This is a genomic window from Planktothrix sp. PLAVEN19ND (genome assembly GCF_057220675.1).
The window spans coordinates 1,000,055-1,230,740 of record NZ_CM170132.1 but is presented as its reverse complement, the minus strand read 5'-3'; the positions used below and the strand labels follow the sequence as shown (position 1 = coordinate 1,230,740).

Here is a 230,686-nt window from a genome sequence, read left to right as displayed (position 1 = left end):
CGATCCATTAAAGGTGTACCCGGCATCAGAGCGTCTTTAGTTCCCAGGTAAAGTGTAGCTCCTGATCCCACAGCCATTAAGATTTCCCAGATACAAGCATCAAAACTGAGGGAAGCAAACTGGAGAACGCGACTATCAGAATTCAAGCTAAAAGCCTGAATTTGAGCCTGAGCTAAGTTATACAAACCTTGATGTTCAACCATCACCCCTTTGGGTTTACCTGTGGAGCCGGAAGTGTAAATCACATTAGCTAAATTAGAAGCTGTTACGGCATTAGTGAGATTTTCCTGGGGATTTTGGCCAATTTCTTCCCAGAGTTCATCTAAAAATACAACCTGTGCCTGATGTTCTGGTAAACGATTAATAACTCGCTTTTGGGTCAGTAACAAAGAAACTAAGGCATCTTCGATCACAAATTGTAAGCGCTCGGTGGGATAATCTGGATCGAGAGGTACATAAGCTCCCCCCGCTTTGAGAATACCCAATAATCCCACAATCATTTCTAAAGAACGTTCTACACAAATCCCGACTAAGCTGTCAGTTTCTACTCCTAAAGATTTCAGGTGATGGGCTAATTGATTAGCGCGAATATTCAATTGCTGGTAAGTCAGTTGTTGATTTTCAAATACTACTGCTACGGCATCGGGTGTGAGTTCTGCTTGTTTTTCAAATAGCTGATGAATACACTGATCTTGGGGATATTCGGTTTGAGTATTATTCCAATCAACTAATAACTGTTGCTGTTCAATTTCTGTTAATAAAGGCAATTGGGAAATTTGCTCTTGAGGATTCGCCACAATACCTTCAAGTAAGGTAACAAAATGACCCGCCAGCCGCCCAATGGTGCTGCGATCAAACAAGTCCGTATTATATTCCCATACACCCCCTAATCCCTTAGCTGTATTCCCGATTGCCAAAGTCAAATCAAACTTGGCTGTGGCATTTTCTATGGGTACATCACTAACGGTTAACCCGATCATTTCTGCTTCAGACCAGGGCGCATTCTGAAGCACAAACGCCACTTGAAATAGCGGTGTATGACTAAGATCTCGTTCGGGTTGTAAGGCTTCTACTAACATTTCAAAGGGCAAATCCTGATGACTATAGGCATCCATCGCCACTTCTCGAACCCGAGTTAGTAATTCGCTAAAACTAGGATTGTCTGATAAATCAGTTCGCAGGACTAAAGTATTAGCAAAAAAGCCAATCAAGCCCTCAATTTCACTGCGATTACGGTTAGCAATGGGTGTCCCCACCAAAATATCTGATTGTCCTGTATAGCGATAAAGCAAGGTATCAAAGGCCGCCAACAGAGTCATAAACAATGTTACTCCTTGTTGCTGACTCAGTTTGATCAGGGACTGGGAGAGTTCCGAGGTCATAGCAAACTCTTGATACGCGCCAACAAAGGTTTGCACTGGTGGTCGGGGTCGGTCTGTGGGTAGGGATAACAAAGCTGGGGCATTTGCTAACTGTTGTTGCCAGTAACTTAACTGATTTTGCAGTACCTCCCCTTGCAACCACTGTCTTTGCCAAAGGGCGAAATCGGCGTACTGAATCGGTAGGGGAGCTAAGTTAGCTAACTGACCTTGACTGTAGGCGTTGTACAGGGTTGTCAGTTCGTGGATAAATACCCCCATTGACCAACCATCACTGACAATATGGTGCATGAACACTAATAAAAGATGTTCGGTCTCCGATACCACTACTAAGGTGGCTCTGATTAGGGTTTGATTGGCTAGGTCAAAGGGTTGAGTTGCTTGGCTAATTACGAATTGTTCAAGGGTTTCTTGGAGGTGTCGGCCATCGACTATTGCTAATTTCCAATTTGTTTGACTCTGAATAACTTGAGTTGCTTGACCATCAACAGCAATGAAATTAGTGAGTAATACCTGATGGCGATCGCAAATTGCTACCAAACTTTGTTCTAAAGCGGACTGATTTAGAGTTCCTACTAGACGCAAAGCCAGGGGGATATTATATAAAGCACTATGCGGCTGCAACTGATCTAAAAACCATAAACGCTGTTGAGCAAAGGATAGGGGTAATTCCGCATCTTTCGCCCTTGGTAAAATAGGTGTAATTGGTGATAAATTTTCTTGTTTTAATTGTTCAATCAAATGAGCTAGTTCTGCTACCGTCGCCGCCGCGAATAGACTTCTTAAAGGAAGTTCTACTTTAAACAGACTCCGAATCCGGGAAACCAGTTGGGTCGCTAATAGGGAATGGCCCCCAATTTCAAAGAAATTATCATAAATGCCCACAGCATCAACTTTGAGTACCTGTGTCCAAATTTGAGCCAGCATTTCCTCCATGGGATTACGAGGAGCCACATAGCGGTCACGACGGTTACTGTACAAATCCGGTGCCGGGAGAGCCGCCCGATCAACCTTACGGTTCGTGGTCAGGGGCAAGGACTCCATAAACACGAAAGCCTGGGGAACCATATACAGGGGCAAATTACTAGCGAGAAACTGACGGAGTTCACTAATCATCGGCATCCGTTCGGATACCACATAGGCGACTAAATATTTATCCCCTGGGGTATCCTCACGGATGATCACGCAGGAAATCTGGACATCAATATGTTGGTTTAGTACCGCCTCAATTTCTCCTAACTCAATGCGGAAGCCCCGAATTTTGACCTGATTGTCAATCCGTCCAAAACACTCAATCCGGCCATCGGCTAGATAACGAGCTAAATCCCCCGTCTTATATAAACGATCAAAGGGTGATTTATCAAAGGGATTATCAAGGAATTTTTCCTCGGTTAACTCTGGGCGATTCAAATAACCCCGCGCCAAACGAACTCCGCAAAGGTGCAATTCCCCTTTGACACCAATGGGGACGGGTTGAAGATTACGATCAAGGATATAAGCCTTAGTATTAGCAATCGGACGACCAATCAGCACCGAATTCATTTTTTCTGACTGCGGATCAAGCAAATCATGGACGATGGCTGTCACCGAAGCCTCCGTGGGGCCATAAACATTCAGACAACTCACCCGGTCGCCGACGAGTCGCTGCCATAGGCTAACGGTTTCTGGTAAAACCGCATCTCCCCCCACCGCCACTAAACGTAAACTGGTGGGCACGGTAGCGAAGCCTTGAGATACCGAGATCGCCCACTCATGCCAATAGGCGGGAGTAATATTTAAGAGAGTTAGGCTTTCTTCTTCGATAAAATTGGCAAAATCCGCCAAGGTCGGGAACATTTGAGCGGGTCTTAATACCACCGTTCCACCTTTTAACCAGGTGGGAAAAATTTCCTCTGCTGCTACATCAAAACCAAAGGACGCAAACTGTAAGACGCGATCGCTTTCCGTTAAATCAAATATTTCGCTAATGCCCCAACTATGGTTAACCAAGGCTTCATGGGTTAACATCACTCCTTTCGGTTTACCCGTTGAACCAGAAGTGTATAACACACAGAGTAAATTTTCTGGTATTACTTGACTGACGGGATTTTCCAGACTTTGAACTGTCAATATCTCGGCAGATTGATCTAATACAATTACCCCCACATCTTCTACGGGTAAAGAACTGAGCAAAATTTGCTGGGTTAGCAATAGGGAAATTTTGGCATCTTCGGCCATGTAGGTTAACCGTTGCTGGGGATAATCGGGATCTAAAGGGACATAAGCTCCCCCAGCTTTGAGAACGGCTAATAATCCTACAATCACTAACAGCGATCGCTCCAAATAAATGCCGACTAAAACCTCTGATTTCACCCCAAGAGATTGTAAGTAATGTGCTAATTGATTGGCTTGAATGTTTAACTGTTGATAGGTTAATTCCTGACCTTCAAATACCACTGCTATTGCATCTGGTGTCCGTTCTGCTTGTTCTTCAAATAAATGATGAACACATTGATGGAAAGGATAGTCTTTTTCTGTGGCATTCCAATCAACTAATATTTGTTTTTCTTCTTCTTCAGGAAGAAGATAGTTTAACTCATATAGCTCTTGGGGCTGGTTTACCATAGCAACCAGTGCATTGAGGTAATATTTACTAATTCTGTCGACTTGTTGAGGGCATAATTTTGAAGCATCGTAATCAAGGTTCAACTTTATTGCAGATGTGCTAGGATTTACCGAAAATTGAGCATTAAAAGTAAAGTTCGTTTCTTCAAAAGATTTTGCTCCTAATACCTGTAAATTATCAAGTTCTAACACCTGTTTGTAGACATGAAAATGAATAAAGTTAAAGGAGGCTTCAAACAAAGATTCACCGCCAAAATCTCTTTGAATTTCAGCTAGGGGATAGCGGCGGTGGGGCAAAAGTTCTTTTTCGGCTGTAAACACTTCTCGCACTAAATCTATCCAAGTACCCCCATTTAATTGCACTCGAAATGGTAAAGTATTGAGGAATAATCCCAAAATTTGATCCCCTTCCCTGTGTTCAGGTCGTCCATTAGTTACCAAGCCTGTTAGTACATCCGAATGATCACTAAGGCGATTTAATACCCGTAAATGAGCGGACAGCAAGACACTCTTGAGGGGTGCTTCTGCTCTTCGGGCGAGTTGTCTTAAACCTTCCCCAAGCTCAGGAGTTAGATCTATTTCTAGTACATTGACTTTTTGGGTTTCGGTGTTGCTTGATACAGAAGACCAGCGCGGTAACTGATTTATGGTGCTATCATACAGTTTTTTACTCCAGTAAGCTTGAGTTTCTGATGAGGCGAGTGCTTGTTGTTCGAGAGCGACGAAATCTCGGTAAGTCAGACCTAATGGTGGCGATACTTCCTCAACTTTTTCTTCCAACAGAGACAAATAATGTTTAAGCAACTCTCTCATCATTGAGGCCACACTCCAGCCATCAAGAATAGCGTGGTGACAGCTAAAAGTTAGATTAAATGTATCTTGAGTACGACGTTGAACAAAGAAGCGTATTAGGGGAGGATGAGTCCAATCAAAAGGTCGTTTCTTTTCGGCTTCAAACCAAGCATTTAAAGCTTCTTCTTGCTCAGAATGGTTTAAATGACACCAATCTTCTACTTCCAGAGGAATTTCAACCTGCTGATGCACCAGTTGCAAGGGAACGCTGAACTTGCTTAGATCAAAAGAAGTTCGCAGTATAGGGTGATGATTGGCCAAATCTCGAAGTGCTACCCGTAAAAGCTGAACATTAAGAGGCGTTTTAAGATGAAAGCTGCTAATTTCGCGGTAGATTGCACTATCTTGGCTATACTCACTGTGATAGAGCATTCCCATTTGTAGCATAGCAAGGGGATAAGCATCTTCTACACCATCAGGTAACTTTTGTTTATCTGCTTCAGAAATCAAACTGAAGGGTTGAGTTAATTCTAAATGCTCAGTCTCATTTTTGTGGGTTTTCAGTTCTTCAACTAACTCATAAATCGTCTGATATTGAAATAGCTTCTGCACAGAGAAATTCAAACCCTGTTCTTTTGCTTTGGATAATACTTGAATACTGCGAATAGAATCTCCACCTAAAGCAAAGAAGTTATCATGAATACCCACCTGTTCAATACCTAAAACTTTAGCCCAAATCCCAGCTAATATTTTTTCTTCCTTTGTGCTAGGAGGGACAAAAACATTTTCTAGTTCCGGTCTAGCGCTGTCAGGTGCAGGTAAAGCACGACGGTCTATTTTGCCGTTGGCTGTCAGGGGCAAGCATTCCATCTCAACAAAAGCACTTGGTATCATATATTCTGGTAGCTTTTGTTTGAGAAAGCGACGTAGTTCTGCAACAGAAAGGGACTGCCCTCCCTGTGGTACTACATAAGCAACTAAACGTTTATCCCCTGGAATATCTTCCCGAACTAGCACCACTGTCTCCCAAATTTGCGGATGAGAAGCCAATAAAGCCTCTATTTCCCCTAATTCGATGCGAAAACCCCGAATCTTAACCTGATTGTCTATTCTTCCTACATACTCTAACTCTCCATTGGGTAAATAACGGGCTAAATCTCCCGTTTTATATAATTTTAATCCCCCCGAAAAGGGACTAGAGATAAACCTTTCTGCTGTCAATTCGTCACGATTGAGATAACCTCTTGTTACTCCTGCGCCTCCTACATACATCTCCCCTGGTACACCGATGGGGACTGGCTGCAAATGTTGGTCAAGCAGGTACAATTGTAAGTCAGGAATGGGATGACCAATAACACTCGCTGTTCTCTGTAAATCAGCTATTTTTAAGGGACGATAAGTTACATGAACGGTAGTTTCTGTAATGCCGTACATATTTACTAGCTGGGGCTGTTGGTCGCCATGTTGTGCAAACCAAGGTTGCAAACTGTTAATTTCTAAAGCTTCTCCCCCAAAAATCACGAAACGTAGCTTTAAACCATTCTGTGTCCCCTGTTCCGCCTGAATTAACTGACGGAAAGCAGAAGGGGTTTGATTAAGAATTGTTACTTTTTCTTGACACAATAACTCATAAAATGCTTCAGGGGAACGAGTCACTAAGTAAGGGACTATTACCAGTCGTCCACCATACAGTAAAGCGCCCCAAATTTCCCACACGGAGAAGTCAAAGGCGTAAGAGTGGAATAGTGTCCAGACATCTTGAGAGTTGAAATGATACCAAGAGTCAGTCGCATCAAACAAGCGTACTACATTGAAGTGGTTAACTAAAACCCCTTTGGGTTTACCTGTTGAACCAGATGTATAGATTATATAGGCTAAATTAGAGGGGTCTGCGGGATGATCTAGGTTTTCTTCGCTGTTTGAAGCTATAATTGACCATTCCCTGTCTAATGCTATTACTTGCGCCTGATTTTGAGGAAGAGAGGCGACTAATTTTTCTTGAGTCAACAACACTTTTAACTGAGTGTCTTCTAAGATAAAGTTTAAACGCTCAATTGGATATTCTGGGTCAAGGGGAACATAAGCCCCCCCTGCTTTAAGGATTCCCAAGATACCTACTATCATATCTAGGGAACGTTCGACAAAAATCCCTACAAGTTCATCTGCTTTTATTCCCAAAGACTGTAGATAATGTGCCAATTGATTAGCACGATTATTTAATTCTTGATAGGTTAAAAATTCATGTTCTAATCTAACTGCGATCGCCTTTGGATTTAGTTTTACTTGTTGTTCAAATAGCTGATGCAGACATAATTCATTTTTGTAGTCAATTTGAGTCTGATTCCAGTCAAATAATAACTGATTACGCTCACTTTCTGTCAATAGGGGTAATTGTGCAACGGGCTGTTCTGGATTAGCAATAATTCCTGTTAATAAGTTGATAAAATTCCCTGATAATCGCTCAATTGTGCTATGATCAAATAAATCCGTATTGTATTCCCAGATTCCGATTAGTCCTGCACCTGGCGGATTTCCAGGGCTAGTTTCGGTGCATCCTAAACTTAAATCAAATTTAGCCGTTCTACTTTCTAGGGGATAGGGACTAACCGTTAATCCCCTTAATTCCAAAGCAGATAAAGGATTATTCTGGAGGCTAAACATAACCTGAAATAGAGGATTATGGCTCAGATTCCGTTCCGGCTGCAAGGCTTCTACTAACATTTCAAAGGGCAAATTTTGATAGGTATAGGCATCCATCGCCATTTCTCGAACTCGTTTCAATAACTCCTGAAAGCTAGGATTACCCGAAAGATCGGTACGCAATACCAAAGTATTAACAAAAAAGCCGATTAAGCCTTCTAATTCCCGTTGCTCCCGATTAGCAATAGGAGAACCCACCAGAATATCTTCTTGACCTGTATAGCGGTAAAGCAGAATATCAAAGGCGGTCAAGAGGGTCATAAATAAAGTCACCCCCTGTTTTTGACTCATTTGAGTGAGGGCTTGGGTCAGTTCCAGGGAAAGGGAAAATTCGTGGCGATCACCCTTTAAACCTTGGACTGCCGATCTGGGTCTATCCGTGGGCAGGGGTAACAGAGTCGGAGCATTAGCTAGTTGTTTTCGCCAATAACTCAATTGTTGATCGAGTACCTCCCCCTGTAACCAGTCTTTTTGCCAAAGGGCAAAGTCGGCATACTGAATCTCTAGCGGAGCCAGAGGTGAGGGTAAACCTTGGGAATAAGCATTATAAAGAGCCGTTAATTCCTGAATAAAAATACCCATTGACCAGCCGTCACTGACGACGTGGTGCATACAGATCAATAACAGATGTTCGTCGGGTGATAGTTTGACTAAACTAGCCCGGATTAAGGGATCTTTGGCTAGATCAAAAGGTTGTGCCGCCTGATTTGTGATCCACTCCTGACTCCTTTGTTTTTGCTGATTCTCTGTGGTCAGCTTTGTTGAAATACTGGGTAACTCTTGCCCATCTACCTGAGTTATTTTCCAAGGAATCTGACTATGAATAACCTGTCTAGGCTCGCCATCAATCACAATAAAATTAGTCCGTAGAACTTCGTGACGCTGAATAATTTCCCCTAAGCTTTGTTCTAGGGCTTGGTGATCAAGTTTTCCTTCTAGGTGTAGGGCTAAAGGAATATTGTACAGAGAACTATTCGGGTCTAATTGGTCTAAGAACCATAAACGTTGTTGAGGATATGATAGGGGGAGTTCGTCAAAGCTCATCGTTTTCTTCTGGGTAGGATCGGTGGAGTCTTTAAAATAGTTGGGTCTGAACCTTCTTGCTGCAACTGGGTGATCGATCCTGCCAAATCAGCTAAGGTCGTCGAGTTAAACAAAGTCCGTAGGGTGAGCTTCACCTTGAGAAGCTCACCGATACGCGAAACTACTTGGGTCGCTAGAAGGGAATGTCCTCCCAGTTCAAAGAAGTTGTCCTGGATACCGACCTGTTCTACTTTCAGAACTTCTTGCCAAATTTGTGCTAGGGTCTGCTCTATGGGAGTGCGGGGGGGGATAAAATTGTCTGTCCGTTCATTAGGTAGATGGGTTGTAGGTAAATTGCGGCGATCAACTTTGCCGCTGGGGGTCAGGGGTAACGCTTCCAAAAAAATGATCGCATTTGGGATCATGTAATCCGGTAGCCTTTCCTTGAGAAAACTGCGTAATTCACTGACGGAGGGCGATTCTCCTGATAGGGGTACGACGTAAGCAACCAAGCGTTGATCTTGATCTTCACGCACCGTTACCACACATTCCCAGACCATCGGATGTTGTGCCAGTAAAGCCTCGATTTCTCCCAACTCAATCCGAAATCCCCGAATCTTCACCTGATTGTCAATGCGTCCCAAGTATTTTAATTCACCATTGGGCAGATAACAAGCCAAATCTCCCGTTTTGTATAACCTAGATTCTGCCAGTTCGGAACTAAAAGGATCACGGATAAACCGTTCCGCCGTCAGTTCAGGACGATTCAGATAACCACGAGTTACCCCCGCCCCGCCAACGTACATTTCCCCAGGAATACCAACGGGTACAGGTTGCAAATACCGATCCAATAGATAAACCTGTAAGTCGGAAATCGGACGTCCAATCACACTGGCGGTGCTTTGCAAATCCGCTTGAGTCAGGGGACGATAGGTGACGTGGACGGTGGTTTCCGTAATCCCGTACATATTCACTAACTGCGGATGTCGATCGCCGTGTCGTTCAAACCAGGGCTGTAAACCCTTTATTTCTAAGGCTTCTCCCCCAAAAATCACCAAACGCAACCTTAAATCATCTTCCATTCCCTGCTCCCCTGCTCCCTCTGCTCCCCCTGCTCCCTCTGCCCCCCTGCTCCCCATTCCCTGTTCCAGTTGAATTAACTGACGGAAGGCGGAAGGGGTTTGATTAAGAATTGTTACTTGCTCTTGACATAACAACTGATAAAAGGATTCGGGCGATCGCGTCACCCAATAAGGCACAATTACCAATCGTCCACCATAAAGTAAGGCTCCCCATATTTCCCAAACTGAGAAATCGAAGGCGTAGGAGTGAAATAACGTCCAAACATCTTGGTTATTAAAGTGATAGCAAGATTCCGTTGCTTTGAACAAACGGACAACCTGAGCATGACTGACTAAAACTCCTTTGGGTTTACCCGTAGAACCGGAAGTATAGATCACATAAGCCAGATTACTCGCCTTAACTGCATTTTCCAAATTAGAGTCACTTTTTTGAGCAATTTTTCCCCAATCTTTATCCAAACAAATAATCTCTGGGATGGGTGTCTTGTCCGTCATCGAATGTTTAGGAATAGACTCTAGTAATTGCTCCTGAGTTAATAAAATCGCAAGTTGGGCATCTTCGACCATGAAGTTTAAACGGTCACTGGGATAGGCGGGATCAAGCGGTACATAAGCTCCTCCAGCTTTGAGGATGCCTAAAATAGCTACAATCATCAGAGGCGATCGCTCGACAGAAAGACCAACCAAGCTATCAGCTTTTACTCCTAAAGATTGCAAATAATGGGCTAGTTGGTTAGCACGGATATTTAATTCACGATAGGTTAATAGTTGATCTTCAAATACCACAGCGATCGCATCGGGTGTAAGTTTAACCTGTTCTTCAAATAACTGATGAATACAATGATCTTGGGAATAATCAACTTGAGTATTATTCCAATCAATTAATAATTGGCGTTGTTCAATTTCTGTTAATAAAGGTAGCTGGGAGATTCGTTGCTTAGGATTGGCGATAATACCTTCCAATAGAGTAACAAAATGTCCTGTCATGCGTTCAATTGTGGCAGCATCGAACAAGTCAGTATTGTATTCCCAAACTCCGACTAATCCCTGATTAGTGTTATCTAATGATAGGGTCAAATCAAATTTAGCCGTAGCATTTTCCCTCGGTAAATAACTCATTGTTAACCCCGTCATTTCTAGGGCGGATTCCGGGGCATTCTGAAGCGCAAACATTACCTGAAATAGCGGTGTATAGCTAAGATCCCGTTGGGGTTGCAATGCTTCTACTAGCATTTCAAAGGGTAAATCTTGATGGGAATAGGCTGCGATCGCCACTTCTCGAAGGCGAATTAATAACTGCTCAAAACTGGGATTACCCGAAAGATCAACCCGCAAAACTAAGGTATTAACAAAGAAGCCGATTAAGCCTTCAATTTCCCTGCGATTACGGTTAGCAATAGGACAGCCAACTACAATATCTTCCTGGTCAGTATAGCGGTACAACAGCGTATCAAAAGCAGCCAACAGGGTCATAAACAGTGTTACCCCCTGCTCACGACTTAGGTGGTTTAATTTTTGGCTTAACTCCGTCGAAAGGGCGAACTCTTGATGTAACCCACGGAAGCTCTGCATTGCCGGACGAGGGCGGTCTGTGGGCAGCGATAATAAAGCGGGGGCGTCTGTGAGTTGCTTTTGCCAATAATTAAGTTGAGTTTGCAGGACTTCTCCTTGTAGCCACTGTCTTTGCCAAATAGCGAAATCCGCGTACTGAATATCTAAGTCATTTAAAGGAGAAAGCAACCCTTGGCAATAGGCATTATACAGAGTGGCTAACTCCACCCCCAATACTCCCCCTGACCAACCATCGCTGATAATATGGTGCATGGAAATCAGCAACACCTTTTCTGTTTCCGACAACACGACTAAAGTTGTTCTTAGTAGGGAATCTTCTGCTAAATTAAAGGGTTGAATGGCTTGCTGTAGAGCAAAATCCTGAACAGCTTTTTCCCTTTCTGTTGTTGGTAAATAGCTCAAATCCACCAGTGATAATATCGGGCTTTTTTCTCCTAATTTTGATTCGGGTTGAATAACTTGAATTGGTTGTCCATCAACATTAATAAAGTTAGTCCGTAGTACCTCATGGCGACGAATTATTTCTCCTAAACTTTGTTCTAATGCCTCAAGGTTGAGAGTTCCTTCTAAACCTAGGGAAATAGGAACATTATATAAAGCGCTGTTCGGCTCAAATTGATCTAAAAACCAGAGTCTAGTTTGAGCAAAGGATAGGGGAAGTTCGGCATTTTGGGGTCGGGGTAAAATTGGGGGTTCAACCAGAGAAGACCCAGGGGAAGCAGTTAATTTTAATTCCTTTTCTTTCCCTGGTAGTTCAAGTGTTTGTTGCTGTTTTAACTGTTTAATTAATTGCCCTAATTCAGCTATAGTTGGAGCCGTAAAAAGATGACGCAGGGGTAATTCTAATTGAAAATTAGAACGAATGCGCGACACCAGTTGTGTTGCTAACAGCGAGTGACCTCCCAAGTCAAAGAAGTTATCGTGAATGCCAATTTTTTCTACTTTTAGTACCTGTATCCAAACTTCGGTTAGCATTTCCTCGATAGCATTACGCGCAGATACATATTCATCTGTTCTTTGACTCTGTAAATCGGGAATAGGTAGGGCGCGACGATCTACTTTGCCATTGGGAGTTAGGGGCAAAGATTCCAGAATCACAAAGGCATTGGGAATCATGTAATCTGGCAGTTTTGTCTTGAGAAATTGCCGTAATTCACTCACCAGAAGCGAAATATCTGCCTCTAACTTAGGCACAATATAAGCCACAAGTAATTGATTCCCAGGATGATCTTCGCGCACAATCACACAAGCAGTTTGCACCTCATCCCGTTGATTTAATACTGCTTCAATTTCTCCTAATTCAATTCGGAATCCCCGAATTTTTACCTGATTATCAATGCGTCCTAAATATTCAATATTGCCATCGGGTAAATAGCGGGCTAAATCCCCAGTTTTGTAGAGACGAGCATGGGGATCAGGACTAAATGGGTTAGGAATAAATTTTTCTTGAGTTAATTCAGGACGGTTAAGATAGCCTCGCGCTAATCCTGCACCACCAATATGCAATTCTCCTGCTAAACCAATCGGTACAGGTTGACCGAATTGATCGAGTATGTAAAGCTGGGTATTCGCGATGGGACGACCGATGGGGACAACTTGTCCATTCATCTCTCGCTTACAGTTCCAGAATGTTGCATCAATACAAGCTTCTGTCGGCCCGTAGAGATTGTGCAAATTTACATCTAGCTTACTTAACAAGTTTTCTTGCAGTGCCATTGGCAAGACTTCACCGCCACAGAATACACGTTTGAGGGAGTGACAAGTTTCGATTCCTCCCTGTTCTAAAAGCATTTGTAGTAAAGATGGGACAAATTGAACAGTAGTTACTTTTTCTTGGGTAATTAACCTTCCAAGGTAAGCAGCATCTTGATGACCTCCCGGTTTAGCTATTAGCAACTGTCCGCCTACTAATAAGGGTGCGTAAAATTCCCAAACTGATGCGTCAAAGCCAAAGGGGGTTTTTTGTAATACTTTGTCCTGTTCTTTCAGGGGGAATGTTGTTTGCATCCAGAACATATGATTGCAAAGGTTACGATGAGACAGCATTACCCCTTTCGGTTGACCAGTAGAGCCAGAGGTGTAAATGATATAAGCTAAGTTACTACTTTGAACATTAGTGATTGGATTGTCCTGACTCGACTGAGAAACAATATGCCAGTCAGTATCTAAGCAGAAAAATTGTGTTTTATATTTAAGTATTTTCTCAACCAGATGCTGTTGGGTTAATAGTACAGAAAGTTGAGCATCTTCTAACATAAAGCTCAAACGTTCTTGGGGATATTCAGGGTCAAGGGGTACATAAGCTCCTCCCGCTTTGAGAATCCCCAAAATTCCTATTACCATGGAAAGCGATCGCTCTACACAAATCCCCACCAATACATCTGCACCCACACCCAAGGAACACAAATAATGTGCCAATTGGTTACTACAATTATTCAATTCCCTATAAGTTAGTTGTTGATTTTCATAGATGACAGCGATCGCATCAGGTGTAAGTTTAACCTGTTCTTCAAATAACTGATGGATACAATGATCTTGGGGATAATCAACTTGAGTATTATTCCAATCTATTAATAACTGGCGTTGTTCAATTTCTGTTAATAAAGGTAACTGGGAGATTCGTTGCTTGGGATTAGCGACAATACCTTCCAATAGGGTAACAAAATGTCCTGTCATGCGCTCAATTGTGGCAGCATCGAACAAGTCAGTATTGTATTGCCAACAGAGTTGGAAAACTTCCTCAGCTTCCATTACCATTAAATCCAAGTCTAAGTCTGCACCTCTTTGAAATCCGAGGGGATAGTGACTCATATCCAATAAAGATTCAGACCTATTTTGTGACTGCCAAGTAAAACCTAATTGCCAAGTAAAACCCACTTGACACAAAGGAGAATAACCTGGATATTGAGGTTTCCGAAGTTTTTCTACTAACAGGGAAAAAGGATAATGTTGATGCCTCTGGGCTGCTTTTACCATAAGACCCACTTGAGTAATTAATTGTTCAAAGGTGGTATTTTCCTCTAGGGAAGTTCGCAGGATGACACGGTTAACAAAATATCCAATAGACCCTTGAAAATCTCTCCCATTTCGACCTCTCATGGGAGTTGCTACTAGGATATCTTTTTGATTGCTATAGCGGTAAATTAATACATAGAATGCTGTTAGTAGAAGATTATAAAGACTGATTCCATAAACTAGAGCTAGATGATTAATTTTATCAATCAATACTTGATCTAACTTCAGAATATGGGTAGTTCCTTGATAGGTTTTTACGGGTGGACGGGGTTTGTCTGTGGGCAAATTCAAAACTGGCAATTCCCCGGCTAATTTTTCCTGCCAGTATTGCCAAAGTTTTTCTCCCTTTGCACTAGACAGCATTTCTAACTGCCAGTTAACAAATTCTATATAGGATTTGTAAGAATCATTTTTTTTCAAAGCAGATTCGCTGAACGCAGTCTGCCCTTGACTAACTTTTTTGATCTCAAAAACATAGGCCGATTGAAATTCACAGAGAAGTAAATCAACCGTCCGTAGATCCCCGGCAATGTGGTGCATTGTTAAGAGGAGAATATGTTCTTTTGCTGTTCGAGTAAATAAACTAATTCTGATAACTGAATCGGTTTCTAAGTTAAAATGTCGGTCGGTTTCAGCAAATATTTTTTCTTTTAATTGATCTTCATTCCAACAGGAGGCATCGGTTATCTGAACATTAAATTGCTGTTGCTGATTAATTTGCTGCCTCGGTTTACCTTCATGAACAGTATAGACAGTTCTAAGAATAGAATGGCGTTGAACAATCTGATTCCAGACATCGATAAAAGTATTAATATCTAAATTTGAATTAATTTTTACTGTAATAAATATATTATAAGCAACGCTCTCTGGAGCCATTTGGTAGATAAACCACATAGCTTTTTGACCCATGGAAAGTGGGTAACTTTTTTCGGCAGTTTCGTTCATCTGGGCTTCCTTAGAATTGTTACGGACACACAGCAGCAGGACATCCCTCCAAAATTTTGATCGGAAACTTGCTATGATCACTTGTGCCGTGGCTTGATCTGTTAATTATCCCTACCACTTATATACCATTCTTAGAGAATACTAGCAATTGAATTATTATAATTTCTGATAATAGCTAATCCAACTATAATCAGAATGTATTTGACAAAAGAACAGTGATTGTTGAAACCTATTCTTTTTATCAATTTACTTTTCTGCACAATTAAGGATTATACTTTACTGGTCAGAGATTTACGTTTATTACTAGGATATGGCAACCGAAGTTGTTCAAGGTCAATCCATGATGAATGTCGCTTCAACTTTTACTCAATTTTGGGAAAGTGTAAAAGCGATTGCCGGGCCTTATTGGTATCCGACTAAACCTGGAGGAAGGGCATTTTCCGATGTAATTCGTGCTTGGGCAATGCTGATTCTTTTAATTATATTAATCATTGCTCTAGTAAGTTTAACAGCCTTTAATAGTTTCGTGAGTAACTATTTGGTCGATGTGATTATCGCTAAAGAAGATTTTAATAAATTTGTTGAAACCCTATCTATTTTCGCCGCGGGATTAATCTGTGTAACGATCCTGGTAGGATTTGTTAAATTTATTAGAAAAAGAATTGCGCTTGATTGGTACGAATGGCTAAACGCTTGGATTTTAGCAAAATATTTTAGCAATCGTGCCTATTATAAAATTAATTTTAAATCCGATCTTGAGAACCCGGATCAACGTCTATCCCAGGAAATTGAACCGATTACCAGTAATGCCATGAGTTTTCTAGCAACTTTACTAGAAAAGGCGCTGGAAATGGTAGTTTTTTTAATTGTTCTTTGGTCAATTTCCCAATCAGTTGCCCTAATTCTAGTAGTTTGGACAATCGTCGGAAATTTGATTGCTGTTTACTTAACCCAAGAACTAAATAAGATTAATCAAGAGGAACTTGAAACTAAAGCTAACTATAGTTATGCTCTAACTCATGTTCGCAATCATGCCGAATCCATCGCTTTTTTTCAGGGGGAAAACCAAGAATCAAATATCATTCAGCGTCGATTTAGTAATCTTGTAAACACTGTTAAACGTAAGATTGATGCCGAAAGAGGTACGGAAATTTTTAATCGGGGCTATCAATCTGCTATCCAAATATTTACTTTTGTAGTCCTTGGGCCTTTATATATTAATAACAACGAAGGTATTAGTTTTGGACAGGTAGGTCAAGCCTGTTTAGCCGCTAATTTGTTTGCCAGTGCCCTAGGAGAATTAATCGCTGAATTTGGTAAGTCTGGAAGATTTTCCAGTTACGTTGAACGTCTATCTGAATTTTCAAATGCTTTAGAAGAAATAACCAAAGAACCGGAAAATGTACATACTATTAAAACCCTAGAAGAAAACCATCTGGCTTTTGATCATGTGACTTTACAAACCCCCAATTATGAACAGGTAATCGTTGAAGATTTATCGCTAATTGTTCAACCGGGAGAAGGTTTATTGATTGTCGGGCCCAGTGGTCGCGGCAAAAGTTCCCTCCTGCGGGCGATAGCGGGTCTGTGGAATGCGGGAACAGGTCGTTTAATTCGGCCGCCTTTAGAAGAAGTTTTATTTTTGCCCCAACGCCCTTATATCATATTAGGAACTTTACGCGAACAGTTACTTTATCCTAATCAGAATTTGGCAAAAACTGATGCGGAATTACAAGAAATTTTGCAACAAGTTAACCTGCAAAACTTACTGAGTCGCGTCGATGGTTTTGATACAGAAGTGCCCTGGGAAAACGTTCTATCCCTGGGAGAACAACAACGTTTGGCTTTTGCCCGAATATTAGTTACTCGTCCTAGCTTTATCATTTTAGATGAAGCTACCAGCGCTTTAGACTTAAACAATGAAGGTAATTTATATCAACAGTTACAAGAAACAAAAACCACCTTTATTAGTGTGGGACATCGAGAAAGTCTTTTTGATTACCACCAATGGGTTTTGGAACTCTCGGCCGATTCTAGTTGGCAACTGTTAACCGTACAGGATTATCGACGGCAAAAAACTAAAGAAATTATCAATATTCCCATTGACAATACTCAAATCACCATAGACAATCTTTCTAGTAATCAATCCCCAACTCAACCCATACCTGAAATAGCGGTATTAACTGACGAATTTGAGGGATTTTCCCATAAAGAAATGGAGGTTTTGACCAACTACTCAATAGGCACTATCAGAAGTAGAGCCAGCCTTGGTAAGTCTATCACTGACAAAGATGGCTTTACCTATCGCTATAACAAAGATTCCCGGGTCTCGAAGTGGCTAAGGGTTTAGCGATCAATCAGAATATATAGCAAATCTAAATGGATTGCAAAAAAATCATGAGCAAGATTACTAATCTTAAAAAATATCGGGATTTCTGTGTAGGGGCAAGGCGCACCTCGCCTCTAATATTATTCTTTAGACAATAAAAATATTAAATTTTGCATAAATTCAGGATGGATGAAAAATGACAATAGCCCTCGTAGACGAACCAGATTTAATCAAACAAGTAGTTCAAGATATCCAGCAAAATGAAATTACTATTGCCGCTCAAAAACTGCGTCAACAGGCAAAAAAATTTTGTGAACTTCCCCCCGAATGGCTACTAAAAACAGCAGATGCTTTAGAAAATAACGACTGGAGTATTTTGGCTGAAGATTTTATCAATATGGATTTTATTGGTAAAAATGGTTATTTCTTAATTATTGCCCCTTATAAAATTAATAGACAATGCCAGAGTCAGGTAACTTTAAGTGCGATTTCTGGGAAAATATACGATAATTCTCAACCCTCTATTGAACAATTAGAAAATCTCAGTCGGGAAAAATTTGGCACTTTGGGTCAACCTGTTCCCAGAAACCTTTCCTTTAGCGAAATTGCCAGTTGTGGTCATCTTAGTGGAGAAAAAGGTGAAGCCTTTATTGTTCCCAATGGCTGGCCCTTTCCTAACAGTATTGACGGCCCGGCATTAAACAACACCAGTGAACAGCGACGACGTTTTTTAGGTTCTAGCTATGAATGTATCCAAACAATTTTTGAACCGGAAACTGCTAATTTATTATTGGCCCCCTTAGAAGATGAAATCAATAGTGAACGCTATCGCCACATGGACACTCAAGTACATGAAGCTGGCCATGCAAGCGGTTTAGGATTTGATTTCAAGGCAAACCAGAACCTTTTTCAAAATTATACCTATGCGGGTGTTGAAGAATGGCGATCGGATAGTCTCGGATTTGAGTTTGCCGCTTGTACTTTACCTGCTGAAGAAGCTGGGAAGTTGGTAGCGGTTAATTTCTGTATTCGCTTTGGTTTAGATGCTCACCGTTTAGGCGGCGTGGAAAAAGATACGGATGTTCATGCTAGTTTGATCAGCTTAGAGTATCTTTTTCAAAATGATGCTATTTATATTACTAAAAATGGTCAATTAGCTCTGCGTAATTTGAGTTATCCTGGTTTATTACAAGCGGTGGAACTCCATCGAGCGCAAGCATTATCTATTACCCGCAGGGAGTTAAACCTGAAAAGTCCTACAGGTATTTTCTCGCTGTACAAAATAGACATTCACCCATCAACTCTGTCAGTTTTTCAAGGATTAATTGTGGAACGTTGTCAGGGAATATGGAGACATTTGCAGTAGCATATTGATGACATAATTGTAGGGTAGAAAAAAGCCTTGCAGATCAATCAAAGATCAAAATCGGAGATTAAAAATGGATAAAAATGAATGGATTAGTAAATTTGATAGTTTAATTCTCAATCCTTCAACTCGGGAATTCTACGGTCAAAAAGAGTTTTTTAATGTGGGTTACTGGCAATCAGATACCCAAAATCAACAGGAATCTTGTTTTAATTTGATGGAAAAACTTTTAGAATTTATTCCTGAAAAGCAGGGAAATATTCTTGATGTTGGCTCCGGTTTGGGCGCAACAACCAGTTACCTCCTCAAGTATTATTCCTCAGCAGCAATTGTGGGAATTAATATTTCCCCTGCACAAATTGAAAGAAGTATTTTAAACGCTCCTGACTGCAAATTCCTGTTGATGGATGCGGTCAATATGGAATTTGAGGATAATTTTTTTGATACTATTATTTGTGTAGAAGCAGCTTTCTATTTTAATACCAGAGAAAAGTTTCTAAAAGAGGCTTGGCGGGTGTTGAAACCGGGGGGAAATTTAATTCTCTCAGATATGAGTTTTGCCACGACCGAATATTTAGGTGATTGGACTGTTCCCCAAGCTAATACGGTTAAAAATATTGCCGAATATCAAAATCTTTACCAACAGTTAGGATTTCAACAGTTACAATTCGTGGAGGCGACGGAGGAATGTTGGTTCAAACATTTTCGACATCTAAAATCTTGGCTGGGAGAAGAATTTCAAGCAGAAAAGATGGACGAAGCCACCTATAATGCTAATATTACTGCTATAGATCGTTTATTAAGTTCTTCGGCAATAACTTATTTATTGGTGGCAGCAGAGAAACCAGTCGGAGTCAGTCAGGTTGAATAATCCCTAACTTATCCGGTGTAAATAATTACCAGTTTTTTTAGGATATGCAAACTCAAGTTCCCCCGGACAAAACTATCACCAATCCTCTTTCATCTTTGACTCGATTTTTGCAAGATCTTAAAATTATTGCTCAACCTTACTGGTATCCCACAGAGTTAAATGGACGGGCATTTTCCGATGTGATTTGTTCCTGGGGGATGCTGTTTCTAATGGTTTTAAGCATAATTTTGCTAGTGAGTGTTGATGCTTTTGCCAGCTTCTGGAATCGCCATGTCCTAGATATTGTTATTGAACAAAGAGACCTTTCTAAGTATCTTGATACTCTCTGGCTATCTAGCTTTTTGATTGTGCTGATCACCTGTTTAGTCGCTTTGGCTCAATTTGTGAGAAAAAAAGTTGCTCTTGATTGGTATAAGTGGCTCAGTAGTAACACCTTAAAACAATATTTGAGCGATCGCGCCTATTATAAAATTAATTTTACATCGGGTTTAGAAAATCCTGACCAACGTTTATCCCAAGAAATTGAACCGATTACCACCATAACCTTGAGGTTTTTAACAACCTTATTAGAAAAGAGTCTGCAAATGATCACTTTTCTGGTTATTCTTTGGACAATTTCCCAAGAGATTACCATTTATCTAGTTATCTATACCATTGCTGGTAACTTTATTGCGGTGTATTTAACCCAACAGTTAAATAAGATTAATCAGGCGGAACTTAACTCTAAAGCTGAATATAATTATGCCCTAACCCATGTCCGATCTCATGCGGAATCCATTGCTTTTTTCCGAGGAGAGGAACAGGAAGAAAAAATCATCGAACGCAGATTTAATAATATTCTCAAGAATGCGGAAGAAAGAATCAATTGGGAGAGATTTCAGGATCTTTTTAATCGTGGTTATCAGTCTGCGATTAGTGTTTTTTCGATGTTTATTCTGACACCAATGTTCATTCAAGATAAAATTGATTTTGGAGAAATTAGTCAAGCCAGTTTGTGCTGTTTTCTCTTTTCTAATTCCTTGGGACAATTGGTAAGTGAGTGGGGAACGTCAGCAAAATTATCTAATTATATTGAGCGTTTAGCCTCCTTTTCTGATGGCTTAAAAAGAGTCACCCTAGAACCCAAAAACCTCGCTAGGATTACAACAGTAGAAGACAACCGTTTAGCCTTTGAGAATTTTACTCTACAAACCCCAGATTATGAGAAAGTAATTGTTGAAAATTTATCCCTATCAGTTCCATCGGGAAAAGGTTTATTAATTGTTGGCCCTAGTGGTCGTGGTAAAAGTTCTTTGCTGCGGGCGATCGCCGGTTTATGGAATGCGGGAACCGGGCGTTTAGTGCGTCCTGCTCTCGAAGAAATGCTATTTTTGCCCCAGCGTCCTTATATTATTTTGGGCACTCTGCGTGACCAACTCCTTTATCCCCATACCACTGATCAAATTACTGATCGAGAACTTGAAAAAATCCTAGAAAAAGTCAACCTGCAACATTTATTAACTCAAACTAATGTTTTTGATAAAGAAGTAAATTGGGAAAATATTTTATCATTGGGAGAACAACAGCGACTAGCCTTTGCCCGAATGTTAGTTACCCGTCCCAGTTTCACCATATTAGATGAAGCCACCAGTGCTTTAGATTTAATTAATGAAGAAAGTTTGTATCAACAATTAAAGCAAACCCAGACAACTTTTATCAGTGTAGGACATCGGGAAAGTCTATTTAATTATCATCAATGGGTACTAGAACTTGCAGAAAATTCTCGTTGGCAACTTTTGACCGTTGAGGACTACCAACAGCAAAAATTCGCGGCGATCAATTTTATTAAAAAATCTTAAACTTCCAGATAATAATTCCCTGTATGTTGTAATGTTCTATCGTAGGGTGTGGGTTTCCCAACCCTCTTTGCGCCTGGGTTTGGAGACCAAACCCCTACAGGTTTTTATCACCAATCATTTAGAATTACTATATAACATGGGTGATCTTGTTACCAAACGATTACGTTTAGTGCCTTTTAAATTGCCAATTGTACAAGCAGCAATTATTGGCGATACTGAATTAGGAAAAGTTCTGGACGTTACAGTTGTACCTAACTGGATTGATCAAGAATTTTATGATAACTTGCCAGAAATTGCCAATATACTGAACAAAAGTCCATTGCAAGGGGAATGGGGATGGGGAAATTTAGTGATTCAACAAGCAGAAAATACCCTAATTGGTCACGTTATGCTTAAAATTATTCCAGATATCCCCGATCCCACAGGCTCCCCCACAGGATCACTGGAAATTGGCTATCAAATCGCTCCCTCCTATCGACGACGGGGATACGGATCTGAAGCGACAAAAGCAGTGTTAGACTGGGCATTTTCTCAACCTTCTGTGGAAAAAGTGACGGCTGGCTGCGATGCTGATAATATTGGTTCCCAAAGATTGCTAGAAAAAATCGGAATGCAGCACACACAAACCCGAGCCAATGGTCAAGTATTAGTTTGGGAATTATCGCGTTCTTCTTAGTTTAAAATTTTCCCTTTTAAAGCTATTCTTTACGCAAAACTCAAAAGCTAAATTACGGAGAAAATAGTTCTATGTCTTTGTCTCGTGATGTTGTTTTATTAATTACTCATAGTGGAGATTTTTTTACTATTGATCGGGTCATGGAAGCCCTATTAAAAAAAGGCGTGCAACCCTTTCGTTTTGATACGGATCAATTTCCCCTCAATGTCCAATTAACTGCCAATTTTGGCAAATCAAAAAGCGATCATCAACTGGAATATAATGGTCATTCTATTAGCACAGAACAGGTACAAGCGGTTTGGCTACGACGGATCTGGGAGCCTGATTTTCAGGAATTAGACCCCCAATACCAACAGGCTTGTGCAAAGGAATCAAAGGCAACTTTAAACGGCTTTTGGGACAGTCTGAGGCAGGCTAATTGGGTTGATCATTTAGCACAAATTGAGGCGGCGAGTAATAAACTACTGCAATTAAGATTAGCCTCAGAAGTAGGTTTTACTATTCCGCAAACATTGATCACAAATAAAGCCGAAGCCGCACGGGAATTTTTTCAACAAGTTAACGGCAAAATGGTGAGTAAGCTATTAACGGCTCTTTCTCGTAGTATGGAAAGCACTTCTTTTTTCCTTTATACTAGCCTGGTTAAAGAGGAAGATTTACAATCTGCGGAGTCATTGCGTTATTGTCCAATGGTTTTCCAAGAACAAATTTCTAAGCAACAGGAATTGCGAGTCATTTATGTGAATGGTCAGGTATTTGTGGGGGCGTTAAATGCTTCTGTTTATGAAGATTCTACCGTAGATTGGCGCGCCCCTGGTATCGAGGTTGGTGCTTGGCAAAATCATCAACTTCCTGAAGAATTAATCCGTCGTCTTCAAACTTTTATGGGTCAATTGGGGCTCCTATTTGGAGCTTTTGATTTTATTCTCACGCCGTCGGGAGATTATGTTTTTTTAGAAGTTAATCCTGGTGGCGAATGGGGAATGCTGGAAAGGGATTTGGATTTGCCAATTTCCCAAGCGATCGCCGATACTCTGATTCCTTAAAATTTACTACTTAACCATTATTATTAAGGAGATTTATGACGGTTTTAATTTTCACTTTCAGCAACGATAATGAAAGTATTCCCCTGGTTGTTAAAGCTATTGAAGCTAAGGGTGAAAAAGCCTTTCGTTTTGATACCGATCGCTTTCCTACGGAAGTAAAACTCGATATTTATTCGGGTGATTTTGATGGGGGAATAGTTACCGATGGAGAACAGAAATTAGACTTAAGTGAAGTCTCCTCAGTTTGGTATCGGCGGATGAGATATGGCGCTAAACTTCCTGATAGTATGGATCAGCAATTTCGGGAAGCGTCTCTCAAAGAATGTCGTGTTACCGTCCGAGGATTAATTGCTAGTCTACCGGGCTTCCATTTTGATCCGATGATTAACGTTGATCGGGCTAATAATAAGCAACTGCAATTACAAATTGCCCGACAACTGGGTTTATCAACTCCCCGTACTTTGACCTCAAATAATCCCGAAGCTGTCAAACAATTTGCCCAGGACTGTAAAGAGCAAGGAATTGTTACTAAAATGCTCTCTCAATTTGCAATTTATGGTGAAAATAAAGAAGAAAATGTCGTGTTTACCAGTCCTGTGACTGATGATGATTTAGAGAATTTGGAAGGGCTAAGTTTTTGTCCGATGACTTTTCAAGAAAATGTACCTAAAGCCCTAGAATTAAGGACAATTATTGTGGGAAAACAGGTATTTACTGCCGCCATTGACTCTCAAAAATTAGACGGAGCTACCTATGATTGGCGGAAAGAAGGAAGGGCTTTAACTGAAAAATGGCAAGCCTATAATTTACCCGAAGATATCGAGAAAAAACTACTGCAACTAACGGCTTATTTCGGCTTAAACTATGGAGCTATTGATATTATTGTCACTCCCGATGGTCGGCACATTTTCCTAGAAATCAATCCCGTTGGCGAGTTTTTCTGGTTGGAATTATTTGCTCCCTATTTCCCTATTTCCCCGGCGATCGCTGAAATTCTGCTTACTCCTACAAACCAGAAACCATCTTAGTGATTCAGGATACTTTTTTAATAAAAGTTAATCATTTGTGCTGGATTTCCCTTGACATATTCTGTTAGTCGGTAGTATCTTGGTCGCAGGTCAATATTCCAAAAGGAAATTAACTCATGTCCAAAAATGTTAAAGTCTCTGCGCCCAAAGCAGTCCCCTTCTTTGCTCGTTTCTTAGCAGAGCAAGCCGTGGAAGCTAACAATTCTAATTCTGCTCCTGTCTCTACTTATAAGTATCCTTCCGATTGGGAAGAATATTAAATAGATAAGAGCAATCTTAATCCACAATTTAAGGGAGTAGCAGTTATTTAATAACTGAAAGCTACTCCCTATTTGATGGCTTAACTTTTTTAACATTGGATATTAAACTACTTATAAGCACCCAAACATAATTATTTACATATTTCTAATTCCCTGTTCCCTGTTCCCTCTCCCAACTAGGTAATTTATTTTGCACAAGCACTTACAATTGATTGAGACTTGCGATATCGGGTTGATTAGTGATATAATCCCAGCAATTAGCTTTCTGAAAAGTAAACTACTATGTCTAAAAATATCAAAGTATCGACCCCCCTAGCCGTCCCCTTCTTTGCTCGTTTCTTAGCAGAGCAAGACACAGAAAGCGGTGATTCTACTTCTACCGATATCCCCCCAGTCTGGACTTTGAAGTGGCCTTCCGATTGGGAAGATAGTTAAGTAGACCAGAGCCATCTTGATCAAACTTGATCGAAAATTAAGGGAGTGGCAGTTATTCAATAACTAAAAGCTACTCCCGATTTTTTTTTAATATTAATTTAAAGCAATTTTATATTTTGATACCAGGGAGAAAATAATGTTTGAGTCGTTATCAGGAAAAAAGGTAATTATTATTGGCATGAATTCGGGAGTTGACCTGGCGATCGCCAATAAGATATTAGAATTGGGGGCAAAAGTTGTACTTTCCCACCCATCTCCAGAAAAATTAAATCAGGCGATCGGATTAATTGCTGGAGAGATTGAAGCTAAAACCGTTAACATTTTGAATCAAGATTCAGTTAATACTTTTTTTGAGGAAGTGGGAAACTTTGATCATTTAGTCGTAACGGCGATCGGAGACAGAAATATGCCCCGATCGCTATTAGCAGAAATGACCACAGAAACGGCTGAAGGTGGCATGGACAAGTTCTGGGGAACGTTTTTTGCTGTCCGTGCCGGGTTGAAAACCATAGCTACTGATGGCTCCATTACCCTAACCTCCAGTGTCTCTATGTTTAAATCTTCAAAACTGGGAGGGATTTCTGTGATCGCCGCCGCCAATAGTGCCGTTGCCGCATTTGGGCGCTCACTGGCATTAGAAATCGCACCCATTCGGGTTAACGTGATTGCTCCTGGACTGATAGAGGATACCAGCATCTGGAGCAGTCAAAGCGAGTCTGAACGTTCAGACCTCAGCAAGTGGGCGATCGCAGCCTTACCCGTGGCTCACCTGGGGCAACCCGAGGCACTAGCGCAGGCGGTATTAAGTTTGATGACTAATCCCTATATGACCGGGGTGATTTTGCCTGTTGAGGGCGGAGTAACTCTGATCTAATCGACTCTAGCAGTAGTCATCAAAATTTTCATTCATCCAGGTTAAAATTTCCCCATTTACCCGCTCTGGACATTCATCATGGGCGCAATGTCCGGCATTTTCCAATTCCACTAATTTTAATTGAGAGTAATATTGTAAATATTGACGAGGGTTGGCAAATTTAACTGGAATTAAACGATCCTGTAAACCACAAACTAACAAAATAGGAACCGTTAACTGGGGAAATAGACTTTTAACCGTTGGGCCAAGACGGGGATTTCCCATCATTTTTAAAATCGAACAAAAAGCCCGCGCCGCCCCCCTTTCCAGGGCTGGAGTCACCAAAATATCAACTAATTCATCGGTAATCGCATCGGGATTATTATAGGCTAACTTTACCCAACGCCGGATAAAACTCGGACGACGAGCTAAGGCAAAAAATAACCTTAAAACCGGAGGAGAAGCCACAACATTTTGTACAGTTTCTACCACAGGAATTGCCCAAGGCGGTAACATTTCTAATTGTAATCCCGGGTCAGGAAGACTAATTAAAACTAATCCCTTTGCCAATTTAGGGTCTTGGGATGCCACCATTAAACTCACCAAAGACCCAATCGAATTTCCGACTAAAATTACAGGTTCTCGGATAAACGTTTTCCAAAAGTCATAGACTAAATCTACCCATAACTGAGTATTGTAGGGGGCGATCGCTTTTTCCGAACCGCCGAAACCCAATAAATCTAAAGCATAAACCGTATGGGTTTGACTCAACACAGCCAAATTGTATCGCCAGTGTCCAATCGAAGCCCCAAATCCATGTAAAAATAACATCGGGTAACTGGGACGAGAAGATAGGGACAAACCGGGCCGACTATAGGCGTAACGAATCCGCCAACCCCGCCAAATCCAATCCCGTTGACAACCTACTTGGTCTTGCCAGCTTGCGGAACTTAACAAATGTCCTCCGATCACAACATAACTTTATATCGATCATCTTAACCTTTATGGAATTTAGGTTAAATTTGGAACAGAATATCGATGGGAATGAGTACAATAGGAAACTGTAGAACCATATCACCATCATATTTAATCGCTTGCAAACTTCTTTAATGCCTGTGACCGATAAAAAAATCAATCGCAATTTGCCTCCAATTAACGAAAATATCCGGTTTCCTAAAATCCGGGTTATAGACGCAGATGGCTCTCAGTTGGGGATTCTCACCCCCCGGGAAGCCTCGCGGATGGCGGAGGAAAAAGAACTCGACTTAGTATTGGTTAGTGACAAAGCCGACCCCCCGGTGTGTCGGATTATGGACTACGGCAAATACAAGTACGAACAGGAAAAGAAAGTTCGAGAAGCCAAGAAAAAACAACACACCGTTGATGTTAAGGAAGTCAAGATGCGCTACATCATTGACGAACACGATTACAAAGTGCGCGTCAATCAAGCCAAACGCTTCCTGCAATCGGGGGATAAAGTCAAAGCCACCATTATGTTCCGTGGTCGGGAAATTCAACACAGTCACCTCGCCAAAAGCCTCCTGGAACGTATGGCCTCTGAGTTACAAGAATTGGCTGAGGTGCAACAGGAACCCAAACAAGAAGGACGCAGCATGATGATGTTGCTCTCACCCAAAAAGTAGAATTCAGGTGTTGAATGGCTGACTTCTCAGGGTTCGGTTGCCTTGGGGTGTAGGCTTCAACACCAAACCTCTAATGACAGCCGAAACTGGAAATCCTTCCATCCCCCTTGCTAACAAGGGGGACTTTAACTGTGAATGCTTAAAGCACTACCAATTAAGGTGTTTGACAATAATAAACCTTGTAACCTAGTTATAACTTACTGTTCCCTGTTCCCTAGCGCTATAACATCTGCGACCAAGTTTGTAACTTTTGTAACTCTGTAACATGGGTAAGGTTGTATTGTAGGGGAGTGATGGTGATCAGATTTTGACGTAAAGCATGAACATCTGTCATCCATTCATCCAAGTCTGAGGGTTCATTTAAGAGTTCTACATCTTCCATTAATTCTCCAGTTAACCAATAATAGGTTTTTCCCCGGGGGTCAATGCGTTTTTCCAAAATATCCAAATAACGACGAATTCCTTGGCGGGTAATCTTCACCCCCTGAATATCTTGAGATGGAACACCGGGAACATTAACATTCAGTAACATTGCTTCGGGTAGGGGATGTTTTTCTAAGGTGTGAATTAATTGTTGGGCAAATTCCACCGCCACTTGAAAGTCCCGGGAGGAATAACTGCCTAAACTAAATGCAATACTGGGAATTCCTTGGATTAACCCTTCCATGGCTGCCGAAACCGTACCGGAGTACAGAATATCCGTGGCCACATTCGGCCCATGATTAATTCCGGCTAAAACCAAATCCGGCGGGGTTTCCATCACCCCAAATAGCCCCACTTTTACGGAGTCGGCGGGGGTTCCCGAACAGGCCCAAGCCGTTACGGACGGGGCAAACACATCCTCTACCTGTTCAGCGCGGATGGGATGGTGTAAGGTTAAACCATGACCCGTTGCCGAGCGTTCTTGATCGGGACAAACCACGGTAACATCATGCCCGACTTGGGCTAAACCATTGGCTAAACTGCGAATTCCTTGGGCAAAAACCCCATCATCATTACTAATTAATAGTTTCATTGAGTTAAATTGATTCAGAGAGGGAAAATATACTTTCAGGACAATTTTGAGGGTGAATCAAGATTAGTTTTTTATTCAGTATCCTGATATCCACCCCGCCGATTTGCTTTTTCTATTTCTACATTTTCTGCACTCAATAATGGAACACCAGAGTCAATAATTTTTTCTCGGATTTGTTGCAATTTTATTCCTAAATATGATGAGGCTTTTGGCGTTTCTGTTTGTTCTGTGTCAACCGAATTTAATGGGCTTTGATCGGATAAACTTGGGTTATTTAAAAGGATTATTTTAGTCGTCAAAAAATCTACAAAATCAATCACCTCTTGTTGTTTTTCTTGAGGTAAAGAACGCCACTTTTCTAATAATTTTTGTTCCTGAATCATGGGATTTTGGAGTTGCAACTTTAAATATTATAGCAGTTTCTCCTAAAGATGTGTTAAATATAGCGAGTCTAAATCAGGGGTATAAATCCTTTGAGTCTCCTCGCCCTGACCGGAGAATCTCGCCCCGGGGTTGGAATTAATCTCGAAATTATTTGTAGTTACAATCCATTTAGACTTACTAACGAAACCGAAGATAGTAGCTATCCAATGTTGCCCAAACTTATATTTGAAAATGGTTTAATCAAACAACTAGATTTTTGGATATAGCCGAATAAACGAGTAAATTGGTGGAATGAATCGGGATGGTAAGTAACTTTATCTCCCGCTCAAAATTCTGCTTCTAGCCATTGTAAAAATTAGAGCATTATCAAGTTAAAATCCGACCTAAAGCCTTGGTTTTAATTCCCTTTGTTCAAGGGATTTTTTCAAAATTATTGTCGGTATCATTAGGCAAAAAATAAAAATCGAAGATAATTTTCTATTTTTTGAACCGCTTTTTTAACAAAAGACTACTGAGAAAAAGGGAACAAATTAAGCTACACTCAGCAAAAGCAGGAAAATTTAATCCTCTACCCCATTTAAACCGTCTATTAATCATGCTATGGCAACTCAACTTAGTGAATTAGAAACCCAACTCGAAGACCTGCGCATTGAGGGAACAGAGGCGATCGCAATTTCTCAAACCCTAGAAGAATTAGAACAATTGCGAATTAACTATTTAGGCAAAAAAGGCAAAGTTTCCATCGTTCTCGGGGGTATGGGAAAACTCGACGCCAGCGAGCGCCCTCGAATTGGATCTGTAGCCAACGACGTCAAAAAAGCCCTAGAAACAGGTTTAGAGGATAAACGCACCGCCCTCCAACGTGCCCAACTCGAAGCCCAACTGCAATCGGAAACCCTAGATGTCACCATGCCGGGAGTCTATCATTCCCAGGGCAGAATTCATCCCCTGAATGGCATTATTGATCGGGCTTTAGATATATTTGTTGGGTTGGGATATACCGTGGCTTCTGGCCCGGAAATGGAAACGGACTATTATAATTTTGAAGCCCTAAATACTCCCCCCGACCACCCCGCCCGGGATATGCAGGATACCTTCTATTTACCCGATGGTAATTTATTAAGAACCCATACTTCCTCGGTGCAAATTCGCTACATGGAAGAACACCAACCCCCCATCCGCATTGTCGCCCCGGGTCGGGTTTATCGTCGGGATACGGTGGATGCGACCCATGCGGCGGTGTTCCATCAAATTGAACTGTTAGCCATTGAAGAAGGCCTACAATTTACCGATTTAAAAGGAACTATTAAAGAGTTTTTGCGCCAAATGTTTGGGGATTTACCCGTGCGGTTTCGGGCGAGTTATTTCCCCTTTACTGAACCTTCAGCCGAAGTAGATTTACAATGGCAGGGAAAATGGTTAGAAGTGTTAGGATGTGGCATGGTTGATCCAAATGTGTTAAAAGCGGCTGGCTATGACCCGGAAAAATATACGGGATTTGCGGCGGGTTTTGGTGTTGAACGGTTTGCCATGGTTTTACATCAAATTGATGATATTCGGCGGGTTTATGCCAGCGATTTACGCTTTTTACGTCAGTTCTAATTGTTAAAATAGTGTGGGATTAAATGAGGAGTGAAATCAATGAATAATTTTGTATTGAGGAGTCGGTCTTTTCGGGTTTTAGCATTAGTTGTATTAGCGGTGATGGGGAGTCAATTACCCACTTTAGCAACGATACATACTAAACCCCCGACAACAAATTCTGAAACACAAATCGCTCAAAACCGTTCTAGTTTGTGTCGCGTTATTGGAGAACAACAGGGGTTAGCAGTTCATTCTCGCCCGACTCCGACTTCTCCGGTGGTCGGGGGTGTGGGGTTTAAAACGGAAGTAACTTTAGCCAATAATTCTGGCGGGACTCGTGGCCCGGATGGTCGCACTTGGGTAGAAATTTCTGCCCCAATTAAGGGTTATATTTCTAATGGTTTTCCTGATAGAAGTGGAAATTTACAGGACTGTTCGGGTCAAGTCGAACAACCCAAACCCCCAACAACAACACCCGTAGGTCTGTGTCGTCAAGTCGATTTCGCCGCCGCACCGAATGGGGTTGTGGTACGGGAAAAACCCTCGCGATTTTCTGACCGAGTTGGGAGTGTGGCTTCAGGAGCCAGAGTTAGACTGATGCAGAATTATAAGTTAATTCCTGATCCGAATGGGGAAAAACGCGATTGGGTGGGAATTAGTGAGCCTGTGGATGGATATATCTCGGCTAATACTTTAATTATGTGTCGATAATAGTAGAGACGTGCCATGGCGCGTCTCTCTATATTTAACTCTATTTAACCAGAAAGGCACAAAGAGGTTATAACGGGATTCAAGTTTTTTGAAGAAGTTGGAAAAAATGACCTAATAAATACAATGATCCACAGAGAATTGGTAAGGTATTTTCATCTTGAATGGCAGTATCTAAAGCTGAAATTAATGTGGGATAGGTTTGATAAAACTTTAAATCGGGACATAAACTTTTAGCTAGGGTTGCTAACTGTTGGGGGTCTGCATGGGGGTGATTAGGAATAGGAACTAAATATAATTGATCACCGGGTCTTAATAGGGCTTGAAAAATATTAGTATGATCTTTTGTTGATAACATTCCCATCACCCAACTAATAGATGAAACCTCTAAACTATCTACATATTGACGTAAGGCAATGGCGGCGGCAGGGTTATGGGCTCCATCAATTAATAGGCGATGCTGTTTCCAGGTCATCCATTGCAGGCGTCCTGGCCATTGGGCTTTTTCTATGCCTTGAATTAGGGAAGTTTCGGAAATTTGCCATCCTTGTTGACGTAGAATTTGAATAGTAGCGATCACGATCGCCGAATTAATTAATTGTATATTTCCTAATAGGGGTAAAGGGTATTCTAAACCTTGATAATTAGCCGTTTGTTGCCCACCATTTGCCTTGACCCAAACCGCAGGTTTAACCCACGTTACCGGAGCGTTTAATTCCGTCGCTCGTTGTTGAATAACTTGTTGAGCATCTGGGGGTAAAATACCCACGACAACTGGACAGTTAGGTTTAATAATTCCCGCTTTTTCAAAGGCAATTTCTGCTATTGTTGACCCCAGATATTCTTGATGGTCTAAACCAATGGAAGTAATCACACTAACCAAGGGATGATCACAAACATTAGTGGCGTCTAAACGTCCCCCTAACCCTACTTCCATGACTGCTATATCTACTTTTTGTTGAGCAAAATAGACCCAAGCTGCAACGGTGACAATTTCAAATAAAGTGGGGGGAACTTCATCGGGGAGAATGGCATTTTCTACCTGTTGTAAAACTTGTAAAAAATCCGCTTGTGCAATCGGTTGTTGATTAATTGATAAACGTTCTGTCCAATCGACTAAATGGGGAGAAATATAGCGTCCAACCCGATAACCCGCTTGTGATAAAATAGAAGATAGGTAAGCACAAACCGAACCTTTTCCATTCGTTCCGGCTACATGAATAATCGGAACATTTAGGTGCGGATTTCCTAAGCGTTCTAGTAGGTTTTTAATCCGTTCCAAACCGAGATGAATACTAAATTGTTGATATTTTTGTAAAAACTTTTCCATATTATTTAGATCTCATCAGCAATTATTAAATCAATTATTTCCTGCTGATTTTTGCGATAAATTCTAAAATCACTATCTAAGGTTAATATCGAACTCCCTGGAATTAATTCACTCATTCTGACTAAACAAGCATCGGCTAAAGACATCGGTATATTCTGATAACGCCGCATTAAATTTCCAATAGCTTCAATTTCTTCTGTTAAATGAAAGGGTATTTTAATCACTCCCGATTTTAATAAAGCAATGACAGCTTCCTCTCCTCCATAGGTTCTATGGAGCAAAAAACACGCTTCAGAAATAACCGCTTCACAAGTGAATAATGGCAATTGACTTTTTCCCCATTCAGTCACTGCCCAACTATGATATTGATCTTGGCGTTTTAGATAAGATACTAATGGCCCTGTATCTAACAAAATCTTATTTCTCATTTTTTACCAATTCCCCTGTAAATACTTTTTATTGGTCGAAAGGTCAGAAGGGCCACCATCTAAACAACCTGCAAACTCTTTAGCAGCTTCATAGGCTGAAATCCCTTGTTGTTCTGCTTCTGGAGGTTGAATTTCTGGTTTTTGGGCTTTAAAATGCAAAAATTCAATAAAATTAATCACTTCCTCCTGTTGTTGAAGCGATAAGGTTTTAATTATCTCGATAATGGCTTCTGCTTGAGTAATAGTTTGAGTCATGATCTTCTCCTGTAGTTGATAATAATATAAAATTCCTATATTGAATTTATTATAACATATCTCCACTAGAAAATCACTCAATCTAAATAAACTCGTTAATTGAATCGGGGAGAAAATCACTATCGAGGGTGGCTTCTGGTGTAAACGGACAAACCAGAGGAAATACTTCTAAAGTTAAACCCGTTTCTAAGGCTGCTTCTTGTCTGGCATCTTGATAACATTCCTCAAATACTTCTGTATAGTAAGGTTTTAAGCTGGGACTACTTTTGAATGCTTTTCTCAGTCTTCTACGATGTTCATAAATCGAAGATAACCAACTGTTAGAACGCTGTTCGGGTTGATATTTATATTTCAATAGATGCAGTAAAACAATAATTAAATTACTTTCTAGTGCTTGTTTTTCACTGCGTCCCATAGATTCGATTTCTTCAATTAAATTTCCCCAATCAACCTCTAATAATTGCCCGGTTTTTAACTGATTTACCGTATTTTCAATCCATAAGTAAAAATCTTTTTCATACAGGCTTAAATTTTCTGTTGATTCTAATTCAGGGTGCTTAGAGCTTACCATTGATACCTCCTTTGAGAGTTGAGAGGATTAGGGCCTATTCTATTGATTTATAACCAAAAAAGGCGCGTAAAACGCACCCTATCAACTTATAATTTTTACAGCACAGTACATAAGATTATACTCAAATCCAGAGAGTGAAGTCTTTTCTTACCTGTTGCCTGCTATAGCAATCCGTGTATGGGTTATAATATTTTATCCTAGGGGTTGGGAGACTTAACCCAAGCACCAAGAGGGTTGGAAGACCCAACCCCTACAGATTTTTATCACAACTCAAATAGGATTGCTATATCATATTTAACTTTTAGGTATGGGGGCGGTGGGACTTGAACCCACACGACCGGATAAGGGTCAACGGATTTTCATTCTCCCGTAGCTTTCGCTACTACCAATTGGCGTTGAGAATTGGACTCTCTCTTTACCCTCGGCTTTACGTTAGGGTAGCTCCCGTCGAGTCTCTGCACCTTCCTAGGTATTGATGTTAGATTGGGGAAACTCCCTCGTTTCTAATACCCCTAGGCTTGGCTCAGGATTGCCTTGTCTGAATTCACAGATTTAGGTTTCCCTGAATTTGACAGCTTACACTTGAGAGATTTCTCGCCTCAAGGCTCAATTTATCTTTAAGTCCGTAGCGTCTACCATTCCGCCACGCCCCCGTATTGGGTTATGTGTTGATTCGCTTTTGAATTTTCACATTTCTATATCTAAGCATTTTATTTTGATTTGTGCAAGGGTTTTGGGAAAGTTTTTTTTCAAAAATGGCTAAAACGTTCTCCTATTGGCATTTTTGACTTTTGGGAAAAGACGATAATTTCACCCCCCCTTAACAATCTGGGACTGGGGCGGTAAACTAAGATTGAGTTCACCCAAACTTGAAAATATTATGATTTTGCCAGGTTCCGCCGTGCGAGTCACGAACCCTATTGATACTTACTACGGTTTCCAAGGTCTAGTTCAACGAGTCAGTGACGGGAAAGTCGCTGTTCTGTTTGAAGGAGGCAACTGGGATAAACTGGTTACGTTCAGACGTTCTGAACTAGAAGCTATTGATACCACCGCCGGACGCAAAGGCAAAAAGTAAGGGTAATTACGAATTACGAATTACGAATTACGAATTACGACAAATGGGTAATAGGTAATAGAAACAGTTTACTCCCCCTGCCCCCCCTGCCTCCCCTGCCTCCCCTGCCTCCCCTGCCCCCCTACTTCCCCTGCCTCCCCTGCCCCCAGGGCTGTTTCAAAGTCGGGTGAAAAAGAGTAAAGAAAGAGCGATCGCCACCTGATAAAATGGAAAGCGATCGCCATTTTTTCTAAAAAAAGATGCTAACAAGTTTAATAGAAAATTTAAAAAAAGTCAAGGACTTCAGAAAAAGTCAGGGAAAAAGGTATGAGTTATGGGAAGTGCTATTAGTAGTAGTTTTAGGGGTGATAGGAGAATGTGGTCTAAAAGGAAAGTTGATAACTGCGGATGCGTTACATTGTAATGTCACCGGGAACATATTCAAAGTATAATTCAGGTAGAACGGTGGGGATACAGAGGAAAAAAGTCTGATAAAGAAACGGTTTATTATATAAGTAGTATCTGGGAAAAGGCAGAATTTTTTTCCCAAAAGATTAAAGGGCATTGGGGGATTGAAAATCAAGTTCATTGGGTAAAAGATGTGTTATTTAAAGAGGATAGTATGAAAATTCATCAAGTACGAGCGGCGACTAATTTGGCATTGCTCAACACCCTAGGATTGAATATTTTCAGAGGTTTAGGATTTTTATCAATAACAGAGGGAAGAAGGTGGTTAGGAAATCAGTGGGAGAAATTAGTGGCTATCTCTTCATCCCCAAGTTAAGAATAGAGCGATTAGTTTAGGAAAAATAGAGAAAAATCACAAACGTAAGTCTTACTCCGTAGGGAATAGGAATATTTATGCTATTTAGATAACTATTTCATATAATTAATATTATATAGCCCTTATAGGAAATATTAATTCTTCCGAAAATAGCTATCATGTTTGAGAATTATGGCTAAAAAGTAAGCTATAATTTTCAAACATGAAACAGCCCTGGGGAGCAGGGGGAGTAGGGGGAGCAGGGGAGGTAAACTCTTTCTAAACCCATTGCCCATTGCCTATTCCCCATTCCCCCTCTTTCTAAACCCATTACCCATTACCCATTTCTATAACTGGATTCAGTAATTCTAAGCGAAATTCTTGGCGATTTTCAGGCTTTAAATAACGCTGTTGAAGTTCTTGCCATTTTTGCCAAGATTTATACTGACTTTCTGCTAAAAGATTGATCAAAGTCGGGAGTTTAGAGTTGATTTTTGATGGTATTTTGTCTGCTATTTTTTTTATTAACACCATACCATCTTGTATATCTCCTAAATGTTCTTGAATGGCTTTGATATCTTCTAAATAAGCTAGATATTTAGAACTATAAAAATGAGTAAATAAACTCATTTGATAACGGATTTTCTTCGCTTGCTTTCTTAAATCATGCAAAGATTCTCCCTGTTGCTCTAAAATGATTTTTAAGGTTTCTGGAGTGATTACAGCAGAATTTACTAAATCTTGAGTGATTCCCACTTGCCAACCCGGATGCAAGAACAAATGACTAATTTGGGGAAGTAATAAATCCGGTAAAACTTCATCAATAGGGAGTTTTTCTAGCATTGTAAAATTAGGTTCTTTCACCCAATCCTGTAAATCTTCTTTCAAACTTTGATATATTTTATGTTCTAAAGTCCATTCCACAACTCTAAAGGCTTTGTGACGTTGTTTGACCCAATCCATTAATACTTTATCTACAATTTCTTGTTCCGATGGTGGTAATTGGGAATAATAACTATTTTGTAATAGTTCTAATAAAACATCCAAATCCCGCAATTTTCCCAAACGACGGGCAATTTTACCGATTTTTTCATCCTCGGCAGATTCTGGTAATTTTAATACTGGAGCAAACCCAACCACCGCAGACCTTAACCGTCGCATTCCCACCCGCATTTGATGTAATTCTTCAGGATCATGATCTTTTAAAACTTCAGACTCATGACTAATAACTTTTTCTAGGTGTTTCTGAATCGCTTGTACTGCCCAATATCCTAAAGTTTCGGTTTGAGGATTAGTTGTTGTTTCCATGATAAACACCCCAAAATTTTAATTAATACTTGTTTGATTATAACAATCTTAAATAGTTTTTTACAGAGGATTTAAGATTGTTATAATACGGCATTTAGTCATTAATTACACTGTTTTGTAATTCCGTGACTAGCCGCTTAATCTGGTTATAGGCTTGCCCAGAAGATAGTGTTCCTTGGGTTTCTAAGCTAAAAATTTGGCTAATATCCATCACAAAATCTTGCAATTGAACTTGATCAGATACAGGAAGAATCCGAGTTTCCCAATGATCAATCTGAGTCTGATCAAAAAAATCTGGGGCTGATCTCATAGTTATATCCAAACCCTGCGAATTCTAGGAATATTGTTTATTCTACTATTAAATTGTAATCTTAAACCAAAAATTAATTAAAGTCAAGGGATTAAATTATTAGATTTTTTTTACAAAAGTTATAATATTACCGTTCAAATCTTTATTCTAAAAAGTTAAACAAAAATTAACTCTGAGATCAACTAGATTTAACTAACTTTATATAGTCAAATCCTGAACAGCTTGATCATTTTGGGAAATAGGCGATAAACTGATAACTGGTACAAACGCGCCCGGGCGCAGCCATGCCTAAGGCATCTAGCCCACTGATATTTATGAACCTTGCTTCAAATGTCCGTCCAGAAACTCCCTCAGACTATCCTAGAATTACCCAAATTCATAAATTAGCATTTAACCGACCCAATGAAGCCGATTTAATTGATTTAATTCGTCAATCTAATCGCTATATTCCTGGGTTAACATTAGTGGCAGAAATTGACGAAATGATTGTCGGTCATATTGTCTATAGTGAGATTGATTTAGTCAATCAAGAAACCATTTCTGTCCTAGGATTAGCTCCTTTAGCTGTGCATCCAGAGTTCCAAAATCGAGGAATTGGTAGCCAATTAGTGCAAGTTAGTTTGACACTTGCTAAAATTAGACAATATCCTTTAATTATTGTTTTAGGTGATCCTAAATTTTATGCTAAATTTGGTTTTCAGCCTTCTGTAGACTATCAAATTCACTCTCCTTTTCCTGTTCCTGAAGAATATTTTATGGTTAAGGTTTTTAACGATAAAATTCAACACCAAGGAAATATTATCTATCCTCAAGCATTTAGTCAAGTTTAAACCAAAATTATGTAAAAATAGAAATAAATCAAATCCATATGTCACTCAATGAATTTATTATTTATGCTTGTCCCAGGGGAGAATTAGCGAAACAAATTGAAGCATTTTATCAAGAAAGCCTGGAATTGTGCGGATTAAATGCGGCTCATAATTATATGCCCCATTGTACCTTAACTGGCTTTTTTCAAGATCAAGAATCTCAAATTTCCCTCTATATTCAAGCCCTAGAAACCGCTTACAAGACCGCACAATTAACCGCGATTCCTTTAAAGATTAATGTGACCCAAATGACTTTTCAATCCACTTGGTATGGTTTGGAATTACAAGCCCAAGGCATTCCCTTGTTAATGATTCATTTTGGTCAATTGGTTAATTCACCAACTCGCTTAGAAGCTTTGCGATTAAAAACTTGGCTCCATTTGAGTTTAGCCTATGAATTTCAACCTCAACACGCTCGACAATTAAAAGATTTAGCTCAAAATCGAATTAATCCCTACGCCCAAGTGGATTGGGAATTAAGGTTTTATCAGAGACATCCCGATCATTCCTGGACTTGTCATCAATCTTGGCAATTAACATCCTAGACTCAATTGATTTTTCATCGAATTCCAGACCATTTTGACCCCTTGATTTATCCGTCAATTTGATTCATAATAACTACAATGCTTTATCCCTTGACCAATGCCCAACTTTAGAAAAATTACCCACGTTATTTACGATTTAGACGGTTTACTGTTAGATACGGAACCCCTTCATACTAAAGTTAATCAAATGGTTGCCAACTATTATGGCAAAACCATTGATCATGCCCTCGGTTGCAAAGTTAGGGGTAGAAAATCCCATGATTCTGTTAAACTCTTAACTCAACAGTTGGAATTGTCAGTCACGGTAGAAGAATTCTTAGAACGAAAAGATGCAATTATTTACCAATTGTATCCCCATGTTTTGCCGTTAGATGGAGCCGTTTTTCTAACTCAACATCTGGCTAATCATAATATTCCTCAAGCGATCGCTACCAGTTCAGGAAATCGCCCTTTTACCGCGAAAACCCAAAGTCATCAACAATGGTTTTCTCTGTTTCAATCTATTGTTAGAGGAGATGATCCTGAACTTAAAAATGGCAAACCCGCACCGGATATTTTCTTATTAGTGGCGCAACGTTTAGGAGCAAAACCTGAAGAATGTTTAGTATTTGAAGATGCTTTAGCGGGGGTTTCTGCGGCAAGGGCGGCGGGAATGTCCGTAATAGCAGTTCCCGCATCGGATATGGATAAATCCCTTTATCAAGAAGCCGATCAAATTCTTAATTCTCTCAGTGAATTTGAACCAGAATTATGGCAGTTACCAAGGTTTTAATTAATAAATCAAAGATTAGATATTAGGGGGAAATTAGCGATCATAATTTTCCTCTTTTCCCTAGTTTTTCTCGGACTAATTCAGTATTCTTAGATGATCTAAAAGAATCTTAACCTTTTTTTAACTTAATATATCAAAAAAAATTGATATAATTTAGATATCTCTTTTTTTCAAGCGGTTTAATTTTAATCAATTCACTCATTTATGGCAACAACAACCCCTGTCATTAAACGACTTTCTTTCCTGGATCGTTACCTGACACTCTGGATATTTCTTGCTATGCTAACGGGAGTGGCATTAGGTCACTTCATCCCTGGTATAGAACAATTAATCCATCGGTTTCAGGTGGGAACTACCAATATCCCGATTGCAATTGGCTTAATTTTGATGATGTATCCGCCCCTTGCCAAAGTGCGGTATGAAGAATTAAGCGATGTCTTTCGCAATGGAAAAATCCTGAGAATATCTCTATTGCTGAATTGGGTTATCGGCCCGATTTTGATGTTTTTGTTAGCAATTACTTTCCTCAGAAACTATCCCGAATACATGGTAGGACTAATCCTAATAGGGTTAGCCCGTTGTATTGCGATGGTTGTGGTCTGGAGTGATTTAGCACGGGGAAATACCGAATATACTGCTGGATTAGTTGCTTTTAATAGCATCTTCCAGGTAATTTTTTATAGTCCCTTTGCCTGGTTTTTTCTCAGCGTTTTACCGCCTTTGTTTGGGTTACAAAGCAGTGTGATTAATATTAGCATTGCGGAGATTGCAAAAAGTGTATTCATCTATCTGGGTATTCCTTTTCTCGCTGGTTATTTCACTCGTTTTTTCCTGGTGAAAGCTCAAGGAAAAACTTGGTATCACGAAGAATTTATCCCTAAAATTAGCCCGATTACACTGATTGCGCTGCTATTTACCATTGTCACCATGTTCAGTTTACAAGGGGAAAAAATTGTTCAAATTCCCCTTGATGTTCTGCGAATTGCCCTGCCTCTGATCATCTATTTTGCCATCATGTTTGTGGTTAGTTTCTATCTAGCATGGCGAATTAAAGCCGACTATTCTAGGGCTGTAAGTGTTGCATTTACGGCGACAGGAAACAACTTTGAACTGGCGATCGCCGTTGCTGTTGCGGTGTTTGGCATTAATTCCGGTGCGGCGTTTGCTGCGGTTGTTGGGCCGTTAGTAGAAGTGCCTGTATTAATTATGCTGGTTAATTTGGCGTTCTGGTTTGAACAGCGTTATTTTAAACCTGCTAGCTCGGAAAGTCTGTAATTTTTTCAAGAAATTCAAGCCTGTTACTGTTTTTATTTAAACTATAATTCATCGAAGATTGAACATGAAAAGAGTGATGTTTGTTTGCAAAAGAAATTCTTGCCGTTCTCAAATGGCAGAAGGATTTGCTAGAACTTTAGGAGCCGGAAAAATAGCCGTTACCAGTTCCGGTTTAGAAGCCAGTCGGGTGCATCCTACGGCAATTCAAGTGATGGATGAAATTGGGATTGATATTACTAATCAAACTTCTAACCCTTTAAGTGATTTCCAAGCAGAAGATTATGATGCGGTGATTTCTCTGTGTGGTTGTGGGGTAAACTTACCCGAAGCCTGGGTAGTTCAAGAGGTATTTGAAGATTGGCAATTAGACGATCCTGACGGACAACCTTTAGAAACTTTTCATCGAGTTAGAGATGAAATTAAAGACAGAGTTCAAACTTTAATTGATAGTTTGAGTTAACACTTTTTGCAATAATCAGTTGTAGGGGCGGGTTCATCGAGATACGCGGTAATTAACAAAGATCTAAAAGAACCCGTCCTTACCAGTTATCAGTTATCAGTCATCAGTCATCAGTTATTAGTTATTAGTCCGAAACCCATTACCCATTACCTATTACCCATTACCTAATATATGTTCGATCATCCACCCCGAATTCTATTTTTATATGGTTCTCTGCGGGCAAGGTCTTATAGTCGTTTCTTAGCAGAAGAAGCCGCCCTAATTATTCAGGATTTTGGTGCAGAAGTACGGTTTTTTGACCCCCGAGAATTACCGATTTATGGAAGCGTACCGGACACTCACCCCAAAGTTCAGGAGTTACGGGAATTGAGTTTATGGTCTGAGGGTCAGGTTTGGTCGAGTCCCGAACTTCATGGTCAAATTAGTGGGATCATGAAAAATCAAATTGATTGGATTCCTCTGACCATGGGGGCGATCCGACCGACCCAGGGCCGAACTTTGGCCGTGATGCAGGTCTGTGGCGGTTCCCAGTCTTTCAATGCGGTGAATACCCTGCGGATTCTGGGGCGCTGGATGCGGATGTTCACGATTCCCAATCAGTCTTCGGTGGCCAAAGCCTATCAGGAGTTCGATGAAGATGGGGTGATGAAGGATTCCCCCTATCGCGATCGCGTGGTTGATGTGATGGAGGAACTCTATAAATTTACATTGTTATTAAGAGGACAGGCTGATTATTTAAGCGATCGCTATAGTGAAAGAAAGGAAAAAGGAGTTCAGGAAACGATGATTGATATTGGTAAAACAATTAATGGGGTTTATGGTAATAAGTTCTAAATTGTAAAGAATTGAAACGTTTACTTGTGACTCGCCGTAAGAGAACTTAGTATGAATCCTGTGGTTTTCGTGAACCTAAGCGGGAGCTAAAACCTGGGGGGTTCACGAAAAACCCTAGAACCTTGACAAATCAATAGTTTATTTGACTTTCAATAACAATAATCCCGCTTGCGGGACTGAAACCCTTGAAAATGGAATATAAAGTTTTAGGTTTAGACGTTCTTTCAATAACAATAATCCCGCTTGCGGGACTGAAACAATAAAATACGGAGGCCCTAAAGAGCCTACTACATTAATCTTTCAATAATAATCATCCCGCTTGCGGGACTGAAACATATCCGAGTAGAATCAAAAACAATCTACTGGGAATTTTTAAATTGTCCATGCCGAAAGTTCATATTATTGGTTTAGGAAGATCGGGAAATGCCGCCGCCCGGTTATTAAAATTGCAAGGATGGGATGTGATTTTAAGCGATCGCAATTCCTCCTCAACCCTAGAAACCCAAAAACAACAACTAGAAACCGAAGGAATTCAAGTTGAATTAGGACATACTTTTCAACCCGATATCTCCCTGGATTTAATTGTGGTCAGTCCTGGAGTTCCTTGGGATAGTCCGGGGTTAAAAGCAGCCCGAAATTTAGGCATAGAAACCATCGGAGAACTAGAATTAGCTTGGCGAAATCTGCGACATTTGCCCTGGGTTTGTATTACTGGAACCAACGGAAAAACTACAACCACCGCCCTCACTACCGCAATTTTTCAAGCCGCAGGTTTAAACGCTCCCGCCTGTGGAAATATTGGGTATGCCGCCTGTGAATTAGCCTTACAAGAATATCAAGGAATAGAAAAACCCCTAGATTGGGTAATTGCAGAAGTTAGTAGTTATCAAATCGAATCCTCCTCAACTTTAAGCCCAAAAATTGCCATTTGGACGACTTTTACCCCGGATCATTTGAGTCGTCATTACACCTTAGAACGTTATTATGATATTAAAGCCAAATTACTCTATCAATCCCAAATCCAAATCATTAATGGGGATGATCCCTATTTAAGAGAAACCGCGAATAAACGCTGGCTTTCTGCCTCTTGGACAAGTGTTTTAGGGCGAGAAAAATTAGTTGCCAATCCCGAATTAGGATTTTATATTGATCATAATTGGGTAATGCAAAATGGAGAAAAAATAGTTCAAGCCGATGCCTTAAAAATGGTCGGAAGTCATAATCAACAAAATCTCCTGATGTCCGTTGCCGCCGCTCGATTAGCAGGCATAGAAACCCCAGCCATTAGTCAGGCAGTTTCTGATTTTCCCGGGGTTGCCCATCGTTTAGAACAGATAATGAATTGGCAAGGAATTGACTGGATTAATGATAGTAAAGCCACCAATTATGACGCGGCTGAAGTGGGATTATCGGCCGTTAATGCTCCTGTGATTTTAATAGCTGGAGGAGAAGCCAAACAAGGAGACGATACGGCTTGGATCAATCAAATTAAAGCAAAAGCCGTTTCAGTATTATTAATTGGAGATGCGGCCGAAGCCTTTGCCAAACGGTTAATAGAAGAAAATTACTCTGATTTTGAAATCGTGGAAACCCTGGAAAAAGCAATCATTAGATCCTCTAAAATTGCTCCAAAATTAGGCGCAAAAGTGGTACTATTATCTCCTGCCTGTGCCAGTTTTGATCAATATCAAAGTTTTGAACATCGGGGTGATCATTTCCGCCAGTTGTGTTTAGAATTACAATCAGGGCAGGTTTAGATTATCCGTTAGAGAGGATTCAAAATTAATACATAATCCGCCCATATTTATTGATAATCTTCTTCGTGTCTTTGTGCCTTTGTGGTTGTTTAAATATCCCTATTTTGCAAAACAATTTTGAACGATTCTAACTCCTTAGAAAAACCCAGTTTATCCAGTAAAATCACATTATCAACAGCAATTTCTCTTGTAGTTGCTAATATGATTGGAACCGGTGTATTTACCAGTTTAGGGTTTCAAGTCCTTGATATTCAGTCGGGTTTTGCCATTTTATTTTTGTGGTTGATTGGCGGTATTTTTGCCCTTTCTGGAGCCCTATGTTATGGAGAATTAGGGGCGGCCATGCCCCGCTCTGGGGGAGAATATCATTATCTGTCGGAAATTTATCATCCGGTGATTGGTTTCCTCTCAGGATGGGTGTCTGTAACCGTTGGTTTTGCGGCTCCTATTGCCGCCGCTGCCATGGCATTAGGGAAATATATTTCCAGTGTATTTCCTAGTTTAAATTATCCCACCATAATTGCTTTAATTGCAGTAATATTAGTTTCTCTAATTCATACCCAAACCCTGAAAATTAGTAGTGTGTTTCAACAGGGATTTACGGTTTTAAAAGTTGTTTTAATTATTGTTTTTATTCTGAGTGGGTTAACTTTAGGCACCCCTCAACCCATTGAATTTATACCACGTTTTAGCGATATTCCGGTAATTTTCAGTTCATCTTTTGCCGTTTCTTTAGTTTATGTGACCTATTCCTATTCCGGTTGGAATGCTGCGGTTTATTTAGCGAGCGAAATTAAGGAACCCGAGAAAAACTTGCCGAAATCCCTTTTAATGGGTACGTTAATTGTTACAATTTTATATCTACTTTTGAACTTTGTTTTTCTCTATACAACACCGATTGCACAATTAGCCGGACAATTAGAAATTGGTTATATTGTCGCCCAACAAATTTTTGGTAATCTGGGAGCAAAAATCATGGGACTATTAATTGGATTTGGCTTAATTTCTTCCATCAGTTCCATGGTATTAGCTGGGCCAAGAGTTACCCAAGTCATCGGGGAAGATATTCCCTTATTTAAAATTTTGGCTCAAAAAAATCAACATGGAATCCCCTATTATGCCCTATGTTTACAACTGGCAATTGTGATTATATTAATCATCACCGCCAGCTTTCAAGCCGTAATTACCTATTTAGCGTTTACCCTGACCCTATCTTCATTAATCACGGTTTTAGGGGTGTTTGTCCATCGTTTTCGCCATCCTGACGTACCCCGTCCCTATAAAACTTGGGGATATCCAATCACTCCGATCATTTTTTTAGGAATTAGCCTTTGGATGCTAATATTTATTTTTCAGGATAAACCCCTAGAATCCTTAGCCGGATTAGGAACAATTGCCCTTGGTTTACCCTTCTATTTTATCGGTATTCGGAATAAATTGGTGTAATTTATGAAATTCTCAGCCCTATTACTGATCCTTTTAAGTGTTGTTGGTTTGCAGTCCTGTGTTCAAACTGAACCTCAAGAAAAGACTGAAAAATCCCCAGGAATTGAAACCCCCAAAACCTCCCCAGAAACCCCTCCTTCTCCGCTTGATCCCTTAACCCTATATGATCAAAAACAAGCGGATTATTTAACAGATACCGCTAAATTAATTGCGGGAATGAAAGTTGATCCTAAAAGTCAGTTTTATTCCCTAACCCAATCTAAATTTTGGGTGAATTATCATGGTTTTATTGAGCCAGCTTGGTCAAAACTAGAAAAACAACAACTGGCAAAAGTTAGCGACTGGTCAAAACAGGAATTAGCTACGATTAATCAATCTAATCCTCGAATTTTTTATCCCTTTAGTGGGCCAGATTTCTTATATGCTAATTTATTTTTCCCGACCGCCCAAGAATATGTGCTGGTGGCTTTAGAACCCGTGGGAACTATTCCTAATTTTAATGAATTATCCGAAAGTCAGCGTCATCAAAAATTGGGAGATGTGAAAAACTCCCTTTATTCTTTACTTCAGTTTAGCTTTTTTCAGACCAAAGAAATGAAGTCTGATTTATCCAATCAGGGAGTTTTACCTTTAATTTTATTATTTATGGCGAGGACAAATAATAGAATTTTAGACTTACAATATATTGGATTAGACAAAGATGCTAAAATTCAAAAATTTGAAAAAGGCATGATTCCCGGGGTAAAAATTGATTTTGTTTCTCAAGGGGAAAAAGAACCTCGAACTTTATATTATTTTTCCGCCGATATTTCTGATGATGGCTTGAAAAAAACACCCCAATTTAGCAAATTTATCAAACAAATTGAGCAACCCGTTACCTATCTTAAAGCCGCATCCTATTTAATGCACAGACCCGCCTTTGCTGGAATTCGAGAGTTAATTCTGGCTCAAAGTCAAGCGATTTTACAGGATGATTCGGGGATTCCCCTGAACTTTTTTGCCGAAAAACAATGGAATTTCAACTTTTTTGGAACCTATACCGCCCCCATTTCTTTATTTAGTGTTCGCTATCAACCGGATTTAAGGAAAGTTTATCAAAGCAATGCTGCTGTGAAACCGCTTAATTTTGGGGTGGGTTATAAGTTTGGGGTGAATCAATCTAATATGATGTTAGCAACCAAAAAGCAAAAACCTTAATCCTAAAGAGAATGTTGATAGGGTTCGAGGCTATCAGGTTCTACATTACGTTCTTTAAAAAAGATAAACAAAAGTTTATTCAGCATCAGTGAAGTTCACCCCCGTTAGGCGTTTTGCCTAACGAGAGTTTCTTAAAGTCACTGTTTATTGTGGGGAATTATTCTCGAAAAAGTCCGCCGCCGTAATTAAAGAGCTATTAACGCCCAAAAGTTTAGCAACTTGTTGTTGAGTGCTAGTTACCGTCAGAATAGTATTGCCATTTTCAGACGTAATTTGTAACTGAGCAAAAGTCAATCCCCCCGTGAACACAATTCGGTCTAACCCATCTTGGAAATCCGTAATGGTTTCCGTATCAAACTGAGTCGCAATATAGAAATTATCATTGCCCTCGCCTCCGGTCAGGATATCCAGACCCTCAGCACCGACGAGGATGTCATTGCCCTCACCGCCGAGAAGTTGGTCTTCTCCGGTACCCCCATCGAGAAGATCATCTCCTAAATCACCCCAGAGCAGATCATTGCCTTCATTACCATCAACTAGATCGGTTTCTTTACCCCCATAGATTGTCTCATTGCCTGTACCCCCAGCAACGATGTCAAAGCCTTGGTTACCAAACAGGACATCATCTCCTTCATTTCCATTGACAAAATCCATGCCTTGGCCACCGAAGACAAGATCATTCCCTTCATTCCCTTCTAAGACATCCGTGTCTTCACCGCCTAAGAGTAGGTCATCTCCTGAATTCCCATGCAGAATATCACTACCTTGACTGCCGAACACCGTATCTTTACCGTCTCCGCTTTGAATCAGGTCATCTCCTAAATCACCAAAAATCAGATCATCGCCGTCACCGCTAACGACAGTATCATTACCCTGACCCCCATACGCTGTGTTATTTCCCGATTCGAGAGTAATAAAGTCATTTTCTTTAAAGCCCAAGGCTCGATCATCGCCACCCCCGGAGGAAATGACATCCTGATTGTCTGTGGCTTCCAAATTATCGGTATTACCCGTACCATTAAGCGGATTGGCGGTTGCTGGTGGCGTGAGGGCATCTGCGTTGATGTTGATTCCCAGGTATAACACGGTGGGGTCAAATATATACACCGCCGTGGGTTCTGGGGTGGGCTGGGGTGAAACGGTAACAGGCAAGGATTTGAGAGCATCCTCCAAAGCCTTAAAGTCCGGTATGGGAATTTGGGTCGGTGCGGGTGTGGGTGCGGGTGTGGGTGTGGGTGCGGGTGTGGGCTCCGGTGTAGGTGCGGGCGTGGGTCTTGGTGTGGGCGTGGGTATCGGTACAGGTATAGGTATAGGTGCGGATGTTGGTACGGGTGTGGGTACGGGTGTGGGTACGGATGTTGGTGCAGGTGTGGGTACGGGTGTGGGTACGGGTGTGGGTACGGGTGTGGGTATAATTTCTCGGTCATCATTTTGAATGGAGAGACTCAGGGGAGAACCCGTAACCGTGGCTGTGCCAGCAGCCGTAGCTTGACTCAGACTAAGTTCTAGGGTTTCGTTCGGTTCAACAACAGTATCACCCAGGATTTCGACCGCAATCGTCGCAGTGGTGGCATTGGGGGCAAAATTAATCTTACTGCCCGTAGCACTAACTCCACTACCACTGACCAAAACGTTATTGTAATCTGTACCAACGCTGGCGGTACCTCCTAAGCTGAAATCAACGCTACTGGCCTGTTGGGTCTCACCGTCTCGACTAATAGTAAAACTGACAACCTGGCTACCCGTATTCCCTTCTGTGATAGTGGTGGTACTCCCAATCAAATTATAGGTAATATCGTTATCCACTATTTGGGCATTCACCGAGCCAATGGGTCGGGTGGTGGGATAGTTGGGGGCTGTGCTATTGGTAATCCGGTGGGTAATAGCACTGCTGTGATTATGTTCGGCAACTCCATCATCTATCGCCCTGACTGTAATAGTTTGGGGAGTGATGCCCGTGGTGGGTGTGAAGTTAACGATTTGAGATGGGGCAAAGTTAACCCCATCTAAGCTGATTTCGGCTTGGATATCGGCGGTTAATGTTACTTCAACATTCCCCAGGGGTTGCGTATTTAATTGTATCTCATAAGTATCTGTTTTTCCCGCTTCTGTGAGATTGGTACTCCCGCCCGATTGGGTAATGGTGACTCCCGGGATGTCGTTGTCGGTGTTGGTGACATCGACATCGGCGGGTTTGAGGCTGTTGTAGTTGCTGTCGCTGCTGGTGAGAGCACTGAGAATTTCGTAGGAGACATCTCCGTCGGCGACTAAATCATCTACTCCTGTGGCGGTGACAGTTTGGTAGCTATTCCAGTTACCGGGGGTAAAGGTGATAGTGGTGGGGGCAACTGTCCCTTCGGCGATGTTACTACTGCTGAAACTGAGACTGACATCTGCTGTGGGTTGGGAGGTTAAACGGATGTCAAAGCTGGCTTGACCTCCGGCTTCGCTGGTATTACCACTGATGGGTTGAAGTTGAAATCCGGCTGTGTCGTTGTCGATGATGGTGAAACTGTCTGTAATGTCTGGGCCTAGGACAATTCCGGCACTGGGGTTACTCAGGGTGAGCGTTGCGGTTTCGTCGATTTCGTCGAGTTTGTCGTCGGTGATGGTGAAGGTGACTTGTCCACTGCTGCTACCGTTGGGGATGGTGATTTTGTTGGGGACGGGGGCGACGAAATCGGCAGAGTTGGCATCTCCGCTTAGGGTCAGGTCAAGGGTTTGGTCGCCCACAACGGCTGCTGCTGCGGTGACGGTGACGGTAATACTGGTTGTCCCGGCTTCGCTGCCTGTGGTTTGGGATAGGGAGAGGTTGACGGGGGGAATGGCTGGGGACGCATCAACGGTTTTGAAGTTCCAAGTTGTACTGCCACTGATACCAGTATAGGGATTTCCGGCTTTGTCTTGAATGGCTGTGGGGTCGATTTCTACATAATAGTCTGTACTGAGGGCTAAGTCGGCTGTGGGGTTGAGGATAAGTAGACTGGCGACTTTATCCTTTTTGTTTGTCCCGATGCTGACTTTGGGGGACTTGACATTCAGGGTTTCGACAATGGAGTTATCGGATAGTTTCTTGATGACGATATTACCACTGCCAATCTGAATGGCTTCACTGAATTTAATGATTAAGTTATCCCCTACGGCTACTCCCGTGGCATCATCGGTTGGGGTTAAACTCACCACTACTGGTGGGGTGGTATCGACGGGGAGGACATCGTTGTCGCTGTTGGTGACAGCGATATCCTTGGGTTTAATACCGTTAAATCGGGTATCGGTGCTAGTGGAGGCTGCGGCAATAATTTTATAGGGTTTATCGCCATCAACAATAGCATCATCGACTCCGGTGACAGTGACGGTTTGGGGGGTATTCCAGTTGGTGGAATTGAAGGTGACGGCTGCGGGTAAGACTGTGCCTTCAGCCAGGTTGTCACTGGTTAACCCAAAAGTAACGTCGGCGGTGGGTTGACCGTTGAGTTGGACGGTAAAATTGGCTTGACCTCCGGCTTCTGTGGTATTGCCACTGATGGGGGAGATGATAAACGCGGGGATGTCGTTGTCGGTATTGGTGAAGGGAATATCGTTAGGGTTAATCCCGTTAAATCGGATATCGGTACTGGTAGAGGCTCCGGTAACAATATTATAGGCTTTATCCCCATCCACAATCGGATCATCGACTGGCAGAACTGTAACGGTTTGGGGGATATCCCAGTTACTGGCATTAAAAGTAACGGCTGCGGGGGTTACAGTGCCTTCATTGGTGTTATCACTACTGAGGGGAAGGGTGACATCGCCTGTAGGTTGACCGTTGAGATAAATGACAAATCCTCCGGTACCTCCAGCTTCTGTAGTATTGCTGACGACGGGTATTACGATGAACCCAGGACTGTCGTTGTCGGTATTGGTGACGGCAATATCGCTAGGATTAATCCCGTTATAACTGGGATCTTGACTGCTGATGGCTGTGGTAACAATATTATAGGGTTTATCGCCATCAAAGAAAATATCATCAATTCCGGTGACGGTGACGGTTTGGGGTTGATTCCAGTTAGTTGAATTAAAGGTGAGGCTCTTAGCAGAAATAGACCCTTCTGCGGGATTATCACTACTTAAATTAAAGCTAACATCAGTCGTAGGTTGACTCTTGAGTTGAACGGTAAAGGTGGCTGTACCTGCTGCTTCTGTGGTATTCCCACTAATAGCAGAAATTGTGACCCCGGCAACGTCGTTATCAATATTAGCAATCCCAATATCGTTGGGGTTAATGCCGTTATAGTTGGTGTCGGTACTGGTGGTGGCTCCAGTGACAATATTATAGTTTTGATTTCCGTCGGCAATACTATCATCAACTCCAGTAACAGTAACGGTTTGGGGTTGATTCCAGTTAGTTGAATTAAAGGTAACAGAAGCGGGTAAAACCTTGCCTTCGGCGGTGTTATCGCTACTTAAAGGAAGGGTGACATCGGCGGTGGGTTGGGTTTTGAGTTGGATGGTAAAGGTACTCGTCCCCCCGACTTCTGTGGTATTGCCACTAATAGCCGAAATCGTGAACCCTGCCAAATCGTTATCGAGGTTGGTGACTCCGATATCATTGGAGTCTAAGCCGTTATAGTTTGTATCGGTGCTGGTGGCTTTGGCGGTGACAATTTTATAGGCTTTATTCCCATCAATAATATTATCATCGACTCCAGTGACAGTAACAGCTTGAGCGGTATTCCAGTTACTAGGGGTGAAGGTGACGCTGTTGGCTGATAATGTGCCTTCGGCGGTGTTATCGCTAGTTAACCCAATGGTGACGTCGGCGCTGGGTTGGCTGCTTAACCGGACAGTAAAGCTATCGGTGGCGGTGGCTTCGGTGGTGGTTAATCCGTTTTTGGGTTTAAGAACAATTCCGGGGGTGTCGTCATTGGTTAGGGTGACATTCAGGGGCGAACTAGCTGTCCCTGCGGGTGTGCCGTTGCTGAGGGTGAGGCTGAGGGTTTCATCGGGTTCAACTTGGGCATCCCCTAGGATTTCAACGGCGATGGTGGCGGTGGTGGCGTTGGCGGCAAAGCTAATGGTGCTGTTTGTAGCACTCACTCCCGTACCCGTCACGTTAACGTTATTGTAGTCTGTTCCGGTACTGGCGGTTCCCCCGAAACTGAAATCAATACTACTGGGTTGTTGGGTTTCGCCCCCGCGAGTGATGGTAAATGTGATAACTTGGTTGCCCGTATTCCCTTCTTTAATCGTGGTAGTGCTACCAACTACATTGTAGGTAATATCGTTATCGGTAATTTGGGCATTCACCGGGCCGATGGGCATGGTGGTGGGATAGTTGATGGGAGTGGCACTGGCAGTAATCGCGTGGGTAATACTGCTGGTATGGTTATGTTCGGCGACGGTATCATCTACGGCTTTGACGGTGATAATTTTAGCCGCCGTACCATTGGCAGGGGTGAAGGTGACGGTTTGGCTGTTGCCAAAGGTAGTACCATCGGTGCTGACTTGGGATTGGGCATCGGAGGTGACGGTAACGGTGACATCACCTAGAGGTGCGGTATCTAATTGTATTGTATAAGTATCATTTGCTCCCCCTTCGGTAACGGCTGTACTGCCTCCACTTTGGGTAATAGTAACTCTGGGGCTGTCGTTGTCGGTGTTGATCCCAATCAAATCGGAGGGTTTGATGCTGCTGTAGTTGGGGTCGGTGCTAGTAACGGCGCTGCTAACAATTTGGTAGGTTTTGTCTCCATCGACCACCGGAGGTGCATCGTCTACGCCCGTTACAGTGACGGTTTGATAAACGTTCCAGTTAGCGGGGGTAAAGGTGATGGGGGTGGCGGGGACGGTTGCCTCGGCGGTGTTACTGCTGGTGAAACTGAAGCTGACATCGGCGGTGGGTTGGGTTTTGAGGCGGATACCAAAGTTGGCAGTCCCCCCGGATTCGCTGGTATGGCCACTGATGGCTTGCAGTTCAAATCCAGCCGTATCGTTGTCGGTAATGGTGATATTGCCTGTGGTGGTTGGCCCTAAAACAATGCCCGCACTGGGGTTACTGATAGCGAGGTTGGCAGTTTCGTCAATTTCGTCGATGCTGTCGTCAGTAATCGTAAAGGTGACTTGTCCGGTGGTGCTGCCGTCGGTTATGGTGATTTTGTTGGGGATAGTGCCCGCAAAATCCGCAGATGTGGCATTTCCAGTTAATGCTAAATCAACGGTTTGGTTCCCAACAACGGGCAGGGCGGCGGTGGCGGTGACGGTAATACTGGTGGTGTTGGCTTCTGTCCCGGTGGTCGGGGTTATCGACAGGTTAACGGCATCGGAGACAGTTGTGAAATTCCATTGCGTACTCCCACTAATTCCAATAAAGGAATTTGCGGCTAAATCAGCAATAGTTATGGGAGCAATTTCTACATAATATTCTGTACCCGGAGCTAAATTAGCAGTGGGGTTAATAGTGAGTTGATTGCCATTAGTAGTCAGATTAGGTGAACTAACCGCTAGGGTTTCAACAATTGAACCATCGGATAATTTTTTAATCGTGACATTGCCCGTATTACTTTTCTGAATAGCTTCATTGAAGGTGACAATTAAATTATCTCCTAGGGCAACTCCTGTAGCATTATCCGTTGGTGATAAACTGGTCAGGAGTGGAGGAGTCCGATCTGGAGTTTTGAAATTCCAGGGAGTATTTCCACTCAGGCCGGCAAAGGCATTGCCACTCAAATCTTTAAAGGCTGTATTATCAATTTCAACGTAATATTCTGTTTCCGATACCAAATCGTTTGTGGGGTTGATAAATACCTGAAGACTAGATCCACCAGCCGTCAAAAAACTGATATTGGGTGATGTAACTGGTATCGTTTCAAAAATAGAATTATCCGAGAGTCTTTTGATAACAATATTACCAGTCCCTTTAGAAACGGGTTCATTGAATGTGATATCTAAGTTGCCAAACAATGCTATCTGGCCGATGCTATCATCGGCGGGACTTAGTTTCGTAATGGTGGGGGGAATATTATCAAGGGTTGTAAAACTCCAGTCTTTAGCAGTTGTTGCTTTAGAGGGTAATAATCCACCTGAACTTACAAGCGCGCCTGGAGAAATTTCAACGCTGTATCGTGTTTGTCCTGCTAAATCATTGGTGGGGTTAATAACAAGTTCATAACTATTAATTGTAATATTAGGTGAATTTATATCTAGGATTTCAAAAATATTTCCCGCAGCATTCTTAATAACAATATTGCCAGTGCCTTTGAGAATCTGTTGGTTGTAATAGACTGTTAAGTCATTCGCAAGCGGAACTTGTTGCTGATTATTAAAAGGCAGTAAAGCGTTAATCAGAAGTTCTGGAGGTAGAGGCGTAGTGTTCTGAAAATATTGGATTGTGCCCTGGGCGTTCCCAACAAAAGCATCCAAGTTTCCATCCTTGTTAAAATCGGCAAAAGTGGCGGAGTTATTTTGCCCAAAATTTAAGGCACTGAAGGGGTTTGCCGTACCCGTCTGCCGGGTGAAAATTCCGTTGTCGTTTTGAAAGTATTCGAGCGTACCCCCAGAAGTGGCAATAACAGCATCCACGTCCCCATCCTTGTCAATATCGGCAAGATTGGGCTCAATAAGCCCCCCAATATTGACAATATTTAAGGGGTTAGCCGCACCCGTCTGCTCAGTAAAAATTCCGTTGTTGTTCTGGAAATAGTTGATCTTACCCGAGTTGCTCCCAATCGCAGCATCTAAGTCCCCATCACCGTCAAGATCGCCAAATCTGGGTCTAGCATTCTGACCAGCCCTGAAACCATTGAAGGGGTTAGTCGCACCCGTCTGCTGAGTGAAAATTCCGTTGTTGTTCTGGAAATAGGAGATCGTGCCGGAGCTGTCCCCAACAAAAAGATCCAAGTCCCCATCCTTGTCAATATCGGCAAGGGCGGGGTCACTATTAACGATCAGCCTGAAACCATTGAAGGGGTTGGCGGCACCCGTCTGCTGAGTGAAAATTCCGTTGTTGTTCTGTAAATATTTGAGCCCATTCGAGTAGGTACCAACCACAGCATCTAAGTCCCCATCATTGTCAAGATCGGCAAGGTAGGGGGTGCTAGCATTACCAACAGTGATATTATTCAGGGGGTTATCAGCACCCGTTTTTTCTTGAAAAGTAGCCATGGGGATTAATCCTTTATTGCTTGTGATGGTTAGTTGGGGACTGTGGACTTGGGTTGTTTGTCTAACCCGATTGATAGGACGATTATATCGTAAGAAGTGTTCCCTTGAAAATCCTTGAGAGAGAAAAGATCTCACCGTCTAGGTTTGAGCATGAGTCTTTGTAAAATAAGGTGTTTGTGCCACTACTGTAAAAATAAATGATTTGTGAAAAAACCCTACAATAAAACATTATGACCTAAGAGAAAAAAAGTTTTTAACGAGTCTGAGTTTCTCCAGAAATCCAGCTTAAATAACTTACCGAACCTTTGATAATCGGTAAAGCAATAATTTCCGGCACTTCATAGGAGTGCAGTTGTTTAATTCTTATTTCTAAATGTTCAAACTGTCTAAGATTGGTTTTAATGATTAATTGCCATTCATCCTCCCGACATAATTCTGATTGCCAGGTATAAATAGAATGAATTGGGATTAAACTCACACAGGCTGCCAGTTTTTCTTCCACTAACACTTGAGCAATTTTTTCTGCTTCTAAACGAGAACTTGCCGTAACCAAAACTACAGTACAATCTGTTGCCATTAATCTTCTGTTCAATCTTAATTTAAATTATCTTAACTCAACTGCACACTTTTGAGTATGACCTTGATATAAATTAGAGCAGGTTATTGCTAAATCCAGATAAAGTTTTAAGGATTGTGGCAATTGCGCTCCTTGAAATTGAGTATTTTCCAGGGTAGCTCCCAATAGTGACGCATCTCTTAAATCCGCATCTCTCAAGTCTGCCTGTGATAATTTTGCCCAGTTTAAATTTGCCCACATCAGACTCGCCTGTTCTAAATTAGCTCCGGTTAAATCGGCTTTTGTTAACCGGATACCCCGCATTTGAGCTTGACTGAGATTGGCATTCATTAGGGTTGCTCCTTCTAAATCAGCCCCATTTAGTCGGGCTTCATGCAGATTCACCCCATCCAAATTAACTCGACTTAATTTAATCCCATTTAAGTAGGCTTTTTGTAAATTAACTCCCGTTAATTCTGCCCCAAATAAATTAGCACCACTGAGTTTTGCCGAAACTAAATTCGCCCATTTCAAGTTAACTCCGGTTAAATTTGTTTCTCTTAAATTCGAGAATTGCAAATTTGCCGAACATAAATTAGCATTCGGTAAGCTGGCACGTCTTAAGTTGGCTCCGGCTAAAATTGCACCGCTTAAATTAGCATTGGGAAGTTTAGCTTTAACCAAAAAAGTCCCCGTCAAATTGGCTTTGGTTAAGTTCGCATCCCCTAATTTTGCCTCATTCATTTTGGCATAACTCAAATTAGCTCGATGCAAACACGCCCCATTGAGTTTAACCCGACTTAGGAAGGCTCGACTCAAGTTGACTCCAGTTAAATTGGCTCTGGAAAGGTTAACCCCAATCAAAATTACTCCCGATAGGTCTGCTCCTTCCAGGTCTACTTCCGTAAAGTCTCTTTCCCCTTCTTCGTATTCCCTCAACAGGTGATTAACTTGCATGGGCGTATTACTCCGGTTGTTTTGGCTTGTATTTTCAATATAACCGTAAATCTTAAGAAAGTTTTTATATTTTTGTGTTTAACATTTTTTAATAATTGCATTTTGGCAATCGGGTTTCATTATTTCTGATTAAGTCTAAATAAAGTAGGGGCGAATGGCCATTCGCCCCTACCACATAATTAATGATCAAATGATTTGAGATATTCTAAATGATTCGTGTGCTGTACTTACATAACCTACTATTAACGGTTGTAACCCCCATTAGGATAGGGTTGATTGTTACGATTATAACGATCATAACGATCACTGCCATTATAGTTTCCCGAATCATACTGACCATTATAATTCCCGTTATTGTTACCCTGTTGCCAAGTCGCATACTCCTGATCTAAACGTTGATCCAAATTATTATGAGCATCTCGAATCATTTGGGCTTTTTGGGCTGCGGATAAGTTGCGATATTGAGGCTGATTTACCTCTTGTCGCATTTGTTGTTCTAACTGTGCATGACGTTGTTGACGATATTGATCAAATGATTGTTGACTATTAGGATTGTTAGGGTTGTTGTTATTATAATTCCCGTTATTGTTACCCTGTTGCCAAGTCGCATACTCCTGATCTAAACGTTGATCCAAATTATTATGAGCATCTCGAATCATTTGGGCTTTTTGGGCTGCGGATAAGTTGCGATATTGAGGCTGATTTACCTCTTGTCGCATTTGTTGTTCTAACTGTGCATGACGTTGTTGACGATATTGATCAAAGGATTGTTGACTATTGGGATTGTTAGGGTTGTTATTATTATAATTCCCGTTATTGTTACCCCGTTGCCAGGCTTGATACTCCTGATCTAAACGTTGATCCAAATTATTATGAGCATCTCGAATCATTTGGGCTTTTTGGGCTGCGGATAAATTGCGATATTGGGGTTGATTTACCTCTTGTCGCATTTGTTGTTCTAACTGTGCATGACGTTGTTGACGATATTGGTCAAAATTATTTTGAGCCAGAATTAAATCTTGAGAGGGTTGTCTGGCGGAATCCGTGTTAATCCGGTTATTGAGCATCACAGCACGGGCTGGGAGCATTGAACTGGCTAATAATACTAATGTTGTTAAGGTTAATGTCGGTTTCATAGGTCAACTCAACTTAATAAAATTTTTAATCCCTTTATTTATTTTAGGCTAACATCTTTTGAGGGACTTGGCATCATCCCAAAAGATAATTTTCAAGGTCTTGAACAGACTTTTTAAGTTGTCTGGGGTAGATGGGAGTTAGTCGTTTTTATACTCCTGACTTACTCTAATAGTCGATATAAATTGTCAAAGGTTCCCCACTGATGACTGATAACTGGTGCAGACGCGCCAATAGCCTACGGCATCGCTGCGCTTGGGCGCATCTCTACTCTGATGACTGATGACTGATGACTGATAACTGTACTGCACAGGCTTTTAATTCCGGTTGGCGAGAGTCAGGACAGGCGTGGGGATGGGTTAAATTATTGGCTTCTGCATCTGCGGCCCACAACGCCCCCCAGTGCATCGGGACAAATACGGTTCCCGGGGCAATAAAGGCGGTGACTTTAGCGGGAAATTGACAACTTCCCCGCCGAGAACGGACTTGCACAAGATCGCCATTTTCAATCCCCAAATTAGCCGCATCCTGGGGATGAATTTCAATAAAGGGGTCGGGGTGCATTTGTTGGGTTTTTGCCGTTCTCCCTGTGCGGGTGAGGGTGTGCCAGTGACCATATAAACGCCCCGTTGTCAACACATAGGGATAATCGGGATCACTGGGTTCGGCTAACCCCTGGGAATGGTAGGAGCCAAAAATCGCTCGACCGTCGGGGGTAGCAAAATAACTATTGGTGTAGAGGCGTTTGGAGGAAATACTAGAATCAACTTCCCCTGCTGGACAAGGCCATTGGGTTGGCCCCTGCTGTTGCAAACGGTCATGACTTAACCCCGACAGATCACAGGGACGACCTTTAGTCAGTCGCACAAATTCAGCATAGACATCCGCCGAGGTTTGGAAAGCAAATTGTTCTTTAAACCCTAAACGCCTCCCAACTTCGGCAAAAATCTCCCAGTCATGGCGGGCTTCTCCTAAAGGGACATCAAACCCCGGACAGTAGGTTACACGCCTTTCGGAGTTGGTCATCACCCCGGTTTTTTCACTCCATTGGGTCGCGGGGAGTAAAATATGGGCATAAGCCGAGGTTTCCGTGGGATAGTAGGCTTCTTGATAGACGGTAAAAGGTGATTTTAATAGGGCGGCTTTGGTGCGCTCCAGGTCGGGCATACTTACGGCCGGGTTGGTAGCGGCGATCCAGAGAAACTGTACTTCATCCTGTTCTAAACCGATAATCATATCCCAAACGGTGCGTCCAATGTCGGGAGAAATGCCACCCTCGGGAATGCCCCAAAACTGTTCAACTTCCGCCCGATGTTGGGGGTTAGTCACAGACCGATAGCCAGGTAATAAATGGGCCAGTCCTCCGGCTTCCCGTCCGCCCATGGCGTTGGGTTGTCCGGTGAGGGAAAAGGGGCCACAACCGGGTTTACCAATTTGACCGGTCATCAGGTGTAAATTAATTAGCGATCGCACTTTTGCCGTACCCTCGGAGGATTGATTTAATCCCATTGACCACAGGGATAAAATCCGTTTTGATTCTTGCCAATAACGAGCCGCGGTTTCTAATTTTTCAATAGTAATTCCACAGGTTTCGGCAACTTTTTCGGGAGGATAAGATTGTAAAAGTTGAGCATATTCTTTAAAATTACGGGTACATTCATCCACAAAAAGTGTATCAATATCACCCGATTTTAATAGTAAATGACCGATGCCATTAAATAAATCAATATCAGTTCCGGGGCGAATCGGTAAATGCAGGTCGGCGGCTTCGGCGGTTTGGGTATAGCGAGGGTCAGCCACAATTAGTTTAACGTGGGGATTTTTTTTATGATATTTGGCTAAACGATTAAAGATAATTGGATGACATTCGGCGGTATTACTACCCACAATAAAGGCACAATCAGTTAATTCCAAATCATCATAACAACAGGGAGGCCCATCAGCCCCCAAGCTCTGAACATAACCCGATACAGCCGATGACATACATAAACGAGAATTAGCATCAAAGTTATTGGTTCCTAAACAACCTTTGAATAGTTTTTGAGCTACATAATAATCTTCGGTAACAAACTGACCAGAACCGTACATACATAGGGCATCGGAACCATATTCACTGCGAACGGTTTTGATCCGATCCACGATCAGAGTTAGGGCTTCCTCCCAACTCCCCTGGCGGAAGGGTTGGTCTAGGGTTTCTCGAATCATCGGGTATAAAAGCCGATCTCGGTGAATCGATTCGGTGACGGTGGCTCCTTTAACACAGACCATTCCCAAACTAGACGGATGTTGGCGATCGCCTCTCACCTTCCAAATCGGGTTTCCCTGTTCATCTCGTTTAATATCTTGATCAGCCGTTGCTGTAGATAGAATTTCCAAACCACAACCGACACCACAGAAAGGGCAAAGGGTTTTAATCGATTTCATTGTTTTATGAAATAGTTGTCAAGCTAGTTGTTGGGATGATTGCCCACGAATATGGAGGGCTAAAGCCCAACAACGAATTCCAGAATTTATTTAATATAAAAATTGTTAAATCAGAGTGAGAAATTGGGATAATAATTAACTCCCAATTCCTCTTAAAATATTCCCTATGGAACCGGTTTTAAATCCAAGGTTCCTACGGGGGTAAATGTTACCTCAAATTGCGTATAGGGAGTTTGGGTCACATCCGACTTCACTAAATTGGGCAGGGGGGTATTATTCAGATTTTGAGTTGCGTCGGCAGATTTAGCTTCATAACTCAAAATCTCCCCCTTTTGACTCACCTTAACTAAATAAACAGAAACTGCGGTCACTGGAGTATTTGTCCAAGCCTCATTAATTTGGGCAAAAACCTCTTGATTTAACTTTTCTAAATCAGCAGCACTAGGGGTTTTTGCCGTCGCACTACTAGGGGCAGTTGCCACGGAAGCAGGAGAGGACGTTGGCGATGCCGTTGTTGTTGGTGATGTTGTCGGTGATATTGCTGTTGTAGCAGGGGAAGGAGAAGCAGAAGCAGAAACAGAAGCAGGGGCTAAACTCCCTGGGGTTGGGGATGTCGTAGCCACGGGAGACGGAGAAACCATTGGTGAAGCCGTTGTGGTAGGTGCGACCGCCGTTGTTGTCGTTGTCGTCGTAGATGCAACGCTATTGGGACTGGGAGAAGTCGTCGCCACGACATTAGGAGAGGCGGTTGGCGTAGCTCCCAGGGGGGCAGAGGGACTGACAGAAGGACTGACAGAGGGTGATAAGGTAGCAGTGGGAGTAGGGGCTAGGGTGGGAGAGGCTATAGTTGCCGGAGTCGTGGTTTCCGCAACGGGGGTAGTTGCTGTTTCTCCCATCGTCGTCGAGGAAGACTCTGGGGTTTCCGCCTCTTTATTTGCGGTGGTGGTAGAATTGAAAACTAATGATCCGATTAAGGTGGCCAGAATTACTCCCCACAGAGCAAATAACACCTTGGTTTTCGTTTCAGGTGACATTTCTTCTTCGGTCGTTGCGGGGTCAACCCCATGGGTTAATTCAGGTTCAGAACGTTGAGCATAGGGATTGTCTTTGGGGCTAAGGTTAGGGTTAGGGTTAGGATTAGGGTTATCGGGTTGCATATTCAGCACCTCTATTGCTATAGGACTATAACTGGGTGCTATTGTAGTGCTTTGTGCTGATCCGATGTCGGAGGTTGTATCTTCAGTTGTATCTTGATCTTCCTCATGGTGAGCAAAGCGCCGGAATAGGAAATCTAGGGCATAGTTGCGTAATTCATAATATCGGGGATCTTCGGTGATTTTGGCACGGTCGCGGGGACGGGAGAAGGGAATATCTAATATTTCGCCAATTTGGGCTGCCGGGCCATTAGTCATCATCACCAAACGATCAGCTAAAAATAGGGCTTCATCAATATCATGGGTAATCATTAACACAGTGATCCGATGATCTTGCCAAATATTCAGAAGTTCTTCCTGTAATTCTTCCCGGGTAATGGGATCTAAGGCACCAAATGGTTCGTCTAAAATTAGCATTTGGGGACGGGTAGCTAAGGCTCTAGCGATGGAAACCCGTTGTTTCATTCCTCCTGAGAGTTGAGCGGGTTTTTTATTCGCCGCTTCCGATAACCCAACTAACTCTAAATTTTCGTTAACAATTGCCTTATGTTCGGCGGTGGATTTGTCAGGATATACTGACTCAACCCCTAACTGAATATTTTCTTTAGCGGTCAACCAAGGTAACAGGGAATAGTTTTGAAATACTACCATCCTTTCTGGCCCTGGTTCGGTGATAGTTTGTCCTTGAACTGATACTATCCCGGTGGTGGGTTGATTAAACCCCGCCACCATATTTAATAGGGTAGATTTTCCGCAACCTGAGTGACCAATAATGCAAATAAACTCCCCTTCTTGCACCTGAAGATTGACATTTTCAAGTACAACATATTCACCTTTTGCTGTGTTATAGACTTTAGAAACTTGATCAATCAGCAAAAAAGCATCGGATTTTGAGGATGGCATTGGTTTAGAAGAAATACTATCTAAAATTTGCATAATTTTTTAGGCTAAACAACGGTTGACGATGAGACTGTTTTAGGCTGCTATGGGATCGAGGATAATTTCTTCAATCCGAATTTCCTGTTTAATTTTGAGATTTTTGAGATATTTAATCGGATCGTTAGGACTAAAAATAGTGCCATCAAATAGCTTAATGCTTTGACGATCACGTCCTGTCTCGGACAATCCTAATTCCCGGGCGGCTTGACCATAAACATCAGTTCTTAATACCCTTTCTATGATAGAAACCCAGTTTTTGGGAAAGGGTGTAATCCCCCAACGAGCCATTTCTGCCATGATCCAGAGAAATTCTGTAGCATCAGGGCAATTAGTTTTATCCACATAAAACTGATTGTAATTCACCAATAATTGTGGGGGTTGACCATTACCCCGGTCAACGGGGTCAATAAATCCTAAGCGGGTATATTCTGGTGCCGATCCGACATATTCATCCCGACATAATATCTCTAAAATTTCTTCTCGATTTCGCCGATCATCACAATAATCACAGGCATCAATTAATGCTTTGACTAGAGCAACATGGGTTTTGGGATAGCGATTTGCCCAGGCTTCGGTTACGCCTAAAACTTTCTCCGTATGTCCATTGGGGAAAATATCAAAACTATTAGCAATAACAAATCCTAACCCCTCATGAACAGACCGGGCATTCCAGGGCCCTCCCACACAATAGCCATCAATATTTCCGGCTTTTAAATTCGCTTGCATTTGGGGGGGTGGAATCACCGTTAAATTCACATCTTGATCCGGGTTAATACCTCCGGCTGCTAACCAATAACGCAACATTAAATTGTGCATGGAACTCGGGTGAACCATGCCCAATGTATGCACTTTGTCAAGGTGATTTTCGATATAAATTTTAAAATCTTCTAGGGTTTTAACCCCATTTTCATATAGGTTTTTACTCAGGGTAATCCCATTGCCATTTCGAGAGAGAGTCATGGCCGTAACAATCGGAATAGGTAAATTTTTACCGAATCCTAATGTCATCGCCAAAGGCATTCCTGCCACCATTTGGGCCGCATCTAAACGACCTTCTACGACTCCTTGACCTAAGAGTTTCCAACTGGTTTCTCGACTGAGGGTGACTTCACTTAATCCATATTCCTCAAAAATACCTTTTTCTTTGGCAATAATTAGGGGGGCGCAGTCGGTTAAGGGAATAAAACCTAGGTCTAAATTAACTTTTTCTAAGCCATTTTTGGCAACCACCATAGGGGCTTTTTTCGTTGCAGATTTTTTGGCTTTTTTCTGTTGGTTGAGAAAATAAACAATTTCATTCCGTAGGGCATAATAGCTGGGATGATTTACCACTTCCATCCGTTGACGGGGACGGGGAATATTCACCTCTAAAATTTGCCCAATATGCGCTTCTGGGCCGTTGGTTAACATCACAATCCGATCGGATAATAACAAGGCTTCATCGACATCATGGGTCACCATGACGGCGCTGACTTGGTTGGCTTCACAGATTTTCATTAACTGCTCTTGTAACCCTCCTCTAGTTAAAGCATCTAAGGCTCCAAAGGGTTCATCTAGGAGTAATAATTGGGGACGAATGGATAGGGCGCGAGCGATCGCCACTCGCTGTTTCATCCCTCCCGAAAGTTCCCCTGGTCGTTTATCCGCAGCCTGTCTTAAACCGACTAATTTAATATGTTTTTCAACAATTTCTTTTCGTTCGGTTTTCGGCAGTTTACGATAGACTTCATCAACGGCTAAGGCGATATTTTCCCTCACAGTTAACCAAGGTAATAGGGAATAATTTTGAAATACCACCATCCGATCTGGCCCTGGTTCGCGCACTTCTCGCCCTTCTAAAATAATCCCCCCTTCTGATGCTTGATCTAACCCGGCGATAATATTTAATAGGGTGGATTTTCCACAGCCAGAATGTCCAATTAAGGTAATAAATTCACCTTTATTGATTTTGAGTTCAATGTTTTTCAGGGCTATATATCGTTCTCCATTGGGGAGATTAAAAACGCGATGAACGTGGTCAACTTGTACAAATACAGACATAATTTAATATCAGATGGGTTAGGGGGTTTACGGGTACTATTTCAAATTTATTTTTGTTCAGTAGGAACAACTTTAGAAGCAATAAAACCAATAGTTCTATCTAGGATTAAACCGACAACTCCGACATAAATTAAAGCCACGATAATCGCACTCATTCGAGAACTATTATAGGCATCCCAAATAAAGAAACCGATCCCGACTCCACCCACTAACATTTCCGCCGCAATAATCGCTAACCAAGATAGACCGATCCCAATTCTTAATCCGGTAAAAATATAGGGAACTGCGGAGGGAAATAACACTTTAAAGAAGTATTTATGTTTGGGTAAACGTAACACTCTAGCTACGTTTTTATAGTCTTGGGGAATTTGTTGTACGCCGACGGTGGTATTAATAATAATCGGCCAAACTGCTGTAATAAAGATGACGAAAATAGCCGCAGGATTGGATTGTTGTAAAGCAGCTAGGGCAATGGGTAACCAAGCCAGGGGCGGAATTGTTCTAAGAATTTGAAATAGGGGATCTAAGGCATCATACATAAAGGTATTACTCCCGACTAAAATCCCTAGGGAAATTCCTACAATCACCGATAAGCTAAAGCCAACCGCCACCCGTTGTAAACTGGCAATAACTTGCCAACCCAACCCTTTATCGGTACCGCCATTATCAAAAAATGGGTTAATAATTAATTCCCAAGATTCTTTAACCGTTGTAATGGGAGAGGGTAAATTAGGATTTTCTCCTGAACATAATAGTTGCCAAATCGTTAGAAAAATAAAGACTCCAATCAAAGGACGGATTACTTTATTCCGATTATTATTAAACCAATTGAACACAGAATTTAGAAGATTATTACTATCAGGATTGGCTTTGGTGCTAGTCGTCATGATAATTACAAATTAGTTAGTTTTTTCTCTTTAAGTTCCCCTTTACCAACGGGGTTTGGGGGGGAATATTGGTATCAACTTAAACCGAAAAGTCGTTAGGTCGATCCCCCTAAATCCCCATTAAAAAGGGTGACTTTGATGATCCGATTTCCCTAAATCCCCCTGACTTTAATTCTCCAATTCCCCCCTTATCAATGGGGTTAGGGGGGATCATTTCCACAGTCAGGGCGGGTTTATTAATATCATCTGTAGGAATTATTGGCTCTGGAAGAACCCGCCCCTACAGGAAACAGGGAAGAATTAGACTTTTTTGATTGCTAAACTATTGAGATAGGCTTTAGGATCATCGGGGTTAAATTGTATGCCATCAAAGAAGGTTTCAATCCCGCGAGAGGGTGTTGCTGGAATTTCGGCGGCGGGAACATTTAAAGACTTCGCCGCTTCCCGCCATAAATCTTCGCGGTTGACCTTATCAACGGTGGCTTTAATATCTAAATCGGCGGGTAAATATCCCCAGCGAATATCTTCGGTTAAGAACCAACTATCATGGCTCTTATAGGGATAAGACGCATTATCTCTCCAGAATTTCATCGCCAAGGGACTAGCGGTGATTACCCGACCATCCCCAAAATCAATATTTCCCCTAGAGCGCTCAATAATATCTTTAAAAGGCACTTTAAACCATTTATCTTGGGAAACAATTTGACACATTTCTTCGATATTTTCCGGTTTATCACACCATTGTTGCGCTTCTAATACTGCCATGGTTAAGGCTTTAGCGGCTTTGGGGTTTTTATCCACCCAATCTGCTCGCATACTAAAGGCTTTTTCTGGGTGATCTTTCCACAATTCTCCGGTAATTAGTGCGGTATATCCAGCTTTTTGATTGACTAATTGGGCATTCCAAGGTTCACCGACACAGAACCCTTCCATATTTCCGACTTTCATATTGGCTACCATTTGAGGAGGTGGCACCGGAATAATTGAAATATCAGTATCAGGAACTGTACCCCCGGCTGCTAACCAATATCGCATCCATAAATCGTGAGTTCCTCCAGGGAATGTAACCGCAGCTTTGACTTCTTTTCCTGCATTTTTAGCAGTTAATAAAATATCTTTGAATTTGGCACTATCGTTAACAGTAATTTTAGCATCCAGATAGTCTTTACCTAAAGAAATTGCCTGACCATTGGTATTTAATCGGGCTAAAAGATACATCGGAACGGGTTGTTTGGTAATCGTTCCTAATGTCATTAAATAGGGCATGGGGGATAAAATATGTGCCCCATCAATTCCGCCGCCACCGGAACCTAATTCTAGGTTATCCCGAGTTACTGGCCAAGAGGCTTGTTTAACCACCTTAACGTCGGACATTCCATACTTAGCAAAGAGACCCTTTTCTAAGGCAATAATTAGGGGGGCGGAGTCGGTTAAGGCAATAAATCCTAAGGTTGCTGTTGGTATTTCCGGTGCATCGGCGGGATTAATATTAACTGCCGGGGCTGGAGTAGAGGTTGTTGTGGGGGTTGTGGAAGGATTGTTATTAGAAGCACAACCATGAATGATTAGAGTTCCAGCCGCCGTTGCACCAGCCGTGAACAGGAATTTCCGTCGTGAAAGTTTACTCATATTCTATGTTTTGACTCTGTATTAGTAGGGTGTTGATGTGGATTTTGAGATGGATTATTCTTTGACGCGAGCGCCAAATTGTTCCACCAGAATTTGTCGCAAAACGGGTTTGAGATCCTCACAGGGAATGGATTTTTGCACACATTCACCCAGTTGGGCATCTTTACCGACTTTTCCGCCCATATAGAGGTTCACCCCTTCAACGGTTTTGCCGTCTTTACGGGCTTTAGTTCCCATTAATCCAATGTCGGCTACTTGGGGTTGTCCGCAGGAATTGGGGCAACCTGTCCAGTGAATTCTTACGGGTTTTTCTAAGGTTAATTCCGATTCCAATTGTTTAACTAATTCTACAGCCCGATTTTTAGTTTCAACTAAAGCAAAGTTACAGAATTGTGATCCGGTACAGGAAACTAATCCTCGACTTAAGGCTGATGGATTAACTGAGAATTTTTCCAAAATCGGTTCGGTTAAAAACGCCTCTAACCGACTATCAGAAATATTGGGAATAATCACATTCTGTTCAACGGTTAAGCGAAGTTCTCCGATCCCATAAACTTCAGCAATCCGGGATAATTCTAACATTTCGTTAGCAGATAACCGACCAACGGGAATATTTAATCCCACATAGTTATATCCGGGTTGTTTTTGTTGATAAATTCCCAGATGATCCCGTTTTTCCCAAAGAATTTCGTCTTTTTCCGCTTCAGATTCCAAAGCATAACCGATTTGTTTTTCGACTTCAGAACGAAACTTTTCAATTCCCCATTCATCAATTAACCACATTAACCGAGTTTTTTGGCGAACTCCCCTGGGCCCATTGTCTCGAAAGACTTCTAAAATTCCTCGACAAAGACCGACAACTTGCTCGGGTTTAACCCAAACATTTAGGGGAATAGCAGCTTCACAACGGGTTGCGGAAAAGAATCCTCCCACTAACACATTGAAGCCAAAAGTTTCCTGTTTAAATGCAGGAATAAAGGCAATATCATTAATTTCAGCGTGAATCGAATTATCCCGACATCCTGCGATCGCAATATTGAATTTTCGAGGTAAATTACTAAACTCTGGATTCCCTTTTCCTTGGTTTGTAATCATATCTTGAACTTGTTGCACCAACTCCCGGGTATCATAGAGTTCATCGGCATCTAACCCGGCAACGGGTGAACCCGTGATATTACGGACATTATCCATTCCCGACTGAATGCTGGTGAGTCCCACCCTTTCAAACCGCCGAAAAATATCACTCAGATCTTCAATCCGAATTCCTCTTAACTGAAGGTTCTGTCTTGTGGTAATATCAGCACTACCGTCATCACCGTAGCGTTGCACGATTTCCCCCAAAACCCGCATCTGCTCACTGGTGATGACCCCATTCGGTAAACGCAACCGCATCATGAATTTACCTGGAGTCACCGGACGGAAAAACACCCCTAGCCATTTGAGGCGGTGATCTCGGTCGGTTTCGTCCATTGCTTCCCAACCTAATTGGGCGAAGGTTTCTAGTTCGTCTTTAACCGTTAAACCGTCTTTTTCAGCTTTGAATTTTTCAAATTTGTTTGTGGCTGTTTTTTGCGGGACTGTGCTGGTCATAGCGGATTCCTCAGTGTTGCTATGTCTCGAATTTGTCGGGCGAATGACAAATGGATCAAATTTGGCCAAACAGTAACAGGTCTGTGGGACACAAACCGTATCATGGAAGACTCAAATCTAAAATTAGAGTATTGACCTCTTGTGTTTGAACTGGGAGGTTCTTGACCTCAACCCAAAGGTTAAGCAATGTGAATAAGTTAGACCCCTATACCCGATGCAATCGTAGCTAATGTTACAAAACTTAAAACTTTATGAAGATTTTGCATTCTTATCATACATTTTTTACATAATCTGAAATTTTTAGCTAGAATTATGATTCCAAATACTTCTTGTTACGGGTTGAAAAATGTTCGAGTTCCGGTTTGTGTACTGACCGATATTGATGGGGCGATCGCAGCTTCAGCTAATACGGATGGTATGGCTTTAGTTGATATTAAAATCACCTCGGGAATCATTAATCAGATGGCTGTTGTCGGAGGTGTTGAGTTAGAAAATATCCCCTCGGTGGATTTACAGGGGAAACAAATTTGGCCCTGTTTTGTAGATGTTCATACTCATTTAGATAAGGGTCATATTTGGGAGCGATCGCCCAATAAAACAGGAACTTTTCAGGATGCGTTATTAGCAATATTTAAAGATGAAAAAACCTGGACTACCGAAGATATTTACCGACGAATGGAATTTGGGTTAAAGTGTAGTTATGTCCATGGAACCAAAGCCATTAGAACCCATTTAGATTCGGCGGGAAAATTAATAGATATAAATTGGGATGTTTTTAATACCTTAAAAAAAGCATGGGAAGATCGCTTAATTTTGCAAGGTGTTTCCTTAGCGACTTTAGACTATTATTCAACGGCGGAAGGAGAAAAATTAGTCAATAAAGTAGCTGAATCTGGCGGGATTTTAGGGGGTGTTGCCTATATTAATCCTGATTTAGATCAACAAATTGAGCGAATTTTTGCTATTGCTAAAGACCGGAATTTGAACTTAGATTTCCATGTCGATGAAAATGGAGAAGCCGAATCAATTTGTTTATCTAAAATTGCCGAAGCGGCATTAAAATATCAATTTGAGGGGAAAATTATTTGCGGACATTGTTGTAGTTTAGCCGTACAACCGGAGGATATTGTTCAAAAAACCTTAGAATTAGTTAAAGCTGCAAACATTGGAATTGTCAGTTTACCGATGTGTAATCTCTATTTACAAGATCGTCAATATTATCCCTCGGCACTTCCAAAAACCCCCCGTTGGCGGGGAACAACCTTAGTTCATGAATTGAAACAAACGGGAATTTCCGTGGCTTTTGCCAGTGATAATTGTCGTGATCCGTTTTATGGATTTGGCGACCATGATGGGTTAGAAGTCTTTAAAATGGCGGTGAGAACTTGTCATTTAGATCGACCGTTTCAAGATTGGTTATCGAGTGTCACAACCATCCCGGCGGATTTTATGGGTTTACCCGATACCGGATGCCTTGGCGTGGGAATGGTGGCGGATTTTATTATTTTTCAAGGACGGTATTTGAGTGAAATATTATCTCGTTGTCAGAGCGATCGGATGGTGATTAGAAAGGGTAAAATCTTAAAAGAAAAATTACCTGATTATGCGGAATTAGATTAGCTTATTTTTGATAAATTTTGACTACATCCCAGATCCGATCCCCCTAAATCCCATTAAAAAGGGGGACTTTGAAGTCTTGTTCCCCCCTTTTTTTAAGGGGGGGTTAGGGGGGATCAACAATTTTTGTATTAGGCAAATTGTTGATTCTTTAAATAATCAAAAACGCTTTTATCCCCAATATCTCCTGGAATTCCTTGGAATATTTTCCGACCTGCAAAAATAATAAATTGAATCGCCCAAAATGCCAGGAAAATTCTTTGAGCATCAACTGACCAAAAACCAGCCATAAATCCTAATAAAAAAATTGGAACTAAAGGAGTTAAGAGTTTAGTTTCCACGCGATTAAAACAGAAGGCTTCTTTAAAATAAATTCCTGTTAAGGCTACAAAGGTAAATCCCACCCCAAATAAGCTATAAGGATGGTGATAAATGGTTAATGCTAAGGGTTCTGGATCGACCACAGCAAACACCACCGAAGCAATTCCACCAATTAACCAAAACAGTTCTAGCAGTTGATGTAACTGAATTAAATAGATATGAATGGTGAATAAACTCACCCCCAAAGCCAACCAAAAACAGAAGTAGATGGGGGTTAATGCTTGTAGAACCCCGGGGGTATTGAGTTGGAATAAAACTAATCCAGCAGCAACGGTGAAGCACAGGGCTGCTATGATTAGGCCTGTACGGTAAATGATCACACCTTGGCGATCGCGATCATTAATTGTATAATTGCCGAACTGTCCTTGATAAATAACGGGTATAGAGTCCTGTTGTGTTTGTACCATAATTGTCTCTCCTTGAGAATATCAAAAATACCTGTAGCACGATATACTAAATTCTACTCCCTTCCCCATAGAAAAATCTTAAGGCTGAAAGTAGATAGAGGTGTAAACCGATCACGTCTCTATAACTATCAACCTTAAACCAGATTAATTAAAATTATCTAGGGTTGAGACGAAGAACTACTGTGCTTGGTGTAACGGAATGTCTAAACCATATCAAAACAAAAACAAAAAAAAATTACAGCCCCCCGGGGATGATTTGAAACCAATTCAAATTGATGAAACCATTATGTCGGGTTTATTGAGTAAGCGACGAAATAGCCTAGACCACTCCGATCCCAGAATGATACTAAAAAGTATGATTGAACAAATGGAGTCATTGGGATTAATTAATAAAAATTTCTTTGATGTTGAAGATGACGATGAGGATGAAACATTTGATGTAGAAGAATTTGAAGAAAAAGTCAAGAAAATTTTAGGGAATAGCCGGATCAAGGTTAATCAAAAAACTTTAAATAAATATTTTAAGTATTTGAAAGAAAATCTTGAATTACCTTGTTATTTAAGTGGCTCAGAAGAATTTTTATGGGAAGAAGAATATCTTTACGGTTCAGGAAAAATCAAAGAATATGAAGAACTGAAAAAAACTAATCCCTCTTACACCGATGTTTTTGTATTAGAAAATTTTCAGCCTAAATTTGATGATACGGATGGGATTATGGTGGATGTTAAACGGGTCAGCGATAATCGACAATTTACCCTTCCTTTAGCAGAATTAGAAGTATCAGACGAAGATTCCCCCAACCATAGTTTGATAGAAGATTATTTAGCCTGGTTTATAACTTATTCATAGGTTTTTAGACTTAAATCCTGTAGAGACGTGCTATAGCCCGTCCCTACACCCGATCATAACTCCAAATTAGGCGTAAACTCGGTTGGCTTTCACCGTGGCTAAGGCTTCCACTAAACTCCGAACCACCGCCACCATCGCCACTTCGTTATCGAGGCGGTTAATAGCTGAACCCACGCCCACCCCGGCGGCTCCGGCTGCAATCGCCATGGGAGCGGTAATATTAGAAATACCCGAAGCGCATAATACGGGGACGGACACAGCACGAGAAATTTCCCAGGCGGCGGCTAAGGTGGGGGCTGCTTTTTCAATTAGTCCTAATGTCCCGCCATGAACCGGGGAAGAACTGGTTCCGCCTTCGGTTTGGATGATATCTGCACCCGCTTTCACGAGTTCGAGGGCGAGTTCAACCTGCTGGTCAAGTTCGAGGATATGGGGAACGGTGACCGATAGGGTAATATGGGGCAGTAAGGCGCGGGTTTCGTGGGTTAGTTGCAACACTTCCGCCGCTTCAAACCGCCGTCCTTGAGTATAGAAGGCGTCGAAGTTACCAATTTCAATCAGGTCTACACCCGCTTCTACGCAGGTCACAAATTTTTCCGGTTCAACCGCAGAAACACAGATGGGGAGATGGGTTAATTCACGAACAATCTGCACTAAGTTGGGGTCGGCGGCAATATCTACAAAGGTCGCGCCTCCTTGGGTGGCGGCTTTGACCACGGAAGCGACCCGCCCAACGTTGAAGTTGGTTAAACCGCTAATCACTTTTAGGGCGTTACCTTGGTCGAATGCTCGTTGTAAGGATGAATTCATCATAATTTTAGTATTGATGTAGTGAGGCGTTCACGCCTCTGACTATCTTAGGTAAAAACATTGTCCCATAAGTTATGACATTCGGGTAATTGTAATCATAAAAATTATTTGTTATCTAAAATTATAGGATTTTTATTTCAGTCCTCTGTAGGGGCGAGGCGCGCCTCGCCCCTACGATTATTTGGATTTTAAGCCATGTTAATATTTAATTAATCCCTAAATCTTTGGGGTTGTTGAAATTTATATAAATCCTCAATAACTTGTACCCAACTATTTACTAAAGAGGCTAAAATGCGATCGCCTTTTTCTTTTGTTGCCACCGTCGCATCCCCTAAAACCCCGGTTTTGGTTAAATCTTTTGTTACCCAAGCAAAGGGTAAGTTTCCCTCCATACTTAATAAACTATTTTCGGGTAAATTATGGGGATATTCACAAACCGCTTGTTCCATTTTAACTTGTTCTGGAAGTAAGGATAACATTAAACTGGTTTCGGCATCTCCGGCGTGAATTCCGAGTTCTAATTCCTTCGGGGTTAATAATTCTGAGGCTAGATTGGGAACTCGCCAAACAAACAGGGGAAACACGGAAAAATCTTCATAGTTTTGATGTAAGTCCCGCGCCACTAGTTCTAAAATTTGGGGTTGTCCGCCGTGACCATTAATAAAGGCTAATTTTCTAAACCCAGCCCGATAAAGACTTGCGCCTAATTCCATTAATACCGCTATTAAAGTTTGGGAATTCAGGGTTATTGTTCCAGGGAAATGCCAATGTTCATTGGATTTTCCATAATAAATTGTTGGCAAAGCATAGGCAGGAATGTTATCATTAAGTTGGGCTAAGGCGTGACCTGTTACAGCCGTTGCGATCGCTGCATCAACAATTAACGGTAAATGGGGGCCATGTTGTTCAATGGAGCCAATCGGTTGTAAAATAACCACATTACTTTTATCGGCCATTGATGCAATTTCTCTCCAGGTTAAATAGGGGAAAAACCGTTTTGGGGGTATAAAGTTGTGCATGATTAATTTATGATTATTCTACATCAGGGTAAATACTGACAGAATTCATTTTATAGAAAATAGCGATCGCATTTTCCTCACCTTCCGAGTTCTATCAGATTTTTAATCACGATCTCGATATTGTTTGATTAATTCCACAACCTCTGTATGTTGCTCCGAAGATGCCCAAATTAAAGCCGTCCAACTATTCTGATCTTTTGTAGTTAAATCTGCGCCACTCTTTAATAATAACTCCACAATCGGTTTATGTCCGCTTCCAGCCGCACCCATTAACGCCGTTAACCCAAAATTAGTTTGAGCCTGAATATCCGCCCCGGTATCTAATAATAACTGCACGATTTCTAAGTAACCACTTGCCGCCGCTTCCATCAAAGGAGTCCAATTATCATTATCAGGTACATTGACATCTGCCCCCGCTTCTAGTAAGAGTTTTACTATATCTTTTTTGCCTAAAGTAATCGCCGTAATTAATCCCGTATTTCCCTGTTCGTTTTGAGCATTAATATCTGGGTTTTGACTTAAAGCCGTTTTAACCCGATCTATTTCTCCCGTTTCAATTGCCTTAATTAACTCAGTCACTGGTTTCCCTCCTATTGAATTCGTTTATTTAAAAGTATCGATACGCAGTTAATGCTACTTCAAAAATAATAGCATTTATCACCTGATTATTAATCCCTGATCTGAGATTTTCCCCCTCGGAAATTGACAGTTTTTCCAAATTAGGGTAATATTGTCAATAGACTATCATTGGGGATTTTATGTCTAATCCGTTCCTGCACCTCGACTATGAACCCGCATTTGAGGCGTTAGGCGGTGAATATTCCGATATAGTAACGGCGGCGGAGTTCCCGAGGCACCAACTCCGGTTCCGCAATGATTTCGTATTAACCCAGTTAGGACTCAACCCCGAAACCGTTACCGACGACCATTTTATCGAAGCCTTTGGCAAATTTGAAGCCGTGCGTCCCCTGTTAGCGATGCGTTACCACGGCTATCAGTTTGGAGAATATAACCCCTATTTGGGGGATGGACGGGGGTTTTTGTATGGTCAAACCAGGGGAATAGACGGGGAATTATACGATTTCGGGACAAAGGGATCGGGAAGAACTCCCTACTCTCGAAATGCCGATGGTAGATTAACCTTAAAAGGTGGCGTGCGGGAAGTTTTAGCCGCCGAAATGTTGCATCGAATGCGGGTAAAAACCTCTCGGTGTTTAAGCTTAATTGAAACTGGGGAACAACTGTGGCGAGGAGATGAACCTTCCCCCACCCGTTCTTCCGTTATGATCCGGTTTAGTCGCTCCCATATTCGCTTCGGAACCTTTGAACGGTTGCACTATTTTAAACGAAAAGATCTAATCGAAATTCTCTTAGATCACGTCATTACCTATTATTATTCTAACCTGAAATTAGAGAGCGATCGCTATATTTTATTTTACGCCGAATTAGTCAAAAGAGTCGCCGAATTAGTCGCCCAATGGATGGCTTCCGGGTTTTGTCACGGGGTCTTAAATACCGATAATATGTCCATTACCGGGGAAAGTTTTGATTATGGCCCCTACGCCTTTATACCCGATTATAACCTGCAATTCACCGCCGCCTATTTTGATTATGGCAGGTTATATTGTTATGGAAATCAACCCTTTATCTGTGAAGGAAACTTAGAATTATTGCAAAAACCGTTATCTTTAGTTATACCTTTAGAAGAACTCAAAAAAGCCTTAGACCCTTTTCAACAGTATTACCGAGAATTCTATCGTCAACGGATGATTAATCGTTTAGGGTTTGCACAACTTCCCACCCCAGAAGCAGAGGAATTATTGCAAATTACGATTAATTTACTCAAAAATAATCGAATTAGCTATCCCGATTTTTTTATGCAACTGCGAGAACAATTTTGTCAGCAATGGCAAGACCAACCCCAGAATATTTTAAAAGATGCTGAACCCCTGGAACATTTAGACGCTTGGAGACAGCAATATTATCATCATTTACAAACCCTATCCTATCCTGAATTAGAGCAAATTAAACAGCGATTAAACTATTATAATCCTCAAATGGTGATTATTCGTCCTGAAATTGAAACAGTTTGGGAACAAATTACCCTTGAAGATAATTGGCAACCTTTCAATGATTTATTAACACAAATTCAAACAGAATAGCATCGTTTTTTGAGAGAGATAAAACATCGCTCCTACCGGAAAACAAAAGATTTATTGATACTAAGATAGCATCATAAATCCCCGCTAGAGCTACATCTTCTGGGAGATTTAGCCAGATCTAATCTAATTTTCAGTAAATTCAGTTAAAATACAGAAGTAAGACCCTGGGCGTTAACCTTAAATTGGGCTTAACCTCAGCAGCAATTATTTTAAAGGAAAGATCTGATGACGGAAAATCAACCTGCGAATACACAAACCCCGATAACAACATCCATCCTAGACAGTATTAAAGGATTTATCGGCAAGATTCTGAGTAATTGGAAAGTCAGAATCACCCTACTAGGAATTGTGCTTTTAGGAGGAGTAATTTTCACCTTCTTTTATCAACATATTGTAGCAGAAATCGGAATGAAAATGTGGACAAGTAGTTCTGGTGCCAGACCCATTGAATGTGTTTTGAAAGATAGTAATAATGATAATTATGTTAGCTGTAGTGCCTTATTAGGAGATCAAGTTGTCCCGTTAGAATGTAGTTCTAGTTTATTTAATTTGGGTTGTCGAGTTAATTATGGCTCTGCTGTACCCAATGTCAAGGCCTCAAGACCGTAGTCAGCCCTTCAGGGCTGTCTTAATCCAATATCTAAGAGAGTCCTAAAGGACTCACTACATAAACCGTAGTCAGCCCTTCAGGGCTGTCTTAATCCAATATTAAGAGAGTCCTAAAGGACTCACTACGATTTTAATTTTTATCAACTATTTTATGATAATTTTAAATAGGTTTAGATTGTTTATTTTATAATTTTGATGTTTAATTTTAATCGTCAACAAAACCCTTTACAAACCCCCCATAGTGGCTATCATTGGGATGGCAGCGATCGCCGTTTTTTTGAAGGCTGGTACTATCGAGTCACATTACCCCAAGAAAAACAGACCTTTGCCTTCATGTATTCTATCGAAGATCCCATCGGAAATCAACCCCAAAGTGGGGGCGGAGCGCAAATTTTAGGGCCAGATGATGGGTATTTGTGTCGCACCTTTCCCGACGTCAAAACCTTTTGGGCAACCTCCGATCAACTGGGGTTAGGACATTGGGGAAAAACCGATTTAACCGCCACTCCTGGCTATTTAGAACCCGCAATTTTTGAAAATTCGATTCAACAAGGCTATCAAGGAACAGCCACCTTACATCAAGGAAAATTAGCCGATCCGGGTACATCCCAATATTGCCGTTGGCACTATACCATTCAACCGATTTATGGTTGGGGAAATCCTGATCAACCGCAACAATCAACCGCCGGGTGGTTATCTTTTTTACAAATATTTGAACCCGGATGGCAAATTTTAATGGCTCATGGTTTAGCCACAGGTTGGATTGATTGGAATGGCAAAATTTATGAGTTTGAAAACGCCCCCGCCTATGGCGAAAAAAATTGGGGTGGGAGTTTTCCTAAACAATGGTTTTGGGTCAATTGTAATAGTTTTGACCAAGAAACAGATTTAGCCTTAACAGCCGGAGGTGGGATTCGAGATGTGTTATTTTGGTCAGAATCCGTAGCTTTAATTGGCATTCATTATCAGGGAAAATTCTATGAATTTGTCCCCTGGAATTCAGAAGTCAGTTGGCAAATTGAACCCTGGGGAAAATGGCAAATAGCAGCTAAAAATCAACACTATCAAGTCTGTTTAACCGCCACCACCGAACACCCAGGAACTTTATTAAGAGCACCAACCAAAGACGGATTAATCTTTCGTTGTCGAGATACCATGCACGGAAAAATTCACTTGCAATTAAAAGCAGGAAATCGTATAATCTTAGAAGCCACCAGTTCCCTAGGTGGAGTCGAAGTGGGGGGAAATTTATGGCAAGAAACCTGGACAAAATAAATTATATTTCATCCTCACCCCATTAAAATTTTTCAAACAGAGTCACACCAGGGACTTTTTCCTAACTCTTGAACTCAAAAAAGGTTTATACTTTTTATAGTCACTCAAACACCAACAACAATGGACTTTAAAACCACTAACACCTCCTTCTTGAACTGGTCGGGAGATATCCTCGCCCTGGGTTTATTTGAAGATCAGATAGAATTAACCGCAGACTTAGCTATCCTAGATAATCAACTTGCCGGAACTCTAAAAGAACTGATTGAGGAAACCGAATTTAAGGGAAAAGCAGATAGCAATATTTCAACTCGTGTAGGGGGAAATAGCCCCATTCGCAAAGTAATTTTAGTCGGTTTAGGTCAATCCGATGCCCTGAAATTAGACAGCTTACGCCGCGCCGCCGCCAGTATTGCCAAAACCGCAAAATCCCTCAAAGGAAAAACTCTTGGGGTGAGCTTACCTATTTTTGAAACCCCAGAAACCACCGCCCAAGCTATTACCGAAGGCCTAGAATTAGCCCTCCATCAAGATACTCGATTTAAGTCAGAAACCGACGAAAAAGGTCACGGCATTGAACAGATTGAATTATTAGGTTTACCCGATACAGAATCCGCTATTACCCGCGCCCAACAAATTTGTTCTGGGGTCATTTTAGCCCGGGAATTAGTCGCCGCCCCCGCCAATGAAGTCACCCCAATTACTATGGCAGAAATGGCTCAATCCCTAGCCCAAGAATACGGGTTAGAATTGAATATTTTAGAAAAAGAAGATTGCGAAAAATTGGGCATGGGGGCTTTTTTAGGCGTTGCCCAAGCCTCGGATTTACCCCCTAAATTTATCCATTTAATCTATCGTCCCTCGGGCACTCCCCGGCGCAAATTAGCTATTATTGGAAAAGGCTTAACCTTTGATTCCGGTGGGTTGAATATTAAACCCAGTGGTAGCGGCATTGAAATGATGAAAGTCGATATGGGCGGCGCCGGGGCCACCTTTGGGGCAGCTAAAGCCATTGGTCAGTTAAAACCCGATGTAGAAGTGCATTTTATTAGTGCGGTAACAGAAAATATGATTAGCGGCCGCGCCATGCACCCGGGGGACTTTCTAAAAGCCTCTAATGGGAAAACCATTGAAGTGAATAATACCGACGCCGAAGGACGATTAACCCTAGCTGATGCCCTAGTTTTTGCTGATAAATTAGGGGTGGATGCCATGATTGATTTAGCCACCTTAACTGGAGCTTGTGTAATTGCTTTAGGAGATGATATTGCTGGGTTATGGAGTCCCGATGATCAGTTGGCAATGGAGTTAGAAACCGCCTCCAAAACATCAGGGGAAAAACTCTGGCGGATGCCCTTAGAAGAAAAATATTTTGAAGGTTTAAAAGCCATCCACGCCGATATGAAAAATACCGGGCCAAGGGCAGGAGGGTCAATCACAGCCACCTTATTCCTGAAACAATTTGTAGACAAAACCCCCTGGGCCCATTTAGATGTGGCTGGCCCGGTGTGGGCGGATAAAGACAACGGTTATAATAATTCCGGGGCCACGGGTTATGGGGTGCGAATGTTGGTGAATTGGGTCTTGAGTTAGGGTCGGTTTGACGTCCTAATTCTCTCGACTCCTGCTAACCGTCGGTAAGAAGGGGAAAATCAACCCAGAGATTATCCCCCTTCTTGATCGGAATTTCGGGATATCCAAGACAGATCAGTGAGCAATAATTAGGCCAAGTTAAATAAAACTATAGGAAACTTTAAATAAATATATAAAACCACAACAATTTTTAGCAATTTGTAGAATAACATTAAATAATTTCTTACAATTGAGCTAGACTAGCCAAATCTATAAGTTCAGGGTGACAGAAGATCGGCCAGCACCGTGATCACGAAATCTCATAATTAACCCTTGATGGCAAGTGTATGTCAAGGGGCATCGGGTGACAAAATTACCAAGCCCAAATTTTGTAGTGCTTGTCAGTGTGGGTAGTCCACCCTCAGTCCCTAACTCTATCTTAATCGGATTGAAAGCTGCGATCAAACGGATGTTTAAAATTTTTTTCAGCCTTTTTTAAAAATCCCATGACTTTACTAGGATTATCACCCCTGTGTTCCCCTAATCCCATCGGCAACAGTCCCCTAGAGTTTCTGACTTTTGGGTCAGAATTGCTGATCATTTTTGTTCACTATGCCTTAGCTTTTTTACTGATTAATCATTTATTTACCCCCCCTCGGTTAAAACCTTCCTTTCTGTCTAAGGTGGTAAAATCTTTAAACATTAATTGGGCTGAATCCCAACCCTTAATCAAAATTTGCGGGTTTTTAGGATTGGCTTTGATTGCCAATGGAACCCTACATCTAATCCATTTATTAATGTGGAAATATCCTCTCAACCCAGCGTTAAGAGGCAGTCAATTCATCGTAGCCTTAATCTTTTTCTTGGGTATGGGGGGATTAATTAGAGTCATTAATTCTTGCAGAGCCAAAAAAACCTTGATTGTATCTTCAACCCCCGATCAAATTGAGGATAAAGTTTCTCCCTCCCACTCCACATTAGATAAACTGCGATCTAATTTTAATAATTTGTTTAAACTGGATGCCACGTTTCCCTTTAAACTAGATTCCCAGCAACCCATTGAAGAAGTTTTAAAACTGACTAAATTCTCCATTGATAAAGCGGCGGATGCTATTTTATGGGTGGGAGAAGATGGAGAAATTTTATATGTTAATGACGCCGCCTGTCGTTCCCTGGGTTATGCACCCGAAGAATTATTAAGTTTAACCATTCATGATATTAACCCCGACTTTCCCGCCACCTCCTGGTCATTACATTGGAAGATTTTAAGGCGTTGCGGTTCTTTGAATATTGAAGCCCGTCATCGCACCAAACATAATCGGATTTTTCCCGTGGAAATTATGATTAATCATCTGAATTTTAATGGGAGAGAATATCAATGTGCCTTTGCCCGAGATATTAGCGATCGCAAACAAATTGAACGGACATTACGAGAACGCCAAGGAGAATATCGCTCCCTAGTGGCTAATATTCCAGGTGCAGTTTATCGAGGGGTTTTAGAAGAAGATCGGATGATGGTGTTTTTAAGTCAAGGAATTGAAGTGATTACCGGATATCCGGCGGCGGATTTTATTCAAAATCGAGTCCGCTCCTTTAATAGTATTATTCATCCCGATGATCTGGCTAAAGTTAAACGCAAAATTCGGGTCAGTTTTGAATCTCGACAGCCCTATATTTTAGAATACCGTTTAATCAGAGTCGATGGAACAATTCGTTGGGTTTATGAAAAAGGACAGGTTATTTTTACCGAAGAAGATGCAATTTGTTGGTTAAATGGAGCCATTTTTGATATTACCGAAAAACGCCAAGCCTCTGAAGCCTTAAAAGCCAGTGAAGAACGGTTAAAATTAGCTTTGACTGGAACCGATCAAGGATTATGGGATTGGAATTTAGTCACCGGAGAGGTGTATTTTAGTCCCCAATGGAGTTCAATGTTAGGGTATGAAACCAACACAATTCATGGAAAAGCCCGCTCTTGGTTAAAGTTAGTTCATCCCGAAGATCGGGAGCAAGTCGTTGAAGTTCTCAAACAACATTTAGAGGGACAAACAGCCTTTTGTCAAATTGAACATCGGATGTTAAGCCGTTCTGGGGAATGGAAATGGATTCTGAATCAGGGTAAAGTCGTGGTGCGGGATGAACAGCAACAGCCCCTAAGAATGACCGGAACTGTCAAAGATATTGGCGATCGCCGAAAAGCCGAAGAAGCCCTGCGTCAATCGGAGGCCCGAGAACGAGCCAAAGCCCAACAATTAGAACTAACATTAAGGGAATTAGGACAGGCTCAAGCCCAACTGATTCAAACCGAAAAATTATCCAGTTTAGGTCAATTAGTCGCCGGAATTGCCCATGAAATTAATAACCCGATTACCTTCATTTATGGTAACATTAACTATGCCAATCAATATATCCAAGACTTGTTGGAATTAATCGCCCTTTATGAACAGCATTATCCCCAACCCCATGCCGAAATTAAACAGCATCAAGAAACTATTGAGTTAGAGTTTATTCTCGATGATTTGCCCAAAATTTTATCCTCAATGAAAGTCGGAGCCAACCGAATTCGAGAAATTGTGCTCTCACTCCGCAACTTTTCTCGATTAGATGAAGCCGACATGAAACCCGTTAATATTCATGATGGCTTAGAAAACACCTTATTGATTTTGCAACATCGACTACGCCCCCAAGCAAATAACCCCCGGGATAAACGCAATCCTCCCATTCAAATCATTAAAGAATATGGAAACCTACCCAAAACCGAATGTTATCCGGGTCAGTTAAATCAAGTGTTTATGAATCTCTTAAATAATGCCATTGACGCGGTATTAGAAGAAGAATCTAAGTTTTTGCACCCCCTTCCCCATCCCCATTCTCCCACCCCCGGATGGCAAATTTCCGCTACCTCCCCCACAATTCGGATTCGGACAGAATTGAATGAAGCGAACCGAGTCGTGATCCGAATTACTGATAATGGAAATGGCATGACAGAACGGGTCAAACACCGTTTATTTGAACCATTTTTTACCACCAAACCCGTCGGGAAAGGGACGGGTTTAGGATTAGCCATTAGTTATCAAATTATTGCCAAACATCATGGTAAACTTTTCTGTGCTTCTGAAGTCGGAAAGGGCACGGAATTTGTGATAGAATTGCCCTTAAAACAAGAGTTTAGACGCAATTCCAATCGTCTTTTAGAAGTCCATTCCTCCACCGCCTAACCCATTACCCATTACCCATTCCCTATTCCCTATCCCTTAACATGAACTGGAAGCCAAACACTAAAAACCGAACCCTGATCCATCACACTTTCCACCGTAATTACCCCCCCGAGAATTTGACATAAACGCTGACTAATAGCCAGTCCCAACCCAGTACCGCCAAATCGTTTGGTTGTAGAAGGATCAGCTTGAATAAACGGTTTAAAAATATGTTGTAATTGATCTTCGGTCATCCCAATCCCCGAATCTTTAACCCGGAACACTAAATATTGAGACGAATTAGCCACCATTCCATACATAAATTCATCATCTTCTGGAATCGGGGGTTTTTCTTGGGTGCGTTCAGCAATTAAATAAATCGTTCCTTTTTCGGTAAACTTAGAAGCATTGCTGAGTAAATTTAACAGAATTTGTCGAACTTTTGGCATATCAGCATACATAGTTCCAATATTCGGTTTGGTCTTGACCTTCAAAATATTATTATTTTTTTCTGCTAAAGGTGTCGCCGTGGTAATCACATCTTCTATGAGTTTATCAACGGGGAAATTTTCTAAATAGAGAGTAACATGACCAGCCTCAATTTTAGAAATATCTAAGATATCACTAATCATATCTCGCAGATGTTTTCCGGCGGTTTGAATTCGTTCTAAGTCGGGTAAAAAGTCCGTATACCCTAAATCTTCCGATTCATCATGCAGCATTTCACTATAGCCAATAATCGCATTTAACGGCGTGCGAAGTTCATGACTCATATTGGCTAAAAACACACTTTTAGAACGGTTAGCTGCTTCCGCCATAATTTTGGCTTTCTGTAATTCTTCCGTATATTCAGCTACCCGTTGAATCAGATGATTTAAAGATTCAGTTAGCACCCCAATTTCATCGGAACTGGTCACAGGAGCTTGTAGGGCAAAATCCGATTCCTCACTCACCTGTTCTGCCACCTTAATCATAATATCTAAGGGAGTTGCAATCATGTGACCCGTAAAAATTGCAAATACGATGGCCAATCCACTGGAAATAACGACAGTGGTAACAATAATAATATTGCCAATCAATTCAATTTTTTCATAATCTTTTAGAGCCGTTTCAGCCCGCTTTCTGAATCTATTTTCTAGTTGAGTTGTTTCAGCATAAACCGGATAAACTTGAATAATCCCAGTTGTCCGATTTAAGTTAATCAAGGATTTTTGAACTGACTGTAAAATTTGAGGATTCAGATTCGGTTTTTCCGTAGTTTGAATCAGGGTTTCAAACTGTTCTGAATAGTTAGTCAACCGTTCTTTATAGCGTTGGGTTAAGTCCTGTAGGGCTTGATAATCCTGTTGAATTTTAATATCCGTGGTTTCAGGAATATCTTGCAGTTGTTGCAATTGATTATTCATCACAAAAATATTTGAACGCAGGGCGGAAACTCCCCGTTCAATTTTTTCCATGTCCTTGCTATCGCTAAGGAACTGCGCGAGGTTATCCTGATTATGCTTTAACTGGAGTAGACTTTGGCTGAGTCCATCGAGAACTTTTGCCTTTTGTTGGTCAATTTCTAATTGGGTACGCAAAGGTCGCACCGAATAGGTCGCCACCAAGAAGGCCGAGGTCACACCCATAAGGACGACCCCGATTACCACCCCATAACCCCAGCCAATTTTTTGCCGAATGCTTAAACGATTAAACATAGACAGGACAATGCCAGGAGAATTTTTACTTTTGGTTAAGTTATGTTGAGACGAAATTAGAGACATCCGTGAGGTCGCTCTTAGCCAGGAAGTTTATACTATATTCTATGCCAGGTTACGAGGATATTCTTTAATAATATTTTAGGCAGTTATATTCCATTCAATTTCTTCCATTCAATTTCAGCGAAATTAGTGACATTTTTGATTGATCATAGAATCCTTAACACTTTTTTAACATTTTGTCAATTGCAAATGTGACACTTTCACATCTGGTACAAACTGAATCAATCCCTCCAACCCACGCATCTACACTTGAGGGAAAGTGTAAATTGCGATGCCTTTTTTCTGCTTAATGCTAAGAGTATCACAGAAGTGTATCGATTTCCATCAGGTGCAGATTCAAGTTTTAGTTAACCCATATATTTGTTTAAAAACTAGCCAAATCAAGGAAATTTAGGGTATGTTATCTCACCAGAATTCTATTCAAGACCCCGTGAAAACAGTCGTTTTCATAGATTCTAATGTCGAAAACTACGAAACATTACGGCAAGGGGTTGATCCAAACGCAGAAGTTATTATACTCGATCCTAATCAAGATGGAATCGCTCAAATTAGTTCTATTCTTTCTACACAAAAAGATATCGATGCCCTCCATATTATTTCTCATGGCAGTTCAGGAAGTCTAAAGTTAGGAAATACAGTTTTAGATCAAAATACCCTCAGTAAATATACTGAACAGTTCCAAAAATGGCAAACCGGATTAAGTGAAAATGCTGATATTTTATTATATGGATGTAATGTTGCGTCTGGAAGTTTAGGACAATCTTTTGTTACAAATTTATCCCAATTGACTCAAGCGGATATTGCCGCTTCTAATGACTTAACTGGAAACACGGCATTAGGTGGAAACTGGGCGTTAGAAGTTCAAACTGGAAATATTGAAACTGCTTTAGCTTTTAGTCAAAATGCGATCGGAAATTACCAGGGTATTTTATTACCTAAAGCAGCAACTAATTTTACCACCATTAACTCTCCTGTTGTACCTTCTATTCATGATAACTACACTGCTGCGGGTGCTGATTCCGTTACAAACTATACAATGTCTTATGCAACAGGAAATGACGTAAAGTTAACTGATTTTCAAGCTGGTGGAGATCAATACAAGGTTGTCGGGCAGTTGGATCTTCTGACATTACAAAGAGTTGATGAGAAGAATTTAACAGATGTTGATCCGATTGTAAAAGGGGTTAGGAATACTCTGTGGTTTGAGGGTAGTAAAAGTAGTAATACTATTACTATGACCCCAAGTTATCAAAATAACATGGAAACAGCATTGTTAGGCTCCATTTTGAATATGGGAACAGACAATCTGTTTGTCAACGTTGGTGATAATCCTAATAATATTGAACGGGCGGACTTTGTATCAAAATCAGGTTTAACAGCACCCACAGAGAATAGCAAAGTTGGTTTTTTCATTGGAGATCGAGGTGGCAACGACCCATTTAAGATTGCTGCGATTACAAAAATTGATGCTAATAATATCCCAATTGAGTTCGGAACTTTAGTCCCTGTAGGAACAGGAGTTTGGGATACTACTACTACACCGGACTATAAATATACAGCACAAATAACCCGTCGTGATGATTCAGAAGATAAACAACGTTGGTCAAGTCAAACCACGTCAAACGGATCTGTAACTTCACAAAATATCAGAGGTGTATATGTTAGCTTTGCAGATTTAGTTATCAATCCAGGCGATACGTTCTATGGTTACGCCCTATTTCCAAATGATGTTAACGCTGCTGGTATGGATCTTATTGGATTAACCGATGTTCCATTAAATACCGCCGGTGCACTTAGTGTTTCATTAAATACTAAGAATGACGGTGGGTTGGATTTAATTACGGGGGGGTTATTAGTAAGTAATATTGTTAGTGTTGCTCCCATTGTTGACCTCAATGGCGGTGACACTGGATATGGTTATAGTCCAACCTTCACTGAAGGCAATAGTGCTGTTTATATTGCTAATAATAGCGTTGCCACAGTTAGCGATTCTGATAATGATATTATCAGCCTCACCCTGAAGATTTCTAATGTTTCCGATGGAGTTGCAGAAAGATTAAAAATTGGGGGTATAGATTTTCCCCTGAATGCAGACAAAACACAATCAGGAATTACAGTGGGTGGCACCACCGATTTCAAATTTGTCTATAATGACACCCTCAAGCTAGTTACAATAACTCGACCTAATGGCAGTATTATTCCAACGGCTGACTTACAAACTTTATTACGCGGTATTACCTACGAGAATACCTCACAAAATCCCACTACTTCCGTAAATCGTACAATTAGTGTGACTGCTAGTGATGGTGTTAATGTTAGTAATACTGCTGTTAGTACAATTACAGTTGTACCCGTCAACGACGCTCCATCAGGAACAGACAAAACCGTCATCACCAATGAAGATACGGCTTATACCTTCACAACAAATGACTTTGGTTTCAGCGATATTCTCGATAACAATAACTTCGCTCAAGTCAAAATTACCACCCTACCAACAACCGGAAGCCTGACCTTAAACGGTACACCCGTCACCGCCGGGAGTTTTGTTACGGTCAATGACATTACAACTGGAAACCTAAAATTTACCCCCGCTCCCAACCAAAACGGTAATAACTACGCCAACTTTACCTTCCAAGTTCAAGATGATGGCGGGACAGCCAATAATGGGGATGTCAACCTTGACCAATCACCCAATACCTTAACCATCAATGTGACTCCGGTTAACGATGAGCCATCAGGAACAGACAAAACCGTCACCACCAATGAGGACATCGCTTATACCTTCACCACAAATGACTTTGGTTTCAGCGATATTCTCGATAACAATAACTTCGCTCAAGTCAAAATTACCACCCTACCAACAACCGGAAGCCTGACTTTAAACGGTACACCCGTCACCGCAGGAAGTTTTGTCACCGTCAATGACATTACAACGGGAAACCTGAAATTTACCCCGGCTCCCAACCAAAACGGTAATAACTACGCCAACTTTACCTTCCAAGTTCAAGATGATGGCGGGACAGCCAATAATGGGGATGTCAACCTTGACCAATCACCCAATACCTTAACCATCAATGTGACTCCGGTTAACGATGAGCCATCAGGAACAGACAAAACCGTCACCACCAATGAGGACATCGCTTATACCTTCACCACAAATGACTTTGGTTTCAGCGATAGTCTCGATAACAATAACTTCGCTCAAGTCAAAATTACCACCCTACCAACAACCGGAAGCCTGACTTTAAACGGTACACCCGTCACCGCAGGAAGTTTTGTTACGGTCAATGACATTACAACTGGAAACCTAAAATTTACCCCGGCTCCCAACCAAAACGGTAATAACTACGCCAACTTTACCTTCCAAGTTCAAGATGATGGCGGGACAGCCAATAATGGGGATGTCAACCTTGACCAATCACCCAATACCTTAACCATCAATGTGACTCCGGTTAACGATGAGCCATCAGGAACAGACAAAACCGTCACCACCAATGAGGACATCGCTTATACCTTCACCACAAATGACTTTGGTTTCAGCGATAGTCTCGATAACAATAACTTCGCTCAAGTCAAAATTACCACCCTACCAACAACCGGAAGCCTGACTTTAAACGGTACACCCGTCACCGCCGGGAGTTTTGTTACGGTCAATGACATTACAACTGGAAACCTAAAATTTACCCCGGCTCCCAACCAAAACGGTAATAACTACGCCAACTTTACCTTCCAAGTTCAAGATGATGGCGGGACAGCCAATAATGGGGATGTCAACCTTGACCAATCACCCAATACCTTAACCATCAATGTGACTCCGGTTAACGATGAGCCATCAGGAACAGACAAAACCGTCACCACCAATGAGGACATCGCTTATACCTTCACCACAAATGACTTTGGTTTCAGCGATATTCTCGATAACAATAACTTCGCTCAAGTCAAAATTACCACCCTACCAACAACCGGAAGCCTGACCTTAAACGGTACACCCGTCACCGCAGGAAGTTTTGTCACCGTCAATGACATTACAACGGGAAACCTGAAATTTACCCCGGCTCCCAACCAAAACGGCAATAACTACGCCAACTTTACCTTCCAAGTTCAAGATGATGGCGGGACAGCCAATAATGGGGATGTCAACCTTGACCAATCACCCAATACCTTAACCATCAATGTAACTCCAACTCCAGCACCAACTCCAGCACCGACTCCAGCACCGACTCCAGCACCAACTCCAGCACCAACTCCAGCACCGACTCCAGCACCAACTCCCGCACCAACTCCAGCACCGACTCCAGCACCAACTCCAGCACCAACTCCAGCACCGACTCCAGCACCGACTCCAGCACCAGCACCACCAGCACCAGCACCACCAGCACCACCAGCACCACCACCAGCACCAACTCCAGCACCAGCACCACCAGCACCACCAGCACCACCACCAGCACCAGCACCACCAGCACCACCAGCACCACCAGCACCAACACCAACACCCGCACCAGAAAATATTTCTCCGGTGGCTGATAACCTGAATGCTGCGGTTTTACCGAATAGTAAGATTCCTATCTCACTATCAGGAACTGACCCGGATGGTAGTATTGCCAGTTTTACGATTACCAGCTTACCGGATATCGCTGATGGAGTGTTACTGCTCAATGGTCAACCCGTAACACTCAATCAGGTTTTAACGCCTCAAGAAGCCTCTCAACTGCAATTCCAAGCCATAGGAACCTTTAATGGGGGTAGTTTTGGTTATACGGTTACCGATAATCAAGGAGCCACCGACTCAACCCCAGCAACGGTAACTTTGATTCGACCTACTGTAGAGAATCAAGCTCCGAATGCAAACAATATTAATCTAATTTTAACTCCGAATAGTACGACAACAGTTCTATTATCTGGACAAGATCCCGATGGAACGGTAGCCAGTATCACGATTAGTAGCTTACCAGATGCAGCTGATGGGGTATTGCTGCTCAATGGTCAACCCGTGCAGGTGAATCAGGTTTTAACCCCTCAAGAAGCTGCTCAACTGCAATTCCAAACCACAGGCAACTTTAATGGTGGTAGTTTTACTTATACGGTTACGGATAATCAAGGTTTAATTTCCCCAAGTCCTGCCGTTGTTAGCTTAATTGCGCCTGCGGTGAATCAACCGCCTGTAGCGAATAACCTGAACGTTTCCGTCACCCCCAATACCACTGTGCCCGTGAGCTTATCTGGAAGTGATCCCGATGGCACAGTCGCCAGCTTTACGATTACTAGCTTACCGGATATAGCTGATGGGGTGCTGCTCCTGGATGGTCAACCTGTAACCGCGAATCAGGTTTTAACCCCCGAAGAAGCGACTCGCCTACAATTTCAATCTACAGGCAGTTTTAATGGTAGTGGCTTTAGTTACACCGTCACGGACAATCAAGGCTTGACTTCTGCCGGAGCCGGAACCATTGGCTTGATTGAACCTCCGGTTAATCAACCTCCGATTCCCAATAATTTAAGTACCCTAGTTATTCCGAATAGCACCGCAAATCTACCGAGTCTATCAGGGACAGATACCGATGGAACCATAGCAAATTATACGATTACAGCTTTACCCGAGCAGACGGATGGGGTGTTATTACTGAATGGAAACCCTGTCACCCTGACTCAAACTATTACACCCGAACAGGCTTCTCAACTGCAATTTAAAGCTACAGGAAACTTTGACGGAGGTGGCTTTAGTTACACTGCTACGGATAATCAAGGGACGGTTTCGGTGCAGTCGGCAATAGTTGATTTAGTCCTGGTGGATGTTAACCAACCTCCGACGGCTAATAACCTTAACGTCCCCTTCTTGCCCAATAGTACCTCCTTGATTCCCCCGTTATCGGGTACGGATGCCGATGGTACGATCGCTAATTTTACCATCACTCAACTGCCCAATCCTGCCGATGGTGTGTTGCTGTTGAATGGAAAACCCGTCGAACTGAATCAAATCCTCACCCCCGAAGAAGCAGCGCAACTGCAATTTCAATCTACGGGTTCTTCAAACGAGGTTGTTTTTGCCTATAAAACCATTGATAACGAAGGATTAATTTCTCCGACAGCAGCTACGGTATCTTTAGTTCCCCTGGATGTGAATTTGCCTCCAGTTGCCAACAATTTGGATCTGCCTGTACAACCCAATAGCACCGTTAACGTGCCTCCGCTTTCGGGAACAGATGCCGATGGTACGATCGCTAGTTTTACGATAACTCAACTACCCGATCCGGCCGATGGCATACTGCTCCTCAATGGTCAACCTGTAACAGCCAATCAGGTTTTGACTCCAGAAGAAGCCTCTCAACTGCAATTTCAATCTACGGGTAACTTCGATGGCGGTGGTTTTAGTTACACGGTCACGGATGATAAAGGAGCAACATCGACAGGGACGACCGTAAACTTAAACTTTCAACCCATACCCAATCAGCCGCCAGTTGCGACAGATCAAAGTCTGGAAACTTCCCCCAATACCCCAATTACCTTTAATATTGCCGATCAAGCCACCGACCTCGATGGCACACTCAATCTGGCTACGGTCGATCTTGATCCGAATACTCCAGGCCAACAAAAAACACTCACCCTGGAGAATCAAGGGACTTTCCAAGTTGATGATCAGGGTAATATCACCTTTACCCCCGTTGCTGGGTTTGCGGGAGTTGCGACCCTCAGTTATACCGTCGAAGATAATCAAGGCACAGTCTCTAATCCAGCCAAAGTTGAGATCACCCTGCCGAATCAACCCCCCGTTGCTGAAAATGTCACCCTTGAGGGAGTTGTTAATAATTCTAGTGCGGTAAAATTACCGGATTTATCGGTAACGGATTTGACGGGAACCGTTGTTAGCTATGACCTCACCAACTTGCCGACGGCGACAGAAGGAACATTATTCCTCGGTGAAACCCCGATTACCGATCCCAGTCAAGCACAAGAACTTACCCCCGAACAAGTCCAAGTCCTAACCTTCACCCCCAATCCTAACTTTACGGGTTCCTTTGTTCTGAATTATCAAGCAACCGATAGTTTTGGTGCAACCTCCAATGTGGCAACCCTCACCATTTCTGTCGTTGCTGCACCATCGGTAACACCCAGTCCCACGCCCAGTCCCACACCCAGTCCCGTTCCGACTCCCACCCCGGAACCAATACCCAGTCCCACACCCGTACCCAGCCCGGAACCCACACCCGTACCTACTTCTGCGCCCACCTCAACACCCGTACCCGCAGCAAACCGGGAGTGTGGTATTTGTCTCCCGGCTCCTAAACTCCTAGACGTGGTATTCCCCGAACCCCCTGTACTGGGTTTAATTTCTCCTAACCCAACCTCGAATATCCTTAACGGCACAGAGAATAACGATACTCTGACGGGAACGGTTCTGAATCAAAGTATCTTTGCCTTTGGTGGAGATGATTGGATTACCGCCTTTACAGGGAATGACAATATCTATGCTGGCGAGGGGAATGACACCGTTGATGCCACATCGGGCAATGACTTAGTAGAAGGTGGACTAGGTAATGATTACCTTCGGGGTAGTTATGGCAACGATACCCTGCAAGGTCAAGAGGGAAATGATACCCTGTTAGCCGGAATTGATGATCCTTCACTTCCCAAGGACTTAGAAGGACAGGATTTACTCCTGGGGGGTCAAGGAGATGATTTTCTCTCGGGTAACGAAAACAACGATACCCTGCTGGGGGGAGACGGTAACGATATTGGATATGGCGGTCAGAATAATGACCTGATATTTGGAGACCACGGTAGCGATACCCTGTATGGCGACGAAGGCAACGATACCTTAATTGGCAGTCCTAGTGATGGTTCGGCGATCGCAGCCCAGGAACAGGACGTCCTCTATGGCTACACCGGAGAGGATTTACTCCACGGAGGTATTGGTAACGATACGGTCTATGGGGGTACGGGTAATGACTTTATCTTTGGTGGCCAAGACGACGACTTACTGCGAGGGGAGTTGGGGGCGGATACCATTTATGGGGATGAAGGCAATGACACCCTCTTTGGTGACAACCTAAATATCAACGGTGAAACCGATCCTCTGAGTAACGAAGGAGATGGCCCCGATCTGCTCTGGGGTGGAGCCGGAGATGATGCTATCTATGGCAACCGCAACAACGACACCCTGATGGGGGGTGAGGGTAGCGATACTGTCTATGGTGGTGAACAGGATGATGTCCTCTATGGGGATGCCGGAAATGATCTGCTGTTTGGTGACCAAGGCACGGATATCATCTGCGCTAGCGATGGGGATGACACGATTTATGGGGGTGTCGGAGGCCATAATATCGTGGGTAATAGTTCCGACCGAGATCAACTCAGTGGCGGGGCGGGCAATGACCTAATCTTAGCTAACGAGGGAGAAAATCTACTCTGTGGCGGTGATGGCAATGATACCCTCTACAGTGGACAACAGAACGATACCTTAAACGGCGGGGCTGGGGATGATTGGTTATTTGGGGATCTCGGTGATGATTTGATCACCGGAGGTACAGGTAAAGATCGTTTTGTCATCGGTGCTGATACTGGTTTCGACCAGATCACTGATTTCCGGGTGGGAGAAGATTTCTTGGTCTTGTCAAAGAGCTTAACGTTAAACCAACTGACTATTATCCAAGAGGGAACTTCTACCTTAATTAGTCTTGGAGAGCAGCCCCTAGTGCGTCTGGCGGGTGTACAGGCTAATTTAATTCTTTCTAATAGCTTTGAGGTCTTAGGTTAAGCTAGATCCGTAGCGTCTTCAAGTCTGTAATATTTGTGACTCGATCTCCTGATTCTCAAAAGTTAATTTTTTCCTACCTCTTTGCGTCTATAACGGGTCTACTGGTCTTGTTATGGACGCTCAGGGGTCTATCTGTTTTAGCGTTTATCCCGGGTTATGTGATTTGGATTTTGCTATTTCTGTCTATTGCGACTGGAATTCTAAGTTCGGTAAGCCGATAAACTTGAGTTTCTAGGTTCTACATCCCAATATTGTCAGCGTTGTAGCCATTGCAAGATGGACTAGATATTGCCCCTTGCTGTAATATTGCATGAAGGGGGTTTAAAACTCACAAAAGATTTTCAAATGTTGTTGTAGACCATTCAAGGAGAGGACATGACCCAAGTTATTCTGGGTGAAAATGAACAGCTAGAGTCAGCTTTAAGGCGTTTTAAGAGGGAAGTTTCTAAGGCTGGTATTTTGGCCGATGTTAGAAAAAACCGTCACTTTGAAACCCCTCCAGAGAAGCGTAAGCGCAAGGCGATCGCTAATCAACGTCAAAGACGTGCTTTCCGCAAACAACGGACATCGTAGCTCTAGTTTTGGTGATTTTCAAAACCTGAAAACTGCTTTTATATCTACCGCGCCCCAACTCCCGCTTAATGCCTGATGGATGAAGCAGGGAGTAACGTCGCGGATTTTGCTTTTTATGGGAATCTTTAATTTTAACGTTTCAATTCTGATTGTTAAGTGCTTTGAATTTGAACAGAAATCTCTGTTACATAATCCACTAATTTCTGCTGATCTTGTTGATTAAAACGTTCACCATCTAAACGATTCAAAACCATTAAAGCACCCCAAAGTTGACCTTGGGAAAATAAAGGCATCGCTAAAGCACTTTCAATTCCCCAGGCTTGCACATAATCTTGGCGAACTCGAAGATCTCCTTTTGTTTGTGCAATTAAAACGGGACATGAACCTTTAAAAGCGGTTCCACACAAACCCGATGTCGCTGCATCCCCTCGTTTTCCCACAATATCTGCTGCATATTTTCCTACGGCGGCTGCATAATAAACTTGCTCACCAGAGGATTCTGCCAGCATAACAACAACCGTTTCAGCTTGCAATAATTCTTGAACTTGTTCAGCAATGGTTTGTAAGGATAGTGGCATATTCATGTTTGTACTTTGCTCAGAGATTTAATTCGATTTAAACACTTATCTTTTAATTCTCATTTCATCTCCCACAATAACATTAAGTTGAGCCCCTACCAGCATAATTAAAGAACTAATTTGTAGCCACAGTAACAAAACTACAAACGCGCCAATTGTGCCGTAGGTAATATTAAATTTACCAAAGTAGTAAACATATAAACGAAATAAATTAGATACTAAAGCCCAAAATACAGCAGCTAAAATTGCTCCGGGCATCAGAGGAGTTCCATGTTTTCGGTAATTTGGCGCATAGCGATAAATAAAAGCATAGTTAGTAGAAACAATTCCCAAAGTAATCGGCCAGCGTAGTTTTTGCCAGGTTTCTAATAGGGTTGATTCTAATAAACAATTTTGTACTGGCGGTTGAATCATGCAAATGGCTAAATCTTCTAAAGCACAGTTTCCGATGGTTTCAATCATACAACTTTGACGGGCAATTCCTTCAACAATTATGTCACTCACTAATACTGATGCCGAGGCTAAAATTAATAATAATATTGTTCCGAATGCTAGGGATAGGGCAATTAATTTATTTTTCCAAAAGGGTCTAATATGAGTCTTTTCCACGCCATGAATATGATTTAAGGCGGTCATCGCCGCCCCAATTACGCCAGAAAAAACCCACAAAGAGGCAATAAAACTCACCGAGAGTAAACTCGAACTCGGCGTTAAAGATAAATGATCAATTCCATTTCCGATTAAATTCTGAACATCTTCCGGGACAATTTGACTCAGTAAAGTTGCCATTCGGTAGACTTCCGTTTGCAATAATTCAAAGGAACTTAAGGCAATTAATAGGGCTAATACCGCCGGAAATAATGCTAGGGTAGCATGATAAGCCATTTCCGCCGCAAAACCAGGTAAACGTTGTTCTAGGGTAGCCTGAATCAGTTTTTTAAAGGTTGTGGGATTCAAATATAGAAAAAAACGGCAGAAACGAATCATCCGTCGCTGAGTTCTTTTAATCTGTTTTATGAGGATAGGAAACAGGACAATTAATTGATCCGCGACGAGATCAGCACCGCGCTGAATCAGTTTAACAAAATGGGTATGAATAGAACAAGGTCGCCACTTAAACGATTTCAGATTTCGCCAGAACATCAAAAAGCTGGCTATGCTCATAAATATTGAGGATTGATACGGTATTCCTAATTTACTAGACTTGGGAAAGATTTTATCAAAAAATAAGATTTTTTTAAGTTCAGAATTGGTTTAGGATCAAATAGTTGTTAATTTAATCAAACATGAAAAACACTATTTTAAACACTAAACCTGAGTATTCTGCCTTTTCTCGATATTGGTTATTTGATCCAAAGATCACTTTTCTAAATCACGGTGCTTTTGGTGCTTGTCCAATTCCGGTGTTAGATGCTCAATCTCAATTTCGCCAACAACTTGAACAACAACCTTGTCATTTTTATGCCCGAGAATATGAAATTTTACTCGATCATGCTAGGGTTGAATTAGCTAATTTTGTCGGAGCAAATCCAGAGGAGTTAGTATTTATTCCCAACGCGACAACGGGAGTCAATACGGTTTTGCGATCGCTGGTTTTCTCAGAACCAGATGAATTACTGACAACCAATCATGAATATAATGCCTGTCGGAATGTATTAGATTTTGTTGCTAGTCGCACCGGAGCTAAAATTATTATAGCAGATATTCCTTTTCCTGTCCATTCATCGGAACAAATTATTGATGCAATTATGGGAAAAGTCTCTCCTCGAACAAAATTAGTTTTAATCGATCATATTACCAGCCAAACCGGATTAATTTTCCCAATTAAAGAGATTATTAAAAAATTAACTCATTTAGGAATAGATACTTTAGTTGATGGTGCCCACGCCCCCGGAATGTTAGAGCTAAATTTACAAGCAATTGGAGCAACTTACTATACGGGAAATTGTCATAAATGGTTATCTGCACCCAAGGGAGCCGCATTTTTATCGGTACAAAGGGATAGACAATCATTAATTCGTCCAGTAACAATTAGTCACGGAGCTAATTCGACCCGCAGCGATCGCTCTCGATTTTTATTAGAATTTGACTGGACAGGAACCCCCGACCCCAGTGCTTATTTATGTATTCCTGAAGCAATTAAATTTATGGGTTCTCTGTTACCTGGAGGTTGGTCAGAATTAATTAAAACTAATCATAATTTAGTGGTAAATGCCCGAAAATTATTATCAGAAAAAATAGAAATAATTTCACCCTGTCCCGATGATATGATCGGTTCAATGGCCGTTTTACCTTTAGGGGAAAGATGGCAAAATTATTCCGATTTGAATCAAAAACTGTGGGAAGAATATCAAATTGAAGTTCCGATCATGCCTTGGGAAGATCAAACGAAACTATTAATGAGAATTTCGGCTCAAATTTATAATAGTTTATCTCAATATGAATATTTGGCAGAAATTTTGTTGGGGTTGTAGGGGGATGTAGTTAAGATGCGCTTAAGCGCAACAACGGCTTATGATGGTCGAGTGAATTGAAGTTGAGAAAAAGATCATGCAAGAAGCTAGAAATGTTTTAGGCGGACAATTGGAAATGTGTTGTTCCGATCCGATGACTGGATTTTATCGGGATGGGTTTTGTTATACTGGGGGACAGGATTTTGGCGTTCATGTGATTTGTGCCCAAGTGACTCCAGCATTCCTCGAATATACAAAAGCCCAAGGAAATGACCTGAGTACCCCCGTTCCCGCCTTTGGGTTTCCGGGGTTAAAATCGGGGGATCGGTGGTGTTTGTGTGCCTCCCGTTGGCAAGAAGCCCTGGATGCGGGTGTCGCGCCCCCGGTGGTGTTAGAATCAACCCATGCCAGGGCGTTGGAAGTGGTTTCTCTGAATCAGTTACAACAATATGCCGTTCAGGGTTAGCTGAAAACGATATAGTAAGAAATTGAAATTATTAACGGTTTTTGAGATCCTATGTTCACCGTAGACATTATTGTTAAATACACTCCCACCCCTTTATCCATTCAAAAAAAATCTGCTGAGGATGCCCAAGGAGCTTACAATCAGATTTTAGACGCACTCCGGGGAGGAAATGCCCAGGTCTTAGAATTTACCTGCGATAAAATCACAGATAAAAAACTGGCAATTCTCAGTAGTGAGATTTCTGCGGTACAAATTTCCGATAAAACCGGAGGAAATGCCGCAGGAAGACCTCCGGGTTTTGTGGGTGCAAAGGCAGAATAGAGGGAACAACAACGAGCATGGAATCTTCAAGTCCAGCGATACGGGTAAAAGAACTATGCTTTAGTTGGCCAAGCGGGGCGCAGGTCTTAAAATCCTGTTCCCTAGATGTTCCTCAAGGTGAGTTTTGGATGCTTTTAGGGACTAATGGCAGTGGAAAATCCACCCTATTGAGATTATTGGCAGGGTTATTACCATCGAAATCGGGAGAAATCGAACTCCAAGGACGGGTGGGGTTTGTGTTTCAAAATCCCGATCATCAATTAGTTATGCCAACGGTAGGGGCGGATGTGGCCTTTGGATTAGTGGAAGATAAGTTACCCTGGGTTGAAGTCAAACAACGGGTAGAAGACGCTTTAACGGCGGTGAAATTATTGGAGTTACAGCGACGTCCGATTTATGCCTTAAGTGGGGGGCAAAAACAAAGAATTGCGATCGCTGGAGCCTTAGCCCGACATTGCCAGGTATTATTATTAGATGAACCTACAGCATTATTAGATCCCGATAGTCAAAATGATTTAGTGATTGAAGTCCAACGGTTAGTAAAAACCCGCGGCATTACAGCCCTATGGGTAACACACCGTTTAGAGGAATTAAACTATAGTGATGGGGCGTTTTTGTTGGAAAATGGTCAGGTGGTAGGTCGGGGTGATCCTGAACCCTTGAAACAACGATTAATGCAAAAAGAATTAAAAAGTTAAGAAATTGATTGAGACACACCGATAAAATCAATCATTTGATGTAACGATCCCGGTTTAGTCACAATTAATACAGTAGACCCGGGTTCTAAAACCGTACTCCCATTCGGGATCACCAAATCATCGTGGGGGTGAGGTTGATAACCTACAATCAAAGAACTCTCGGGAAACCGTGCATCCTGAGCAATTTCGGCCACACTGCGACCCGCAACACGACAACGATCAGGAATCGGCAGCTTGAGCACCTCAATTTGTCCTTGCTCAAAGTGCATCATCGATTCCACTTGCGGATACTCAATGGCATTCACCATCGTAGATACCCCTAATTCCACGGTACTCACAATATGATTCGCCCCCGACAAACGCAACGGCTCGGCAAAATCAGGGTGGCGCATCCGACTTAAAATATGGGGAACTCCGTAATGTTTTGCTAGGGTGACCATGGCTAAATTAAGGGCATCACTTCTGAGCATCGCCGCCAAGGAAGTCGCCTTCCGAATTCCAGCTTCCAATAATACATCCGTACTCACCGCACTGCCTTCAAAGGCCATGGCCCCAATTTTTTCCCGAGCATAGCGACAGGCGATGGGGTCAACATCAATCACCGCCACCGTATGCCCAAGTTCTAGTAACTTTTGGGCTAAACTTAGCCCCACTAATCCCCCACCACCGATGAGAACATACATAGCAATGCCTTAATTTTGGGTTGACAATTAATCTTAGCGTCTGGCAAGGTTAATTGTTAATATAAGACTTATTATTCAGCAGGATTGAGAGTGGATGTTACCGAATTAGTCAGGATTTCAATTATTCTCCTACTGGTTTCGACGGGAGTGGCGCTATTTTCCCGCAAGATTGGGATTCCCTACGTTACAGGTTTAGTGCTGGCCGGTTTGCCCTTCTCGAAATTTCTCTCTCAATCCGTGGGTTTAGACCCGGTTTTAGTGTTGAATCTATTTTTACCCATTCTCCTCTTTGAAGCCGGGATTAATACCGATGTCAGTCGTCTCCGCAGCACCTTTAAACCCATTGCCCTGTTAGCTGGCCCCGGGGCGATTTGTTCCAGTGCCATTATTGCCGTTTTATTAAAATTTGGCCTGGGACTCGATTGGATACCCGCCTTTTTTATGGGTGTGATGTTAGCCAATACCGATACGGTTTCCATGATTGCCGTTTTTAAGGAAATTCCCGTCCCTTCCCGATTGTCTACCATTGTGGAGGGGGAAACCCTATTTAACGATGCGGCGGCTCTGGTGTGCTTTAATCTGATTGCACAACTTTATGCCACGGGTTCCCTCACTGTCCTAGAGAGCTTCCAACAACTGCTGTTTACCTCTGTTGGCGGTGGTCTGGTGGGGTTAGTCCTAGGCTACTTAACTATCCCCATCTTTGCCCGGTTAGATGATCCCCTCAATAGTCTATTACTGACCGTGGCCGTGGCATTGGGAACCTTTCAGGTCGGGCACTTGCTGGGGGTATCCGGTGCGGTGGCGGTGGTGGTAGCGGGATTAATTTTCGGCAATCTGGGACTGTCTCGCCAAACCACAGCCTCCAGTCGGATTACCCTATTGAGTTTCTGGGAATATGCCGGTTTTACCGTTAATACCTTTATTTTTCTATTAATTGGGGTAGAAATCGACCTAGTAACCTTCTGGCAAACCTTACCTGCGGTTTTGTTAGCGGTTTTAGTTTACCAAGTCGCCCGGGGTTTAACGGTCTATCCCCTGTTAGCGGTGGCGAGTCGGTTTGACCGGGTAATTCCTCTGCGTTGGCAACATTTGTTATTTTTTGGGAATATCAAAGGCTCCCTATCCATGGCTTTGGCTTTAAGTTTACCGACCACCCTGCCGGGGCGGGATATTTTAATTACCTTGGTTTTTGGCAGTGTTTTGGTCTCCTTAGTTGGGCAGGGTTTAAGTTTACCTTGGGTGGTTAAACGTTTGAATTTATCAACGGTTTCCTTGATGCAGCAACGGGTGGAAGAATGGCAAGCGGAATTAATTACCGCCAAAGCTGCCCAGGATGAACTGGATAGTTTATTAAAGTCTGGAATTTTACCTAAATCGGTCTATGAAGAAATGCGTTCTACTTATCAAGTGAAAATAGCGGGAGCCGAAAGGTCTTTGCGAGAATTTTATAATCGGCGTCCGGTAGATTTTGAACAGTCTAAGGGAGATTATATTAGTAAATTAGACGCGATTCGGCGGCGTTTACTTTTAGCGGAAAAAGGGGTTCTCAATGAAGCAATGCGGAAGCGAATTTTATCGGAAACCGTTGCCCAAAAGCGTATCCAACTCCTTGACCAGCAATTACTGAAACTGGAGGATGATTAATCAATTATTGACAAAATTTCAGCAATTTTTGAGCTAAACTTACACTTCAATCCACAAGCAATCAAAATAATGACTGATTTAATTATACTATTTGCAGCGGCAGCCATTGGAGGTTTACTCGCTTCCATATTTAGGCAACCTGTTATTTTAGGCTACCTATTAGCTGGGATTATAAGTATATAGCAATCCTTGTAGGGGTTGGGTCTGGTCAACCCTCTTTGCACCTGGGTTTGGAGACCCAACTATTGCCTATTTCAAATATACATATATTTAGTATAAATAGCCGCCTGTCCACAATATTGATCTTGTTCATCTAAAACATTCCAGATGAAAACATCTTGAATTAAAAAGCGTTTTCCACTACTAGAAATTCTCACCCCTTGATAGTTTTTAACAAATCCTTTTGCCGTAGTTTCAGCTAACAAGCGATCGCGTTCCTCCTGTACCATGGGTTCGGCGGTTTTGCGAGAGGGCATTTGGGTGAATTCATCCCAGGTTAACTCCCACATTTTTAAAGCTCTTTGATTCCCATAATTCAAAATTGGATCTGGTTCAATTCCGTGGGAAACTAACACAAATGGCGCGTAAAATAAGGTTTCTGCAACTTCCTCCGGGGTGTCATTGACATTTAACAGGATTTCCCCCGTCCAATGTTGATAACTCCTCAAAAGTCTTTGAGTATGAATTATAATTCTGTCTTGTTTCCAGGGTGAAATCATTTATGATATAAAGATAGTATTTACAAATCTTAATAAAATGACAACCACAACGCCCCCCCAAATAACAACCTCCTTTGAACCCTTAACCTGGACATGGAGAGATCATCAAATCCAGTATACCGCCACCGGGAGCGGACAGCCCTTAGTTTTGATTCATGGGTTCGGTGCATCCATTGGACATTGGCGTCATAATATTTCTATTTTAGCCCAAGGAGGATACCGGGTTTTTGCTTTAGATTTATTGGGATTTGGGGCATCTGCAAAACCCAATCTCGATTATAGTTTAGAATTGTGGGAAGAATTGTTAACGGATTTCTGGGCAGAAAAGATTAAACAACCTGCTATTTTTATTGGCAATTCTATCGGGGCATTATTGGGTTTAATGATGGTTGCTAACCATCCTGAAATATCAACAGGGGCGGTATTAATTAATTGTGCAGGAGGGTTAAATCATCGCCCCGAAGAATTAAATTTTCCCCTCCGGTTAATTATGGGATTATTTGCAAAAGTTGTGAATAATCCTATTATTGGGCCGTTTATGTTCAATCAAATTCGACAAAAACACCGGATTCGGAATACCTTACATCAAGTTTATGGCAACAAACAAGCCATTACCGATGAGTTAGTAGACCTATTATATACTCCTTCTAATGATATGGGTGCTCAACAGGTCTTTGCTTCAATTTTAACCGCTCCTCCTGGCCCTCAACCCTCGGAATTATTACCCCAAATTCAACAACCCTTATTAATTATTTGGGGGGAAACTGACCCTTGGACACCGATTACTGGGGCAAAAATTTATCAAGATTTAGCGAAAATTAACCCATCGGTTGAATTTATTTCGATTCCCGATACGGGTCATTGTCCCCATGATGAACGTCCTGAACAGGTAAACTCTATGATTTTGAATTGGTTAAATAAATTAAGTTTAAAATAAATTTTTGTAAGGGATAGGGAATGGATAATAGGAAATAGGCAATATAGCAATCCGCGTCGAGGTTGTAACATTTTAATACTAATATGAAACAACCGGAAGTATTACCCTATATTCCCTATTCCCTTTTGCTCAAGAATTTTGAACACAACTCAAATAGGATTGCTATATTCCCTGTCATACTATCTAATGAAGAACTAATCTTATGGGTATAGGAAACTACGAACGTCAAAGTAAATACTTTAATTATCCTGAAATTAACCAATCCCGGGAAGAAATTTATTCAGATTTAGATGGCAGGACAAATGAAATTTTGGAACAGAATGCTGATCAGTTTGAGAACGTGAATTTCTCTGTTTTACTCCCTCCCTTATTTTATCAAGGTCAATTTATTAAAGGATTATATTTTAGTGAATCTGTAGATTTGTTAAATAAACTTTTACCCCAACTTTCTGAGGTTTTTTTGTCAATTGCTGATTCCCTTTGGTGTGCCTATCCTTGGTCTAATACGGCTGATGCCTATTTTTGTTTATACGATAATCCCTCCCGGGCAGATTGGTTTAGAAAAACCTATCCCCAACGGGCAAATAAAATTTTAATTCCCGGTTCTAATGCCGATTTTATTAATGAATATTTGATTGCTCCTCAGCCTATTAATATTAAAGATATTGATGTTTTATGTGTGGCTAATTTATCTCCTGTTCATAATTTACCCATGATGGCAAAGGCGTTAAAAATTTATCATAAAAAATATAATAAACCCTTAAAAACGACCTTGATTTTAGAGGATCATTTTGATCCAAGTTATGTTGATTTACTCACGGGTGAAGCTCAATTAGAATGGCAAAAAATTAAAACTATTTTAGCGAATAATTTAGATGATATTCAGGTTGTTTCTCAAGTTGACTATTATCAAGAAAAGCCCCTGTATTATTCTCGATCTAAAGTTTGTCTCGTAGGTTCGCTTTTAGAAGGAAAAAATCGCAGTCTTTCCGAAGCAATGAGTTGCAATACTCCGGTAATTTGTTTTAGGCAATTCAATCAATATGTCAGAGGTAAAGCTGAATTATTCCCTCCAGGATCGGGGTTATTATCGGAATTTGATCCTGAAGCTCTGGCCGATACTATCCACACTGCTTTAGATAATTTAACGGTTTTTCAACCCCGTTTTAATTATTTAAAATACCAAGGTCGTAAAAACTTTTTTAATACTTGTTTAGATAGTTTTTCCTATTATTATAACACAGTTCCTGATTATATTAAAGGACAAGCCTATAATAATTTATGGTTGGATTTAGCCCTACAATATAATTATCAAATCAGTCTCCATGATTTTTTATATGGACGTTCTCCGCGATCGCATTTACAAGGATTAGTTAATATTTATAAAATTCTGAATCAATGGATCACAATTAAATCTTAATAGTAGGAGCGGGTTCGAGTTATCCTATTAATATGCACAAAAAATATCTCTCAACCCGCCCCTCACGGGTTGGATAATTATAACCATGAAAACGATTAATTACCGCAGAATTATTGATTTAACTCATAAAATTCATCCTAATATTCCTTTATGGCCCGGTGATCCAGTTGTGGAGTTAGAAACGGTTGCCGATTTTGCGACATCGGGATATTATTTAAGGCGGTTTTCCCTGGGAGAACATAGTGGAACTCATTTGAATTCCCCTAAAAGTTTTTATCAAGATGGAATGGGAATTGATGATTATTCTCCAGAGTCTTGTATTCTTCCTGCCGTGGTAATTAATATTAGAGAAAAATCCAGTCAAAATCCCGACGCTATTTTAACGGTAAGTGATATTGAATTATGGGAGAAACAGTATAATATTATTCCTGAAAATAGTATGGTTTTACTTTATACCGGTTGGCAGGAAAAATGGCATGATCCCGTTGCTTTTTTAAATATTGATACCGAGGGAAAACTGCACTTTCCGGGGTTTGGGAGTGAAGCAACTCAATTTTTAATCGAACAGCGCAATATTAAGGGAGTGGGAATTGATACCCATGGCATTGATCCGGGTTTTGATGATAGTTTTAATACTAATAAACTGATTTTAAAAAATAACGGTTTTGTCTTAGAGAACTTGACCAATCTGGATCAACTTCCCGCCACTAAAATTACCTTAATGATCGGGATTTTAAAATTAACAGGCGGTTCGGGTTCACCTGTTTCTGTGTTAGCCTTAATTTAAGCTGTCTTAATAAATACCTTTTTAAACTATTAATTTTGGAATTGTTTTATGGGTCTTGATATTTCCACAATGTCCGTGATGGTAAGTGCCTCATTAATTCTACAATCAATTACCTTAATTTACTTCTTTTTTCTAGCCAATAAATATCCAGGGGTCGGGATTTATGCTATCGGAACTTTGTTATCAGCAATCGGATTTTTGATTATTCCGATTTGTCCCTTTATATCTGATCAATTCATTGAATTTAATCTTAAATTTTTGTCAAATTTATTGCTTATATCCTCTCAAATTCTTTACACTATTGGGATTATACAATTTTTAAATAAAAAAGTTAATTCCTTTTTTTTTATTGCTTTAACCTCTGCCTCCTTAGTGATCCAATTTTATTCTATCTATATTAAAAATGATTTTATTATCCGAAATATGGGTATAATTTTTACATCTATCACTGCTTATTTTTGGGCTATTTATTTTTTAATCAAATTCCGAGAAAGATATCTCTATGCGTCATCTATTTTTATTTGCATTTCATTTGTTTTTAATATAATTTTTTTGCTCTTTAGAGCTATTATGATTCCCCTAACTCATACAAAAGCCTTACTAGACCCAAATGTGGTTAATCTAACCACATTTGGGTCTATGTTTTTGTTTGACTACCTGCGAAATGCGGGTTTTATTATGATGATTTGTCAACGTTTGTACCATCAAATTCATCAATTAGCGACTCTCGATTTTTTGACAAACGCATTCAATCGTAGGGCAATGCAACAGTGTTTAGATCAGGAAATAGCCAAATTTAATCGAAGTAAAATCCCCTTTTCTCTGATTATGCTTGATGTTGATCGCTTCAAATTAATTAATGATACCTATGGCCATGATCGGGGTGATTTGGTTTTGCAACACCTGACCACAATACTAAAACAAAACCTTCGGTCAGAAGATATTCTTAGTCGTTGGGGTGGGGAAGAATTTCTAATTTTGTTACCCAATACAGATATTCAGGAATCATTCCTGGTGGCGAATAGACTGCGAGCTACCGTGGAGGAAAACCCCGCCAATAATAGATTAATTTACTATACAATTAGTTTGGGTGTAGGAACGTTTAATCAAGAATATACTGGAAAATTAGATTCCCTATTAATCGCCATTGATCAAGCCCTTTATCAAGCAAAAGAAAATGGCAGAAATCAGGTTATTATTGCTAAAAATTTATAATAATTTATGGTTAGCTAGTCGCTCAACTCTTGAATTCTGACGACTTCAGCCATAATTTCCCCATCGGAGCGTTAAACTAGATAGAAATGAGCGTAGCAACGGGAAAAGGTAGAATGAATAGGTCTTGGATCAAAACCTGGATGGGAGGATCAAATCCTAAACAGATAGTCCCCCAGAAAACGAAGATCGGAAAACGACTGGGACGGCTTTTGGGGACTTGGATCATCGCCCAGGGGGTGCTTTTGGGAACTCCCTCCTTTGCCGATAACACCCCAAAAACCATAACCTATAGTCAACTGTTGCAGAAAATTCAAGCTGGGGAAGTCCAAAAAATTGAAGAAGACCCTTCGCGACAAATGGCGAAAGTCACCTTGAAGGGGGAGAAAGATAAAAAGCCTGGGTCGGTGTATTTTGTCTCCCTATTTGCCCAAAACCCAGAATTGATGCGGGAAATTCGGGATAATAATGTTGAGTATGGAGTTAGCCCTTCGGCGGATAATAGCATGGCCATGGGGCTGATTGTGAATATGCTGATTATTTTTGGCTTATTGGCTATTTTATTAATGATTCTGCGACGGTCTACCCAAGCCTCGGGCCAAGCCATGAATTTTGGCAAATCCAAAGCCAGATTTCAAATGGAGGCGAAAACCGGAATCCTATTTGAAGATGTGGCGGGAATTGAGGAAGCTAAGGAAGAATTACAGGAAGTTGTCACCTTCTTGAAGCAACCCGAACGTTTTACCGCCATTGGGGCTAAAATTCCCCGGGGAGTCTTGTTAATTGGGCCGCCAGGGACGGGAAAAACCCTATTAGCCCGGGCGGTGGCTGGAGAGGCGGGAGTACCGTTTTTTAGTATTTCTGGGTCGGAATTTGTGGAGATGTTCGTCGGGGTCGGCGCTTCCCGGGTCAGGGATTTATTTAGAAAGGCGAAGGAAAACGCCCCCTGTTTGGTGTTTATTGATGAAATTGATGCGGTTGGACGTCAACGGGGCGCAGGTATTGGTGGGGGAAATGATGAGCGCGAACAAACCCTAAACCAATTATTAACGGAAATGGACGGGTTTGAAGGCAATACGGGTATTATTGTGATTGCGGCGACTAACCGCCCCGATGTTTTGGATGCGGCGTTATTACGTCCGGGTCGGTTTGATCGGCAAGTTATGGTGGATTTACCGAGTTTTAATGGCCGCTTGGGGATTTTGGAAGTTCATGCTCGGAATAAGAAGTTATCCGAGGAGGTTTCTTTGGATGCGATCGCCCGTCGCACCCCGGGATTATCGGGGGCCGATTTAGCGAATTTACTGAATGAAGCGGCGATTTTAACCGCCCGACGTCGCAAGGAAGCGATTACTCCTTTAGAAATTGATGATGCCATTGATCGGATTACGATTGGGTTAGCTTTAACACCGTTATTAGATAGTAAGAAAAAGCGTCTGATTGCCTATCATGAAATCGGACACGCTTTGTTAATGACATTGTTGAAGAATTCCGATCCTTTAAATAAAGTTACCATTATTCCCCGTTCTGGAGGAATTGGCGGTTTTGCTCAACAAATGTTTAATGAAGAAATGGTCGATAGTGGATTATATACAAAATCCTGGCTAATTGATCAAATTACGATTTGTTTGGGCGGACGGGCGGCGGAAATGGAGGTTTTTGGGGATTCGGAAGTTACGGTTGGAGCCAGTAATGATATTCAAACGGTGACGAATTTAGCCCGGGAAATGGTAACTCGTTATGGAATGTCAGAGTTAGGTTTAGTAGCTTTAGAAAGTCCCTCGGCGGAAGTATTTTTAGGTCGAGGATTTCCCTCTCAATCGGAATATTCGGAGGAAGTAGCTACCCAAATTGATCATCTAATTCGAGATCTGGCTTTTGAGTGTTATGAAAAAGCCCGAAAACTGGTTCGTGAAAATAGAATGTTAATTGATCAGTTGGTGGAATTACTGTTAGAAATTGAAACTTTGGAGGGAGAACAATTTCGGAAATTAGTGGCAGAATATACTCCTTCGGCCGTTAAGGTTAGTTAGGGAAGGGGGAATGGGTAATGGGTAATTACGAATTACGAATGGCAAAAGTTTACCTCCCCTGCTCCCCCTGCTCCCCCTGCTCCCCCTGCTCCCCCTGCTTCCCCTATTCCCTGTTCCCTATTCCTACGATGAGTTTTCAGGTGTTGAAATGTGGAGTTTGGGGTTTTCCCATTCCGTCAGTTAAAGCATAACTTGTTGTTAATAACCACATCCAAAGTTTAGGATAACGTGGTTCTAACCAGGGTTGAATTTTGCGACTGAAATTAGGAAGCCAACCGCAAAGGAAACTAATCATAGATAACACCATAAATTGAATAAAGTTCTTCAGCCACCTAAAAACTTCTCCGACAGTTACAAAGTCTAAGATCCAAACTAATAATAAAGGGTTTATCCAGGCCGCTTTTAGAGCTAACTTTGTAAAAATCCACCAAGTTGTTCGATCTTTAATAAAGGTTTCGGCAATTTCTTGAGATTCCGTGGCTAAAACCCCAAAAAAAGTATTTAAAATGGAGTTAATTTTTTGCGGGGGTAAATATTTCCCCATGGGCACCATCATCCCTTTAGAAAATAACCAAGTTACAGAAATATTAGTTTGATACGCCCGAATTTGATCTAGGGAATCTGCGGTTAATAAATCATGTTTTAAAGCCGTATTTAATAAGTCCGTTAATCGAGATAAATTCCGCACTAAAGACCCAAATCCGGTAAAGACTAAGGGAGATTGTAAAGAGGCAGCATCCCCAATTAAAATTAACCGATCGACACTAATTTTGCGATCGCGACTGCCATTACTAAAATGCCCCGGAATATAACCAAAGGTCGGTTTTTTCCAAACTAATTTATCCATATCGCAGCGACGATATTCGGGTAAAATAGTGAAAAAATCTTCATACATTTCTAACAGAGAACCTGGGTTTTTAGGATTCACTTGATGATAGTGAAACAGATAAAATGTTAACTCATTGCCCGCCCCGGGAAACAGTTCCCAAATTAACTGTCTACCCCTAGAAATATCCCCGTGACTATTTAAAACATCCCCATAGGTGGCATCCCAAACCCCCGGTTCAAACCCGCCATCAATTACCGCCCCCACCGTCGGACAGACGCTATCAAAAGCCCGTCCTCCGTTCAATTGCCAAGCAATGGGGGACGCTGTTCCCATGGCATCAATTAATAGCCGTCCCGTGGCGGTGCGTTCAGTTTGGCCGGGAATATGAAGGGATTTAATAGTAACTTGATCGGGATTAATATTGGCTTGTAAAAACTCCGTTTCATCCCAAATTTCTCCCCCAGCTTGTTTGAGTTTTTCCCCGGATAATTTTAATAGAATTTCAGCATCTAAGGCAACATTTAAAACCCTGGGGGTATGGAGAATTTCAGCTTGAGCAATTTTAGGATTATAAGCATCAAAAAACTTATGAAATCCATCTTTATATTCTCGGGCGATGAAACTTTCAATTTCCGTCGGGGTAAATAATTTTAAATCAATTAAACTTTTTAACTCACTGCGAGAAATATTCCATTCTCGGTTCATACGACCAAAAGGCAACCGTTCAATTAATAAAACTTTATAGCCTAATCTTGCCATCACCGCCGCATGAATCACCCCTAAAGCACCCCCGATATAAATTAAGTCATAATTTGGGGAATCATTGGTCTGGGAATCATCAGTTTTAAAAATAACTTGCTTCGGAGTTTGGGGATTTCTGACTCCTTCCCGCCAACGTTTTTCCCACCAATAAACCCGTTGGAGATCAAATTCTCCATTAGGCATTTTTTTGAAGTATTTAACCGTTAGGGGATAGTCTTTTTCTAATCCTTCAAAAATGGATTGTTGAGATAAATCAATCTCTGGAGGTTCGGGATATTGATGGGGAAATGCGGTTCTAATTTCGGTTTTTAAATTCTTTAAAAATAGTTTTTCTTGGATTTTAGGCGGTTGACCAACGCGAAAAACTTTTAAATAGGTTGTCCGTTGAACTGACCAAACAAAAGTTGAAAATTCATTCCATTCTGTGCTGTTTTCCTGCTGGGGAGAGAATCGCAACCGAAACCCGTCGGGGGTGATCAATTTTTCCCCATTCGGCGCTTGAAAGTTTTCTTGCAACCAAGTACAAACCTGTTGAGTGCCGGGAGTGGGAACTTCAAGATATAAAATTTCTTTAATATTTGCCATTCTCAGCTTGACCTCAGTTGCAATAACTTTACTAGATCAAGTTGTACCATAAAAGGGTATCAAGGAATTTTGGAAAAGCAAAAATGAGTGAAAAAACAGCAATTCAAGGTTTAATCCAGCAACAGCGAGACTTTTTTGCCACGGGACAAACCCAGGATATCCAGTTTCGCCTTGCCCAACTTCAGGGTTTGAAACAAGCGATCACATTCCATGAAACAGCGATTATTAACGCCATAAAAGCCGATTTAGGCCGTCCTGACCTGGAATCATGTTTTGAGTTTTCCCCGGTTGCTGAACTCAATTATGCCCTTAAACATCTCAAATCTTGGGTTAAACCCCAAAAAATTCCCGCCTCTTTGGGTCAACTTCCCGCCTCAACCTTTATTTATCCCCAACCTTTAGGAATTATCCTAATTATTGGCCCTTGGAATTATCCGTTTCAACTATTGATTTCTCCTTTAATTGGGGCGATCGCGGCGGGGAATTGTGCTATTTTAAAACCTTCAGAAATTTCTGTCAATACCTCTAAAATCATTAAAGATATTATTAGTAAAAATTTTGATTCTGAATATATTACCGTTGTTGAAGGGGGAATAGAAACTAGTCAAGAATTATTAGCCGAAAAGTTTGATCATATTTTCTTTACAGGCGGAACAAAAGTCGGGCAAATTGTCATGGAAGCCGCCGCCAAATACTTAACACCCGTCACCCTAGAGTTGGGCGGAAAAAGCCCCTGCATTGTGGATGATGATATCCAATTAGATTATACCGCAAAACGAATTATTTGGGGTAAATTAATCAACGCAGGTCAAACCTGTATCGCTCCCGATTATTTGTTAGTGAATTGTCTAATAAAATCAGAATTAATTATGGCATTGCAAAAATGGATTAAAACTTTTTTGGGTGATAACCCCGAAACCAGTCCCGATTATTCACGGATTATTAATCAATTTCATTTTAACCGATTACAGCAATTATTAAAAGCGGGTAATATTATTACCGGAGGCAAAACCAACCCCGAAACCCGATATATTGCTCCCACTTTAATTGATAATATTTCCTGGGATGACTTAATTATGCAGGAGGAAATTTTTGGGCCGATTTTACCGATTTTAGAATATCAGGATTTAGGAGAAGCGATCGCCAAAATCAACAGTCGTCCCAAACCTTTAGCATTATATCTATTTTCCAGGGATAAGGATAAACAAAACCGAATATTACAAGAAACATCATCAGGAACCCTCTGTTTTAATGATACAGTATTACAAATTGGGGGAAAATCTTTACCCTTTGGTGGCGTAGGAGAAAGTGGAATAGGAAGTTATCATGGAAAAACCACCTTTGATCGATTTTCCCATTATCGCAGTGTATTAAAACAAACATTTTTATTAGATTTACCTTTACGTTATGCACCCTATAAAGGCAAGGAATGGTTAATTAAAAAAATTCTAATGCACTAAGCTGTTAAGCAGCTAAACCAACACAGATTCAGGACTTACGCAAGCAGGCTATATATAGCGTGTCAAAAATAGGCGATCGCATACCAATTATAATAGCTAATTATTTGTTTTCCCCCCAATGTTGGGGGCTAGGGGGCTAGATGGCTTGAAATGTATAGGGTTTAGACAGATTTCTCAATCGGCAATATTTGCCCCCTAAATCCCCCAAAATTGGGGGACTTTAAGAGGTTGTCCTGTTAAAGCGATCTCGTTTGAGTTACGAGCGAGATCGCTAACTCATTATTACGCTACATATAGCGTATCCTGAGATTGCTATATTGGTGCGGGCGCTGTGATGGAACACCCTACCAATTCAGGTTCATTAATAAGGCGTAAAAGTTTAACGGTTTCGATAGTTTCCATTGCAAAGGTATTACCTTCTTGATCTGTAAAGTCAATTAAAAATGCTTTTTGATCAAAAGACATCAAAACTGTTCCCATTTGCCCTCGACGGAGTAGAATTTGCTGATGGGTGACTTTGTGGGTAGCGATCGCATCTTCGGTTAGAGCAACCAGATCGTATTCTTGAATTTCGTTCATAATCAGTTAGTTATTCAATAGGATAAGTATTGGTCAGGCGGGGAAAATCTTCGGTAGTTTTGATGATCCAACAGCTTAAAACTAGAGATTCTCCAAAATCGGTAAGAAGTGAAAATACTAGGTCATAATGAGTGCCATATTGATCAACTTTGTAAAGTTCTGCCTCTCCTTCAATAGCAGCTTTCTGTAAAGCTTTTTCCAAAATTTCTTTGTTGGCTAGGGTAATACCAAGTCGTTTTTCAAAAAGGAGAGCTTTATGTTTGCCTTTTGAATGTTTGGAGTTGAGGGAATAGCGCTCAAGTTTGTCTCCTAGTTGGGCTTTGTCACCGTTGGGAAGTTTCATCGGTTTGAAGCTATGGGGTTACTCAGAATATCGACATAAATATAGTTCTCAGGATGTTTAAGTGATTCTACAGCTTCTTTTAGATGGTGGCGATTAGCTTCTGTAGATAGTAGATAATCTGTTTCATCGGTTTCAGTTGATTTGCCAATTAATAAAATTGCCTCAATAACAGTTCCTTCTGGCAAATCGAGGGAGGGTAAATCGAGTTTACCATTTTTAATAGTTGTCTTGTATTTAAGGGTATTCATAACATCTGATGGTAGAGAGATTTTTTAATTATAAGCTGTCGTGCATTTAAACTGTATATTCCAGCGAGCGAGGACGCTCGCACTGCAAGGATTTGACAATGATCTAATACCCACACCCCCTTAATCACCCTTCTCCCTTCCTTCGTGTCTTCGTGTCTTTGTGGTTCCTTTCCAACTTAAATCTATTATAATCATCAATAACAGCCTGACCTCACCCCCAACCCTCCCTCACCATGAACGACGCCTACTTACAACTATTACTCGAAATACTAACAGCAATTGACGAGAATACAGATAATCCTAAAGCTGTCTATCCCTTACTCCAAGAAAATAGCGATCAATTAGATGAAACCTTTATTCTCACCTTGCAAGAATGGGCAAAAGAACAACTGCAAGATGCCGACCCCGACCAATCAAATTGCATCAAATTTATCAAGAGTTAATAGAAACTATGGAAGAAGCTTACCTCAACGCTATTGATCAAGCATCTTTAGAGGTTTCTGAAGGAATTTATGAAGCTAAAGAATTAGAAAAGTTAGTCAACAAAGAAGAAATATTCAAGCAAGCGATGGATTTAATTAAAGATGAATAAATCATAACAGAAATCAGGTTTCTAATCTTTATTTATGGGATAAAATCAAGATTTTTGATTCAGAAACCCGATTTCTAGGAGTTGGTAGTTAAAGATGTTTTTCTCGTTCTAACCAAGCTCTCATTTTCCCCGGATTTAATAACCCATAGGGATCAACTTTTTGTTTAAATTGTAATTGTTCTAAATTAATTATTTTCATGCCTCCATCCTCTAAAATATAGGTATGGGGATTAAAAATAACCGCACCCCGTTCTTCATGATAACGAATAATTTCATTTAACCTTTCCTCTGTGGTAAATCGCACTAATTGTAAAGAAGCGGGGTGCATTTCTCCATGTAGTCTTAAAAACTCTAAATGCTGCATCACTTCATCCCCAAAATGATCATAGAGATGTTCCAGTAGTTCTAATTTGCGATCCGCAGGTAAGAGGGTTTGTAAATAGGTAATAGATGGATCAACACTTCGGGCGTGTAAGGTGGTATGGTTCCAACTATATTCTATTATTGTTGTTCCTTTCCCCGTTTCTTGGGATGATTTCTGATAACAAATTTCACCGTTATACTGTTTAACTAATTCTTGAAAGGGTTCTAAGCTGGTTTCAGATACTATTAATAATGCTGCGTGTTTTCCGGCGGGTATTATATCTTTAAATGCAGTAAAATAGGAGGGAATGGGAGACGCAAAAATGGAGACTAATTTTTTAATAATTCCATCGGATAAAGCCAAATCTTGACCAAACCGAGCCGAGGTCATAAAATCATCAAAAGTAACAATTATTTCCGCCCAAGGATAGGCGGGTGCTAGGGGTATTTCTAACTCAATAATAATCCCATTTGTCCCATAGGCATGATTGACTTTTTGTACGTCATCTCCTCTTAATTGAATAACTTTTGGTTCGTCTTCCATGGTCACAACTCGTGCTGCTTGTAAGTTACCGCGATCGCGTAATTGTCCATAATTAATCGAACCAATTCCCCCACTTCCTCCCTCAATAAATCCGCCAATAGTTGCGGTACGATAGGTAGAAGGAACCATGCGTAATTCCCAGCCGATTTCCCGTGCTTGTTTATCAAAAGCTGCCATTTTTACCCCCGGTTCCACACAAGCTAAACCGGGTTTTATCCACTTAATATTATTCAATTTAGAAATATCTAAAATCACCCCTCCTTCCAAGGGAATACATTGTCCATAATTTCCCGTTCCCGCTCCCCGAACCGTGAGAGGAATTTTATATTTTACACAAACTTTAGCCACTTGTAAAATTTCCGCTTCCGTTGCGGGACGTACCACAATATCTCCGGTTTTATCCTGAAGTAACGGTTGCAAAATTGGGCTAAAATGATAATAGTCTTGGGATAGTTTTTTAACTTGAGTTTGATCCGTAATCATTTCAATTCCTGAGAGTTCAGCACATAAGTTATCCCAGTTAATATCAGTTGTCATAATTTTTCAAGCCAATTTGTTTAAATTATAGGATAACCGCTCTCAAAATGGTCTAAAATCTGAAAAGATTCGGTAAACAGCCAAAATATGACCACAAATCAACCTCTTTCTGGATATACTCTACCCGTTTTTGCTTGCGCGGCGGCGGTAGCGGCTTTGGAATATTTAAAAACCAGAAATCAGTCTATTGAACAGGTATCTATTGATTTAATTGATCCGGCGGAAACCGCGAATATTCCGATTGAACAAATAGCGATTTTAACCGATAATTCGGCTTTAGCAATTACCCGTTCCGATCCTGGAGATAATTTAGATTTAACCCGAAATACTCCAATTTGGGCGATGGTGGAATGGTTGGATAGTTCAGAACCCCCCCCAACTGCTTACCAAGAGGGGGCTAGGGGGGGTGAACTTTCAGATGCTATTTTTATCAAAGGAGGAGAAGGAATTGGCTATGATCAAAAGACGGGAAAAACAGCGATCTATCGTTATGCTAAAACTTTATTATTAGCCAATATCGAGAAAATATTACCAGCAAATAAATCTATTTTAATTACCTTTATTTTACCCCAAGGAAAACGACTAGCAACCCGCACATCTAACGCTGCTTTTGGAATAGTTGAAGGATTATCTTTACTGGGAACCACAGGAATTTCTCAACCCTTAACGGTTCCAGAGCAATTAGAACAATATAAAATTCAACTCCAAGAAAAAGCAAAAAAATTTGATTCTTTGGTATTTTGTATTGGTGAAAACGGATTAGAATTAGCTGCAAGAATGGGGATTTCTCCTCAACGCATGATTAAAACTGCCAATTGGTTAGGGCCGATGTTAGTCTGTGCCGCCCTAGCGGAAGTTCAGTCAATCCTATTATTTGGTTATCATGGTAAACTCATCAAATTAGCCGGAGGAATTTTCCATACCCATCATCATATTGCCGATGGACGATTAGAAATTTTAACTGCCTATTGTGCTAACTTAGGATTATCCACTTTCGATCTACAAAGAATTTTTAATTGTTCAACGGCCGAGGATGCTTTACAATATTTGCGAGAATTAGATGCAATCAAAGGGGAAAATTGGGTCAGTCGGGTATATGGAGAAATAGCAAAGACGATTGATCAACGATCCCAGAACTATATTTACACCCATTGTGAAAAAAATATCAAGGTTGGTTCGGTAATGTTCGACCGCCAGCGTAAAATTATCATTAAAAGTGAAAATGCTGATATAATTTTGGGGTAAATTTGTTATTCTAATCGGATACAACAATCAGGTTTATCCTTGGTTGACAATTAAAATTAAAACCCATTAAACTCAATATGTCTCCTCAGACTCAAACCCCAACTCCAACCGAAAATACCGATACGACCGGTGAAAAATTGAACCGACAAATGATCGTTATTCTCGATTTCGGTTCCCAATATTCCGAGTTAATCGCCCGTCGCATTCGGGAAACCGAGGTTTATTCCGAAGTCATTTCCTACCGCACCACCGCCGAAAAACTCAAGGAACTCGACCCCAAAGGCATTATCCTTTCCGGTGGCCCCAATTCCGTCTATGATGACGGGGCCCCCGAATGTGACCCGAAACTCTGGGAGTTAGGAATTCCCGTTTTTGGGGTGTGCTACGGAATGCAGCTAATGGTCAAACAGCTAGGAGGCACGGTAGAACGGGCTAAACGGGCCGAATATGGCAAAGCCTCCCTGCACATTGATGACCCCACCGACCTGCTAACCAACGTGGAACAGGGGGCGACCATGTGGATGAGTCACGCCGACTCTTGCACCCAGTTACCCAAGGGATTTGAGATTTTAGCCCATACCGAGAATACCCCCTGTGCGGCAATTGCTGACCACGAGCAAAAATTATATGGGGTACAATTCCATCCTGAAGTCGTTCATTCTATTGGCGGTCAGGCCCTAATTCGGAATTTTGTTTATCATATTTGTCGCTGTCATCCTACCTGGACAACGGAAGCTTTTGTAGAGGAATCTATTCGAGAAATTCGGAACCAAGTGGGGGATAAACGGGTTTTATTAGCCCTTTCTGGAGGCGTTGATTCTTCAACTTTAGCATTTTTACTGCACCGTGCCATCGGTGATAAGTTAACTTGTATGTTTATCGACCAAGGGTTTATGCGCAAGCTAGAACCGGAACGATTAGTTAAACTATTCCATGAACAATTTCATATTCCCGTTGAATATGTAAACGCCCGGGAAAGGTTTTTAAAACAACTCGAAGGAATTACTGACCCCGAAGAAAAACGTAAACGCATTGGTGCGGAATTTATTCGGGTTTTTGAAGAAGAATCGGTGCGTTTAGGGCCCTTTGATTATTTAGCCCAAGGTACCTTATATCCTGATGTGATTGAGTCCGCCGATACCAATGTTGACCCGAAAAGTGGGGAACGGGTGGCAGTTAAAATTAAAAGTCATCATAATGTGGGGGGATTACCCAAAGATTTACGGTTTAAATTAGTAGAACCCCTGAGAAAACTGTTTAAAGATGAAGTCAGAAAAGTCGGACGTTCGATTGGTTTACCCGAAGAAATTGTCCGACGTCATCCTTTTCCTGGCCCGGGTTTAGCAATTCGGATATTAGGAGAAGTTACGGCGGAGAAGTTAAATATCCTGCGAGATGCGGATTTAATTGTCCGGGAAGAAATCAATAGACGTGGGGTTTATCACGATTATTGGCAAGCTTTTGCCGTATTACTTCCGGTGCGAAGTGTGGGAGTCATGGGCGACCATCGTACCTATGCCTATCCAATTGTCCTACGATTTGTGAGTAGTGAAGATGGAATGACCGCCGATTGGTCACGGGTTCCCTATGACTTATTAGAATTAATTTCTAATCGGATTGTTAATGAAGTTCGGGGCGTGAATCGGGTAGTTTATGATATTACTTCTAAACCCCCTGGAACTATCGAATGGGAATAGGATAAACCTGCGATAAACCCATAATGTAGAGACGTGCCACGGCGCGTCTCTCCGTTATTTTTGATTGTTTTTGATTATTTATTTTTGTTCAATTAAAATAATATGAACCCACAAATTTGTCTAGTCACAGGAGGAACTTCAGGTATCGGTTTAATGACAGCCTTAGAACTCGCCAAACAGGGACATCATGTTTTTATTGCCTGTCGTTCCGAACGAAAAGCCCAGCAAGCAATCAATTATATTATAGCGCAAACTAATCAAGGAAAAGTTGAATTTTTACCCTTAGATTTAGCCTCTTTCGATTCAATTCGTACCTGTGTTAATTTATTCTTAGAACGTCAACTTCCTTTAAATATATTAATTAATAATGCCGGAATTTTTAATCAATCTGGAACCACTCAAGAAGGGTTTGAATTAATTTGGGGAACTAATTATTTAGGGCATTTTTTACTCACTTATTTATTATTAGAGACCCTCAAAGCTTCAGAATCTAGTCAAATTTTATTTATCGCTTCGGATATGGCCCTATGGTCAAAAAATCTAGGCTGGAAATTATGGATACAAAAAACCCCCTTGAACTTCCTGAAATTATATGCTGATTCTAAGGTGTGTTTATTATTATTAATGCGACATCTGCTACAAAATAACTTAAATCAAACCGCCGTTAGAGTTAACGCTGTGCATCCAGGTTTTGTCCGGTCAAATATTAGTTTATCCCATCGTTTAAGCCAAATTTTAAGAGTGGGAAACTCTCCCCAAAAAGTGAGTCGGAATCTGATTAAATTTTTAACAACCCCCGAATATAAATTAATTAATGGTCAATTTTTAAATCTAAATTTTCAACCGATGCCCTTAACAGATTTGGCGCAGAATGATCATTTATCCGATGAATTATGGCAAAAAAGTTTATTCTGGACAGGACTATCTAACCCCATTTCCCAAACCTCAACTCTTTATAATTCAGAGGATGGCATCTGGGGGCCTTATTCTTTAAACTTAACAGAAACTGAACTCCAAGAGATTCAAAAACAGATCTTTACAACGGTTTTACCCCGTTCTCCGATTCATGTATTTTCTAATAGTTATCAATTTATAAAAAAAAGAGATTTTGGATCATTAATATTACTATTAATTCAAGGCTATAAACGACAATTTAATATGGAAAGACACTTAGATTCTCCCGTAATTTTAGAACTTTGTAAAAATCCCTATTTACTCCAAAAAGCCAGGGAATATTTAGGCGAATCTCCCTTTCTTTGGCGTTCAGAATTATGGGCTAATTATCCCGCAAAACAATTAATTCCCCTTTGGCATCAAGATCATTATCCTCACTTATTAACTAAAACTGGAAAAACCATACATATTTATATTGCCTTAACCGAAGTTAATGCCGGAAATGGGTTTGAATATTTACCTAAAAAATATCATAATTTATGTCCTATAAAAATGAATGATCCCTTTAGTGGAAATCCTTTTTTTGAAGTTAAATCAGAAATCGAAAAATCCGCTTTACCGGTAACTTTAAAACCCGGAGAATTTATCTTTTTTACCGATGATTTAATTCATCGCTCTATCTGTAATATTAGTGGTCAAGTACGTCTATCTTTAACCTTACGTTTAGCTGAATCTACCGTCAAAATCCAAGGAAATTATAGTTCTCATCTCCAATCCCCAATTTTACTTTTATAATCATTTTATGAAATAAAATACTGTTGCCTATCCCCTATTATATCAATAGGCAAGTGATGGTTTACAACTTCTTTGTGTCTTCGTGTCTTTGTGGTTAAATTAGGCTTTATTGCTATAGAATTTGACTGTAGACAACTTCACAAATTAATTGCAATGGACTACAAAACAGCCTATAATTTTTTAATTGACCAAGGCATGGCATTAGAAACCCAAAAAAACCCCGATGCTTTTTTAATTCGTTTGAAACAGGGCCAACCCCCGATTCCCGGTCAAGTCACCTCTATTTTATTATCCTTAAAAATTGCTTATGATACCTTAAAAGACAATTCAAACTTTGAGAAAATTTTAGTCTTAGCCTTACATCAGTTAGTTATAGAAAGTCAGCAACAATTTGCCGCGGGTCGGAATCGAGGCATTGAATGGCCTCCGTTATTACAAGAAGATTTACAGCGTATTTCTCTAGGGGTTAAAAGCATTTTTTCCGGTCAATGGTTGGTCGAAAAATAAATCGGGGGTTGACGGTTAACTGTGAATCATCAACCGTCAACTATTCTAGCAATAAGCCGAAATATCTTCTCCACATTCATCCGCCAAATAACATAATGCCTGAAACCGGAGATAGACTAATTCTTCATAAAAAGGATTGAGTTTACACAAAGGTGGAATATGAAACAAAACACGACCCCCGACTGTAATATTTCGTTCAAATGGACATTGAGCCGGAATCAATTGACACAAACGGTGGGCTAATTGGGGGTCTTGGATTTTAATGCTTTCTAGCCAATGGCGAAGGGGACGTAGGGGCGTAAATCGACGTTGTGGGGGGAAAGAGCCAGACGGGGACAGGGGAGCGGGTTCAACGGATGTGATGCCGCGAATCAGGAAAGTGAGGTAGGACATGGTAGCATTAACCTTATTCATTATTTTCATTTGGAATAAAAACCAAACGTGGGTAACCGCTCATGTAGTGTCTACGAAACACTGTTGTAAGTTCCCGTAAAAGATTTGTAGTTCACCACAGAGATTAAAGGTTTCAAAGCCTAAGCAACAAGATATCTGGCCAGAATCAAGTCCTTAGCAAAGGTTTGTATCCTTCTTTGATCATGATGCCCTAAATTTACAGAGTTTTCTCATAAGTTTTATTTAAATCAAAAATTTTTAATATAATAAATACAAATAATTGATTACAACCTAAGACTTGACAAAATTCTTAGAATTTGATAAGGGAAGAAACATTGCAACAGTCAGACTGGAACCCTAGTAGAATTGAACTATTAGCACTCAATGGTCAGGAGTCAACCATCCCATGTCGGAAGAATTAACCTCCTCCTTATTTCCTGTGGAAGCCTCCCCACAAACTCCCCCCGCTTCGGGATTAGGGTTTTTAGGCATTTTTAAAGCATGGCCACAATATAATCAAGGCAATCGATTCTATAAATTAGGACGCTATGAATTTGCCTTTGAACGTTATGATCAAGCTGTTAATTTTAAACCCAATTGGTATTCCGCCTGGTTACGACGGGGAAATAGTTTAAGAAAACTCAAACGTTATAAAGATGCCCTAGCTTCCTATGACCGAGCGATTAAAATTAAACCCGAAGATTATTGGGCTTGGACATTTCGAGGCATTGCTTTAGCTAAATTAGAACGATTTGAAGAAGCAGTTGCCTCCTTTGATAAAGCGATTACGATTGAACCCGAAAATTTTGAATCTTGGTATGAACGGGGGTTGGCATTAGAAGCCCTATTTCAATATAAAGCGGCGGCGGCTTCTTATAAACGGGCTATTGAAATTAAACCCAATATTTCCGCAATTTGGTATCATCAAGGCAATGCTTTAATGAATGAAGAACGCTATGCCGATGCCGTGGCTTCCTATGATCGTTCAATTCAACTGCAACCTGCCAATTATGAAGCCTGGTTTAATCGGGGTGAAATGCTATTAAGTCAACAAAAATATGCCGATGCTGTTAACTCCTATGACCAAGCGATTAAACTGCAACCCAAAAGTTATCAAGCCTGGTTTAATCGAGGAATTGCCTTACAAAAAATCCGCCGCTATTCAGAAGCTATTACCTCCTATGATACGGTAATTCAACTGCAACCCCAGGATTATGAAGTTTGGTTTTATAAAGGTATGGCTTTGTTAAATAGTCAACAGCATCAAGAAGCCTTAACCTGCTTAAATCAAGCCTTACAAATCAATCCCGATTTAGCGGCTATTTGGATTAGTCGCGCTCAAACTTTATTAGAACTGAAACAATATCAAGCCGCGATCGCATCTTTTGATAAAGCCACTCAATTAAACTCTGATTTTCCCGAAGCTTGGTTAGGTCGAGGGAAAGCCCTGTGTGAATTAAGACAATATCAAGAAGCAATTATCGCCTATGATAATGCCCTACAAATTCAACCGGACTTCATGGATGCTTGGAATGGTCGAGGGGAAGCCTTAGAAAAATTAGATCGATTTGAAGAAGCCTTAATTGCCTATGATAAAGTGGTACAAATGACCACAGAAGATACAGCATTAGCCACAAAAGCCGGACTGCAACGAGGGGAAGCCTTAGAAAAATTAGAACGTTATGATGAGGCGATTATTGCTTATAAAAAAGTGATTCGAGTCCAACCGGATAATTTTGAAGCCTGGGTACATTTAGGGAAAACCTTAGAAGCGGTTCAAAAATATTCCGAAGCCGCAGAAGCCTTTAATCAAGCGGTTAAAATTTGGCCAGATTCCTATGGGACTTGGTTACAGTGGGGACTCGCCTTAGAATCAGCCCAACGCTATCAGGATGCCTTAAGTGTTTATGATAAAATTGTTCAAAGAAAACCCGATTATTATGCAGCTTGGATTCGTCGAGGCATGACTTTTGAACAGATGAATTGCTATCAGGATGCTAACCGTTCCTATGGTGTCGCGTTAGAAATGCAACCCAATTCTGCGGAAGCAGTTATTCATCGAAATCGAGTCAATTTAAAGTTAAAAAATAATCCACACTGACTCCCGTAGTGAGCCCTTCAGGGCTCTCTTAACTCAATTAGGAAAAGATAGCCCTGAAGGGCTTACTACCTTGGGTTATCAAAAAGTCTTGCTTCTGGGGTTCCTTTTTGGCAAAATAGAGCATTCAGTCCAAGCTCCGCCCAGTGCAGTCATACCCAGTTCACGAATGAATCCCCGCGAAAAGGCTCTTTTTTTCTTTCAATTAGCAACCTTGTTGAACTCCGGTTTAACTGTAGAACAGAGCTTAACTTTGGTGGGGAAAGATAGCTACCCGCAACTCGGACGCTATCTCAACAAAATGACAGCAGCAACATCAAGGGGGGGCGATTTAGCTTCAGCCTTGGCTTTAGCATCCCGATATTTTGATCGTTGGACAATTGGTCTAATTTCCTTGGGCGAATCTCAAGGAATGTTACCCGAAATTTGCTATCGAATTTCCGAGATCGAAGAACGAAAAGCTCGCCATCAAAATCTATATCGGTCTGTAACCCTGGCGGCAATTACCACAGGTATTAGTATTATCCTGTTGATTCTCACCCTTTGTTACTTATCGGGTTTATCGGGTAGAGGGTGGTTTTTAGTATTAGGAATTTTCGCGATCACTATATTAGCTATTCCTAAAATTTTGCCTCGGCTATCAATGATTAAAAAAATTTCCACCGCCCGGATGATGTTGTATTTGGGAGAATTAAAACTACCCTTAAGTTGTGGGATGTCCTTGTTAGCTGGATTAGAATTGGTTCGCGCTCATATTCCTAAATCGGAAATGAAAGCTACTATTACCATTGCATTAGGTCAAATTCCCGCCGAAAAAACCCTCAGTCAAAGCCTAGAAGGTCGTTTACCTGCGGTAGCCCTGCAAATGTTACGGACAGGGGAAGCTACAGGACAATTAGATTTAGCCCTGCAAAAACTGACAAATTACTATGAGGAGGAACTTGAACAAACCCTGCGCCGTCTACAAGCTGTTTTAGTTCCCGCCACAATTCTGATTGCAGGTACAGTTGTCCTGCTGTTAGCAATGCAAGCTCTGAAATCCCTATTAATTTTGTTACCCTAGTTGATCTGGGGAATTAACTTTCTTGTTGCCTACACCCCCCACCCACAGAGAATTTTCGATGTCCGATTCCCAATTTTTGATAAAAAATTCGACTTTGCCCTTGTGAAACTGAGCAACACCCTTTAAGCTATTAAGTCAAAACACGAAAGTAAGCGCAATTGCAATACTGGGTTTTTCCCGTCGTTGTTTTGAGCGTCTAGTGGGATATTTGACTATCTCTTTTAAGCATAGATGAAAATACCAAAACCTCAAAGACCACAACCAAAATGGATTTTGGGGGTACTGGCTGGAGCATTGATTAGCAACGCTGCTGTACCCATTCCCCAAGCCCAAGCTCACCATCCGGGCGCCTGTCCGCCATCATCGGATTATGCCAAAGTTCCTTCACCGATTGCCGACTTTCCTAACCCGGATCGTACGGTATTCTGTGGGGAAGATCGCGTAATTCTGACTTACGGCCCCTTCCAAGTCCCGATCTTGGTCAGTGAATTAAAGAATTTCGCTGAAACCGGGGAAATGACCAAAACGATTAGCCAAATCGTTAAGGCTTCCAAAATTGAGCCGGATACCCTTCGCGGTCTGATGACCTTAGAAGTCGGCTTTGATTTAGTTCCCTTTGCTTGCATTCTCTATTCCCCAGAAGGTCAAGAGTTAACCAATACCGTTGGGACAACAATTAGAACCCATCGTGGAAAACCAGGAATCCCAAACAGCACCGAAGCGGTTAATGGTAAAGCGATTCGGGCGGCTCTAATCAATGCCCTGAGTGAAGATGGTAAGCTCTCCTTCTTAGATATTGTCAGTTACTATCCCGTCCCGGGAATGTATATTGATGTCGCTAATATTCCCGATACCGTTGATAAAGTCAAAGGCCTAGCGGGGAATCTCGATTCTCTGTTTAAGAAGGCTTCTCAATTTGGCAAAGGTGGCTGTTCTCTACAAGAAGTAGATTTCCCGGCGGCACCCCCAGCGCCACCACCAACGCCACGGCCTCCACTCCCACCTCCACCCCCACCCCTGCCACCAGCACCACCCCCAGTCCGTGGTTTGTGGTAAGCGCGTGAGTCGGAGAATCATCCTTTGATTCTGGTGATGCCATCTATATCAACGGGTGGCATCACTTTGTTTGTTGGCTAAAGTTCAGAAAGTTTCAGGATTTCACCCCATCAATATACTGGCTATCAATTAAAAAGGCTCCTTTCTCAAATAAAACCCCCCAATAGCCACCGGGCCGTCTGTCAATTACAATGCCAACTTCACCGAGTTTAATCACGTTGGATGGACGTAAAATCGGCATGGGTTCTGCTGTTTTCACAAAGGGAGGAATCGCTATCACCCTGACTTTTTGTCGGATTTCAAACTCTTTTTCCATTGATCAACCTAAAAATTAATTTTCTTGTAAGATATCACGGGGCTTTGTCCCTTCATTCATCGGGATTTTGTCGTGAAAAAGAGAAATAACCACGTTAAACTTGAGAGTATGCAAGAAAAAGACCGTTTGAGGGGGTAGTAATTATGGCTACAGATCGCCGAGTTTCCCGGGTGGCTGCACAAATTAAACGGGAGGTCAGCCAGATATTACTGGATGGGATCAAAGATGACCGGGTTGGAATCGGAATGGTGAGTATTACCGATGTCGATGTTTCCGGCGACCTCCAACACGCCAAAATTTTTGTCAGTATTTATGGCACCGAAGAAGCCAGACGAGAGACAATGGAAGGCTTAAAATCAGCAACGGGTTATGTTCGTTCTTCTCTAGGTCAACGTGTCCGTCTGCGTCGGACTCCAGAAGTGGTTTTTTTAGAAGATCGTTCTCTGGAACGGGGCGACAAAATGTTAACTCTATTAAACGAACTCTCCCAGAACCGGAAACCGGATGAGGAGGGGGAGGGGGAGGAGGAGTAGGGGAGCAGGGGAGCAGGGGGAGCAGGGGAGGCAGGGGAGGCAGGGGAGGCAGGGGAGGCAGGGGAGGCAGGGGGAGCAGGGGAGGCAGGGGAGGCAGGGGAGGCAGGGGAGGCAGGGGAGGCAGGGGAGGCAGGGGAGGCAGGGGAGGCAGGGGAGGCAGGGGAGGCAGGGGAGGCAGGGGAGGCAGGGGGGGTAAACTCTTGCTATTACCTATTACCTATTACCTATTACCTATTACCCATTACCCATTACCCATTACCCATTACCCATTACCCATTACCCATTTATAACTGATTACTGATAACTGATTACTGATCACTGAATATGACTCTTTCTCTCGCTGAACAAGTTGCCCAGATGGTTGTGGTTCGTGCCTCTGGTTTTTTGTTTGATCATCAAATTCGTTACTCCCTTTGGGAACCTCCAGCACAGAGATTAGAGCATTGGTTACATGACTTGGGTGTGGGTGGGGTGATTTTGGTCGATGGTAGTGCGGCGGAGTTGGCGATTAGAACTCAGTTGTTGCAGTCCTGGGCTAAATTTCCCCTATTGGTGGCGGCCGATGTGGAGGAAGGGGTCGGTCAGCGCTTTGCCGGGGCGACTTGGTTTCCGCCCTTAATGGCGATTGGTGCATTAGCGGATCAATCCCGGTCACAAGCGGAATTTTATGCCGAAAAAATGGGGGCAATTACAGCCCAAGAAGCCCTAATGGTGGGCTTAAATTGGGTTTTGGCTCCGGTGGTTGATGTGAATAATAATCCTAAAAATCCGGTGATTAATGTCCGTTCTTTTGGGGAAACCCCGGAACGAGTCAGTAACTTAGCGACGGCTTTTATTCGGGGATGTCAAGGATATCCGGTGTTAACTACGGCGAAACATTTCCCCGGTCATGGGGATACAGCGATTGATTCCCATTTGGAATTACCTGTAATTCCCCATAGTGATCCCCGTTTAGCTGAAGTCGAATTACCTCCGTTTGTGGCCAGTATTGCTGCGGGTGTGGATTCGGTGATGATGGCCCATTTGTTGATCCCGGCTTGGGATAGTAAAAATCCCGCTACTTTATCCCCGGTGATTGTTCAGGAACAGTTAAGGCAACGGTTGGGCTTTCAGGGGTTAGTGGTGACGGATGCTTTGGTGATGGGGGCGATCGCAAAACTTTATACTCCCGAAGAAGCCGCAATTTTAGCTGTAGAAGCCGGAGCGGATGTTTTATTAATGCCCCTTGATCCCCAGGTCACCATTGATGCGGTCTGTGCCGCGGTGAAGGAGGGCAGGATTTCCCGGGAACGGATTGAAGCCTCCGTACAGCGAATTAGGCAGTCGAAGGCGAAGGTATTCCCCGACTGGCGCCCTGATCAACCCTATTCTCCCCCTAGTCAAGATCCCCAGATATTATTTTATTCTCTATCTCAACCATCTTCTCAAGCTCTGGTTCAAACCATTTTGCAGGATTCTCTCAAACAGGGGGGAATTTTGCCTTTAGGGGTTCCGAACCCACCTCAACCCTTACGAAATTTAGTGATTGTGGATGATTTACTTAATTGTTCTATTTTAGGAAATCATACCCCAGCGATCGCCCGTCCAACTCAGTTGGGTTATCGCTTACAACTAATTGATTGTCATGATCAAACCGTTGGAGATCTAGGCAATGAATCCTTATTTAGCATTAATTCTGAACCCACCTTGCTGCAAATTTTTATTCGAGCTAATGCCTTCCGTGATAGTTCAGGATTAACACAAATTGCTCAGAATTGGTTAAGTATTCTCTTAAAACAGAACCATTTACAAGCTTTGGTGATTTATGGGAGTCCCTACACCCTGGAACAGTTTTTGCCCCAAATTTCCCCCAAAACTCCTTATGTTTTCTCCTATGGTCAGACTCCCGCAGCCCAGGAGATTGCCTTAAAAGTCCTTTGGGGAATTTAATCGGAATTTAAGAATAACCCAGTATCTTGAATGAAGACTTGATGCTTAACCTATGTCATGGGCTTCCGTCCAGTGACTTTGCATATTGTTATGGGAAAACCCCAGGTATTTGTATTGGCCTATACTGAAAAAAAAATATTTCCTAAAATCAATTTTTAGATTACACTGAATGTGATGCCAAAAACTTCTCCGGCAACGCCAAAGAGGGCGAATTATGACTTACACAACTGTCCAATTTTCATTAGATGTGATCAAAGACGAAGCCCGCCAACTCGTCAATAAGGGGGTTGTGAGCCGTCAGCAACCCATCTATACACTCTGCCAATATATTCCCGCGCGGGAATGGGCTTGTGTAGAGTGTGAGTTAGAAGAATGCGACTTCTTACTCCGAGACCGAATTGGCGACCTGATTGGTCATGAAACCTGGGATAACGACTAAAATCCCAATGAAATTTGAAAACAAAAAAAATCTTTCAGACATTATTAAGTTTGCTCAGTGCTGACTCCTGCGGTTGAGAACTGATTTGCCTGCCGATTCAGGTAGATTGAGGGACTAGAATCGCGATCCTTTAAAGCCCTTTCCCGGCTGTTTTAAGTTCAAAATATCTTAAATGCTTGAAATAAAAGAACTTAGGACTGCTTCTACCGATTGGTCTGATTTCAGAGGGTTTATCCTTCTGGCCTAAATAAAGGAAAGTGACTCTGAGATGCCGGGGTCAAGAATAAAGTTAAAATTTAAGTGCGTGCGATGGGATATCGGTTGCAACATGAAGTTGAACAATTTCGGGATGGGTTCTGCAATTAGATATCAATAAATATAGCTATAACGATAAACCCGCCCCACAATTTTGAACCCGATTCATGTCGATTCTGATTTCCATCAGTTGAGTTGTGGAAGCGTAGTTTATCGGAAATCTAGGTTTAAAACCCCGTCGTTCTGCGACGGCTTTTCCTGGTTTTTTCTCGTCCCAATTAGTCAAAAGTATTGGATTCTCGCAGACGTCTTAATTCATCTCGTAACTCGGAAATTTGGGTTGTAAGTTCTTGAATTTCTTTGACGGGCCCTGGGTCTGACACAGGGGGAATCGTGGAGGTAACAACTTCAGTTTCTGTGATTACGGTTATTGTTTCTGTATTAAGATTCTGCGAACCCTGGGAGAGAATTGTATCCACAAAATTTCGAGCTTCCTGTTCAGTAGTTTTTCCTTTTTCGGCCCATTCTTGGACTAACTCGCTAAACTGGGACTGAATTTTCCCGAAATTCTCATGGCGCTTATCAGGATTTTGTAGGATCTCGATGAGGGAAGATGTCGCACCCAGGGTAACTTGAAATCCCTGATGGCATAAGTCGGTTAATTGTTCAGCATTCATATAGTTAAAAAATTCTTCAAGTAGAGCAGGACGGCAATCTTGCCATCTTGCTATGGGGATTTTTGGGAGAAAGTCTGAAGTAGACCGATTTTTCCCGTATATTCTAACAGCTTATTCCCTCACTTGGTCGAGGTATTGATTCACGTCATCAATAATCCGGGTGAGTTCGGCTTCCGTGGTCAGTTTAATCCGTTCATCCCGGACAGTAATTAAGACTTTCGCTGCAAAAGGACTCGGCCAAATATTAGGATTACAGAAAACCTCTAAAAACACATCTCCGGTATATTGATATTCCATTGGCTTTTGAGGGGTGGGTTTACCGCCACCGGAAGCAGTTTTTGCCGCCACCATTTTGAGTTTTTGCATTAATTCATCCAGTACCCCTTTTAAATTCTGAGCCGCTGCGGGGGTAAAACGCAGGGAAACAGAACCCTGAGTTAAATTAATTGTGAGTGGAGGAATAGACATAGAATAACGATTTAAAACGATAATTGAAATCCTTTAATCTAATTTTACCGTGAAATTAACCTCAATTAACTTTTATATTTTTAGTGAAAATCAATCTCAATAGTCAGATTAATACAAACAGGGTGATATATTAAAAAAAGTTTTTGATCACCGTCAAAACTTAAAAGGAAAAATTTTATGGTTCAGGATAACCGTTCAAAAATTCAATTTGTTTTATTGCTAACACTGGGTTTAAACCTGTTAGTAATGATGATTAAAGTGATTGTAGGCAACATGACAGGTTCTTTGAGCTTACTCGCTGATGCCCTACATAGTGTCACTGATAGTGCTAATAATGTTTTAGGATTAGTTACCAACCATTTTGCCTCTCCCCACCCCGATCGTGAACATCCCTATGGACATCAAAAATTCGATGCTTTGGGAGCATTGGGGATTGGTGTATTTTTAGGAATAGCCTGTTTTGAAATTTTCAGTAGCGCCATAAAACGGGTGTTTAAAGGTGGTGAACCAGTGACAATTTCTCCTAATGAATTATGGATTTTATTAATTGTTTTAGGAATTAATATTTTCGTGACTTATTATGAGCGAGCGGCGGGAAAGCGTTTAGGCAGTGCGATTTTAATAGCAGATGCTAAACATACAATGAGTGATGTTTGGGTGACAATTATGGTGATTGCTGGATTAATTGGGATTTGGCAAGGAACCGTGTGGAATTTGCCAAAATTACAATATTTAGATGTGATTTTAGCCTTTCCTGTGGCATTATTAGTATTTAAAAGTGGTTGGAGTGTCTTAAAGGAAAATTTGCCTTGGTTGGTAGATCAAATGGTGATTGCACCGGAAACCATTAAAGAAATTGTGATGTCTGTTCCGGGGGTGATAAACTGCCATGATATTGCCTCCCGTGGGATGATTGGACGACAGGTTTTTATTGAAATGCACTTAATTGTGGAAGCAACGGATGTAGAAACGGCCCACAGTATTACAGAAGCAGTAGAAGCAGCATTAGGACAAGAATTTAGCCCCGTCAGAATTCTAATTCACGTTGAACCCCCCCAATATAAATCGGAGCAAATTACTTATGAGTCGTGAAAAATTTCCCCCCCTAATTCATAGGAGAGGAAATCAATTTTAACCCCTTAAAATCATTTCTCCTATTTTTTGGGAGCAGGAGCGGGGGTAGCAGGGGCGGGAGCGGGAGCCGCCGGAGGGGGAGTTGTGGCTGCGGGAGAAGGAGTAGTTTCTTTGGGAGCGCCGCCACAAGCAGTTAATAAGCTGGAAGAAGCTATGGCTAAACCTGCAAACACTAGAGCTAACTTTTTCATAGGAGATCTCAAGAAAATTGAAAGTAGGTGAGTAACAAGATTGAGAAAAAATATACCCTAATCTCAGGAATGTTCCTAAATGGTAAGTTAGAAATTCAACCAGAATAGAGATTTAACTATTCAAGTTTGCACCACAACAGTTTGAACTGAGTTGCAGTCATTCAGTTGCAGACTTTTGATTTCTATACCATTGAGAAAGCAGAACCTTCCCTTGCTTATTAAGGCAGGTTTAAGATTTCTCATTGTTCGTCTTCAATATAATACAGGTTTTTCTTAAAAATGGAAGATCCTCTAAGGAAAATTACTTAAACCGATTATTATTGCTATTTTTCCCCGACCGCAAATGGGTGGATATCTAGGGCTTTAATTGTTACATCCCCTTTTCCGTAGGTCTTCCCTGTGATCCCTAGACCCTAAGAGCCAAATTTATTCATTCCTCTAAGCTTCATCCGCTAAAATCTGAGGCTTGGGTTGATAATAGCTGGCAATTAAAGCGATCATTAACCACCATAAAGTATTCACTTGGGGACGATATAAAACCGTATCAACGAAACCATGACCTATCAGTCCTATTAAGGTAGAAATGGCTGCGATCAACCAAAATCCTTGGGTATTTCCTAAAGCTCGGAGTTGTTTTAATTGCACCCATCCTTGATTAAAGGTTACGGTTAATAGCCAGAGAAAACAACTTAAACCGATAATTCCAGTTTCAACTGCCACTTCTAACATCACGGAATAGGCACTCAAAGCCGTATAACGAGGCTGCATATAAAGAGGATAAATCTTATTGAAAGCCACGTTTCCCGGGCCAATTCCTAAGATCGGACGATCTTTAATCATTTCAATGACTGCCATCCAAACATTAATTCTAAAATTATTACTACTATCTCCCCGTCCAACAAACATACTCGCCACCCGATCGCGCACAGGAGGAACAAATGCCACTGCTAAGACGAGAAAAAGGGTTAATCCTGTTAATCCCATCGGTAAAGCCCACTGTCGCCAAAAGGGAGGAAAACTAATACTTAACCAATATAATAATAAGACTGAAAAAGTAAACATTAATAGCACTAATCCAATCCAGCCTCCTCGACTAAAGGTTAAGACTAAACAGGAGGAGTTGACAATAATCATGGTTAATGCTAAGGCTTTCGGTAAAATGCCTTGCCAAACAAAGAATGCAGCCAAACTTAGACCGACTGCGGGTAACAAATAGGCGGCTAATAAATTCGGGTTATCTAAATAACTATAAACCCGGGTTAAGTTAGATTGGGCAGAGGTGGGGTCAACCCAAGTAGCTAAGGCTTCTGCACCCGAAAACCACTGTCTTAAACCATAGACACTCACGAATAAAGCTGTGTGTAAAAATAGGGTAATAAAAATTGAGCGAACTTTTGGCGATCGCAATATTCTCGACATGAAAGCGAATAAAATTAAATAAAGAGTTAATTTCGTCCAGCCACTAAAGGCAGCTATTTTAACCGGAGATAAAGCCGTGGCAACGGTGGCAATTCCCCAATATAATAAAACGATTAAATGTATGGGAGTAAAGGCAGTTTGTGAGGGTTCATCCGTTAGGGTTAATAATAACCACCATCCGGCACAAGCAATTAATAAAACCCCGATTAATGCCGTTCCCACAAACGGAGCCAAACAAAATACAATACTAATTAATAATGCCCCCAAGGGTTCCCCCCACTGTAATAACCAACTTCCCTGTCGCCATTGGTGCAAAAATCCTGTGATCTGGTAGAGAAAACTACTATTACGCCATTGGTAGAGTAGTAGATTTTGCAGGGTAAATTGTTGCCAAATAGTGTTGAGGGTGGTCATGGGCTTTAATGGGTTTTGCGATCGCAGGGGTGAAAACTCAGATGTTAGTATACATTAGTTCAAGGTTAAATTCAAACAAACACTAAGGGTTTATCTTTTAAGGGGGCAAAAGCTTGTGCATCAAATCGATATAAACTTGCTGGTCTACCCGCCCCTCGGGATGTTTTCACCCCGGTATCATAGAGAAATCCTAACTTGAGTAACCTGGTTCTAAAATTAGAATAATCGGAAAATCCTTCTCCTAAAATAGTAGTATAAAATTGGTATAAATCCCCTAATGTAAATAATTCAGGTAACACCTCAAAAGCCACAGGACTATATTCTAATTTATTTTTTAATCGACGATAACCATAGTCTAAAATTTGATTATGATCAAAAGCTAAATGAGGAATTTGATCAATGGGATACCAAGCAATTCCGGTTACTGTATCAGTAATTAATTCCGCTTCTTCAAACCGAACGATCGCAAAATAACTCACGGATAAGTAACGAATATTATAGGAATCTGGGGCTTCTCTGGGGTCACGTTCTGGCCCCCCGAAGGTATATAATTGTTCTAAATATAAATTCTCAACCCGAATTTTTTCTGCTAAAATCCGATAGGCGGCATCTTCTAAAGATTCTCCTTTTTGAACTAAAGTTCCGGGTAAACTCCAAGTCTCGATAAAGGGTTCTTCTTTGCGTTTGACCAATAAAACTAATAGGCGATTTTGTCCGGTATCAACGGAAAAAATCACATTATCAACACCCACTTTAAAATCTTCTAAGATCAACGTTTTATTCATATAATTTTTCTCGGTTAATATAATCTTGTACCTGGGTCGTTAAAACTTCTATATTACCCGTTTGACGATAGTGACTGGAGGAAACGGGTAAACCTGTGATGGTAGCAATAGTTAAGGTCGCACCTAATTTTTTGAGGTGATCTAAGTCCATTTCTATCACCTGATAACCCGGTCGCGGGATAATTAATAATTCTACCTGTTTTAATAGGGTTTCTATCTGATACCACTGGGGAATTTGTTGAATTAAATCTGAACCCACGACTAAAGTATAGTTTGCATCAGACCAGTAATTTTTAGCCCTTTTTAAAGTTTCTAAGGTTCGGCGACTACTGAGTTCAGGATGCAAAGCAATATTTTTTTTCGGGGCGTTAATTTCCGCAATTAATAATGATAACATTGCCATTCGATGTTCTAATAAAGTTTGGTGGGTTTTAAAGGGATTATCCGATGCCCAAACCACAACTTTATCAAACCGTTGAGACAACCAAAGCAGAATCGCTTGATGTCCTGAAGTGGGAGGATCTGCACTGGTTCCAAAGAGGGCAATTTGAGTCATTTTTAATCAGAGTTAATATTATTTTAGATCATCACTCAAGGGTTTGTTCTAATCGACCAGCTAAGGCAATAATATCATCTTTTCGGGCTATTTGTTCCACCCATTCCGAGGGAATATTGTTCAACCCATAATAAATTCCGGCTAAACCGCCTGTGACGGCGGCTGTTGTGTCGGTATCTTCCCCTAAATTAACAGCTTTAAGAACCGCTTCTGGGTATGAAGATGTTGTTAATAAACACCATAATGAGGCTTCTAAAGTATGAATCACATAACCGCCCGATTGAATTTCATCAATTGATAACTGGTCAATACAACCCCTCAAAACCCGGTCAAACCGAGAAGATTCTATGGTTAAACTGGGATGATAATAAATGGGTTTTATGGCTTCTATACCCTGAATATAGGCGGATTTTAGATCTAATCCTTGGAGTAATTTAACCGCAATACTAATATAAATTCCGCAGGCAATTTGGGAACGAATATGAGCGTGTGTTAAACAGGAACATTCATGCACCCACTGGATTAATTGATAGAATGACACCGAAGAATATAAATAAGCCATGGGTAAAATTCGCATCAAAGAACCATTGCCATTACTGCGTTCATCGGTTTCTCCAGCTTCCACTGGATTTACCCCATTTTGTAGATTTTGAATTGCGTTATGGGTGGTTCCTCCAATATCAAATACAACCCCATGGGCTGTCCATTCTTGATGATAGCGCCAACGACAAAAAGATGCGGCGATCGCTTGTAAATTATAGCCCTGACAAAGACTCTCTGCTAAACATAACATCAAGGAACTATCATCCGACCAAGTACCCGGGGGTTGTCGATGGGTTCCATAACCCGTCATCGTTGTGATGGGGTTTTTTAGACGGTCTTGGCGGCTGGTAAATTCCACCGGAACACCCAAAGCATCCCCCACACAAACCCCGATTAAACCGGACAAAATTGCTGATTTTTTCATATTAAAATCCTTTTTTAGTAATCCTAAATCAGACTTAAAAAGCAATAGGGAACACGGTTAGCCCTGAAGGGCTTACTACTATAATCCATATAGCCAAATAATTAATAATGGGGTAACTATAGCTAACATTATAGTCAGGGGAGCACCGACCCGAGTAAAGTCGAAAAATTTATATCCACCGGGACTATAAACCATTGTATTAGTCTGATAACCAATGGGTGTCATATAACTATTAGAAGCAGCAAAAGTCACCGCATACATAAAGGCAAAGGGATTTAAACCTAATGCGACGGAAACTTTTACCGCAATCGGAAGCATCAAAACAACTGTAGCATTATTAGAAAGAACTTCTGTCAGAATCGAGGTGGCAATATAGAATAATAATAAAATCCAATAACCGGATAAATTACCACCCAAACCGACTAAAGTATCGGCTAACCATTGGGTCGCACCGGATTTATCCATAGCTATTCCTAATGGAATTAATCCCGCTAAAAGAAATATCACATCCCAACGCACAGAGCCATAAATTTCTCCGGGTTTGAGACATCCGGTAATTACCATTAAAATTACACCTGCTAAAGCACTAACCAAAATGGGCATAATTTCAAAAGCTGCAAGAACAATAACACCCAAAACAATCGCCAGAGCAATCCAAGCTTTATCCTGTCTTAAGGTTTCTACATCTCGTTCTTCTAAAACCAAAAGTTCCCGGGTGGTTTGTAACCCAATAAAACTTTGTTTTGGCCCTTGAAGTAATAATAAATCTCCAAATCTTAAAGTAACTTTCCCTAATCGCCCTTGGACTAATTCCGAACCTCGACGAATGGCTAAAACCGTGGCATTATAACGTTGACGGAATCTTAAATCTTTCAAGGTGGTTCCAATTAACCGAGAATTGGATAAAATCAAAACTTCGGCTATTTTTTCCTGTCCAGAACTCAAAATAGTCTCTAAAGATTCTTCCTTGAATTTAACATCGGGCAGAATATCTAACCCTTTTTCATCTCTAATTTTTAGTAAATCTTCTCGACTACTTCTAACAATTAAAATATCTCCGACATTTAATACTTTATCAGCTAAAGGTTGAGCAAATCGCATATTATTTTGAATCAGTTCTAACACATCTAAGTCAAATTTGCGTTGAATTTCACTCTCTTTAACCGTTTGTCCGACTAAGCTAGAACGGGGGGTAATGACTAATTCACTCACATAATCCTTTAAACCATATTCGGCTTGAAGAATATCAAAATTTGCTGGTTTGCGGTCGGGTAAGAGTCGAGGGGCAATAACAGATAAATAAATAATCCCAATAATAAAAGTAATAATTCCTAATACAGTAAACTGAAATAACTGAAATTCCCCATATCCCAGTTGTTTGGAAATACCACTAGCTAAAACGTTTGTTGAAGTCCCAATGACGGTAATCATTCCACCCAAAACCGTCGAATAGGATAGGGGAATTAATAATTTAGAGGGGGAAATTTTTTGCTTGCGACACCAATCTTCGACAATCGGTAAGAAAATTGCAACAACGGCGGTATTATTAATAAAAGCAGTAATCGGCCCAACAATTAACCCCATAACTAAAATTTGTTGGCTGGCTGTTGTTCCTCCCCATTTCAATAACCAATCTCGCACGGTTTGTACTACCCCGGTTTTTGTAATTCCAGCACTTAAAATAAACATTGCCATCACCGTAATTGTGGCTGAGTTGCCAAACCCTGATATCCCTTCCTCGGGTGTGACTAACCTCAAAAGCATTAAAACAACGGTGACGGTAAGCGCCGTTAAATCAACAGGAAGCCACTCAAAAATGAAGGCAATTAAAGCTAGAATTACAATACTAAGGGTTAGAACAATGTTCGTCATGTAAGTGAAATCAAGTGTTGATTTTGTGTTTTTGGTTAGGGAACAGGGAATAGGTAATAGGTAATGGGTAATGGGTAATGGGTAATAGGTAATAGGTAATAGGTAATAGGTAATAGGTAATAGGTAATAGGTAATAGGTAATAGGTAATAGGTAATAGGTAATAGGTAATAGGTAATAGGTAATAGAAAGAGTTTACTCCCCCTGCTCCCCCTGCCTCCCCTACTCCCCCTGCTCCCCCTGCTCCCCCTGCTCCCCCTACTCCCCCTGCTCCCCCTGCTCCCCCTGCTCCCCTGCTCCCCCTGCTCCCCCTGCTCCCCCTGCCTCCCCTACTCCCCCTGCTCCCCTGCTCCCCCTGCTCCCCCTGCCTCCCCTACTCCCCCTGCCTCCCCTGCTCCATTAAGACTTAGGAGAAGGAGTCGGTTTAGGGGAAGGACTGACCTTGGGGGCGGGTGAAACCGTGGTATTCGGGGCTGCTGGGGTACTGATGGCCGGAGGAGTAGCCGCCGGTTCTCCCATAATACTGGGATTTCCATTATCGTAGAATCCGGCTAAACAGGCAATCATCATGGTGGCTAAAGTTCCCCCCAATAGGGCTTTCCAGCCTAATTCGGAAATATCTTTCCGGCGGGAGGGGACTAAACCGACCATTCCCCCGACGAAAATTCCCACGGAGGCCACATGGGCAAAACCGGATAAAGCATAACTGACAATTAACACGGTTCTCGGGGTAATTAACCCTTCTTTCGCGGCTTCTGCTAAAGCTTGATAGGGGGGAATGGCTGTTTCTAATAAACGACGACCAATAATGACAGAAGCTGTCCAAGAGTCCTCAAAGGGAACCCCGGTTAAAATCGTTACGGGATAGAAAATAAATCCTAAAATATTCGCTAAAGTGACAACTTGAAAAAAGTCTCCTACTGGACTGGGTAATAAACCCAACCAAGCTGAGAATTGATTAACTAAAGAAACTAATCCTAAAATTAATATCAGAACCGCAGCAATGGCAACGGACATTTTTACCCCATCTAATGCCCCGATAATGGCTGAGTCTAGGGGACTCACTCGTTCCATGAGTTCACCGCCAACGGTTTCTAACTGAGGTTCTCCGCCTTCGTGGAGGATTAAATTCTCTTCTTTTTTTTCTTCTGGGAGTTTTCCTAATGTTAGGGGTTTTTCGGTTTCTGGAACTAATATTTTAGAAATCACAAAACAGGCGGGAATCGCCATAATAGAAGCAGAAACTAAATGTCCTAAAATATTCGGAAAAACAGGTTTTAGAAAACTGACATAAATGGCTAGAACAGAAGATGCAGCCGTTCCAAAACAACAAGTTAAAATTGCACACAGTTCTGAACGAGTCATCTTTTCTAAGTAGGGCTTGACCACAACAGCGGCTTCAATTCCCACAAAAATATTAGCCGCCCCGCTTAAGGCTTCTGCCCCACTTAAACGCATGGTTTTATAGAATAACTTGGCAAAAACATTGGTGACGACTTGAATCACCCCTAAGTTATATAATAGTGCCATTAAACCGGAGAAAAAGATCACCGTGGGTAGGGCGCGAAAGGCAAAAATATAACCTAAATTGACATCGGTAGTTTTTCCGGGAAAGGGAACAATATTGCTTCCAAAGACAAAATTAGCTCCATAATCGGCGGCTAAAAATAAACTATTGAGAAGACTACTAAACCATTGTAAAGCGGTTCTAGTAGGCGGAAATAGAAAGACCAGAAAGGCTAAAACTAACTGTAGGCCAATCCCTAAACCCATGGTTCGCCAGGGGACAACTCGTCTATTTTCTGAAAATAACCAAGCAATAAAGCAAAGGCCAAAAATTCCCAAAAATGAAATCAGATTCAAGTACGTCATAAGTGGTTTTTGAAGGATTTATTGATTGTATTCTGATCTCGTTCGCCATTTGTGATTGTGCAAACCTACCATTAACCCTGTCAAACGTCAATCTGGGGGAATCAGGAAATTAGAAATTGATATCATTTGTATCTATTTCGGTTCAAATTATCCTCACCGAGACGATCAAATTGGATATTTTTCTATTCCCTATTCCCCATGAATATTAATTAACGACGACTAATAAACCACTTATAAACCACTTTTTCCATTTCAATCCAGACAAACATTAAGGCACTAAAACCAAGACAAATTGACAATTCAGTGAAATCCAAAAAGTAAGTTCCAAAGAAACTTTGGAAGGGAGGAAAATAAACTAAGAGTAACTGAAGAGATGTTGTTAATCCTACAGCACCCCATAAATAGGGGTTAGTTTTAGGATTCATTTGGATGGTCAATTGAGTATCGGAACGAACTGCTAAAGCATGACCCATTTGGGCTAAACATAAGGTTGTAAACACCATGGTTTTCCAGCGTTCAGGGTTGCCATCACTTTGAGTATGGTCATAAGCCCAAAGCATTAAAATAATCGTTAAGATGGCAAAAACAATCCCAATTCTTACCATATATAACCCTAGTCCTCGGGCAAAAATACTTTCCCGGGGATTATAGGGAGGGCGTTGCATTACCGCAGGTTCAGCCGGTTCCATGGCTAATGCTAAAGCGGGAAAACCATCGGTAACAAGGTTCATCCATAAAATTTGTAAAGGTGTTAACGGCACACCACCTAAGCCTAAAATTGGAGAAGCAGCAATCACCAACACTTCCCCAATATTACTACCCAGAATATATTTGATAAAACGGCGAATATTACTATAAACAACTCGCCCTTCTTCCGTCGCCGCAACAATGGTAGCAAAGTTATCATCTAATAAAATCATATCACTGGCTTCTTTACTCACATCGGTTCCGGTAATTCCCATGGCAATCCCGATATCTGCCTGTTTCAAAGCCGGAGCATCATTCACCCCATCCCCAGTCATTGCTACAAATTCACCATTCTTTTGTAAGGCTTGAACAATCCGCAGTTTATGTTCAGGAGAAACCCGGGCGTACACACTCACCTGTTCAACTTGTTGTTCTAATTCCGTTTGAGTTAATTTCTGTAATTCCTGACCCGTTAAACTTAAACTATCTAATCCGGCAATTCCTAAATCTTGAGCAATCACTTTTGCAGTTAATTGATGATCTCCAGTAATCATCACTGGACGAATTCCGGCTTCTCGACATAGTTTAACCGCTTCTCGAACTTCAGGACGGGGCGCGTCTAACATTCCGACTAATCCTAACCAAACTAATTCCTGTTCGGCACTTTCTTCCTCTCCTTCGGGGGGTAATGTGGTTAAAGAGCGGGTAGCAAATCCCAAAACCCGTAAACCTTTCCCAGCCATTTCGTTATTTTGTTCGAGAATGAGTTGACGGTCGGCTTCTGCCAAGAAAACCTTTTGATTACCTACAAAAACAGATGTACACTGAGCTAAAATCAACTCCGGTGAGCCTTTAGTAAACATCACACATTCTGGATTTTCAGAGTCTTGAAGCTGACAAATCACACTCATCCGCTTACGTTCTGAGGAGAAAGGAATTTCAGCAACACGAGGGTTTTTGTGATTGTGAATGTCTCTAAATAAACCTACTTTTCCAGCTAAGGATAATAACGCACCTTCCGTGGGATCTCCTAAAATATGCCATTGATTTTGCTCCTGTTGTAATTGAGCATCATTGCACAAAACACAAGCCGTTAAAATCGGTTCTAAAATTTTATACTCAGAGGAAATGGTGTTATTTGGTTCCGAGGTGATCGGTATTAATTCCCCCACCGGATCATACCCTTCTCCCGTGACTTGAAACACTTGATCAAAGGTCTGAACCGATTGCACCACCATTTTATTTTGGGTGAGAGTTCCGGTTTTATCCGAACAAATTGTGGTAACAGAACCCAAGGTTTCCACCGCCGGGAGTTTCCGAATTAAAGCATGGCGTTTGACCATTCTTTGTGTACCAATTGCCAAGGTAACTGTCACCACCGCAGGTAAACCCTCGGGAACTACCGCCACCGCCATACTCAGGGATACTTCTAATAAATCTTCTAAACTACTAAAACTGCCTGTTCTGATCACGCCACCGACTACTACCAAAGCAACCAAAGCTAAAGACCCACTCACTAAGACATTTCCTAACTGGGTCATCCGTTGTTGTAGGGGAGTCGGTTCACTTTCTACCCCCTGGATCATTTCCGCGATGCGCCCGAGTTCCGTGGTCATTCCCGTATTGGTGACGACGACTTGTCCCCGTCCCTGGATCACTTCTGTCCCCATGAATACCATATTAAGGCGATCGCCTAGAGGGGCATCTTCAGCTAATTCCATACTCGGTTTTTTAATTACCGCTTCTGCTTCCCCCGTTAAGGCGGCTTCTCGCACCTGCAAATTTTGGGCTTCCACTAGGCGACCATCGGCTGGAATTTGCACCCCAGCCTCCAGAAACATGATATCTCCTGGAACCAGTTCTTTCGCGGCCAGTTCCAGCATTTTATCGTCCCGCATCACCCGAACTCTGGGGGAAGACATTCGTTTTAGGGCGGCTAAAGCCTGTTCTGCCCGGCTTTCTTGGAAATAGCCCAACATCCCATTCAAAATCACAATTGAAAAAATAGCAACGGCGTCCTTGGGGAAGTTTCCTTTGCGAAAATCAATCACGGCGGATACAATGGCCACGGCAATCAGCATCACGAGCATAATATTCGTGAACTGATCCCATAAAATCTCCAAGGTACTGCGACCAGGGGCTTCTTTTAATTCATTTAGACCATACTGTTGTTGACGCTCAATCACCTGTTGTGGCGTTAACCCGGCTTCACTATCGGTATCTAGGATCTGGAGAGCTTTGTCAGCACTCAAGGTATGCCAGGTTTTGAGGGGTGCTAAGGTTGAATCAGAAGACATTGATGAGGATTCGGGAGATACCATTGTCTAAGTCCTAAAAGTTCCAGCTAATCTACTCTGATTCAATCATAGATGATTTGGAGAATGTCTGAAACTTGTCAGGGAATGGGTAATGGGTAATGGGTAATGGGTAATGGGTAATGGGTAATTTTTCAGGGGAGAAACAGTTGTAATTAATTCTGAAATATCAAGAAAAATTGAGGAGTGAAGCGCAAAAACGAGGGTTAAAAGGAATTAATCAAATAAATGAATATTAAAATAGAGAATAACTAAATAGGAAATGAGCCAGATGATTAAACTCCATTTAATCGTCGGGTCTTGAATTAAAATCCGGCTAGGTTCTTCTCCATCGGCTAAAACCGTCACTAACCATTTATAGTGCATCACCGCATAATAAACAATGGGAACCGTAATCACTAAAGAGGGATTTTTACCCGATTTTATTGTAAACAAAGCATAGCACATAATGGTCATGGTGGCGGTGCTATTTAGGAGAGAATCTAAATAGGGTAAGGTATATTGGGAAAGAACTGGACGTTGTTGGTTTTTGCTTCCCCGTTGATAGAATAACTCTAAATAAGAAGGTTCGGAATTAGGTGATTTTAGCTCGGGCTGTAGGGATGTTTCAGAATAAAAACTTTCTTGATTGATTTGAAGATGTAATAAAGATAATAATTCCGAACGCCGTTTAGAAAATCCTAAAAATAGAGTCAGAAAAAACGTACATAAAACAATCCAAGCCGTCGGCATATCTCCTAACGCATAAATTCCCGCCAATAGCCTCAGAACAAAGCCAAAGGCAATACAACTAACATCAAATAGGGGTATGTTTTTGAGTTTAATAGAATAAATAATATTATTAATCCCATAGAGTAAAACACAGATTAATGTGGGGATTCCTAACCCATAAGTACCTAAAAGGGAAACCGTGGTCAAACCAAATGCGATCGCTAATCCGGTTTTAATAGAAACTTGACCACTGGCAATCGGACGATACTTTTTTTTGGGATGTAGGCGATCGCGTTCCCGATCTTGAATATCATTAAAAATATAAATTGCCGAAGCCATGGCCGAGAAAAAAATTACCGTTAATATTGATAACAGAATTGCCTGGGGTTGTAACAGTCTTCCCCCAAATAAAAGTCCCGCCAAACAAAATAGATTTTTTGTCCATTGATGGGGGCGAATTAGTTTAATTAGGGGGGGCAAAGTTGAGGATTTCACGGGGACAAATTCGGGAGCAGTTTGATAATCATGGGTTTCTAATCTTGATGGAGAATCCTCTGATTTTGGTATTTTCATAGTATTGAAAACAATCAATTATTTAACGAGACATAACAATAATTCCAGTAACAATTAAACCTAATCCAATCATTTGATTCAAGCCAAACCGCTCTCCTAATAAGAGACTTCCGGTTAAGGCAACTAAGCTAAAACCAATGGCTGCAAACACCGGATAGGCGGTAGAAACGGGTAAACTATCAAGAGCTTTAGCAAACACAATTAAATTAATCCCATAAACGATAATAGCTGCCATAAACCAAGGAGATAATAACAGGGTTAATAAACTTGGGTCGGGAGCTTCTAGGCGAGATTTTTTCAGTAATAAGTTACCGATTCCGCTATTAATAGCCGCAATTAAAACTAAACTCCAGGAAATCCAGTTGATTGAGTTAATGTTATTCACAGTGTATAATTAAGAGAGTTGTTTTAATACCCAAAGTAATTTTTCTTTCACCGGGCGACGATGGGCAGATCCCGCTTTTTCCGCTTGTAGTTGATTATAGTTTTGTTTAAACCAATCATAACTTTCACGGAACATTTCATCATTAGAATATTTGGGTTTCCAGCCTAATTTTAGCAGGGGATCGACATCAAAATAAAATTCTTTGTGATAGGTTAAGTAATGCCAAGGAGCGAGGGGACTTAATCCCATCCAGTCTAACAGTTGTAATGTGCCAATGGTTAATCCTGTGGGTAAACTTTTGACTTGAGAATCGGTTTCGGCATATTCAATTAAATGTTCTAATCCTTCTCGTAATGTGCCAAAGCGATCGCTTCCCACATTATAGATTCCGGGCTGACCTAAATCCAATGCTAAAAGATAGGCGTCCATCAAATCATGGGCATGGACAAATTGAAATTTAACGTCACCACTGCCAATTACATAAACGTTTTTTCCCTCTTGAATCCATTCAAATAATATCTGAAAAATCCCTAATCTGCCTTCGCCTAAAATTGTCCGAGGACGAATTACAATTAAGGGTAAATCCGCTTGATCACAAATCTCTCTAACGGCTAATTCCCCCGCTAATTTTGCCCGTCCATAAATTTCAACCGCTTTAGTAGGAGTATTATTAGTAATCGGACATTCAGCCTCCCCAAAGAGGGCGCTAGAACTCATGTGAATAAAACTTTTAACTCCGGCTTTTGTTGCTGCTTCTGCTGCGATTTTACTGCCTTCTACGTTAACTTCCCAAAACTTATTCCCCGATTTTGTTAAGGGAACTAAAGCCACATTATGATGGACAATATCAATGTCTTTCATGGCTTTTTCTACCCCATCGCGATCGCAAATATCACAGCTAATAAATTCAATCTCCGGGGGACGGGTCGGATCTTCCCAAATATCTAAAATTTTAACATCTTCCCCCCGTTGATATAATCGTCTGGCAATTAAATTGCCTAAAAATCCCGATCCTCCGGTAATTAAATGTTTCATGGTTTTATTGTTAATTTTTAAATTTATTTTTTGATTTATAGAATCTAATTAAATTATAAATCAAAGCTCCCCATTCGTAAAGTAAATGAGCGGGTAAATAATGATAAAATACTAGACGTAGTGGCATTGTTCGATTCGCTAATTCAGGATAAGAAGTCATCACCTTTTGAACCTTATATCCACAAAGTTTAAACATTAATTGACTCCGAAGTGCATGGGGTTTGTTACAATATAAAATCACTTCTCCTAATGGCCATTGTTGCTGTTGTTCTAACCATTTTCTTAATAATCTAGCATTATCAAAAGTATCCAAATAGTGGCGGTCTTTAACGTTTTCAGGGACAAAAATCTGGAGTTCGGGACGATGTTTTAGGAGATATTTTGCAGCATACTGTTCTTCTGATTCAGGACATTCAAAACAATTCCCTGGAGAAATATACACTTTTTCGTTTTCATAAACCTGCTTTAAAACTTGTTTTAAAACTTCTTCAAAATAATTGGATAAAAAATAATTTTGGGCAAAGTTTTCTCTAAAAACCAATCCTTCTGTCACCACAATATGGCTAACCATAGTTAATCTAGTCCCCCATAATTTTTAAAGATCCACTTTAGACTTCTTCGCATTCCTTCTTCTAAAGCAATTGTTGGATTATAACCTAATTCCCGTTGAGCTTTAGCAATAGAGCAAGCAATGGTTTTATTCATTTCTGAGAGGACATGAATTTTTTGATGATAAAATCCTAGGGTTTGTAATGTTCCATCAACAACTAAAGCAATTTCACTGGCTAAACCGGGTAATTTTAATCGTTGATGGCTACAGGATTGCTGAAATTCTGTTTCTAATAAATGTTCTATAATATCGATAATATGATTCATAGAATAGGGTTTTTCATCCGCTATCCAATAGGTTTCTCCGTTGGCTTTTTCGGTGATAGCTGCTAATATTAATCCTTGACAAATATTATCCACATAGGCCATAGATCGTAAATTATTCCCATCTCCAACAATTGGCCCTTTTCCATCTCGAATCATCTTAAAAAATAGGGTTTGACGTTGGGGTTGATGGGGGCCATAAAACCAAGGGGGACGGATAATCACGGTTTCAATTTTTCCCTGTTGCTGATAGTTATTTATGGCTAATTCCATCAACATTTTTGAACGTCCATAGTTCATATAGGGATGATAGGGGGAGGTTTCATCAAATAAATGATCGGGATGGGGATTACAACCACAGGGAGAATTTGAAGATACAATAATCGCTCGTTTTATCTGAGCAGAAATCGCCGAATTTAATAGATTTTTTGTTCCTTCTACATTGATTTGATAGAATTGGGATATTTTTTGAGGATGAATAATTCCGGCGGTATGAAATAAAATAGCATTTTCGGCATTTTCACAAAAGCGATCGCAATCTTGGGGATTTCTCAGATCTCCTTGATAAACTTCAATTTGATCGGATATTTTTTTTAATACTGTTGGGTCTTGATTCGGTAAAATTAAACAGCGAATTTTCAAATTATTTTGAGGTTGATTTAGGGGTTCAAAATCTCCTAATCCTTTAACTAAAGATTCGACTAAATTAATTCCTAACCAACCTAATGCACCTGTTATTAAAACTAAATTTGTGTTGAGTTTCTATCATAATTTTATTTGTTGTTGTGCTTTAGCACCATCTTATGTTGATAAGATGCGCTTAAGCGCAACAACGGCGCAACAACTTAGGGATTTAAGAATTTTAACGCATTTCGACGGGCGATCGCCATAATTGAACCTTGGGGATTGACTCCAGGGGCGGTACAAAGTAAACTAGCATCAGCAATATACAAATTATTAAATCCATGAACTTTACCAAAGGAATTAACGGCACATTTTTGTAAATTTTCTCCCATTGGACAAGAAGAAAAAACGTGAACTGTCATTAAATTAGTTTGTTTTATAGGAAGTTGTTCTGGGATTTTAGCTAAATCCTGGGGATGGGTCAAGGGGAAACTATTGGAAATACTAGGATAAAGAATTTTAGCATTCGCTTCAAATAATAATAGGGCTAATTTTTGTAATGCTTCTGATAAATTTTTTAAGTCTTGAGATGTTAATTGATAACGAACCAAAGGATCACGATAAAAGGGAATATTTCGCACTGTACCATAACCTTCTCCTGTAATCATAGCATAATAAATTGCCATTTTTTGCCAATTTTTTTGCACTTCTTCTGTATATTCAGGATGATCAGTCATTCCCACAGATAAATAGGGCGGAGAACTAATTGAGCAACCAAAACTAAATTTAGGAGAAAATTCCTTAACTTGATGGACGGGAACTCCCATATCTAAGCTGTTAATCTCTTGATCAAATTGAGCAATTATTTTAACCGTTGGGTGCATTCTTAAAGCATTACCAATATTATTTTTAATTCCACTTTTTCTTAATAAGGCTGGAGTTTGAATTGCGCCACAACAAACAAATACTGTTTCCGCTTGAATTGTGATCAGTTGTTTATTATAGTTATTGACTTGATCATAACCTGTTAAAATCCAGTTTTTGTCGCTTTGATTAATCTTTTTTATCCAAGTATTTGCTAATAATTTACATCCGGCTTTTAAAGCTCTGGGAATAAAGGTTTCGGTCATCGACTGTCGCGTTCCTTTTAAGATCTTATCCGATGATTCTTGATAACGAAACCAGCGAGGAACTTCTAAAGATTGCCAATTTAAACGAGTTGAACCTTCCTGTAATTTTAAGGAAGCAGCAGGAGCTTTTCCAGGTAAATAACAGACATTAACCGCTTTTTCGCAGGCTTCAAAATGGGGAATTAAATCGGCTTCTGTTAAAGCATCTACTTCAAATTCTCGACTCCATTGTGCTAAAATATCAGGGGGTGTTCGATGATATAAACCACTATTAATTTCACTTCCTCCTCCCACACATTTCCCTTCCACATATTGAATTTTGGGCTGTCCAAAAGCGGCAGTTAATCCCCCATTTCGATACTTTTGGCTCATTTCTTCAACGGAAAAAGGTTGACAGGATTCTAAGGATAAATAGGCTCCTTCTTCAATTAATAAAACATCCCGTCCGGCTTCCGCTAATAAACAGGCGGTAATCGCTCCTCCTGGGCCAGAACCAATCACGGCAATTTCAACTTTTATAGGAGATTCGGAGGGGGAAATTAGGTTGTATTCAGACATAATAATTATGAGATATAATTCAGGGAATTGATATAATCAGATTGCCAATATAATACAACTAGACTTTCATAAAATCGCATCAAGTCTCGGCAAATTTGAAAACGGGAATTTTTCCAGACTTGAATTAGCTGTTGACGTACAGATGGTGATTGAGAATGAAAAAATGAACCTGTACGCAGCAAGCCCCAAATATCAAAAATTAATGTTAAAATTAATAAAGGTAATCTCAGATAATCCGGCATTCGATTCTGTTGTTCGATGACAAAATTAACCACTGAATTATTAGGGAAATACTGGAGAATTGGAGAATCTTTAAAACGATAATCAATCAAAGAATAACATAGGGCGGAGACTGTAGTTGTAAAAAATCGTTTAATCATTGTTAACCTATAGAAAAATCAACCCTAAAAGTTTAAAATAGAAAATAGATTCAATTCCTAAGATGAACTTTTAAATTTTATGCAACAACATAGTGAAATTATTCTAATCGGTGGTGGTTTGATTGGCTTATCCCTGGCAGTTGAGTTAAGATTGCGGGGAGCAACGGTAACAGTTTTGAGTCGGGACATCCAAGAAGCGGCGGGTTTAGTCGGGGCGGGAATGTTAGCCCCCCAAGCCGAACAACTTCCCCCTGGCCCTATGCTAGAATTGTGTTTACGCAGTCGCGCCCTCTACAATGACTGGACGCGCAAACTGGAGGAAATCACGGGGTTAGATACGGGATATTGGCCCTGTGGTATCTTAGCTCCGGTTTATGAGCGTCCCCACTGTACCAGTTTAGAAACGACTCCAGACACCCCCAGCTATTGGTTAGAGCCCGAAGCAATTTTACAGCAACAACCCGGGTTAGGGGATGATGTTGTCGGGGGTTGGTGGTTTCCCCTGGATGGTCAAGTCGATAACCGTCGGGGGTTAATCAACATATTGCAAAGGGCGGCTCAGGAATTAGGGGTTAAAATAGTTGCGGGAGTTACGGTAGAAAAATTGGTAAATTCTCCTAATCAAATTATCACAGAAATTCAGACAAATCAAGGTAATTTTAGGGCGGATCATTATATTTTAACGGCGGGGGCTTGGTCGGGACAATTGTTATCAATTCCGGTATATCCGAGAAAGGGACAAATGTTATCGGTGCGGGTTCCAGATGATATTAAACCCTTACCATTAAAACAGGTTTTATTCGGTTCAGATATTTATATTGTACCGCGTCGAGATGGTTTAATTGTGATTGGAGCTACATCAGAACAGGTGGGTTTTACCTCCGGTTTAACACCGAATGGAATTGAACATTTATTATCAGGAGCTATTCGATTATATCCGGTTTTAAAAGAGTTTGAAATTGAAGAATTTTGGTGGGGATTTCGACCGGAAACCCCTGATTTATTCCCAATATTAGGGCCTAGTTGTTGGCAAAACTTAACTTTAGCAACAGGTCATTATCGCAATGGGATTCTATTGGCTCCGGTTACGGCTCAATTAATTTCTAATTGGGTATTAAATCAACAATATGATCCGTTATTAAATCATTTTAGAGGCGATCGCTTTCAATATAGCAAGTCTAAATCAGTGTAGTGAGTCCTTTAGGACTCTGAGGCGTGAACGAGCAGAAAAAATTGTAGTAAGTCCTTTAGGACTCTGAGGCGTGAACGCCTCACTACAAGCGGCATAATGATATAATTTTTGTAGGAGGATCATTAGCCTTAGAAATAATGAAAATTAAAGATGTCATTAAAAGACTAGAAAAAAAACGCTAAATTATAAAAAATTAGGGGGTTGATTATTGAATTAAATATATCAAACCCGTAGGGGCGGGTTCTGTACAATCTAACAAATCCCACAAATAATCTTTCTAAACCCGCCCCAACCCCAGAAAGAGAAAGCGGGTTTGTTTAGGTTTATTATTATTAACAAATATTCTGGCGAACCCGCCCCTACATTCGGGAAAACCCGTAGGGGCGGGTTCCACAAAATCTAACAAATCCCACCAAAAACCTTTGTAAACCCGCCCCAACCCCAGAAAGAGAAAGACGGCGGGTTTGTTTAGGTTAATTATTATTAACAAATATTCGGGTGAACCCGCCCCTACATTCGGGAAAACCCGTAGGGGCGGGTTCAACAAAATCTAACAAATCCCACAAATAATCTTTCTAAACCCGCCCCAACCCCAGAAAGAGAAAGACGGCGGGTTTATTTAGGTTTATTATTATTAACAAATATTCGGGTGAACCCGCCCCTACATTCGGGAAAACCCGTAGGGGCGGGTTCAACAAAATCTAACAAATCCCACAAATAATCTTTCTAAACCCGCCCCAACCCCAGAAAGAGAAAGACGGCGGGTTTATAAAGGTTAATTATTATTAACAAATATTCGGGCGAACCCGCCCCTACATTCGGGAAAACCCGTAGGGGCGGGTTCAACAAAATCTAACAAATCCCACAAATAATCTTTCTAAACCCGCCCCAACCCCAGAAAGAGAAAGACGGCGGGTTTATTTGGGTTTATTATTATTAACAAATATTCGGGTGAACCCGCCCCTACATTCGGGAAAACCCGTAGGGGCGGGTTCTGTACAATCTAACAAATCCCACAAATAATCTTTCTAAACCCGCCCCAACCCCAGAAAGAGAAAGCGGGTTTATTTAGGTTTATTATTATTAACAAATATTCGGGTGAACCCGCCCATACATTCGGGAAAACCCGTAGGGGCGGGTTCTGTACAATCTAACAAATCCCATAAATAATCTTTCTAAACCCGCCCCACCCTACCAAGATTTAACGTTAATAAAATCGGGTTTATATTGATTTTTATTACGGGGTTGGGCGGGTTTATAAAGGTTAATTATTATTAACAAATATTCTGGCGAACCCGCCCCTACATTCAAAAAAAAAAAAAAAAAAAAGAAAGAAGGGAAAAGAAGAAAGAAGGGTAAAGGGCAAAAGGGCTAAAGGGTAAAGGGCTAAGGAGTCCACGCAGACGGGGAGGAAACAACACGAAACCCGTAGAACACGTCCCGATAGTCGTCCGGGCTTAACCTGTCACGATTGGCACTGCGACAATCCCTGGGATTGTTGACGAACGAACCACCGCGTATCACCCGGTATTGCGTATTTCCCCCAGACTCCCAAACACTGCCATCTGTCGGCGCATGATCATAATTTTCATGCCAAGGGTCGGCGCACCATTCCCAAACGTTACCGTGCATATCGTATAGTCCAAAGGCGTTGGGGGGAAAACTGCCCACAGCAGTTGTCTCTGTTGTCTCTTCCCGCCAAATCCCTTCTGGCCCCGAGCCGTAGGTATAATTTCCGTCATAATTGACTAAATCGGTGGTGATGGTTTCACCGAAATAAAACGGGGTGGTGGTTGCAGCGCGACAGGCATATTCCCATTCTGCCTCACTGGGTAAACGATGGGTACGTCCGGTGAATTGAGAGAGGCGATCGCAAAATTCTACCGCTTCAAACCAATTTACCTGTTCAACGGGCAAGTTATCCCCTTCAAATAAGGAGCGGTCGGGTTCAAGGTCAATCTGACGTTTGGGTAAACTTGCTACCGCCCGCCATTGGGCTTGAGTCACGGCATATTGACCGATCAAAAAAGAGGCTATATTAACAGTATGCTGCGGCCGTTCTCTATCAGTTCGTTCTAGTTCATTATTCGGGGAACCCATGAGGAAAGTTCCGGCTGGAATTACTACTAAATCTAATATGATCCCATTGATATTTTCACTCCAAATTTGGGCTTGGGCTTGCCAACGGTTGTTGATTTGTCCCGTTGAGTTGACGGTTACGGTTTCAAAGCTAACGGTTTTGAATGGGTCGGGATGAACCAATATTTCCAACCATTCCGACACCGACTGGGGACGATCTTCTGGTCTTAATTCTAACCCCTTCATCACCGCTTCATGGACTCTATTACTAACATTAACGACTTGATTTAAAGGTTTTAAAACATCTCGACCCATTCCAGTTCTAACAAAAACAGGCGGTGGGACTTGATTTGTTAACAAACAATATAACGTCGCACTCAAACCATAAACATCTGTATATTCGCCACGTTGTGCTTGTTCATAGTATTGTTCAAGAGGAGCAAACCCATCACTCGCGCTAAAAGTATGGATTTGAGTTCTATTAGGAATAAACTCTCTGGCAATGCCAAAATCAATTAACACCGCTTCGGTTTTCCCGTCCCGCTTCATAATATTGTGGGGTTTGATATCTCGATGCAATAACCCCTTATCATGAACAACCGTTAAAGCATTACCAATTTGTTGAATATAATGTACTGCTTCCGCTTCGGGAAATGCACCCTTTTCCTGCACTAACTCCCAGAAGTCCTTTCCTGCAATATATTCCATTGCAATACAAGGTAAAGATCCCTCCCAAAAAACATTACTAATTTCCACAATATGGGGATGGCGGCAAACGGCGAGTCTGATAGCTTCTCTTTCAAACTTCCGTAAATATTCAGGGTTATCGAGGTACTTATCCAGTAAGGTTTTGAGGGCAATATATTGTCCTTTGTTGTTTCGCGCTAAAAAGGTAATACCAAAACCGCCTTCCCCTAATTTTTTGATGATAGTATAGCGATCGCCATAAAGTTTTGTACCGGGTTGCCAAGCCATATTTTCTCAAATTGATAGCTATGGTTATTATGCCATATTAATTGACTGAAAATATTACCTATTATTTTATTAGAATTTTAGCGATCGCTTTTTCCATCCTCGTAGTGAGTCCTTCAGGACTCAGCCCTAAAGGGCTTACTACAATTTATCGGAAACTACAACCTAAAATATACGGTTAGCCACAATACCAAAACCGATCGCACTCCCTACAGTAGTAGATGTGAACCACAAAGGGCAGCCGTCCAAAGTTGAAGTCAAACCGTCCAAATAGGTTCGGTAAACACACCTTCAAGGAATGGACAAACCGCCCCCAGTATAGAGATAAGCAATCGTATCTTAAAAACTGTATGGAAATTGGACTCGCCGAGTCCAGAAGTCGAATTAAAACGACTAACCTCAAACAGAATCTAACTTTTTTGTCGTAAATTTGGAGAACAATAAACAATATGGGAAAAGTAGTCGGCATTGACTTAGGAACCACTAACTCTTGCGTCGCCGTGATGGAAGGGGGCAAACCCACCGTTATCGCTAACGCCGAAGGGTTACGCACCACACCTTCAGTGGTAGCTTTTGCTAAAAATGGTGACGAACTGGTAGGTCAAATTGCCAAACGTCAGTCGGTAATGAACCCCGAAAATACCTTTTATTCTGTCAAACGGTTTATCGGACGTAAATCAGAAGAAGTTAACAACGAATCTAAAGAAGTTTCTTATAAAGTCCTGCGTGATAGCAGTGGTAATGTTAAATTAGATTCCCCCGCCCGCAATAAACAATTTGCCCCGGAAGAAATATCTGCCAAAGTGTTGAGAAAACTGGTTGATGATGCCAGTAAATATTTAGGCGAAACCGTTAAAGAAGCTGTTATTACCGTTCCTGCTTATTTTAACGACTCCCAACGTCAAGCGACTAAAGACGCGGGTAGAATTGCGGGAATTGAAGTTAAACGGATTATTAACGAACCTACTGCTGCTTCCTTGGCCTATGGTTTGGAACAAAAAAGTAACGAAACTATTTTAGTTTTTGACCTAGGGGGCGGTACCTTTGACGTCTCGATTTTAGAAGTCGGGGACGGGGTATTTGAAGTATTATCAACCTCTGGAGATACTCACCTGGGAGGAGATGATTTTGATAAGAAAATCGTTGACTACCTAGCGGAAGAATTCCAGAAAAATGAAGGAGTTGACCTGCGCAAAGATAAACAAGCCCTGCAACGGTTAACTGAAGCTTCGGAGAAAGCGAAACAGGAACTATCTAGCGTTACCCAAACTGAGATTAACCTGCCTTTTATTACGGCAACCCAAGATGGCCCGAAACATCTGGACATGACCCTAACCCGGGCAAAATTTGAACAATTGTGTTCTGATTTAATTGATCGGTGTCTGACGCCCGTAGAAAAAGCCATCACTGATTCTAAACTCAAAAAGTCTGATATTGATGAAGTGGTGTTAGTGGGCGGTTCTACCCGAATTCCGGCGATTCAAAAATTAGTTCGGGATGCCTTGGGTAAAGAACCTAACCAAACCGTTAACCCCGATGAAGTGGTGGCTTTAGGGGCTGCGATTCAAGCTGGGGTATTATCGGGTGAAGTTAAAGATATTCTGCTGTTGGACGTAACTCCGTTGTCCTTGGGTGTGGAAACCCTCGGTGGGGTGATGACTAAAATTATTCCGCGTAACACGACTATTCCGACCAAGAAATCGGAGGTATTCTCAACGGCGGTGGATGGTCAAACTAACGTAGAAATCCATGTTCTCCAAGGAGAACGGGAAATGTCGAACGATAACAAGAGTTTGGGAACTTTCCGCCTCGATGGTATTCCCCCCTCGCCCCGGGGTGTTCCTCAAATTGAAGTGATTTTTGATATCGACGCCAACGGGATTTTGAACGTGACCGCCAAGGATAAGGGGACTGGAAAAGAACAGTCCATCAGTATTACAGGCGCGTCTACCCTCCCCGATGATGAAGTACAACGGATGGTACGGGAAGCCGAACAAAATGCCGCCACGGACAAAGAACGTCGGGAACGCATTGAACGCAAAAACCAAGCCGATACCCTTTCCTATCAGGCAGAAAAACAGCTTCAAGAGTTGGGTGATAAGGTTCCCGAAGCTGATAAAACCAAGATTGAAGGGATGGTGAAGGAACTGCGGGAAGCGATCGCCCAGGATGATGATGACAAGATTAAAACCCTAACCACGGATTTACAACAAGCCCTATTTGCGGTGGGTTCTAATCTCTATCAGCAAGGAGGGGGCGGTGTTCCTCCTGAAGACGGTGGCCCTAGTGCTGGCGGTTCCACACCTCCAGGTGGCGGTGATGATGTGATTGATGCTGACTTCACCGAATCTAAATAATTTCGTGGTTGTGATGCGGCACCATCTTAGTTGTTGTGCTTCAGCACAATTATTCCTCCCTCCTTGAGTTTAAGCAGGGGGGAATTTTTATTATTATAGCAGTCGCCAAGGTAGTTAGGACATAGACTGATACTAAAACTTAAACAGAGAAATATTTTTTCCCTCCGGTGTTCCGGTGTCCCCTGCTATAAATGCAAACAAAATGAAACCTATAAAACCCCAAAATTCTGATCGTGAAAGAATTATTATTGTCCGCAGAATGCGACGACTAAGTACCCTTTTAGATAATGCGATTCGGGTTCCTGGTACATCAATTGGGTTGGGAATTGATCCGATTTTGGGATTAATTCCCGGGGGTGGGGATATATTAGGAGGGGTGTTATCTATGTATATTGTATTTGAGGCGTTTAAGTTGGGTTTACCCCAGGAAACTTTAGTTACAATGGTATCCAATATTGCCCTAGAAACTATTACCGGAACTGTTCCTGTATTTGGAGATATTTTTGATGTTGCTTGGAAAGCCAATGTTAAAAACGTTGAACTTTTAGAAGATTACGTTAATTCCCCTGAAGTGGGGGAAAAAGCCGATCCTTGGTTTATTATTTTATTATTAGGGGGATTGTTATTATTAATTATATTAATTTCTCTAATCGGTATTGCCGTTTTAGCATTTATTTTTCAGAGATTAAGTGCTATGTTTTAATCGATTTAGTTGCGGATTTTTGCCATAAACTAATTTCCTGCTTCTGTTTGATACTATTGATAACTGCGTCTTAATCCTGCCTCTAGTAAAGCTAGAATAATCTAAAAAACAATTAAAATGTTTTAAATTCCACCGAGATCATCTTTGTTATTGGATCAGTGATCAGGTATAATGGGTTAAGGGTAGGTTTTGACCTACAGCAGAGCAAACCCGAAAAACTAATGGTACGGAATCCGCATCCAAACCCTTAGAAATTGTAGAGTAATCTGTATATTTAACAGTTAAAACTGAAATTCGCTATTAGCATGACATCTGAACATATCCGCCAACGCTCCGAAATTCTCGGCACTCAAGTTATCACCCGTGACAGAGGTAGACGACTTGGGATCGTCAGCCAATTATGGGTAGACATAGATCAGCGTGAAATTGTGGCGATCGGAATCCGTAATAATATTCTAGCGATCGCTGGAATGCCAAAATTTATGTACCTGAGTAGTGTCCGCGAAATCGGGGACGTAATTTTGGTGGACGATGATACCGTCCTGGAAGAAGACGTGGATGTAGAGAGCTACAGTACCCTGATCAACAGTGAAGTGATCACCGAAACCGGGGAACCTCTGGGACGGGTACGGGGCTTCAAATTTGATACCCGGGATGGCAAGTTAGAATCTTTAATTATCGCCTCCATTGGTCTGCCTCAAATTCCTGAACAGGTGATCAGTACATATCAATTGTCCATTGAGGAAGTTGTCAGCAGTGGCCCAAATCGATTAATTGTCTTTGAAGGATCAGAAGATCGACTCCAACAGTTGTCCGTCGGTGTGTTAGAACGTTTGGGTTTAGGAGAAGCACCTTGGGAAAAAGAAGAGGAGGGAATGTATTATCCCCCAACGGTTAAACCTGCTAACCAGTTAGGAACCGGACTTCCCCAAACCACGCCACAACGGGCGGGTCGCGCCCCGGCGGTGGCCCAGGAAGAATCCTGGGATGAAAATGACGCCTGGGAAGAACATCCCGCCCCAGTTCAGCCTTTACGTCAACCCCAACCGATTTATAATGACTATGAGGAAGAAGATAATTGGGGCGATGTGGAACGAGATGAGGATGAGCGCTATCGAGAACGGGAATTAGTTCCAATTGAACCCACTCCCCGTAAAGAACAAAAGCTCTATGCCAGAGAATTAGACTATGAATATGAAGATGAGGTAGATTCCGATGCTTGGGATGAGGGCGAAAATCCCAAACCCTATCAACCGCCCCGAATTAATATTCCAGAGAAGACAAAAATGCCCGAATACGAGGAGTGACATACTCTCACGCTAACCTAGCGGTATAGCGTGAGCTTCTTTTCTTCACAGATAAAGATTCCTGCTTCACAAGCTGAGTAACCTCGCTTGCTTCCACAGGCTGACACCGTAAGTCCGACGGCGTTAAGAGCTAAATTTTTGATATTAATTGCCGCATTGTGATCACGGTCTAAGACGGTGCCACAGTGCGGACATTCATGGGTGCGAACTGACAGAGCTTTAGGAACATTTTTGCCACAGCCAGAACATCTTTGAGAAGTACCATAGGGATTTACTTTCACAATCCAGTTGCCGCGTTTTACCGCCACTGCTTCTAGGATTTGCGAAAACTGTCCCCATGCTGCATCAAGGATTGACTTAGCTAAACGAGTCTTAGCCAAGCCTTTGATATTGATATCTTCCAAGCCAATCAGATCATATTTCTCGCATAACTTATGAGCAACTTGATAGTGAGTATCAAGAGATAATGGCGATGGTACACTTGCATCTTCAATTACGATTGAGGCATACCAGCCATCAGCTTTTTTGATTAGAGTGCAAGTCTTAGGCGTAAATCCATCAGGGATAGGACGATGCACAACCACTGGCATAACGCCAATTTTACTAAGCTTTAAATTATCGCCAATAATATGCGCTCCTGCTTTCTCACTATTAGTTTGTGGAAAAGTGAAAGAGCGTAACCCACCAGACTTTTTAAACCTCGGTCTGCCACCTGGTTTGCCTGTTTTGTCAGGCACCATCCATCGTTGCCATGCTTTATCCAAACGCATCAGATTTTGCTGTTGTACTTGAGCATAAATATCTTTGTACTCAGGAAACAAAACCTTAGTTTGCTTAAGTTCACCAGATTGGCGGTGATAGTTAGGACGTTCTGGAATATCACCAATTGGCTCAAACTTAATTGAGCATCGATCAACCCGGTTTTCACACAAGTGGCTACCAAGCTCTGAGGGTTTTTGTGTTTTAGGATACAGAATCATTGTTGGAATCAATGAGCAAAATACAGATTCAATCTTTGGATATTGGTTATAGGGAAAGAATAGTAGCGATGCTCAAAAAATTAGGAATTATTGGATTACTTACATTCATTCTGTTAGCTGGCCCTCTGACGGGAACAGCTTGGGCGCAAGCGGCAGAAGAAAATCCGATTAATACCGGAGATACTGCCTTTATGTTGGTTTCGGCTGCCTTAGTGCTGTTCATGACGCCCGGTTTAGCCTTCTTTTACGGTGGCTTAGTGCGCTCTAGGAACGTCCTGAATACCATGATGATGAGTTTCATCTTAATGGGCATTGTAGGCGTTACCTGGGTATTCTGGGGATATAGCCTCGCCTTTGATGTCTCAACTCCCGTCTCGGAAGGCTTTGGCAAAGGCATTGAACAGTTCATTGGCGGATTAGATTGGGTATTTTTAAATAAAGTCACCGCCGAAGCCCCTGATCCGATTGGCTATGCGGCCACCATTCCTCACCAGTTGTTTATGGTCTATCAGATGATGTTTGCGATCATCACCCCAGCCTTAATTTCTGGGGCGATTGTGGAACGCATCACCTTTAAGGCTTACTTTTGGTTTGTCCTACTTTGGTCTACATTTATTTACTCTCCCTTAGCCCATTGGGTTTGGGGTCGGGGTTGGTTACAAGCCATTGGTGCCTTAGACTTTGCCGGGGGAACCGTTGTCCATATTAGTTCCGGGGTGTCGGCGGTAGTTATAGTTTGGATAATTGGCTCGCGGAAAAATTTTATGGTAGTTCCCCATGCCCCCCATAATGTTCCTTTTGTCCTATTAGGAATTGGGATGTTATGGTTTGGCTGGTTTGGCTTTAATGCTGGCAGTGCTTTAAGTGCTGGTTCTTTAGCTACCGTTGCTTTTGTCGCCACCATGGTTTCAACATCAGCCGGAGGATTGACTTGGGCGATTGTGGAATGGTATTTACGCGGTAAACCAACGGCCGTTGGGATTGCTAGTGGTTTCCTCGCCGGGTTAGTCGGAATCACTCCCGCAGCAGGATTTGTTACCCCCGTTGGTGCAATTTTAATTGGTTCTATCACCGCCGTTTGCTGTTTCTATGCCGTCAGTTGGCGGGTGAAATTAGAATTTGATGATTCTTTAGATACCTATTCTATTCATGGTGTGGGTGGAACCATTGGGGCTATTTTAACCGGAGTTTTTGCGACAAAAAGTGTCAATCCGGCTGGATTTGATGGACTTTTGTATGGAAATCCAGGACAATTAATTCCTCAAATTGTTGGGGTAGTTGCTACCTACATTTTTGCCGGGGCTGGAACTTTTGTGATTATCAAAATTCTTAGTTCCTTGATGGAAGTGCGAGTTAAACCGATGGTTGAAGAACAAGGTTTAGATATTGATCAACATGGAGAAGAAGCCTATGGCGAAGATTTTGCTTCCGGTTTAAGTTTTGCAACTGGAAGCTTTGCTGGAAAGGAAAGGTAATTTTAGGGATGTAGGGGTTTCATTCCTAAAATGAAACTCCTATAAATCTCATTTTTAGAAACAAATTATCCGGCGGTTGAAACCGCAGCTAAACAAACAAAACCCGCCGACGCGGGTTAAAGATTCTGGAAGCGGATTTTTCCTACCCACATACCCCCTTTGTCCGCGCAGGCGGACATCGTTTGTGTAGCCGCGATTTCAATCGCTGAAATCGCTGTATGCCATTTTATACCTCTATTGAGTTTTAATGTTTGGTGCTATGGTCATGGTTAGCTCTCATTTAGCTATATCTTTAAAACTATTCGCTAACCATTTTAACATATTTTTTTAATATCGGTTGAATGGTGAAAACGGTTTCATTTTCATAGCTGAATTTTTCGATCATTCCCCGTCTTACTAAAGATTGAATTGCTTTAAATAATTCGCCTTGTGACCCTTGACATTTTGCCATTAATTGGGTAATTGAAACGGTTTTACTTTCGTTACTGAGTTGCGCGATCGCGTGTTTCTCGGACTCCGATAACCTCTGATAATGCTGCTGTAATATCGGTGTCAATTCATCGCTTAAAAATACTGCTTGATAACTCAAATATTGAGATACTCTACCGCTAAATAAGTTATTAATAGTTTGAGCGACTAGTTTTAACCAGAGGGGATTACCTTGATAAAGGTTAATCAATTCTGGCCAGCGATCTTCATCTAATAAACCTTTTTCTCTAATAATTTCTGTTGCGGCTTCACCTAATCCAGTTAATTGTAATAAACATACCGCTGAATTATCATCTGTAAATGTTAAAATATCTGAAGGGGGTTCCCAACTATTGAGGATTAGGCAGCTATGATGAGGAATTTCGCCGATAAGTTTAAATAGGGTTCCATAATTTTCATATCCGGGTTTATAATTGCCTGCAAGTTGGCCGCTGTTGAGGATTTGTTGCACGTCATCTAGGATAATGAGACAGCGATGGGTGCGTAAAGATTCTATTAGTATTTCTAGTTGGGTATCAATATTTTCTGGTAAGGTAATTTCGGGTTGATTTGAGAGAAATTGAATCAGGTTTTTGAGGGTTGTTTCTAGGGGTGGGGAAGTGCGAAGACTGCGCCAAATAATGCGATCGAATTGAGTTTGAATTAGGGGGATGAGGTGACGTACAATCGCGCTTTTGCCGATGCCACTCATACCTGTGATGGTGAGGAGGCGACAGTTTTGGTGTGCGATCGCATTTTCGAGGGTGGTGAGGGGTGAGGAGGGGTAGTTGTAGAAGGTTTTGATATCTGGTGCGTCTCTTAAATCGAGTTTTTGTTGGGTGTTGTTTTCATTTGAGTTTTGTGTTGGGGGTGAGTTTTGTTTATGGTTTAAGGTGTCTGTACAGACGTTAATGCTACTTTTTTGTACAATATTAAAGTTTACGAAATTAGAAGATTGAGAAATTTCATATCTTTCCATTGTTGCTCTAAAGTTAGTTTTTTTCAGACTTTTATCAGTCACTCTTTCTGAGAATAGTTTGAACAATTTGGAGGCTACTTTCTTAACATGAGTCTCGGTACAGTTGCAAGCTTTTGCTATCTCCAAGTATTTCTTGCGTTCCCAAATACCTCGCAGTGTATCCTTTTGAATGTCATCTAAATATTTTCCTGTTTTGTCCAGCGCTAGTTCATCCGCTAATTCCAATACCTCTTTAACGTCCATAGGTCATGCAGATGTTAAGGTTGTACCCATTATCCCACTTTTTCCTACTTTTTGCAACTTTAGGGAACTGATTCCTGTGTTTTATGATTTTATCAGGAAATTAATCGGCTTAAAATCAAATACCAAAAGATACCTTTTAGAGTAGGCAAAAATCTAAATTATAAATATAACTATAGAAGAGTCTCTTAAATATTTACCGAACTTTAGGTAGAGGCTTATATCTCAAGAGGCAATTATAAGCAAATCCAACGTGAGAAATATGTTCAGAAAATCTGGGCTAACTACACTAATGTCTTCAGCCGTCTGCGCGTTAGTAGCAACTAGCGCAATTGGTGAAACTGTTTTCGCTCAAATACCAGGACAAAAACGAGTAATCTACAAAATTTCTGATATAAACCAGTTTGATGCAGATGCCTTTTGTAGGGGTCGGTATGGAAATTATACATCTGCTCGCCTCGATCCTCAGAATGACGTTGTTATCTGTGGGACACGGCTGTCTCCTACGCAAACTCAAACAGGTGGGCAAGTCGGAGTGCCATCAGGAGTAAGTGGTACAGCAACAAAAACAGTAAGTGACGCTCAGTGGACACAGAATCCCCATCATCTCTCTGAGGTTTGTGAAAAGAAGCATCCGGGCTACGGTACTTGGGTTGGCGATGGAGGACATTCTTGTTACGATAGCTACTGGACATGGTAGACCGAATATCAACAATGTGCCTTGCCTAAAAGGTTAGGACAAAAATTAGGGGAAGGAGGCGATTTTGCAAAACAGCTTCGCTTTCCCTTAATCCAATTTTTAGTAAACGTGCGATCGCCCTTCCAATATCTCTAAAGATTACTCAAAAAATCTTCAACAGAAATCCCTGCCTGATTTAGAATACTTTTGAGAGTTCCAACTGCCAAAGTTTTGCGCTGCATTGGTATTACACAGCCAACCTCGATCGCGCTTTGAGGATTATCTTCATCATCTATCGGTAATCGTTTCTTCAAAATAGCATGACTGCCTCGCTGCCTTACTTTAATAAAGCCTAAGCCTTCCAAAGCGCGGATGGTTTCTGCACTACTGACTCGTGGTAATTTAGGCACTCAATACCTCAAATGTAGTTAGCAGGCGAGGCGAAGTTTTAGGTAGAGGGAATTCTTCTAAATAAAGTTCCGTTGCTTCTTTGAGATTGGCGATCGCCTCTTCTATCGTATCTCCTTGACTAGCTGTTCCCACTTCAGGACACTCGGCTACATAAACATCCTCTTCCCAATAAACAATTGCCGTGAAAGTATAAGACATTTTTTTGCCAAATTCTTTTTACTCAATATAGCTATTCTTAGAAGGAAAACTACAGAATTGTCAAGTAAGTATCTACTGATTCTGAGGGTAAAACCTTTAAAGTTTGGTTGCGTAGGTCGGGTTCTAATCCCAAAGCTTCCAGAGGAATTACGCCGATTAAAGCATCTCTGCCTCCTGGTAATTCTAAACATTCAAAAGTGCCTTCTCGACCGCATAAAGATATTTTGGCATCTTGAAATATTCGTGCTTTGCTGATGCCTGTGGTAGTGGCGACATCAACTTCTTTGAGGAGTTCAAGACCCAGTTGTGAGATCGCCACTGGAGGCAAGCATAATGTAGTTGCACCCGTGTCTACCAAAACGTTATCTAGCGTGAGGGAACGTATTTGTTCAGTTGGAATGAATCCTCGTGCAGCAGCAGATTGGTCGGCACGATTGGTAATCGTCAGCGTTGTTAAAACTTTACCCATTGATTTGTCGGAAGTTGCGTACATTGTGATCAATCCTCCGAGTTACTGTATCTTAAATTATGACACATTTGGCATCTGGCACAAAAGAACTTTATCATGTTCTCGACCAGAGAATTTATCTGCATTATCTTCTAATGGTAAAGCCGCGATCTCTGCGAGAATATCGGCATGACTTTTATGCTGAGAATCAGACGTTTTCGGAATAACAATTATTTCAACGCTGGTTCCCTCTGGAAGTTCGATTGGCTGCATTAGCCGCAACACTCCCTTTTCATAAATGGCTGCAATTGTCATTGTCATTTGATTATCCTCTCTTAAACTTTAACAACATAACATTTAGCAAGGATGATTCGCGATCGCGTTTCCTTGAGGTCTTTCTTGAGTCAACGCGCTCTTATAGAAACCCCTTGTTTGAGGGTGAAGAAACCGGGTTTCTGATAGTTTTGCTATTTTTGGGAGTTTTGCTCTACCTATTAGCTTAAGCTACACAAACAAAACCCGCCGACCCGGGTTGAAGATTCTGGGGGTGGATTTTTCCTCCCCACATACCCCCTTTGTCCGCGCAGGCGGACATCGTTTGTGTAGCCGCGATTTCAATCGCCGAGGGCTTTATTTCTTATGGGGAATGTCACATTACATTAAAGTCACATTACATCAAAGTCACATTATATCAAAGTCACATTATATCAAAGTCACATTATATCAAAGGCGGTTGAAACCGCATCTACACAAACAAAACCCGCCGACGCGGGTTAAAGATTCTGGCTGCAATTTCAATCGCCGAGGGCTTTTTACCCATGGGAAATGTCAGATCAAATCAAAGTATTTTCATCGCTTCCACAACTTTTTGAGAAATAAAAGGTAAAATTTCCTCGTTTTTACTTTGGGCTTTTCCTTCCGTAAATACTACTAATAAATAGGATTGAGTTGCATCAAGTTCAATATAAGCCGCATCATGGCGAACTTGGCTAGTATGTCCGGCTTTTGACCAGAGTTTTGCCGTTTTAGGTAATCCACCTCCGAGAAAACCTGCGACTTGATTCTCTGGATTTTCCGCTAAATCTTTGGGGTCAAGACTGCGTTGAATTAATGTCATCATCTGACCCGAAGCAACGGAAGAAACCGCCACTCCACCAATAATACTATGCAATAATCGAGCGGTGGCATTAGTGGTTAACATATTGCGATTTTCCATTAATTCCCCTAAAAAAATCCGTTCTCGACCATAGGCTCCATCACCCCAAGTTTTTTGATTCACATTAATTGATTCAAATTCCGGCCAGTTAAGGGTTTGTAAATAACGATTAACTAAATTACGCTGACTTTTCCAGGTTTCAAACGGCCCTGTGGATAATTCTGGCCCGCTGGTAGTTCCGGTTAATACATCAACTACTAAACTGGTAGCATCGTTACTAGAATTAATCATCATATCTCTAGTGGCTCTTTCTAATTCTGGGGTTGTCCGTAACATTCCCTTCTCTTTCCACTCAAAAACAGCCAGTAAATAAAATAATTTCACAATACTAGCCGGATAAATTCGTTCAATTCCCCGATAGTTAAATCCCCGCACGGGATATTTCCAAAAGTCTTCCGGGGTTAAGGCACCCCCGGTATTAACAGAAATAGGCGGGTCATATACTAACCAAGTCATAGCCACTTGATTGGCGGCTAAACCTGGAAATTGGGTGCGAGTTGCATTTATAATGCCAATGCCTTGGGTTTCTAATTGTTCATCGGAATGGAAAAAAGTCATTTCAGGTGTCAGTGTCAGGTTTGCTGGTTTTGGCTAAGTGTCAAAAGTCAACCCTCAACCGTCAATATCCATTAAATTAATATCCATTAAATTAATTATGATTGCCAAACCCTTATCAGATATGATTGAGTATTGCTGTAAAGAGAATTTAGATCTCTATGATGGAGCGGACTGCCAAACTTTAGCAACGCAAGCAGCTGCCTCTCGTCATTTACGTCTACTTCCCAAACCCACAAATCACACAGATAATTCCCCTAATATTCTAGTTCAATTATGTGAAGATAATTATACCGCTTGGCTACGCACTGGCGATCAAAAGCATTTAGAGATGGCGACTCAACCTTATCTTCCTCCGATTTGGTCAGAGGCTCAAATTCAAGCTGCAATTCCCCAGATTATTCAGTTTACTCAAGCCGCAATGGCAACCCCCAATTATTATTTTTGGGGCGGAACAATCGGCCCTAATTATGATTGTTCGGGTTTAATCCAAGCTGCCTTTGCTGATGCCGGAATTTGGATTCCTAGAGACGCCTATCAACAGGAAGCCTTTGCCAAACCAATCACTTTTAATCGAGAACAATTAGATTTTTCGAGTCTTCTCCCTGGGGATTTAATATTTTTTGGAACCGTTGAAAAAGCGACTCATGTTGGATTATATCTCGGAGACCAACAATATATTCATAGTTCGGGTAGCGAACATGGTCGTAACGGCATAAAAATTGATGTATTATCATCAACAGGAGATGCTTGTATTCAGTATTACTTTAAACAGTTACGGGGAGCAGGACGAATAATTTCTAGTTATCAAACTGCTTCTTAATTCCATCTCAAGTGAAGTCATCTGCTGCTTAACGGGGGTAGTTTGTCAGCGAATCAATATAGTTTGGGATTAAGATTGGATATCGATATCCCTAGAAAACTCATACAAATTTTTTCCCGTGGTCTTAGCCCGATACATAGCCGTATCTGCTAACTTAATTAAGGTTTCCATCTCTTGAGCATCCGTTGGATATAAACTAATTCCAATGCTAGTAGTAATTGAGATTTTGTGTCCTTCTAAAACCGTATCTTGAGTAATGGTATCGAGGATTTTTTGGGCTACCCGGGCAACATCCGACTTGCTGGGAATACCCGGGAGAATCACGGTAAACTCATCCCCACCCAATCGAGAAACCGTATCACTCCCCCTTAAACACCCCTTCAGTCTGTCCCCAATGGTTTTGAGGAGTAAATCTCCAATCTGATGACCGAGGCTATCGTTGACGTGCTTAAAGTCATTGAGGTCTAAAAATAACAGCGCAACCATGCGATTTTGACGATTAGCCCATTCTAGGGATTGAGTTAAACGTTCTTGGAATAAAATTCGGTTGGGAAGTCCGGTGAGGGGGTCATGTTCGGCGGAAACCCGCAATTGGGCATTAGACCGCTTCAGTTCAGCAGCAATTTGTTTTAAATTGTCTTCTAACAGTTTACGTTCGGTAATATCTCGAATCACTCCCACTAAATAGAGATTTCCCGCCGCATCTCGGTGGAGCGATCGCTTTGTGGCAATATAATGGGTAATCCCATTAATATCGGTCAACTGTTCTTCATTTTCCTGTTCCCAAGTCGTATTAAATGCCATTTCATCCTGTTGACGAAACAGTTCGGCTTCATGTTTAGGAAAAAGTTGGTCATCACTCTTTTCCATCAACACATTTAACGGATAACCCACAAACTTACAATAGGCTTGATTTAACACAATTTTCTGATGCTCTTTATTTTTCACAAAAATCGGGTCGGGAATCGTATTAATAATACTTTGTAAAAATTCGGTAGACCGTTTTAACTCTCCTTGTAAATGCGCTAAATAAGCAATAATTACCCCCGCAGACCCGATTAAAGCCAAGTGAGCCGGAACCACGGGAATCCACCACCCTTGCAGAAAAGCCAGGTAAGTAACCCCGGTAATCCCAATACTAATTAAAATGATTAAGGACACCGAACGTCGGGGGGATTGAAGTTTCCAACTCAAAGCAGCCCCTACCCAAGACCATCCAAAAATCCACAGCCATTCTAAGGGTTCTGGCCAGACTTTGATTAACGTTCGACCATCTAAAACTGAACTAATAATTTGACTGGTTAATTGGGCTTGTAGTTCAACGCCATACATCGGTTGAGAAGACTTAAATATCCCATCACTATAGGAGGTAAATTCTGAATCTTTAATACTCGGAGCCGTAGAACCAATAATCACAATTCGATTTTTAATTAAATCAGGAGAAACTCGATTTTCTAAAATATCTCGCATCGGAATGGAGGGGAATGTTCCCGCCGGCCCTCGCAAATTAATCAAGAATTGATAACCGCCATCATCGGCCCTAATATAAGAGCCATCATTGGGTTGAAACCGACGAAATACTGTATTTTTAAATTGTAATTCATTAGGATTTTGGGGAGAAGGTTTAGCTTCAATTCCTTTGTTTTTTAAATAAATTGAAGCTAGTTGTAAAGCAAAACTTTTGCGAAATTTTTGCTTGTTTTCTGTGTCGGTAAGATAGAGTAATCCCCTGCGAGCCTTGCTGTCAGCATCTCGAGGTACATTATTAAAACCAATTTTATTTTTATTTTCTAAAATCTCAGGAGGGCGCACCCCAGATTTCCCACTACTTTCTACTAATTCAATGCCAATTAAATTGGGAATCGTTTTGAAAGCCTTGGCTAATTCTGACTGTCCGGGTTCAATGGGTAAATCTCTGTAAATATCTAAACCAATAGCTTGTGGTTTAGCCGCATTAACTTTTTGTAAAAGTCGAGCTAAAGTTCTATCGGAAATGGGAAACCCATACTCTTGTAAATCCTGCTCATCAATCCCAATAATTAAAATCCGATCATCTACAGATTCTAAGGGACGTGCTCGAAAATATTGATCATAAAGCGTCCATTCCGACGGTTGCAAAATTCCTAAAAATCGAATAAAAATCACCACGACCGTCACACCGGAAGCGGTGAATAATACTCGACCTTCTTGAGATAACCAGTGCTTGAGCGGAATTTGACGGCAATACTCTTTAAATATTTTGAACATCGGTCGCAACGATCCTATTTATTTATCTGTTCAAAGTCACTGTCTTACGAATTACGAATTACGAATGGGTTTTGGGTGATATTCAGCGAGCAAGGACGCACTGCTACGCAGGGCTAACGCCAACGCACTGCTTGGTGCTCCCCCTGCCTCCCCTGCTCCCCCTGCTTCCCCTGCTTCCCCTGCTCCCCCTGCCTCCCCTGCTCCCCCTGCTTCCCCTGCTTCCCCTGCTCCCCCTGCTCTCTTTACTTCCCCTGCTCCCGTTGCCCCTGATAGTCGGATAATTCAGCTAATTTTTCTAAAGGTTGGATTCCCGGGTATAATTTACCCCCTATTTCCCAAGTCGGGAAACCCTGAATACCAGCTTTTTTGCAAAGTTGGGTTTGAGAATTTTTGCCGTCAGTAGTGCACTCAATATAATTAATTATAGCAAACGCCTCTTTCCCAAAGAGTTGTTTTTGATCGTAACAGTGAGGACACCAATAGGCTCCATATTCCTTGGCTCCAATTTGGGTCAAGTGACGAGCTAAAGCGATTTCTGCTGGCCCGGATGTGGTAGTAATCGCTAACCCCGTGTTACCACCACTACTATCACTGAAAGAGTTGGGAGTATTGATGTCGCCAACGCTATTGTATAAACCCAGAGCTACAATTGCGGTAATCATCCCGACCCCAAGACCCGATAACCAAAGTTGACCCCGATCTTCCCAATGGGTGCCTATTAAAGTTATAACAAATAGACTCACACAGAAAAAAGCCGAGGCAATACAGTAGGGGCATATTGCCTGAATTCTGAAAAATAGCAGAAACATTAAGTAACTACTGAAACAGACCATGGCAGTAGTTACAAGAAATAGAAGAAACCTCGTCTGAGTTTCCACCGCTTGGCGACGGGCTTTTTGGGTCGTAGGGTTAAAAACCAAAGGAGCAATAGCTAACAGCAAAACCGTCGTATAGGCCAAAAACCCAAATAGAGTTAAGGGTAAACCCAAGACCGTCGCATAAGGACTATTGAGAACTTCTTCACAGCCAGAAGTGGGACAAACCGCCGTCCCACCCAGGAGTTTAATACTGGTTAAATAGACATTTTCGATCACACCGATTAGAGCGATCGCCACAATAATCGGCCGTGACCAGTGATGAATCCAAGGGGTAGAACGTCCCATAAATCAGTTATCGGTAAACAGTTATCAGTTATCAGTGTAAGAGTGAACAGTTAGGAGTCAAGACAATCAACTCGCTATTTCACTGATTATTTCTTGCTTTGACTAATCACCGATAACTGATGACTGATCACTGATAACTGATTCAAGTTCCGGCGGGTTGTTTCTACAAACTGACTGACCCGACTGGGATCAATCGGTTGATGAATCTGTCCATGGCGTTTTAGGGAACTGGACACAATCACCCCATCGGCTGCTTGGATTAAGGTTCCCACATTTTCCCAACTGGCACCACTGCCGATAAAGACAGGAGTTCCCATCGCCGCCGCCCGGGCTAGTTCTAAATCTTCTAAACTGGGGGGACTGCCCGTAGACCAACCGGACAGAATTACCCCATCGGCCAAGGCCCGCTCAATCGTTTCTTGGACAGCCGTTGTCAGGTTAGGAGATCCCAAGGGACGACCATGTTTGACCAAAACATCGGCTAGAATTTTGACATCACTGCCTAATTCTCGCCGATAGCGCAGGATCTCATGGGCGTGACCTTCGATAATCCCTTGATCTGTGGCCATAACGCCATTCAAGACATTAACGCGGATAAATTTAGCCCCCGTACAGGCGGCAATGGCTAAGGAACTGTGAGCGTCGTTACGCAGTACATTAATCCCAATTGGCAGTGTCACTAAGTTCATAATCCGCTGCACAATCAGGGTCATGGCGCTGACAACGGCCGGATCAACTTGATCCTTAGCAAAGGGAGCATCAAAAAAATTCTCGACGATGATGCCGTTGACCCCGCCCGAAGCCAGGGCTGTTGCCTCTTGTTCAGCGCGGTCAATAACCGTTTTGAGATTTCCTCCCCAACGGGGAGAAGTCGGTAGGGGCAACAGATGTACAACACCGATAATAGGATTGGGAGTTTTAAAGATTTGATCTAAGTCCACAGATTTACCTACGACCACCAAAGTTTTACAGCCTCACCTCTATGCCCAAGGCTAAGGCAGAGCATGGGTAGTCTGAAAATGAATAAAGACATTACATTATACAGTTATCAGTTATCAGTTATCAGTTATCAGTGCAAGAATTAACAGTCTTCTGTTGTACTGATTAGGTGTTTACTGATTAGGTGATAGACTATAATCAGCAGTCTATCATATTACCAGTTACCAGTAATCAGTTATCAGTTATCAGTAAAGAATTGAATAGTCGATTAACTTTTAACTCGTACAGACGCGCTCAGGTAAATCTCTACACTGATAACTGATCACTGATTACTGATGAAAATTGTTCTAGTCCTGTTGGAAATATTGCTCGTTGTTTTGATGGTGGTGGAGATTGGGTTACGTCTGCGTTTTGGGCTGGGCTCTCCCGTCTTGTATTTGGGGGACTCGGACATCGGTTATTTATTAGCCCCAAACCAGAAAACCCGTCGTTATGGCAACCAGATTGAAATTAATCAATATTCAATGCGAAGTGCCTCTATTACTCCCCTTCCCATTTCTGGAACGCGGCGGGTGATGTTGTTAGGGGATTCTTTGGTGAATGGGGGATGGTGGACAGACCAATCTCAAACTCTGTCGGCGTTGATTGGCCAACAGCTAGGTCGTCAGGGGCAGGGGGAAGTCCTGAATGTGTCGGCTAATTCCTGGGGGCCACCGAACCAATTGGCCTATTTACAACGGTTTGGACTGTTTGGGTCAGAGGTGATTGTGTTATTGATCAATACCGATGATTTATTCACTGGGCCGCCGAATCCCGGCGTTGTAGGACGCGATCGCAACTACCCTAATACATCACCTCGTTTAGCGTTAGTGGAGGTGTTTAATCGCCGTTTAAAACCCTCTGAACCGATTCCGACCGCCCAACAACCCCAACCTTCTGACCCGGTGGGATATAATTTGGAGAAGATCCAAGGGATTGAAGCGATCGCTCGGCAAAATAATGCTAACTTTATATTAGCCATGACCCCCTTATTGCGAGAAGTCGGTGAACCCGGATCCCGGGATTATGAAATTAAAGCCCGTCAACGATTGACGGAATTCACCCAGGCTCAAAATTGGATTTATATTGATTTTTTGCCGATCTTTAAAGCCACTTCTCAACCCGAAACTCTGTATCGAGATCATATTCATTTGAGTCCCTCTGGGAATCAATTGGTCAGTGAAAAGATTAGTCAAAGGTTAGAAGAAGAATTGAGGGTTAAAAATAAAAATAAATGAAATAGACAGGTTGAATCAGGTGAAAATATTAACTATGCAAGGTACTTTAATTAATCGATATGCTCCAGATTTTGAATTACCAGGAATTGATGATGAAGTTCACCATTTGGCTCGTTATTTAGAAGAATATAGAGCCGTTGTCGTGATTTTTATGTGTAACCATTGTCCCTATGTTCATTCATACTTACATCGCCTGAAACAGTTACAACAAGACTATCAGGAACAGGGTGTAATTTTAGTTGGTATTAATGCCAATGATGCCACTCAATACCCCGATGATAGTTTTGAGAATATGAAAATCTTTGCTAGAGAACAGGGATTGAATTTTCCTTATATTCGAGATATTACCCAGGATGTAGCCCATTGTTTTGGGGCAACTAACACCCCGGAAACGTTTTTATTAGATCGGTCAGGAATTGTGCGCTATCAGGGCTTAATTGATGATAGTCCCCAACTGGCTGAAAATGTCACTGTTCCCTATTTAAAAAATGCGATCGCCCAACTCCTGAACCACGAACCGATTACGACCGAATGCACCGATGCGATCGGTTGCTCGATTAAATGGAGACATTGATAGCTCGGAAAACCATAGACAAATATCTCAGGTCTTAATTGGATCTAAATCCAAAAAACTGAAACAATAGAGGTAAATTTATAACTGATAATGCGGATACTTGATGACTGATGACTGAATATATCCTGATATGATAACCCCGAGGTCTAAGCGACGGGTAACGATAAACCTAATCCGTTCACGAAAATTGGCGATCTTGATGAATACAAAGGCTATGGGGGTATAGATGGGAACAGCGTACAAACGCATTTTACTCAAATTAAGTGGCGAAGCCCTGATGGGAGATTTGGGCTATGGCATTGATCCATCGGTGGTTCAAGAGATCGCTCAAGAAGTCGCCGAAGTGGTAAATCAAGGAGTACAAGTCGCCATTGTGGTCGGGGGCGGTAACATTTTTCGGGGGGTGAAGGCCGCCGCCGGGGGCATGGATCGAGCCACAGCCGATTATGTCGGTATGATTGCTACGGTGATGAATTCCATTACCTTACAAGATGCCTTAGAACAAATTGGGGTTCCAACCCGGGTACAAACGGCGATCGCCATGCAGGAAATCGCTGAACCCTATATTAGACGCAAAGCCATTCGCCACCTAGAACTCAATCGGGTGGTGATTTTTGGGGCGGGTTCGGGAAATCCTTTTTTCACCACGGACACCACCGCAGCGTTAAGGGCGGCGGAGATTGATGCGGAAGTGATTTTCAAAGCGACCAAGGTAGACGGCATCTATGATAGCGATCCGAAACATAACCCGGACGCCAAACGCTACCAAACATTGACATACAGCTACGTTCTCACCCATGATTTACGGGTGATGGATAGTACAGCGATCGCGCTGTGCAAAGAAAATAATATCCCGATTATTGTATTTGATCTCACTGTGCGGGGAAATATCAGCCGGGCGGTGAGTGGTGAACCTGTTGGAACCTTAGTTGGAGGTTTGTGTGAAGTTAGCTGAAGTTGAAGATCACATGGTTAAAGCATTGGAGGCGGCTCAGCGCTCCTTCAATACTATTCGGACTGGACGAGCAAATACCAGTTTATTAGATCGAATCATCGTGGAATATTACGGGAGTCAAATGCACTTAAAAGCATTGGCGAACATTAGCACCCCCGACTCCACCACCATTGCCATTCAGCCGTTTGATCGCAACACCCTGAATATTATTGAGAAAGCGATTTTGATGTCGGATATTGGGTTAACACCGAATAATGACGGTTCTGTGATCCGTCTGAATATCCCCCCTTTAACCAGCGATCGCCGAAAAGAATTAGTCAAACAAGTGGCTAAATTGGCCGAAGATGGCAAAGTCGCCGTCAGAAATATTCGTCGGGATGCAATTGATTCGATTCGGAAACAGGAAAAAAGTAGTGAATTCTCAAAAGATGAATCTGCTGATTTACAAGATTCCGTTCAGAAACTAACAGACAAGTACATCGCTAAAATCGATGAAGCCTTGGCGGTCAAAGAAAAAGACATCACCACTGTTTAACACCAGGGTGAGAGTTGAAGTTGGGGATTTGTTATTAACAGTTAATCCCCGCTTCATCCTTAAGCGAAAAAACCATCAAAAATAGGCAATAGTCAACAATTATCAGTACAAGAGTTCATAGGTGAATCAATACACTCTTGGCTGATAACTCTGATAACTGATAACTAATTAGTAGTTCTTATGACAACAATATTTGACTGTATTATTGTTGGTGCTGGCCCAGCCGGAGGAGCAGCAGCCTATCATTTAGCCAAACGCGGACGTTCGGTTTTAATTCTGGAAAGAGAAACTTTTCCCCGCTTAAAACCCTGTGGAGGGGGAGTTTCTCCGGCGATCGCCCAATGGTTTGATTTTGATTTTAGCCCGGCAATTTCGACAACGGTGGAACGAATTCGCTATACCTGGCAATTAAATGATGCGGTAGAATCCGATATTCCCGTTCCGATGTGGATGGTGCGACGGGATGTATTTGATCAATTTCTCATCCAACAGGCTAAGGGTCAGGGAGCCCAACTCCAGGACAATACAGAAGTTACCGGGATTGAATTTAAAAGCGATCGTTGGCAAGTGAATACCACCACTGAACCCCTAACCGCTAAATATTTAATTGGGGCTGATGGGGCTAAAGGTTCAATGGCAAAATGGTTAGGACTGAAACAGTCTAAACTGCGTCAAAGTCAATTTATGGAAGTGGTAACGGATCAACCGTTATTACCCAGTTTTGAATTTGGCATGGTAAAAAATGGTAGTATTTGGGGATTCCCCAAGGCCGATGGTTACTCCTTGAGTATTGCTACTTTTATCGGGGGAGAACCTAAAAATCTGAAGCAGGACTTACTGGATTATGCCAGTAAAGCGAGTTTAGGCAGTGCAACTATTTATGACCATCCTCTGTGTCTCTGGGATGGAGATAAAACTTTACATACCCAAAATGCTCTAATTGCCGGAGAAGCAGCCAGTTTAGTTGATCCATTATCAGCCGAGGGCATTCGTCCTTCAATCCTGAGTGGAGTTAAAGCCGCAGAGGCGATTGATCAAGCCTTAGGCGGTGTCGGTAATGCTTTAGAAGGCTACACCCAAGTCATGAAAGATGAATGGGGCGCAGATATGGTCTGGGCCGGACGTCTAGGCGGTGCATTCTATCGTTTTCCGAAAGTTGCTTATAAGGCTGGAGTAAAAATGCCCGCCGCCACAAAGATTATGAGTAAAATTTTCTGTGGTCAACTGCGCTACGGAGATATTGCCAGTAAAGCCATTAAACAATTAATGCCCTTTTAATCAGTTATCAGTTATCAGTTATCAGCTATTAGTCATTGGTTATCATTTATCAAAGAAGAAAATAAGTAGGGACGAGATCTCCTCCATCAGTGTCAACTTAACGCCAAAAGCTCGGAAATAAATTTCGGGCTAAGATAACTAATAACTAATAACTGATAACTGATAACTGATAACTAATAACTGATTAGGATATTATTATGAATCGGTTGGATAATACACAACAACTTCAATCTAAATTGGATCAACAGGTCTTACTACATCGGATGACGAACCGTATTCGTCAATCCCTGGAATTACCGGGAATTTTAACCGCCACCGTTGCCGAAATTCGTTCATTTTTGGGAACGGATCGGATTATGATTTATCAATTTAGTCCCGATGGTAGTGGGGAAGTGGTGGCCGAATCTCGCGATCTCGATCGCGATCGCCTTCCCTCCCTATTGGGATTACATTTTCCCGTCGATGATATTCCCCCCCATGCCCGGGAAATGTTTTGTTCCCTGCGTCAACGCACTATTATTAATGTCGGTGAGGGAAAATTTGGGATTAGCAATGACTTAGGAGAAGCCCAAACTCCATCAGGGATAGACTATCGCAGCCTTGATCCTTGCCACCAAGCCTATTTAACCGCGATGGGGGTAGAGTCTTCCCTGGCGATTCCGATTTTGCTCAACTCCCCCAATAACCTAGTCGGTGAAACTCCGCTACTCTGGGGATTATTAGTTTCTCACCACGCCGAACCCCAAACCCTTGCTGAAACAGATATCCAAGTGATCCAGTTATTAGTGGATCAATTGGCAATTGCGATCACCCAGACTAATTTATTAAGCCAAACTCAACAAAAAGCCCAACAGGAAGCCACCATCAATAGTATTGCTTCTCTACTCCATGAACGCCCGACGATTGAACTACAAGAGGCATTAGAAGCCACCGTTAAAGCCCTGGCTGGAGTGGGGGGACGGCTCTATGTTCCGGCCTATTCCCTGAGTCCGGTGGAGGTGTTCACGGCGGGTAAACAGCCCCATGCTCCTATGGGTAGTGCTTCAGGTATTTTAGAGGAACATCCCCTGTGGCAACATTGGTTAAGTCAAGGTTATGAAACGCCCTCCCATCATTCAGGTATACCGAATCAATCCTTATCTCCTTGGGTGATCACCGATGTTTATAAGGAATATCAATGGCGGGTTTTAATCTCAGCCTTTCAGTCCACATTAATCCGAGGATTATTAGTTTTACCGATTCAATCTCGTCAGCAATTATTAGGGGTACTGACCATTTTTCGGGAAGAAATTGATACAGAAACTTTGTGGGCGGGAGAATTTGATCCGAGTATTAAACAGATGATGCCCCGGCAGTCTTTTGAAATTTGGCGAGAGTCTAAACAGGGACAAGCTCAACCTTGGACAGAAGAGGAGTTAACTTTAGCCACAGCATTAAGTCGTAAATTTGCGATGGCGATTCAACAATATCGATTATATCAAGAAGTTCAAATTTTAAATATTAATTTAGAGCAGCAAATTGCGGAAAGAACCTCTCAACTTCAACGCTCCTTAGATTTTGCTAAAACCCTAGAACGAATTACCGATCAAATTCGTCGGACGCTGGATTTAAACGCCACTTTATCTTGTTTAGTGCGGGAAGTTAGAGTTTTATTAGATACGGATCGGGTGGTGATTTATCAACTGATTAGTGGACAGGCGGGAGAAGTTGTATTTGAAGATCGACGGAAATCAATTGGCTCGATTTTGGGGATTAAAACACCCGATGATTGTTTTCCCAAGGAGATGGCGGATCTTTATCGAGAAGGAAGAATGCGGGCTATTTCCGATGTTTATAAGGAAAATTTAGCCCTGTGTCATCAAGAATTTTTAGAAAGTTTGTGCGTGAAGGCAAATTTAATTGTGCCGATTAATCAAGAGTCTAAATTGTGGGGATTATTAATTGCCCATGAATGTACCCAGACTCGCAATTGGGAAGTTGAGGAATTAGATATTTTACAACAATTAGCAGATCAAGCAGCGATCGCCATTTATCAAACGGAATTGTATCAACAAAGTCTAAAATCCGCCCAAAATGAACAGGCGAAAGCGGAACAACTCACCCAAACTTTAAATGAGTTACAAAAAACCCAAAGTCAACTAATTCAAACGGAAAAAATGTTAAGTTTGGGGCGGTTAGTCGCGGGAGTTGCCCATGAAATTAATAATCCGATTAATTTTATCTTTGGCAACTTAATCTATGCCAGTGAATATAGCCAAAATTTATTAACTCTAATTCAACTTTATCAACACCATTATCCCTGTCCTCAACCGGAAATTGTTAAATATATTAGCACCATTGAGTTGGATTTTATTACCCAAGATTTACCTAAAATTGTGGAATCGATGCAAAGTGGGGCCGATCGCATTCGTCAATTAGTTCTCTCTTTACGCAATTTTGCCCGACTAGATCAAGCGGATTTAAAATTTGTTGATATTCATGAAGGAATTGAAAGTACATTATTGCTGTTACAACATCGCCTGAATATTGATTCAGACACGACCTCTCCATCCATTCAAGTGAAACGACAGTATGGCGACCTTCCCCCCGTGGAATGTTACGCCAGCTTACTCAATCAAGTATTTATGAATCTTCTTAGTAATGCCCTAGATGCGTTAGGATTACAAGTGCAGGGAGCAAATCAGTCGCCGTCCTATCCAGAACAGACACAACCCTCTTTAGAAATCCGTACAGCCTTGAGGGATGAAATTACAGCAGCACCTAAAATTGTGATCTCGATCATTGACAATGGTACGGGTGTTCCTAATGCCTTACTTCCCCATATCTTTGATCCGTTTTTTACCACAAAACCTGTGGGTCAGGGGACGGGATTAGGGTTATCAATTAGTTATCAAATCATTGTTGAAAAACATCAGGGATCGCTCCAATGCCTCTCTCACTGGGGAATAGGAACGGAATTTAGAATAGAAATTCCTTTGAGACAATCTTTACCTGATGTGGCTCTCGATTCGTAAACGGTAAAATTCATATCCAAGATTATAAGTGATGTTTTATACTGTAGATAGGTTGGCAAACTGATAGTATTAGGCACTTGTATATGATCGTAAATCAGCATCAATGGGAGCAATTACGAAAATGCTGTCTAAATGACAGTACCTTTGCCCAATTGCAGGGAATTTTAAACCTGAAACTCTTACCTTATGAACTAGAATTATCTAGTTTGACGAGTTGGGAAGATTTACAGGATCTTGCTGACAATAGCGAGGATATTTTTGTCGAAGATGTTACCCATTTAAGGCAACTACAAGACACTTCAAATTCTCTCTTAATTCAAGCTCAATTGCAATCTCAGCGTTACAAATCCATATCAAAAATAATTGGGCAAATCAATCAATGTTTAGACCTGGAAACCCTGTTAAAAAATACGACGGAACAACTCCAGCAATATCTCAAAGTTGATCGGGTGGCAATTGTAAAATGGTATAGGGATACTGAAAATATCAAAGGAAAATATATTGCTGAAACAGTATTACCTGAGTTTAGATCCTTGTTGAATTTTGAGATCAAAACAGAAGAATTATTGGGTTTTAATCCCACCGCACAAAATCATCAACCCCTAGTAATCTCAGATATTTATTATAGCGGATTTAATCCCTTAATGTTCCAATGGATGAGGGATTATCAAGTTAGAGCAAAATTAGGGGTTTGTTTATATAAAAATCAACAATTATGGGGATGTTTATGGGTGTATGATTGTCACCAACGCCGAGATTGGCAACCCGATGAAATTGAATTTGTTACAGAAATTGCTCAACATCTAGGAACCGCAATTGGGCAACGGGAGTTAGGTCAAGCAATATCCCAAGAATTAGAACAACGAAAAACATTAACCAGGGTGATTAGTCGAATTCGAGAAACATTAAATCTTAATCAGCTTTTTCAAGCTACTGTAACAGAGGTTAGACAGCTTTTAAATGCGGATCGAGTAGGTGTTTTTCGCTTTAATCCCAATTCGGGATATGGGGAAGGAGAATTTATCTCCGAAGATGTAGTTGCGGGATTTAATTCGGCTTTAGCTCAAAAAGTAGAAGATCATTGTTTTTCGGATCAGTTTTATAATCTGTATCAACAGGGTAAAATTAATGCGATTCCTGACATTTATCAGGCTAATTTACAAGAGTGTCATCATCAAATTTTAGCCCAGTTTCAAATTCGAGCTAACTTAGTTGTTCCTCTGCTTAAATCCCAAAATCTTTGGGGTTTACTGTGTATTCATCAATGTGATTATCCTCGCCATTGGCAACCCGAAGAAATAGAATTTGTCAGTCAAATTGCTCAAAATTTAGAAGTTGCTTTACAACAAATTGATTATATTGAACAGGTACAAGAACAGGCAAAAACAGTAGCGCAGTTAACTGAAAGACAAAAAGCCAATGAACAGCAAAAATTGTTATATCAAGTTATTGAAAAAATTAGAAATTCTTTAGATATTTCTACTGTTTTTAATACTACTGCCGCCGAAGTTAGAGCGTTTTTAAATGCCGAGCGAGTTGTGGTTTATCGCTTTAGTTCCGATTGGTCGGGTTATTTTGTGGCTGAGTCTGTGACGGAAGGATGGAACTCTTTACTAGATACGGTTTCCCATGATTCAAGATACCTATTTACAAGAAACTTTAGGAGGACGGTATCGAGATAATAAAACCTATGCCGTTGATGATATTTATACCGCCGGACATAATCCTTGTCATATTCAATTACTTGAACAATTACAGGCTAGATCCTATATCATTGTTCCAATTTTACAAGGACAATCCCTTTGGGGATTACTCGCAGCTTATCAAAATTCCTATCCCCGTCATTGGCAAGAGGAAGAAATTAAGTTACTAGCTCAAATTGGGACTCAATTCGGAGTCGCTTTACTCCAAGCAGAACTCTATGCAGGGATTCAAAAAAAAGCGGAGGAATTAGCTCAAGATTTACAACAAACCCAAAGTCAGTTGGTACAAAGTGAAAAGATGTCGAGTTTAGGGCAGCTAGTGGCTGGAGTCGCTCATGAAATTAATAACCCTGTTAATTTTATTTACGGAAATCTGAGTTATGCTACGGACTACACCAGAGATTTATTAGAGTTAGTTCAATTATATCAAAAACAGTATCCTGATATTTCTGAGGAGATTGAAGATAAAATTGAAGAAATAGAATTTGAGTTTATTCAAGAGGATCTCCCCAAGATTTTATCTTCGATGAAAGTTGGTGCTGACCGGATTCGGCAGTTAGTTTTATCTTTAAGAAATTTCTCCCGTTTAGATGAGTCTGAGGTGAAAGCGGTTGATATTCATGAGGGGATTGATAGCACCCTATTAATTCTACAACATCGCTTAAAATCTAAACCCGATCGTCCGACGATTGAGATTATTAAGAAATATGGGAAACTTCCTAAAGTGGAGTGCTATGCAGCCCAATTGAATCAAGTGTTTATGAATATTATTAGTAATGCTATTGATGAATTGGAATCCTTATCTAAGGAGTCCTTAGATACTAGATATTTAGCTATTTCAATTCAAACCCAGTTAGTGCCACCGAGCCAAGAACAACCGATAGAAAGGGTTAGAATTATTATTCAAGATAATGGTCATGGCATTCCTGAATCAGTTAAAAATCGGGTTTTTGACCCATTTTTTACCACTAAACCTGCGGGTAAAGGCACGGGATTAGGGTTATCGATCAGTTATCAAATTGTAGTGGAAAAACATAAGGGAATGATTGAATGTCAGCCTTTACCCGAAGAAGGGACAGAATTTATTGTGGAAATTCCGGTTCATCAAATCGGATAAATTACGTTCCAAATCTCACCCCAATAGAGTAAAGTTTCTTTGCACCCACCTACTAACTATTCCCCATTCCCCATTCCCCATTCCCCATTCCCCATTCCCCATTCCCCATTCCCCATTCCCCATTCCCTATTCTATTGAGTTTTACTAACCCATTCTACGATGCCATCGGCTAAGGTTATTGCTAGTTTTTGTTGTTCTTGGGGATTAACAATCCATTCAAATTCTTCGGGATTAATCATAAATCCCAATTCTAATAACAAAGATGGGGCAACCGTAGGACGAGTCAATGCCAAATTATTCCAAAATACGCCATAGGAAGGACGGTTAAGTTTATTCACTAAATATTCATGTAAAAAGACGGCTAAATCGTGGGCTTGAGGGTTATACCAAAAGGTACTTACTCCTTTGGTTTTGATGGCATCTCCATTATCGGGTAAGGCATTATAATGAATAGAAAGGGATAAATCCGGTTCCTGTTGATTAATCATTTTTACCCGATCTTGAGGGTACAAATCTTCATCGCCGTTGCGGGTCATAAATACCGATGCACCGCGTTTAATTAGTTCGGTTTCTAATAGTTTAGAAACTACTAAATTGACATCTTTTTCAGGATATCCTGTCGGCCCTTTTGACCCTAAATCATTGGGGCTGCCATGACCGGGATCAATTAAAATTTTTAACCCCGATAAGGGTAAATTTGATTGGAGGTGTGGGGGATTTTTCAGAGATAAAACTAAAGTTGTGCCATCATAACGGAGTTTATAACCCCATTGTTGTTTGGTTTTAAAATGAAATGTATATTGCACCGCATTTTGTGATTCTCCCAGGGGAGATAAAATCGGTTGCCAATCCATACGCGAAATTAAAGGATTATCATTAAACCGAATCGTATCGGTTTTTGCCGTTGTGTTATGGAGGGTTAAGGTTAAACTCTGATCTTCTTGTTTAACGGTGATGGGAACTGCCACTTGTAGAGGAAAAGAAACCTCTAACCAATCCCCAACTTGACGAGAACTAGCACTTCTAATTAAGGAATTCGGCGGGACTGACTCGGTGGTGATCCGGGTTTCATTGGCTTTAATCCACCCCCCATAATCAAGACGTAAATAATCTCCTTGTCGTCCGATAATGGTGGCACGGGTTCCCTTTGGTAAAGGAGTTAAACGGGAATGATCGCTACTCGGGCCAGTGCGGGCTACGCCTTCATCGACGATGACTTCAGCCACTTCAAATTGAGTCGGAGAGAGAATAGAAATTTTCCCCGTTGCCCGTTGGGTAATGGTTTGATTATTCAGGGTTAATTGATATTTTGCTTGACCTAAATCTAAGGATTTTTGGGGATCGGAAAATGGCAAATTCTCGGCGATTTTCCCACATCCTTGATATTTTACTGTATCAGATTTTATCGGTTGATTGGTTCCAGTTAAAACCGCTTTGTTATCGGGTAATTCTAAGCTCTGGGACTGGGGGGATAAAGATAGGATTTGTCCGGCTAATTCAACAGAAACCGTTGATTTTTCTGGGGCGATCGCACTAAAACAAATTAACTCCCCGGGGAGGATAGCCAGATTCTCAGAGGGAGTTAATGAATCCTTTAAAAAGCTGACATTATTCCCAGGGCTCGCTTCAGTGGAAATTCGAGTAATATTAAGTTTGATTTTTTGATCTTTGTAGCGTAAAATGAAATTGTTTTCCCCAAGTTGCAATGGAAATGTGGGTGCAAAGTGACCAGCTTGGCTTCGGGGAACCACTTGACCATTAATCGAAACTTCTCCATCGGGTGTTGCTGTTCCAATCAAAAAAATACGGTCAGAGGTGGTTTTGTGATCTGGCGGCGGATAGGCAACATATAAAGGTTGTTCGGCCGATGTTGAGGATACCAAGACCATACTGATTAGCGTTGTTAGTCCCAGAATTCGTTTCATGAGTGTCATTTGAATTGGTGTTAAACCCATTGTATCGATTTAGGGAGTATGGGTATTACCCCCCATGTTTTCCGGGTTTTAGCTACGATTAATTTTTATTGCCATTAGACAATAGGAATTGATTGCCACTGAGTTTTTGAATTAGGGTATTAGGGTGCAGCCAGTACCAATAGCCACAAGGAATCCATACTATGAACCGTGAGTTTTTTAGCTTAACCGAAAATGATTATATTGTTAAGTTAGGTAAAGATGCCTTCACCATTTCACGATTAAAAGAATTAATTGCCCTACAGTTGGAGGAGCATATCATTAATTATGGAGACTTTTTTAATTTGACTTTTTCTCCTGCTAAACATAATGATTTTTGCTTTGATATGCGTAGTGTTCAATTAATGTTTCCCTTCGAGGGGATGAGCGGTTATTTACTTCCCCTGGGTTCTAAGGATTGGATTCCGGGTCAGGTTAGAATTCAAGCCAATTTAAAACTAGATCCTGAAACTTTGGAACAAAGTTTTTCCGTTGATATTCAGTTTGCTACGGATGAACCTCGATTAATGGATATTTTTCACTATCCCAGCAATTTTAAGGAAGATCAAATTACTAATCACGGGCTTTCTTCCTGCCATTTGCTCCATCAATCTTAAATTTTGATCAATTTAGAGGCTCTAATTTTTGGACACCCCACAGTCAGATAGGATTCACTTCTATCTGACTGTGGAGTGCTGTTTTAAAGCATACCCCGGTTTTTGTTTTTTTAAAAGGCAAATCGCAACCAACGATTGAGGCTATTGATAGAGCGATCGCACACAGAAGGTTGGGGTATGCCCTGATTTTGACTTTCCCATTGGTCGATTAATTGTCGCCCCAGGGGAGTGAGGCGAAAACTATCCGTAATCCCCTGACCATCAACTTCTCGACGCAGCACCCCCACCTGAATCAGCCATAACAGGGTATTTTCTGCGGCTAGTTCCGTTAGAGCCACACGGGTATAGGCACAACTGACCCCAGACTCCCCTGCAATTACAGTCAGACTGACACTGTTAAACCGGATCGTTTGGAACAGTAGCAGTTGAAAGGGAGAACACCGGATTGCCCGTTCTGCCCGTTTTAAAGTGCGTTCAGAATATTGAATTGAAGACTTACCGGGAGATTCCAAAACGGTCATAACGCTCTTAATGGGATAACGTTCTTTTTTGTACTGTATCCCAGATCAAGGGTTAAGAGCGAAAGAATTGATGGCAATATAATACCATCTCACCGTGGTCAGGAACCCAAGCCACCCACTCATCCTCAGTCACTTGGCATAGGAGCAACGCTTGATCATGGCTATAGGGATTGGGTTTTTCCCGCATCTGTACCCAGGTAGAGGGATTAAATTCCGAGGTATACCCAACAATAGGTTGCCATTGGGGTTGAATCCCTGTATCCGCTTGTTTGAGATTAAGTTTCATAATTTTTTGTCCCTTGTCAACCGTTGATGCTCAAGTTCTAGGAGTCTGAACCTGATCAATAAAATTATTTCTGTATTCAGAGTTACATAATTATCAATACAATCCAAGATTCTGTTGCAGAACTTAACGGTTGCGATGTATTATCAGGGCTGAATTTAACAACATGAACGCCGAGGATTCCAATATCGGGATGAAACTTCCCCAAGTTGACGGGCTAACTTTCTTTAGCAAACACAAAAAACAATCAATTTGTTATCCCGAAAGTTGCTCAATCAAAGAAAACGGCGTAAAACTTCCCAAGCTAGGGGTTGTTAAAGCCAGAATCCTAAAAACAATTAGCAGTAAAATTAAATCTGTTACTGGTGCGGGTCTTCTGACTCCCACTTTTGATAAAAATATTTTTTCCAAAACATAACGATTATTAATTATAGACCAGACTGCAAGTCATCAAGAGGATCAGAGAAGTTGTCAATAATTTTTCCTGAGAACTCAGTGTAATTACGGAATATAGTTGATATACTTGAACTACAAAGGCAGTTTTGTTATCGTTGGCTGCCCTGGTTGAAGAATTCGAGGTTTAATTAGGGGGTAAAACGATTATGGTTTCTAGCCTAACATTAAAAAAAACAATCCCATGGGTCAGCTGTTTGCCCTTAAGTATAGCCCTAATTTTCACCTTGGGGGTAAGGTTCGAGGCAACTGTCCAGGTCAGTTTCACTCAGCTGTATAAACAGCTTGACACCTCGCAGTTAATCTGTGAATATGTTCCTCCCGACACGGGAAACCCCCCGGCTGGAGACGGTTCAGGTTCTCGAACCTAATCTAAAACAGGCGGAGATTTCCAGATGCGGTTTTCTTGAATTAAGGTATGAACTTGCCAGTTTGGGTCTGACTGTGGGTAGTCTTGTCGAAAATGCCCCCCACGACTTTCGAGACGAAACGCTGCACTCTTCAAAATCAACTCCCCAATACTCAGTAAGTTATGGGTTTCTCCCCACTGTTTCAAGTCGCTGTGGGCGATTTTTTGTATTTCCAGTTCAGCCGAAAAATTGGGATGTAGAGTCGATAAAAATTGGCTGATAGGTAGGGCTAAAAATTCTTGAGACCACGCTCTTACTTGCATTAATCCCTCCTGCAAATGATCGGACTGGCGACAAATCCCGGCACTCCGCCAAAGAACATCGGGTAACTGAGATCGAATTGTTTTAATGGTAGCATATTGTTCTTCCCATTGGGTGGCGGGTGATACTGAGTTAGGTACGGGAGCAGACCCCACCCCACCCGATTCAGTTTCAGTAAAACCGAGATCTTCAATCGATGCCATTTGGGCGCCGAATACTAAACATTCTAGCAAAGAATTACTCGCTAAACGGTTTGCCCCGTGAACTCCCGTACTTGCAGTTTCACCGACGGCATAAAGTCCAGGGATAGACGTTTGACTTTCGGTATTGGTAACAATACCCCCCATCCAATAATGGGCAGCGGGAGTCACAGGAATGGGCTCATGGAGAATATCAACCCCCCATTGTTGGCAAACCTGAATAATATTCGGAAACCGATACTGGATTTTCTCGGCTGGAATTGAGCGTAAATCTAACCAAACCCGTTCACTATTGGCTCCTGCAATTTGCCGTAATTTTTGTAAATGGCTAAAAATCGCCCGACTTACAATATCTCTGGGGGCTAATTCTCCCCGCTCGTCATAATCAAATACAAATCTGTGTCCCTGGGAATCAATCAGGTAGGCTCCTTCTCCTCGCACCGCCTCACTAATTAAAAATCGAGGAGCCCCGGGTTGGGTTAGGGCCGTGGGGTGAAATTGGAAAAACTCTAAATCTCGGAGTAATGCTCCCGCTCTCCAAGCCATCGCCACCCCGTCCCCCGTACTCACACCGGGGTTGGTAGTGTGAGCAAAGACTTGACCTCCTCCCCCCGTTGCCAGGACAACGGCCTTGGCCTTTACCCAATAAATATGGCTATTATGAATTAAGCTGACTCCCTGACACCGTTGACCCGAGGCATCCATCCATAAATCCAGGGCAAAGGCGGGGGAAATAATTTTAATATTCGGTCTTTCTAAAACTCGTTCTGTCAGGGTTGTGATCACTGCCCGTCCGGTTGTGTCGGCGGCGTGTAGAACGCGGTGACGGGAGTGGGCGGCTTCTAAGGTTAGGGCTAACTGGCTTTGATGGCGGTCAAAGGCCACGCCTAATTCTACTAAACGCTGAATACACTCGGGGGCGTGATTAACCAAAAATTCTACCGCCGACCGTTCACATAATCCGGCTCCCGCTTTTAAGGTATCTTCCAAATGCAGACTGGGAGAGTCATCGGTTGAAATCGCTGCCGCAATGCCTCCCTGGGCCCAATCACTCGCGGACAGGGGCAAAACATCTTTACTGACTAAGCCAATGCTCAAATGTTCGGGTAAACAAAGGGCGGTATATAATCCAGCGGCTCCGGTTCCCACTACCAATACATCAAAGGTTAGGGGAAACTCGGACGGGAGGGAAAGATCAATGGAGGTCATGAGTCAGTGCCAGAATCAAGGGTTGGTTTCAAGTCCAGACGGATTTCAACAGATTAGACTAACTTTAAGGATTATGTTAGATTTTTAAGTCTATTGGCATAATCCTAGCATTCTGACCTGAGAATCAAAGGATGCAAGCCCTAAATTCATTCATGGGGCAGGGACGCGCCAATCGCCTAAGGGCATCGCTTCGCACTTGGCACGTCTCTACACTAAATCCCACCAAATGGTCTAGTCGTAAGCCCCAACATTTAACCGTTGGTCGCCTTCAATAAATACGGATTCTGGAGGCGTTACGGTAAAGTTATCTAAATTCTTTTGCAGAATTTCCTTTTGTTTTTCTGTCAAACCAGAAATTTTCAATACATCTTCCACGGAATTATAGGGAGCATTCTTAATAATGACTGACCCTAATTTCGGAAACATTCCTTTATATTGACGAAAATCTCGCAGGTCGCTATTATTTAAGTCCAATTTATTGCGAACGGTGGCCATTTTCTCGTCAACCCGATTTTTCCGAGGGGCTTCCGTTGCTAAGATCGGGGAAATCAACCCATACTGCATTACATTGACGTTTGCAGCTAAAACATTTTGATCTCCAGTCCATGCGAAGCAACCGACTATCAAAACCAACAAAGCCAACAGGCGACTTAATCGTTTCATCAACGCTTTTCTCCCAACTGACATAAACAGCATTTACAAGAATTTGATATTTTCAGGCGAATCGAGTAGCAGACTGTATTTTACCATCTTAAGAACTTCTACTTCAGTCCCCTAGCTCAATGGAAAAACGGGCTACTCCCCTAGCCAAAAACCCCAGATTTGCAATCACAGTTCAGTTTATGCTGTTGTCAACCTTTTCCGATTTAATGTAAATTTTCTTAAAATTTGTTAACAGTTGGGGGGCGCAATTAAAATTCAGCCGTCCATCTCTACAAAATAGCTAATTATAAGTTTAAATTATCCTTAATTGGTTATAGTTTTAAATTTTAAAATTAAAATCATTTTTTTCGGCTAATTTTGTCAAGAGGTTATTGACTTCCATTCGCAACTATTGACGAAATTCCGGGGTTTGGTGCTATAATACAAAAAAAATAGTCTGGGGAAGTTTGGCTTATTCAAAAAATAGGGGTGAAAAAACCCTATCTTTCGTGTAATCCTAATACTACAGCCCTGAATCTTACCCAATCTGTTGTACAAATTTTTCAGAGGCTAGATCCAGAACCCCAGAGTCGAGCTTGACAAAAATACAGTTTTGTGTATCACGTCCATTTTCGCTGTTTCAAGCGTTTCCAATGGGATGATTTTAAATTGATTAATAATTGTCGCATTTGTTTGAGATTCACCGACTTTCCGCCATAGCGCCAACCGATATAGGCCTGGGAGATTTCATCAATTACTTCAACTTCGGAAATCGAGTGATATTGGTGTAACCAGGACACATATTCTAACGGGGTTTGGGTAGGAGATTTGGGGTATCCTTTACTCGCTAAAACCTGTAAAAGTTGTTGATAGAGACTTTCTTCCGGGGGTAACTTGGCTAACCAGCGACGATAGCGCCAACCTCGCCAAATATCCCAACTTAACCAGCCGAAAAATGCCATAATTGTTGTGACAATTAATCCGCTAAAAATCCCTAACCATCCTTGGGTAAAGAGACTAAAAAACCAGCGAATTACTTGGAATATCCCTAAAATTAAACGGCCTAAAATCGCTTGTAATCCATTGGCAAGTGGAGAAGGGAGCCAACCCGCCACCCAATCCCAAAAGGCTTTTAAGGCACTAAAGGTTTGATCTTCTTCCACTGAGGGAGGAATTAAATCCATCCCCGGAATGGGGTTAAAGGCAAACCAGCCATATTCGGGAAAATATACCTCCGTCATCGCAAAAGCATCGGTATTTTTAACCACATATAATCCTGTAAAGGGATTAAATTCCCCGGGGTTAAACCCGGCTACCAGACGGGCCGGAATTCCAATTGAACGTAACATCATAGTTAAAACCGTAGAAAAATGATCGGGGTAGCCTCCGGTAATTTTTTTTCCGGCGGGACTGTCTTGATACCCAAAGAGAAAGGCTTCTACTAAGTCTTCATTTTTTCTTAAAAACGGCGGTTCTTCTTGTAGTTTATAATTGGGGTTTTGTTTGAGATACTGGGCTAAATATAAGGCTTTTTCATAATCGGAATCTAAGGGTTTTTTGTTCTGGGCGACCTGATGCACACTGGCAAGAATTTCTTCGGTTTTTTTTCTGACTTTTTCTTGAATTTGATCGGGAACTTGTAAATAGTATTTTTTGATTCCTTCAGGATAGTTTTTAGAAGCGGCTTGTAACTGCGCCCGATTGCGCAGGGGAACTTGAGAAACCACCGTATAGGTCATCCCCTCTCGTAATTCTAAAGGCGATCGCAAATTCCCATCGGGATCAATAGCAATTTCCTCCGTCGGGAAATAGACTTCTTTCGGTTTATTCATCGCCGGAATTAAACTCGGAAGTTGTTGAAGTACGGTATAACTTTGAATCACTTCCTGAGTTTTTGCATTAGTGATGGGCGGAAAAAGATTAAATTCATACGACCAACGGGGACGTCTTAAAGTCATGGTTCTATTATTTCGAGAAATTTCCCATCCCTGTCCGGTATATTGGTCAAAAGCTACCACCCGCCAAAATCCCCTGGCTTGCGATCGCACCCTTAATACTTCTTGGGGTTTTAAATTTCCCCGTAAATTCTGATTAATTTTGGTATTAAATCCATAATAGAAGGTATCATTGAGAGTCCCTGCCCCCGTTTCCTGATTTAATCCGGTGCCACCTGCACCCGAATTATTATTATTATTTCCCGAAGACACATAACCCGGATTTAAAATTCGTTGTCCATCAAATTGTCCGGGGGGCATATCAATCGGAGAACTTACCGGAAAAGTTCTTAACTGATAGCTGGGAAACCGAGGGAGAACCATAAAAATAGTTAATCCCAACCCAACAACCACTAAAAAAATAATTCCTAAAGACTTAAAATTGACCCCGCTTCCGGGTGGCTGGGACGTTTTTTTGGCGTTAAATTGAATCTCCCCCAATCCCAAACGAGAACGATAATCTAAAATTAATGTCGGTAAAGCTAAAGCCAAAAATACTAACACCACAGGCCCAAACGCCAAAGTTTGACTGAGAGTTCCCGCTACTCCCATCAAAATTAATCCAATCACCATCGAATAGCCTAAATCTTTCCGCCGGGGTAAATCAAAACTGTGTAAAACCTGTAATTCTATTAATAATCTCGCTAACGCCAACCGTGTATCATTCATTTCCCCAAACAGTCGCCCAAAAAATGCAGCGAGGGCAACTAACATCCCAATAGCAATACAAAATTTAACAGGCACATTGCGATGGTAACGACGAAACCAACTCCAAGTTGCGCCAACCATGCTGACCGGAATTGCCCATAAATTCAGGGGTTCTTCAATAGCAACGTCCGTGGCAATAATCCCGGCAATCACTAATAACTGTACCAATACCCGCAACCCAAGGGAATCTTCTGGTATGGGCTTGGGCATGGCTTCAATCCGTCGCCATAATTGACTAATCACAGGGATTGAATTTGTCATCGTTTCGGCTTGCTCGGCTAGGGGTTCAAAGTTCCACCCTACTCTAACTCAATCTAACCTAAACTTCCAACCCAACCCGCGGTTGGGGACAAATGGCAAAACAGAGGGGATTCTGCTCCTCACTATCCAATAAAACGTGAAGTTGATAAATCTGGTTCGGTTCAGGGTTAATCAATTCCAGGGGTAAACATCCGGGGGAATTACGTTTTTTCGTTACTGATCTGTCATTTCCTAAGAGTTGTAACCGTCCGCCATCGGGAAGTCTGCCCCAGATTTTTAAGATTGTACCAGACTCAGTTTCCACATAGTCTACATCAACGGTAAATGGCCCTAAAGTTGTTAACCATTCCTGATGAACCGTCGATTGATTCAAATGACAATTGAGGGTTAAAGTATGCAGAAGTTCCTGAGTGGCTAACAATAACAACACCATTTGTTGTTCGAGGGTAGCCGTTTCATAACGGGGTTGGGACTCCCTTAAATCTAAAGATCCCCTTAAAGATCCTCGAATTACTAAACCCGCTAATTCATTTAAGGGTTGGGACTCGTTGGGAAATAAAGTTTCCACCGCCTGAACTAATTTAGCTCCTTCTTGTAGGCCAGATTTTAGCAGGGTAAATACAGGAGCCAGTAACTGGGCAAAAACCTGATCGGGTAGGGGCATCGACCATCTCAATTGTTGTCGGTGAACCATCCACAAATGAGTAGCAGGAACCTGTTCTTCTCTAAATACGTCGGGGTACTCATTCAGTAAGTCAGTGCCGATCGGTTCCCACGGAAACAGGGGTGGGTTCATTTCAATCCTGGCTCTAAGTTTTTCTCTTAACACGGTCTCAAATCGGTTTTTCACAATTTCTATCTCTCCTACGGGTGAATATTGAATTTCCGGGCGGAAAACCTGCTCCTGGGGAGCGAGGGGAGCGAATTCATCCCATTCTAGGTTTTCCACCTCAGAAATCTGATCGGGCTGTGTATGGGGGTTTAATCCCTCCTCAGCCGAATCAGAGGTATGGACGGGGGTGTCCCGCCCATACCAGTGTTGTTGTAACAACCTGTCAAAAAATCGGCGTTCAAACCCTTGCTCGTCTTGGTTTGTTTCGTTATTCATCACTAGATGCCCCTGCTCCGGATACCGAATGATTCCTGATTTCCCAAGCCAATTCTAACAACTTAAACCAGCGTTTTTGAATCTGAGCAGTTTTGCAATTTAAAATCTTAGCAATTTCGACCTCGGGTAATCCCTGCTGTTTTAAACTTAATAAACGCTGCTGATTTGCACCGATTTGATTTAAGAATTCTTGCCATTGATGGGGTAATAACCCTAAATCCCGTTCTAAATCTGCTTCTAACCATTGGTGAACTAATTCCCAACGGTGGCTTAAAGCAAATCGCAGTAGATGGTACTTAAATCGTTGCTGTAAATAATCGCGCTGACGAGGCGTTAATCCGAGAATTTCCTCAATTTCACGGGTTGGTAAATCCTGTAACCGCAAGACAAAATAGTCAGCACAATCTTTTTGTTTGTGTTCTTCTAAATAAGCAATCAGTTCTCCTACTACAGTTTCCCTGAGAGAGTCGGACTCTGATTCGTTGGACTCGATGACCATAGCAGCCCGAACTTGTCCGAGGGAGGAATCATGATTACTCGTGTCTGATTCACTTCCTCCGCCCTGGGCGGCTAATTCTAAATCGACAAAACTTTCTTTAGGCTGTTGTTGAGAGAAGGTTTGCGCTCTTAAAATAATCAATTGTTGACTCCGACCTCGGGCTAAAGGAATTCGCCGTTTACCGTAGCGTTCCGTAAATGCCAGATATTCCGCTAGTTCTAACAGGGTTCGAGGACGGTAAGTCGCAGGTAACTGTGCTTCTTTGCGAAAGGCATTGAGGGTTTCTAAATAAAAGGCTTGTAAAAAATCCCTGATTAATTCCAATCGAGCTTGATAACTGGATTGGACTTGAGGAGGAGTAATATATCGATAAACAATCGCGCTCAAGGTACTATGTAATTCTAAAGACCCTTGTTTTGACCCTAGCTGATAATATTGAATACATTGCTGTAAACGATGTTGGGCTAGTGTCATTGCCCAGGTTTCTACATCCCCGGAATCTTGAATCCGTTTGCTTTCTGTACAAATGCGGGTGGCTTCTTCGGTAATTCGTTCGGCGACATCCCGACAATTTTGTTCAGATGCACGGGTGGATAGACTCAGTTCTCTCAATAGCTTTTGGAAAATGGTTTCGCCCCAGCAGATTTCCCCCATGATGTCTAGTTACTACAATGACCCTAACACAGTGATTCTGTGAGTTAGCTTGGATTTCCGGATCATTTTTTGTAGGGGCGGGTTCATCGAGATTGAGGTGATTCACAAAGATCTAAAAGAACCCGCCCGTACCCCTGTTAATATTCTTGATATTTATTTTTTTTAAACCTATGAATTTAGACCCACAAATTCAGTCTTTAATTGATCACGCGCCTCAAGATGGAACAACACCGCAGATTGTGGAAGCGATCGCTCCAGCGTTAAAATTATTAGCGGAACAATTAGAACATCCCGAATATTATATTTTACAAACTTTAGACCAAAGTTGGGTGGTGCAACCGTTTATTAATGTAGATCAACCGCAGATTAAAAAACGAGTGATTTATGCTTTTTCTACCTTAGAAGATGCTTTGAGTTATACGAATCCTGATGCGGATTCTCAGGTTTTAGCGATTCCTTTACCTGTGACCCATATTTTATTTCAAATGGTTGTTTTAGAAATGCCGGATAGTTTATGCTTTTTTGAAACGCCGAATAATTTTCAGTCGGCTACGGAAATTAAACGTAGTGAAATCCAAGAGTTAATTCAAGTTTATTTACAGGACTATCAACAACGGCGTCAGTTAAAATCCCGGAAAATTCCGCCGAATATTGCTTAAGAAGGGAATAGGGAATAGGGAACAGGGGTAATACTTCTGGCTGTTTCGTGAACTACCTACACCGCCCTAATCGGGTCGGTGTAGGCTTCCGAATTCACAGACCGATGCCCTTAAAATTATCATAATTAGTTTCAATCCCTGATAGGGATTATAAGGTATTGCGACTGGACTTCTGCAAGTTTGAACTGCCAGGGGTTAGCCACGTTTCAATCCCTGATAGGGATTATAAGGTATTGCGACAGCCATCAATGATTTGGGGCTGTCGCCATATATCTGTTTCAATCCCTGATAGGGATTATAAGGTATTGCGACGTAAAATTCCACCCCCCGATGGTTGGGATAAGCAGTTTCAATCCCTGATAGGGATTATAAGGTATTGCGACGAAAAGTTCCCTATGTTTTCACCAAACACCCAGGCGTTTCAATCCCTGATAGGGATTATAAGGTATTGCGACCAGGATGATTCAGGTTCCGTTTTCCCAGAAAATTGTTTCAATCCCTGATAGGGATTATAAGGTATTGCGACCCAGCAGGACTGGAGAATATACAATGCAGTTATTCAGAGTTTCAATCCCTGATAGGGATTATAAGGTATTGCGACTACCAGGACTTTTTAAGCCCAACAAATTACCGGATTATGTTTCAATCCCTGATAGGGATTATAAGGTATTGCGACTCCACGAATACCATTTATGAAGCTCTAAAATTTCGTTTCAATCCCTGATAGGGATTATAAGGTATTGCGACATAGATTCTGTAAACTTTTCCTTACCTTTTTTTAGTTTCAATCCCTGATAGGGATTATAAGGTATTGCGACCTGAAAAGATTACGGCACTCTCAAAGCGTAGCGTATGAGGTTTCAATCCCTGATAGGGATTATAAGGTATTGCGACCCGAAAACAATGACAAATCTTGCGATCCTAGAAAGGAATGTTTCAATCCCTGATAGGGATTATAAGGTATTGCGACAGAGAGGGAGAGGAAAGCCCCGTGATTACGCTCAAATCAAGTTTCAATCCCTGATAGGGATTATAAGGTATTGCGACATCAGTCAAGATTAAACACACGGAGTAAAAGATTATGTTTCAATCCCTGATAGGGATTATAAGGTATTGCGACCTCAATGCAGTGCATTGATGGATTGCAACAAAACGAACTTGTTTCAATCCCTGATAGGGATTATAAGGTATTGCGACCTGAGTTTAATAACCCAAATTCATCGGGGTCTATGTTTCAATCCCTGATAGGGATTATAAGGTATTGCGACCCGAAAACTCTGGACTTATTTGGCTGCAACAATGTGCCTGTTTCAATCCCTGATAGGGATTATAAGGTATTGCGACCCCAGACTAAAAATAGTGAAAGAAAACTTATGATGTTTCAATCCCTGATAGGGATTATAAGGTATTGCGACTGGGAGACAACAAACACAGAAGCAAAATCTAATGATGTTTCAATCCCTGATAGGGATTATAAGGTATTGCGACCGTGGAACAATTGGACTTACTTCTCAAAGATAGAGCTGTTTCAATCCCTGATAGGGATTATAAGGTATTGCGACGAGATTCGTTTGGACTGTTTCAGGTAAATATTGACGTTTCAATCCCTGATAGGGATTATAAGGTATTGCGACCCTTGGGGGTGTCCGTCTCTTAGTATCTGAATATTCAACGTTTCAATCCCTGATAGGGATTATAAGGTATTGCGACCATTGGGGAATTATTGGTCAATGGTAAAATATCCCTCTCGTTTCAATCCCTGATAGGGATTATAAGGTATTGCGACGCCTACCACTCCTGAGAACTTGAAACTTAGTAATATTCTGTTTCAATCCCTGATAGGGATTATAAGGTATTGCGACCAGACCCAAGAAATTGTGCCACAGACTCAAGAAACTATACGTTTCAATCCCTGATAGGGATTATAAGGTATTGCGACGCGGGGCAACCTGTTAGGCATTTCCTTTAATAAGTTTCAATCCCTGATAGGGATTATAAGGTATTGCGACAGAACAGAATCCCAGGGGATGAGCATTGATTAAGGTGCGGGGTTTCAATCCCTGATAGGGATTATAAGGTATTGCGACCCTTCTTTGTTTTTAAAATTATAAGTTTGAGTCTGGTTTCAATCCCTGATAGGGATTATAAGGTATTGCGACTCCTGGTGAATATAGTCTGACTCTTGAAATCGTTGTTTCAATCCCTGATAGGGATTATAAGGTATTGCGACATAATTTTGCTTTCCTTTTGTTGATTGTTTGTTTTGTTTCAATCCCTGATAGGGATTATAAGGTATTGCGACAACCTCCATGAAGGTATGGACGATGAAGATATTTCGTTTCAATCCCTGATAGGGATTATAAGGTATTGCGACCTGAGATCGGGGAATAGCTGGGCTAATTCTTCCTCGTTTCAATCCCTGATAGGGATTATAAGGTATTGCGACTTAAGTGTTTCCCACTGAAGTTAGGGGCAACAAGTTTCAATCCCTGATAGGGATTATAAGGTATTGCGACCTGGTTCAGCATTGGTGGTTTAAGGAAGAAGATCCTGTTTCAATCCCTGATAGGGATTATAAGGTATTGCGACCTCAAATCCAAAGTAGCGATCGCACAATGTCGGATGGATGTTTCAATCCCTGATAGGGATTATAAGGTATTGCGACAAGCAAATCAGGGTCGGTTATCAAATCAGACTGGAAGTTTCAATCCCTGATAGGGATTATAAGGTATTGCGACTGTTAATAATCTACTGCCTCCAACCTACAAAGAAAGTTTCAATCCCTGATAGGGATTATAAGGTATTGCGACATAACTACTTTTTTAATTTATCAAGCTATAGGGATATAAGTTTCAATCCCTGATAGGGATTATAAGGTATTGCGACCCTTCAGAATGTAGTCTAGTGCTTCTCAGGATTCTGTTTCAATCCCTGATAGGGATTATAAGGTATTGCGACGCCTTATGGCTGTGGTTCTTCCTCTGCTTCTTGTGGGTTTCAATCCCTGATAGGGATTATAAGGTATTGCGACGTATCCCAGTTGTCTGATAAGAAGCGTTTGACGTACTCAGTTTCAATCCCTGATAGGGATTATAAGGTATTGCGACCTTGATGACTCCTTAGAAAAGAGGTACTATCTTGATAGATTGTTTCAATCCCTGATAGGGATTATAAGGTATTGCGACCTCAAATCCTTGGGGATGACCGCAGGGACTGAACAAGGAAGTTTCAATCCCTGATAGGGATTATAAGGTATTGCGACCCGTAGATACCTCGAACGGTGTCCATGAACTTTTCGTGGTTTCAATCCCTGATAGGGATTATAAGGTATTGCGACATGGATTGTTGCCGATGAAGGTTATGCAAAACTAGGTTTCAATCCCTGATAGGGATTATAAGGTATTGCGACAATAGGAGAGGGATTCTATCAGCAATTACAGCAAAATGTTTCAATCCCTGATAGGGATTATAAGGTATTGCGACCTCAGCCTGATATGGATTCTTGTATCGGTCTCCTTGATGTTTCAATCCCTGATAGGGATTATAAGGTATTGCGACAATAGTCTTAGAAGCCAAAGTTTCAACCCATCATGTTTCAATCCCTGATAGGGATTATAAGGTATTGCGACCCATTCATCCCAAATGAACACCAATTTAGTAAATGATTTGTTTCAATCCCTGATAGGGATTATAAGGTATTGCGACCTTATGGCTGTGGTTCTTCTTCTACTTCTTCTTGTGGGTTTCAATCCCTGATAGGGATTATAAGGTATTGCGACAGAAATGCGATCGCTTTTTTACGTCAAGCTAAATAGTTTCAATCCCTGATAGGGATTATAAGGTATTGCGACAACGGATTGTTGGGGAAGTAAAAGACCCCAGAATCAGTTTCAATCCCTGATAGGGATTATAAGGTATTGCGACTGCGGGCTTCTGGAACCCTTGATATATTTGGTTTTCGAGGTACGATTCTGACAACCTGAATCGAATATATCATTTCAGCCATTGACTTGTCAACGGGCAAAAATAAAAAAAGGCTGAAACCCTATTCCCATAAAGCATTCAGGAATTCTGACAACCTCCTTACCGCCTTAAGACATCTCAAACCCATAACAGATAAACCTTTCAGACCCAAAATTTCTCCTTCTATTTTGAACAGCTATAGGTTGTCGGAAATTGGGCCCCATCAGCGCGTCTTAGTGGGTTGACTGGGAATGGATTGCAGTTGAGTCTGACGAATTTGCCACCAAATCGCAAAACCTCCCGCAATAAATATCACAAATAAACTCAAAATAAAAACTACCTCCTTCCACTTAGACATTGACTTGGAGGGGGGCTGAACCTCTGGCTCAGGAATAGATTCATCATATAATAAAACCTTAGATGCTGCCGTAGGTTCAGACTCCAAAGATTCCATTTTTGTCGGTAGATGAGGCGTTTCTAGTAATACTAATTTTTGCGGAGATACCCCACAATAGGTGAGTACAACCGAGATATTATCATGACCATTCTTATCATTGGCAATGTCAATCCATCCCTGTACCGCCGATTCTAAAGATTGTTCTCCATTTAACACTGAAGCCGAAAAATCTTGCCAACATTGTTCCACCCGTTGATTATCACTTAATCCGTCGGAACATAATAATAATAATCCATCTTCCTCAATAATAAATCGTTGTACCGTTGGTCGTAAAAACTCCGCTTCCCGGGTTCCTAAAGCCTGGGTTAAAGCTCCCGAACCTGACCGTTGAGCAGCATCCCAATATAAGCTCCGACCGTGACAAACCTCCCGATTTGCCACATCATCATCAACAGTTAATTGTTGACAGGAATTCTGAGTAATCCAATAGGCGCGACTATCCCCCACATTCACCAGATATAATTCATGGCAATTGGTTAACTCAATACCTTCGGGGGTTTTTACTTTCTGAGGTAACTGTAAAGCCATGACTAAGGTTGTTCCCATCCGTTGTCTAAATTCTCGCCTCTGCTCATTATTTTGGGCAGCAATAACGTTATTAACAACTCGGGTAATTTCTTGCAGTTGTTCAATAATTAATTCCGGTGGGGCCAACTCCTCTTGCTGGGAAATTTCTGCCATCAAACTATGAATTAAAGGCTTTAAAGACTGTACTGCTAATTGACTCGCCACCTCACCACCATCATGACCGCCCACCCCATCACAAACAATGCTTAAATGGGGAATTAATTTATCATTTGGATAAAGATGAAAATTCCGCACATCAGAAATAGTTGGATAACAACTATCCTCATTCTCTGAACGTCTGACCCCCACATCCGTTAGTCCCGTTACCGCCAAATGTAAGGGGAGTTGAGCCGCCTGTTCCATCAATAATTGATTCAGTTGACTCGCCACCTCTTTTAAGCAGTCCTCCTGGCGACGCATTAATTGGTGAATAGTTTGTAAACGATACTGTATAGTCGGATGGGCTGTTTCTATCAATGCCACCCAAGATTCCGCTAAATCTCGTTGGGTCGGTTGCACCTTGCCCTGATGTAATTCTCGCAACCGCACCCGCCAACCGTCCACCCGCAGGTTCTCCTTGACAAACAAACTATAAGCCGCCCCCTGTTCGGTTAAGGGTATCCACAGTTGCAGCATTTGCCATAACCAATAGACCTGACGCACGGCGGAGGATTTCGGCCAAACTTCCACCAAAGTCGGAAAGAGTTGACCCCGACTATCGACGGGAATGTTATCTAATAGTAGGGTTTCCGTCGCTTCTGGGGGAATACCCAAGGGATAAACCCCAAACACCCCAGGAATATGCAAATGATGGGGATATAAATATAAATAGGATAATATCGATTCTGAAAGAATATCGGGCAAAATCGGTGGGGCACCAGGTTTAGTATCTAACCAAACCTGGGGGAAAGTAACATAATAGCGATTTCCCACTAACTGACCGGGTTGAATTTGACTCGCCCCCGAACCTGTCGCCCACAAATATCGATAGGTGAGGGGGGTTTGGCAAGTTTCACAAATTCGATGCCCCAAGGAGTTAGGCGGTTGGGGACAGGCGGGGTTAGTGCAATGAATCGGCGGCGGCGCCGAGGTGCTAATTTGAAATAATTTTTCTAAGGACACGGCTAAGACAGTTAATAGGGGACTTAATCGTAGAAAGGTTAATAATATAAGGGGATTGTAGCTTTTATGGATTTATAGAAATAAACGGGAAGACTTAAAATTCACTATCTTCAAAAAGTGAGAACGGCAACAAAGTTTTATAATACATAGAAAGTACCAATTATTAAAACCTTAACATTGATGAACACAGAATCTTATATTTTTGTTGCGGGTGCAAGTCGCGGTGTCGGGCGAGAAGTGGTCAAATTCCTCCGCCACCAACAGATAAACGTCAAAGCCCTATTGAGAACACCGGATACTCGCCCAGAATTAGAGGCCCTGGGGGTGCGGGTGGTGATGGGGGATGCCCTGGATATAACTGCCGTTGAACAGGCTATATTCGGCCCAGAACCAATTTCGGCGGTGATTAGTACCATTGGCGGTTTACCCAAAGATGGGGAGCGGGCGGACTATTTAGGGAATCTACATTTAATTGACGCGGCGGTGAAAGCTGGCGTCGGGAAGTTTATTCTTGTATCTTCGATTGGCAGTGGAGAAAGTGTGGTAGCCCTGCCTCCCCAAGCCCTAGAAACCTTAAAATCGGTTTTGGTGGAAAAGGAAAAAGCAGAACAGCATTTAATTAATAGTGGGCTGAATTACACGATTATTCGTCCGGGGGGGCTGAAGTCTGAACCCGCCACCGGAAACGGCGTATTAACGGAAAATTACCGGATAGCGGGAACAATTCATCGGGCTGATGTGGCTCAATTGGTCTGTGATTGTTTATGTTCAGAGGTAGCCAATCATAGGATTCTCTCAGCTATTGACCGGAATATGACCTACGGACAATCGGATTTTGAAATTTTGAATTTGAGTTAAATCTAAATTCAGTAATTCTAAGTGTTATGGTAACTACCATAATTTAATACCAAATTTAGATTTAGGCGGTAAAATTTGTAAGTCTTTCATTGCGGGTGAAACGAAGCAATCACGGGGTTTTTGAGAAGTTTATTAGTTTTTTAAATCTAAATTAACCTGGATTCTCGTTTCATCCCAACTATTTTTAACTTGCCAATTTGAATCTTGATTATTTTCCAAATTGGCATTAATATTTTCCGCAACTTGATCGAGTTTATCCTGAGATAAACTTTCGGAATTAGAAGTTTTTGCTTGCAGTTCATCGATACTAATACTAACAATTTCTAAACCATCTCCAGACTGAGCGGAATTGGAGGGATTTTTAGCGTCGGATTTAGACATCTTCACTCTTTTATAAATCAGGATATAACTCTATTATAACCTGAATTCTTAAAAAGGCAAATCATCTTCAAAATCTGGATTGTTTTCTAAAGGTTGTACTTGAGGCGCAATCATTTTTTCAGCTTGTTTAATTCTTTCAAATAAAGAAGAACGAGATTGTTGGCGTTTTTGAATTAATTTGTTAATATTATATTTAACTTTCAATTCTTCTCGTTCCTCGGGGGGTAAAGGTTGATAATCGGGTAAAAAATCCGCCGCCGTCACAACAGGAACCCTAGGGCCTAATTTTTCGATAGGAATTTGGGGAAGACGGGCTAGAAAATAGTCTTTTCTGTTTCTAATTTGTTCCGATTTATTATTAATTTCGGTGATAATTCCGATAATTTGACTCAAATGATGGTTAGACAAAGCCCTCTGAATATCCAGACTTTCCCAGGGAATTTCTAAACTTTCTATTTGTTTTAAAATCTCGGGAGGAATATGATCTAAATTCGGGGGATTGTCCGTTGTTTTTAAGCTAATTAAGGCCTGATTTAATTGACTTTCAATCTGGTTAATCACCTCATGGTGATGGTCTTGAGAAACCGGGTTTTGTAACAGGTCTTGCAGGTTTTGGGTCGCTTGTTGCAAAAGCTCAAGGGTCGCCTGAAGTTGGGGGGAAGGGGTGGATTTAAAGTGATTCAAGGTCTTCTAATTCCTGGGTAGACTGCCATCCGGGTTGCCATAAAGCCCGGTCTTGAAGTTGTTGGGCATTTAACCAAAATCTCACCTTGGGGTCACAGGATGCCACCATTTCGGCAAATACCCATTTGCCTTGATTTTTGCGGTTTGCGACTTGGAAATGCCTCCAACCCCAGGTTTTTTGATTTGCTGTCCATTTAGACCCTAATAGATAGGGGAATTTTTGCTTTTTTGCCATTGTTGAGATTGGGGCACGGGACGATAACAGTAATTGTTAAAGATTGTGACAGATTTTTTGCCCACTTGCCAAGGTTGTTTTTCAATACGACAGGTTGTCATAGTTTATGGTAGGATGTTCCTTAACGCTTAGAAAGTTATATTTTTTAGAGGCAAGTTATGAATCAGATGGTTTCAGTGTCCAAGCGGGTCGCCCTAGTTTTGTCTGTGGCCTTTTTAATGATTAGCACCTTTGTTTTTGGTGTGGGTCAAGCCTCCGCAGAAACCTTTACTGTTAAAATGGGTGCTGATTCGGGGATGTTAAAATTTGATCCGAGCAAAGTAGAAGTCAAACCGGGTGATGTTGTTAAATTTGTCAATAACAAACTCCCTCCCCATAATGCAGTTTTTGATAAATCCAAATCTCCCGATGCAGATGTGGCGGTGAAACTTTCCCATAAAGCATTACTTCAAAAACCGGGTGAGTCCTTTGAAGTTGCCTTCACCGATGATATGCCTGCTGGTGTCTATTCCTACTACTGTGAACCCCACCGTGGCGCGGGTATGACCGGTGAAATTGTTCTGAAAAAATAATTAGAGTCCAGTTACTTTAATTCTTGAATTAATCATTAATTTTGGGTGGTTTTTTGTTAGTAATTAAACTAACAAGAGACTGCCCAAATGTCTTTATATTTTTGTAGGGGCGCGGGTTCGCCTAAATCTCAATGCACCTAACCAAAACATCTATAAACCCGCCCAATTTTACCAAAATTTAACTGTGGGGTTGGGCGGGTTTATTTCGGTTAATTGTTATTGGCTAAAATTTAGGTGAACCCGCCCCTACAGTTTTTTTTATATATAGCACCGGAATGGGGAGGAAAACAAAAAACTTCAAGTTTTTTTCCTACAGGCGGTGCACGGGATTTCTATAGTTATAGTCCCTTAAAACTTTAGACTTTAGATTTTAAATTTAAGATAATTTTGCTTGAGTTGCGCCACCTGTTATAGAGATAGCTAAAACCTTAAAATCATCCCTAACCTAAAACCTAAAGTCTAAAACTGTCAACGATTAACCGATGTTAGCGCAGGTATTTACCACCACCCCATTGTTCAGGACGAACTTTGGGTTCTAATAATAGATATCCAGCCAGATTATATAAATCATCTTCCGTCAGATTTCGCATGACAACGAAAATATCTGAACTCTTGGTACTGGGGTGGGTTTCAGAAATTTCTTCCAGCCCATCATAGGTCGTGGGATTTTTGATAAAGTCGATCAGGGCGACAATATTATCGCGGGAAGGGGATGCCCCGGCTAAGGTTGCAGGACTGAGGTTAATATCAGGATTGGTTTTGGTCATCCCTAAAGCGTGACAGGAAGCGCAGGCCTTATTAAATAGGTTTTTGCCCTTCTTCAGTTGTTTTTCACTTAGAACAACGGTTTCGCCCTGGTCATTTAGGGGCAAAGTCCGAAGTTCTTGGGTCAAGTCTACCGCATTGGCATTAGTGACAAACAGTTGAAAGGTGAAAAATACAGTGGCTATTGCCAGCCAAAAGTATCTTTTTAGCATAGTTCTCCTTATGACTAAGTTAGTGATTAAAAGCTAAATCCAGTCTTGGCTTGATCCGCGAACAGAAGTTAGTTTAGTTTTGGTTCAGGTATTGAATGTCCCTGAACCCAGTGATTAGCTGATCGGCATTTGTCAATCGTCTATTGTTATTTACCACTTTTCACCGTTTCCGAAATATAATTTCACAGAGGGTTAACCGGTGATTGAACTATTGGGACTCTGGGGACTGACGTTGGGCTGTGATTTTAGACATCAAAGCCTTGGCATCCTCCAGGGCTAAACGGGTTTGAGAATGTTGATAGTCAATTCCCAATTGGTCACACAGTTGGAGTACAGCCTCAACGGGGAGATTGTAGTCCTCTGCTATTTCTGTGATGGACAGGTCGGCAAAACCCATAAGTCTGTTTAAACAATAGGTCTTGATCAAAAATTATCAGAAAAATGGGTTTAAAACCCCGTCTTTCTACGACGGCTTTTTATTCTATTTTAGAGTATACTAAAGAAGTGATCGTGAGCAACAAAAACAATGAAAGTCAGGTATCGGTACAGAATCTACCCAACTGACCAACAAAAGGGCCTGATATCCCAATTGTTCGGTTGCTGTCGGGTGGTTTTTAACGATGCCTTAGCATATTGCCAACAAGAGTATCAAAACGGAAACAAAAAACCTTCTAGTAATGAACTTTCTAAAAGACTTACAGAACTCAAGAAAACCGAGGAAAAGCAATGGTTAACAGAAGTTTCCTCTATTCCCTTGCAGCAGTCTTTAAGAGATTTAGAGCAGGCTTATTCAAATTTTTTTAAATCCTGTAAAGGGCAAAGAAAAGGTAAAAAAGTTAAACCTCCTAAATTCAAGAAACGTAAATCTAAGCAATCAGCTAGATTTATGGATAACGGTTTTAAACTCTATCCTAATTCTGATTACATTCACCTAGCTAAAATAGGTGATATCAAAGTGATTTGGAGTAGAGAATTACCCGCAGCCCCTTCTAGTTCTACCCTAATTAAAGATAGTGCTGATCGATACTTTGTTAGCTTTGTAGTTGAGTTTAATCCTCAACAATTACCTGAAAATCAAAATTCCGTAGGAATTGATTTAGGAATCACTGATTTTGCTACACTAAGTAACGGTAAAAAAGTTAAATCACCTAAACCTTTAAAAAAACAGTTAAAGCGTTTAAGGAGATTACAGCGTAATTTGTCAAGGAAACAGAAGGCCTGTACTGAGCGGAGTCGAAGTAGCAGTAAAAGGAGGGAAGTTGCTAGAAAGAAACTAGCTAAACTTCATGCTAAAATTTCTGATACCAGGAATGATTTTTTACATAAACTGTCAACTAAGATTATTCGTGAAAATCAAACAATAGTCTTAGAAGATTTGAATGTGTCAGGGATGATTAAGAACCGAAAACTATCCCGTGCTATTAGCGATTTAGGTTGGCGTAGTTTTAGAACTATGTTAGAAGCTAAATCAGTCATGTACGGGCGGGATTTTCGAGTGATTGATAGATTGATTCCTACTTCTCAAACTTGCTCTTGTTGTGGTTTTAAAGGTGGCAAAAAAGAGCTAAATGTTAGAGAGTGGATTTGTTTGAATTGCGGCACTTTTCATGATCGAGATATTAACGCTGCAATTAATATTTTAGTCGCCGGAGGGATGCACGGAGACTCTAAACGGACGTGGAGAGAAGGTAAGACTTTCTGCAAAGAAAGCACATCTCGGCGAAGCGTCAACCCGTCCAGAATTTCAGCAGTTGTCTCCTGAGCCGTGAGCCAGTCGAACGGTCGAAGGGTTGATTTGTTGAAATAGATGGAATCCCCGCCTGTTTTACGGCGGGGTGGATGTCAAAGGAACCTTTGGTATCTTATGAAAACCAACAATTTGATCGCGATCGCCACGGAACACCGATCAACAGTTGCCGCTAGACAGACTTAGAGGGTGAGACACCCTGAGATAAATCTACGGGTGTATGACCCGAAGTTAGGGGGATAACTTCAGCCGTATGGGATAAGGGCCCGGAGGTTTGGGGAAGACGATGGAGACGGATCAATTGGCCCAAGGTTTTTTTCAGTTGGGTACGGGGAACAATGGCATCCACAAACCCATAATTCAATAGGTATTCTGAGGTTTGGAAGTCATCGGGTAACTTCTCTCTTAGGGTTTGTTCAATCACCCGTCTTCCGGCAAAACCAATAGTTGCTTTCGGCTCGGCTAAAATCATATCCCCTAACATGGCAAAACTAGCGGTCACCCCGCCGGTGGTGGGATGGGTGAGGACGGGAATATACAGCAGTCGGGATTTGCGGTGGCGGTGCAAGGCGGCGGAGATTTTCGCCATCTGCATCAGACTTAACATTCCCTCCTGCATCCTCGCGCCTCCAGAGGCACAAATAATCACCACAGGGTAGTTTTCATTAGTGCCATGTTCAATCAGTCGGGTGAGTTTTTCCCCAACCACTGAACCCATACTGCCGCCCATAAACCGGAAGTCCATGACTCCCAGGGCTACGGGTTCACCTTCGAGTAACCCAATTCCAGTTTGTACCGCATCGGATAATCCGGTTTTTTCCCGGGTTTCTCGCAGTCGGTCACTGTAGGATTTGCGATCGCGGAATTTTAGGGGATCAACCGCATACATTTCGGCATCTAAGGCCATCCAGGTATTCGGATCAATCAATTGCCCAATTCGCTCGTCGCTATTGACCATGAAATGATGACCGCATTCTAAACAAACCTTATTATTGGCTTGTAGGTCTTTGGCATAAGTTAAAGCATTGCACTTTTCGCACTTAACCCATAGCCCATCAGCAATTTCCCGTTCCTGGGGTTCAGGATTGCTCGGTAATAATTTGCGCCGATTTGCGAACCAATCAAATAGGGACATTAAAAATTGTTTTGACTTTTGCTGTTTCTAATTTTAAGACTGCGAGGCCTTGGGAAATTGGGGGATTTCCGTTCGCCCCAGGATTAAATTCAAAATCTATACCATGATAGAACGATAGATAGCAAGTCTTAACGTTTAATCTACGGATTCTAATTCTTCATCGATGGGACTTAATAGGAGTAATGCCTCCCATCGATGGGCTAGGGGGACTTGTAGCCCTACCGGGCTGCCCATCCCCAGGGAAGAACATACCCCTAAGCCAATCACCCGGGTGGGAATATCCTGGGCTTCTAGGACTTGCTGCATTAATTCGGCTTCCCATCGCAGAGCCGTTGTTTGAATGGTGATCCAAGACATGGTATTTCAATTGACAAGGGGAAAAAATAGACCCAGATAGGTGGAGAGGATTTGAGGCCCCCAGAGGGCCGTAATAGTCGCACCCAGGGCGAGAAAGGGGCCGAAGGGGATGGGTTGACGGCGACTGATCAAACCGAATGCGATCGCTCCTCCTCCCACCACAGCCCCGAATAAGCAGGCTATAAATCCGGCTACGAGTAAATATTTCCACCCTAGCCAAGCCCCCATCATCGCTGCTAGTTTACTATCTCCGGCTCCCATGGCCGTTTGTCCTATGACCAGGGTTGCCACAAAGGATATGATGTCAAATAACCATAAACCCAGAACCGCCCCAATGATCCCCGTGATTAACCCGTAACTGGGGGATGGGGACTGGCTGAGTTGAAATCCCAAACCCAGGACTAACCCCGACTGGGTGAGAACATTCGGCAGGGTATAGGTATCTAAGTCAATCAGGGATAGGGCAATTAACCAACTGAATAATACCCAATACCCAAAGATCTGGGGAAGGGTGGAAAAGCTCAAAAATATGACTAAAAATAAAAGTCCCGTAGTCGCTTCTACAATCGGATAGCGGCTCGAAATCGGTGCATGGCAATGTTTACAACGTCCCCGTAACCATAGCCAACCGAAAACGGGAATATTTTCTGAGGGGCTCAACCGGGTTAAACAGTGGGGACAGCGAGAGGGGGGATGCAGTATGGATAAACCCGCCGGAATTCGATAAATCACGACGTTGAGAAAACTGCCTATCGATGCTCCCAGGGCAAACACAATTAAATAGGCAGGTAAACTCAGTAGAAGATTCATGTTTGATCTCGATTTCTGACTTGGGTGGTTAAAACAAATCGGCTTCAATCTGTTCAAAGGGGATAAAATATTCCCCGGGGAGCAAAATCGGTTGACCGGAAAATAATAAGCAACTACGATGATTGCTAGGATTGATGGCTACCCCCGATGGCCGCCGCATTCGTTGGGCGTGGACTTCTACATAGGCATGATAGATCTGTTTAGCCACCCTAATTAAGTCGGCATTAAGCTGAGGGGAGAGGGTTTGAGGGTTAGCCAGAAATTCGGTTTGGAGTTGTAAGGCTTGTACCATGGTAGACCCTCAATTACAAATTTTAGAGGAAAAAAACGGTGTTAATTTATTTGTAGGGGCGGGTTCATTAAGGTTTAGGTGATTAACAAAAATCTCACCGAACCTGCCCTTACAGGTTAATTCCCAAATTGTCAATTTTAAATTAAAGTTTTATGATAAACGATCAACCGACTTTACTGGCACTAGATTTTGATGGGGTTCTTTGTGACGGACTGCTGGAATATTTTCAAACCGCCTGGCGAACCTATTGTCAACTTTGGTCGATTCCGACCGGGGTTTCACCGGAAGAATTAGCTCCTTTATTCTATCGAACCCGTCCGGTGATTGAAATTGGTTGGGAAATGCCTGTTTTAATTCGGGCTTTGGTTTTGGGAATTTCGGAAACTGAAATTTTACAGAATTGGTCACAAATTGCTCACAATATTATTACGGAAGAACAATTAAAAGCGGAAATAATTGGCCCCCATTTAGATAGGGTTCGGGATGAATGGATTAATACGGATTTATCTGGTTGGTTGGGATTACATCGGTTTTATCCGGGTGTGATTGAACGGATTAAACCTTTAATTAAAGATGGTTTTCCTGTTTATATTATTACTACAAAAGAGGAAAGATTTGTGCGATCGCTTCTCCAAGAACAAGGAATTACTATTCCTGAAAACCAAATTTTTGGCAAAGGCTATAAACGCCCTAAATATGAAATTATACGGGAATTATTAGCAAGTATTGAACCGACTCCGCATATTTGGTTTATTGAAGATCGCTTACAAACCTTATTATCGGTGACACAAAAACCGGATTTAAACAACGTTCAATTATTTTTAGCAAATTGGGGTTATAATATCCAAAAAGAACGGGATTTAGCTTCGGAATCTTCAACTATTCATTTATTATCTTTGTCTAAATTTAGCCAGGAATTTTCAGCCTGGTTGACTTTTGAATAGAGCAATCCTAAATAGGTTGTAACATTTTAATACAGACATGAAATAGCCAGAAGTATTACCCCAGATAAGGCATTCCCTGTTCCCTGTTCCTTTTTTACCTTTGATTTAAGGATTGAATATAATTGACTTCTTCTTGCCAATAAGAGGGTAGGCTATTCCAGGGGTCTTTGTCTGGACTATCGGGGCTATCATCTGTGATATAAATATATTGGATATTCCTTTCCACTGCTTTGTCAATATGGCTTTTCATCGTGGCTGCATCGGGTACGGTATGAATTAAGCCCGAAAAACGTTTAGGATCATAATTACTGACATAGGGAGAAGGTTGATAGTTCGGCCATTCTTTAGAATAATTCTCAAAAATTATAGCAATATCTGCGGCGGGTTTACTTAGATAACCTTCGTCTGGATGAGTTCCTTGATTCAGTACCACGGTATCTAAATTGGGTTTAGCTTTAGTATAGTTATATATCTCTTGATAGTAGTCTAATTTATCCGCTCCACTCGCAGCTTCATCGAAGAAAATACCCTGAAGATCGTAGTATTTACTATAGACATCAATATCGTTTTTGACTTGCTGAATATCACGCTTACCATAGTTAGTCGCAACATATCCTAGGATCGTAATATTATCTTGACGCAGATCCTTTAGACCTTTGGTATAGTCCTGATTGGGCGGACTTCCACCGGGGCCATTATTCGGATTAATTACTGCTGTAATGGGTACTTTTTCGGCTGCTTTGACAACTTCTGGCCAAAAATAAGTCTGGGAATTATACCAAGTGGGATAGGAATATAAGGGGATTAGCACTTGCATTTGAGTGGAATGTTCGGGTTGTTTTGCTGAACAGACTGTTAATAAAGATGACAACAAAAATATCACAGTCAAGGTACCAATTTTGGCGTTGAAATTAGGCATTTTGGGGAAAATATTTGGGGAAACTGTTTTTCGACGCTCTCTAACCACGCTTTCATAATTATAGAACAAGTTGGGCGAAATTTTCAACTCCATATTCCGCAGATTTTAGCATTACCTATTCTAAGATTGCCTGATGTACGATATAATTTTAACTATGTTAAGGGGATGAACATAGATAGCCCTACTTCGTTTAGTTTTAAAAAAATGGGTTGGATTTATTTAATTTTAGCCGGATTATTTGAATTGGGATTTTCCAGTTTTCTGAAACTCTCAGAAGGACTAACAAAACTCCCTGCAATTTTGGCGTTTATTGGCTTTGGGGCGTTAAGTTTTTGGTTCTTAAGCAAAGCTATGGAAACCATTCCTATCGGCACTGCTTACGCTGTTTGGACAGGAATTGGAGCATTAGGAACGATAATTGTTGGAATTATTTTTTTTAAAGATCCCGTTAGTTTAGGACGGTTATTTTTTGTGGGTTTATTAGTAGTTTCTTTAATTGGTTTAAAAGCAACTTCTTCCTAATTTAATTCATATTATTTTTCCTCGTCAACATACATCTTTCCATTGGGCATTGTTGCCCCTTTAAACTGTGCATCGCGTAGATTTGTTCCCTCTAAATCTGCCCCTTTTAAATTAGCACCGCGTAAATTTGCCCCTTGTAAATAGGCATTTTTTAGGTTGGCTTTACTTAAATTTGCTCCTCGTAAATCTGCCCCGGCTAAGTTGGCTTCCTGTAAATTAGCCCGTTCTAAATAAGCTCCTAATAAATTAGCCCGTTCCAATTTTGCACCTTTTAAATTTGCCTTTTGCAAATCCGTATCTTCTAAACTGGCTCCTTCTAATACGGCATCAATTAATTGAGCTTGATTCAAGTTAGCTTGATTCAGTTTAGCATAGCCTAACTTAGCTTTTCCTAAATTAGCTTTTTCTAAATTAGCTTTTTCTAGTTTTGCTAACCATAACACTGCTTCTGATAGGTTAGCATTTGTTAAATTAGCCCCATTTAAAATAGCATTTCCCAAATTAGCTTCGGTTAAATTAGCTTCGGTTAAAATTGCATTTTGTAAATTAGCTTCTGCTAAATTAGCATTTTCTAAATTGGCCCCATTCAGATTAGCATTTCCTAATTTTGCTTGTTTCAGATTCGCTCCGGTTAAATTAGCAGTCAAGAAATTAGCCGATTCTAAATTAGCCGATTCTAAATTGGCTTGACGTAAATCAGCCTGTATAAATACAGTATTATTGAGTTGGGCATTTTTTAAGTTAGCTTGCCATAAATTAACCCGTTGTAAATCAGCATTATTTAGGTTCGCTCCGGTTAAATTAGCATATCCTAAATTAGCACTTGCCAGTTGACTATTTCTTAAATCTGCCCCGGCTAAGGTCGCACCGCGTAAATCAGCTAACTCTAAATTTGCATCATTCAAATCGGCATTTTCTAAGTTAGCTTTCCACAAATAGGCTTCTCTTAAATTAGCCTTTTTCAAATTAGCTCTACTCAAATTACAATCAGGGCATTTCTTTGTTTTTAGCAGAGTTTCTTGGGGATTTTGAGGTTGATTTTTTGATGATGATGAGCTTAAACGAGATTGTTCTGTTTGTAAACGTTGACTCAGGCGACTATTTTCTACCCAAATCCAAATCGCTATTAATGTACTCAAAATCGCTACAACTGGCAAAATGATATTAGCAATCGTTTTCCTCGGTAATCGGGTTAAAGGGTCTGATTTTGTACCTAAATCCGGTGATTCTAAACTGGACAAGGGGTTGGGAGAATCAAAGTGTTCTTTTTGGTTCGGTTCTAGCATTTTTTCTAATCATTCTACCCTGGCGGGTCTAGTAGATGACAATTATGTTGTACCTTTCATACCACAATTTTCTACCGATGAGGAGGGGGTTAAATCTCCAAACCGAGATAATTTTTTTCATAATTTTATCCTAAATTAATATAGTTTGTGCAATCTCTTGCCAATATAGCTATAATAGAATAGTTCTGATTCTGAGTCTATGTCACAATGTGAGTCTAATCTTAATTCCCAACAACATCGCCTCCAACTAATCATTCAAGGAATAGTCCAAGGCGTTGGATTTCGTCCGTTTATTTATCGCCTCGCAACGGAGTTAAACTTGACGGGATGGGTGAATAATTCGGTTCGGGGCGTCTTAATTGAAGTTGAAGGTTTCCGTCAGAATTTAGAACAATTTCAATACCGGATTTTAAAGGAAAAACCTCCTCAATCTGAAATTGAAACCTTAGATGCGGTTTGGTTAACCCCGGTGGGTTATTCTGAATTTGAAATACAGGTTTCTGAATCCACAACCCATCCTCAAAAAACCGCTATTGTTTTACCCGATTTATCAACCTGTTCTGACTGTTTACAGGATATTTTTGATCCTAAAAATCGCCGTTATCAATACCCTTTTACTAACTGTACCAACTGTGGGCCGCGTTATTCGATTATTCGGGATTTACCCTATGATCGAAATCAGACCACCATGGCAACATTTACAATGTGTTCCGATTGTCAAAATGAATATAATTATCCTTTAAATCGTCGATTTCACGCCCAACCTAATGCTTGTCCTGTTTGTGGGCCACAATTAGAATTATGGGATAAAAACGGTAATGTTATTGCTAGTTTAAATCAAGCTCTAAAACAGGCGACAAATATTATTCGTTCTGGAAAAATTTTAGCGTTAAAAGGGTTAGGAGGATTTCATTTAATCGTTGATGCTAGAAATGAAACCGCCGTACAAAATTTACGTCAACGCAAACGCCGCCCCGCCAAACCTTTGGCGGTAATGTATCCTAATTTAGAACAGGTCAAACAGGATTGTTACGTTTCAAAATTGGAAGAAAAGTTATTATCTTCTCCTGCTGCTCCCATTGTTTTATTACGAAAGTATGACCCCCCCCATCCCCCCTTACTAATGGGGGGACAAGAAAACCCTCAAACATTTCCCCCCATTACCAAGGGGGGGTTAGGGGGGGTAATTTCCCCAGAAAATCCCTATTTAGGGGTGATGTTACCCTATACCCCTATCCATCATTTATTATTAGCAAACTTGAACTTTCCTATCGTCACAACCAGTGGAAATTTTGCGAGTGAACCGATTTGTATTGATGAAGCGGAAGTGGTGACTCGTCTGAATACCATCGCGGATTTTTTCTTAGTTCATAACCGCCCCATTCTTAGACCTATTGATGATTCAATTGTGAGAATAATTGCAGATCAAGAAATGGTATTGCGTCGGGCTAGGGGTTACGCGCCGTTACCGATTTCTCTCCCTGACCCTGTAGGCGCAAACAGATCCCCATTCTATCAAACTAACTTTAGTTTACCACAATCTTCGGATTTGTCAATAGAAAAGCCAATAAAAATTTTAGCATTGGGTGGTCATTTAAAGAGTACAATTGCAATCGCATTTAATCAAAAAGCCTTCTTAAGTCAACATATTGGGGACTTAGAAAACCCCCTGGCTTTAGCCACATTTCAGGAAGTGATTAATAGTCTGAGTAATATCTATGATTTTCAACCGAATATAATTGTTTGTGACGCCCATCCCGACTATTATTCCACCCAATTTGCAGAAAAACTATCCCAACAGAATCAATATCCGATAGTCCGAGTTCAACATCATGTCGCCCATGTTTTTGCGGTTATTGCTGAACATAATTTACACCCTCCCCTACTAGGAATTGCTTGGGATGGAACCGGATATGGACTCGATGGCACTATTTGGGGTGGAGAGTTTTTTCAAGTCACAGAAACCCAAATTCAACGTATTGCTTCTTTTCGCCCTTTTCCCCTTCCAGGGGGAGATAAAGCGGTATCTGAACCTCGACGAATTGCTTTAGGATTACTCTATGAATTGTGGGGAAATGATCTATTTAATTCTGGGATAAATTTAGAATTGATGGCATCTTTTAAACCTCAAGAATTAAAAATTATCCAAACGATGTTAAACCGTAACTTAAATACTCCTTTAACGTCTAGTGTGGGACGGTTATTTGATGGAGTGGCGGGTTTATTAGGAATCTGTCAAAAGGTTAGTTTTGAAGGAGAAGCGGCTATGGCTTTAGAATTTGCTATTGATGATTTAGAAACCGATGAATATTATCCGTTTGAATGGTTTGATTCTTCCCAACCCCCTTTGGAAAAGGGGGAGAATAGAAGGAATTTTGATCCCCCCCAACCCCCCTTAGAAAAGGGGGAGAATATGGATAATAGGAGTTATAATTGTAGGTATTACCTTAATTGGGAACTGATTATTAAAGGTATATTAGAGGATAAAATTAACGAAAAACCGATTAATTTAATTTCGGCTAAATTTCATAATAGTTTAGTGGAAGCAATAATAGAAATGAGTCAGAAATTAGGCGAAAAAACCATAACCTTAAGTGGGGGATGTTTTCAGAATAAATATTTAATTGAACGGACAATCTCTCGACTTGCTCAAGAAAACTTTAGAGTATATTGGTCACAAAAAAATCCTCCTAATGATGGAGGACTGGCTTTAGGACAAACTGCATTTTTAATTAATCATCAACGATTTGCGCCCAGTCAGGGAAAGACGGGGGAAAGTAGTTGATTTCATAACTGGAATCTTCCCATTCCTTCACCCAGAGGGGAATTTTTCCCGGTTCAGGAGTGCGCGCAAATTGTCTTTCCTTCACCTCAATAATCCGAAAAATTTGCTTGAGGGTGTCTCCTTTATCCAAAGCCTCACAAAGCAGATCATCGAGTTCCGGGTCTACTCGTTTAACCCGGGTTTTTTCATCTTCAACCCACAATAGTTTTAAAGACTCTAAATTGCGGGGACTTAACTTACTTTTGAAATAGACTCGTTTGAGGGTCGCAACCGGGTCTAAACTGCGTTCAACTCGACGAATTTGTTGTAAACGAAGGTAATGCCATTCTGCTAATCGTAACCGTTCTTCAGGACTAATTAACTGTTTGCTTGTGGCGTGTCTCAACCCATATTTCGCTTGAGAACAGCCTAAATTTGCTAACAGATGAATTAACTCTCGTTCTTTCGGTGTTGCCTGTCGTCGAACGATCGTATTAGTTGCTGCCCGTTGCCTTTTGGTTTCCGTTTCCATTTGTCTACCAGCCCATTACAAGAGATAAAATTTCAACTCGACTCAGATCGTCCTAGATGATTTTTGATGTGTAAGCACCATTTTCCGTGAATCACGGGCTACAAGCATCCTCAGACTCACGGATGGGGTTGTAGACAAACGGTATGGACTTGATGATATTCAAACTCAATGGGGTGAGGGTGTCAAGTCGAATGGGAATCGATCGCAGCCAGCACCCGGTTTATTTGAGAGAGAATTTGAGTTAACACGCAGCAAAGATCAATCTAAAGGCAGCTTAACCTAAAACTTGAAACTGTTCTTGAATTTGCTATCAATTCAGTTATATTCAGGAAAAGTGGGTGATTGCAAAAGACCTCTTGAAATCTTTAAAATCTGCCTGCCATAATTAACATAGACTCGCATATCTCGATTGATCAATAACTCAGACGTGACTTGTCCGTAGTGTCCATGTTTGTCCAACTAACCCATCAGGGGTTTACACGAAAGCCATCACTGGAGTTGATCGATTTGGGAATTTTGCCATCAGGTGCATCTTTTATTTTCCTCAATAGACTACTACTATTTTTAATCATAGCCTATCGGGTTAGTCCTTTTTTCGCCCTAGTTGATACTTTGTAAAAGTTGATATTTAGGATAGAGGGATAATTGACCCGAATTTTTATTGATTTCATGAAATAATAAATTCCAAGGTTGAGGATGCACTTATGCGGCTACAGGCTTTGGATGTATTTCGGGGAATTGCGATCGCCAGTATGATATTAGTCAATAATCCGGGTAGCTGGGATTATGTCTATCCTTGGCTGGATCATGCTCAATGGAATGGTTGTACTCCGACGGATTTGGTATTTCCGTTTTTTCTATTTATTGTCGGGGTAGCCATGGCTTTTTCTTTGTCTAAATATACCGAAGAATATCGAGCACCGGAAACCATTGTTCCTAAATCGATTTATCTACAAATTGCTCGGCGGTCTGGGATATTATTTTTATTAGGATTACTCCTGAATGGCTTCCCCAGTTATAACCTCGCCGAAATTAGAATTATGGGGGTTTTACAAAGGATTGGGATAGCTTATTTTTTAGCAGCGATCGCCATTTTTAACCTCTCCAGAAAAGGATTATGGCTACTAGCTGGCGGTATTTTATTAGGCTATTATCTCCTAATGCAATTTGTTTTTGTTCCGGGTTATGGAATCGGAAACCTCAGCCCGGAAGGAAATTTTGCCGCCTATATGGATCGCCTAATTTTAGGTCAATCCCATTTGTGGAAAGGGGGATTTTATGATCCCGAAGGACTTTTTAGTACCTTCCCCGCCGTTGTTTCGGTTTTAGGTGGATATTTAACCGGAAATTGGATTAGAAAACAACCGATTAGAACCGATACCAGTGCCAGTTTAGTCGTATTTGGAATTAGTTGTTTTGTGATTGGTTATTTATGGGCGGAATTGTTTCCCCTGAATAAGTCCCTGTGGACAAGTTCCTTTGTAATTGTTACCGCTGGTTGGTCATTACTTTTGTTAGCTTTCTGTTATGAAACCATCGAAGTCCGATGCTGGACAAAATGGGGATTTCCCTTTAAAGTTATGGGATTAAACGCCCTAACCATATTTGTGGCTTCTGGTTTTGTGGCAAGAATTCTGAATTTAATTAAAATTGGCAATTCTCCCCAAGCCCCCAGCGCTAAAACTTGGTTGTATGAAACCCTATTCCAGTCGGGGTTCGGCGCGATGAATGGATCTCTAGCCTTTGCGATCACCACCCTGTTATTTTGGTGGCTGGTATCCTATGTGATGTATCGCCAGGAATGGTTTGTGAAAGTTTGAAACCCGAAATCGCTACAATGACAGAGAATGACCATTAGCAGCAGAGTGTTATGATCCCAACCGTTATTGAACAATCGGGTCGTGGCGAAAGAGCCTTTGATATCTATTCTCGGCTATTACGCGATCGCATTATCTTTCTCGGACAACAGGTAACCGCCGATTTAGCCAACTTAATTGTGGCCCAGATGCTGTTCCTTGATGCTGAAGACCCAGAAAAAGATATCTACCTTTACATCAACTCCCCAGGAGGTTCGGTGTCGGCGGGTTTAGGGATTTTTGACACCATGAACCACATCCGCCCCGATGTTTCTACCATTTGTCTGGGTTTAGCCGCCAGTATGGGGGCGTTTCTGTTGAGTGCGGGGGCTAAGGGTAAACGGATGAGTCTTCCCCATTCGCGGATTATGATTCACCAACCGTTAGGGGGAGCTCAGGGACAGGCGACGGATATTGAGATTCAGGCCAGGGAAATTTTATATCTGAAAAAACGCCTGAATCAACATTTAGCTGACCACACCGGTCAACCCCTATCACGGATTGAGGATGACACCGAACGGGATTTCTTCATGTCGGCGGAAGAATCCATGCACTACGGTTTAATTGACCAAGTAATTAACCGTCGTCCCTCGGTTTCTAATCCAGTTGTGAGTTAATTAATTTTAAAGTTGTCCTCCCATCTGGGAGCATCGGTGTCAACTTAACCCACGTTAGCCCTGAAATAAATTTCGGGCTAAAAGCGATCGTCATCTGAAGATGACTAAAATCATTCTTCATCAACCCGTTTTAACGGGTTTTAGCTTTGAGCCTGAAATTGATTTCAAGGCTTTTAGACTTAAGTTGACACCGATGATCTGGGAGGCACTTTCAATGGTGAGAATTTTTTCAAATAACGGATTCCCAAAACTGATTAATTCCAGGGAAAAATCCTATTATGATCCAACAACAACTATTCCAAACCCCGATTATTTATTCGGATAGTGACGGTCAACCCATGGCTGATAATACCCGGCAGTTTCAATGGATCGTTACCATCAAAGAAAATTTAGACCTGTTATTTGCTGACAATTCTAATGTGTTTGTAGCGGGGGATTTGCTCTGGTATCCCATGGAAGGAAATAATACAATTCGTCGCGCCCCGGATGTGATGGTGGTTTTTGGTCGTCCCAAGGGTTATCGGGGTTCCTATCAACAATGGCAAGAAGATAATATCCCACCCCAAGTGGTATTTGAGATTCTTTCCCCCGGAAATACAATTAAAGAAATGGCGGCTAAACTACAATTTTATCAACGGTATGGCGTGGAGGAATATTATCTCTATGATCCTGAAAACGTAGATTTTGCCGGATGGCAAATCATTGATGGACAATTAACAATTATTGAAGAAATTCAAGGTTGGGTCAGTCCCCGTCTAGGAGTTCGTTTTGAGATGGCGGAAGAATTACAAATTTTTACCCCCACGGGAGAACGGTTTTTAACGTTTGTAGAATTAGGGCAAAAATTACAACAGGAAAGGCAACGGGCGGAACTAGCAGAAGCTCGATTAAAAGCCTTAGAAGAACGGTTGAAAAGCTTAGGAGTTGATCCAAATCTTTGAATCAGGACAAGGGGTGTAGCTACTGGACTAACCACAACGTATCTAAATAATTAATGCGGGCGGAGGGACTCAAGGCGGTTAAGACCTGTTCTCCGTAACTGCGATGTAAGACCCGACTATCAAATAGGGCGACAACCCCCTGACTATCCCGCACCGTGGCAACGGCTCGTTGGAGTTCACTTAATGCTTTTGGTAATAAATAAAACCGGAACCAATCTCGATGTTGTTGTTTATAGTAGGCGACCTGTCCAGCCACTAAAGGATCTTCTAAAGAAGGAATAGGTAAGGTGGCGATCGCTAATAAATGAGGTGAAGGTAAACGGCCCTGATGTTCTCGCCAAAACTCCCAACCTGTAACTAAAACTGCATTTTCCGGTAAATCCGTGGTTTCTACCCGCACCCGAGAACCAAATTCCGCCGCCATCGCCGTACTTACTTGGGCTTTTAACGGAACATCTTCCACTAATAAAACACTGAATCCTTGGACTGACAAACTCATATATAAAATAGTGTGAAGCTCTTTAGTCAAAGCTATTTGATACTGGGGAGTATTGGGTAAAGGAAAACCCGATGGGATATAAAGTTGGATCAGTTGGCTTTGTCGATCATGGGTAAATTTTACCCCCGTAATTTCTCCGAGTCCCACCGCTTGGCGATAAATCGGAGCCTGTTTATCTAAATCTAAAGCTCCTCCAATCAAAACCACGGGCTGTTGGGGCCAAAGGGGACTTAACTCCGATGCCACATCCACCGGCCCACAAAACAGGGAAAAGGTTCCCAATGTTCGATCCACCACGGCCCATTTTAACTGTTCAGGCCGTTGCCAACGTTGCCAAAAACTCTGCCATTCAGATAACTGGGGATCGATAACCCCATACAGTTGCTCAATTATTTCCTGTTCTGGACTGTCTAAAACATAACATTGATAGGGATTGGGGGGATGTTGGAACAAAATCCGAGTCAGGTGTATGCGGGTGTCTCGAATGGTTTCCCCCTGGTGGGGTTGCTGCTGCATCAAATCATTCCAGTCCTGGGGATGTAAACTAACCGTTAGGGTTTGGCGTGTCCAGGTTTCCAAATCATCAACCCCATCAATCACCGTCAGAATTTGCTGAGGAAAGCGGTGATCCTCCCGGAAGCGACTGGATAACCAGGCTGAAGGGGTTGTTAATAAGACCCCCGAAAAGCTATCATTGGGCCAGAAATCCCCTCGGAGAATGGGTTTATTGACAATTAGGTCAGGATTAATCCAGGGTTGTAAATTCAGTCTTTGGAGTTCGTCCAAAATCCCATCGGGCGCCACCACCATTACAGGTTGGTGCCAGACTAATAATGGTATCCAATAACTCAACCGATAGGAATGATGATAGTGGCTGGGGGGAATCCCCGTTTGAATTAAAGCATCCCGTCCCAAACGTAACGCCCGAGCCACTAGGCGGGCCATGGTCAGATGATGGGGCCACAGGGCTTCGGTTTGGGACTTGAGCAGGTTTCGCAGTAAGTTATGGACTTCAACTTCTATCAAATTCGTTCAAAAACATAGCGGGGAATAGGGAGCAGGGGGAGCAGGGGGAGCAGGGGGAGCAGGGGAGGCAGGGGGAGCAGGGGGAGCAGGGGGAGCAGGGGAGGCAGGGGGAGCAGGGGGAGCAGGGGGAGCAGGGGGAGCAGGGGGAGCAGGGGAGGCAGGGGAAGTAGGGGGAGCAGGGGAGGCAGGGGAGGCAGGGGGAGCAGGGGGAGCAGGGGAAGTAGGGGGAGCAAACTATTGCCTATTGCCTATTGCCTATTGCCTATTGCCTATTGCCTATTCCTAATGACTAAGATAATCAAAACTTTCGATAAAATCAATCATCTCTTTAAAATCCGGTAGATTAGATTGACGGGAATTGAGGGTTAAATCGGCATCGGTTTGACGACTAGAGAGATCAGCAAAGCGTTTGCCAAAATTAGCATTATTATGAACCATTAAACTTTGTTGACTGCTATTTTTTAATAGGGTTTGAGTGGCGGATTTAAAAAATACAGACCGAGAATCACCTTGATTTTCTTTGACTAATAGTTTAAAGTCATTGGCTTTAATAATGACTTGATTCATGGCGGTTAAAATTTGAATTTTTCGATTTTTTCCTAAATTTTCTTCTTTAATTTTTTTCATCAAACTAATAATATTTTTTTGTGTAGGGGAAGAATCATCAAAGGGAAAAATAATCATACAAGCTAGGGGAAATAAATGTTCTTCCCGTTCGACAATAAAGGTTAAAGTTGTGCGTCGATAATCCACCTCAATACTCGGTGGACGATTCATCACCGGATAGACTTGAGCTAATTTATGATAGATGGTCATTAAAATTAAATTAGATTCAAAATCCAACGGAGCATCCACAAAAATTTGCACCAGGGGAAGACTTTGATTAAAAAATTTTTTCAGGGTTTCAGGATTAAAATGTACAACATGACTATGATCTCCATTGGGGCTTAAATCAATCCATTCACATTTGAGATCTTCGGCTTTTAAACTAAATCTATGCACATCATAAAGTTTAGCTCCGGTTAAGGTGGCTCCCGATAAATCCGCCCCCACCCAGTCCGATTGAATTAAATTAGCTTGGGTTAAATCCGCATGAACAAAACTGGCTTTCACTAAATTAGTATTACTTAAATTAGCACCACTCAAATTTGCCCCGCTCAAGTTAGCTTCGCTCAAATTTGCCCCGCCTAAATTCGCGCCCCGCAAATCCGCCCAGCGTAAATTGGCTCCCCCTAAATCCGCCCCACTTAAATTAGCATGGGTCAGGTTTACTTGTCGCATTTCTGCATAGTTAAAATCCGCTTTGGGTAAATCCGCTTTAGTTAAATTGGCTCCCCTTAAATCTGCTCTCCTAAAGCAAGCTCCTACCCCAAAAATAGCGCGTAAATTCGCCCCACTTAAATTAGCATAGGTAAAATCGGTTTGTTCAACTTTGGCTTCCCTTAAATCCGCCCCATTTAAGTTGGCTTGAATTAATTTCGCTTTACTCAATAATGCTTGAATTAATTCCCCGCGAATCAGTAGACTTTCAATTAGAGAGGCTTCGCTTAAATCGGCTCGCACTAAATTGCTAACATTGAGGGTGGCTCGATCTAAAATGGCGTTACTCAAATTGGCATTACTTAGTCGAGCAACATTAAAATTAGCTCCGGTTAAGTTACAGCCACTTAAATTAGCAGAGGTTAAATTAGCGACCATGAAAGAAGCCCCACTTAAATTGGCTTGACTCAATTTAATCCGGCTTAAATTATTTTCATTCAAGTTAATCCCACTAAAATCCCGCTCCCCTTCCTGATATCTTTTAACAATTTGGTAGACTTTTACTAATTCACTTTCAATCATAATGGTGATCCTTTAACCCTGATTAAATGAATAATTATTGATTCTCTATAGCAATCCTATTTGAGTTGTGTTCAAAATTACTGATCAAAAGGGAACGCCGGATCTGGGAACAGGGGTAATACTTCTGACTGTTTCATATCAGTATTGAAATGTTACAACCTATTTGGGATTGCTATAGTTATGGCTTAAGCCTTGATCAAAAAGCCCTAAAATCCTTTAATAAAATTTAGGATAGTTTCTGTATCAAGGGGTTTGGGGTTTAAATAGGGATTGTTCAGGGATTCTGAACTTTCTGATGATTCAGAATAACAGCCTAAACTTCTGCCAAAATAAGCATGGCTATGGAGGATTAAACTTTGATGGCTAGAACTTCTGAGAATGGTTCTTGTGGGATTTAAAAAGAAAGGCGTTGAGGTTTCAATTTCTGCTTGCCAAGATTGGGGAAGTTTAATATCGGTCAACAAACGGATCTGTTGAGCGATTTCCACTCCTAATTGTACAATTCGATTAGATAACTGTACTGGAAAATGACCGCAATTGTCAGGAGTTAACTGTTTAATTGCGGTTTCGATCGCTTTTTGGGTAACATCGGCATCCCTAAAGGGTAAAATGGCAATATAAGCAACATTAAAGAGTTGTTCATTGGATTCAATTTTGAATGAAATTACTGTGCGTCGGGAATTAACTTCCAAGGTGGGCGGCTGACTCAGTAGGGAGGATTGTTGTTGCAGATAATGATAAATTTTAGCTAAAATTGTATGGGCTTCAAATCCTAATCGGGTATCAACACTAATTTCTACCGTCGGAAAGGTAGCATTAAAAAATTTATTCGCTTCTTTAGGACTAAAGGTTTGAATCTGATTACTGTCTCCTAGGGGACTTAAATCAATCCAATCACAGGTAATTTCTTCTGCTTTTAAGTCAAAACGAGATACTCCATATAATTTAGCTCCGGTTAAAGATGAACCAGTTAAATCCGCCCCAGTACAATCGGAATTAATTAAATTAGCTTGGGTTAAATCCGCATGAATTAAAACCGCATTCATTAGGTTAGCCCCACTTAAATTAGCTCCACACAAACTCGCCCCACTTAATCGAGCTTGTTCTAAATTTGCCCCACTTAAATTAGCGCCATTCAAATCGGCCCAACGGAGATTTGCACCGCGCAGATCAGCCCCACTCAGATTAGCTTTAGACAGATTTACCTGTCGCAATTCACTATTGCTTAAATTAGCACCTCTTAAATCTCCTTTGGTAACACAAGCTCGATGTAAACTAGCTCGTTCTAAATTAGAACCAATTAAGATAGCATCGGTTAAATTTGCCCCATTCAAATTGACTTGTTCTAGGTTAGCTTGGCGCAGGGTCGCTTCTCGCAAATCGGCTTCGCTGAGATTGGCCCCTATTAATAAAGCATTACTCAAATCGCAACGCATGAGTTCAGCCCGAATTAAAGAAGCATTAATTAAAGACGCTTCTCTGAGGTCGGCGCGAATTAGATTGGCAACATTGAGCACCGCATCATCGAGTCTAGCGCCAGTTAAATTCGCACCACTCAAGCGGGCAACATTGAGTTTAGCTTGACTGAAATTGACTTCAGAAAGATTGGCACCACTGAGATTCGTAATGCTCAAAATGGCTTGGCTGAGATTGGCTTGGCTGAGATTGGCTCGACTGAGATTGGCTTCACAAAGCAAAATACCTGTAAAGTCCCTTGTCCCTGATTGATATTTGAGCAGAAGTTCATCGGCATCCATGCCTTCTAACTCTCCAAATTAGTGAGGTTGATTATAGAAAATTATAGCAAAATATGGTAAAATTTATCTACCTATAAAAAGGGTAAAATTGCTCTAATAATATTAGTTTAAACCTGAAACAATCGTTTTTCAATTCAACTTAATGCTAAATTATTTAATAACCCATTAAATAGCTTTAAATTAACTTGATAAAATGATTGTAAAATTGATCTTTAAGTGATAGATTTAATAACGCTTTTCCCTAATAATTTAAGTGGAGTCTTTATTGATGAATATTGGCATTATCGGACTGGGTTTAATTGGCGGATCACTCGGTTTAGATTTATTCACCCATCGACAACAAACCCAAACCCAAATTTACCTATCCGATTCTCCTGTGTCTCTACCCCTATCCTATCGCATTTTGGGGATCAGTCGGAAACCGGAAACTTGCGAGGTTGCCGTCGCCCGGGGGGTTGTGGATGAGGCTAGTGTGGATTTATCTTTGATGGGTCAAGCTGATATTATTTTTATTTGTACGCCTATTGCTGCGATCGCTCCCACTATTATAGAACTAATTCCCTATTTACAACCCCATACTATTTTAACCGATGTGGGTTCTGTGAAAAAACCGATTGTAGAAAGCTGTTCGGAATTATGGCCGAATTTTGTCGGGGGACATCCGATGGCGGGGAATACGGAAACCGGAATTGACGCGGCACAACATGATTTATTTATTAATAAACCCTATGTGATTACACCGACTAGCAACACGCCCCCAGAATCAATTAGAATTGTAGAATCTATTGTGAATTTATTGCAAGCTAAAATCTACCATTGTCAACCGGAAGAACATGATCGAGCGGTGGCTTGGATTTCCCATTTACCTGTAATTATTAGTGGGAGTTTAATTGCGGCTTTAAGATTAGAAGATAATCCCGATGTTGATTTATTAGCTCACTATTTTGCCAGTTCGGGATTTAGGGATACCAGTCGGGTCGGGGGGGGAAATCCAGAATTAGGATTAATGATGGCAAAATATAATCGAGAAGCCCTATTGCGATCGCTCAAATCCTACAAACAAACCCTAGATCAAATCACCAATTATATTGAACAAGAGGACTGGGAAACCCTAGATAAACAGTTAAATCAAAACCATTGCGATCGACTAAAATTCCACTTCTAACCCGTAGTGAGTCCTTCAGGACTCTCTTATTATATTTATTATAAACGACGATTAACAACCAAATCCCATAACCTTTGGGGTAACTGGATCAAATGGTCTAAAAGTTCCTGGGGCCCAATCCCAAATACCAGTTGTAAAACTAATACAATAACTGCGATCGCAATTGCTGTACTAACACTCGCTTTCAACACCTGAACTGCCCAGGTAAAAACCAACCAAGCTACCAATAAAGAGGCTAATAAAATAATTAATTCAACCATGATAAATTAAAGGGGTGAGAAACCGGGTTTTTCTAGGGATTTTGATACTTAGTATTAGGTTAACGCAAAAACCCGGTTTCTGAGAGTTGGCTGTTAACCCGTAGGGGCGGGTTACGTAACAATATTTGATATTAACAAATAACCTCAATAAACCCGCCCAAACCTAGAAGATCCCCCCTAGCCCCCCTTAAAAAGGGGGGGACAAGATGTGACTTAAAAGGGGGGGACAAGATGTGACTTAAAAGGGGGGGACAAGATGTGACTTAATAAGGGGGGGACAAGATGTTCTTAAAGTCCCCCTTTTTAAGGGGGATTTAGGGGGATCTTCTAGGTTTGGGCGGGTTTAGGCGGTTTTGGGGTGGGAATTTTAGATTAACGCGAACCCGCCCCTACGGTTTTCTAACAGATTTTGCTAAAAAAAAATAAAAATCCTCGCTTCGCTCGGACACAAGGGAAGAAGGGAAAAGAAAAAAGAAGGGTAAAGGGCAAAAGGGCTAAAGGGTAAAGGGCTAAAGAGTCCACGCAGGCGGGAGGGAAACAATACGAAACCCGAAGTTGCTGTCCCGACCGTCCGGCTCGATCCTGCCACGATTGGCACAGCGGCAACCCCAGGGATAGTAGATCCACGAACCTCCGCGAAGCACCCGGTTTTGATTGCTGCTTAATAATTTGGTTAAATTTTCAACATCATAGATTTGATAACGATTATCATTCTTATTCTGCTCATCCCAAACTTCTCCTTGCGTTGGTGCTCCTTCATAGTTTTCATGCCAAGGGTCGGCGCACCATTCCCAGACATTGCCATGGAGATCATACAGTCCAAAGGTGTTGGGAGGGAATTGACCAACGGGGGTGGTTTCCTCTCGATATTTCCCCTTGGGTTCCTCTGCATAGGTTTCAGTTCCCCGATAATTGGCTAAATTACTGGTTAGGGTTTCCCCAAAGTAAAAGGGGGTTTGAGTTCGGGCACGACAAGCATATTCCCATTGAGCTTCTGAGGGTAAATGGTAGGGGCGTCCGGTGCGTTGGAGCAGTCGGGCACAGAATTCGACGGCATCGTACCAGGAAACGTTTTCTACGGGTCGGTGAGATCCCCCCCTAGCCCCCCCTTGGGAAAGGGGGGAACCGGAAGTTCCTGAAGCCCCCTTTTCTAAGGGGGGTTGGGGGGGATCTTCTTCGCTTGTTAAAGGGGTTTGGGGGGAAACTCCTAAAGCCCCCCCTTGATAAGGGGGGGTTGGGGGGGTATCTTTAAAATAAGAACAGTCAGGATCAAGATCCCGTTGAATTTTGGGCCAGTTAGCCACGGCTTGCCATTGGGCTTGGGTGATGGGATATCTGGCCATGAAAAAGGGAGGCACTGTAACTTGATGTTGGGGGCGTTCGTCTTTATCTCCTTCCCCCTCTGGTGAACCCATGGGGAATGTCCCCCCAGGAATATAAACCATCTCTAAGGTGACTCCATTTCCCAGGTCTTCGGTGAAGTATTGGGCTTGCTGGGGTTCCCTGTTGATAATTTCACCCTTTTTGTTAACAGTAACGGTTTCAAAGGAAAATCTTTTCAGAGGAATGCGACCGAGGACACTACCCGGTTTTGCTAGTTCAACTCCCGCTAAGTTAACGGTTTCTGCCTGACCTAAATATTGTTCCCAGTCCCGTTGGGCGTTTTCGGTTTCTCGACGAATACCTCGCGCTTGGGCACCATATCCTTTAGCCGCAATTAATAAGGGTTGATATTGGTCGGGTAAAACCGGAGATAGGGTTAGTGCTAATTCCGACCATTGTATTAACTCGGATTTATTATTTTCTAAATAGGCTTTTTTCAAGGATTTTGCCAACTGTTGCACGGCTTCATCCTGTTGGTCAGTATAGGCTAAAGCTGCCCATTGTTGTCGTTCATAAAGACTTCCTAACCAATGGGGAAGTTGAGATTTTAGCTGTTTTTTTAGGTATTCAATGATAAAATCAGATAATTCTTTTAGTCGTTTTTCTCCTTCTTGGTCTGTGAGTTTGATCAATAATTGATTACGGATATCTGGTTCTATTTCATAGAGTTCTATTAATTCTTCTTCAACAGGTTGGCAAAAATCTGATAACAATATATCCGCGACTGCATACCAAGGAAGTTCAAGTTTAGGGTAATTAGGGACTAAAAATTTTTTCCAAAGACGATAGAGAAGGTCTGGAGTTAAGGTTAGGGGAAAGGCGGCATGGGACGCTAGGTTTAAATAGGAATTACCGTATTGTTGGGTAAAGCTATTAATTCGACTGGTGGTGTCGAAGTCCCAGTTAAGAGAACCCCCCCAACCCCCATTGGTACGGGGGGAGTTAGAGTCTTGGGAAGTTTCTGGGGAAGATCCCCCCCAACCCCCCTTGGTAAGGGGGGAGTTAGAGAAAGAGTCACCCCAACGTAACCAACGCAGCATTTTTTGATATTCTGCGGGGTTGAGGGCAAACATGGGGACTTGTTTGGGGTATATTTTGGCGATGTCTTCCGCAGTCGTATCTAACCAACGGTCACGGGGGAGAGGGTTTAACCAAGCGACACGGGAAACGGTATCGGTGAGGAAGTTAAGAAATTCTACGGTTTCGTCCCAACGGTCAGGAACAGAACGTTGTTTTGCCGCGCCAGCATCACTAATAATTAAAGCAACGGTATTCTTAGGGGAAAATTCACTTAAAACCGTTTCGATATCTTCCCCTTTTCGTAGTTGGGGGTCAAGATATAAGCTATCGGTTGGGCAGTTATGGAAATAGTAAACCGTCGCGCCTGACCACAGGTTAACCCAATGGCGACAAAGGGGATGAAAGGGCGCCATTGACCCTTTTTGGTCGATGAGTAATAGGACTTTTGGGGGTATTTCTAGGGTCTGGGTGGGGGCGAAAACAGGTTTAATGAAAAAACCATCTTTGGTAATTTGTTCAACGGTAGCGGGAATATCTATTTCCTTGAAAAAGGTTTTTGGACGTTGAGGTTTAAAGGTTTCCCATCCTTCCCGTAGTTGTTGACGACTTACGGGGAAATAATAACTTTCTTGCCAATTTACAGAAATAGCAGTTCCCACTTGCAGGTTTTGGGTTTCAATTGTTAAGTATTCTTCCGGTTCTCCATCGCCCTCCTTTTCAATGGGGGTTGGGGGGGTATCATCGGGATTTTCTGGAGTAGTGACTAATTGTTGTTTACCTCCATCGCCCCCATTTCCAAGGGGGGTTGGGGGGGTCTTATCGGGGTTTTTTGAACTTAAAATTAACTCTTGCCAACAGGTATCAAACTGATGTTGTTCTTTTGGAGATTTAACCCAAACGGCTTGACAAAGGTATTTTATTTTATCAAAATTAGTCGGATCAAAACCATCCTCAATAGACCGGGTTAAGGCTTCCACTGCAAAATTATACTGGTCAATTCCTAGGGGAAATCCAGCTTTTTTGAGTTGTTCAAATAATTTTAGCAGTGGTAAAGCGGTTGTCATTTTTGAGGTTAGGTTTTACATGGTTATAGAGTTCTGAGATCCCTTTCTGGCGTAGGGGCGAGGCGCGCCTCGCCCCTACAGACTCGTTAAAACAGCGCCTCGCCCCTACAGACTCGTTAAAACAGCGCCTCGCCCCTACAGACTCGTTAAAACAGATTAATCAAATGGTTAGGGGGGATCATTAGGTTAAATATCCTGATAACTATTAGAACTCTTATGATCTTTGAATAACGTACTTGGTAGAGGAATTCCTGGTTTTTCGAGCATTGCCTTAATTTCCCCCGTAGGATAGTCATAAAGGGCTTTAAACCAATCAATTAATTCACTGGTACTAACTTGTTTAGGGAGTTCATCTTCTTCCATTGCCTCTCGCAGTTTCATAAATTTATCTAAAGCCTCTTTAACTATTATAGCCGGAGGATTCTTGAACCGACTATTAATAATTTCGGTTAACCGTATCCCATCAGGAAATTCTACATAATGATATAAACACCGTCGCAAAAAGGCACTGGGAAGTTCCTGTTCTCGGTTAGAGGTAATAATAATAATCGGTGGTGCAGCTTTATTAGCACGTTCCCAACGAGGTTCGCCATTTTCTTCTCGGAGTTCTTTAACCAGGAATTTCTGTTGGTCAATAGCTAATAATAAATCATTGGGTAAGTCTTTATCCGCTTTATCAATTTCATCAATTAAAACAATAGTCCGACAGTCCTGTTCTCGAAAGGCATATCCTAATGGCCCCCAGTTAATAAAATTTTCTGGGTCACGGGGGTTTATGTTGTCATCTTGTACCTTTTCTTTGTCTAATTGTGCGGCTTGAAGTCTCCCGACATAATCATAAGTATAAAAGCCATCCTGAGCTTTACTGGTAGATTGAATATTCCAGAGTCTATATTTCCATAAAATATCAGGATAACGTTTATTTAATTGATAAGCAACCGCCGCCGCTAACTGACTTTTACCACATCCGGGCTCTCCTTCCAACAGTAACGGACGGTTGAGACGAATGGCTAAATTAACCGCTTCTACTAACCCATCACTGGGATAATAGGGGTAAATTTCTTGGTCAACTAAATCACTCCATTCTCCCCCTTGAGGGGGTTGAAATTCTCCAGTTTCATCTTTTTTATATTGAATTTTGGTATTAGGGTTTATCGGTGTGGGTAGTTTTGCCATTGTCGAATTAAGTCCTCAGTTTTACAGTCGAATTGTCGATATAAAGCCCGAATTATTTTTTCTGTTCCTCCTTGACCTTTTTCTAGGATACTTTGAGAAAGAGTGGCTGGATCTTCTTTAAGCGTTTTATCTAATTTTAAAGCAATTCTAGGGAGAATTTCAATTAAATCTTTTGCTTCAAAAGGATTAGCTGGAGTGAGTTCTGCGATCGCATCTTTTAAAATATCACAATTTTTCCATTCCGTTTGCCAATCATTTCCTCTATCACTAGAGATCATAAACATTAAAATCTTACCAGGTTTTTCTGTATTTACCCTAGCCAAAATCGGTTTCCAAAATTCGTTAATCAAGTCTTTAAAGTCTTTAAATTCATAATCATCAACATTAATAATCAAGAAAATATATTTACTTTTCAAGACTTCATTAAGGGATTGAGCAGGATTTCTTTCATTGAATCTTTCATTGAATATTGATGTTAAATCGTTGATTGAAGGAGAGGTGTGTTTAGAATTACTAAAAAAATCTTCCGGTTGTACTTCTTTGCCAAAAGTTTTAATCTCATATGCAATTCTTCGCAACATCCAAGTTCGACGATAGGAACAAGAATTAATCACTAAAAAGGCTTTAGGTGCATGACTTAAAGCTAAATTACTACAAACTAAATCTTTTTGCTCTTTATGATTAAATGTATTTAAAACTTCTACTAATAAGCTTGTTTTTTTACTATCTTTATGTTTAAACTCTTTATGTTTAACCGGTGTTTCCTGATCTATAACCTCCTCCCAAGATACCCCTAAAACTTCGCAAAAGGCAATAAAAATATCTTCATCAATTCGCTTACCCGATAAAAAATCTTGCCAATTTCGGTAAGTAATTCGATCTGTTATTAATCCATAATTATAAAATAAATCATTCAATTTTAAGCCCTCATTACCATCCTTAATTAATTGATTTATACTGATTAAAGATTGTAACTTAGAATTGTCAGTAAAAATATTAGAAGTAATTCTTGAATATTGATCAGTCGCTTTAGTGATTTTATTCTTTTCGATAATCTTTTTTAACCAATTTAACTTAAGAGTAGGGTTTAACTTATCTTGAATAGAAATTCCTAAAGCAGGAAGAATTACATTTTTAAATTGATACAAGCTGGCTGCTGGTAAGGCTTGGGAGTATTGATCTGTTGTCCATCCTTTACCCCGACGTGCTGTTTCAATTTGCTTTTTTCGGTCTGGTGAAACCTTAACTTTGTTATTCATCCCTCAATGATTAAACGGTGAATACCCCGATCCTGATCAAAACCTGATCAGAATTTGGGTTTACTGAGTCTGGTGTGAGATCGTATCAACAGCTTGAGAAAACAAGGGTTCAACGACCCAAAACTATCAAGCCTGAACCTTGACAACTGCATAGCAACCTTTCGGTTGACATAAAAGGCCATCGATTCAGTTATCTGTTCAGACAAGTAAATCAACGGCTCGAAAACTAATGATTAGTCAGATTGTACAGCAGAACGGTGTTTCCTCGCCTGACAGGGTTAATTATCCGTTTGAGAAGTTCCTGGTCGCAATTAAGGTGATCCCGTCTCATACGTTGACTCTGGAGAAACTGAAAGATTTGGTCACTCGGTTGCATTTACCGAAGGAATGTTGGGAGGCTTTCGTTTTATTTCTTCCTGATCGCTATGGCCATCAAATCCTGTGTCGGAATGATTCTGTTGAGGTGCTGGTGATGTGTTGGGGGCCAGGTCAACTCTCTGGCATTCACCCCCACAAACAGGCCGCGTTGAATGTGACTAAAGTCCTTCAGGGGTCGATCACTCAACAGCGCTATGTTGCCGACGAAAAACGGAAATTATCCTGTTGGAAAGAAGAAACCGTAAGTGCCGGGGAAATTACCTGGACTGACCGTTATGAATACCACCAGTTAGTTAATAACAGTGATGAAGATTGTGTGACATTGCACGTTTATTCGCCTGTCAGAGACTAGGGATTATAGGACTCAATAGAAACCGGGTTTCTCTGAGAGAAAATGCTTTCTTGATAAAAACAAGACAAGAAACCCGGTTTCTCATTCCTTTTATGTCAATTCTGATTTTTCCCTCTGGTGAAACCTTAACTTTGTTAGTCATTCCTAATCGTTACGCGATGAAATCCTGATCAAAACCTGATCAGAATTTTGGGTTACTGAGTCGAGTGTGAGATCGTATCAACAGCTAAGGAGGTTTTATTTTATGGATTGTTTGAGAGATCATAAACAAGGGCGTAGAAAGTGTGACTTAGTACAACTCCCCAATACAACCAAAGAGTTCATGTGTACTGAATGCAAGAGTCAGTTTATTAAAAAAGGCGAGGGTAACGATTTTGATGGGGTTTGGATACTGCTGATTCTGTGTCTGCTATTCTTTGTTTTTCTGTTGAGTGGGTGTAGTAAACAATCAACCAAGTTACTGTTAATCAGAATCGCGGATAGTAGTGCTTCAGCCCTCAATGATCCTCAACAACTCAAAGCATCTAAAGATAGTTGTTTTGGTCTGGCTGATGCTTCTAAAACAGGGGATAAACAGGCTTTAATTCAAGTGAGTCAAGAGGTAATTGCTACTGATCCAGCGATGATCAAAGACTCCAATGATAGCTATTCTCTCTGTCATCAAAAAACTGAATCTAAAGGCCAAGGAACCTATGTCTGTCCGGCTTTAGATTTGGCTCAGGAAATGAGCGATCGCCACCCTGAAACCCCAATTATTGTACTGCAAATTCAAGCCAACGAAGGAGAAGAATTTTGTCCCGATACCTTAAAAAACCTCGCCAATAAAGTCTCGTCCCGACAAGGAAAACTATTAATTATTGGCAGTACCAACGATGGCAATACTGGATTTAATACTAATCTTTGGAGCAGCCTCAAAGATTTACCTAACACCCAATTTTGCAATCAGAATATCCGAAGCTGTGTAAAAGAGTCAATCCAACAAATCAGGAGTAAGTAAAACTATGCTTTCTAAATTCGATGAAGATGTGATTTTACAGGAGTTTATCGCCGAAAAATTATTACCCAATCAACTCCCAGATATCTACAAAATCTACCCGCGTTTAGCTAAAAATCTAACCATTCTTGCGCCTTTAAAGTATGCCTTGGAGATGAAAAGAAAGTATAGCAATCCTAATTGAGCAAAGAGGGTTGGGAGACCCAACCCCTACTTTTTCTATTATTTTGAGGAATGAAAACGATGAACTTCCATAAATCTGTTGTTATTTTCTGTTTGACTATTGCCGCTTTAATGAATAGCCGCGCCCCTTATGCGGCTTTAGCAGGATTTCCGGGGGAATGGCGATGGATCTCAGCAATATTAGTTAGTTTTCCTTTAGTCTATTTCACCGAATGGGCAATTAGTTATGATGTGGCAATTTCCAGTATCCAGCGTGATATTCGCCATGATCAAGAACAAATTGAGTTAAAAAGAACAAAAGCCCAAACCACCAAAAATAAATTAATTGAGGTGCGGGCTGAAGCTGAAAAAGAGGTTTTTAACGCTGTATTAAAAGACTATCTCCATCAACAAACGAAAGTATTTGTTGTCTTAGCGATCGCCCTTTTAATTATTGAATACGCAGCTACTCTGTTTTATGTGCGCTTTCAAGGCGAAGATGGAGATTGGATTACTTATATTGTCCCAATGTTGGGAATTATTTTAACCGTAATTACCGGATTTTATACGGGCAAAATCATTGATTATCCTCGATATAAACGCCAAATTGCTCAGAAGTTTGAAACCTATAATCAACAACGTCAGCAGGAAAATACCAGTGGAATTAAATACGCCAGTCGAGAGTTCTGGGTACTGGATGGATTAACGCAGTATGTGTTAGAATATCCCCAAGCAACTCCCCAACAAATTAACTACCAGGAAAATAAACTTTGGATTAAACAACTCAATTATGAGCGACACAAATTGTTAAAACAATGGCAAAAAGCCATTCATGAACAGGAACGAAAATTAAGTCAAAGTCCAGAGGATTTAATTAGTCGAGAAGATCGAGATCATCAAATTAAAGAGGAGATCAAAGCTATTAATGAAATCTATCAATTAGAACTCTATGAAATTCAGGAGGAATTACGACAACGAGGTTATCCCACTAATGATGTCAATGGAAACATCAATCCCATTTTGAATTAATCAAATTCCAACCCGTAGTGAGTCCTTCAGGACTCTCTTTATCTTATTTTATGTTAGGTTTCTAAACCCAGA

181 protein-coding genes, 2 pseudogenes and 1 CRISPR repeat array (1 of these 184 only partly in view) are annotated in these 230,686 nt (G+C 41.4%); of the genes and pseudogenes, 87 read left to right on the top strand and 96 right to left on the bottom strand.

Annotated elements, in window-relative coordinates:
- Positions 1-8,519, bottom strand: partial view of an amino acid adenylation domain-containing protein gene (locus AC2D3N_RS05345; RefSeq protein ID WP_484693010.1) — the 5' portion only. It extends 5,665 nt beyond the left edge of the window; 8,519 of the gene's 14,184 nt are visible here — the first part of the coding sequence; it begins with the start codon at positions 8,517-8,519; its stop codon lies off the left edge, out of view.
- Positions 8,516-15,112, bottom strand: a complete 6,597-nt coding sequence (locus tag AC2D3N_RS05340; RefSeq protein ID WP_484693009.1) for an amino acid adenylation domain-containing protein — start codon at positions 15,110-15,112, stop codon at positions 8,516-8,518. Before AC2D3N_RS05340 ends, AC2D3N_RS05345 begins: the two co-directional genes overlap by 4 nt.
- A gap of 310 nt (positions 15,113-15,422) precedes the next feature.
- Between AC2D3N_RS05340 and AC2D3N_RS05335 the strand changes: the two genes are divergently transcribed.
- The 10 genes from AC2D3N_RS05335 to AC2D3N_RS05290 all read left to right on the top strand — a co-directional run bounded on the left by AC2D3N_RS05335 (position 15,423) and on the right by AC2D3N_RS05290 (position 25,835).
- Positions 15,423-17,462 (top strand): ABC transporter ATP-binding protein/permease, encoded by a 2,040-nt coding sequence (locus tag AC2D3N_RS05335; RefSeq protein ID WP_484693008.1) that lies wholly within the window; start codon positions 15,423-15,425, stop codon positions 17,460-17,462.
- A 175-nt stretch (positions 17,463-17,637) separates the two neighbouring features.
- Positions 17,638-18,807 carry a DUF6014 family protein gene (locus AC2D3N_RS05330; RefSeq protein WP_484693007.1) on the top strand — a complete coding sequence of 390 codons (1,170 nt, stop codon included), beginning with the start codon at positions 17,638-17,640 and terminating at the stop codon, positions 18,805-18,807.
- Positions 18,808-18,880: 73 nt separating this feature from the next.
- Positions 18,881-19,678: a class I SAM-dependent methyltransferase gene (locus AC2D3N_RS05325; protein ID WP_484693006.1), complete on the top strand. Its 798-nt coding sequence runs from the start codon at positions 18,881-18,883 to the stop codon at positions 19,676-19,678.
- A gap of 44 nt (positions 19,679-19,722) precedes the next feature.
- Positions 19,723-21,516 carry an ABC transporter ATP-binding protein/permease gene (locus AC2D3N_RS05320; RefSeq protein WP_484693005.1) on the top strand — a complete coding sequence of 598 codons (1,794 nt, stop codon included), beginning with the start codon at positions 19,723-19,725 and terminating at the stop codon, positions 21,514-21,516.
- A 136-nt stretch (positions 21,517-21,652) separates the two neighbouring features.
- Positions 21,653-22,192, top strand: a complete 540-nt coding sequence (locus AC2D3N_RS05315; protein ID WP_484693004.1) for a GNAT family N-acetyltransferase — start codon at positions 21,653-21,655, stop codon at positions 22,190-22,192.
- A 71-nt stretch (positions 22,193-22,263) separates the two neighbouring features.
- Entirely contained in the window at positions 22,264-23,238 is a 975-nt protein-coding gene (locus AC2D3N_RS05310; protein WP_484693003.1) for an MvdC family ATP-grasp ribosomal peptide maturase, read from the top strand.
- Between the two features lie 35 nt (positions 23,239-23,273).
- Entirely contained in the window at positions 23,274-24,266 is a 993-nt protein-coding gene (locus AC2D3N_RS05305) for an MvdD family ATP-grasp ribosomal peptide maturase (protein ID WP_484693002.1), read from the top strand.
- A gap of 116 nt (positions 24,267-24,382) precedes the next feature.
- The gene (locus AC2D3N_RS05300; RefSeq protein ID WP_484693001.1) at positions 24,383-24,526 is read left to right on the top strand and encodes a microviridin/marinostatin family tricyclic proteinase inhibitor; all 144 of its coding nucleotides are present in this window, start codon (positions 24,383-24,385) and stop codon (positions 24,524-24,526) included.
- A 282-nt stretch (positions 24,527-24,808) separates the two neighbouring features.
- Positions 24,809-24,961: a microviridin/marinostatin family tricyclic proteinase inhibitor gene (locus tag AC2D3N_RS05295; RefSeq protein ID WP_484693000.1), complete on the top strand. Its 153-nt coding sequence runs from the start codon at positions 24,809-24,811 to the stop codon at positions 24,959-24,961.
- Positions 24,962-25,097: 136 nt separating this feature from the next.
- Positions 25,098-25,835: an SDR family oxidoreductase gene (locus tag AC2D3N_RS05290; RefSeq protein ID WP_484692999.1), complete on the top strand. Its 738-nt coding sequence runs from the start codon at positions 25,098-25,100 to the stop codon at positions 25,833-25,835.
- 6 nt (positions 25,836-25,841) lie between these two features.
- Here AC2D3N_RS05290 and AC2D3N_RS05285 read toward each other — a convergent pair whose 3' ends face one another.
- On the bottom strand, positions 25,842-26,771 hold the full coding sequence (locus AC2D3N_RS05285; RefSeq protein ID WP_484692998.1) for an alpha/beta fold hydrolase: 930 nt from the start codon (positions 26,769-26,771) through the stop codon (positions 25,842-25,844).
- 152 nt (positions 26,772-26,923) lie between these two features.
- On the opposite strand from AC2D3N_RS05285, the gene infC reads away from it, so the two are divergent.
- Positions 26,924-27,457, top strand: coding sequence for a translation initiation factor IF-3 (infC, locus tag AC2D3N_RS05280; RefSeq protein WP_026785810.1), 534 nt, complete (start codon positions 26,924-26,926; stop codon positions 27,455-27,457).
- 220 nt (positions 27,458-27,677) lie between these two features.
- On the opposite strand, the gene surE is transcribed toward infC, so the two are convergent.
- Positions 27,678-28,472, bottom strand: coding sequence for a 5'/3'-nucleotidase SurE (gene surE, locus AC2D3N_RS05275; protein WP_484692997.1), 795 nt, complete (start codon positions 28,470-28,472; stop codon positions 27,678-27,680).
- Between the two features lie 71 nt (positions 28,473-28,543).
- Complete coding sequence (locus tag AC2D3N_RS05270; RefSeq protein ID WP_079679325.1) at positions 28,544-28,855, bottom strand: hypothetical protein; 312 nt, start codon at positions 28,853-28,855, stop codon at positions 28,544-28,546.
- Between the two features lie 601 nt (positions 28,856-29,456).
- Here AC2D3N_RS05270 and pheS point away from each other — a divergent pair.
- Positions 29,457-30,458 carry a phenylalanine--tRNA ligase subunit alpha gene (gene pheS / locus AC2D3N_RS05265; protein WP_484692996.1) on the top strand — a complete coding sequence of 334 codons (1,002 nt, stop codon included), beginning with the start codon at positions 29,457-29,459 and terminating at the stop codon, positions 30,456-30,458.
- 39 nt (positions 30,459-30,497) lie between these two features.
- Entirely contained in the window at positions 30,498-31,151 is a 654-nt protein-coding gene (locus AC2D3N_RS05260) for an SH3 domain-containing protein (protein WP_079679322.1), read from the top strand.
- 79 nt (positions 31,152-31,230) lie between these two features.
- Here the strand turns inward: AC2D3N_RS05260 and AC2D3N_RS05255 are convergent, their stop codons facing one another.
- The 4 genes from AC2D3N_RS05255 to AC2D3N_RS05240 form a co-directional block, all read right to left on the bottom strand.
- The gene (locus AC2D3N_RS05255; RefSeq protein WP_484692995.1) at positions 31,231-32,478 is read right to left on the bottom strand and encodes a bifunctional folylpolyglutamate synthase/dihydrofolate synthase; all 1,248 of its coding nucleotides are present in this window, start codon (positions 32,476-32,478) and stop codon (positions 31,231-31,233) included.
- A 5-nt stretch (positions 32,479-32,483) separates the two neighbouring features.
- A complete protein-coding gene (locus tag AC2D3N_RS05250) occupies positions 32,484-32,906 on the bottom strand; it encodes a type II toxin-antitoxin system VapC family toxin (protein ID WP_484692994.1) in 423 nt (140 codons plus the stop codon).
- Positions 32,907-32,909: 3 nt separating this feature from the next.
- Positions 32,910-33,161, bottom strand: a complete 252-nt coding sequence (locus tag AC2D3N_RS05245) for a DUF2281 domain-containing protein (protein WP_484692993.1) — start codon at positions 33,159-33,161, stop codon at positions 32,910-32,912.
- 82 nt (positions 33,162-33,243) lie between these two features.
- A complete protein-coding gene (locus tag AC2D3N_RS05240) occupies positions 33,244-33,732 on the bottom strand; it encodes a DUF29 domain-containing protein (protein ID WP_484692992.1) in 489 nt (162 codons plus the stop codon).
- 880 nt (positions 33,733-34,612) lie between these two features.
- On the opposite strand from AC2D3N_RS05240, the gene AC2D3N_RS05235 reads away from it, so the two are divergent.
- Positions 34,613-34,810 (top strand): NAD(P)H dehydrogenase subunit NdhS, encoded by a 198-nt coding sequence (locus AC2D3N_RS05235; RefSeq protein ID WP_026795595.1) that lies wholly within the window; start codon positions 34,613-34,615, stop codon positions 34,808-34,810.
- 239 nt (positions 34,811-35,049) lie between these two features.
- A pseudogene (locus tag AC2D3N_RS05230) lies at positions 35,050-35,573 on the top strand (ISAs1 family transposase).
- 309 nt (positions 35,574-35,882) lie between these two features.
- Here the strand turns inward: AC2D3N_RS05230 and AC2D3N_RS05225 are convergent.
- A complete protein-coding gene (locus AC2D3N_RS05225) occupies positions 35,883-36,860 on the bottom strand; it encodes a CHAD domain-containing protein (RefSeq protein ID WP_484692991.1) in 978 nt (325 codons plus the stop codon).
- A gap of 94 nt (positions 36,861-36,954) precedes the next feature.
- A complete protein-coding gene (locus tag AC2D3N_RS05220) occupies positions 36,955-37,170 on the bottom strand; it encodes a DUF7219 family protein (protein ID WP_079678888.1) in 216 nt (71 codons plus the stop codon).
- Positions 37,171-37,484: 314 nt separating this feature from the next.
- Here AC2D3N_RS05220 and AC2D3N_RS05215 point away from each other — a divergent pair, with 314 nt between their 5' ends.
- The 9 genes from AC2D3N_RS05215 to AC2D3N_RS05175 all read left to right on the top strand — a co-directional run bounded on the left by AC2D3N_RS05215 (position 37,485) and on the right by AC2D3N_RS05175 (position 46,325).
- Entirely contained in the window at positions 37,485-38,000 is a 516-nt protein-coding gene (locus tag AC2D3N_RS05215) for a GNAT family N-acetyltransferase (protein ID WP_484692990.1), read from the top strand.
- A gap of 38 nt (positions 38,001-38,038) precedes the next feature.
- Positions 38,039-38,584 carry a hypothetical protein gene (locus AC2D3N_RS05210; RefSeq protein WP_484692989.1) on the top strand — a complete coding sequence of 182 codons (546 nt, stop codon included), beginning with the start codon at positions 38,039-38,041 and terminating at the stop codon, positions 38,582-38,584.
- 97 nt (positions 38,585-38,681) lie between these two features.
- A complete protein-coding gene (locus AC2D3N_RS05205; protein WP_484692988.1) occupies positions 38,682-39,356 on the top strand; it encodes an HAD-IA family hydrolase in 675 nt (224 codons plus the stop codon).
- A 204-nt stretch (positions 39,357-39,560) separates the two neighbouring features.
- On the top strand, positions 39,561-40,631 hold the full coding sequence (gene arsB / locus AC2D3N_RS05200; RefSeq protein WP_484692987.1) for an ACR3 family arsenite efflux transporter: 1,071 nt from the start codon (positions 39,561-39,563) through the stop codon (positions 40,629-40,631).
- Between the two features lie 64 nt (positions 40,632-40,695).
- A complete protein-coding gene (arsC, locus tag AC2D3N_RS05195) occupies positions 40,696-41,091 on the top strand; it encodes an arsenate reductase, glutathione/glutaredoxin type (protein ID WP_484692986.1) in 396 nt (131 codons plus the stop codon).
- Positions 41,092-41,262: 171 nt separating this feature from the next.
- Positions 41,263-41,925, top strand: coding sequence for an arsenical resistance protein ArsH (gene arsH / locus AC2D3N_RS05190; protein WP_484692985.1), 663 nt, complete (start codon positions 41,263-41,265; stop codon positions 41,923-41,925).
- A 383-nt stretch (positions 41,926-42,308) separates the two neighbouring features.
- Positions 42,309-43,682 carry a UDP-N-acetylmuramoyl-L-alanine--D-glutamate ligase gene (gene murD / locus AC2D3N_RS05185; protein ID WP_484692984.1) on the top strand — a complete coding sequence of 458 codons (1,374 nt, stop codon included), beginning with the start codon at positions 42,309-42,311 and terminating at the stop codon, positions 43,680-43,682.
- A gap of 117 nt (positions 43,683-43,799) precedes the next feature.
- Entirely contained in the window at positions 43,800-45,128 is a 1,329-nt protein-coding gene (locus AC2D3N_RS05180) for an APC family permease (protein WP_484692983.1), read from the top strand.
- A 3-nt stretch (positions 45,129-45,131) separates the two neighbouring features.
- Positions 45,132-46,325: a hypothetical protein gene (locus tag AC2D3N_RS05175; protein WP_484692982.1), complete on the top strand. Its 1,194-nt coding sequence runs from the start codon at positions 45,132-45,134 to the stop codon at positions 46,323-46,325.
- A 144-nt stretch (positions 46,326-46,469) separates the two neighbouring features.
- Here AC2D3N_RS05175 and AC2D3N_RS05170 read toward each other — a convergent pair whose 3' ends face one another.
- The 10 genes from AC2D3N_RS05170 to AC2D3N_RS05125 all read right to left on the bottom strand — a co-directional run bounded on the left by AC2D3N_RS05170 (position 46,470) and on the right by AC2D3N_RS05125 (position 67,774).
- Positions 46,470-54,464 carry an Ig-like domain-containing protein gene (locus AC2D3N_RS05170; RefSeq protein ID WP_484692981.1) on the bottom strand — a complete coding sequence of 2,665 codons (7,995 nt, stop codon included), beginning with the start codon at positions 54,462-54,464 and terminating at the stop codon, positions 46,470-46,472.
- 253 nt (positions 54,465-54,717) lie between these two features.
- A complete protein-coding gene (gene cutA / locus AC2D3N_RS05165; RefSeq protein WP_484692980.1) occupies positions 54,718-55,041 on the bottom strand; it encodes a divalent-cation tolerance protein CutA in 324 nt (107 codons plus the stop codon).
- A gap of 27 nt (positions 55,042-55,068) precedes the next feature.
- Positions 55,069-55,977, bottom strand: coding sequence for a pentapeptide repeat-containing protein (locus AC2D3N_RS05160; protein WP_079678865.1), 909 nt, complete (start codon positions 55,975-55,977; stop codon positions 55,069-55,071).
- A 242-nt stretch (positions 55,978-56,219) separates the two neighbouring features.
- Entirely contained in the window at positions 56,220-57,113 is an 894-nt protein-coding gene (locus AC2D3N_RS05155; RefSeq protein ID WP_484692979.1) for a hypothetical protein, read from the bottom strand.
- Between the two features lie 265 nt (positions 57,114-57,378).
- On the bottom strand, positions 57,379-59,535 hold the full coding sequence (locus AC2D3N_RS05150) for a molybdopterin oxidoreductase family protein (protein ID WP_484692978.1): 2,157 nt from the start codon (positions 59,533-59,535) through the stop codon (positions 57,379-57,381).
- 164 nt (positions 59,536-59,699) lie between these two features.
- Positions 59,700-61,625 carry a nitrate ABC transporter ATP-binding protein gene (locus tag AC2D3N_RS05145; protein WP_484692977.1) on the bottom strand — a complete coding sequence of 642 codons (1,926 nt, stop codon included), beginning with the start codon at positions 61,623-61,625 and terminating at the stop codon, positions 59,700-59,702.
- 39 nt (positions 61,626-61,664) lie between these two features.
- On the bottom strand, positions 61,665-63,668 hold the full coding sequence (locus tag AC2D3N_RS05140) for an ABC transporter ATP-binding/substrate-binding protein (protein ID WP_484692976.1): 2,004 nt from the start codon (positions 63,666-63,668) through the stop codon (positions 61,665-61,667).
- A 47-nt stretch (positions 63,669-63,715) separates the two neighbouring features.
- Positions 63,716-64,555: a nitrate ABC transporter permease gene (ntrB, locus tag AC2D3N_RS05135; RefSeq protein ID WP_484692975.1), complete on the bottom strand. Its 840-nt coding sequence runs from the start codon at positions 64,553-64,555 to the stop codon at positions 63,716-63,718.
- A 300-nt stretch (positions 64,556-64,855) separates the two neighbouring features.
- Positions 64,856-66,184, bottom strand: coding sequence for a CmpA/NrtA family ABC transporter substrate-binding protein (locus tag AC2D3N_RS05130; RefSeq protein WP_079678855.1), 1,329 nt, complete (start codon positions 66,182-66,184; stop codon positions 64,856-64,858).
- Between the two features lie 54 nt (positions 66,185-66,238).
- Positions 66,239-67,774: a ferredoxin--nitrite reductase gene (locus AC2D3N_RS05125; protein WP_079678854.1), complete on the bottom strand. Its 1,536-nt coding sequence runs from the start codon at positions 67,772-67,774 to the stop codon at positions 66,239-66,241.
- A gap of 312 nt (positions 67,775-68,086) precedes the next feature.
- Here AC2D3N_RS05125 and AC2D3N_RS05120 point away from each other — a divergent pair, with 312 nt between their 5' ends.
- Positions 68,087-69,394 carry a cytosine deaminase gene (locus AC2D3N_RS05120; protein WP_484692974.1) on the top strand — a complete coding sequence of 436 codons (1,308 nt, stop codon included), beginning with the start codon at positions 68,087-68,089 and terminating at the stop codon, positions 69,392-69,394.
- Positions 69,395-69,522: 128 nt separating this feature from the next.
- On the opposite strand, the gene AC2D3N_RS05115 is transcribed toward AC2D3N_RS05120, so the two are convergent.
- On the bottom strand, positions 69,523-70,179 hold the full coding sequence (locus tag AC2D3N_RS05115) for a DUF2301 domain-containing membrane protein (RefSeq protein ID WP_079678850.1): 657 nt from the start codon (positions 70,177-70,179) through the stop codon (positions 69,523-69,525).
- A 199-nt stretch (positions 70,180-70,378) separates the two neighbouring features.
- On the opposite strand from AC2D3N_RS05115, the gene AC2D3N_RS05110 reads away from it, so the two are divergent.
- Complete coding sequence (locus tag AC2D3N_RS05110; protein WP_079678848.1) at positions 70,379-71,029, top strand: calcium-binding protein; 651 nt, start codon at positions 70,379-70,381, stop codon at positions 71,027-71,029.
- Between the two features lie 66 nt (positions 71,030-71,095).
- Here AC2D3N_RS05110 and AC2D3N_RS05105 read toward each other — a convergent pair whose 3' ends face one another.
- The 3 genes from AC2D3N_RS05105 to AC2D3N_RS05095 form a co-directional block, all read right to left on the bottom strand.
- On the bottom strand, positions 71,096-71,842 hold the full coding sequence (locus AC2D3N_RS05105; RefSeq protein ID WP_200816756.1) for a DUF561 domain-containing protein: 747 nt from the start codon (positions 71,840-71,842) through the stop codon (positions 71,096-71,098).
- 206 nt (positions 71,843-72,048) lie between these two features.
- Positions 72,049-72,858, bottom strand: coding sequence for a creatininase family protein (locus tag AC2D3N_RS05100; RefSeq protein WP_079678845.1), 810 nt, complete (start codon positions 72,856-72,858; stop codon positions 72,049-72,051).
- A 102-nt stretch (positions 72,859-72,960) separates the two neighbouring features.
- A complete protein-coding gene (locus AC2D3N_RS05095; RefSeq protein WP_484692973.1) occupies positions 72,961-73,437 on the bottom strand; it encodes an ankyrin repeat domain-containing protein in 477 nt (158 codons plus the stop codon).
- Between the two features lie 179 nt (positions 73,438-73,616).
- Here AC2D3N_RS05095 and AC2D3N_RS05090 point away from each other — a divergent pair, with 179 nt between their 5' ends.
- From AC2D3N_RS05090 to AC2D3N_RS05070, 5 genes are all read left to right on the top strand, one after another.
- A complete protein-coding gene (locus AC2D3N_RS05090; RefSeq protein ID WP_079678841.1) occupies positions 73,617-75,020 on the top strand; it encodes a protein adenylyltransferase SelO in 1,404 nt (467 codons plus the stop codon).
- 225 nt (positions 75,021-75,245) lie between these two features.
- Complete coding sequence (locus tag AC2D3N_RS05085; protein ID WP_079678839.1) at positions 75,246-75,629, top strand: hypothetical protein; 384 nt, start codon at positions 75,246-75,248, stop codon at positions 75,627-75,629.
- A 195-nt stretch (positions 75,630-75,824) separates the two neighbouring features.
- Positions 75,825-76,904 carry a tocopherol cyclase family protein gene (locus AC2D3N_RS05080; protein WP_484692972.1) on the top strand — a complete coding sequence of 360 codons (1,080 nt, stop codon included), beginning with the start codon at positions 75,825-75,827 and terminating at the stop codon, positions 76,902-76,904.
- Between the two features lie 120 nt (positions 76,905-77,024).
- The gene (locus AC2D3N_RS05075; RefSeq protein WP_484692971.1) at positions 77,025-78,494 is read left to right on the top strand and encodes a leucyl aminopeptidase; all 1,470 of its coding nucleotides are present in this window, start codon (positions 77,025-77,027) and stop codon (positions 78,492-78,494) included.
- Between the two features lie 485 nt (positions 78,495-78,979).
- Positions 78,980-81,691 carry a PAS domain-containing protein gene (locus tag AC2D3N_RS05070; protein ID WP_484692970.1) on the top strand — a complete coding sequence of 904 codons (2,712 nt, stop codon included), beginning with the start codon at positions 78,980-78,982 and terminating at the stop codon, positions 81,689-81,691.
- 29 nt (positions 81,692-81,720) lie between these two features.
- On the opposite strand, the gene AC2D3N_RS05065 is transcribed toward AC2D3N_RS05070, so the two are convergent.
- Positions 81,721-83,433, bottom strand: coding sequence for a sensor histidine kinase (locus tag AC2D3N_RS05065; protein WP_484692969.1), 1,713 nt, complete (start codon positions 83,431-83,433; stop codon positions 81,721-81,723).
- 394 nt (positions 83,434-83,827) lie between these two features.
- On the opposite strand from AC2D3N_RS05065, the gene AC2D3N_RS05060 reads away from it, so the two are divergent.
- On the top strand, positions 83,828-92,182 hold the full coding sequence (locus AC2D3N_RS05060) for a DUF4347 domain-containing protein (protein WP_484692968.1): 8,355 nt from the start codon (positions 83,828-83,830) through the stop codon (positions 92,180-92,182).
- Positions 92,183-92,557: 375 nt separating this feature from the next.
- A complete protein-coding gene (gene rpsU, locus AC2D3N_RS05055) occupies positions 92,558-92,755 on the top strand; it encodes a 30S ribosomal protein S21 (protein WP_079678830.1) in 198 nt (65 codons plus the stop codon).
- A 152-nt stretch (positions 92,756-92,907) separates the two neighbouring features.
- On the opposite strand, the gene AC2D3N_RS05050 is transcribed toward rpsU, so the two are convergent.
- Together AC2D3N_RS05050 and AC2D3N_RS05045 are read right to left on the bottom strand one after the other, a co-directional pair.
- Positions 92,908-93,333 (bottom strand): GAF domain-containing protein, encoded by a 426-nt coding sequence (locus AC2D3N_RS05050; protein WP_484692967.1) that lies wholly within the window; start codon positions 93,331-93,333, stop codon positions 92,908-92,910.
- Between the two features lie 45 nt (positions 93,334-93,378).
- Complete coding sequence (locus AC2D3N_RS05045) at positions 93,379-94,497, bottom strand: YihY/virulence factor BrkB family protein (protein WP_484692966.1); 1,119 nt, start codon at positions 94,495-94,497, stop codon at positions 93,379-93,381.
- Positions 94,498-94,619: 122 nt separating this feature from the next.
- On the opposite strand from AC2D3N_RS05045, the gene AC2D3N_RS05040 reads away from it, so the two are divergent.
- The 4 genes from AC2D3N_RS05040 (at position 94,620) to AC2D3N_RS05025 (ending at position 97,271) form a co-directional block, all read left to right on the top strand.
- Positions 94,620-95,807: an aminotransferase class V-fold PLP-dependent enzyme gene (locus AC2D3N_RS05040; protein ID WP_484692965.1), complete on the top strand. Its 1,188-nt coding sequence runs from the start codon at positions 94,620-94,622 to the stop codon at positions 95,805-95,807.
- A 76-nt stretch (positions 95,808-95,883) separates the two neighbouring features.
- Positions 95,884-96,252, top strand: coding sequence for a DUF2237 family protein (locus tag AC2D3N_RS05035; RefSeq protein WP_484692964.1), 369 nt, complete (start codon positions 95,884-95,886; stop codon positions 96,250-96,252).
- A 51-nt stretch (positions 96,253-96,303) separates the two neighbouring features.
- Positions 96,304-96,573, top strand: a complete 270-nt coding sequence (locus AC2D3N_RS05030) for a UPF0367 protein family (protein ID WP_026795076.1) — start codon at positions 96,304-96,306, stop codon at positions 96,571-96,573.
- 17 nt (positions 96,574-96,590) lie between these two features.
- Positions 96,591-97,271 (top strand): energy-coupling factor ABC transporter ATP-binding protein, encoded by a 681-nt coding sequence (locus AC2D3N_RS05025; protein WP_484692963.1) that lies wholly within the window; start codon positions 96,591-96,593, stop codon positions 97,269-97,271.
- Here AC2D3N_RS05025 and AC2D3N_RS05020 read toward each other — a convergent pair.
- Positions 97,268-97,954 carry a potassium channel family protein gene (locus tag AC2D3N_RS05020; RefSeq protein WP_079678818.1) on the bottom strand — a complete coding sequence of 229 codons (687 nt, stop codon included), beginning with the start codon at positions 97,952-97,954 and terminating at the stop codon, positions 97,268-97,270. The two genes, AC2D3N_RS05025 and AC2D3N_RS05020, sit on opposite strands and share 4 nt — an antisense overlap.
- Positions 97,955-98,044: 90 nt before the next feature.
- On the opposite strand from AC2D3N_RS05020, the gene AC2D3N_RS05015 reads away from it, so the two are divergent.
- Positions 98,045-99,601: a cation:proton antiporter gene (locus AC2D3N_RS05015; RefSeq protein WP_484692962.1), complete on the top strand. Its 1,557-nt coding sequence runs from the start codon at positions 98,045-98,047 to the stop codon at positions 99,599-99,601.
- Here the strand turns inward: AC2D3N_RS05015 and AC2D3N_RS05010 are convergent.
- On the bottom strand, positions 99,598-99,729 hold the full coding sequence (locus AC2D3N_RS05010) for a hypothetical protein (protein ID WP_484692961.1): 132 nt from the start codon (positions 99,727-99,729) through the stop codon (positions 99,598-99,600). The two genes, AC2D3N_RS05015 and AC2D3N_RS05010, sit on opposite strands and share 4 nt — an antisense overlap.
- Positions 99,730-99,855: 126 nt before the next feature.
- Positions 99,856-100,320, bottom strand: a complete 465-nt coding sequence (locus AC2D3N_RS05005; protein WP_079678815.1) for an MEKHLA domain-containing protein — start codon at positions 100,318-100,320, stop codon at positions 99,856-99,858.
- Positions 100,321-100,357: 37 nt separating this feature from the next.
- Between AC2D3N_RS05005 and AC2D3N_RS05000 the strand changes: the two genes are divergently transcribed.
- The 5 genes from AC2D3N_RS05000 to ftsH all read left to right on the top strand — a co-directional run bounded on the left by AC2D3N_RS05000 (position 100,358) and on the right by ftsH (position 106,709).
- Complete coding sequence (locus AC2D3N_RS05000) at positions 100,358-101,257, top strand: alpha/beta fold hydrolase (RefSeq protein ID WP_484692960.1); 900 nt, start codon at positions 100,358-100,360, stop codon at positions 101,255-101,257.
- 202 nt (positions 101,258-101,459) lie between these two features.
- The gene (locus AC2D3N_RS04995; RefSeq protein ID WP_079678811.1) at positions 101,460-102,677 is read left to right on the top strand and encodes a glycosyltransferase; all 1,218 of its coding nucleotides are present in this window, start codon (positions 101,460-101,462) and stop codon (positions 102,675-102,677) included.
- Positions 102,678-102,762: 85 nt separating this feature from the next.
- Entirely contained in the window at positions 102,763-103,464 is a 702-nt protein-coding gene (locus AC2D3N_RS04990) for a cyclase family protein (RefSeq protein ID WP_484692959.1), read from the top strand.
- Between the two features lie 48 nt (positions 103,465-103,512).
- Positions 103,513-104,679 (top strand): GGDEF domain-containing protein, encoded by a 1,167-nt coding sequence (locus AC2D3N_RS04985; RefSeq protein WP_200816754.1) that lies wholly within the window; start codon positions 103,513-103,515, stop codon positions 104,677-104,679.
- Between the two features lie 140 nt (positions 104,680-104,819).
- Entirely contained in the window at positions 104,820-106,709 is a 1,890-nt protein-coding gene (gene ftsH / locus AC2D3N_RS04980; protein ID WP_484693734.1) for an ATP-dependent zinc metalloprotease FtsH, read from the top strand.
- A gap of 136 nt (positions 106,710-106,845) precedes the next feature.
- Here the strand turns inward: ftsH and AC2D3N_RS04975 are convergent, their stop codons facing one another.
- Positions 106,846-108,876, bottom strand: a complete 2,031-nt coding sequence (locus AC2D3N_RS04975; protein ID WP_484693733.1) for a flavin-dependent dehydrogenase — start codon at positions 108,874-108,876, stop codon at positions 106,846-106,848.
- A gap of 50 nt (positions 108,877-108,926) precedes the next feature.
- Here AC2D3N_RS04975 and AC2D3N_RS04970 point away from each other — a divergent pair, with 50 nt between their 5' ends.
- Positions 108,927-110,345 (top strand): aldehyde dehydrogenase, encoded by a 1,419-nt coding sequence (locus tag AC2D3N_RS04970; RefSeq protein WP_484692958.1) that lies wholly within the window; start codon positions 108,927-108,929, stop codon positions 110,343-110,345.
- Between the two features lie 312 nt (positions 110,346-110,657).
- On the opposite strand, the gene AC2D3N_RS04965 is transcribed toward AC2D3N_RS04970, so the two are convergent.
- From AC2D3N_RS04965 to AC2D3N_RS04955, 3 genes are read right to left on the bottom strand one after another with little or no spacing between them, the layout of a single operon-like run.
- The gene (locus AC2D3N_RS04965) at positions 110,658-110,924 is read right to left on the bottom strand and encodes a DUF4926 domain-containing protein (RefSeq protein ID WP_079678803.1); all 267 of its coding nucleotides are present in this window, start codon (positions 110,922-110,924) and stop codon (positions 110,658-110,660) included.
- A gap of 10 nt (positions 110,925-110,934) precedes the next feature.
- Positions 110,935-111,267 carry a DUF6883 domain-containing protein gene (locus AC2D3N_RS04960; RefSeq protein WP_079678801.1) on the bottom strand — a complete coding sequence of 111 codons (333 nt, stop codon included), beginning with the start codon at positions 111,265-111,267 and terminating at the stop codon, positions 110,935-110,937.
- The gene (locus tag AC2D3N_RS04955; protein ID WP_079678799.1) at positions 111,264-111,515 is read right to left on the bottom strand and encodes a hypothetical protein; all 252 of its coding nucleotides are present in this window, start codon (positions 111,513-111,515) and stop codon (positions 111,264-111,266) included. The genes AC2D3N_RS04960 and AC2D3N_RS04955 overlap by 4 nt, the downstream gene beginning before the upstream one ends.
- A gap of 233 nt (positions 111,516-111,748) precedes the next feature.
- Here AC2D3N_RS04955 and AC2D3N_RS04950 point away from each other — a divergent pair, with 233 nt between their 5' ends.
- Complete coding sequence (locus tag AC2D3N_RS04950) at positions 111,749-111,958, top strand: hypothetical protein (protein ID WP_484692957.1); 210 nt, start codon at positions 111,749-111,751, stop codon at positions 111,956-111,958.
- 8 nt (positions 111,959-111,966) lie between these two features.
- Positions 111,967-112,107 carry a hypothetical protein gene (locus AC2D3N_RS04945; protein ID WP_484692956.1) on the top strand — a complete coding sequence of 47 codons (141 nt, stop codon included), beginning with the start codon at positions 111,967-111,969 and terminating at the stop codon, positions 112,105-112,107.
- Positions 112,108-112,195: 88 nt separating this feature from the next.
- Here the strand turns inward: AC2D3N_RS04945 and AC2D3N_RS04940 are convergent, their stop codons facing one another.
- Complete coding sequence (locus AC2D3N_RS04940; protein WP_484692955.1) at positions 112,196-113,551, bottom strand: FAD-binding oxidoreductase; 1,356 nt, start codon at positions 113,549-113,551, stop codon at positions 112,196-112,198.
- An 87-nt stretch (positions 113,552-113,638) separates the two neighbouring features.
- On the opposite strand from AC2D3N_RS04940, the gene cbiD reads away from it, so the two are divergent.
- The 4 genes from cbiD (at position 113,639) to AC2D3N_RS04920 (ending at position 118,689) form a co-directional block, all read left to right on the top strand.
- Positions 113,639-114,796, top strand: a complete 1,158-nt coding sequence (gene cbiD / locus AC2D3N_RS04935; RefSeq protein WP_484692954.1) for a cobalt-precorrin-5B (C(1))-methyltransferase CbiD — start codon at positions 113,639-113,641, stop codon at positions 114,794-114,796.
- Positions 114,797-114,873: 77 nt separating this feature from the next.
- On the top strand, positions 114,874-116,493 hold the full coding sequence (guaA, locus tag AC2D3N_RS04930; protein WP_079678794.1) for a glutamine-hydrolyzing GMP synthase: 1,620 nt from the start codon (positions 114,874-114,876) through the stop codon (positions 116,491-116,493).
- 102 nt (positions 116,494-116,595) lie between these two features.
- Positions 116,596-118,182 carry an SDR family NAD(P)-dependent oxidoreductase gene (locus tag AC2D3N_RS04925; RefSeq protein WP_484692953.1) on the top strand — a complete coding sequence of 529 codons (1,587 nt, stop codon included), beginning with the start codon at positions 116,596-116,598 and terminating at the stop codon, positions 118,180-118,182.
- A gap of 153 nt (positions 118,183-118,335) precedes the next feature.
- Positions 118,336-118,689 carry a Dethiobiotin synthetase gene (locus tag AC2D3N_RS04920; protein WP_079679565.1) on the top strand — a complete coding sequence of 118 codons (354 nt, stop codon included), beginning with the start codon at positions 118,336-118,338 and terminating at the stop codon, positions 118,687-118,689.
- Between the two features lie 45 nt (positions 118,690-118,734).
- Here the strand turns inward: AC2D3N_RS04920 and AC2D3N_RS04915 are convergent, their stop codons facing one another.
- The gene (locus AC2D3N_RS04915; RefSeq protein WP_144017731.1) at positions 118,735-119,103 is read right to left on the bottom strand and encodes a Mo-dependent nitrogenase C-terminal domain-containing protein; all 369 of its coding nucleotides are present in this window, start codon (positions 119,101-119,103) and stop codon (positions 118,735-118,737) included.
- 385 nt (positions 119,104-119,488) lie between these two features.
- Here AC2D3N_RS04915 and AC2D3N_RS04910 point away from each other — a divergent pair, with 385 nt between their 5' ends.
- From AC2D3N_RS04910 to AC2D3N_RS04900, 3 genes are all read left to right on the top strand, one after another.
- The gene (locus AC2D3N_RS04910; protein WP_484692952.1) at positions 119,489-121,183 is read left to right on the top strand and encodes a tetratricopeptide repeat protein; all 1,695 of its coding nucleotides are present in this window, start codon (positions 119,489-119,491) and stop codon (positions 121,181-121,183) included.
- Between the two features lie 166 nt (positions 121,184-121,349).
- Positions 121,350-122,243, top strand: a complete 894-nt coding sequence (locus AC2D3N_RS04905) for a type II secretion system F family protein (RefSeq protein WP_484692951.1) — start codon at positions 121,350-121,352, stop codon at positions 122,241-122,243.
- 231 nt (positions 122,244-122,474) lie between these two features.
- Positions 122,475-123,299, top strand: coding sequence for an alpha/beta hydrolase (locus AC2D3N_RS04900; RefSeq protein ID WP_484692950.1), 825 nt, complete (start codon positions 122,475-122,477; stop codon positions 123,297-123,299).
- A 94-nt stretch (positions 123,300-123,393) separates the two neighbouring features.
- On the opposite strand, the gene sipA is transcribed toward AC2D3N_RS04900, so the two are convergent.
- Positions 123,394-123,615 carry a regulatory protein SipA gene (sipA, locus tag AC2D3N_RS04895; RefSeq protein ID WP_079678788.1) on the bottom strand — a complete coding sequence of 74 codons (222 nt, stop codon included), beginning with the start codon at positions 123,613-123,615 and terminating at the stop codon, positions 123,394-123,396.
- A 143-nt stretch (positions 123,616-123,758) separates the two neighbouring features.
- Here sipA and rbfA point away from each other — a divergent pair, with 143 nt between their 5' ends.
- From rbfA to AC2D3N_RS04880, 3 genes are all read left to right on the top strand, one after another.
- Positions 123,759-124,148 (top strand): 30S ribosome-binding factor RbfA, encoded by a 390-nt coding sequence (gene rbfA / locus AC2D3N_RS04890; protein ID WP_079678787.1) that lies wholly within the window; start codon positions 123,759-123,761, stop codon positions 124,146-124,148.
- Between the two features lie 324 nt (positions 124,149-124,472).
- Positions 124,473-126,077 (top strand): glycoside hydrolase family 3 N-terminal domain-containing protein, encoded by a 1,605-nt coding sequence (locus tag AC2D3N_RS04885; protein WP_484692949.1) that lies wholly within the window; start codon positions 124,473-124,475, stop codon positions 126,075-126,077.
- Positions 126,078-126,291: 214 nt separating this feature from the next.
- The gene (locus AC2D3N_RS04880) at positions 126,292-126,516 is read left to right on the top strand and encodes a DUF4327 family protein (protein WP_079678785.1); all 225 of its coding nucleotides are present in this window, start codon (positions 126,292-126,294) and stop codon (positions 126,514-126,516) included.
- A gap of 382 nt (positions 126,517-126,898) precedes the next feature.
- On the opposite strand, the gene AC2D3N_RS04875 is transcribed toward AC2D3N_RS04880, so the two are convergent.
- The 3 genes from AC2D3N_RS04875 to AC2D3N_RS04865 all read right to left on the bottom strand — a co-directional run bounded on the left by AC2D3N_RS04875 (position 126,899) and on the right by AC2D3N_RS04865 (position 127,916).
- A complete protein-coding gene (locus AC2D3N_RS04875) occupies positions 126,899-127,057 on the bottom strand; it encodes a hypothetical protein (protein WP_159451533.1) in 159 nt (52 codons plus the stop codon).
- The gene (locus tag AC2D3N_RS04870) at positions 127,050-127,448 is read right to left on the bottom strand and encodes a hypothetical protein (protein WP_079678784.1); all 399 of its coding nucleotides are present in this window, start codon (positions 127,446-127,448) and stop codon (positions 127,050-127,052) included. Before AC2D3N_RS04870 ends, AC2D3N_RS04875 begins: the two co-directional genes overlap by 8 nt.
- 111 nt (positions 127,449-127,559) lie before the next feature.
- Positions 127,560-127,916, bottom strand: coding sequence for a hypothetical protein (locus AC2D3N_RS04865; protein WP_079678783.1), 357 nt, complete (start codon positions 127,914-127,916; stop codon positions 127,560-127,562).
- Positions 127,917-128,093: 177 nt separating this feature from the next.
- Between AC2D3N_RS04865 and cdf31 the strand changes: the two genes are divergently transcribed.
- A complete protein-coding gene (cdf31, locus tag AC2D3N_RS04860) occupies positions 128,094-129,008 on the top strand; it encodes a CDF family zinc efflux transporter Cdf31 (RefSeq protein WP_079678781.1) in 915 nt (304 codons plus the stop codon).
- Between the two features lie 62 nt (positions 129,009-129,070).
- Here cdf31 and AC2D3N_RS04855 read toward each other — a convergent pair whose 3' ends face one another.
- The 15 genes from AC2D3N_RS04855 to AC2D3N_RS04785 all read right to left on the bottom strand — a co-directional run bounded on the left by AC2D3N_RS04855 (position 129,071) and on the right by AC2D3N_RS04785 (position 146,395).
- A complete protein-coding gene (locus AC2D3N_RS04855) occupies positions 129,071-129,241 on the bottom strand; it encodes a hypothetical protein (protein ID WP_159451532.1) in 171 nt (56 codons plus the stop codon).
- A gap of 438 nt (positions 129,242-129,679) precedes the next feature.
- A complete protein-coding gene (locus AC2D3N_RS04850; RefSeq protein WP_079678779.1) occupies positions 129,680-131,074 on the bottom strand; it encodes an IctB family putative bicarbonate transporter in 1,395 nt (464 codons plus the stop codon).
- Between the two features lie 71 nt (positions 131,075-131,145).
- Entirely contained in the window at positions 131,146-131,859 is a 714-nt protein-coding gene (locus tag AC2D3N_RS04845) for an NUDIX hydrolase (RefSeq protein WP_484692948.1), read from the bottom strand.
- Positions 131,852-132,415, bottom strand: coding sequence for a nicotinate-nucleotide adenylyltransferase (locus AC2D3N_RS04840; protein ID WP_484692947.1), 564 nt, complete (start codon positions 132,413-132,415; stop codon positions 131,852-131,854). Before AC2D3N_RS04840 ends, AC2D3N_RS04845 begins: the two co-directional genes overlap by 8 nt.
- A gap of 31 nt (positions 132,416-132,446) precedes the next feature.
- Entirely contained in the window at positions 132,447-133,382 is a 936-nt protein-coding gene (locus AC2D3N_RS04835) for an ADP-ribosylglycohydrolase family protein (RefSeq protein WP_484692946.1), read from the bottom strand.
- 78 nt (positions 133,383-133,460) lie between these two features.
- Positions 133,461-135,254: an SLC13 family permease gene (locus AC2D3N_RS04830; RefSeq protein ID WP_484692945.1), complete on the bottom strand. Its 1,794-nt coding sequence runs from the start codon at positions 135,252-135,254 to the stop codon at positions 133,461-133,463.
- A gap of 397 nt (positions 135,255-135,651) precedes the next feature.
- On the bottom strand, positions 135,652-137,124 hold the full coding sequence (locus AC2D3N_RS04825) for a NupC/NupG family nucleoside CNT transporter (protein WP_484692944.1): 1,473 nt from the start codon (positions 137,122-137,124) through the stop codon (positions 135,652-135,654).
- Between the two features lie 209 nt (positions 137,125-137,333).
- Entirely contained in the window at positions 137,334-140,132 is a 2,799-nt protein-coding gene (locus AC2D3N_RS04820) for a cation-translocating P-type ATPase (RefSeq protein ID WP_484692943.1), read from the bottom strand.
- Between the two features lie 210 nt (positions 140,133-140,342).
- Positions 140,343-141,410, bottom strand: coding sequence for a UbiA prenyltransferase family protein (locus AC2D3N_RS04815; protein WP_484692942.1), 1,068 nt, complete (start codon positions 141,408-141,410; stop codon positions 140,343-140,345).
- A 22-nt stretch (positions 141,411-141,432) separates the two neighbouring features.
- Entirely contained in the window at positions 141,433-141,795 is a 363-nt protein-coding gene (locus AC2D3N_RS04810; protein WP_484692941.1) for a DMT family transporter, read from the bottom strand.
- Between the two features lie 9 nt (positions 141,796-141,804).
- Positions 141,805-142,830, bottom strand: a complete 1,026-nt coding sequence (locus AC2D3N_RS04805; RefSeq protein ID WP_484692940.1) for an NAD-dependent epimerase/dehydratase family protein — start codon at positions 142,828-142,830, stop codon at positions 141,805-141,807.
- A 10-nt stretch (positions 142,831-142,840) separates the two neighbouring features.
- Positions 142,841-143,401 carry a YdcF family protein gene (locus tag AC2D3N_RS04800; RefSeq protein ID WP_484692939.1) on the bottom strand — a complete coding sequence of 187 codons (561 nt, stop codon included), beginning with the start codon at positions 143,399-143,401 and terminating at the stop codon, positions 142,841-142,843.
- 2 nt (positions 143,402-143,403) lie between these two features.
- Positions 143,404-144,441 carry an NAD-dependent epimerase/dehydratase family protein gene (locus AC2D3N_RS04795; RefSeq protein ID WP_484693732.1) on the bottom strand — a complete coding sequence of 346 codons (1,038 nt, stop codon included), beginning with the start codon at positions 144,439-144,441 and terminating at the stop codon, positions 143,404-143,406.
- A 107-nt stretch (positions 144,442-144,548) separates the two neighbouring features.
- Positions 144,549-146,015 carry a GMC family oxidoreductase gene (locus AC2D3N_RS04790; protein WP_484692938.1) on the bottom strand — a complete coding sequence of 489 codons (1,467 nt, stop codon included), beginning with the start codon at positions 146,013-146,015 and terminating at the stop codon, positions 144,549-144,551.
- 5 nt (positions 146,016-146,020) lie between these two features.
- Positions 146,021-146,395, bottom strand: coding sequence for a hypothetical protein (locus AC2D3N_RS04785; protein ID WP_484692937.1), 375 nt, complete (start codon positions 146,393-146,395; stop codon positions 146,021-146,023).
- Between the two features lie 79 nt (positions 146,396-146,474).
- Between AC2D3N_RS04785 and thiO the strand changes: the two genes are divergently transcribed.
- The gene (gene thiO, locus AC2D3N_RS04780; RefSeq protein ID WP_484692936.1) at positions 146,475-147,587 is read left to right on the top strand and encodes a glycine oxidase ThiO; all 1,113 of its coding nucleotides are present in this window, start codon (positions 146,475-146,477) and stop codon (positions 147,585-147,587) included.
- 1,386 nt (positions 147,588-148,973) lie between these two features.
- Here thiO and AC2D3N_RS04775 read toward each other — a convergent pair.
- Positions 148,974-150,641 (bottom strand): SUMF1/EgtB/PvdO family nonheme iron enzyme, encoded by a 1,668-nt coding sequence (locus AC2D3N_RS04775; RefSeq protein WP_484692935.1) that lies wholly within the window; start codon positions 150,639-150,641, stop codon positions 148,974-148,976.
- Between the two features lie 446 nt (positions 150,642-151,087).
- Here AC2D3N_RS04775 and dnaK point away from each other — a divergent pair, with 446 nt between their 5' ends.
- The 3 genes from dnaK to AC2D3N_RS04760 all read left to right on the top strand — a co-directional run bounded on the left by dnaK (position 151,088) and on the right by AC2D3N_RS04760 (position 155,005).
- Positions 151,088-152,995 (top strand): molecular chaperone DnaK, encoded by a 1,908-nt coding sequence (gene dnaK / locus AC2D3N_RS04770; protein ID WP_484692934.1) that lies wholly within the window; start codon positions 151,088-151,090, stop codon positions 152,993-152,995.
- A 202-nt stretch (positions 152,996-153,197) separates the two neighbouring features.
- Positions 153,198-153,698 (top strand): DUF4112 domain-containing protein, encoded by a 501-nt coding sequence (locus tag AC2D3N_RS04765; protein ID WP_484692933.1) that lies wholly within the window; start codon positions 153,198-153,200, stop codon positions 153,696-153,698.
- Between the two features lie 305 nt (positions 153,699-154,003).
- Positions 154,004-155,005 carry a PRC-barrel domain-containing protein gene (locus AC2D3N_RS04760; RefSeq protein ID WP_079678751.1) on the top strand — a complete coding sequence of 334 codons (1,002 nt, stop codon included), beginning with the start codon at positions 154,004-154,006 and terminating at the stop codon, positions 155,003-155,005.
- A 17-nt stretch (positions 155,006-155,022) separates the two neighbouring features.
- On the opposite strand, the gene AC2D3N_RS04755 is transcribed toward AC2D3N_RS04760, so the two are convergent.
- Positions 155,023-155,985, bottom strand: a complete 963-nt coding sequence (locus AC2D3N_RS04755; protein ID WP_079678750.1) for an RNA-guided endonuclease InsQ/TnpB family protein — start codon at positions 155,983-155,985, stop codon at positions 155,023-155,025.
- A gap of 11 nt (positions 155,986-155,996) precedes the next feature.
- Here AC2D3N_RS04755 and AC2D3N_RS04750 point away from each other — a divergent pair, with 11 nt between their 5' ends.
- A complete protein-coding gene (locus AC2D3N_RS04750; protein ID WP_484692932.1) occupies positions 155,997-157,460 on the top strand; it encodes an ammonium transporter in 1,464 nt (487 codons plus the stop codon).
- A 298-nt stretch (positions 157,461-157,758) separates the two neighbouring features.
- On the opposite strand, the gene AC2D3N_RS04745 is transcribed toward AC2D3N_RS04750, so the two are convergent.
- The 6 genes from AC2D3N_RS04745 to AC2D3N_RS04720 all read right to left on the bottom strand — a co-directional run bounded on the left by AC2D3N_RS04745 (position 157,759) and on the right by AC2D3N_RS04720 (position 162,657).
- Positions 157,759-159,150: a helix-turn-helix domain-containing protein gene (locus tag AC2D3N_RS04745; RefSeq protein ID WP_484692931.1), complete on the bottom strand. Its 1,392-nt coding sequence runs from the start codon at positions 159,148-159,150 to the stop codon at positions 157,759-157,761.
- Between the two features lie 828 nt (positions 159,151-159,978).
- Entirely contained in the window at positions 159,979-160,236 is a 258-nt protein-coding gene (locus AC2D3N_RS04740; protein ID WP_484692930.1) for a type II toxin-antitoxin system HicA family toxin, read from the bottom strand.
- Entirely contained in the window at positions 160,229-160,435 is a 207-nt protein-coding gene (locus tag AC2D3N_RS04735) for a type II toxin-antitoxin system HicB family antitoxin (RefSeq protein WP_007354027.1), read from the bottom strand. Before AC2D3N_RS04735 ends, AC2D3N_RS04740 begins: the two co-directional genes overlap by 8 nt.
- 49 nt (positions 160,436-160,484) lie before the next feature.
- Positions 160,485-160,928 (bottom strand): aspartyl protease, encoded by a 444-nt coding sequence (locus AC2D3N_RS04730; protein ID WP_484692929.1) that lies wholly within the window; start codon positions 160,926-160,928, stop codon positions 160,485-160,487.
- 33 nt (positions 160,929-160,961) lie between these two features.
- A complete protein-coding gene (locus AC2D3N_RS04725; RefSeq protein WP_484692928.1) occupies positions 160,962-161,204 on the bottom strand; it encodes an antitoxin family protein in 243 nt (80 codons plus the stop codon).
- 517 nt (positions 161,205-161,721) lie between these two features.
- A complete protein-coding gene (locus AC2D3N_RS04720) occupies positions 161,722-162,657 on the bottom strand; it encodes a serine hydrolase (RefSeq protein WP_079678735.1) in 936 nt (311 codons plus the stop codon).
- Positions 162,658-162,754: 97 nt separating this feature from the next.
- Here AC2D3N_RS04720 and AC2D3N_RS04715 point away from each other — a divergent pair, with 97 nt between their 5' ends.
- Positions 162,755-163,477, top strand: coding sequence for a C40 family peptidase (locus AC2D3N_RS04715; RefSeq protein WP_484692927.1), 723 nt, complete (start codon positions 162,755-162,757; stop codon positions 163,475-163,477).
- A 69-nt stretch (positions 163,478-163,546) separates the two neighbouring features.
- Here AC2D3N_RS04715 and AC2D3N_RS04710 read toward each other — a convergent pair whose 3' ends face one another.
- The 3 genes from AC2D3N_RS04710 to btpA form a co-directional block, all read right to left on the bottom strand.
- Positions 163,547-165,724 (bottom strand): CHASE2 domain-containing protein, encoded by a 2,178-nt coding sequence (locus AC2D3N_RS04710; protein ID WP_484692926.1) that lies wholly within the window; start codon positions 165,722-165,724, stop codon positions 163,547-163,549.
- Between the two features lie 242 nt (positions 165,725-165,966).
- Positions 165,967-166,887 carry a vitamin K epoxide reductase family protein gene (locus AC2D3N_RS04705; protein ID WP_079678732.1) on the bottom strand — a complete coding sequence of 307 codons (921 nt, stop codon included), beginning with the start codon at positions 166,885-166,887 and terminating at the stop codon, positions 165,967-165,969.
- 86 nt (positions 166,888-166,973) lie between these two features.
- On the bottom strand, positions 166,974-167,828 hold the full coding sequence (gene btpA / locus AC2D3N_RS04700) for a photosystem I biogenesis protein BtpA (protein ID WP_079678731.1): 855 nt from the start codon (positions 167,826-167,828) through the stop codon (positions 166,974-166,976).
- Positions 167,829-168,161: 333 nt separating this feature from the next.
- Between btpA and AC2D3N_RS04695 the strand changes: the two genes are divergently transcribed.
- The 8 genes from AC2D3N_RS04695 to AC2D3N_RS04660 all read left to right on the top strand — a co-directional run bounded on the left by AC2D3N_RS04695 (position 168,162) and on the right by AC2D3N_RS04660 (position 178,279).
- Positions 168,162-169,103 carry an SGNH/GDSL hydrolase family protein gene (locus AC2D3N_RS04695; RefSeq protein ID WP_079678729.1) on the top strand — a complete coding sequence of 314 codons (942 nt, stop codon included), beginning with the start codon at positions 168,162-168,164 and terminating at the stop codon, positions 169,101-169,103.
- Between the two features lie 34 nt (positions 169,104-169,137).
- On the top strand, positions 169,138-169,677 hold the full coding sequence (locus AC2D3N_RS04690) for a thioredoxin family protein (protein WP_079678727.1): 540 nt from the start codon (positions 169,138-169,140) through the stop codon (positions 169,675-169,677).
- 226 nt (positions 169,678-169,903) lie between these two features.
- Complete coding sequence (gene pyrH / locus AC2D3N_RS04685; protein ID WP_079678726.1) at positions 169,904-170,632, top strand: UMP kinase; 729 nt, start codon at positions 169,904-169,906, stop codon at positions 170,630-170,632.
- Positions 170,619-171,167: a ribosome recycling factor gene (gene frr, locus AC2D3N_RS04680; RefSeq protein WP_079678724.1), complete on the top strand. Its 549-nt coding sequence runs from the start codon at positions 170,619-170,621 to the stop codon at positions 171,165-171,167. Before pyrH ends, frr begins: the two co-directional genes overlap by 14 nt.
- A 189-nt stretch (positions 171,168-171,356) precedes the next feature.
- Positions 171,357-172,445, top strand: coding sequence for a geranylgeranyl reductase family protein (locus AC2D3N_RS04675; protein ID WP_079679562.1), 1,089 nt, complete (start codon positions 171,357-171,359; stop codon positions 172,443-172,445).
- A 197-nt stretch (positions 172,446-172,642) separates the two neighbouring features.
- Positions 172,643-175,459 carry a GAF domain-containing sensor histidine kinase gene (locus AC2D3N_RS04670; protein WP_484692925.1) on the top strand — a complete coding sequence of 939 codons (2,817 nt, stop codon included), beginning with the start codon at positions 172,643-172,645 and terminating at the stop codon, positions 175,457-175,459.
- A gap of 83 nt (positions 175,460-175,542) precedes the next feature.
- Entirely contained in the window at positions 175,543-177,141 is a 1,599-nt protein-coding gene (locus tag AC2D3N_RS04665) for a GAF domain-containing protein (RefSeq protein WP_484692924.1), read from the top strand.
- On the top strand, positions 177,089-178,279 hold the full coding sequence (locus tag AC2D3N_RS04660) for a sensor histidine kinase (RefSeq protein ID WP_484692923.1): 1,191 nt from the start codon (positions 177,089-177,091) through the stop codon (positions 178,277-178,279). The genes AC2D3N_RS04665 and AC2D3N_RS04660 overlap by 53 nt, the downstream gene beginning before the upstream one ends.
- 131 nt (positions 178,280-178,410) lie before the next feature.
- Here AC2D3N_RS04660 and AC2D3N_RS04655 read toward each other — a convergent pair whose 3' ends face one another.
- On the bottom strand, positions 178,411-180,204 hold the full coding sequence (locus AC2D3N_RS04655; RefSeq protein WP_079679561.1) for an N-acetylmuramoyl-L-alanine amidase: 1,794 nt from the start codon (positions 180,202-180,204) through the stop codon (positions 178,411-178,413).
- A gap of 191 nt (positions 180,205-180,395) precedes the next feature.
- On the opposite strand from AC2D3N_RS04655, the gene AC2D3N_RS04650 reads away from it, so the two are divergent.
- Positions 180,396-180,848, top strand: coding sequence for a KGK domain-containing protein (locus AC2D3N_RS04650; RefSeq protein ID WP_079678719.1), 453 nt, complete (start codon positions 180,396-180,398; stop codon positions 180,846-180,848).
- A gap of 110 nt (positions 180,849-180,958) precedes the next feature.
- Here the strand turns inward: AC2D3N_RS04650 and AC2D3N_RS04645 are convergent, their stop codons facing one another.
- The 7 genes from AC2D3N_RS04645 to hetZ form a co-directional block, all read right to left on the bottom strand.
- Positions 180,959-181,369, bottom strand: coding sequence for an Npun_F0494 family protein (locus AC2D3N_RS04645; RefSeq protein WP_484692922.1), 411 nt, complete (start codon positions 181,367-181,369; stop codon positions 180,959-180,961).
- Between the two features lie 52 nt (positions 181,370-181,421).
- Positions 181,422-181,655 (bottom strand): hypothetical protein, encoded by a 234-nt coding sequence (locus tag AC2D3N_RS04640; protein ID WP_079678715.1) that lies wholly within the window; start codon positions 181,653-181,655, stop codon positions 181,422-181,424.
- An 817-nt stretch (positions 181,656-182,472) separates the two neighbouring features.
- The gene (gene nadB / locus AC2D3N_RS04635) at positions 182,473-184,185 is read right to left on the bottom strand and encodes an L-aspartate oxidase (RefSeq protein WP_484692921.1); all 1,713 of its coding nucleotides are present in this window, start codon (positions 184,183-184,185) and stop codon (positions 182,473-182,475) included.
- Between the two features lie 231 nt (positions 184,186-184,416).
- Positions 184,417-184,872 (bottom strand): photosystem II complex extrinsic protein PsbU, encoded by a 456-nt coding sequence (gene psbU, locus AC2D3N_RS04630; RefSeq protein WP_484692920.1) that lies wholly within the window; start codon positions 184,870-184,872, stop codon positions 184,417-184,419.
- A 575-nt stretch (positions 184,873-185,447) separates the two neighbouring features.
- The gene (locus AC2D3N_RS04625) at positions 185,448-187,790 is read right to left on the bottom strand and encodes a transglutaminase TgpA family protein (RefSeq protein WP_484692919.1); all 2,343 of its coding nucleotides are present in this window, start codon (positions 187,788-187,790) and stop codon (positions 185,448-185,450) included.
- A gap of 58 nt (positions 187,791-187,848) precedes the next feature.
- Positions 187,849-188,898 carry a hypothetical protein gene (locus AC2D3N_RS04620; protein WP_484692918.1) on the bottom strand — a complete coding sequence of 350 codons (1,050 nt, stop codon included), beginning with the start codon at positions 188,896-188,898 and terminating at the stop codon, positions 187,849-187,851.
- On the bottom strand, positions 188,891-190,051 hold the full coding sequence (gene hetZ / locus AC2D3N_RS04615) for a heterocyst differentiation protein HetZ (protein ID WP_079678705.1): 1,161 nt from the start codon (positions 190,049-190,051) through the stop codon (positions 188,891-188,893). The genes AC2D3N_RS04620 and hetZ overlap by 8 nt, the downstream gene beginning before the upstream one ends.
- A gap of 170 nt (positions 190,052-190,221) precedes the next feature.
- Between hetZ and AC2D3N_RS04610 the strand changes: the two genes are divergently transcribed.
- Positions 190,222-190,710, top strand: coding sequence for a hypothetical protein (locus tag AC2D3N_RS04610; RefSeq protein WP_484692917.1), 489 nt, complete (start codon positions 190,222-190,224; stop codon positions 190,708-190,710).
- Positions 190,711-190,838: 128 nt separating this feature from the next.
- Positions 190,839-194,634: direct repeats of the CRISPR family, unit length 37 nt; unit sequence GTTTCAATCCCTGATAGGGATTATAAGGTATTGCGAC.
- Between the two features lie 262 nt (positions 194,635-194,896).
- Here AC2D3N_RS04610 and AC2D3N_RS04605 read toward each other — a convergent pair.
- Positions 194,897-196,819 (bottom strand): PP2C family protein-serine/threonine phosphatase, encoded by a 1,923-nt coding sequence (locus AC2D3N_RS04605; RefSeq protein ID WP_484692916.1) that lies wholly within the window; start codon positions 196,817-196,819, stop codon positions 194,897-194,899.
- A 180-nt stretch (positions 196,820-196,999) separates the two neighbouring features.
- Between AC2D3N_RS04605 and AC2D3N_RS04600 the strand changes: the two genes are divergently transcribed.
- Entirely contained in the window at positions 197,000-197,677 is a 678-nt protein-coding gene (locus tag AC2D3N_RS04600) for an SDR family oxidoreductase (protein ID WP_079678700.1), read from the top strand.
- A gap of 132 nt (positions 197,678-197,809) precedes the next feature.
- Here the strand turns inward: AC2D3N_RS04600 and AC2D3N_RS04595 are convergent, their stop codons facing one another.
- Genes AC2D3N_RS04595 through AC2D3N_RS04580 form a run of 4 tightly spaced genes read right to left on the bottom strand, consistent with a single transcriptional unit; the run spans position 197,810 to position 199,078 of the window.
- Positions 197,810-198,058 carry a hypothetical protein gene (locus AC2D3N_RS04595; RefSeq protein WP_484692915.1) on the bottom strand — a complete coding sequence of 83 codons (249 nt, stop codon included), beginning with the start codon at positions 198,056-198,058 and terminating at the stop codon, positions 197,810-197,812.
- A gap of 48 nt (positions 198,059-198,106) precedes the next feature.
- Entirely contained in the window at positions 198,107-198,742 is a 636-nt protein-coding gene (locus AC2D3N_RS04590; RefSeq protein ID WP_484692914.1) for a hypothetical protein, read from the bottom strand.
- A complete protein-coding gene (locus AC2D3N_RS04585) occupies positions 198,729-198,977 on the bottom strand; it encodes a TIGR02450 family Trp-rich protein (RefSeq protein ID WP_079678695.1) in 249 nt (82 codons plus the stop codon). The genes AC2D3N_RS04590 and AC2D3N_RS04585 overlap by 14 nt, the downstream gene beginning before the upstream one ends.
- Entirely contained in the window at positions 198,944-199,078 is a 135-nt protein-coding gene (locus AC2D3N_RS04580; RefSeq protein WP_255377616.1) for a hypothetical protein, read from the bottom strand. Before AC2D3N_RS04580 ends, AC2D3N_RS04585 begins: the two co-directional genes overlap by 34 nt.
- A 66-nt stretch (positions 199,079-199,144) precedes the next feature.
- Between AC2D3N_RS04580 and petE the strand changes: the two genes are divergently transcribed.
- A complete protein-coding gene (petE, locus tag AC2D3N_RS04575; protein WP_255377615.1) occupies positions 199,145-199,549 on the top strand; it encodes a plastocyanin in 405 nt (134 codons plus the stop codon).
- 485 nt (positions 199,550-200,034) lie between these two features.
- On the opposite strand, the gene psbV is transcribed toward petE, so the two are convergent.
- Positions 200,035-200,526: a photosystem II cytochrome c-550 gene (psbV, locus tag AC2D3N_RS04570; protein WP_484692913.1), complete on the bottom strand. Its 492-nt coding sequence runs from the start codon at positions 200,524-200,526 to the stop codon at positions 200,035-200,037.
- A 208-nt stretch (positions 200,527-200,734) separates the two neighbouring features.
- On the bottom strand, positions 200,735-200,923 hold the full coding sequence (locus tag AC2D3N_RS04565; RefSeq protein WP_079678689.1) for a translation initiation factor IF-2: 189 nt from the start codon (positions 200,921-200,923) through the stop codon (positions 200,735-200,737).
- Between the two features lie 129 nt (positions 200,924-201,052).
- Here AC2D3N_RS04565 and AC2D3N_RS04560 point away from each other — a divergent pair, with 129 nt between their 5' ends.
- Entirely contained in the window at positions 201,053-202,288 is a 1,236-nt protein-coding gene (locus tag AC2D3N_RS04560) for an RNA-guided endonuclease InsQ/TnpB family protein (RefSeq protein ID WP_484692912.1), read from the top strand.
- Between the two features lie 157 nt (positions 202,289-202,445).
- Here the strand turns inward: AC2D3N_RS04560 and accD are convergent, their stop codons facing one another.
- The 4 genes from accD to AC2D3N_RS04540 form a co-directional block, all read right to left on the bottom strand.
- Positions 202,446-203,408, bottom strand: a complete 963-nt coding sequence (gene accD / locus AC2D3N_RS04555; protein WP_484692911.1) for an acetyl-CoA carboxylase, carboxyltransferase subunit beta — start codon at positions 203,406-203,408, stop codon at positions 202,446-202,448.
- Positions 203,409-203,543: 135 nt separating this feature from the next.
- Complete coding sequence (locus tag AC2D3N_RS04550; RefSeq protein ID WP_079678686.1) at positions 203,544-203,765, bottom strand: hypothetical protein; 222 nt, start codon at positions 203,763-203,765, stop codon at positions 203,544-203,546.
- 6 nt (positions 203,766-203,771) lie between these two features.
- Positions 203,772-204,575: a prepilin peptidase gene (locus AC2D3N_RS04545; protein ID WP_484692910.1), complete on the bottom strand. Its 804-nt coding sequence runs from the start codon at positions 204,573-204,575 to the stop codon at positions 203,772-203,774.
- A 28-nt stretch (positions 204,576-204,603) separates the two neighbouring features.
- Positions 204,604-204,867 (bottom strand): hypothetical protein, encoded by a 264-nt coding sequence (locus tag AC2D3N_RS04540; RefSeq protein WP_079678682.1) that lies wholly within the window; start codon positions 204,865-204,867, stop codon positions 204,604-204,606.
- Between the two features lie 152 nt (positions 204,868-205,019).
- On the opposite strand from AC2D3N_RS04540, the gene AC2D3N_RS04535 reads away from it, so the two are divergent.
- Positions 205,020-205,811 (top strand): HAD family hydrolase, encoded by a 792-nt coding sequence (locus AC2D3N_RS04535; RefSeq protein WP_484692909.1) that lies wholly within the window; start codon positions 205,020-205,022, stop codon positions 205,809-205,811.
- Positions 205,812-205,905: 94 nt separating this feature from the next.
- Here AC2D3N_RS04535 and AC2D3N_RS04530 read toward each other — a convergent pair whose 3' ends face one another.
- Positions 205,906-206,730, bottom strand: coding sequence for a spherulation-specific family 4 protein (locus tag AC2D3N_RS04530; RefSeq protein WP_079679560.1), 825 nt, complete (start codon positions 206,728-206,730; stop codon positions 205,906-205,908).
- Between the two features lie 204 nt (positions 206,731-206,934).
- On the opposite strand from AC2D3N_RS04530, the gene AC2D3N_RS04525 reads away from it, so the two are divergent.
- Entirely contained in the window at positions 206,935-207,252 is a 318-nt protein-coding gene (locus AC2D3N_RS04525; protein WP_079678678.1) for a DMT family transporter, read from the top strand.
- Between the two features lie 11 nt (positions 207,253-207,263).
- Here the strand turns inward: AC2D3N_RS04525 and AC2D3N_RS04520 are convergent, their stop codons facing one another.
- The gene (locus tag AC2D3N_RS04520; protein WP_484692908.1) at positions 207,264-208,538 is read right to left on the bottom strand and encodes a pentapeptide repeat-containing protein; all 1,275 of its coding nucleotides are present in this window, start codon (positions 208,536-208,538) and stop codon (positions 207,264-207,266) included.
- Between the two features lie 199 nt (positions 208,539-208,737).
- Between AC2D3N_RS04520 and AC2D3N_RS04515 the strand changes: the two genes are divergently transcribed.
- Positions 208,738-211,323 (top strand): carbamoyltransferase HypF, encoded by a 2,586-nt coding sequence (locus AC2D3N_RS04515; protein ID WP_484692907.1) that lies wholly within the window; start codon positions 208,738-208,740, stop codon positions 211,321-211,323.
- Here AC2D3N_RS04515 and AC2D3N_RS04510 read toward each other — a convergent pair.
- Positions 211,271-211,834: a hypothetical protein gene (locus tag AC2D3N_RS04510; RefSeq protein WP_079678673.1), complete on the bottom strand. Its 564-nt coding sequence runs from the start codon at positions 211,832-211,834 to the stop codon at positions 211,271-211,273. The genes AC2D3N_RS04515 and AC2D3N_RS04510 overlap by 53 nt on opposite strands.
- A gap of 704 nt (positions 211,835-212,538) precedes the next feature.
- Here AC2D3N_RS04510 and AC2D3N_RS04505 point away from each other — a divergent pair.
- From AC2D3N_RS04505 to AC2D3N_RS04495, 3 genes are all read left to right on the top strand, one after another.
- Positions 212,539-213,654 (top strand): acyltransferase family protein, encoded by a 1,116-nt coding sequence (locus AC2D3N_RS04505; protein ID WP_484692906.1) that lies wholly within the window; start codon positions 212,539-212,541, stop codon positions 213,652-213,654.
- Positions 213,655-213,704: 50 nt separating this feature from the next.
- Positions 213,705-214,307 carry an ATP-dependent Clp endopeptidase proteolytic subunit ClpP gene (gene clpP / locus AC2D3N_RS04500; RefSeq protein ID WP_079678670.1) on the top strand — a complete coding sequence of 201 codons (603 nt, stop codon included), beginning with the start codon at positions 213,705-213,707 and terminating at the stop codon, positions 214,305-214,307.
- A 278-nt stretch (positions 214,308-214,585) separates the two neighbouring features.
- A complete protein-coding gene (locus tag AC2D3N_RS04495; RefSeq protein WP_484692905.1) occupies positions 214,586-215,248 on the top strand; it encodes a Uma2 family endonuclease in 663 nt (220 codons plus the stop codon).
- Positions 215,249-215,267: 19 nt separating this feature from the next.
- On the opposite strand, the gene AC2D3N_RS04490 is transcribed toward AC2D3N_RS04495, so the two are convergent.
- The 3 genes from AC2D3N_RS04490 to AC2D3N_RS04480 all read right to left on the bottom strand — a co-directional run bounded on the left by AC2D3N_RS04490 (position 215,268) and on the right by AC2D3N_RS04480 (position 220,372).
- A complete protein-coding gene (locus AC2D3N_RS04490) occupies positions 215,268-216,773 on the bottom strand; it encodes a helicase C-terminal domain-containing protein (protein WP_484692904.1) in 1,506 nt (501 codons plus the stop codon).
- 282 nt (positions 216,774-217,055) lie between these two features.
- Positions 217,056-218,615 carry a pentapeptide repeat-containing protein gene (locus AC2D3N_RS04485; RefSeq protein ID WP_079678665.1) on the bottom strand — a complete coding sequence of 520 codons (1,560 nt, stop codon included), beginning with the start codon at positions 218,613-218,615 and terminating at the stop codon, positions 217,056-217,058.
- A 206-nt stretch (positions 218,616-218,821) separates the two neighbouring features.
- Positions 218,822-220,372 (bottom strand): pentapeptide repeat-containing protein, encoded by a 1,551-nt coding sequence (locus AC2D3N_RS04480; RefSeq protein WP_079678663.1) that lies wholly within the window; start codon positions 220,370-220,372, stop codon positions 218,822-218,824.
- A 268-nt stretch (positions 220,373-220,640) separates the two neighbouring features.
- On the opposite strand from AC2D3N_RS04480, the gene AC2D3N_RS04475 reads away from it, so the two are divergent.
- Complete coding sequence (locus tag AC2D3N_RS04475) at positions 220,641-221,537, top strand: prephenate/arogenate dehydrogenase (protein WP_484692903.1); 897 nt, start codon at positions 220,641-220,643, stop codon at positions 221,535-221,537.
- Between the two features lie 38 nt (positions 221,538-221,575).
- On the opposite strand, the gene AC2D3N_RS04470 is transcribed toward AC2D3N_RS04475, so the two are convergent.
- From AC2D3N_RS04470 to AC2D3N_RS04455, 4 genes and pseudogenes are all read right to left on the bottom strand, one after another.
- Positions 221,576-221,797, bottom strand: a complete 222-nt coding sequence (locus AC2D3N_RS04470; protein ID WP_339394360.1) for a hypothetical protein — start codon at positions 221,795-221,797, stop codon at positions 221,576-221,578.
- A gap of 509 nt (positions 221,798-222,306) precedes the next feature.
- Positions 222,307-223,350: pseudogene (locus AC2D3N_RS04465) on the bottom strand (formylglycine-generating enzyme family protein); the annotation flags it as partial.
- Between the two features lie 2,100 nt (positions 223,351-225,450).
- Positions 225,451-226,440 (bottom strand): AAA family ATPase, encoded by a 990-nt coding sequence (locus tag AC2D3N_RS04460; RefSeq protein WP_484692902.1) that lies wholly within the window; start codon positions 226,438-226,440, stop codon positions 225,451-225,453.
- Positions 226,416-227,699, bottom strand: coding sequence for a hypothetical protein (locus AC2D3N_RS04455; protein ID WP_484692901.1), 1,284 nt, complete (start codon positions 227,697-227,699; stop codon positions 226,416-226,418). The genes AC2D3N_RS04460 and AC2D3N_RS04455 overlap by 25 nt, the downstream gene beginning before the upstream one ends.
- 229 nt (positions 227,700-227,928) lie before the next feature.
- On the opposite strand from AC2D3N_RS04455, the gene AC2D3N_RS04450 reads away from it, so the two are divergent.
- The 4 genes from AC2D3N_RS04450 (at position 227,929) to AC2D3N_RS04435 (ending at position 230,614) form a co-directional block, all read left to right on the top strand.
- Complete coding sequence (locus AC2D3N_RS04450) at positions 227,929-228,429, top strand: cysteine dioxygenase (protein WP_484692900.1); 501 nt, start codon at positions 227,929-227,931, stop codon at positions 228,427-228,429.
- A gap of 244 nt (positions 228,430-228,673) precedes the next feature.
- Positions 228,674-229,426, top strand: a complete 753-nt coding sequence (locus AC2D3N_RS04445) for a hypothetical protein (protein ID WP_484692899.1) — start codon at positions 228,674-228,676, stop codon at positions 229,424-229,426.
- Positions 229,427-229,430: 4 nt separating this feature from the next.
- Positions 229,431-229,607, top strand: a complete 177-nt coding sequence (locus tag AC2D3N_RS04440; RefSeq protein ID WP_159451530.1) for a hypothetical protein — start codon at positions 229,431-229,433, stop codon at positions 229,605-229,607.
- Between the two features lie 59 nt (positions 229,608-229,666).
- A complete protein-coding gene (locus AC2D3N_RS04435) occupies positions 229,667-230,614 on the top strand; it encodes a hypothetical protein (RefSeq protein ID WP_484692898.1) in 948 nt (315 codons plus the stop codon).
- Positions 230,615-230,686 lie beyond the last annotated feature (72 nt).

Excerpts from the sequence above, each read along its gene's own strand:
- AC2D3N_RS05340 (WP_484693009.1), bottom strand. The coding sequence starts at position 15,112 with ATGAACGAAACTGCCGAAAAAAGTTACCCACTTTCCATGGGTCAAAAA.
- AC2D3N_RS05335 (WP_484693008.1), top strand. The coding sequence starts at position 15,423 with ATGGCAACCGAAGTTGTTCAAGGTCAATCCATGATGAATGTCGCTTCA.
- AC2D3N_RS05330 (WP_484693007.1), top strand. The coding sequence starts at position 17,638 with ATGACAATAGCCCTCGTAGACGAACCAGATTTAATCAAACAAGTAGTT.
- AC2D3N_RS05325 (WP_484693006.1), top strand. The coding sequence starts at position 18,881 with ATGGATAAAAATGAATGGATTAGTAAATTTGATAGTTTAATTCTCAAT.
- AC2D3N_RS05320 (WP_484693005.1), top strand. The coding sequence starts at position 19,723 with ATGCAAACTCAAGTTCCCCCGGACAAAACTATCACCAATCCTCTTTCA.
- AC2D3N_RS05315 (WP_484693004.1), top strand. The coding sequence starts at position 21,653 with ATGGGTGATCTTGTTACCAAACGATTACGTTTAGTGCCTTTTAAATTG.
- AC2D3N_RS05310 (WP_484693003.1), top strand. The coding sequence starts at position 22,264 with ATGTCTTTGTCTCGTGATGTTGTTTTATTAATTACTCATAGTGGAGAT.
- AC2D3N_RS05305 (WP_484693002.1), top strand. The coding sequence starts at position 23,274 with ATGACGGTTTTAATTTTCACTTTCAGCAACGATAATGAAAGTATTCCC.
- AC2D3N_RS05300 (WP_484693001.1), top strand. The coding sequence starts at position 24,383 with ATGTCCAAAAATGTTAAAGTCTCTGCGCCCAAAGCAGTCCCCTTCTTT.
- AC2D3N_RS05295 (WP_484693000.1), top strand. The coding sequence starts at position 24,809 with ATGTCTAAAAATATCAAAGTATCGACCCCCCTAGCCGTCCCCTTCTTT.
- AC2D3N_RS05290 (WP_484692999.1), top strand. The coding sequence starts at position 25,098 with ATGTTTGAGTCGTTATCAGGAAAAAAGGTAATTATTATTGGCATGAAT.
- infC (WP_026785810.1), top strand. The coding sequence starts at position 26,924 with ATGCCTGTGACCGATAAAAAAATCAATCGCAATTTGCCTCCAATTAAC.
- surE (WP_484692997.1), bottom strand. The coding sequence starts at position 28,472 with ATGAAACTATTAATTAGTAATGATGATGGGGTTTTTGCCCAAGGAATT.
- AC2D3N_RS05270 (WP_079679325.1), bottom strand. The coding sequence starts at position 28,855 with ATGATTCAGGAACAAAAATTATTAGAAAAGTGGCGTTCTTTACCTCAA.
- pheS (WP_484692996.1), top strand. The coding sequence starts at position 29,457 with ATGGCAACTCAACTTAGTGAATTAGAAACCCAACTCGAAGACCTGCGC.
- AC2D3N_RS05260 (WP_079679322.1), top strand. The coding sequence starts at position 30,498 with ATGAATAATTTTGTATTGAGGAGTCGGTCTTTTCGGGTTTTAGCATTA.
- AC2D3N_RS05255 (WP_484692995.1), bottom strand. The coding sequence starts at position 32,478 with ATGGAAAAGTTTTTACAAAAATATCAACAATTTAGTATTCATCTCGGT.
- AC2D3N_RS05250 (WP_484692994.1), bottom strand. The coding sequence starts at position 32,906 with ATGAGAAATAAGATTTTGTTAGATACAGGGCCATTAGTATCTTATCTA.
- AC2D3N_RS05245 (WP_484692993.1), bottom strand. The coding sequence starts at position 33,161 with ATGACTCAAACTATTACTCAAGCAGAAGCCATTATCGAGATAATTAAA.
- AC2D3N_RS05240 (WP_484692992.1), bottom strand. The coding sequence starts at position 33,732 with ATGGTAAGCTCTAAGCACCCTGAATTAGAATCAACAGAAAATTTAAGC.
- AC2D3N_RS05235 (WP_026795595.1), top strand. The coding sequence starts at position 34,613 with ATGATTTTGCCAGGTTCCGCCGTGCGAGTCACGAACCCTATTGATACT.
- AC2D3N_RS05225 (WP_484692991.1), bottom strand. The coding sequence starts at position 36,860 with ATGGAAACAACAACTAATCCTCAAACCGAAACTTTAGGATATTGGGCA.
- AC2D3N_RS05220 (WP_079678888.1), bottom strand. The coding sequence starts at position 37,170 with ATGAGATCAGCCCCAGATTTTTTTGATCAGACTCAGATTGATCATTGG.
- AC2D3N_RS05215 (WP_484692990.1), top strand. The coding sequence starts at position 37,485 with ATGAACCTTGCTTCAAATGTCCGTCCAGAAACTCCCTCAGACTATCCT.
- AC2D3N_RS05210 (WP_484692989.1), top strand. The coding sequence starts at position 38,039 with ATGTCACTCAATGAATTTATTATTTATGCTTGTCCCAGGGGAGAATTA.
- AC2D3N_RS05205 (WP_484692988.1), top strand. The coding sequence starts at position 38,682 with ATGCCCAACTTTAGAAAAATTACCCACGTTATTTACGATTTAGACGGT.
- arsB (WP_484692987.1), top strand. The coding sequence starts at position 39,561 with ATGGCAACAACAACCCCTGTCATTAAACGACTTTCTTTCCTGGATCGT.
- arsC (WP_484692986.1), top strand. The coding sequence starts at position 40,696 with ATGAAAAGAGTGATGTTTGTTTGCAAAAGAAATTCTTGCCGTTCTCAA.
- arsH (WP_484692985.1), top strand. The coding sequence starts at position 41,263 with ATGTTCGATCATCCACCCCGAATTCTATTTTTATATGGTTCTCTGCGG.
- murD (WP_484692984.1), top strand. The coding sequence starts at position 42,309 with ATGCCGAAAGTTCATATTATTGGTTTAGGAAGATCGGGAAATGCCGCC.
- AC2D3N_RS05175 (WP_484692982.1), top strand. The coding sequence starts at position 45,132 with ATGAAATTCTCAGCCCTATTACTGATCCTTTTAAGTGTTGTTGGTTTG.
- AC2D3N_RS05170 (WP_484692981.1), bottom strand. The coding sequence starts at position 54,464 with ATGGCTACTTTTCAAGAAAAAACGGGTGCTGATAACCCCCTGAATAAT.
- cutA (WP_484692980.1), bottom strand. The coding sequence starts at position 55,041 with ATGGCAACAGATTGTACTGTAGTTTTGGTTACGGCAAGTTCTCGTTTA.
- AC2D3N_RS05160 (WP_079678865.1), bottom strand. The coding sequence starts at position 55,977 with ATGCAAGTTAATCACCTGTTGAGGGAATACGAAGAAGGGGAAAGAGAC.
- AC2D3N_RS05155 (WP_484692979.1), bottom strand. The coding sequence starts at position 57,113 with ATGAAACCGACATTAACCTTAACAACATTAGTATTATTAGCCAGTTCA.
- AC2D3N_RS05150 (WP_484692978.1), bottom strand. The coding sequence starts at position 59,535 with ATGAAATCGATTAAAACCCTTTGCCCTTTCTGTGGTGTCGGTTGTGGT.
- AC2D3N_RS05145 (WP_484692977.1), bottom strand. The coding sequence starts at position 61,625 with ATGCAAATTTTAGATAGTATTTCTTCTAAACCAATGCCATCCTCAAAA.
- AC2D3N_RS05140 (WP_484692976.1), bottom strand. The coding sequence starts at position 63,668 with ATGTCTGTATTTGTACAAGTTGACCACGTTCATCGCGTTTTTAATCTC.
- ntrB (WP_484692975.1), bottom strand. The coding sequence starts at position 64,555 with ATGACGACTAGCACCAAAGCCAATCCTGATAGTAATAATCTTCTAAAT.
- AC2D3N_RS05130 (WP_079678855.1), bottom strand. The coding sequence starts at position 66,184 with ATGAGTAAACTTTCACGACGGAAATTCCTGTTCACGGCTGGTGCAACG.
- AC2D3N_RS05125 (WP_079678854.1), bottom strand. The coding sequence starts at position 67,774 with ATGACCAGCACAGTCCCGCAAAAAACAGCCACAAACAAATTTGAAAAA.
- AC2D3N_RS05120 (WP_484692974.1), top strand. The coding sequence starts at position 68,087 with ATGATTCCAAATACTTCTTGTTACGGGTTGAAAAATGTTCGAGTTCCG.
- AC2D3N_RS05115 (WP_079678850.1), bottom strand. The coding sequence starts at position 70,179 with ATGGTACAAACACAACAGGACTCTATACCCGTTATTTATCAAGGACAG.
- AC2D3N_RS05110 (WP_079678848.1), top strand. The coding sequence starts at position 70,379 with ATGTCTAAACCATATCAAAACAAAAACAAAAAAAAATTACAGCCCCCC.
- AC2D3N_RS05105 (WP_200816756.1), bottom strand. The coding sequence starts at position 71,842 with ATGATGAATTCATCCTTACAACGAGCATTCGACCAAGGTAACGCCCTA.
- AC2D3N_RS05100 (WP_079678845.1), bottom strand. The coding sequence starts at position 72,858 with ATGCACAACTTTATACCCCCAAAACGGTTTTTCCCCTATTTAACCTGG.
- AC2D3N_RS05090 (WP_079678841.1), top strand. The coding sequence starts at position 73,617 with ATGTCTAATCCGTTCCTGCACCTCGACTATGAACCCGCATTTGAGGCG.
- AC2D3N_RS05085 (WP_079678839.1), top strand. The coding sequence starts at position 75,246 with ATGACGGAAAATCAACCTGCGAATACACAAACCCCGATAACAACATCC.
- AC2D3N_RS05080 (WP_484692972.1), top strand. The coding sequence starts at position 75,825 with ATGTTTAATTTTAATCGTCAACAAAACCCTTTACAAACCCCCCATAGT.
- AC2D3N_RS05075 (WP_484692971.1), top strand. The coding sequence starts at position 77,025 with ATGGACTTTAAAACCACTAACACCTCCTTCTTGAACTGGTCGGGAGAT.
- AC2D3N_RS05070 (WP_484692970.1), top strand. The coding sequence starts at position 78,980 with ATGACTTTACTAGGATTATCACCCCTGTGTTCCCCTAATCCCATCGGC.
- AC2D3N_RS05065 (WP_484692969.1), bottom strand. The coding sequence starts at position 83,433 with ATGTCTCTAATTTCGTCTCAACATAACTTAACCAAAAGTAAAAATTCT.
- AC2D3N_RS05060 (WP_484692968.1), top strand. The coding sequence starts at position 83,828 with ATGTTATCTCACCAGAATTCTATTCAAGACCCCGTGAAAACAGTCGTT.
- rpsU (WP_079678830.1), top strand. The coding sequence starts at position 92,558 with ATGACCCAAGTTATTCTGGGTGAAAATGAACAGCTAGAGTCAGCTTTA.
- AC2D3N_RS05050 (WP_484692967.1), bottom strand. The coding sequence starts at position 93,333 with ATGCCACTATCCTTACAAACCATTGCTGAACAAGTTCAAGAATTATTG.
- AC2D3N_RS05045 (WP_484692966.1), bottom strand. The coding sequence starts at position 94,497 with ATGAGCATAGCCAGCTTTTTGATGTTCTGGCGAAATCTGAAATCGTTT.
- AC2D3N_RS05040 (WP_484692965.1), top strand. The coding sequence starts at position 94,620 with ATGAAAAACACTATTTTAAACACTAAACCTGAGTATTCTGCCTTTTCT.
- AC2D3N_RS05035 (WP_484692964.1), top strand. The coding sequence starts at position 95,884 with ATGCAAGAAGCTAGAAATGTTTTAGGCGGACAATTGGAAATGTGTTGT.
- AC2D3N_RS05030 (WP_026795076.1), top strand. The coding sequence starts at position 96,304 with ATGTTCACCGTAGACATTATTGTTAAATACACTCCCACCCCTTTATCC.
- AC2D3N_RS05025 (WP_484692963.1), top strand. The coding sequence starts at position 96,591 with ATGGAATCTTCAAGTCCAGCGATACGGGTAAAAGAACTATGCTTTAGT.
- AC2D3N_RS05020 (WP_079678818.1), bottom strand. The coding sequence starts at position 97,954 with ATGTATGTTCTCATCGGTGGTGGGGGATTAGTGGGGCTAAGTTTAGCC.
- AC2D3N_RS05010 (WP_484692961.1), bottom strand. The coding sequence starts at position 99,729 with ATGGAAGCGAGTAAACCTCCAATGGCTGCCGCTGCAAATAGTATAATT.
- AC2D3N_RS05005 (WP_079678815.1), bottom strand. The coding sequence starts at position 100,320 with ATGATTTCACCCTGGAAACAAGACAGAATTATAATTCATACTCAAAGA.
- AC2D3N_RS05000 (WP_484692960.1), top strand. The coding sequence starts at position 100,358 with ATGACAACCACAACGCCCCCCCAAATAACAACCTCCTTTGAACCCTTA.
- AC2D3N_RS04995 (WP_079678811.1), top strand. The coding sequence starts at position 101,460 with ATGGGTATAGGAAACTACGAACGTCAAAGTAAATACTTTAATTATCCT.
- AC2D3N_RS04990 (WP_484692959.1), top strand. The coding sequence starts at position 102,763 with ATGAAAACGATTAATTACCGCAGAATTATTGATTTAACTCATAAAATT.
- AC2D3N_RS04985 (WP_200816754.1), top strand. The coding sequence starts at position 103,513 with ATGGGTCTTGATATTTCCACAATGTCCGTGATGGTAAGTGCCTCATTA.
- ftsH (WP_484693734.1), top strand. The coding sequence starts at position 104,820 with ATGGGAGGATCAAATCCTAAACAGATAGTCCCCCAGAAAACGAAGATC.
- AC2D3N_RS04965 (WP_079678803.1), bottom strand. The coding sequence starts at position 110,924 with ATGAACGAAATTCAAGAATACGATCTGGTTGCTCTAACCGAAGATGCG.
- AC2D3N_RS04960 (WP_079678801.1), bottom strand. The coding sequence starts at position 111,267 with ATGAAACTTCCCAACGGTGACAAAGCCCAACTAGGAGACAAACTTGAG.
- AC2D3N_RS04955 (WP_079678799.1), bottom strand. The coding sequence starts at position 111,515 with ATGAATACCCTTAAATACAAGACAACTATTAAAAATGGTAAACTCGAT.
- AC2D3N_RS04950 (WP_484692957.1), top strand. The coding sequence starts at position 111,749 with ATGAACGACGCCTACTTACAACTATTACTCGAAATACTAACAGCAATT.
- AC2D3N_RS04945 (WP_484692956.1), top strand. The coding sequence starts at position 111,967 with ATGGAAGAAGCTTACCTCAACGCTATTGATCAAGCATCTTTAGAGGTT.
- AC2D3N_RS04940 (WP_484692955.1), bottom strand. The coding sequence starts at position 113,551 with ATGACAACTGATATTAACTGGGATAACTTATGTGCTGAACTCTCAGGA.
- cbiD (WP_484692954.1), top strand. The coding sequence starts at position 113,639 with ATGACCACAAATCAACCTCTTTCTGGATATACTCTACCCGTTTTTGCT.
- guaA (WP_079678794.1), top strand. The coding sequence starts at position 114,874 with ATGTCTCCTCAGACTCAAACCCCAACTCCAACCGAAAATACCGATACG.
- AC2D3N_RS04925 (WP_484692953.1), top strand. The coding sequence starts at position 116,596 with ATGAACCCACAAATTTGTCTAGTCACAGGAGGAACTTCAGGTATCGGT.
- AC2D3N_RS04920 (WP_079679565.1), top strand. The coding sequence starts at position 118,336 with ATGGACTACAAAACAGCCTATAATTTTTTAATTGACCAAGGCATGGCA.
- AC2D3N_RS04915 (WP_144017731.1), bottom strand. The coding sequence starts at position 119,103 with ATGAATAAGGTTAATGCTACCATGTCCTACCTCACTTTCCTGATTCGC.
- AC2D3N_RS04910 (WP_484692952.1), top strand. The coding sequence starts at position 119,489 with ATGTCGGAAGAATTAACCTCCTCCTTATTTCCTGTGGAAGCCTCCCCA.
- AC2D3N_RS04905 (WP_484692951.1), top strand. The coding sequence starts at position 121,350 with ATGAATCCCCGCGAAAAGGCTCTTTTTTTCTTTCAATTAGCAACCTTG.
- AC2D3N_RS04900 (WP_484692950.1), top strand. The coding sequence starts at position 122,475 with ATGAAAATACCAAAACCTCAAAGACCACAACCAAAATGGATTTTGGGG.
- sipA (WP_079678788.1), bottom strand. The coding sequence starts at position 123,615 with ATGGAAAAAGAGTTTGAAATCCGACAAAAAGTCAGGGTGATAGCGATT.
- rbfA (WP_079678787.1), top strand. The coding sequence starts at position 123,759 with ATGGCTACAGATCGCCGAGTTTCCCGGGTGGCTGCACAAATTAAACGG.
- AC2D3N_RS04885 (WP_484692949.1), top strand. The coding sequence starts at position 124,473 with ATGACTCTTTCTCTCGCTGAACAAGTTGCCCAGATGGTTGTGGTTCGT.
- AC2D3N_RS04880 (WP_079678785.1), top strand. The coding sequence starts at position 126,292 with ATGACTTACACAACTGTCCAATTTTCATTAGATGTGATCAAAGACGAA.
- AC2D3N_RS04870 (WP_079678784.1), bottom strand. The coding sequence starts at position 127,448 with ATGAATGCTGAACAATTAACCGACTTATGCCATCAGGGATTTCAAGTT.
- AC2D3N_RS04865 (WP_079678783.1), bottom strand. The coding sequence starts at position 127,916 with ATGTCTATTCCTCCACTCACAATTAATTTAACTCAGGGTTCTGTTTCC.
- cdf31 (WP_079678781.1), top strand. The coding sequence starts at position 128,094 with ATGGTTCAGGATAACCGTTCAAAAATTCAATTTGTTTTATTGCTAACA.
- AC2D3N_RS04855 (WP_159451532.1), bottom strand. The coding sequence starts at position 129,241 with ATGAAAAAGTTAGCTCTAGTGTTTGCAGGTTTAGCCATAGCTTCTTCC.
- AC2D3N_RS04850 (WP_079678779.1), bottom strand. The coding sequence starts at position 131,074 with ATGACCACCCTCAACACTATTTGGCAACAATTTACCCTGCAAAATCTA.
- AC2D3N_RS04845 (WP_484692948.1), bottom strand. The coding sequence starts at position 131,859 with ATGAATAAAACGTTGATCTTAGAAGATTTTAAAGTGGGTGTTGATAAT.
- AC2D3N_RS04840 (WP_484692947.1), bottom strand. The coding sequence starts at position 132,415 with ATGACTCAAATTGCCCTCTTTGGAACCAGTGCAGATCCTCCCACTTCA.
- AC2D3N_RS04835 (WP_484692946.1), bottom strand. The coding sequence starts at position 133,382 with ATGAAAAAATCAGCAATTTTGTCCGGTTTAATCGGGGTTTGTGTGGGG.
- AC2D3N_RS04830 (WP_484692945.1), bottom strand. The coding sequence starts at position 135,254 with ATGACGAACATTGTTCTAACCCTTAGTATTGTAATTCTAGCTTTAATT.
- AC2D3N_RS04825 (WP_484692944.1), bottom strand. The coding sequence starts at position 137,124 with ATGACGTACTTGAATCTGATTTCATTTTTGGGAATTTTTGGCCTTTGC.
- AC2D3N_RS04820 (WP_484692943.1), bottom strand. The coding sequence starts at position 140,132 with ATGGTATCTCCCGAATCCTCATCAATGTCTTCTGATTCAACCTTAGCA.
- AC2D3N_RS04815 (WP_484692942.1), bottom strand. The coding sequence starts at position 141,410 with ATGAAAATACCAAAATCAGAGGATTCTCCATCAAGATTAGAAACCCAT.
- AC2D3N_RS04805 (WP_484692940.1), bottom strand. The coding sequence starts at position 142,830 with ATGAAACATTTAATTACCGGAGGATCGGGATTTTTAGGCAATTTAATT.
- AC2D3N_RS04800 (WP_484692939.1), bottom strand. The coding sequence starts at position 143,401 with ATGGTTAGCCATATTGTGGTGACAGAAGGATTGGTTTTTAGAGAAAAC.
- AC2D3N_RS04790 (WP_484692938.1), bottom strand. The coding sequence starts at position 146,015 with ATGTCTGAATACAACCTAATTTCCCCCTCCGAATCTCCTATAAAAGTT.
- AC2D3N_RS04785 (WP_484692937.1), bottom strand. The coding sequence starts at position 146,395 with ATGATTAAACGATTTTTTACAACTACAGTCTCCGCCCTATGTTATTCT.
- thiO (WP_484692936.1), top strand. The coding sequence starts at position 146,475 with ATGCAACAACATAGTGAAATTATTCTAATCGGTGGTGGTTTGATTGGC.
- AC2D3N_RS04775 (WP_484692935.1), bottom strand. The coding sequence starts at position 150,641 with ATGGCTTGGCAACCCGGTACAAAACTTTATGGCGATCGCTATACTATC.
- dnaK (WP_484692934.1), top strand. The coding sequence starts at position 151,088 with ATGGGAAAAGTAGTCGGCATTGACTTAGGAACCACTAACTCTTGCGTC.
- AC2D3N_RS04765 (WP_484692933.1), top strand. The coding sequence starts at position 153,198 with ATGAAACCTATAAAACCCCAAAATTCTGATCGTGAAAGAATTATTATT.
- AC2D3N_RS04760 (WP_079678751.1), top strand. The coding sequence starts at position 154,004 with ATGACATCTGAACATATCCGCCAACGCTCCGAAATTCTCGGCACTCAA.
- AC2D3N_RS04755 (WP_079678750.1), bottom strand. The coding sequence starts at position 155,985 with ATGATTCTGTATCCTAAAACACAAAAACCCTCAGAGCTTGGTAGCCAC.
- AC2D3N_RS04750 (WP_484692932.1), top strand. The coding sequence starts at position 155,997 with ATGAGCAAAATACAGATTCAATCTTTGGATATTGGTTATAGGGAAAGA.
- AC2D3N_RS04745 (WP_484692931.1), bottom strand. The coding sequence starts at position 159,150 with ATGGACGTTAAAGAGGTATTGGAATTAGCGGATGAACTAGCGCTGGAC.
- AC2D3N_RS04735 (WP_007354027.1), bottom strand. The coding sequence starts at position 160,435 with ATGTCTTATACTTTCACGGCAATTGTTTATTGGGAAGAGGATGTTTAT.
- AC2D3N_RS04730 (WP_484692929.1), bottom strand. The coding sequence starts at position 160,928 with ATGTACGCAACTTCCGACAAATCAATGGGTAAAGTTTTAACAACGCTG.
- AC2D3N_RS04725 (WP_484692928.1), bottom strand. The coding sequence starts at position 161,204 with ATGACAATGACAATTGCAGCCATTTATGAAAAGGGAGTGTTGCGGCTA.
- AC2D3N_RS04720 (WP_079678735.1), bottom strand. The coding sequence starts at position 162,657 with ATGACTTTTTTCCATTCCGATGAACAATTAGAAACCCAAGGCATTGGC.
- AC2D3N_RS04715 (WP_484692927.1), top strand. The coding sequence starts at position 162,755 with ATGATTGCCAAACCCTTATCAGATATGATTGAGTATTGCTGTAAAGAG.
- AC2D3N_RS04710 (WP_484692926.1), bottom strand. The coding sequence starts at position 165,724 with ATGTTCAAAATATTTAAAGAGTATTGCCGTCAAATTCCGCTCAAGCAC.
- AC2D3N_RS04705 (WP_079678732.1), bottom strand. The coding sequence starts at position 166,887 with ATGGGACGTTCTACCCCTTGGATTCATCACTGGTCACGGCCGATTATT.
- AC2D3N_RS04695 (WP_079678729.1), top strand. The coding sequence starts at position 168,162 with ATGAAAATTGTTCTAGTCCTGTTGGAAATATTGCTCGTTGTTTTGATG.
- AC2D3N_RS04690 (WP_079678727.1), top strand. The coding sequence starts at position 169,138 with ATGCAAGGTACTTTAATTAATCGATATGCTCCAGATTTTGAATTACCA.
- pyrH (WP_079678726.1), top strand. The coding sequence starts at position 169,904 with ATGGGAACAGCGTACAAACGCATTTTACTCAAATTAAGTGGCGAAGCC.
- AC2D3N_RS04670 (WP_484692925.1), top strand. The coding sequence starts at position 172,643 with ATGAATCGGTTGGATAATACACAACAACTTCAATCTAAATTGGATCAA.
- AC2D3N_RS04665 (WP_484692924.1), top strand. The coding sequence starts at position 175,543 with ATGATCGTAAATCAGCATCAATGGGAGCAATTACGAAAATGCTGTCTA.
- AC2D3N_RS04660 (WP_484692923.1), top strand. The coding sequence starts at position 177,089 with ATGATTCAAGATACCTATTTACAAGAAACTTTAGGAGGACGGTATCGA.
- AC2D3N_RS04655 (WP_079679561.1), bottom strand. The coding sequence starts at position 180,204 with ATGAAACGAATTCTGGGACTAACAACGCTAATCAGTATGGTCTTGGTA.
- AC2D3N_RS04650 (WP_079678719.1), top strand. The coding sequence starts at position 180,396 with ATGAACCGTGAGTTTTTTAGCTTAACCGAAAATGATTATATTGTTAAG.
- AC2D3N_RS04645 (WP_484692922.1), bottom strand. The coding sequence starts at position 181,369 with ATGACCGTTTTGGAATCTCCCGGTAAGTCTTCAATTCAATATTCTGAA.
- AC2D3N_RS04640 (WP_079678715.1), bottom strand. The coding sequence starts at position 181,655 with ATGAAACTTAATCTCAAACAAGCGGATACAGGGATTCAACCCCAATGG.
- nadB (WP_484692921.1), bottom strand. The coding sequence starts at position 184,185 with ATGACCTCCATTGATCTTTCCCTCCCGTCCGAGTTTCCCCTAACCTTT.
- psbU (WP_484692920.1), bottom strand. The coding sequence starts at position 184,872 with ATGTCAGTTGGGAGAAAAGCGTTGATGAAACGATTAAGTCGCCTGTTG.
- AC2D3N_RS04625 (WP_484692919.1), bottom strand. The coding sequence starts at position 187,790 with ATGACAAATTCAATCCCTGTGATTAGTCAATTATGGCGACGGATTGAA.
- AC2D3N_RS04620 (WP_484692918.1), bottom strand. The coding sequence starts at position 188,898 with ATGAATAACGAAACAAACCAAGACGAGCAAGGGTTTGAACGCCGATTT.
- hetZ (WP_079678705.1), bottom strand. The coding sequence starts at position 190,051 with ATGGGGGAAATCTGCTGGGGCGAAACCATTTTCCAAAAGCTATTGAGA.
- AC2D3N_RS04610 (WP_484692917.1), top strand. The coding sequence starts at position 190,222 with ATGAATTTAGACCCACAAATTCAGTCTTTAATTGATCACGCGCCTCAA.
- AC2D3N_RS04600 (WP_079678700.1), top strand. The coding sequence starts at position 197,000 with ATGAACACAGAATCTTATATTTTTGTTGCGGGTGCAAGTCGCGGTGTC.
- AC2D3N_RS04595 (WP_484692915.1), bottom strand. The coding sequence starts at position 198,058 with ATGTCTAAATCCGACGCTAAAAATCCCTCCAATTCCGCTCAGTCTGGA.
- AC2D3N_RS04585 (WP_079678695.1), bottom strand. The coding sequence starts at position 198,977 with ATGGCAAAAAAGCAAAAATTCCCCTATCTATTAGGGTCTAAATGGACA.
- AC2D3N_RS04580 (WP_255377616.1), bottom strand. The coding sequence starts at position 199,078 with ATGACAACCTGTCGTATTGAAAAACAACCTTGGCAAGTGGGCAAAAAA.
- petE (WP_255377615.1), top strand. The coding sequence starts at position 199,145 with ATGGTTTCAGTGTCCAAGCGGGTCGCCCTAGTTTTGTCTGTGGCCTTT.
- psbV (WP_484692913.1), bottom strand. The coding sequence starts at position 200,526 with ATGCTAAAAAGATACTTTTGGCTGGCAATAGCCACTGTATTTTTCACC.
- AC2D3N_RS04565 (WP_079678689.1), bottom strand. The coding sequence starts at position 200,923 with ATGGGTTTTGCCGACCTGTCCATCACAGAAATAGCAGAGGACTACAAT.
- AC2D3N_RS04560 (WP_484692912.1), top strand. The coding sequence starts at position 201,053 with ATGAAAGTCAGGTATCGGTACAGAATCTACCCAACTGACCAACAAAAG.
- accD (WP_484692911.1), bottom strand. The coding sequence starts at position 203,408 with ATGTCCCTATTTGATTGGTTCGCAAATCGGCGCAAATTATTACCGAGC.
- AC2D3N_RS04550 (WP_079678686.1), bottom strand. The coding sequence starts at position 203,765 with ATGTCTTGGATCACCATTCAAACAACGGCTCTGCGATGGGAAGCCGAA.
- AC2D3N_RS04545 (WP_484692910.1), bottom strand. The coding sequence starts at position 204,575 with ATGAATCTTCTACTGAGTTTACCTGCCTATTTAATTGTGTTTGCCCTG.
- AC2D3N_RS04540 (WP_079678682.1), bottom strand. The coding sequence starts at position 204,867 with ATGGTACAAGCCTTACAACTCCAAACCGAATTTCTGGCTAACCCTCAA.
- AC2D3N_RS04535 (WP_484692909.1), top strand. The coding sequence starts at position 205,020 with ATGATAAACGATCAACCGACTTTACTGGCACTAGATTTTGATGGGGTT.
- AC2D3N_RS04530 (WP_079679560.1), bottom strand. The coding sequence starts at position 206,730 with ATGCCTAATTTCAACGCCAAAATTGGTACCTTGACTGTGATATTTTTG.
- AC2D3N_RS04525 (WP_079678678.1), top strand. The coding sequence starts at position 206,935 with ATGGGTTGGATTTATTTAATTTTAGCCGGATTATTTGAATTGGGATTT.
- AC2D3N_RS04520 (WP_484692908.1), bottom strand. The coding sequence starts at position 208,538 with ATGCTAGAACCGAACCAAAAAGAACACTTTGATTCTCCCAACCCCTTG.
- AC2D3N_RS04515 (WP_484692907.1), top strand. The coding sequence starts at position 208,738 with ATGTCACAATGTGAGTCTAATCTTAATTCCCAACAACATCGCCTCCAA.
- AC2D3N_RS04510 (WP_079678673.1), bottom strand. The coding sequence starts at position 211,834 with ATGGAAACGGAAACCAAAAGGCAACGGGCAGCAACTAATACGATCGTT.
- AC2D3N_RS04505 (WP_484692906.1), top strand. The coding sequence starts at position 212,539 with ATGCGGCTACAGGCTTTGGATGTATTTCGGGGAATTGCGATCGCCAGT.
- clpP (WP_079678670.1), top strand. The coding sequence starts at position 213,705 with ATGATCCCAACCGTTATTGAACAATCGGGTCGTGGCGAAAGAGCCTTT.
- AC2D3N_RS04495 (WP_484692905.1), top strand. The coding sequence starts at position 214,586 with ATGATCCAACAACAACTATTCCAAACCCCGATTATTTATTCGGATAGT.
- AC2D3N_RS04485 (WP_079678665.1), bottom strand. The coding sequence starts at position 218,615 with ATGATTGAAAGTGAATTAGTAAAAGTCTACCAAATTGTTAAAAGATAT.
- AC2D3N_RS04480 (WP_079678663.1), bottom strand. The coding sequence starts at position 220,372 with ATGGATGCCGATGAACTTCTGCTCAAATATCAATCAGGGACAAGGGAC.
- AC2D3N_RS04475 (WP_484692903.1), top strand. The coding sequence starts at position 220,641 with ATGAATATTGGCATTATCGGACTGGGTTTAATTGGCGGATCACTCGGT.
- AC2D3N_RS04470 (WP_339394360.1), bottom strand. The coding sequence starts at position 221,797 with ATGGTTGAATTAATTATTTTATTAGCCTCTTTATTGGTAGCTTGGTTG.
- AC2D3N_RS04460 (WP_484692902.1), bottom strand. The coding sequence starts at position 226,440 with ATGGCAAAACTACCCACACCGATAAACCCTAATACCAAAATTCAATAT.
- AC2D3N_RS04455 (WP_484692901.1), bottom strand. The coding sequence starts at position 227,699 with ATGAATAACAAAGTTAAGGTTTCACCAGACCGAAAAAAGCAAATTGAA.
- AC2D3N_RS04450 (WP_484692900.1), top strand. The coding sequence starts at position 227,929 with ATGATTAGTCAGATTGTACAGCAGAACGGTGTTTCCTCGCCTGACAGG.
- AC2D3N_RS04445 (WP_484692899.1), top strand. The coding sequence starts at position 228,674 with ATGGATTGTTTGAGAGATCATAAACAAGGGCGTAGAAAGTGTGACTTA.
- AC2D3N_RS04440 (WP_159451530.1), top strand. The coding sequence starts at position 229,431 with ATGCTTTCTAAATTCGATGAAGATGTGATTTTACAGGAGTTTATCGCC.
- AC2D3N_RS04435 (WP_484692898.1), top strand. The coding sequence starts at position 229,667 with ATGAACTTCCATAAATCTGTTGTTATTTTCTGTTTGACTATTGCCGCT.